Origin of the sequence: Arthrobacter sp. zg.Y820 (genome assembly GCF_030125555.1) — a bacterium.
Lineage (GTDB): Bacteria > Actinomycetota > Actinomycetes > Actinomycetales > Micrococcaceae > Arthrobacter_B.
Genome location: NZ_JASKLX010000001.1, coordinates 571,198 through 766,657, shown reverse-complemented (window position 1 = coordinate 766,657; position 195,460 = coordinate 571,198). Strand labels below are relative to the sequence as shown.

The following is a 195,460-nucleotide window of genomic DNA, read 5'->3' as shown; positions in this document are numbered from 1 at the left end:
CGCCACCCTCGGTCCCCCCGGGGGGCGCCGGCCAGGAGGGGGGGGCGCCCCCCCGCTGCGTTAAGCGGCGTCCCTGATCAGGGGTCCTTCGGCATCAGCATTTGGTCGGCGTCAGCTGGGCCCTTGGGCGTCGCCCCTAGCGTCGTCGCCAAGATCCGGCACCACGGGCTCGTCAGCGCCCTGGTCTTCCTGCATGGCCCCCTCCAGTCCCCGGGAGCTGGCGAAGGCCGCCCCCTGGAGGTAGGCCTTGGCGGTTTCCGTGTACGGGTAGGACTCCAGCAAGCGCCAGAATGCGGCTGAATGTGAAGCTTCGATCAGGTGTGCCAGCTCGTGCAGCAGCACATAGTCAACAACCCAGGCGGGCATGCCCTGCAGCTTGTCGGAAAGCCGGATGGTTCCTCGGGCCGGCGTGGCCGATCCCCAGCGTGAATTCTGGTTGGTCACCCACCGTACCGACACCGGCTGCGCCGCTCCGTTCAGGTAGCGCCGGGACAGCTCGGCAGCCCGACCGGCCAGCTCCCCCGCTTGGGCCTGCGGATTGGACGGCGGCACCGGTGCCGCGCGCTGCTCCAGCCGGGTGACCATCCGCCGGACCCATTCCGCTTCTTGGGCCTTCGTGAAGTGGCCCGGTATCGAAATCACGGCCTTTCCGTCGCGGAAGGCGGCGTTCACCGTCCGGCGGCGTTTGGCTGAGCGGCGGACTTCGATCGGAATTCCCGTACTGGTCACCGAGGGCACGGGGGAAGGCATAGGGGAAGGCAGAGCGGACGGCACGGGGGAAGGCATAGGGGAAGGCAGAGTGCCGGGCCCCGGTTCCTGACGGTGTTTCGAGCGGCGCGCGTCTCCTATAGGCATGCCTTAACCCTAGGCGAGCCGCCGGGGTGCCCCGGCCCCTGTGGATAACCTGCCAACCCGGATGGCGCGCGTGCCAAGATGGCCTCACAGGCCATCCCCGCCTGCTGCCGGACCGGCTATCCACTGCAGGAGGTCCCATGCGGATCAATCCCGGGCTTCACGTCTTGGCGCTCTCGTCTTCAGCCCGGCAGTACGGTCTGGGACCGGACGCCCTGGTCCTGCGCGGTCTGCGGGACAGCGACCTCGCCTTTCTGGCCGACCTCCGCGACGGGCTGCCCGACGGCACGGAATCGGCAGCAGCACGCAGTCATTCAGTGCCCTCTCAACGGGCCCGGGCCCTGACCCAGGCGCTGTCCGCCATCCTGCTGCCCTTCCCCGACACCGCCGGTTCCGCCGACCCTGCAGTTCCGGCACTGCGCCTGGAACGGCTGGCCGCCGACAGCACCCGGCTCTCGGCCGCGTACCGCGTGAACGGCTCAATGATCGTCCGGCGGCGATCCCGGGCTGCGGTGGAAATCAACGGGCTCGGCCGGATCGGCTCACTGCTGGCCCGGACCCTGGCCGGAGCGGGGGTGGGGACGCTGATGCTCGCCGATCCGGGCGCCGTCCTCCCCGCCGACGTCGGGCCGGGCTATCCGTTGACGGATCAGGGCATGCTGCGGGCGCAGGCAGTGAAGCGGCACATCTACCGCCTGGACCCCACGATCCAGGTCCTCACCGCCAACACCCTGAATCCCGGACCGCGGCCGGCGCACCTGGACCTGTCAGTCTGGGTGGGCACCCCGCCCATTGCCGGGCGGACTGCCGGTGTTCCGGCGATGGAACATCCGCACCTCGCGGTCACCGTCCAGGAAACCGGCGTCGACGTCGGTCCCCTGGTTGTTCCCGGGCTGACCCCGTGTCTGGAGTGCCTGGACCGGCAGCTGGCCGACGGCGACAGCACCTGGTATTCCGCGGCAGATGCCCTCGGGCGGCAGCAGATCGACGCCGCGCCGGCCGGGGAGGAAACCGCCGGGGCCGTTGCCGCCGCCGGTGCCGCCGCCGGGCAGGTGCTCGCGTTCCTGGACGGCGTGGTCCAGCCGGCCACGTGGTCCGCGGTGGTGGTGCTGCGCGCAGCCGACGGCTATCCCGGACTGAAAAGGCTGTCCTTCCATCCGGACTGCGGATGCCGTCTGCAGCAAAGGGACTCCCCCGCGCAGGCATCCTGACGGTTCTGCTGTCCGCCGCTTCGGCGGACAGCACCGGAGGGCTGACCGCCGGCTAGTTATCCGCCAGGACCCGCAGGACGGCTTCACCGTAGCGTTCCAGTTTGGAGGGACCAACACCGGGGAGGGTGGCCAGGCGGTTCAGGGACGGCGGGCGGTCCTCGGCGATAGCCACCAGCGTGGAATCAGTGAAAACGACAAAGGCCGGCACTCCGGCTTCGGAAGCTGTGGTCCGGCGCCATTCGCGCAGGGCGTCGAAGGTGCTTTCCTCATAGGTCACCGGGCATTCCCCGCAGCGTCCCACCTTGCGTTCGGCACCGGTGGTGAGCAGTGTTCCGCAGATCCGGCACTTGGCGGGGCCGCTGGCCTTGCGCCGCGACGCGGGTTTGGGAGCCACTGCCCGCTGCGCGTCGCGGGCCGTCTGCGGGCGGAGGCCGTCCAGGAACCGGGACGGCTTGCGGTTGGCGCGCCCGCCGGGCGTCCGCGCCGTGGACCAGGACAGGTGCAGGTGCTCCCGGGCGCGGGTGATGCCCACGTAGAGCAGCCGCCGTTCCTCATCCACCGCTTCGGGTGTGTCGGCAAAGGAAATCGGCATCAGGCCCTCGCTCAGGCCGACGAGGAACACTGCGTCCCACTCCAGGCCCTTGGCCGAGTGCAGCGAGGCCAGGGTGACGCCCTGCACGGTGGGGGCATGCTGGGAGGCAGCGCGCTCGTCGAGCTCGGAAACGAAATCCATGAGCGTGAAGATTGCATCGGGGTCCTGGGTGCGGCTGGCGTGCAGCTCGTCGGCCAGGGATACCAGGGCCGCCAGTGACTCCCACTTCTCCCGAACGGCGCCGCCGCCGGCGGGCGCCTCCGGGCTGTAGCCCAGGGACACCAGGATGTCCCGCACCAGCTGCGGCACCGGGTCGTTGCCCACGGCCCGGGACGCCGCGCGCAGCTGCGCGATGGCATCACGCACCTCGCGCCGGGCAAAGAACCGCTCGCCGCCGCGCAGCTGGTAGCCGATTCCGGCAGAGGTCAGGGCCTGCTCGTAGGCCTGTGACTGCCCGTTGGTGCGGAACAGGATGGCGATCTCGGCGGGCTGCACGCCCTCCTTGATCAGTGCCTTGATGCGTTCGGCCACGGAGGCGGCCTCGGCGTCGTCGTCGGCGCATTCGGTAAAGGTCGGTTCGGGGCCGGCCGGACGCTGGGCAATCAGTTCCAGCGGTTTGGGCCAGGGAGGGGCGAACCGGGAACGCTCGCCCTCGGCCGTGCGGGCGGCCAGGATCCGGTTCGCCAGGCCCACCACCTGGGGCGTGGAGCGGTAGTCCCGGACCAGCTTCACGATGGGAGCCTCCGGAAAGCGAGAGGGGAAGCCCAAAAGGTGCTTGGAGGTGGCGCCGGTGAAGGAGTAGATGGTCTGGCTGGAGTCGCCCACCACGCACAGCTCGTCGCGGCCGCCCAGCCACAGGTCCAGCAGCCGCTGCTGGAGCGGGGACACATCCTGGTACTCGTCCACCACAAAGTGCCGGTACTGGTCGCGCACCGTCGCGGCCACGCGGGCATCTTCCTGGAGGATCCCGACGGTGATCAGCAGCACGTCCTCGAAGTCGATGACGTTGCGGTCCACCTTGACGTCTTCGTAGGCCTGGAAGATGCGGGAAATCGTGATGAGGTCGAACCCGGCGGGGGCATCCCGGTCCTTGGCCGCCGACACGTAGCTCTCCGGGGTGAGCATGGATACCTTGGCCCACTCGATTTCGGCCGCGACGTCGCGGATGGCGGCGCGGTCGGTGGAGAGCCGCAGCCGGCGGGCGGCTTCGGCGATGAACTGGGCCTTGTGGCTGAGCAGGTCCGGCATCTGGCCGCCGACCGTCTGGGGCCAAAAGTACTGCAACTGCTTCAGTGCTGCGGCGTGGAAGGTCTTGGCCTGCACGCCGCCGGCGCCCAGGTCGCGCAGCCGGGTGCGCATCTCGGCGGCGGCCCGGGCGGTGAAGGTCACCGCCAGCACGCGCTGCGGCTTGTACACGCCGGTGTGCACGCCGTAGGCCATGCGGTGCGTGATGGCCCGGGTCTTGCCGGTGCCCGCGCCGGCCAGGACGCACAGCGGCCCGGTCAGGGAGGTGGCCACTTCCCGCTGTTCGTCATCGAGCCCGGCAAGAATCCGTGCTTCAGCGGAGTTCTCGCTCATGCCCGGGCCTCGGTCTGCGGTTCGGCGATCGGGCCTCCGTACCAGCGCTCGATCAGGTTCCGGGCAATGGAGATGCCGCCGGCAATCGTGATCTCACCGCTGGCCACGGCGTTCCCCAGCTCTTCCCGGGTGAACCAGCGCACGTCGGAGATTTCGACGCCGTCGGACACCGCTGCCGCGGCGTCTTCGGTCCGGGCGGTGAAGCCCAGCATCAGGGAGCACGGGAACGGCCAGGGCTGCGAGCCCAGGTACTGCGGCGAGTGGACAACCAGTCCGGATTCCTCGGCGACCTCGCGGATCACCGCGCCTTCCAGGGATTCGCCGGGCTCGACGAAACCGGCCAGCGTGGAGTAGCGGTTGCCCTTCCAGGCCGCTGCCGAACCGAGCAGCAGCCGGTCCTCGGGGTCGGTGATGGCCACGATGATGGCCGGATCGGTGCGCGGAAAGTGCTGGCTGTTGTCCTCGGTGCACCGGCGGACCCAGCCGCCCTGCTCGGGAACGGTGGGAGCGCCGCAGCGCGGGCAGTGGGTGTGGGTGGCATGCCAGTTGGAGACGGCAGCGGCTTCCACGAAGAGTGCGGTATCGAGCTCGCCGAGCAGGACGGCGACGTCGCGCAGCGAAGCCCAGCGGGCGCCGTCGTTCTCCAGCGCGGGATCCTCCCAGGCCAGCGTGACCAGAACGACGTCGGTGCCGGCCGGCTCCTGTGCGTCGGCCAGGGTGCGGCCCAAGTAGATGGGGACCTCCCCGAAGCCGCTCTCCGCGACCCGGGCAAGCACCATCTCGGTGTCGTTGATCAGTGCCTTCCCGCCAGCCATGTACATGACGCGGGTGGCGGGGTTGGCGCGGATCTGTTCGAACAGGTCCGCTGCCACGCGGCGGTCCGAACCGCGGTCCACTGCGGTGCGGGCCAGCGGCAAAATTCCAAGAGGGGGTACAACTGCTAGCGGTGCTGGGCTGCTCATGTCTCTACCGTACTGACTTGCACCCCCCAACCTGTAGTTGGAGCCCGGCTACCTGCACGGCGTGAGTTATTGCTCACGCATCCCGCGACTCGCCGCCAGCCTATGGTTATTCGTGCCACATCTACCTCTACCGTTGAACATGTGAAACGCACCCCCATGGAATTGGCCGCAATGGCCAGCGCCGCCGTCCCCGGGCTGGCCCCCACCGGCGTTGCCGGCTCCCCCGACGATGCCGCGGACTTCGACGCCGCGGTACTGGTTGACGAAGCAGGAAAGCAGTGGCGGGTTCGTTCACCCAAGCACGTTGATGCCAGCATGAGGCTGGAAAACGAACTCCTTGTGCTGCGCGCCTTCGTGCCCGCGGTCCGCGCCGAGCTTCCGTTCGCCCTCCCCCACGTGGCGGGAACCGTTCGGCAGGGTGACCTGTGCACCTTCGTCTATTCCCACCTGCCCGGGACCACCCGGGACATCGACTCCTTGGTTGCCGAAGGCGGAGCCCTGCCCACGGAAGTGGGACGCTCCATGGCCGCCATCCACAGCCTTCCGCAGAACCTGGTGAACGACGCGGACCTGCCCAGCTACTCCGCAAATGAATTCCGGCAGCGCAAGCTCAACGAGTTGGACCAGGCCGCCACCACGGGCAAGATCCCCCCGGTGCTGCTGCGGCGGTGGGAGCATGCCCTGGAGGACGTGACCCTGTGGCGGTTCAATCCCTCAGTGGTGCACGGTGACCTGCATGAGGACAACCTGCTGGTCTCCAACGGGCGCATCACTGCGGTCACCGGCTGGACGGACCTCCGCATCGGCGATCCGGCAGACGACTTCGCGTGGCTGATCGCCGCGAACGACCCCACCTTCACCGACGCGGTGCACGCGGCCTACACCGCCGCACGCCCCGAGACTCCTGACCCGCATCTGATCCGCCGTGCGGCGCTGTCCGCCGAATTCGCCCTGGCGCAGTGGCTGGTGCGCGGCGTTGCTGCGGAAAACTCGGTGATGATCTCCGAGGCCGAGGAAATGCTGGCCACGCTGGAAGCTGACATCGTGGAACAGGACGCTGTGGCAAGGGTCGAGGAAGCGGAAGCTGCGGCAGCGGCCAAGGCTGCCGCTGTTTCCGCGGAGCGGGCCGCCGCCGAAGCCGCCGCGTCCGCCGAGCAAGCCTCTGCCGCCTCAGTCCCTCTGGCTGCGGCGCTGCCTGTCCCGTCCAAGGGTCCCGCCGTCAGCCCCGGGTCAACCCGGGTCAGCGTGACGCCCATTTCACCGGACTCCGGTGCTGCGGCCGCCGTCTCTCCTGCCGTATCCCCTGCCGCCTCTCCGGAGCCGGCAGGCACGTCAGCCGTAGCCGGCGCCGAGCCGCAGGCCGACGTCGAGCCGGAGACCGGTGCCACGCCGAAGGGGGCTGCGGATCCCGTCGGCCAGAGCTCCGGCGTCGCCGTTGCCGGGGGCCCCACCGACCCCGTCTCCCGGGTTACTGTCCTGCCGGCCGGTTCCCAGCCCGCAGCGAAGCCGGGCCCCGGTCCGGTGCCCAACCCCGGTCCGCGGGCAACCGGAATGCCTGACTCGGGCAAAGCCGGTCAGCCCGGCACAGCTGGAAAAGCCGGCAAGGCCGGCAAGGCCGGCCGGAATGCCGTGTCAAAGCAGCGCGGAAAAGCCAAGTAACGCACCGGCAGACGAGCCGCCTCAGGGCTCCAGCATGCCCGGTCCGCACCGGAAAGCAGTCCACAGCGGAACGCAGTCCCGAGCGGAGCACCAGTCGGGGTGCGCACTGGTTCCCACTCTTTGTTGCCTGATGGGGCGGATGTGACCCCGCGAGGGCTCATCCGCCACTGAGACTGGGAATGCGTGCAGGAGGGCCTTTGGCCAGACGGCTCGGGCTGCCGCAGGATCCCGTCACGTTCACGGGGCGGCCGTATCGGCGGTCACGGGTCCGCCGTATCGGCGGGCACGGCAAGGCCGGCGCCCGGTACGACGGCGCGCCCGTCCGTGCCCGTCGGTTCCCCGCAAGCCCGCCCGTGTCCGCTGCGGAAACCTGCAAAAATTCTTTCGCTTTCCCCTTTTCGGCGGACACGCACCGGTTCTATGGTTAGCTACATCACCAACTAACCAATGGACCGCCATCGGCTGCCACTGCGATTCCGGCCCGTGAACCGAGGCCACCATGAACTGCAGGCCCAATCCATGAGCGCGTTTGATGACGCCCGCCCCATCTTCTGGCAGGTTGCCGAACGCGTTGAAGGGGACATCCTGGACGGTGTGCTGGCCGAAGAGAGCCAGGTGCCCTCGACCAATGAGATCGCCGCTTTCTACCGGATTAATCCGGCAACTGCTGCCAAGGGCATCAACCTGCTGGTTGACGAAGGCCTGCTGTACAAGCGGCGCGGCATCGGGATGTTCGTGGCCCCGGGAGCCCGCACTGTCGTGCTCGACAAGCGCCGTGAACAGTTCTACCGGCAGTATGTCCAACCCGTCGCCGACGAAGCACGAAAACTGGGAATCGGCGTCGCGGAACTCACCGAACACATTCACCGCAGTGCCGTCGAACACGAAGGGACCCCGGCACCATGAACGTCATAGAGACCCGCGGCCTCACCCGCCGCTACCGGGACCAGCTGGCCCTGGACGACGTGACCCTGAATCTTCAGGCCAACCGGATTTACGGCCTTCTGGGCCGTAACGGCGCAGGCAAGACCACGCTGATGTCCATCCTCACCGCACAGGCATTCGCCAGCTCCGGAGACGTGCGGGTCTTCGGCTCCGACCCGTTCGAAAACGAGCAGGTCCTGTCACGGCTCTGCTTCGTCCGGGAATCGCAGAAGTATCCGGACGACTTCACGATCCGCAACGCGTTGGACGCGGCGGCACTGTTCTTTCCCCACTGGGACAAAGACCTGGCACAGACTCTGCTGGAGGACTTCCAACTGCCCAGTCCGCGCAAACAGCGGATTAAGAAACTCTCCCGCGGCCAGCTCTCAGCGGTCGGAGTGATCATCGGCCTGGCCTCCCGGGCCGAGCTGACCTTTTTTGACGAACCGTACCTGGGCCTGGATGCCGTGGCGCGGCAATTGTTTTACGACCGGCTGCTGACAGATTTCGCCGACCATCCCCGGACCGTCATTCTGTCCTCACACCTGATTGATGAAGTGGCAAACCTGCTGGAACACGTCATCGTCATCGATCACGGACGCATCGTCATGGACGACGAGGTGGAGGCCGTCACCGGCTCTGCCTTCGCCGTCGCCGGCCAGGCCGCGGCGGTGGAACAGTTTGTGGACAACAGGACGGTGCTTCACCGGGACGGATTGGGCGCCCTGTCCTCGGCCACGGTCGATGCCCCGTTGTCCGACGACGACCGCGAGCGTGCCCGGGAGCTGGGCCTGGAACTGGCACCGGTGTCCCTGCAGCAATTGATTATCCGGCGGACCCTGAAGGCCAACGAAGCCTACGGGCCACCGTCCGAGCAGAATGACAAGAATCTGGAGGTACTGCAATGAACCGGGCCCTAGCAGTGGCGCGCATGCAGCTGCTCAACAAATGGATCTACCTCGGCGTCCCCGCCATCATTCTGGTTGTGTCCACGTTGGTCGCGTTGGCCATCCTGGCGCTCATCCCGGACACCGGATCATCTCGGATGTCCTTCTCCGGACAGGCGGTCATGTGGTATTTCCTCAGCATCGGGGTGCAGGCACTAATACTGACCTTCCCGTTCTCGCAGGCCATGAGCGTCAGCCGACGCTCCTTCTACCTGGGAACCCTTGGCCTCTTTGCGGTGATGGCGCTTGGACTGGGTGTGCTCTACTGGCTGCTCGGCCTGGTGGAGGAAGCCACCGGCGGTTGGGGCATTAACGCCCATGTCTTCGCCCTGCCGTGGATTGCAGAATCCGCCTGGCACACGCAGATCCTGCTGTACTTTGCGCTGTCGACCCTCCTGTTCATGTTCGGTTTCTGGTTCGCCACCGTCTATAAGCGCTGGCGCATGACGGGCCTGATGGCGGCGGTCATCGGCCTCGCCCTGGTCCTGCTGGGGGCCGTCGCAGCGGCGACCTGGACCCAATCCTGGGCAGAGGTGGGAGCCTGGTTCGTCCGGCTCACGCCGCTCGCACTGACCGGCTGGCTCCTTCTCGGGGGCGTGGTCCTGGCCGCCGGGTCCTACGGCACCCTGCGCCGGGCCATCCCCTAGCACCGGTCGACCTAAGCCCGCCGGACTTGGGAAAGGTGCCGCCGGAAAGGTGCTGCCGGAAAGGTGCCGCCGCCCCGCAAGGGGACGGCGGCACCGTTCTGTCCAGGGCTCATCCGGGCTCGTCTGAGCCTTCTACCTCGTCTGAGCCTTCTGCGAGGAAGAGTTGGCCGCCCGGATGATCTCTTCGAGGTCCTCCTCGCCGAGGAGATTGAACGGACGGATCAGTTTGTCCGACGCCACGTAGTAGAACGCGGCGTTGACCTTCTCCAACGGCACCTGCTTCAGCCGCGCCCAGGCCAGCCGGTATACCGCCAGCTGCACCGCTCGGACCGCCAGCTTGTCCTTGGAGGGCGGTGCGCCCGTCTTCCAGTCGATCAGGTCCCAGGTGCCGTCGGCGTCCTGGAAGACGGCGTCGATGCGGCCGCGCACCACCACCGCGTCCACCCGGGTTTCCACTGGCACCTCGATGAAGGCCGGAGTGCGCTGGGCCCACGGCGAAGACTCGAATGTGGCGATCATGTCTTCCAGCTGGTAGGCCTCGTCCACGTAGGCATCGGCTGCCCCGGGGTGCTCGTCGATGTCCAGCATGCCGCTGGAACCGAAGAATTCCTCCACCCAGGCATGGAAGGCGGTGCCCTTGCGCGCCGCCATTCCCGGTTCCCGCGGCACGGGGCGCCGCAGCTGCCGGGTGACCTCGTCAGGGTCGTCCTTCAGGTCCACCAGCAGCGAGGCAGAGATGTGCGCGGGCAATTCAACCTCCACCACCTCGTTCGGCGGCCGGTGCCGGGCCAGGACAAGCTCCACTTCACGCGCCCACCGGGTGGGTTCAAACACGCTCGGGGAGGACTCATGGACCTCTTCCTCCGGCAGTCCCTCCCCGGCCAGGATGTCGATCTCCGACTGGCCGACCCGCCCGGCCTGGCGCGCCGCCGCGTCCATCACCGCTGCCGCTGCAGCCTGCATCCGTGCGCGCCGGTTCCCCAAGGGGTCAATCGGCCATTTCTGCCGCTGCACATCGGCGTTGGCCGGGTTGGAATCGCCTTCCTCGCCGGGCTGGACCCAGGAGAGGAGGGTGAAGCCCGGGGCGCCGGCCGCACCGAGCTCGTAAAGATCCTGGAGATAACGCGAGACTGCCGTCGGCTTCGACCGCCCGCCGCCCCAGACACTGGACGTGCAGATCAGCACGAACTTGGCGCGGGTAAAGGCCACATAGGCAAGGCGGCGTTCCTCGCGCTCCGCATGCCCGCGCGCGTCCTCTCTGAAGAGCTTTTCGCTGTCCACCCAGCCCTTCTGGTCCTCCTGCTCCCAATCCCACTGCGGCAGGTCGGGTGCGTCTCCGCGCAGCGGCCAGGGAATGGACCCCTCGCCGCTGCTCCAGCGTGAATCCCGGTCATTGGGGAATTGCCCCTCGTTCAGGCCGGGCACCACCACGACGTCCCATTCCAGCCCCTTGGAGGCGTGGACGGTCAGCAGCTGAACAGCTTCCCGGCTGGCCTCCAGCTGCGTGACGGGCAGTCCGTTTTCCTCGTCGTTGGCCGCCTCCAGCCAGGCCAGGAAGGCCGTGAGGTCCACGCGTTCGGAAGATGAGCTGAAGGTTGCGGCGGCATCGATGAAGGCATCGAGGTTGCGGCGGGACTCGTGGATGGAGACGCCGGGTTTCGCGGCCACCTCGATGTCCAGCAGGATGCGCCGCTCGACTTCGCCGATGAGCGTTGTGAGGTCCTCCCCCACGTAGCTGCGCAGGTCCCGCAGCTCGTCACGCAACAGCTTCAGCCGACGCAGTCCTTCCGCCGAAAGCGACCGCCCGGCGCTGGAGACCCACTCCGGACGCGGCAGCGAGTCGACGGCTTCGACCAGCGACCCGGCCTCGGCCATGTCCGCCTCCACAACGGTGTCGGCACCGTCCGGCTGCTCGTCCGGCCGGTGAACGTCCGCGGCGTCGGCGACGGACATCGCGTGCTCGCGGACCCGGACCAGGTGCCGGGACCAGTCCGCCAGCGCCATCAGGTCCGCCGGACCAATCCGCCAGCGTGCCCCGGCCAGAATCCGCAGCATGGAGTCGGACCGGCCCGGGTCGCCGAGCACCCGGAGCACCGCCAGCACATCCACCACTTCCGGGGTGGACAGCAGCCCGCCCAGCCCGACAATCTGCACCGGGATGCCCCGCGCTTCCAGCGCTTCCCGGATGGGACCGAACTGTTTGCGGCCGCGGCACAGGACCGCCACAGTGGGATGCAGCGGCTGGCCGGCGTCGTCCTTTTCAAACCAGCGGTTCCGATGCGCCAGCACCTGGTCGGCGACGGCGTCGGCCTCGCCGAGGATGGCTTCGGCCTCGTCCGCGGCGGGAACTGAAACGTCAGCGAGGTAGCGCCCGAGGTAGACCTCTCCCACCGGCGCTTTGGGCTTTGCCTGCAGCTCGGGAACATGCGGCAGGCGCTGCTTGGACAGCCAGGGGGCAACGGTGTTCAAGGGCGCTGACACGGCGTTGGCCGTGGCCAGGATGGCCGTGGAGTTGCGCCAGGCGACGGAGAGGTTGGCGACGGGCGCCAAGGCGCGTGAGCCGTCCGGGAGGAACAGCGGAAATTGGTCCCGGAAGGTGCCCAGCTGGCCGGCCGAGGCGCCGCGGAAGCCGTAGATCGACTGGTGCGGGTCACCGACCGCGGTCACGGCGCGGCCGTCTCCGAACAGCTGGGAGAAGAGCACCATCTGGGCGTGCGAGGTGTCCTGGAACTCGTCCAGCAGCACCACCTTGTACTTGGCCCGCTCCATCTCCACCGCCTCGGGGATGGTGGCGGCGATCGTGGCTGCCATTTCCACCAGGTCGCCGAAGTCCAGCTGCCGGCGTTCGAACTTTGCGCGCCGGTACGCTTCAACCAGCTCGGTGACGGAAATCCGGGTGCGCAGCCGGTCCATGAGTTTCTGCACGGCGGCGGTGGCTGCCTTGGGCTTGCCCGCCAGGTACGGCAGCCGGCTGACGGCCTCGAGGTGAGCGGTCAGGTGTTCGCGGACTTCCGCGGGGCTCGTGAGGTGTTCTGCGCATTCCCCGGCCATTTGCAGGACCCCGTTGACCAGGGTCGACTTCGCTGCGGTGAAGTGCTCAAAGTCGCCCGCATACGCCTCAACCACTTCTGTGGCGAGCTGCCAGGACTGCGCGCCGCCCAGCATGACGGAATCGCGCTCCACGCCCAGGCGCAGCCCGTAATCGTTGACGATGCCGTTGGCGTAGGAGTGGTACGTGGAAACGGCGGGATCCAGCCGGGCATCCTCAGCCTCGTCGGTTTCGAGTCCCGGCGGGATGAGGCCGGGATCCGCGGTGCCGCTGGCCAGGACCCGGTACAGCAGGTCAAGGCGCTGCCGAATCCGGCTGTCGAGTTCCCCGGCAGCCTTGCGGGTAAAGGTCACGCCGAGGATCTGTTCCGGGCGCACCAGTTGGTTGGCCACCAGCCACACCACCCGGTCAGCCATGGTTTTGGTTTTGCCGGAACCGGCGCCGGCGATGACCAGCAGCGGCTCCAGGGGCGCCTCGATGATGCCAATCTGATCAGGCGTCGGATACTGCACGGGATTCGCCGGGTCGGTGTGCAGCATTTCGGCCAGCTCCCGGGCAGAGTAGCGCGGAGCCGGGGGAATCTCGGGCGGAAGCGTCTCGGTCAGGGAGGCACTCATTCGGTGACCTGCTTTCCTTCGGGGCACAGCGGGCAGATTTCGGGCAGCCGGCAGCCGTGGCCGCCGAAGCTGCCCCGGGTGGGATCGTGCACCGTCTCGAATGTGGAGTCGGACATCAGCGCCGCGGCTTCGCGGACCATGTCCCGGGCGCGGGTGTCTTCCGGATCCAGCGGCGGCTGCTGCTGCACGGCCACCGATTTGCTGGTGGTGCCCAGCTGGACCAGGGCGGCGCCTCCGGGCCGGGACGGCTCCGGAGCGCTGGAGTCGGCGTTTCCGGGCGCCGGCATTTCGCGGTTCACCGCCCCCTCCCGGACGGCTTCCTGGTAGGCGGCCAGTTGTGGATGGTTTTCCAGGTCGGCCCCCTTGGGAGCGGACTTGCCGGTCTTGAGGTCAACGATGAACAGCCGACCCTCGCCGTCGATCTCCAGCCGGTCGATCTGCCCGCGCAGCAGGGCGGTCCGTTCCTGCCCGCGGATCTCGACCGGCACCTCGGCGGCGAAGTCCCGCTCCACATCCACCAGGGACCGCCCTTCCTGGCGCATGCTGATGACATACGCGGCGAGCTTGCGCACCATGGTCTCGGCCCGCCGGAAATCCAGCTTGCCTTCCCAGTTGTCCTTCATCCCCAGGGTGGGCCAGCGCCGCTGGAGTTCCTGGACGTATTCGCTGCCTGAAGCGTCAGGCAGGTCCTGGGCGATCTGATGCACCAAGGTGCCCAGCGACCGGGCGAAGTCGGTGGCCTGTTCACCGCCCGCGGCGGACACGAACCAGCTCAACGGCGACTTCAGCACGGCGTCGACCTTGGACGGCGACACCGGAATGGAGGTTTCCTCGGGGATGACGGGAGCGTCGGTGGACAGGTCGCAGAGGCCCCACCACTCGGACGGCGCGGCGCCGGGCACCCGGACCGGGTGGTTGAGCATGGTGCCCAGATGATGCACCGCCTCGCCGGCCAGCTCCGGCTTGTCCTCGGCCTGCTGGGTGTAGGCACGCAGTTCCGCCACGAGGGAGCGCAGCGTCAGCGGACGCAGGACCTCGGTGCGGTCCCGTTTCACCGCTTGGGGCGGGAGCGGTTCCACCAAATCCAGGAACGCCGACGGCTGCTCGTCGTCGGAGGACACAGCCGTGCAGATCAGCAGCTCGCGGGCACGTGAGACGGCGGTGGAGAAGCTGCGAAGTTCATCGTGCCGGATGGCGTGCATCAACGTTTGCGGGCTGCGGTGCTTGGCGAAGCCGTCGCCGTGCTCGATCGCGGCCACGAGGTCCCCGCTGCCCAGCAGCTCACCGCGCAGGCGCAGGTTGGGCCAGACGCCGTCCTGCACTCCGGCAACAATCACCATCGGCCATTCCCGGCCGGCCGCACTGGCGGGAGTGAGCAGTTCCACGGCATCCCGGCGCTGGGCACGTGCGGCGAGGGTGTCCATGGGCAGCTCGGAACTGGTGAGGTACTCCAGGAACTGCGCGGGCGTGGAACCGGGCAGCTGGTCCACATAGCGTTCAGCGGTCTGGAACAGGGCCATGATCGCATCCAGGTCCCGGTCGGCGCGGGCACCGGCGGGGCCGCCGGAGAGCGCGGTGTCCGCCCACTTCTTGGACCACCCGGAGGCGGACCAGAGGGCCCACAGAACGGTTTCAGCGGTGGCTCCGGGCTGTTCCGCGGCGGTGCGTCCGGCCCGCAGCATGGCTGCAGTGCGCTGCGCCGAGCGTGCTTCCCAGGACAGCCCGGCGAGCGCCAGACCACTGGGCGAGAGCGGATCGAGCAGCGCCTCGACAAGCAGGGCGTCGCTGGTGCGTCCGCCTCCCCCGCGCATTTCCTCCCGGCGCAGCGACTGGCGCAGGCGGCGCAGTTCGATCGAGCTCGCGCCGCCGATCCGCGAGGTGAGCAGCGAGACCGCGGTCTCGGGCGTCAGCAGGTCCGGATCCAGGACGATGGCGAAGGCTTCCAGCAGCGGCCGAACTGCTGCTTCATCCCGCACCGCTTTTTCCGCAACGGGAACCTTCACATCAATGCCCTGCCCGCTGAGGTAGCGCTGGATGCGGGCCAGCTGGCCGCCGGTGCGCACGATCACGGCGATGTCTTCCAGGCTCCGTCCGTCCAGGAGCTGGGCCTCAAGGATGCGCTGGGCAATGTAGCGCAGTTCATGCATGGAGGAATCGACAACGTGCGCCTCGGCACGGCCGGCAGGCACAGTTCCCTCCGCGGCTGTCCCTTCGCCGCTGGTATTCTCGCCGCTAGGATCTTCGCCGCGGGGATCCTCGCCGTCCGTCCCCTGCTCTGCAGCGGCAGGCAGGACCGCCGCCCGGTAACGGGGAAGCTGCCCGACCACGGAGATCCGGGAAGCGGTCCGCAGCCACGCGGAAGCAACCGATCCGGTGAGCCGGTGCGGTCCGGACAGGACGAAGGTCTGCAGGCCTTCCCCCAGCGAGTCGCCGAGCTTGCCCAGCAGATCCGGCCGGGCGCCGCGGAAACCCTGGACCACGGTGTCCGGGCAGGCAGTCACCAGTGTGTCCCGGCCACCTGCCAGCAGTCCCAGCAGGGCGTGGATGGCAGGGTTGGCCTCCTGCAGGTCATCGACGAGGATCAGCTGCTGGCGGGCCTGTTCCGCCGCCAGGAACTCGGGGTCCGATTCCAGGATCTGCAGCGCCGTGGTGATGATGCCGGAGGGGTCGAAGGCCTCCGGCATGCGGATGTCCAGGACGTCTCGGTACTCCGCGTAGAGCGCCCCGGCGGCAACCCAGTCCGGGCGGCGGTGCCGCCGCCCCAGGTCGGCCACTTCTTCGGCGGAGATGCCGTATTCGATGATGCGGTCGAAAAGCTGCCTGATCTCCTGCCGGAACCCCCGGGTGGGAAGCGCGAGATCAAGGGAATCGGGCCAGGGCAGGGCGGGCACGCCCTGCTGGCCGTGTCCTTCCAGGAGCTCCTTGATGATGACGTCCTGCTCGGCGCCGGAGAGCAGCTTCGGTGCGCGGGTGATGTACGGCAGCCGTCCTTCGGCCTTGGCCCGCCGGATCAGGTCGAAGGCGTATGAGGCCCAGGTGCGTGCCGGCGAGGTGCTGAGTGTGCCCTGCAACCTGGCGGAGAGCGAATCGCGCAGGGCTGCCGCTGCCAGGCGGGTGGGCGCAAGCAGCAGCAGGCCGGCCGGATCCAGGCCGCGGCTGATCCGCGCGGCTGCCGCCTCCACCAGGACCGTGGATTTGCCGGTGCCGGGAGCACCCAGGACCAGGACCGGGCCGCTGCCGGCGGGCAGGTCGACAATGGCCTGCTGGTCCGGGCTCAGCTGCGGTGCTTTGGCGGTTCCGGCCGACGGCCCAACCAGTTGCAGTTTTACGCTCATGCCTCTACTTCATCACGTCCCGCTGACATTCCCGTTCCGTGCCCGGCGAGCCCGGTCCGGACGCCCTCGATCACTGTCCAGTCCTTTTCCGTGGGGAACCACCGTGCCGCTGCGATCCGCACGCGGTAGCCCCCGCCGTCGTCGTCGGGCGTCCCCGACAGCGGTGTGCCCTCGCTGCGGTACTGTTCCAGGGCCCGGAGTTCGTGAGAGCGCGGCGGCCCGCCGCCCGCGCGGATCACCCGCCACCAGGGCAGGCCGGATCCGTTGCGGGACAGGACGGCGCCCACCTGCCGGGGACCGCCTGAGTCCAGGATCTCAGCAACATCCCCGTACGAGAGGACCCGCCCTGCCGGGATCAGCGCAGTGACGGAACGGACCGCCTCGACATACTCATTCCGCATGTCCACCAGCCTAGTCCGCACGGCGCGGACCCCTGAATCTTCGAATGTCGGTGCCCGCCGGTACGTTTATTTCATGAACAGCTGGCATGAACTCCCCCACGCGGCCTTTGATCTTGAGACCACCGGCCGCGATCCGCACACCGCACGCATCGTCACCGCCTCCATCATTCTCGTCAATGGACAGGGGGAGATTCTGCAGCACCACGAGTGGCTCGCCGCAGTCGAGGAGGACATCCCCGCCGAAGCCGCCGCCATCCACGGCGTCAGCACCGAGCGTGCCCGGGCCGAAGGCCGCCCCGCGCCTGAGGTGACCGCTGAAATCGCCGGCGTGCTCGGAGGCATGTTTGCCGCCGGCATCCCGGTCCTGGCCTTCAACGCCTGCTACGACTTCACCGTCCTGAACCGGGAATGCGAACGCTTCAACCTGACCGCGCCGGCACCCGCTCCGGTGATCGACCCCTACATCCTGGACAAGCAGGTGGACCGGTACCGCCGCGGCAAGCGCACTCTCACCGCCCTGACCGAGCACTACGGTGTCGGGTTCGAGAACGCCCACACCTCTGCGGCGGATGTCATGGCCACGCTGGGCGTTGCCCGCGCCATGGCCGGACGCTATCCCGCGCTGCACGGCGACGCCGGAGCGCTGCACCAGGCGCAGATCGGCTGGGCCGGCGCACAGGCCGCCAGCTTCCAGGACTATCTGAGGCGCAAGGACCCGGCAGCCGTGGTGGACGGCTCCTGGCCCGCCCGCGCCTGACTTCCGCGCCCGGGCAGGACGGGTCATCCACGCAGCCGGAAGGCAATACCGTGAGTCACAGGACGCAACATAAAGGAAGCCTGCTTCATACATCGGCATGAATCATGTCCTGAGCCCTCTGCATGAGATACTTGCACCTGTGTTAGGCGCTGATGGCGCCCCAGGCGTGCCCTGGAGACCCCCGTGGCAGGGGCGCTCCTGCGGACCCGGCGCCTCGTGCCACGGGATTGGCAGACACCTCCCCAGGCCCGGCCCCGGACGTGCCCCATCACATCCGCCGCGGGCAACCGGCCACTGGCCGGCCCCCTACGTAGACCACGAGGATCAATGATCACAGTTACCGACCTGCGCAAGGTATACCGCCAGGGCGACCGCGACGTCACCGCGCTCGACGGCGTCAGCCTGAGCGTGCCCAAGGGATCCATTCACGGGATCATCGGGCACTCCGGCGCCGGCAAGTCAACGCTGGTGCGTTGCCTCACGCTGCTGGACCGGCCGACGTCGGGCTCGGTAACCATCGACGGCCGGGAACTGACAGCGGTGAAGGACTCCGAGATCCGCACCGCGCGGCGCCGCATCGGCATGGTGTTCCAGCACGCAAACCTGATGGACTCCCGCACCGCGGCAGCGAATATTGCCCACCCCCTCGAACTGGCCGGCGCCAAGAAACAGGTCATCCAGGACAAGGTTTCCGACCTGCTGCGCCTGGTCGGCCTGGAAAGCTTCGGCGGCGCCTATCCGGCGCAGCTGTCCGGTGGCCAAAAGCAGCGTGTGGGCATTGCCCGCGCCCTGGCGTCGGACCCGGACATCCTGCTCTGCGACGAGCCCACCTCCGCACTGGATCCGGCCACCACCGACGACATCCTCGACCTCATCGCTGATTTGTCGCACCGCCTGGGGCTGACGGTGCTGATCATCACGCACGAAATGAACGTCGTGAAGCGCATCTGCGACTCCGTCTCCCTGCTTGAAGCCGGACGCGTGGCGGAGCACGGCGCCCTGAACGAGGTCGCCTCGAACTTGGGCGGCCGGCTGGCGAAGCAGCTCATCCCGCTGCCGGCCACCCCCATCCTTCCCGGGGACCCGACCGGTCCGGTCCTGGAGCTCCTGCTCACCGGCGGCAACGCCACCGAGCCGGTGCTCTCCGCCCTGACCCGGCGCTTCGACACCGACGTCAACGTCCTGGCCGGTTCCGTGGAGACCCTCGCGGGCCGCCGCTTCGGCCGGCTGCGCATCCAGCTCGATGTCCACACTGACATGAGAGCCGTTACCGACTATCTCGCCGACCAGGGCGTTGCCGTGGAGGTGGCCGCATGAACTTCCTTACTGAACTCCTGAACAACCCCGGAATCACCAAGGCACTGCCCGAATCCATTCTGGAAACGCTGCAGATGGTCGCCATTTCCGGGTTGGTGACACTGCTGATCGGCCTGCCGCTGGGCATTTTCCTGCACACCAGCGCACCCGGCGGCCTGCGTCCGCTGCCGGTGACCAACAGGATCGTCAGCGGAGTGATCGTGAACATCACCCGCTCGATTCCGTTCGCCATCCTGATGGTGACGCTGATTCCGCTGGCCCGAATCATCACCGGCACCTCGATCGGACCGATCGCCGCCTGCGTGGCGCTGAGCATCGGCACCATTCCGTTCTTTGCCCGCCTGGTGGAAACCGCGCTCCGCGACGTCTCCGGCGGCAAGATCGACGCCGCACTGGTGATGGGTTCCACCAAAATGCAGATTGTCACCAAGGTCCTGCTGCCCGAAGCCATGCCCGGGCTGGTAGCCGCCCTGACCACCACCATGGTGACCCTGGTCGGCTACTCGGCCATGGCCGGCATCGTCGGCGGCGGCGGTTTGGGCCGGCTGGCCTACAACTACGGCGTCCAGCGCTTCGACAGCGGCGTCATGGTGGTCACCATCATTGTGATCGTGGCGATTGTCCAGATCATCCAGATCACCGGCGACATCGTTGCCCGCCGGGTGGACCACCGCTCGGCCGGCGGCTCCGGCAAACGCCGCCGCCGTCCGCAGGCAGCCGCCGCGGCTGCCGGCACGGCCGCGTCTGTCGGCGCCTCCGCCCGGTCCGGCCAGCCGTCGGACGAGCTCGCCGCCGCCGAAGCCTCCCCCGAGGCCGCCGCCGAAGGCGGCCGCGGCAACTCCGGCACCCGGACGTCCCGCTGACGCCCGACGCCCGTCCGGCAATCCCCGTTGCCACCTCCGCTTTCCGGGCCGCCGCCCCGCTCTCCGCGGGCGGCGCCCGCGAATCTGCAGCCAGTAGCCGCTAGCTGCTCCCTGTCCGGGCCGGAAGTCTCCCGACCCGGGTCACTTGAAAGGAACGCATCCGATGCGTAAATCTCTGACCCTTGTTGCCACCGGTGTGGCCGCGGCCCTGGCGCTGTCGGCCTGTGGAAGCTCGGAAGAAGCTTCCACCTCCGTCGATTCCCTGGACCCGGCCAACCCGGCGACCCTGACGGTGGGCGCCAGCCCGCTGCCCCACGCGCAGATCCTCCAGTACGTTGACGACAACCTGGCCGCCGACGCGGGCCTGGACCTGGAAATCAAGGAATTCGACGACTACGTCACTCCGAACATCGCCCTGGATGACGGCTCGCTGGACGCCAACTACTACCAGCACCTGCCGTACTTCGAGTCCCAGGTCGAGTCGCAGGGCTACGACTTTGAACACGGCGCCGGCGTCCACGTGGAGCCGTACGCAGTGTTCTCGGAAAAGCACGAGGACATCTCGGCCGTCGGCGACGGCGCCCGCATCGCCATCACCAATGACCCGTCCAACCAGGCCCGCGCGCTGACGCTCCTGGAAGAGGCCGGCCTGCTGGAGAACATCGAGGACGACGCCTCGGTGCTCGCCCTGACCGACGAGCAGAACCCCAAGGGCCTGGACTTTGTCGAGAACCAGCCGGAACTGCTGGTCAACGACCTGAGCGATCCCACCGTTGACCTGGCAATCCTCAACGGCAACTACATCCTGGCCGCCGGCCTGAGCACCGATGATGCTCTGCTGGTGGAATCCGTCGAGGACAACCCTTACGCCAACTTCGTGGCCTGGAAGACCGGCAACAAGGACGCCCGCATCGACAAGCTCGAAGAGCTGCTGCACTCCCCCGAGGTCAAGACCTTCATCGAGGAAACTTGGCCCAACGGTGACGTCACCGCCGCCTTCTAAGGCTGCCCGGTAGTCCGCCACCCCGCTGAAAAAGAAAAGCCCCGCACCGGTTCTGACCGGTGCGGGGCTTTTCTGATCCGTTTGGATCCCGGGCGCGGGACCTACGGCTGGGCGTCGGCGGCAGCCTTCGCGGCCGCCGGCAGCGCTGCGTAAATGCGTTCCATCGCGGCGTCGTCGTGCGCGCCGGAGAGGAACCAGGCCTCGAAGACCGACGGCGGCAGGTAAACGCCGGAATCCAGCATCGAGTGGAAGAACGGCTTGTAGCGGAAGGCCTGCTGGGCCTGGGCCTGCTCGTAGTTGTGCACGCCGGTGGCCGAGGTGCCGAAGGCGACGCTGAACAGGTTGCCGGCCCGCTGGATGCTGTGGTCCACGCCGGCCGCGTCCAGAGCCGCGGACACCGCTGCTGAGAGCTCGGCGGAGCGGGCGTCCACGGTGGCGTAGACCTCGGCGGTGGCGGCGCGCAGCGTGGCAACGCCGGCCGCCATGGCGATCGGATTGCCGGACAGGGTTCCGGCCTGGTAGACCGGTCCCAGCGGTGCCAGGTAGTCCATGACATCGGCACGGCCGCCCAGGGCGGCGACGGGCATGCCGCCGCCAATGACCTTGCCGAAGGTGAACAGATCCGGCGCCCAGGGCTCGGCTGCGTCGGCGGCGCCGCCCGTGAGCCCCCAGTAGCCGGCAGGTCCGGTGCGGAATCCGGTCAGCACTTCATCCAGGATCAGCAGCGCCCCGTGTTCGGCGGTGATCCGGGAAAGCGCCGCATTAAAGCCGGGCTCCGGTGTCACCACGCCCATGTTCGCGGGGGCGGCTTCGGTGATGACGGCGGCGATGTTCGCACCGTGCTCGGCGAAGGCAGCCTCCACGGCCGCGACGTCGTTGTACGGCAGCACCAGCGTTTCGGCGGCTGTCGCTTCGGTGACGCCGGCGGATCCGGGCAGGGCCAGCGTGGCCAGGCCCGAGCCGGCGGCGGCCAGCAGACCGTCAAGATGGCCGTGGTAGCACCCGGCGAACTTGATGATCAGGTTGCGGCCGGTGAAGCCCCTGGCCAGCCGAACGGCGGTCATGGTGGCTTCGGTGCCGGTGGAGACCATGCGCAGACGCTTCACGGCCGGCACCCGGTCCATCACCAGCTGGGCCAGCTCGGCCTCAGCCGGGGTGGAGGCTCCGAAGGACAGCCCGTTGTCGACGGCGGCGTGCACGGCAGCCAGCACGTCCGGATGGGAATGCCCCACCAGGGCCGGCCCCCAGGAGCAGACCAGGTCCACGTACTCGCGGCCCTCGGAATCGGTGATGTAGGGTCCCTTGGCCGAGACCATGAACCGGGGTGTGCCGCCGACGGACCCGAAGGCCCGCACCGGCGAGTTCACGCCGCCGGGCATCAGGGCCCGGGCACGGTCGAAGAGCTCCTGGGAGGAGGTGGCTGTTGCAGGTGAAGTCATTACTTGCTTTCCTTCAGCCAGGCCGCCAGTTCGGTGGCCCAGTAGGTGAGAATCATGTTCGCGCCGGCCCGCTTGATGCCAAGGACCGACTCTTCAATCGCGCGGCGGCGGTCAATCCAGCCGTTGGCGGCAGCGGCTTCAATCATCGCGTACTCGCCGGAGATCTGGTAAGCACCCACGGGCACCGGTGACATGGCGGCCACATCGGCCAGCACGTCGAGGTAGCTCATGGCCGGCTTGACCATCACCATGTCGGCGCCCTCTTCAAGGTCCAGTTCCACTTCCACCAGGGCCTCACGGCGGTTGGCGGCGTCCATCTGGTAGGTGCGCCGGTCCCCCTTCAACTGGGAGTCCACGGCTTCGCGGAACGGCCCGTAGAAGGCGGAGGCGTACTTGGCGGCGTAAGCGAACAGCGACACATCGGTGTGACCGGCCTCGTCCAGGGCGCGCCGAATCACGGCGATCTGGCCGTCCATCATGCCGGACGGGCCCAGCACATGGGCCCCGGCCCGGGCCTGCTCCACGGCCATGCGGCCGTAGATTTCCAGCGTGGCGTCGTTGTCGACCCGGCCCTGTGCATCCAGGACGCCGCAGTGCCCGTGGTCGGTGAACTCATCCAGGCAGACGTCGCTCATGATGACGAGCTCGTCGCCCACCTCCTCGCGGACGGCGGCAATGCCGCGGTTCAGGATGCCGTTCGGATCAGTTCCGGCGCTGCCGACGGCGTCCCGCTCGGCCGGGATGCCGAAGAGCATGATGCCGCCGACGCCCAGGTCCACCGCTTCCGCGGCCGCCTTCTTCAGGCTGTCCAGCGTGTGCTGCACGACGCCGGGCATCGAGGCCAGCGGATTGGGCTCGGTCAGGCCCTCGCGGACGAAGGCCGGAAGGATCAGCTCGGCGGGATCCAGCCGGAACTCTGCGGTCAGCCGCCGCATGGCGGGGGTGGTGCGCAGCCGGCGCGGACGGTGCTGGGGGAAGCTCATGGTGTTCTGCCTTCCGGGTTTCTGGGAAATTCAGGTTGAGGGGCTCTTAGCAACAGCAACGGCAAGGGCCTGTGCTATTCCCGCCGGCGTGGGCTGCTGCGCCACAGCCTGCGGGCTCACGCCCAGCTCGGTCATCCGGGCGGCGGTGCTGTCCCCGATGGCGACAAGCAGCGTGCCCGGCGGAACCGGCGCGCACTGCCGCAGAAAGCGGGTGGCAATGCTGGGCGAGGTCAGGACGACGGCGCGCGGACCGGCCGGCGCCCCGGCCAGGAATTCCTGCGGGGTGAGCAGGCGGCTTCCGCCGGCCGCGCCGTCGTCGGCTGCCGGGGTGAAGCGCACGCCCGCCGCCGGGTAGTCGACAGTGCAGTAAGCGGTGACCGTGCGGACGTCCCAGCCGAGCCCGGTCAGGGCGTTGGACAGTGCCGGATCGGCCAGGTCGGCCTGGGGCAGGAGGATCCGCAGGGCACCGCCCTCGGGATCGGACGCTGAGGGGTGGGGCCAGGATTCTGCCAGCCCGCGGGCGGACTGGTCACCGTCGGGCATCAGGTCAACGTCCAGCCCGATGTCTTCGAGGGCCTGCCGTGTGCCTGCTCCCACGGCAGCGACGCAGGTTCCGGACGGGATGGCGGTGGGCACCGGCACCCCGAGCGCGGCGCAGCGCCGGACCATGGCCCGGACCGTTGTCACGCTGGTGAAGACCACCCACGCAAAACGTCCGGACCGCAGTGCCTTGAGCGCCCGGTCCAGCTCGGTGGTGTCCTCGGGGAACTGGAAATCGATCAGCGGCATCAGGTCCACGGCCGCGCCCCGCTCGGCGAGTTCGGCGGCCATGGCGGCCGCCCGGTCCGGAGTGCGCGGGAGGACCACTGTCAGTCCCGCGAGCTCCGGCCGGGGTTTCCTGGCTGCCACGTCAGCAGCTCCGGGAACGGCGCATCAACTGACCGCGAGGTCCGTCAGGGACGCCGCGCCGGCGGCGAGCAGGTCTTCGGCGAGGCGGATGCCCAGGGAGCGGGCACCGTCTTCGTCCAGCACCGCGGTTGCGGCCGAACGCCGCATAACCCGCGTTCCGTCGTCGCTGCACACCACGGCTTCCAGCTGCAGCCGCGTCTCGGTCAGCGTGGCCAGGGCGCCGATCGGTGCGGTGCAGCCGGCCTCCAGCCGGTTCAGCAGCGCCCGTTCGGCGGTCACTGTCAGCCGGGCGGCATTGTTGTCGTAGGCCGCAAGAGCACGGCTCAGCGGACCGTCGGCGGCGTCGGAGCTCCGGCACTCCACGGCGAGGGCGCCCTGGCCCGGAGCCGGCAGCATCACCGAGGGGTCCAGGAATTCCGAGACCATCTCCAGCCGGCCCAGGCGCGCCAGTCCCGCAGCCGCCAGGACGACGGCGTCGAGGTCGCCGGGGGCGCCCTCCACGAGGCCGGCGACCCGGCCCAGCCGGGTGTCGACGTTGCCGCGGATATCAACCACTTCCAGGTCCGGACGCGCGGCGCGCAGCTGCGCGGCCCGGCGCGGGGATCCGGTGCCCACACGGGCGCCCTGCGGAAGCTGGGCCAGGATCAGGCCGTCCCGGGCGCAGAGCGCGTCACGAACGTCCACCCGGGTGGGAATCGCGCCGATGGCAAGGCCCTCGGCCGCCCCGGTGGGCAGGTCCTTAAGCGAGTGCACGGCAACGTCGCAGTCCCCGCGCAGCAGCGCGTCACGCAGCGCGGCGACGAAAACGCCGGTGCCGCCGATCTGCGAGAGAGCGGCGCGGTTGATGTCCCCCTCAGTCCGGATCCGGACCAGTTCGACGTCGAAGCCGCCCAGGTCGGACAGTGCATTGGCCACGGTCGTGGTCTGGGTGACGGCCAGGGCGCTGCCCCGGGTCCCGATCAGAACGGGCGACTGCGCCACTACTGGACACCCACTGTGGAGTCGGCGCCGGCGATCGTCGGCTTCTCTCCGCGCAGGTTGGCGCAGCAGCCGGGGCGGCAGACGTCGTACCAGGGACCGAGTTTCGTCACGGCCGGGCGGTCGGCGATGTTGTGCTCCGCCGTGCGCTCGGACAGGAGGTCCACGAGGCCGGAAACGAACGTCTCATGGATGCCGGGGGTGGGTGTGCGGTGCGCCGCCAGGCCCAGGTCCCGGCAGGACTGCATGGCTTCGGTGTCGAGGTCCCAGAGGACTTCCATGTGGTCGCTGACAAAGCCCAGCGGAACAATCACGGCACCGCGGACGCCCTTGGCCGGCAGTTCGGCGATGGCATCGTTGATGTCCGGTTCCAGCCAAGGGGTGTGCGGGGATCCGGAGCGGGACTGGTACACCAGCTGCCAGTCCAGGCCCGCCGCTTCGGGGATGCGGTCGATGATCGCGCGGGCGTTGGCAAGGTGCTGCGCCACGTAGGCGCTGCCTTCCTCGAACTCGCGGTCGCGCGGCCCGGAAGCTTCGGCGTCGGCGGTGGGGATGGAGTGGGTGGAGAAGAGGATTTCAATCTTCCCGCCGTCCTCCCCGCGTTCGGCCAGCTGGCCGCGGACGTTGGCGATGGACTCGCGGACGCCTTCAACGAACGGCTCCACAAACCCGGGGTGGTCGAAGTACTGGCGGACCTTGTCCACCTGCAGCTTCTTGTCCAGGCCGGTGGCCAGCAGGTTCATGCCCAGGTCTTCGCGGTACTGGCGGCAGCTCGAGTAGGAGGAGTACACGCTGGTGGTGACCATCAGCAGGCGCCGGTAGCCGGTGTCGTAGGCCTCCTGCAGCACGTCCTTGATGTACGGCGCCCAGTTGCGGTTGCCCCACAGCACCGGGGTGTCGATGCCGCGGCGCTTCAGCTCGGCTTCGAGCGCCGCTTTCAGCGCGCGGTTCTGCTCGTTGATGGGGCTGATGCCGCCGTTGGCGCGGTAGTGCGTGGCCACCTCTTCGAGACGCTCGTCGGGGATGCCGCGGCCGCGGGTGACGTTGCGCAGGAAGGGGATGACGTCTTCCTGTCCTTCGGGGCCGCCGAAGGAGGCCAACAGGATGGCGTCGTAGTGCTTCGGCGCCATCCGGCCGTTGTCGTCAACGCCGTCAAACGGGTCGAAGGCCGCGGGCTCGTTGCCGGCCTCGTTGGTGGGGGAAGTCATTATTTCAGCACCTCGGCAACTTCGGCGGCGGCGATGCGCCGGCCGGTGTAGAAGGGAATTTCTTCGCGGACGTGATTGCGGGCCTCGGTGGAGCGCAGGTGGCGCATCATATCCACCAGGTCGGTCAGGTTCGGGGCCTCGAGGCCCAGGATCCACTCCCAGTCACCCAGGGCGAAGGAGGCCACGGTGTTGGCCAGGACCTGGGGGAATTCACGGCCGAGCATGCCGTGGTCGCGCAGCATCTTGCCGCGTTCCTCGGCCGGCAGCAGGTACCACTCGTAGGAGCGGACAAACGGGTAGACGCAGATCCAGGTTTCGGGAGCGATGCCCCGGGCGTAGGAGGGCCAGTGGTTCTTGGAGAACTCGGCATCCCGGTGCACGCCCATGGCCGACCAGACGATTTCAGTGCCGGCGAACAGGCCCGAGCGGCGGATCTCGCGGACGGCGGACTGCAGGTCTTCGGCGCGGCCGCCGTGCAGCCACACCATGATGTCGGCGTCGGCGCGCATGGCCGACACGTCGTACAGCCCGCGCAGGGTGACCTGCCGGCCGGCGAGCTCCTGCGTGAGGGCCTCGAAGGCCCTGGTGTTTTCTTCGGTGTCGGCAGCGTCAGCGCCGGCTCCGCCCGCCGCAGACCGCTTGAAAACGGTCCAGAGGGTAAAGAACTGTTCTTCGTTAACGGCTGTTTCTTCGGTGCTCTGACCCATGGGCTCACTCATGATTAACAGTCTGCCCTTCCGGGCAGGCTTAGACGAAATACTCCACTTCTACTTGGTGTAGAAGTGGCTAATGTCACAACTGGTCCAGCTGCTCCACCAGACCGGACATCCGGGTGCGGGTGTCGGCGGTGACGGCGGCCAGTCCGGTGCCGGCCAGCCATGCTCCGACAACTTCCAGCCCGGGAACCGCGTCGACGGCGGCACGGACCGAGGCGACCCGGTCCCGGTGCCCGACGGCGGCGGAGGGAAGTGCCCCCACCCACCGGACCACATCCCAGCCGACGACGTCGTCAACGCCCAGTGGAACCTGGAGCAGCACCGAGGCGTCGGCCAGCGCCTGAGCGAAGAGATCGTCGTCGTCCCGTTCCACCGGGCTGGGCCGGGCTGACGCCGCGTCTGCCGCGCTGAGCGCCCGCCCGTAGGACAGCCGCAGCACATGGGTGCCCGGTCCGGTGGAGTCCGCAAGCCACTGCCACTTGGCCGTGGCATGGGTCAGGGCTTTCGCATCCACGCCCTGAACGTCTTCGGCCACGAGGACACCGGTGCCGCGGGGATGGGCGTCAAGGTCCGGCTGGTCGATGACCAGGGTCACGAGTGCGACGCCGGGGCCCGGGCCCGGGCGGGCGGCGGCGAGTTCCGGCACGGTGCCGGCGAGCAGGTCCACGGCGGCGGGACCGTCGGTTGCCACCACGAGCGCGTCCGCGGACAGGGTGCGTCCGGCAGCGGAAACGGTCCATCCGGCGCCGTCGCGTGCCACCGAGTCCACGGCCACACCGGTATCCACCTTGACGCCCCGGGCCGCGAGATCCTCCTCCAGAGCGCGGCTGAGCCTGCCCATGCCGCCGGCAAGGCCGGCAACAGCGGAGCCGGCGGGCGCCGAGGCGCGCAGGGACCCCACAGCCGCAGCCAGCGACCCGTGCTTGGCCAAGGCCGCGCGCAGCCCGGGAGCTACGGAGTCCACGTCCAGGACGTCCGGATCCGACGAATAAACGCCGCCCACAACGGGTGCCACCAGCCGGCGCAGCACTGCATCACCCATCCGGGCGCGGACCACCTCGCCGAGGCTGACGCTTTCCCTGCGGGCCAGGGCACCGACGGGCAGGATCTTGTCCAAGGCCGCCCGGGCGGCGCCGGCCCGCCCGATGGCCCGGACGATTTCAGGTGCCCGGGGATCGGCGGGGATGCCGAGCAGGCCGCTCTGCGGCATCCGCTGGGCGGCGGCAGCGACGTCCTCGCCGGCGAGCTGCAGCCAGGCACCGTCCCGGTTGGGGCTTACGACGGCGTCGCCCAGGCCCAGTTCCCCGATCAGCTCGGGAACGGCCGGCGAACGGGTGGCGAAGGATTCCGCTCCGCTGTCCAGGGTCAGGCCGGCGACGGAGTGGGTGCCCACGCAGCCGCCCACGGCAGCGCCGGCTTCCAGCAGCGTCACGGCAAGGCCGCCGCGGGCCAGGTCGCGGGCCGCAATCAGGCCGGAAATTCCGCCGCCAACCACCACGGCGCTCCGAGCCGGGACGGGGAGTTCCGCTGCTTCAGTCTCGGGGTTGGATTTCCGGGAAACCGGGAAATGGGGAAGAACCGGACGGTGCGGCATGGTTACGGCTCCACCGAGTGGATCAGCTCGACAATACGGGTCAGGACGTCCGGATCGGTGTCCGGCGGGACGCCGTGGCCCAGGTTGACGACGTGGCCGGGGGCTCCGGCTCCGGCCGCCAGCACTTCGCGGACGTGTGCCTCCAGCACGGGCCAGGGGGCTTCCAGCAGTGCGGGGTCGATATTGCCCTGCAGCGGCGTGGTTCCGCCCAGCCGGCGGTTGGCCTCATCCAGCGGCAGCCGGTAGTCCACGCCGACCACGTCGACGCCGACGTCGCGCATGGCACCGAGCAGCTCGGAGGTGCCGGTGCCGAAGTGCACCAGCGGAGCGCCCAGATCCCGGACGTGGTCCAGCGCCCGCGCCGAGGCCGGCGCGACGTGGCGGGTGTAATCGGCCAGGCCCAGGGATCCGACCCAGGAGTCGAACAGCTGCCCGGCGCTGGCGCCGGCCTCCAGCTGGGCACGCAGGAACATGCCCGAAGCATCAGCTGCCCAGGAGGTCAGGGCCTGCCAGGTGTCCGGATCCGCATGCATCATGGTCCGGGGGCCCAGATGGTCGCGGGACGGCTTGCCCTCCACCATGTAGGCGGCCAGCGTAAACGGGGCTCCGGCAAAGCCGATCAGGGGCGTTGTGCCGAGTTCGGCCACGGTGAGGCGGACAGCTTCACGGATCGGCTCCAGGGCCTCCTCGGTCAGCGTCGGCAGCGCAGCGACATCGGCCGCCGTGCGCACCGGTGAACCCAGGACCGGCCCGACGCCGGGAACAATGTCGACGTCGACGCCTGCCAGCTTGAGCGGGATGACAATATCCGAGAAGAAAATCCCCGCATCAACGTCATGCCGACGAACCGGCTGCAGGGTAATTTCCGAGGCCATGGCCGGATCCAGGCAGGAATCCAGCATTGCGGTCCCTTCCCGCAGTTTGCGGTATTCCGGAAGCGACCTGCCGGCCTGACGCATAAACCAGACCGGTCGGCGGGACGGAATTCCCCCGCGGTACGCAGTAATCAGAGGGGAATCGGCCGTGCGGCCATCCATGAGCGGATGAGAGGCGCTAAGAGTCATACCCTGATTCTCTCCAAAATCCGGCCCGAACGATAACCAGCCGCTCCGGCGGTGCCCGCGCAGACCCCCGAGGTGACGGGAAACACCTCGAAAAGGGCCCAGGTTAGGGGCGCCTATTGAGGGTACGGCGGCAGCGGTGGCTAGTATTGACTCACTGTGGTTCTACTTTCCCTTATTGCGACGCACTCCGATGTTGATCTGGAGACTGTTGCCCGCCTAAGCGCCGGCGCGTCCCAGGTCTCTACTTCCCTGCTCGAAACCGGGTCGGCGGTGTCAGGCTCAGTTGTCCTGGCAACCTGCAACCGGTTCGAGGTCTATTGCGAGGCCAAGTCGGAGGCGGACATTGAAGCTGCCCGCTCCGCCGTCGTCGCAGAAATCAGCCGCCACTCGGGACTGAACAAGGACCTCGTTTCGCGCTCCTTCACCACGAACACCGGCGAATCGGTTGCCAAGCACCTGTTCGCCGTCGGCGCAGGCCTGGACTCCGCCGTCGTGGGCGAACGCGAAATTGCCGGCCAGGTCCGGCGGGCACTGATCGAAGCCCAGGAAAAAGGCACCGCCAGCGGCGGCCTGACCCGGCTTTTCCAGACCGCATCCCGCACCGCCAAGGATGTCGGCGCCCTGACTGCCCTGGGCAAACGGGGGCTGTCCATTGTGTCGGTCGCCCTGGAACTGGCCACCGACCTTTCCGTGGACATCGACTGGCGGAACAAGTCAGTGGTCGTGTTCGGCACCGGCGCCTACGCCGGCGCCACCATGGCACTGCTCAAGGAACGCGGCTGCACCGAGATCAGCGTTTACTCCTCCTCCGAGCGCGCCGAGTCCTTCACGGCTTCCCGCGGCGGCACTCCGCTGACACGGGATTCCCTTCCCGCAGCCCTGGCCGCTGCCGACGTCGTGATCGGCTGCAGCGGCAGCGACAGCCAGGTCAGCGCCAAGGACATCCGCCGCGTGCGGGCCCACAGCAACAAGCCGCTGATCATCATCGACCTGGCCCTGACACATGATTTCGAGCCCGCCGTGCGCGAAGTGGACGGCGTGGACCTGATCACCCTGGAATCGGTGCGCCTTGCCGCGCCGGCCGAGCAGGCCGAATCACTGAAGCAGGCCAGCGGCATCGTGGCCGACGCCGCCAAGCAGTTTTCCGAGCTCCAGCTGAGCCGGCAAATGGATTCGGCGATCGTGGCGCTGCGCCGGCACACGCTGAATGTCCTGGACTCGGAACTGGAAAAGGTCCGCGCCCAGCACGGCTGCACCGGTGCTGCTGAGGAAGTGGAATTCGCCATGCGCCGCATGGTCAAGCAGCTGCTACACGTGCCCACGGTCCGCGCCCGCGAGTTGGCTGCCAGCGGCCAGCAGGACGACTACATCAAGGGACTCGAAGCCCTCTTCGGCATCACCCCGGACCAGCCGGTCACGCGCCGGCCCGCCGCCCCCGCGCACGGCAGCCTGCCGGCCGGGCACGCCGGAATTGCCTCGATCGACGACTCGGACACGGCGGAATCCGCCTAGCCGGATCTCAGCGCCGGCTTCTCAGTTCTCCGGCATTTCAGTACACCGGCTTGGCCGGTTCGATTTCCCGCACCCACTCCAGGATTCCGCCGGACACATTAAATACGTCGGTGTAGCCCTGCCCCAGGAGGAAGGCCGCCACTTCGGCCGACCGCACCCCTGATTTGCAGTGAACGTACAGCTCCCGCCCGCGCTCCGGAAGGTTCTCCCCCGAGAGGATTCCTGCCCGCGGCATCAGCAGCGCTCCGTCGATGCTCACGATCGCGTGCTCGCCGGGCTCCCGGACATCCAGCAGGTCGAAGTCCCGGGCACCGGCCAGCCGCGCGGCAAGCAGCCGCTGCAGGTCATGGACTCCCACAGCAGGCACCTGGGCACCGCTCCCCCGGCCGGCGCCGCTTCCTTCCGGCAGGCCGCAGAAAGCCTCATAGTCGATCAGCTCGGTGACCGGCACTGCCGCCGGGTCCTTCCGCACCCGGATCTCCCGCCAGACCATGTCCAGGGCATTGAGCACCAGGACCCGTCCCAGCAGCGTCACCCCGGTGCCGGTGATCAGCTTCACGGCCTCATTGACCATCACCGCGCCGATCTGCGCGCACAACACACCCAGCACCCCGCCCTCGGCGCAGGAAGGTACCGAACCCGGCGGCGGAGCCTCGGGGTAAAGGTCCCGGTACGTCGGGCCGTGCTTTCCCCAAAAAACACTCACCTGGCCGTCAAAGCGCAGGATGGAACCCCAGACATAGGGTTTGCCCAGGATCTCGGCGGCATCGTTCACCAAGTAGCGGGTCGCGAAGTTGTCGGTGCCGTCCAGGATCAGGTCGTAGCCGGCAAAGATGTCCACCGCGTTGGAGGCGTCCAGCCGCACCGGATGCAGCCGGACCTCGACGAGGGGGTTGAGTTCCAGGACGCTGCGGCGGGCCGACTCCGCCTTGGAGCTGCCGACGTCGGAGACCCCGTGGATCACTTGGCGCTGCAGGTTGGAGGCCTCCACCGTGTCGTCGTCCAGGATGCCCAGGGTTCCCACCCCTGCGGCCGCCAGATACAGCAGCGCCGGCGATCCCAGCCCGCCGGCGCCGATCACCAGGACCCGGGCATTCTTCAGGCGCTGCTGCGCCTGCATGCCGAATTCAGGCAGAATCAAATGCCTGGAATATCGAAGGGTTTCCTCGCCCGTAAGCCCTGCCGCAGGCTCGACCAGCGGCGGCAGTGCGGTCTGAAGCTCAGTCATGGCTCCCAATCTAGTACCCAATCGCGCCGCGGAACCTTTCGCGCTTATTACCCGCGGGTAAACTGAAGTCCGTTCTCCGGGCGCTTCGGCCCGGTGTTGTTGAGAGGTCCAAACACGTGAGCAACCAGCAAACCGGCAAAGCAACCCGGCTCCCCCGGGAGGAACGCCGCCGCCAGCTGCTGAGCGCCGCGCAGGAGGTCTTTGTCAGCAACGGCTTCCACGGAGCCGCCATGGATGACATCGCCGAAGCGGCCCGTGTCAGCAAACCCGTGCTCTACCAGCATTTTCCCGGCAAGCGCGAGCTGTATCTGGCGCTGTTGGAGAACCATCTGGGAACACTGACGGAGTTCCTTACGTCGGCGCTGAACTCCACCACTGACAACAAGCTGCGCGTCCGGGAAACGATGCGGGCATACTTCCGCTTTGTGGCGCAGGACAGCCAGGGCCACCGGCTGGTGTTCGAATCCGACCTGACGAACGATGCGGAGGTCAGCGCCCGGATCGAGGAGTTTAATGCCCGCTTCGCCAGCAGTATTGCCGGCGTGATCGCTGAGGACACCAAGCTTTCCCCCGTGGAAGCCACCCTGCTGGGCCGGGCGCTTGCCGGAATGGCGCAGGTCAGCGCCCGCTATTGGCTGGAGACTAACGGAGACCTGGACATCGATGCGGCCTCCGAACTCATTTACCGTTTAGCTTGGCGCGGAATCAGCCGGTTCCCCAAGGAGATCTAGAGTAGATTTCGAACCGGATACGTTCATTAATACAGGAGGCACCACGGTGGAAGTAAAAATCGGTATTCAGAATGTTGGGCGCGAAATTGTCTTTGAGTCGAGCCAGAACGCCGACGCCGTTGCCGATGTGGTGGCAGAGGCCCTGACCGCGCAGAAGGAACTGCGCCTGAAGGACGACAAGGGCCGTCTCATCATGGTTCCGGCCGGTGTGATCGGCTATGTGGAAATTGGTGCCGAAGAGGTTCGGCGCGTCGGCTTCGGCGCCCTGTAGCCTCCGAACCGGAAGACAGGAAGATGACCAGCCTGATCGTCACCGCCCTAGCCTCATTGGCGGTCGGTTTCGTCGTATGGGGCGCTGACCGGCGCCGGTCCCGCTACGGCATCTTCCTGCTCCCGGGGCTGGCCCTGGTTGCCGGCATGCTGTCCTGGATCCTCCTGCAACTGGCCGGCGCCGGTTCGGATCCTGACCTGCACTGGCTCGTCTGGGTTCTTCCTCCGGTAATCGGCGCCGTCGGTGCCGTTGGCACGGCGCTTGTCCTGGGCCCGGCGCGCGAGGCGCGGGATACGGCGGAACTGGAGCGGGTGCTGCGGTCCTAGCCCCGGAACTGCCCCGGTCCGGCGCGTGAGGCCAGCAGGGATCTCAGGTCGCACGGTCAGGCAGTGAGCCCGAGCCTGCTCATGCGGCGCGAGTGGTTGCGCGTGAGGGCGGCAAAGAGGTTCTTGACCTCATCCTCGTAAAGGCCCTGATCCGTGTCCTGCAGCAGTCCGCCCAGAACAGCACGCTCCAGGACCACGCGCTGCGCCTGGGTCAGGGCTTCGCCCACCAGCCGGCGGCCCCACAGGGCCAGGCGCGAGGACAGCCGGGGATCATCCGCCAGCGCCTGCTGAAGCCGCGCCTCAAGGACCGCCCCCGTTGGTTCTGCTTCCTGCAGCCCAAGCACCAGATCCGCCGTCGCCGGGTCCAGGCGCGCAGCCACCGATTGATAGAAGTCATCGGAAATGGCGTCCGTGACGTAGAACTTCATCAGCGACTCAAACCAGTCAGCGGGACGGGTCCGGTCATGGAAGGCGTCCACCGACGGCTGGAACGGCCGCATCGCCGCCTCGGGATCCAGACCCAGCGACTGAAGGTGGCCCGTCACCCGTTCATAGTGTTCATACTCGCGCACGGCGAGCCGGCCCAGGACCGTGCGGTCATGCAGTGTTGGGGAAAACCGGGCGTCGGAGGACATGCGCTCGAACGCTGACAGCTCCCCGTAGGCCATGACGCCGAAGAGGTCCGACAGGAAGCGTCGGTACAGCTCCGCGGGGTCAAGCGAAGGGTCCGGAATCTCCGGGCCGGAAGTGGCAACTGGCTCGGGGCGTGTCCGGTTAGTCATGGATCCCAGCGTACCGCCGGTGCCCCGCCGGGACCGCACCGGCGGGCGCAGGCCACAGCGGACCCCTCCGACCTGCCGCCTGCCTTCCAGCTGCCTTTTCACCGAAAGAACAGGCTGCCGCCCGGCCGCACGCCGCACCCGCTGCCAATGCGCGGTCACCGGCGACCACCGGGTAGACTTGGAGGGTAGTAAAAGGATGCCCGGTCGTCTGATAGACCTTAGCCAGACCCGCAATACCTACGCGATCTTGATATTTTTGGCCGCCTCCCGTGCCCGATGCACCGCGGCGGACCTGCAGTTGTTAGCCCGCGATCGGCTTCCGCTGGACGCATCATGCGCGTGCCACCCGCTCCGGTATGGGCTTTGACAGCCACTCGTCGAGCATGGCGCCGCGATGCCTAACTGAACGGTATTTAATTGAACACTGAACTTACCCAGGTGGACGACAACCGCCACCTCACCGCGGACGACAGCAACGAAGCTCTGACCGTCGCCGAGACCCTTGCCACTTCACAGGCGGCAGCTGAAATTCCGGACCTGACCTTCGCCGATTTCGGTGTCCGCTCCGACATCGTGGAGTCGCTGGCCGAGGCCGGGATTACCCATCCCTTCCCGATCCAGTCCATGACGCTTCCGGTGGCTCTGGGCGGCCACGACATCATTGGCCAGGCCAAGACCGGTACCGGCAAGACACTCGGCTTCGGCATTCCCGCCATCCAGCGCGTCATCGCCCCGGACGACGAAGCGTACGCCTCCCTCGCCGTGCCCGGCGCACCGCAGGCCCTGATCGTCGTCCCGACCCGCGAGCTCGCCGTCCAGGTGGCCGGCGACCTCTCCACCGCAGCGAAGCGCCGCGGCGCCCGGATCGTCACGATTTACGGCGGACGTGCGTACGAACCGCAGATCGAGTCCCTGGCCGCCGGCGTGGAGATCGTCGTCGGAACCCCCGGACGCCTGATCGACCTGTACAACAAAAAGCACCTGTCGCTGAAGAACGTCCGCATCGTCGTCCTCGACGAAGCCGATGAAATGCTGGACCTGGGCTTCCTGCCCGACGTCGAGACCCTGATGGCGGCCACCCCCGCCGTCCGCCAGACGCTGCTGTTCTCGGCCACCATGCCCGGCGCCGTCGTCGCCATGGCGCGCCGCTACATGACCAAGCCCACGCACATCCGCGCCGCCGATCCCGACGACGAGGGCCTGACTAAGAAGGACATCCGCCAGGTTGTCTACCGCGCCCACAACCTCGACAAGAGCGAAGTGGTATCCCGCATCCTGCAGTCCAAGGGCCGCGGCCGCACCATCATCTTCACCAAGACCAAGCGCACGGCCGCCAAGCTGTCCGAGGAACTGGCCGACCGCGGCTTCGCCGTAGCCGCCATGCACGGCGACCTGGGCCAGGGCGCCCGCGAACAGGCCATGCGTGCCTTCCGCAACGAGAAGGTGGACGTTCTCGTCGCCACCGACGTCGCGGCCCGCGGCATCGACGTCGACGACGTCACCCACGTCATCAACTACCAGTGCCCCGAAGACGAGAAGACCTACCTGCACCGCGTGGGCCGCACCGGCCGCGCCGGCAACAAGGGCACCGCGGTGACCTTCGTGGACTGGGACGACGTCCCCCGCTGGGGACTGATCAACAAGGCCCTGGGCCTGGACCAGGCCGAGCCGGTGGAAACGTACTCCTCCTCCCCGCACCTGTACACCGACCTGGACATCCCCGAGGGCACCAAGGGCCGGCTGCCGCGCAACAAGCGCACTCTGGCCGGCATCGGCGCCGAAAAGATCGAGGACCTGGGCGAAACCGGAAAGAAGAACGCCGCGGCCCCCGCCCGCGACGGTTCCCGCGGCAGCGACCGCTCCCGCGGCGGCACGCGCGGTGACCGCCCCCGCGGCAGTGACCGCACACGCAGCAGCGACCGGCCGCGGTCGGAGAAGCGCGACAGCCCGCGCCGCTCCGACGACTCCGCAGCCGCGCCCGCCCAGAAGGCCGAGGCGCCGGCAGCGGTTGCCGCGGACAGCGCTGCCGGCCGTCCCCGCCGGACCCGCACCCGCCGCCGCAACGGCGAAGTGGTGGGCGACGCCGCACCCGCCGCCGAATAGCCGGGCAGCGCCACAGCCCATGAGCACACCCCTTTGGTCGCCGGACGGCAGGTCGCTGGTGGTGCACGCGGACAACGCCGTGTTCCTGCCCACCCTGCCCGACGGCGCCTTCACCATGATCTACGTGGATCCTCCGTTCAACACCGGCCGGTCCCAGCGGCGGCAGCAGACCACCATGGTCCGCAGCGCCGACGGCAGCGGCGACCGCGTCGGGTTCAAGGGCCGCAGCTACAGCACGGTCAAGGGCCTGCTCTCCAGTTACGACGACGCGTTCGAGGATTACTGGGCGTTCCTGGAACCGCGCCTGGCTGAAGCCTGGCGGCTGCTGGCCGACGACGGAACCCTGTACGTGCACCTGGACTACCGGGAGGTGCACTACGCGAAGGTCATGCTCGATGCCCTTTTCGGCAGGGACTGCTTCCTCAACGAGATCATCTGGGCCTACGACTACGGCGGACGGGCGAAGAACCGCTGGCCCGCCAAGCACGACAACATCCTGGTGTATGTGAAGAACCCTGCCGCGTACCACTTCGACAACGCCGAGGTGGACCGTGAGCCGTACATGGCCCCGGGGCTGGTCACCCCCGAGAAGGTGGCGCTGGGCAAGCTGCCGACGGATGTCTGGTGGCACACCATTGTGTCGCCCACCGGCAAGGAAAAAACCGGCTATCCCACGCAGAAGCCCGAGGGACTGCTGCGCCGCACGGTGGCAGCCAGCAGCCGCGAGGGCGACTGGGTTCTGGACTTCTTCGCCGGTTCCGGAACGCTCGGCGCCGTCGCTGCGAAGCTGAACCGCAGGTTTGTTTGCGTGGATGCCAACCCGCAGGCCATCGAGGTGATGGCCAAACGGCTGGGGCATGCCGCGGATCTGGTGCCGAGCGAGGCGGTGGCTGCCGCGTCAGCTGCGGCAGCTGCGGCAGCCGCCGCTGTCGCTGCCGGCGCGGTGACGGCAGAGGCCGTCAGTTAGCTCCCGTTGCCGTGGACAAAAAGTCCTAGGGCGAAATCACTGGGGATCCGGTGGCCAGCGCCGTGATTTGCTCCAGTACGTCCGGTGCCGTGGTGAATTCTCCCAGCAGATTGGGCTTGCCCGTTCCGTGGTAATCGCTGGAGCCGGTGACCAGCAGGGAGTTCTTTGCCGCCAGCTGCCGCAGCCAGGCGCGGCCCTCCACCGGGTTGTCCCGGTGGTCGGCCTCGACGCCAAGCAATCCGGCGTCGATCATGTCGGCGAAGGTCTGCTCACCGACCACCCGGCCCCGGGAGGATGCCACCGGATGGGCGAACACCGGCACGCCCCCGGCCTCCCGAATCAGTTCGACGGCGCGGGCCGGGTCCGGGGCGTAGTGCGCCACAAAGTAGCGCGAGCGGGCGGTGAGGATGCCTGAGAACGCCGCGGAGCGGTTCGGCACCACGCCTGCGGCAACAAGGGCGTCGGCAATGTGCGGCCGCCCGATGGTCGCCCCCGGCGCCACATGCTCCTGGACCAGCTCCCAGTTGATGGGAAAGTCTTCAGCCAGCCGCTGCACCATCAACTCCGCCCGCGACACCCGGGCCGAGCGTGACCGGGCGATCTCTGCCAGCAGCCCGGGATGCGCGGGATCGTGCAGATAGGACAGAACGTGGACGCTGATGCCTTCGCTGCTGCGGCAGGACACCTCCATGCCGGGCACCAGAGTCAGGCCAATGCTGCGGGCCGCCTCCCCGGCGTCCGCCCAGCCGGCGGTCGAGTCATGGTCAGTCAGGGCAACGACGTCCAGTCCGGTTTCCTTGGCGGACTTCATGACGGCCGCCGGCGGCTGGGTTCCGTCGGAGACTGTTGAGTGCGTATGCAGGTCGATTCTCACCTCATCAATCTACTTGGTTCCGCCACACCCGATGCTCCTGCGGCACGGCAGCGCAGCCCGGGATGTTTGGCCGCCCCGGCTGCTCAGTGAGACCATGGAAGAGTGACTACTGATGCGAATCCACTGACCACCGCCGATGCGTCCGGACTCGAGGAGCTGTCCGAAGGGCAGCCCCTGGATGACCGCGTAAACAACCGTTCGCAGAAGCCCTCCAACGAAGCCTACAAGGCCTTCATGGCCACGGGCTGGGCCGATGACGACGCCGCACTTCCGGCCCGTGCAGAAGTCGCCGCGCACGCGGCTCAGCGCCGCCGTGCACTCTCGGAGCGCTTCCCGGGCGAACGCCTGGTGATCCCCGCCGGCCCGCTGAAGGTCCGTTCCAACGACACCGATTACCGCTTCCGGCCGCACTCCGGCTTTGCGCACATGACGGGACTGGGGCTGGATCAGGAACCGGATGCCATTCTCGTGCTGGATCCGGTGGAGCCGGGCACCGGCGACGACGGCGGCAACCACACCGCGGTCCTGTACTTCCGTCCGCTGGCCGGCACCGACAGCGAGGAGTTCTACTCCAACGCCCGCTACGGCGCGTTCTGGATCGGCTCCCGCCTGGGACTGGAGCAGGTCAGCGCCCTGCTGGACCTGCCGACCCGCCACTTGGACGAAGCCGAAACCGCCATCACCTCCAACGTCGGCGACCCGAAGTTCGGCGGCATCTCCGTCCGCCTGCTGCGCAAGGTCGACGAAATGGTCGACGCCCTGGTGGACACCGTCCGCTACAACACCGCCATGGATCCGGAAAACGTGGACCTCAGCGCACTCGATGCCCTCGACGGCGAACTGACCGAGGCGCTGTCCGAACTTCGCCTGATCAAGGACGAATGGGAAGTGGAGCAGATGAAGGCCGCCGTGGCAGCCACTGTCAACGGCTTCACCGAGGTGATCAAGGCGCTGCCCCGTGCCATCTCCCATCCGCGCGGCGAACGCGTCGTTGAGGGTGCGTTCTTCGCCCGTGCACGCGAAGAAGGCAACGACCTCGGCTACGACACCATCGCCGCCGCCGGCAACAACGCCACGGTCCTGCACTGGATCCGCAACAACGGCACGGTAAACGCCGGCGAACTCCTGCTCCTGGACGCAGGGGTGGAAGCCGACAGCCTCTACACCGCAGACATCACCCGCACGGTTCCGGTCAACGGCAGCTACTCCCCCGTGCAGCGCAAGATCTACCAGGCCGTCCTGGACGCAGCGGACGCAGGCTTCGCCGCCGCCAAGCCCGGCGCCAAGTTCCGCGACGTCCATGCCGCAGCTGTCCGGGTGCTGGCCGAGCGCCTCGACAGCTGGGGCTTGCTTCCGGTTCCGCTCGAGGAAGCACTCTCCAGCGAAGGCCAGCAGCACCGCCGCTGGATGCCGCACGGCACCAGCCACCACCTTGGCATGGACGTCCACGACTGCGCGCAGGCACGCAAGGACCTGTACCTGGACGGCATCATCACCGAGGGCATGGTCTTCACCATTGAGCCCGGCCTGTACTTCAAGGACGAGGACCTGACCGTCCCCGAGGAATACCGGGGCATCGGCGTTCGGATCGAGGACGACATCCTGATCACGGCCGACGGTCCCGTCAACCTCAGCGCTGCCCTGCCGCGCAATCCCGAGGACGTCGAAAACTGGATGGCTGGCCTGTACGCCGCTGAATAGCGCCGGCCCGCCGGAATGGCCCAAGCCGCCTGAATAAACCAGGTTGCCGGGAACCAGCAGAGGCTCCGCACCCCTTGGGTGCGGAGCCTCTGCTGTTGGCTGTAGCCGGTTGCTAGCGGTTGCTGCCGGTGCTGCTGTTCCCGTTTTCTGCACCGTTGCTGCTGTTCTGCCCGTCGGCGCTGTTCTGCTGCGGTTCGGCCGAATCCGCCGAATCCGCCGGTGCCTCCGGTGCCGGCGGAAGCCGCACCCCGTACTGCGGTCGGCCGTCGGGAAGATCCGGGAACTGGCCGCGGGGCACGGTTCCGGCGGAGTCCGGTGCTGCAGATGCGCCGTGGGTGCCGCCGGCCCCCTGCTGTCCCGCGTCGGGCTGGCCCGCCGGGGCCTGCGGCTGGCCGGTCGCCGCGCCGTAGGGATTGGCCCAGCTTGCCGGACGGTCCGGAGCTGCGCCCTGGCCGCCCTGCGGCGGAGTCTGCCCCTGGTACGGCGGCGTGCCCTGGTATGGGGGCCGGTTCTGCGGAGGCTGGGGATGGCCGTGCTGCCCGATCATCGGCAGCTGCTGCAGCAGCCGACGGGCGTCATTGGCGGCCTGCGGGGCAACAATCACGTCATAGCTGGTGGCGACGACCTGGCTGATGGACGTGAAATCCCGCCGGCCGCGCTGCATGGCGTAGGCCAGCACCCCGAACAGCAGCCAGAAGGCCGCGCCCAGCGCCATGGAGGGAATCAACGACAAGTAGGATTCCCCGCCGGCAAACAGCATCAGGGCCAGTCCCACAAACAGGCCAAACCAGGCGCCGGTCGCGGCCGAGGACAGCGCCACCTTCGGGTAGGACAGACTGCCGGTCACCCGCTCCACTGACTTCAGCTCATTGCCGATGATCGAGACCATCTGGACGGGAAACTTGCTGTCTGCCAGATAGTCCACCGCTTTCTGGGCGTCCAGGTAGGCCGTGTAGCGGCCCACCGTTTCTCCCTGGGGCAGGCTGCGGCCTTCATCGCGTGGCGGCTTTGAACCGAAAAGGTTAGACATCCTCCCATTCTGTCCCACTTGGCGCTCCGGCGGAGGGTGTATCGCTTGAAGTGAACGGCGCCCCGCGTCCCTTCCCAACTGCCGGCGCGTTCGCTGCCGGGTCCTGCGGCCGGAGCCGAACCCAAATACGGCGGAAGCGCCGGGCACCCCGTAGCCTTGGAATGTGAGCAAAAATCCTACCCGCGTCTTCATTGCACGCCTGCTCGGCCTCGACGTCTTCGACCCCCTGGGTGACCGTCTGGGCCGGCTGCGTGACGCCGTCGTGCTCGACCGCGGCCCCGGCCGGCCGCCGCAGGCCGTTGGCATTGTGGTGGAAGTTCCCGGAAAAAAGCGGGTGTTCGTTCCCATCACCCGCATCACTTCCATGGACCCGGGGCAGATCATCTGCACCGGCCTCGTGAATCTCCGCCGTTTTGAGCAGCGCGGAGCGGAGATGCTGGTGGTGGCCGAGCTCTTCGACCGCAAGGTCGTGCTGCGTGATGGCAGCGGCGAGGCAACCATCGAAGACATTGCCATTGAGCAGAACCGCGCCGGCGACTGGCACGTGTCCAACCTGTTCGTCCGGCGGGGCGGTTCGCAGCCGCGGCTGCGCTCCCTGCGCCGGCGCGGCGAGCCAATCATCATCGATTGGACGGACATCTATCACTGGGACATCAGCGGGCCGCAGGCCGCCACCCAGTTCGTTGCGCAGAATGATGACATGAAGGCCGCGGACTTCGCCGAGGCGCTGCATGAGATGAGCGGCAAGCGCCGCATCGAAGTGGCCAGCGAGCTGCAGGATGAACGCCTGGCCGACGTCCTGCAGGAACTGCCGGACGATGACCAGGTGCAGATCCTTCAGTCACTGGACGTGGAGCGTGCCGCCGACGTCCTCGAGGAGATGGATCCCGACGACGCCGCTGACCTCCTCAATGAGCTGCCCGAGGAGCAGAAGGAAGAGCTGCTGCAGCTCATGGAGCCCGAAGACGCCCGTGACGTGCGGCGCCTGATGCAGTATGAGGAGGACACCGCCGGCTCGCTGATGACGCCGGTACCGGTGATCCTGCCGCCGGAGGCGACAGTGGCCGAAGCGCTGGCGCATGTGCGCCGTGAGGAACTGACTCCCGCCCTGGCTTCCTCGATCTATGTGTGCCGGCCGCCGCTGGAGACGCCCACCGGGCGGTATCTCGGCGTCGTGTACATCCAGCAGCTGCTGCGTGCGGCTCCTCCGGAAGCGCTGGGGAATATCCTTGATACAGATCTGGAGCCGGTCCGGGACCACGCGAGCATCAGCGAAGTGTCCCGGATGCTCGCCACCTACAATCTCAACTCGCTGCCCGTCGTGAACGACGGCGGCCGACTGGTGGGGGCGGTGACGGTGGACGATGTCCTGGACCACTTGCTCCCCGATGACTGGCGCTCCGACGACGCCCCGACTGATGCAAAGCAGGGAAGGACACATGGCTGAAAGAGTGAAGTCCCAAACCAACGGCCTGGATACCCCCCGGACCGCCCGCACCCGCTGGCTGCCCCGGCTCTCTCCGAATCCGGACGCCTTCGGCAGCGCCACTGAGAACTTTGCCCGGTTCATGGGGACGCCCGCGTTCCTGGTGTACATGACGGTTTTTTGTGCGCTCTGGCTGATCTGGAACACCTGGGGGCCGGAACCGCTGCGGTTCGACAATGTCGCGCTGGGCTTTACGCTGCTGACCCTCATGCTGTCCCTTCAGGCCTCCTACGCCGCCCCGCTGCTGTTGCTGGCGCAGAACCGCCAGGATGACCGCGACCGGGTCTCGGTCCGCCAGGACCGCGAACGCGCTGAACGCAACCTGATGGACACCGAGTACCTGACCCGGGAGATCGCTGAGCTGCGGATCACCCTGCGCGAGGTTGCCACCCGCGATTACGTGCGCTCCGAACTCCGCAGCCTCCTTGAGGAACTGCTGGAGGCCAACGAGGCACCCGATGAGAGCCACGCACGCCGCGGAAACCGGCGGCGCACCGATGCGGCCGGTTCCACCGACAGCATGCCCAAACTCAATCCCGGCGGAAGGGAAAACTAAGGCGTGGCAGCAGCGCAGCTAACGGCGGACCGCGCCCTCGCGGCCCTGGACTCGGTCCTGGACCCCGAACTCCGGCGTCCCATTACGGAACTGGGGATGGTCAGCAAAGTTTCAGTGGACGACGACGGCGTCGCCTCCGTTGGCATCCTGCTGACCATCGCCGGGTGCCCGCTTCACGAGACCATTACCGCCGACGTCGAACGCGTCCTCGCCGGGGTGGAGGGCATCACCGGGATCCGCGTTGATCTGGGCGTCATGAGTGCCGAGCAGCGGGCGGCCCTGAAGGAACAGCTGCGCGGACCCGGCGGGGCCAAAGACATTCCGTTCAACCGGCCCGGCTCCCTGACCCGGGTCTATGCGGTGGCCAGCGGCAAGGGCGGCGTGGGCAAGTCCAGCGTCACGGTGAACCTCGCCGCCGCCATGGCCGCCTCCGGTCTCCGCGTGGGGATCGTGGACGCCGACGTCCACGGGTTCTCCATTCCGGGGCTGCTCGGCATTACCCAGCCGCCCACGCGGGTGGACGAAATGATCCTGCCGCCCGTGGCGTACGGCATCAAGACAATTTCCATCGGCATGTTCGTGGCCGGCAACGCTCCGGTCGCGTGGCGGGGGCCGATGCTGCACCGGGCGCTGGAGCAGTTCCTGACGGACGTGTACTTCGGCGACCTCGACGTGCTGTTCCTGGACCTTCCCCCGGGCACCGGAGACATTGCCATTTCCGTGGCCCAGCTGCTGCCGCAGTCGGAAATCCTCGTGATCACCACTCCCCAGGCAGCCGCCGCCGACGTCGCCGAACGCGCCGGGTCCGTCGCATCCCAAACCGGGCAGAGCGTGGCCGGAGTTATCGAAAACATGTCCTGGCTGCAGCTGCCCACCGGCGAACGGATGGAACTCTTCGGTTCAGGCGGCGGGGAGATCGTGGCCAAGCGGCTCAGCGATGCACTGGGCAAGGAGATTCCACTGCTGGGCAGCATCCCGCTGGACGTTGATCTGCGCACCGGCGGTGATGCCGGAGCACCCGTGGTGCTCTCTGAAGCCGCCGCCGCGGAGGGGTCGGCAGGCGCGGAGCTGCGGCGCATCGCCGCTTCGCTCGCTCGTCGGCCGCGGGGACTCTCCGGCCTGAAGCTGGACGTCACGCCGCGCTGACCGGCAACCGCTGAGCGGCGGCTTCGGGTCTTAGGTCGCTTCAGTATCGAAGGGTGCCCGTTCTCCGGTCTTCAACCGCATCAGCGGCGTGACGGCGGGAGGCGAGGAGGGTGCGGCCGTGCGTTCGGCTCCCGGCCGGGTGTTTCCCCGGGGTGCCGCCGGCTCGGGGCGCGCGCTGACGGGTTTGACGGCATCCTCGAAATCGTCGATCAGGGCTTCCTTGATGATCCGCCGCGGATCGTACTGCCGCGGATCAAGCTTGCGCCAATCCACTTCGTCAATTTCAGGTCCCACCTCTTCACGGAGCTGGTCCCGCGCTCCGGTGGCCATGCGCCGCAGTTCACGGACAAGCCGGGCCAGCTGGGAGGCGTATTCCGGCAGGCGTTCCGGGCCAAGCACCACCACGGCGAGGAGGGCCAGCACTAGCAGCTCATAGCCGTTGATTCCGATCACCTGTGAAGACTACCTTTCCCGCACCGTTGCAGGCCACTCGCCGGCCGGACCGGCAGCCGAACGAAGATCCCGCTCAAGACTATGCCCCCGCGCCGGTCATCGCGGAAAGCCCGCGCTGGATCCGTTCCCAGACGCCCTGAGCTGTATCGGGGGTGTGCAGGACCAGCCTGGAGGACTCGCTGAGGGAGATCTCACTGACGGCCTGATCCAGGACGTCGCCGGACGGAGCCGCGGAAACGGTGTAGGTTACCCGCCGCGAGGCCACCACTGCTTGGTGGGGACGCTGCGGATGGAACCAGACGTCGGGACGGCCCGGTCCGGATTCCTGCTCCTGGAGGATGAAGCCCTCGTCAAGGACCGAATGCCCGCTGATTCCGTCGATCGCCGGCCCCCGGGCACCGCTGTCGGATCGGGCTTCGTGGATGGTTACCGTGCTCCCCTGCCCTTCCAGCGTCATGACGACGGCGGGCTGTCCGGCGATGCGGGCCGAATGTGCCGCCACCAGCGACATTCCCTCGGCCTGCAGTTCGGGGCAGGCCCAGCCGCGGGTCCGCAGTGCGTCGATCTGCTCACGGGTCAGTTGGTTCGCCTCGCCGCCGGTGACCTCACTCCACCCGGAGGCCAGGCCGGGCGCCGACGCATTCAGGGAAGGATCCGGGGACAATCCGCCCAGCAGGTACGCCGTGGAGAGGACCAACCCGACGGCCGCGATTGCGCCGGCGGCAAACATCAGGCCGAGGTGCCGGGTCCCGCCTCCGTGGTGCCCCGCCCCGGCGGCGTAACCGTTCTCCGCTCCGGGAGCGCCCATCTGCGGGGTTTGTTCGATTCGCCCGCGAAGCTCCGGGCCGGGTTCCGGGATCTGCGCCGAGCGCATGCGGCTCCGGCGGCGGCGTTCCCGTGCGGCTTCGGCCCGGCACTGGTCGCACCGCGAGAGGTGCGTCTCTACGGCCGCAGTGGTGGCGGGGCCGGCCGTGTTGTCCAGATACTCCTGCAGAAGGCGTTTGGGATGGCGCATGGGTCAGTTGGCGCCCGCCACGCGTGGAAGGGCAAGCCGGGATCCGGTCCTCCGCTGCTGCGGGTCGCGGTGCGCCAGCTTCTCCTTCAGCATGGTCCGTCCCCGGTGAATGCGGGAGCGGACCGTTCCAAGTTTGACGCCTAGCGCGCGGGCTACCTCGTCGTAGGAAAGCCCCTCCAGATCGCACAGCACCACGGCGGCGCGGAAGTCCGGGGGAAGTTCGTCCAGGGCGCGGACAATATCCACATCCAGGTTGTTGAATTCGAAGCTGCGCTCCGGACCGGGGCCATTGCTGGGCAGTCGGCTCTCGGCTTCATCGCTCATGCCGTCAAAGCGGATCCGGCTCTTGCGGCGGGCCTGGTCGAGAAACAGGTTTGTGGTGATGCGGTGGAGCCAGCCGTCCAAGGTGCCGGGCTGGAAGTTCGCCAGTGAGCGGAAGACACGGACAAACACTTCTTGGGTGAGGTCCTCGGCGTCGTGCCGATTTCCAGTGAGCCGGTAGGCCAGGCGGTAGACTTTCGCTGAATGCGCCGTGACCACTTCCTCCCAGGTGGGCCTAACCCACTCGGAGTCAGCCGATCCGTCGGCTGCCATTGAGGGCGTCGTCGTCATGGTCTTCCCTCCTTCCGCTGATCTTTGCTTCCGCGCCGGGGCCGAACGGACCCCCGGGTTCTCTTTGCTGCATAATCCGCTTCTGTTTCCTGCATAATTATGTTGACCCATCAGTCTGGGAATTCTCTGTTAGCACGCCCGGTGCGAGCACACAAGGGCGGTTCCGTCGCTTCTTTGTTCGCCGCATCGCCCTGCGAAAGCCAGGCGGACAGCTGCGGGGGCCTAAGCTTGACTGAGCACGCTTCCCTCCAATGAAAGTGACACCAATGAGCGCCGACAAGCAGACCAACTGGTCCTACACGGAGGGGCTGCCCTTCGAGGATGAAGTACTGCTGCGCGCGCGGGAACGTTCCTACGAGCTGGGGGTCACTCCCGTATCCACCGGCGTCGGAGCGGCGCTCACGGTCCTGGCGGCCGCTTCCAAGGCCCAGACAGTGGTGGAGGTGGGAACCGGTGCCGGTGTTTCCGGTGTCTGCCTGCTGCGCGGATTGGGCCCGCAGTCGGTCCTGACCACCATTGACTCTGACGTGGACCACCTGCGGGCGGCACGGGAGGCCTACCGGGAAGCGGGGGTGGCGGGAAACCGGACACGCACCATTTCGGGGCGGGCTGCCGAAGTCCTCCCCCGCCTGACCGACGGAGCCTATGACATGGTGTTCATCGACGCTGACAAGCCGTCGTTCCCGGTCTACGTGGCGCAGGCCGTGCGCCTCCTGAAACGCGGAGGCCTGCTGGTGGTCAACGACGCCCTGGACCACGGCAAGGTCTCGGACCCGGCCATCCGCGAGGCGACCACCAACACCATGCGCAAGGTCGGCAAGGCCATCCGGGAAAACGAGTCCCTCGTTTCCTCGCTCCTGCCGACCGGCGACGGGCTGCTGCTTGCGGTGAAGACCGCCTAGGAGCGGCGTTCCCCGCCCACCGGCGCGTCCCGAAGATAGGAAATCAGCAGCCGCGTTCCGAAGCCGGTGGCGCCCTTGGCGATTTCATGACTGTCCGAACCGGCACGCATGGGCCCGGCAATGTCGACGTGCGCCCACGGCACACCGTCGACGAACTTCTCCAAGAACAGGGCAGCCACGATGGCCCCGGCCCCGAATTTGAGGGCAGGCGGCGCGACATGCGCAAGGTCTGCGGTGTGCGAATCCAGGGCGTAGTCGTACTCGTGCACCAGCGGCAGCTGCCAGACCCGGTCGCCGGAGTCGCCGCCGGCCTTTTCCAGCGCGTTGAGCAGCTGCGGCGTATTGGAGAACAGGGCTCCGTACTGCTGGCCCAGCCCCAGGGCCGCGGCTCCGGTCAGTGTTGCCACGTCCACAAGGGCATCCGGGGCCAGCTCGGCAGCGGCGTACGCGAGGGCATCGGCGAGGACCATCCGGCCCTCAGCATCTGTGTTGCCGATTTCCACGGTGGTTCCGTTGTACGTGGTCACCACGTCGCCCGGGCGGTAGGCCGATCCGCCGATGGCGTTTTCGGCCAGCGCCAGCACCGCGGTTACCCGGTGCGGAATCCTGAGCGCGGCAGCGGCCTCGACGGCGGCCAGGACCACGGCGGCCCCGGCCATGTCCATCTTCATGGTCATCATGGCATCACGGGGCTTGAGCGAAATTCCGCCGGAATCGAAGGTGATGCCCTTTCCGGCCAACACGATATGTTCTCCGCCGCCGGACGCCGGCCGGTAGGAAATCTGCACCAGCCGGGGCGGATGGGCGGAGCCGGAACCCACGGCCAGCAGGCCGCCGAATCCCTTCCGCCGGAGCTCGGCCTCGTCCAGCACTGAAATCTCCAGTCCGGCGCGGGCCGCCACGGCACGGCTTTGTGCTGCCATCCACTCCGGGGTAGCGGTGTCGGGCGGGAGGTTCGTCAGGTCCCGCGCGAGCCAGACGGCGCGGGCAGTAATTTCGGCGATGCGGAGGGCCTCCCGGTCCAGCCCCGTCAGTTGCATTTCGCGGGCCATCGGAGGGCCGGCAGGCGTCTTGCCGTGTTTGGGTGCCCGGTATCCGCCCAGGAGGAAACCCTCCACAAAGGCCTGCTGCGCGGCAGGGGCCAGGCCGTCCACCACTGCGGCGCGGATCCGGGCAGCTCCCCGGGTTGCCCGGGCCAGGGCGGCGCCGGCGCGGCGCATGCTCCGGACGGATTCGTCCCCGACACCGAGGAAAATTAGTTTTGCGGGGAGCAGCTCTGCTTTGGCGGAGGGCGGTTCCACCAGCAGCGTTTCACCGGCTTTTCCGGTGACTCCCGCGGTGGCCGCACGGGCGGCCACGTCCACTTCGTACCAGAGCGCAGTCTCGACGGCGCCCCGGCGCGGTTGCGGGGTGGGATGCAGTGCTTCGTCCGTGTCCTCCCGGACTGTCGTCGTCGGAGCGGCCGCCATGGCCACTGCCAGGACGTCAACTCCTTCATCAGGCGCCGGCTGCAGCCCGGTGCCGGCGGTGGGGGCGCCGGTCCGTGCGAGCAGCTGCTCCACAGCGGACACGGCGGTCATCGCCGTGTCCTGCTGGTCAGGCCTGTTGGCTTCCCCGGATGCCGGGGTTGCCTTTGATCCTTTGGGAGGTCGCTGCATCGGTTCGATTCCTAGCTCGTCGTCGCGCCCAGCAGGCAATCCTTCAGTTTGCCCGCTTCCTCGGCGTTCAGCTCCACAACGAGGCGCCCACCGCCGTCGATCGGCACCCGCAGGATGAGACTTCGCCCCTCCTTGGTGACCTCCATTGGTCCGTCCCCAGTACGCGGTTTCATGGCAGCCATGTTCCAGTTCCCCTTTCACAGTGCGCTGCGGGCGATCCCCCAGTCGCATGTAATCCTCTGTCGCACGGCCTCATAACCAGCTCCGGCGGCAATTGTCCTTCATTATTCCGCACAAACAGGCCGCAAACGAAATTTCTTGTGTTCCCCGCCACAGGGTCAGGGTGGATAATCCCCTCCGCCGGGCAGCGGGGTCCACCGCCAAAGCCAGGCAACCCAGACAATCTGCAGGATCAGAAACGCTGCGGCCACGGCCCAGCGGTAGGCGCGCGAGCTGCTGAGGCAGGCCAGGGCCAAGCCCAGGGGAAACAGCGGCAACAGCAGCCGGAACGTGCTGGTCAGCGGGTTCAGGAAGACAAACAGGTACATCAGGTACGCCGCGCACCAGACCTGCAGTTCCACGCCGAGCCGGCGTACGGCGCTGGAATTGAGGCAGAGCACGGTGAAGAGAACCAGAACGATCAGCGCCACCGGTCCCAGCACCGGCCCGAAAAGCCGTTCCGCCTCGACCAGCCAGGGTTTGAACGGCAGCAGGGAATCTCCCCGCCAGGCGGTCTCGGTATCCGTGTACGCGCGCAGTTCCCCGGTGACCGCCCAGGCGATCGCCGGCCAGGCCAGCGCCCCGACGCCGGAGGCGATGCCGAGGACCACCATCCGCCAGGCCTCGGACCAGGGAAAGGGCTCCTTGCCGCGTCGCATCCAGCGGCGGACGAACAGGATGCCCAGCATCAGGGCAAAGGCCACGCCCACCGGGCGGGACAGGCACATGACCAGGACAACCGGCACCGCGGCCAAGTAGCGGCGGGTTAGCAGCAGGTAGAGCGCAGCCGCCAGCAGCAACAGATTCAGTGATTCGGCATAGGGCACCTGGAGGACCGGCGACACCGGGCAGACCGCCACAAACGCCACGCCCCAAAGCGCGGTGCCGGCGGACGCCCGAAGCGCGAACAGCCGGTACACCATCAGGGCGGCACCGAAACCGGCCGCGGTGGCGACCAGCGGCGCGAGCACTTCCCAGCCCAGTCCGGTCAGGGCTGCGAGCGCCCGGACCAGCCCCGGGAAGAGGGCATAGAACGCCCATTCGTTCTCCTGCGCGCGTCCGGTCGCGTCGCGCGGGATCTCCCCCGGGTAGCCGCCGTCGAAGATATTCCGGTACCACTCGCTGTCCCAGGCTCCGATGAACTGCAGGTACGACGGCGTGCCCTCCCAGCCCCAGGGATTCAGCCCCTGCTGGGCGGCCACGGCCATGAAGACCGCGAAGGTGAACACGCGGGCCACGGCCCAAACCGCCAGGACCTTCGCGTACCAGGGCCAGCGGGTAAAGGCCGCCCCAGCCGCAGCCGCGGTCTGGGCCACGACGCGGTTGGGGCCCGACGCCGGCGGACGTTCCTCTCCCGTGGCGGTCCTACCCCTCACTGCGCACCCAGCAGCTCTCCAGGTGGTCATTGACGTATCCGGTGGCCTGCAGCATGGCGTACGCGGTGGTGGGGCCGACAAAGCGGAAGCCGCGCTGCTTCAGCGCCTTGGCCAGGGCCGTGGATTCCGCGGTGATCGCGGGAACATCGGCGATGGTCCGCGGCGCAGGGCGACCCGGGTCCGGTCGGTGCTTCTGCAGCAACAGCTCCAGGCTCTCGCCGTCGGGCAGCTCCAACAGTGCCCGGGCGTTGGCGATGACGGCGTTGATCTTCGCCCGGTTGCGGACAATTCCGGCGTCGGCCATCAGCCGTTCCCGGTCGGCATCGGCGAAACGGGCCACGGCAGCGGGGTCAAAGCCGGAGAACGCTGCCCGGAAGGCCTCGCGCTTGCGCAGGATCGTGATCCAGCTCAGGCCTGATTGGAAGGCTTCCAGGCTGAGGCGTTCAAACAGGGCAGCCTCACCGGTGACCGGCCGGCCCCATTCCTCGTCGTGGTACCGCTGGTAGTCGGGGCTGGCCACGGCCCAGGGACAGCGCAGCAGTCCGTCGGTGCCGGCGACGGTGCTCATGAAAGCGCCCCCGGCTCCTCCGGGCGCGCACCGCCGGGCCGGCCCCGGACAGCGGCAAGCGCGGCATCCCGCTCGGCCAGCGCCGACGCCAGCCGCACCAGCACGGCATCAACCTGGTCCATCCGGTAACCCCGCAGCGCCACCGAAAACCGCAGCCGCTCAATGTCCGACGGCTGCACCTGCTCGGGCAGCAGGACCGGGGGCATCCTGGGGTCCGGCTCGGCCAGCCCGTCGGCACGGGTCGTTGCTGGCAGGCGGGAGGGCGGATGCCGCGTTGCCAGGAGGGCGACGGCCCCGGCGGCAAGAACGGCCACGAAGACCAGGAATATTGTCACAGGACCATCGTGCCAGATGAGGCGCGGCCCTCCGCCCGGCTACGGCGAGACGTGGCCGGCGCTGTCGGCGATCATCAGCGCCACGGCCTCCGCCGGATCGTCCACCACGTGGATCAGTTCCAGGTCTTTCGCCGAGATCATTCCCTCCTGAAGCAGCGTGCTCCGGACCCAGTCCAGGAGCGGGCTCCAGAAGTCGGTGCCGATGAGCACGATCGGGAAGGACGTCACCTTCTGGGTCTGGACCAGGGTCATGGCTTCGAAGAGTTCATCCAAGGTACCGAAGCCGCCCGGCAGGACGATGAACCCCTGGGCGTACTTGACGAACATGGTCTTGCGCACGAAGAAGTACCGGAAGTTGATCCCCAGGTCCACCCAGTCGTTCAGGCCGGTCTCAAAGGGAAGTTCGATGCCCAGCCCGACCGACAGTCCGTCAGCTTCAACGGCGCCCTTGTTCGCCGCTTCCATGGAGCCCGGTCCGCCGCCGGTGATCACCGCGAGCCCCTCTTCCGCGAGCAGCCTGCCGACCTCCTCGCCGAGCTTGTAGTACGCCGATCCGGGCACGCTGCGGGAGGAGCCGAACACGCTGACCGCCGGCCCCAGCTCCGAGAGGGTGCCGAAACCCTCCACGAATTCGCTTTGGATGCGCAGCACCCGCCACGGGTCGGTGTGGGTGAAGTGGGTCTGATCCTGGGTATCAAGCAGGTAGCGGTCTGACTGCGGTGCGCCGGCCTGCGCCCGGCGCAGTTCCACCGGGCCCCGCTTGCGCGGGCTGCTGGTACGGGCACGGGACGTGTTGTCGCTGAATTCCATGGTTACAAGGGTAGCCACAAGTGCTGCGCAGGCTCATGCACGCCGCAGGGCCGCCGTCGGCCGGGTTTGATTGCTCTTGCGTCACGATTTCGGCGAATGTGTGCACTGCGACACATTTCGGACACAATCATTGACTATCTTCTACTTATGACCCGTGACACATCCGATGGCGCTATGCCTGAATCCGGACCGCCTGAATCTGGCCTGCCTGAATCCGGACCGCCTGATCCCGCCGCCCCTCTTGTTTCACTCAAGAACGTCAACAAGCACTTTGGCGACCTGCATGTCCTGCAGAACATCAACCTTGACGTGGCCCGCGGTGAAGTGGTGGTGGTGATTGGCCCGTCGGGTTCCGGAAAGTCGACGCTCTGCCGTGCCATCAACCGGCTGGAGACCATCGACGACGGTGAAATCGCCATCGACGGAAAGGTCCTCCCCGCCGAGGGAAAGGCGCTGGCCAAGCTGCGCGCCGACGTCGGCATGGTCTTCCAGTCCTTCAACCTCTTCGCCCACAAAACCATCCTCGACAACGTGTCCCTGGGTCCGGTCAAGGTCAAGGGAATGAAGTCCGCCGAGGCGAAGAAGCTCTCGATGGACCTGCTGGAGCGGGTGGGCGTCGCGAACCAGGCGAACAAGCTTCCCGCCCAGCTCTCCGGCGGACAGCAGCAGCGCGTGGCCATTGCCCGGGCGCTGGCCATGAAACCGAAGGTCATGCTGTTCGACGAGCCCACATCGGCGCTGGACCCCGAAATGATCAACGAAGTCCTGGACACCATGGTGGGCCTGGCCAAGGAAGGCATGACCATGATCGTGGTGACCCACGAAATGGGCTTTGCCCGCAAGGCCGCCGACCGCGTGGTGTTCATGGCCGACGGACAGATCGTCGAGGAAGCCACGCCGGAGGAATTCTTCACCCGGCCCAAGAGCGACCGCGCCAAGGACTTCCTGGGGAAGATCCTGGCCCACTAGATCCGCCTTTTCCACAGATTCACCATTTGACCAGATTCGCCGCTTGACCAGATTCACCATTTGACCAGATTCGCCGCTTGACCAGATTCACCGTTAGGCCAGATTCACCGATAGGCCAGATTCACCAGTTGGGGGCAACCCCTTGCAGCAAGGCCAACCCCGTCCGGGAAGCCGCCAAACAAGGAGAAATCATGCGCAAGACCCGTTACGCCGCAGTGGCATTCGCCGCTGCCGCAGCACTGACCATGTCCGCCTGCGGAGGCGACTCCGGCAATGAAGCCGGCGGCGACGAGACAGCTTCCGGAGAAAAGATCACCATCGGCATCAAGTTTGACCAGCCCGGCGTTGGCTTCATGGAAGGCGGCGAGCCCTCCGGCTTCGACGTTGACGTCGCCAAGTATGTTGCCGAGGAACTGGGCTACGGCGAAGACCAGATTGAGTGGAAGGAAACCCCGACCGCGCAGCGTGAAAACGTGCTGGAGAACGGCGAAGTGGACATGATCTTGGCGTCCTACTCCATCAACGACACCCGCAAGGAGCGCGTGGCTTTCGCCGGGCCGTACTTCATTGCCGGCCAGGACCTGCTGGTCAACGCCGACAACAGCGACATCAACGGCCCCGAGGACCTCAACGGCAAGACGCTGTGCTCAGTCACCGGTTCCACCTCCGCCCAGAAGATCAAGGACACCCTCGCGTCCGACGTGAAGCTGCTGGAGCAGGGCAGCTACGCCAACTGCGTCACCGCCATGCAGGGCGGCCAGATCGACGTCGTCACCACCGATGACATCATCCTCGCCGGCCTGGCCTCCACCGATGCGAACGCCGGCAAGTTCAAGGTGGTCGGCAACCCGTTCACCGAAGAGCAGTACGGCGTGGGCATCTCCAAGGAAAGCACCGAGTGCGAGGCGATCAACACGGCCATTCGCTCCATGATCGAAGACGGTTCCTGGGAAGAGGCCATCAAGGCCAACACCGAGGGCGCCGACTACACCTACAACGCTGAGCTGAACCCGCCGGAGCCCGCCGCCTGCGCCTAGGCACGCCAACCGGCGGTGAAACCGCCGGCGTAAACCTCGGTGCATGCGAAGGAATCAATGTCCTTCGCATGCACCGGTTTCTTTCTCTCACAGAAGAGGTACATCATGGGTGGTTTTTTCGCCCTCTTCGAGGATTACGACGTCGTCGCAGCGTTCTGGGTGAACATCCAGCTCGCGTTCTGGGCGGGCATCGCTTCGCTGGTGCTCGGCACCATCCTCGCCGTCATGCGGATCTCGCCCATCGCCAGCCTGCGCTGGTTCGGCACCGCCTACGTCAACATTTTCCGCAACACCCCGCTGACCATCATCATGGTGTTCTCGGTGCTGGGGCTGTGGGGCCAGCTTCAGGTCAACTTCAGCACTGACTTCAACCTTAACTTTTTCCTGCTGGCGGTCCTGTCCCTGAGCATCTACCACGCCGCGTTTGTCTGTGAGGCGATCCGCAGCGGCGTCAACACTGTCCCCCTGGGACAGGCGGAAGCGGCCCGGTCCATCGGCCTGTCCTTCCTGCCCGCTGCCTGGCTGATCATCCTCCCCCAGGCCTTCCGCGGCGCCGTCGCTCCGCTGGGCAACGTGCTGATCGCCCTGGTCAAGAACACCACGGTGGCGGCCGCCGCGAGCGTGGCCGAGGCCTCGGGCCTGATGAAAACCATGATCGAGTTCCGGCCCGACGTCATGACCCAGATCTTCCTCACCTTCGCCATCGGCTTCGTCATCATCGTCATTCCCATCGGCCTGCTCACCACCTGGGCCTCGAAGAAACTGGCGGTGGCGCGATGAGTACCCAAGCTGTCCTGTTCGACGTTCCCGGCCCCAAGGCCAAACGCCGGATCCTGGTTTTCAATATCCTCGGTGCGCTTCTCGTGCTGGGAATCCTGGCCGTGGCCGTCAACGGGCTGGCGGAAAAGGACCAGTTCGAGGCGGCCAAGTGGACGCCGTTCCTGGAATGGGAAACCTGGCGCTTCACGCTGCTGCCCGGACTGCTCGCAACACTGAGGGCCGCCGGCGTCGCCGTCGTCACCTCCATCGCCTTTGGCCTGCTCTTCGGCTTCGGCCGGCTCTCCGGGCTGGCCCCGCTGCGCTGGGTCTGCAACGTCGTCGTGGAGTTCTTCCGCGCGGTGCCGGTGCTGCTGATGATGATTTTCCTGTACCAGTTCTTCGCCAAGTCCACGCCAATGGAAGCCTCGCAGTCTCCGTTCTGGGCCGTGGTGGTGGCGCTGACGCTCTACAACGGGTCGGTGATCGCCGAGCTGGTGCGCTCCGGTGTCTTCGGGCTGCCCAAGGGCCAGCGCGAGGCGGGGCTGGCGATCGGGCTCACCCCCGCGCAGTCGCTGCGCAGCATCGAGATCCCGCAGGCACTGGTGGCCATGCTGCCGGCTCTGCTGGGCCAGTTCGTCGTCATCCTCAAGGACTCGGCGCTGGGCTACATCATCGGCTACACGGACCTGCTCGCCAATGCCCAGCGCTTCGGCGCCGGTGCCGGCAACATGCTGCCGGCGCTGCTGGTCACGGCACTCATCTTCATCCTGATCAACATGCTCCTGACGTTCACCGCGCAGCGGCTCTCCCGCCTGCTCGGTGCCCGCGCCGGCAAGCTGCTGGAACGCGAAGACGCCATCGATCCCGAAGGTGTGGAAGCGCCGGTCAGGTAGGTCAAAGCCTGCAACCTGCCCGCGCAAAGGGAGAGGCCCCGGACATCTGTCCGGGGCCTCTCCCCTTGGGGCGGCAAGAACGGTCAGCTGAGCCAGGTGCGCAGCGCCGCCAGGCAGGCCCGCACCGCGTCGGCATGCACGTGCTCATTGTCGGTGTGGGCCAGCAGCGCGTCACCGGGGCCGAAGTTCACTGCCGGAATGCCCAGTTCGCTGAACCTGGCGACGTCGGTCCAGCCGTACTTGGGTTTCGGCTCGGCCCCGACGGCGGCCACAAAGCTGGCTGCGGCCGGCTGGTCCAGGCCCGGCCGGGCACCCGACGCGGCATCAGTGCGGACCAGGTCAAATCCGGCGAGCAGGGACCGCACATAGGCATCGGCCTCCTCGATGGTCTTGTTCGGTGCAAACCGGTAGTTGATTTCCACGGTGGCGGCATCCGGAATGACGTTTCCGGCGGTGCCGCCCCAGATCTTCACGGCGTTCAGCGACTCCCGGTAGTCCAGGCCCTCCACCGAGACGGTGGCCGGTTCGTGGTCGCGCAGCCGGGTCAGGATTTCCGCCGCCGCATGAATGGCGTTCTCGCCCATCCAGGCGCGGGCAGAGTGGGCGGCCCGGCCGGCTGTGGAGGCATGGAAGCGCATGGTCCCGTTGCAGCCGCCCTCGACGGTGCCGTTGGTCGGCTCCAGCAGCACTGCGAAGTCCGCCGTTAGCCAGTCCGGATAGCTGCGCTGCAGCCGGCCCAGTCCGCTCAAGGACGCTTCCACTTCCTCGTGGTCATAAAACACATAGGTCACGTCTCGGTTCGGGGCGGTGAGCTCGGCGGCCAGGGCCAGCTGCACCGCCACGCCGCCCTTCATGTCGGTGGCGCCGCGGCCGTACAGCACGTTCCCGTCCCAGGCCGAGGGCACCGTGCCGCGGGAGCCTTCCACCGTCGGCAGCGGCACGGTGTCCAAGTGGCCGGCCAGCAGCACCCGTTCGCCGCGTCCCAGCGAGGTCCGGGCAATGATGGAGTCCCCGTCACGCACCGATTCCAGGTGCGGCAGCGAGCGCAGGGCCGCCTCCACGGCGTCGGCCACGTTTTTTTCGTTGCCGGACACGCTTTCAATATCCATGAGATCGGCGGTCAGCAGGGCAACGTCTTGGGTCAGGTCCAGGGACCGGGATGGCGATACAGTCATGCCTCCACCCTACCGAGGACGCCCTGCCGGCGACGGGACGGCCCGCGGCCGGCCGATGCCCGTCGGTAGACTTGAACCCATGACTTCAACAGCTTCTGCCTCCCCCGCCCGCATTGCCTCCGGCCTGGGCCTGGCCACCATCACCGATGACGGCACCGTCCTGGATGTCTGGTATCCGCGGCCCGTCCTCGCGGCGCTGGAGACCGCGGCTGCCCGGGACTCTGCCTCCGACACCCTCGCCGCTGAACTGGACGCCGCGGCCGCGACGATGACCGACACCGACCGCGGCACCCGCGGCGAGGTACTGCGCACCGAGATCGACCTGGATGCCGCCCCCTCCTCCACTGCCGACGCGTACCTTCGCCTGCACGTGCTGTCCGCCCGCCTGGCCGCGCCGAACACCCTGAACGTGGACGGCATTTTCGCTCAGCTGCCCAACGTGGTGTGGACCAACTTCGGGCCGTGCGCCGTCGAGGGCTTCGAAGCCGTCCGCCTGCGCCTGCGCGCCCGCGGCCCGGTAACCGTCTTCGGCGTGGACAAGTTCCCCCGGATGACCGACTACGTGGTTCCGGCCGGGGTGCGGATCGCCGACGCCGGGCGGGTCCGGCTGGGCGCGCACCTGGCCGAAGGCACCACTGTCATGCATGAGGGCTTCGTGAACTTCAACGCCGGCACCCTGGGCGTCTCCATGGTGGAAGGCCGCATCTCCGCCGGAGTGGTGGTCGGCAACGGCACCGACGTCGGCGGCGGCGCCTCCATCATGGGCACCCTCTCCGGCGGCGGACGGGAGAAAATCACCCTCGGCGAGCGTGTCCTCCTCGGCGCCAACTCGGGCGTCGGCATCAGCATCGGCGACGAGTCCGTCGTGGAAGCCGGTCTCTACGTCACCGCCGGCACCCGCGTATCGGTGCTGCTCCCGGGCCAGGAACCGCAGATCGTGAAGGCAGTGGAGCTCTCCGGCGTTCCGAACCTGCTCTTCCGCCGCAATTCCACCACCGGCACCGTGGAAGCACTTGCCCGCAGCGGGGCGAGCGTGGAGCTCAACGCCGCCCTGCACGCCAACTAGCGCGCGGCCGACAGCCATGCCTGCCTCCGGCGTCCGGCGCAGCAGCGGATTCCTTCCGGTGATGCTGCTGGTGGTGCTCTTCCTGGTCGCGGTCACTGTGTATGCAGTGAACGTGCTCAGTGAACCACGGGATGAGCCGCCCGCCCCGGCGGCCTGTACAGCCACCGCGGACGGGGTGGCCTATCACCTGACGCCGGCCAGGGCCGAGACGGCTGCGCTCATTGCCGGCATCTCGGTGTACCGGGGCATGCCGGCGCGGGCTGCGTCCATCGGCGTGGCCACCGCAATCCAGGAGTCCGGGCTGCGCAACCTCGGCTACGGGGACGACGCCGGCCCGGACTCCCGCGGGCTGTTCCAGCAGCGCCCGTCCCAGGGCTGGGGCAGCGAGGACCAGGTGATGGACCCGGTGTATGCCGTCAATGCGTTCTATGACGCCCTGGACAAGGTGCCGGGTTATCCGGATCTGCCGCTGACGGTGGCCGCGCAGACGGTCCAGCGCAGCGCTTTTCCCGACGCCTATGCCGACCACGAGGCCGAGGCGAAGGCCTTCGCGTCGGCCCTGACCGGGCACTCCCCCGCGGCCATGACGTGCACCCTGGATCCGCCGTCGGCCTCCGGCAGCCCGGAAGCCGTGCTGGCCGCATTGACCGCCGTCTACGGTCCCGTGGAGGCCAGCGTCGAAGGCTCGCGCATCACGGTGGCAGGCTCCGGAACCTACGGCTGGTCGGTGGCCCAGTGGGCCGTCGCCGCCGCCGACTCCCTCTCGCTGGATTCGGTGGCCTTTGACGGGCTGCGCTGGACCCGCGCGACCGGCAGCTGGGATCCTTCTCCGGCATCGGAAAATGCCGTGGTCCTGACGGTCTTCCGGGGAGCGGAAGGGTCCTGACCCCGGGGTCGCCGCAGGATCCATTACTCTGAAGTCATGCGAATACTAGTTACCGGAGGCACGGGATACATCGGTTCCCACACCACACTGGCCCTGCTGGAAGCGGGCCACGACGTCGTCGTGCTGGACAATCTGGCCAATTCAAGCGAGGAATCCCTGAAGCGGGTCCAGGACCTGGCCGGGCGCCGCGCCGAGTTTGTCCGCGCTGACCTGCTCGATGAGGGCGCCGTCGAGGCCGTTTTCACCGACCACGCAATCGACGCCGTCATTCACTTCGCCGGGCTGAAGGCCGTGGGCGAATCCGTGGCGAAACCCCTGTACTACTACCACAACAACGTGGGCGGCACCCTGAACCTGCTGCGCATGATGGACAAGCACAACGTCCGGACCCTGGTCTTCAGCTCCTCGGCCACCGTCTACGGCGCCTCGGAAGAAGTGCCGCTGACCGAAAATATGCCGATGGACGCCGTCAATCCCTACGGCCGGACCAAGGAACAGATCGAAGACATCCTGGCCGATCTGGGCGCTGCGGACGAGCGCTGGAACATTGCGCTGCTGCGCTACTTCAACCCGGCCGGCGCGCACGAATCGGGCCGGATCGGCGAGGACCCCACCGGCGTCCCGAACAACCTGCTGCCCTTCGTGGCCCAGGTGGCCGTTGGCCGCCGCGAGAAGGTTATGGTCTTCGGCAACGATTACCCCACCCCCGACGGCACCGGCGTCCGCGATTACATCCACGTGGTGGACCTCGCCGCCGGCCACCTCGCCGCCCTGGACTACATCACGGTGAAGTCCGGCGTGCACCGCTGGAACCTCGGCACCGGAAACGGATCCTCGGTGCTGGAGGTGCTGGCCGCTTTCACCAAGGCCGCCGGCAAGGAGATCCCCTACGAAATCACCGCGCGCCGCCCCGGCGACGCCGCTGTCAGCTACGCCGATCCCTCGGCGGCACTGGCGGACCTGGGCTGGTCGGCGAACCGCAGCCTGGAAGCCATGTGCGAGGACCACTGGCGCTGGCAGAAGAACAACCCCCAGGGCTACGCCGGCGCCTGAGAACGGACGGCTGCATAGCTGCCGCAGCCGTGAATGCCAAAGGGCCCCTGGAATCCGGTTGGATTCCAGGGGCCCTTTTTGATGAACTCCCGGCGGTTCTAGCGCGTCGGGTAGCTGCGTTCGAGCGAACCCGTGTAGAGCTGACGGGGGCGGCCGATCTTCATCTGCGGATCCTGCATCATTTCGCGCCACTGGGCAATCCAGCCCGGGAGGCGTCCGATGGCGAAGAGCACCGTGAACATCTTCTCCGGGAAGCCCATGGCCTTGTAGATCAGGCCGGTGTAGAAGTCCACGTTCGGATACAGCTTGCGCTCAATGAAGTAATCATCGTTCAGGGCGCGGTCTTCCAGGGACATCGCGATATCCAGCAGCTCGTCGTTTCCGCCGAGCGAGGCGAGGATTTCGTGGGCCGTCGACTTGATGATCTTGGCGCGCGGGTCGTAGTTCTTGTAAACACGGTGTCCGAAGCCCATGAGCCGGACGCCGTCTTCCTTGTTCTTGACCTTTTCCATGAAGTCGGCGGGCTTCAGGCCCTCCGACTGGATCTGGCGCAGCATTTTCAGCACTGCCTCGTTGGCGCCGCCGTGGGCAGGGCCGGAAAGCGCGTTGATGCCTGCTGAAACCGATGCAAACATGTTGGCGTTGGAGGAACCCACCAGGCGCACAGTGGAGGTGGAGCAGTTCTGCTCGTGATCGGCATGCAGGATCAGCAGCTGATCAAGTGCCTTGACCAGGACCGGGTCCATCTCATACGGTTCCGCGGCGGTGCCGAAGCTCAGGCGCATGAAGTTCTCGACGAGGTTCATGGAGTTGTCCGGGTAGAGCAACGCCTGGCCAATGGACTTCTTATGCGCGTAGGCAGCAATCACCGGCATCTTGGCCAGCAGGCGGATGGTGGAAAGTTCCACCTGCTCCTCGTCGAACGGGTCCAAGGAATCCTGGTACCACGTTGACAGGGCCGTCACTGCCGAGGAAAGCACCGGCATCGGATGCGCGTCGCGCGGGAAGCCGCCAAAGAAGCCCTTGAGCTCCTCGTGCAGCAGCGTGTGGCGGCGGATCCGCTGGTCGAAAGCATCCAGCTCGGTCGGGGTGGGAAGCTCCCCGTAGATCAGCAGGTAAGTGGTCTCCAGGAAGGTGGAGTGCTTGGCCAGCTGCTCAATCGGATAACCGCGGTACCGCAGAATGCCGGCGTCACCGTCGATGTAGGTGATGGCGGACTTGGTGGCCGCGGTGTTCATGAAGCCGGGGTCAAACGTGACCGTTCCGGTCTGCTTCAGCAGCTTGGATACATCCAGGCCGTCGTTGCCTTCCGACGCGGCTACGCGCGGAATCTCCAGACGGTCTTCGGTATTTTCCCCATAGTGCAGCTGTGCACTGGGACGCTCAATCATTAAGTCTCCTTCAGGAGTTTGAAGAAACCAGAGCTACGGGCCTCGTTTGGTTTCGGGGAGCGCCCATAGTGTCAATTCCGCTAAATCTACTAAGGCAAAACGCTACCCTTTGGGCGGCCTTTCCGACGAATCGAGAGCCGCGTCGTTGCCGAAGCGAAACATGCCGCTCCTCCGCCGGCGCCGGCCAGCGAGCCGCTAGGGCGCGGCAGCACTCAGCCGGCCGGCAGCAGCCGCAACGCGCTCGTCGGAGCCGGTCAGCGCAATCCGGACAAAGCCCGCCCCCGCGTCTCCGTAGATGACGCCGGGTCCGGCCACGATGCCCAGCCGAGCCAGCCGCTCGATGGTGGTCCAGGTATCCTCGCCCGCCGTGGCCCACAGGTAGAGGCCGGCTTCGGAGTGCCGGATGTCCAGGCCAAAGGCCTGCAGCGCGGGGATCAGGAGCTCGCGTCGATCGCGGTAGAGGTCCTTCTGATCCGCCACATGGACATCATCGGACAGCGCAGCGATCATCGCTGCCTGCACCGGCGCCGGAACGATCATTCCGGCGTGCTTTCGGCTGTTGACCAAATTGGCAAGAATGGCCGCGTCACCGGCGACAAAGGCCGCGCGGTAGCCGGCCACATTTGATTGCTTGCTCAGCGAATACACCGACAGCAGCAGTTCATGGCTGCCGCCGCTGACGGCCGGGTCGAGGATGCTCGGCACCGGCTGGCCGCCGCGCGAGGGATCCCATTCGTCCCAGCCCAGCTCCGCGTAGCATTCGTCCGAGGCGACCACGGCTCCGATGTTCCGGGCCGCATCCACGAGGGTCCGCAGCGACGCCGCGGAACGCACGATTCCGGTCGGGTTGCCCGGAGAGTTGACCCAGACCAGCCGCACCCGGGCGCGGACGTCGTCGTCGAGCTCTTCGAGGTTGTCCGCGGCCACCGGCGTGGCCCCGGCCAGCAGCGCGCCCATGTCGTAGGTGGGATACGCGACGTTGGGGCGGACGACGACGTCGCCCTCCCCCAGGCCCAGCAGCAGGGGCAGCCAGGCCACCAGCTCCTTGGAACCCACCGTGGGCATGATGTTCTGCGGATCAAGCCCGGGGACATTGCGGCGCCGGGCATACCACGCGGAGATGGCCTCGCGGAGGGCCGGGGTGCCGTGCGTCGTGGGGTAGCCGGGGGCGTCAGCTGCCGCCGCCAGCGCCTCGCGGATAACCGCCGGAGTGGGATCCACGGGCGTGCCGATGGAGAGGTTCACCGCGCCGTCGGGATGTTCCGCCGCCAGCTTGGCGTAGGGGGCCATCGCCTCCCACGGATACTCCGGCAGGTCCAGCCCGAAAGTGCGGGAAGGAACGGAACTCATGCCTCTTGGTTCTGCGGCGGCAGGACGGCGATGATCGGATGGTCCTTGTGCGTATTGCCGATCTTGGCGGCACCGCCCGGCGATCCGAGATCGTCGAAGAATTCAACGTTGGCCTTGTAGTATTCGGCCCACTCTTCGGGGGTGTCATCCTCGTAGTAAATGGCCTCGACGGGGCAGACCGGCTCACAGGCACCGCAGTCGACGCACTCGTCGGGGTGGATGTAGAGGGAGCGTTCACCTTCGTAGATGCAGTCCACCGGGCATTCCTCGATACATGCCTTGTCTTTGACATCCACGCATGGCTGCGCAATTACGTACGTCACGTCCCTTGCCTTCCTGAGTCTGCGGACCGTCCCGGACGGGGAAAATCCACGAAGTGTTGGTTCCACGGTAGTAGCCCGAACCATTATCTCCCAGCCGGAGCTGCCCGCGTACCATGTAACGGTGAACCTTCCGAGCCCTGCCGCCGTCCTTCAAGCCCTGCCCGCGGGTGCGCGGGTGGTCGTCCGCTACCGGATCGAGGGCGGCTTCACCGACGTGCTGGGCCATCTGGTGCAGGCGGGGCCCGACGACGTGACGGTTGAGGGCCGCCGCGGAACGGTGACCGTGGCGTATGCCCTGGTGACCGCGGCGAAGGAAGTGCCGCCTCCGCCGCCGCCGCGCGCGCCGCGGCACTGAACGGGGGTGCCGCTGTAAGGCTGTGAGGCTGTGAGGCTGTGAGGCTGCGTCGTGCAGTCGGGTCTTCCGGTGCGGAGAAAGCAAAACCCCGCCCCCGGAAGTCCGGGAGCGGGGTCAGCATGCAGCGTTATCAAGCCTTAGCGGAGGTCCGGCGATTGCGGCATCTGCTGATCCGCCGCCCGTTGCGCTTCGAAGCGGCGGGCCTTGGCCAGCACGCGTGCCGTCAGCAGCAGGGCGGCAATGGTGACCAGCGCCTGCCCGAACAGCCAGATGCGGCCGGCCAGGACGATGCCGGGCTGCTCATCAAGCACCGTGCCGGTAATGATCAGCGGTGTGTCCCAGATATCGAGCGTGAAGAGCCCCAGGACAACGTACGCGACCAATCCCGCCGCCGCCGTCCACAGCGCGGCACCGGCCCAGACTCCGGCGAACACGGCCACCGCGCAGCTCAGGACCAGCGCTGCCACCGCGCCCAGCGGCACGGCAGCATCCCCAACATAGAGGATCTGGGCGTGCAGCCCGGTCCCCAGGACGGCAGCAAGCACTCCCCCGAGCACGGCCGCCGCCGGGCCCCGCCAAAGCGGGACCCGGCGGACGGGGCTCAACGCTGCGGTAATGATTTAGCCCTTGGCGCGTGCGCGGGTGACCTTGGCACGCTCGGAAGCGTTGAGGACCAGCTTGCGGATGCGGATGGACTCCGGGGTAACTTCCACGCACTCGTCTTCGCGGGCGAATTCGAGCGACTCTTCCAGAGTCAGCTTGCGCGGCGGGGTCAGGTTCTCGAAGGTGTCCGAGGAGGCAGCACGCATGTTGGTGAGCTGCTTTTCCTTGGTGATGTTCACGTCCATGTCATCGGCGCGGGAGTTCTCGCCGACGATCATGCCCTCGTAAACCTCGGAGGTGGGCTCCACGAAGAAGGAGCCGCGTTCCTGCAGCTTGATCATCGCGAACGGGGTGACGACGCCGGAGCGGTCAGCGATCAGCGAACCGTTGGTGCGGTACTCGATCGGGCCGACCCAGGGCTCGTAGCCCTCGGCGATGGAGGAGGAGATGCCGGCGCCGTGGGTTTCCGTGAGGAACTTGGTGCGGAAACCGATCAGGCCACGGGCGGGAACGATGAATTCCATGCGGACCCAGCCGGTGCCGTGGTTGGACATGTTGACCATGCGGCCCTTGCGGACAGCCATCAGCTGCGTCACGGCGCCGAGGTATTCCTCGGGTACGTCGATGGTCATGTGCTCCATCGGCTCGCACTTCTTGCCGTCGATCTGCTTGGTAACAACCTGGGGCTTGCCCACGGTCAGTTCGAAGCCTTCGCGGCGCATCTGCTCCACGAGGATGGCCAGCGCGAGCTCGCCGCGGCCCTGGACTTCCCAGGCATCCGGACGCTCGGTCGGAAGAACCTTCAGCGAAACGTTACCGATCAGTTCCTTGTCGAGGCGGTCCTTGACCTGGCGGGCGGTGACCTTCGCGCCCTTGACCCGGCCGGCCAGCGGCGAGGTGTTGATACCGATGGTCATGGAGATCGCCGGATCATCGACAGTGATCAGCGGCAGCGGCATCGGGTTGTCGATGTCGGTGAGGGTTTCACCGATGGTGATGTCCTCGATGCCGGCGACGGCAACGATTTCGCCGGGTCCGGCGGAATCGGTCGGAACACGGTCCAGGGCCTTGGTGGCCAGCAGTTCGGTGATCTTGACGGACTTCAGGGTGCCGTCGGCGCGGGCCCAGGCAACGGTCTGGCCCTTGTGCAGGGTGCCGTTGAAGATGCGCAGCAGGGCCAGGCGGCCCAGGAACGGCGAGGCGTCCAGGTTGGTCACGTGGGCCTGCAGGACGCCGTCCGGGTTGTAGGTCGGGGCCGGGATGTGGTCGACGATCGTCTGGAACAGCGGTTCCAGGTTGTCGTTGTCCGGAGCGGAGCCGTCAGCCGGCTGCTCCAGCGAGGCAGCGCCGACGCGGGCAGCGGCGTAGACAACGGGAACGTTCAGGATCAGGTCCAGGTCCAGGTCCGGAACCTCGTCCGCGAGGTCGGAGGCCAGGCCCAGGAGCAGGTCCATGGATTCGCTGACGACTTCTTCGATGCGGGAGTCGGGGCGGTCAGTCTTGTTGACCAGCAGGATGACAGGCAGCTTGGCGGCCAGCGCCTTGCGCAGCACGAAGCGGGTCTGCGGCAGCGGGCCCTCGGAAGCATCAACGAGGAGAACGACGCCGTCAACCATGGACAGGCCGCGCTCGACCTCGCCGCCGAAGTCGGCGTGGCCCGGGGTGTCGATGACGTTGATGGTGATGGTCTCACCCTTGGCGGCCGGGCCGTCGTAGAACACCGTGGTGTTCTTGGCCAGGATGGTGATGCCCTTTTCGCGCTCCAGATCACCGGAGTCCATCACACGGTCTTCCACGTTTCCGTGGGCGGCAAACGAGTTCGTCTGCTTCAGCATGGCGTCGACGAGGGTCGTCTTACCGTGGTCAACGTGGGCCACAATCGCAACGTTGCGGAGGTCGCTTCGTACTGCGGTGTTTACAGCCGTGTTGGTTTCTGACATGCGTGAGGACTCAATTCATAGGAGATAAGTTCGAAGGTGGTGCACAGTAGCCCGGTGGTGTTTCCGGGTTGATCCGGCCGTTCTGTACGAATCCCGCTCTACACGTATGCTCCGTAAAGAATGTACCGAAGGCGCCGCCGTCAGCGGGCACGCTACCATTCTAATCCGAAGACCATAAGTTCCCTAATGGACCTCGTGGGGCAAGCCTATCCGCCCGGGCGCGGCACCTTGGCCAACACGAAAGGCGGCAGGCATCCCCGTCGGGGTTGCCTGCCACCTTTCCGGCGGGACCGTGACCGGCCGCTGTCGCTAGGCGACTTGCGGCGGCAGCATCAGGCCGGCGCCGGGGATGGCCGCCAGCAGGGCCTTGGTGTAGTCCTGCCGGGGGTTGCCGAACACGTCGTCGGTGGTTCCGGTCTCCACGATCCGGCCCTTCTGCATCACGCAGACCCGGTCCGCGATCTGCCGGACGACGGCAAGGTCGTGGGTGATGAACAGGTAGCTCAACCCCAGGTCGGACTGCAGGTCCGCCAGCAGATTCAGGATCTGCGCCTGGACGAGGACGTCCAGGGCGGAGACGGCTTCGTCGCAGATCACGACCTCCGGATCAAGCGCCAGTGCGCGCGCGATGGCGACGCGCTGGCGCTGTCCGCCGGAGAGCTCGTTCGGGTACCGCCGCATCATCGACGCCGGCAGGGAGACCTGGTCCAGCAGTGAGCGGACCTTCGCCTCCCGGCTCTTGGCATCGCCGATGTTGTGCACCCGCAGGGGCTCTTCGATGGTCCGGTAAATGTTGTACATCGGATCCAGGGAACCGTAGGGATCCTGGAAGATCGGCTGCACGCGGCGCCGGAAATCGAACATCTTCTTCCGGTTCAGGGTGGTGATGTCCACCCCGTCAAACAGGATGTCCCCCGCCGTCGCCTTTTCCAGTCCCAGGACCATGCGGGCCACCGTCGATTTGCCGGAGCCCGATTCCCCCACCACGGCGGTGGTGGTCCCGCGCGGAATCGAGAAGGACACGTCATCGACGGCGGTGAAGTCCGTGGACTTCCCCAGCGCGCCGCGGAGGTTGAACACCTTGGTCAGGTGCTTCACCTCGATGACGTTGTCGGCCCGGGCCGCTTCGGTGCCGGCGCCTTCGGAGTTGGCGGCGAGGACCTCGGCGTTGTCAACACCCAGGGACCTGGCCGCCTCAATCCGCCGGGAGGCGAGCGAGGGCGCCGACTCCACGAGCTTGCGCGTATACGGGTGCCGCGGGTTGGTGAGGATTTCCAGGGCGGGCCCGGACTCCACCACCTGTCCCTTGTACATCACCACTACCTTGTGCGCGCGCTCCGCGGCCAGGCCCAGGTCGTGGGTGATAAGCAGGACGGCGGTGCCGAGCTCTTCGGTCATGCGGTCCAGGTGATCCAGGATCTGGCGCTGCACGGTGACGTCCAGGGCCGACGTCGGCTCGTCGGCGATGAGCAGCCGGGGCCGGCAGGACAGCCCAATGGCGATCAGCGCGCGCTGGCGCATGCCGCCGGAGAACTCGTGCGGATACTGGTTGGCCCGCGCCGCGGCATCCGGCAGGCCGGCCTCGGTGAGGACCTGGGCGACATCCTTCGCGTCGTGCGGCAGGCCGTTGGCCCGCAGCGTCTCCTTGACCTGGAAACCGATCTTCCAGACCGGATTCAGGTTGGACATGGGGTCCTGGGGAACCATGCCGATCGAGGATCCGCGCAGCTCGATGATGCGCTTCTCGCTCGCGTGGGTGATGTCTTCACCGTCGAAGATGATGCTTCCGCCGCTGACTGACCCGTTGGCGGGCAGGAGGCCGATGGCGGCCAGCGCCGTCGTCGATTTGCCGGAGCCGGACTCCCCCACGATCGCCACGGTTTCCCCGGGCATGATCGTCAGGTGCGCGTTGCGCACCGCGGGCACGTCGCCGTTGTTGGTCTTGAACGTGATGGCCAGGTCCCGCAGTTCGAGCAGCGGCTTCGGCTGCCCGTCCCGGGCCGGGTTCGCGGACATGGTGTTCGTGGACATGGTCACATCCTTAGTCATCGCTTGCGCGACTTGGGGTCGAGCGCATCCCGCAGGGCATCGCCGAGCATGATGAAGGACAGCACGGTCAGGGACAGGGCCAGGCCGGGCCAGAACATGGCCATCGGATTGCTGCGCAGGGAGGACTTCGCGGAGAAAATGTCGTTGCCCCAGGACATGACGTCCGGCGGCAGGCCGATGCCCAGGAAGGACAGCGTCGATTCGGCCACGATGAAGGTGCCCAGCGAAATGGTCGCGATGACGATCACCGGTGCCACGGCATTGGGGATGACGTGCTTGACCAGCGCCGACATGCGGGAGACGCCCAGTGACCGGGCGGCCGTGACGAAGTCGGCGTTGCGGACTTCCAGGACGGCGCCGCGGGTAATGCGTGCCACCTGCGGCCAGCCGAAGGCCACGAGGATCGCGACGATGGTCCAGACGTTGCGGTTTTCGCGGAAGAACGGCAGCTGGACGACGACGATTGCGCCAAGGATCATCGGCAGCGCGAAGAAGATGTCGCCCAGACGGGCCAGGATGGCATCCACCCAGCCGCCGAAGAAGCCGGCGAGGGCACCAATGATGCCGCCGATGAGGACGACGCCGAGGGTTGCGAACAGCCCCACCATCAGCGAGGAGCGGGTACCGAACACCACGCGGGCAAGGACATCGCAGCCCTGCTGGGTAAAGCCGAGGGGATGTCCCGGGCTGGAACCGCCGTCGGAGTTGGCGAGCAGGCAGTTGTCGTTGGGCTGTTCGTTGGTGAACAAACCGGGGAACAGCGCCACCACGAGCACCATCAGGAGCAGCAGGGCGCTGAGGATGAACAGCGGCTGCTTGCGCAGGCTGCGCCAGGCTTCACTCCACAGGCTGCGCGGTGCGCCGTCGGCGGTGGAGCTGTCCACGGGCTGTACCGGAGTGTCTTCCAGCTCCGCCACGAAGTGCTCGATGGGGTAGGGGGAAACCTTGCCGCGAACGGCGGGGGTCAGTGCTTGGTCATTCTCAGGCATATCGAATCCTCGGGTCCAGCCACGCGTACAGCAGGTCTACCAACAGGTTGGCGAGGCAAAAAATCAGGATGAGCACGGTGACGATTGAGACGACCACCGGAGCCTCACCATTGAGCACGGCGCGGTACAGGGTGTTGCCGACGCCGTTGACGTTGAAGATTCCTTCGGTCACGATTGCGCCGCCCATCAGGGCGCCCAGATCGGCGCCCAGGAAGGTGGCGACCGGAATCATCGAGTTGCGAAGGATGTGGACGGTGACCACGCGCGGCCGGCTCAGGCCCTTGGCCGTGGCGGTGCGGACGTAGTCGGCGTTGGCGTTTTCGATGACGCTGGTGCGGGTCAGGCGCAGCACGTAAGCGAAGGACACCAGGCCCAGGACAATGGCCGGCAGCAGCAGTTCACCGAATCCGGCGTCGCCGCTGACCGTTGGCTTGGTCCAGGCGAGGCTGACGCCGAACACGAACTGCATGAGGAAGCCGAGCACGAAGATCGGGACCGAGATGACCACCAGCGACACCACGAGGACAGTGGAGTCGAAGAACTTGCCCTTGCGGAGCCCGGCGAACAGGCCGAAGGCAATGCCGAAAACGGCTTCAAAGGCCAGCGCCATGACGGCGAGCTTTGCGGTGGTGGGGAACACTTCGGCGATGATGGTGGCGATTTCCCGGCCGGCGAAGTTGGTGCCGAGGTCGAAGGACAGGATCCCCTTCAGATACAGGAGGTACTGCATCCAGAACGGCTGGTCCAGGTTGTACTGGGCCCGCAGGGAGGCTTCGACCGCGGGGGTGCAGCCCTTTTCGCCGCAAATGGCGGCGGTCGCATCACCGGGAAGGCTGAACACCAGGAAATACAGAAGCAGTGTGGCACCAAGGAAAACGGGGATTAACTGCAGAAAACGCCTGAGCACATATCCGGCCATCAGATATCTTCCTGTGGCACGGGACGCGCACGCTGAGGGGGGTTGGTGAAACTCATTCTAAGGAGCACCTTTACATTGGAGCGGCCCAGGGCCCGGCTGCGGTGCAGCCGGGCCCCGAGCTGTGAGGAATTACTTGCCGGTGATGGCGTGGTACAGCGGCACGCCGTTCCAGCCGAACTCAACGTTGGTTACGTTGTTGCTCCAGCCGCCCTGGGCAACCTGGTACCAGAGCGGAATGGCGGGGAGATCTTCCAGGAGCATTTCCTGCGCCTGGTTCATGATCTTGTTGCCTTCTTCCACGGAGGTGGCGGCCAGACCCGTGTTCAGCAGAGCTTCAAACTCGGGGTTGTCGTAGCGGGCATCGTTGGAGCCGGCGCCTTCGCGGTAAATCGGGCCGAGGAAGTTGTACAGGGACGGATAGTCGGCCTGCCAGCCGGAGCGGATGGCGCCGGTGAGGACGCCGTCATCGGCTTCGGTGCGGGCTTCCTTGAAGGTGGAGTACGGCTTGCCGGTGACCTCGATGCCGAGGTTGTTCTTGATGCCGTTGACGACAGCCTCAACCCAGGTCTTGTGATCGCCCTTGTCGGCGTTGTACGCAATGGTCAGCGGCTCGGAGGCGTCGTAGGGTGAGAGCTCTTCTGCCTCTTCCCACAGTTCCTTGGCCTTTTCCGGGTTGAACTCCAGGTTTTCGCTGCCGGCCAGGTCGGCGTCGTAGCCGTCGAGCACGGGGGCGGTGAAGTCCTCGGCCGGGGTTCTGCCGTTGCTGAAGATCACCCGGGTGATCTCTTCCCGGTCAATGACCATGGACAGCGCCTGGCGGCGCAGCTTGCCGGCTTCGCCGCTCCAGTTCTCCAGGTAGTACGGGATGGCGATGGTCTGGTTGCCGGCGTACGGCGCTTCGATGGAGCGCTCCTCGCCGAGGTCGCCCTTGAAGTTCTTGACGTCAGACGTCGGGATGGTCTTCAAGACATCCAGGTTGTCCGAGATCAGGTCCTGGTACGCGGTGGTGTCGCTCTGGTAGATCTTGAACGTCACGCCGGCGTTCTGGGCCTTCTGCGGGCCGTCGTAGGACTCGTTGGGGACCAGTTCGATCTGCTGGTTGTGCTCCCAGGCGCCCTCGCCGTTGAACTTGTACGGGCCGTTGCCAACCGGGTTTTCCCCGTAGGCAACCGGATCGGCCAGAGCCGCCGGGATCATCGGGTAGAACGCGCTGTAGCCCAGGCGCAGCGGCCAGTCGGATTCGGGCTGGCTCAGGGCAACGGTGAAGGTGGTGTCGTCAACGACCTTCAGCCCGGTCATGGTTTCCACGGTGGAACCCTCGGCGCTGGCCTCGGCGTAGCCTTCGATGCTCTCAAAGAAGGTGCCCGACTGCTGGGCGTTCTTGGCTGCAGCACCGAAATTCCAAGCGTCGACGAAGGATGCAGCGGTGACGGGGTCGCCGTTGCTGAAGGTCTTGCCGGCCTTCAGCTTGATGGTGTAGTTCTGGGCGTCCTCGGTCTCAATGGACTCGGCCATTTCGTTCACCGGCTTGCCGTCGGCGTCATAGCTGATCAGTCCGGCGAAGAGCAGGTCGAGGACCGATCCGCCACCCACCTCGGTGGTGTTCGTGGGAATCAGGCCCTTGGCGGGCTCTGAGCCGTCGGCAATGATGACACGGCTGGTGTCGCCTTCCGCTGCGGCTTCACTCGAGCTGTCGCCGCTGCCACAGGCGGTGAGTGCCATGAGGGCAACGGCTGCAACGCTGAGTAGTTTGGGAGTGCGTGGGGAGCGCATTCCGCCTCCTTAGTTTCTAACTCCGGACGCATGGCGGCCGGCAGTGCGGCCCTCTAGCAGTGAGCCGACTCACAAGTTCGAAAGCAATTGCTTTCGGCCCATACCGTACTCACTTCGGAAGGCGGCAAATGACCGCCGCATGACCCGTGGGGGTGGTCACGGCGCCAAAAAGGGGCCCGCTGCGCAGGAAATACATAGAAACACATGCGCGTGTAACGATTTGGCATCGGTGCATCATGTTACGACGCAATGGTGTCTTTTAGGGCTGACCCGTGTCATAATCCGGCGTCCGTTGGGCCGAGGGCCAGGAAGGACGCGGTCAGCGGAGGATGTTCCATTCCCAGAAGTTCCACCACAGCCCGGTGGCGTTGGGCATGTATTCCACGTGCTCAATGGTGTCCGCAGAGGCCTGCAGCCCGGGCAGCTGGAAAAGCGGCAGGCCGTAGCGGGCGTCCCAGATGAGCCTGTCGATTTCAATTTGGAGCTCATCCCTGCGCTGAGTGTCGGTCTCCGTTGCCAGCTCGGCCATCAGCCCGTCCGCCTCGGGGCTGGAGAACCCGCTGTAGTTGGAGGCCGCGCCTGTGCGGAAGACCTGGGGCACCCCGGCCACACCCACGCCTGTGGCTGTCCAGCCGAAGATCGCGGCGTCGTAGGTGCCGGAGCCGAGCCTGCCCGCCCACTCACCGGCGGGCAGGCCGCCGTCGACCACTTCGAAGCCCGCCTCCGACGCTGCCTGCCGGATCAGCCGGAAAGCCTCGGCCCGGTAGGCGTTGTCGCGGTCGTACAGGATGCGGACGGCCGGAGTATCGCCGTCGAGCAGCTGCCTGGCCCGCTCGAGGTCCGCCTCCGCGAACTCCCGGGATCCGTTCGCGGCTGCCGCCTGCTCGTACGCGGCCTGGTCGGTGAGGAAGACTTCGGAGTCCAGGGGCCTGGCCCCGGGTTGCAGTTGCTGCACCGTGGCTTCAACGATCTCCTGCCGGGGAACCGTTTTCAGGAAGGCTTCACGGACCGAGCGGTCGCCGAACACGCCGCTGAAGTTCAGGTCCAAGTGGTCGTAGGCGAGCTGGTTGCCCTGGTGGAGGTCGACGTTTCCCAGGGCCTCCAGGTCCGGCAACGTCCTGCTGTCCGGCTGCGGGGCAATGATGTCCACCGAACCGTCCTGCAGGGCAGCCACCTGCTCGGCCGGGTCCGCCAGGAAACGGATGGTGATCTCGTCCAGGCTGGGCGCCGGGCCCCAGCGGTAATCCTCGTTCCGCGCCAGGGTCAGGGACTCCCCCGGATTAATGTCCTCCACGATGAAGGGTCCATTGGAGAGGTACAAAGCCGGATCCTCGGGGAGGGTCCGGGCACTGAATGCCGTATTCCAGTAGTCGGCGGCGGCGCGGAGCTCCGGGTCCACCGGCGCGGGGTCCAGCGGGTTTCCGGCGGGGGTCTCCCGAATCAGTTCCGTGAGCGCCTTTTCATCGCCCAGCCCTGCCCCCTTGGCCACGATGTGGGCCGGAACTCCGATGCCGCCGCTGTCCGTCAGCGACCCGAAGGCCAGTTCCCAATCCGCATACGGCTGCGAATATGTCAGCGTGATGGATCGGTTGTCGTCTCCAATCTCGGGCACGTCAGTGAGGCTGAGTGCTTCGGTGGAACCGGCGTAGTCGAAATAGCGCGTTCCCGACAGGACGGCGCCGTCGACGGTGGTGAGTTCGTCGTCGAACCGCCCGGAGGCCGCGGCCCAGGCCAGCACCATGTCATCGGCGCCCACCGGTGCGCCGTCGGACCAGGCAACGCCTTCGTTAACCGTGTATTTGACCGTCAGCGGATCCTCGGAGACCCTCTCGTAGCTGCCGAAGTCCTCCAACGGAACAATGTCCAGGTTGTTGTCAACGTAGTTGAAGCCCGAGTGCGTGGCGTACGCCAGCTTGCGGTTGATGTCGGTGTTTCCCGCTGTGGACTGCGGATTGAAGGAATCGACGACGCCGGCCTCCGCCACCGCGATGACACCGCCGGGAGTGGGCGCGGACCCCGGCGTCTCCTCGGCGGTCCGCTGCTCGGCCGTGCAGGCGCCCAGAGCCAGGACGGTTGCGGCGCCGGCGGCGCACAGCTTGGTCAGGCGGTTCAAACGCATTCTGGCTCCCCGGGACTGTAATGGCGTCGATGGCACCTTGAGATAATTGCACACCGCACGGATACCGGGTGCAACGAGTCCCGGAAACGCGGACGGGCCGGCCGGCGGCGATAAAATGCTCGGGTATCGACAGCTTCAGGACCAAGCAGAGGAACCCATGAAAATCACCGTTATCGGCGGGTCCGGCGGCACCGGAGCCGCATTGGCTTCGCTGGCACACGAAGCAGGCCATGACGTCACTGTCATGTCACGGAGCGGACGCGCGCCGTCCGGTGTCCGGGCCATCCGCGGTAATGCGGCGGAGCCCGCGGCGGTCTCCTCCGCCGTGGCCGGAGCCGACGCCGTCGTTGTTACGGTGGGCGGAGCCAAGGGGGTCCCCGATCAGCGCACTGCAGTCACCGGAACCGTCATCAGTGCCATGCAGGAAGCAGGCGTCCGCAGGCTGATCGTGCAGTCCTCGCTGGGAGCCGGAGATTCGGGTTCGCAGCTGCCTGGTCCGCTGGGCCTGATCACGCGGGTCGTGCTGGCCAAACCGCTGGCCGATCACAACAAGCAGGAGCTGGCTGTTCGAAATTCCGGCCTGGACTGGACGGTCGTCCGGCCTACCGGCCTCACGGACAAGCAGCCGTCCGGCACCTGGCGTGCCCTCGAGACGGGCGCCGAGGGGAAACTCAAAGGGTCGATCCCCCGCCGCGATCTCGCGGCCTGCCTGTTCGAGCTTCTCGCTGACCGTTCCACCATCGGCAAAGCCCTCGGGGTGAGCAGCTAGCTGCAGGCGCGGGTGCCGCTATCGTGGGCACATGGCCAACATTGCCGGACTCGACCGCCTTCTGGCGGCACTGAACGCCGGGGAGACGATTCCCGGCGGATCGATACATCACAAGGCTATGCATGCCGCGAGCCAGGAGTCGCTGCGCATAACCGCCGAACTCAACGGGCGCTACAACTCCCCCGCAGAGGTGCGGGCCCTGATGAGTGAACTGACCGGGCGCCGCATCCCCGATTCCTTCCACCTCTTCCCGCCGTTCAGCGCCGACTTTGGCAAGAACATCAGGTTCGGTGAAAATGTGTTCGTCAACAGCGGCTGCCGGTTCCAGGACCAGGGCGGCATCGACATCGGTGATGGCTCCCTCATCGGCCACAACGCGGTCATCACGACGTTGAACCACGACATGCTGCCCAGCCGCCGGGCCGACATGCACCCGGCACGCGTAGTGATCGGCACCGGGGTGTGGTTCGGAGCCAACGTGACGGTGTTGCCGGGCGTGACGATCGGCGACGGCGCCGTCGTCGGCGCGGGCGCGGTCGTCACCAAGGATGTCCCTGCGAGCGCAGTGGTCCTGGGGGTGCCGGCGAGGCAGGTGGGCACGGTGCCCGTCGGATAGCTCCCTGCCGTGCAGCGCGCTACACGGACCGCGGAACGTAGTCGGATCGTCCGTCCCACCAGCCGTGCTCGGACAGCGGCCTGAAGCGCAGCGTCGTAAATTCGTGGTGGAAGTCCCGACGGGTACGTTCAGTCATCGCGTCAGCGTGCCGGCGGGCAGCCTCACCGTCATCGCGGCCAAACACCATCCCCGTCATCGCCCGGGTGCTGCTCCAGATCGAGAACGTGGACACCGTCCGCGGCAGCCGGATGGCAGCCATGGCCAGTGTTGCTTCGGGATGGTCCCGGATCTGGCGCTCGACGGGGCGGCCCCAATGGATGAACCTGGGCAGTTCGGGCAGACGCATGCGGGCCAATGTCACGGCAATTACCGGCTCGTCGGGCGCCAGCTGCCCCGCTGCGTCCGTCAATCCGGCCAATTCGTGCAGTTCACCCCAACGGTGCACGAACTCGAGCCTGACATGCCAGCCGTCGTTCAGCTTCCGGCCAAACGGGTGCCCGGCGAGAAAGTCAGTAAGCGCTTCCTCATCCTCCCACTCCGCGAATACCGCTGTTCGCCCCAACTGCATCCGGCGCGGAGACACTGCTGGCGCCCCCAGCTGCATCCCGGCGAGCACTTCGATGTGGCGCAGTCCCGGAGCCCTTGGCGGGCGCAGGAGCCCGCCTGCTGCCCCGAGCAACGGCAGGCGTGCGAGGTGGAACGAATACAGGCTCACGCAGCCGCCGCACGTGTCAGGTTCTTCATCCCCTGATCCTAAGGGCCAGAAAGTCGACCATAGACAGCAGGCCGCCCACCTCTTGCCCGCCTGACCCCGACGTGCGGCGGAACTCCGCCGGCACAGGCTCGGGCCGTGGAGTGCCGCCTCCTTCCCTGGAGCTGGGTGCGCTGACCGATGGCCTCGCGCTGCAGGCCGGTGCCGCCCGTGAAAACGCAGGCGTACCTGCTGGTGAGTCGCGCTTCTAGGACTGCAACTCAGCGATCCTCGCCAGGCGTTCTGAACCTTCAGGCAAAAGGGCCTTTCAACATTGCCTCTGAGCTCGGGGTTTTCCACAGCCCCGCCGTTACTGTTGCCGGCGGGTGCGGCCGCCTGTTGCATGAGCCGGACCAGCAGCTACTCCGGCGGAGACGGGAAAGCCATGAAGTTCGAGCTCACCGCACAGCAGCCCGTGGCCCCTTCCGGAGGACCGGACGGCAGCTTTGATGTCATGCCCGAGGCAGTGCATGCCATCCTTGTCGACGTGCAGGCCGCGGCGTCGGAGTTTGAGGAACTTCTGGCGGCCGCCGGGGCCGGCATGGCAGGCCTTTCGGACGCCTGCAAGGCTCCTCCGGTCTCCCGGGAGCTGAGCACCTTCTCCACCTTCCTGCTGGCCAACACGATCAGGTCAGCCGAGGGCAGGATCGCGGTGGCCTCGGGTGCCGTCTCCGAGGCCGTGCTGGCCCTCGTCCAGGCCGATGAACAGATGAACGAGACCGCCCGCCGCTCCGCTGCCCTGGCGGCGCAGGATGCCGTCGATGACGCGCCCGGGACCGCTGGCCGTCCACGCCATCCCGGCCGTGGTCCGGCGCAGGCCTTCTGATGGATTTCGGGCTCGCCGAGCTTGAGCAGCGCCTTCCCGACGCGGACACGGTCCGGGCTCATGCAGCGGACATCATGGCCATCGGTGCGCGCACCGACGAACTGATGGATTCCATCAGACACACCTGGCTCCTGCTGGCTGCGCCAGGGGTCTACTCGGTGCCGGGCAACGACGTCGTCTTCAGGGCACTGGAACGCTCCGGAACCGCTGCCGCAGAGCTGGCCAACTACACCATCCAGCTGGACACGCTGATGAACGTGTACGCCGAATCCGTGGAGTGGTTCAAGAGCCGGCACCAGGAGCTGCAGTCCCGTGCGGCAGACTTCGACGCTGAATTCCCGGAGTCCGAGATCGACGAATGGGACAACGACGAGCAAGCCGTGAATGCCCGCAACAGTATTGCCCGCGCTGTTTCCCGGCTTCTCTCGGAGTTGGATGAAGCGCAGCGGGACGCGGCAAACCGCATCGCGAACATCACCGGCAGCGGGCGTTCCTACACGCAGCACGACAACATCATGCGCGACGGACTCATTCCGTACGGGTTCGACGAGTACGACCACTTCGCGGCCGGCGGCGGGAAGATGCACCGCGACCTGCCCTGGTACCAGGACACTTGGGACACCGTTGCCGGTGTTCCAAAGGCGGCCGGGGAAACCCTTGAGGGCGTAGGCACACTGTTTGGCATGCAGGGCTGGTACGAGGCAGGGAATGCTTGGAAAGGCATGTACCGGGTCGGTGAGAACCTTTTCGTCCTTGGCGTGGGACGCACGATCGCCGGCGACGAGCGTACCGCTGCAGCAATGAAAGAGCTGGAGTTGCTGGGACAGGACCTGATCCGGATGGACCAGTGGGAGGGCGAGCACCCGGGTCACGCGCTCGGCGGGAACCTCTTCGACGTCGGAACCTTATTTGTTGGCGGCGGACTGGTCAAAGCCGGCATCAAGGCAGGCACCAGAGGCTCCCACGGCGCAGAGGGTCGCGCCCCGTCCACTTCGGGGCCAACGGGCCACACCCCAGCCCGTCCAGGGGCGGCTGCGCCGGGAAGCGCACTTTCGCCGGGCACCCGTGCTCCGGCGTGGAAGGACAAAACCAGGACCAGCCTGGAGAATCTGGGCCGCCGGCTGCTGCCGGAGAATCAGGGGCTCGTTCCAGCACTGCCCGGCGGGTCTCTCCCCGGTCATCAGGGGACTCCGGCTGCCCCTGACAACGGCATTTGGTTCAGAGGCGGCAAACCCCGCATTGAATTCGCGCCCGGATACAGTCCGTCCGCCCGGAACCCCTCGGTGCAGCCGAGTTCCGGAGACACCGACGGCGGCAACGGCTTTTTCAGGGACGTGTGGCGCAGCCGGAGCGGAGCACCCGAGCAGCAGTACATCACCGGCATTGACCGTTTGGATAACAGCCACGCCCGCGAATACGCCTTGCAGAAGCCGAACGGCACACTGGTGGACTTCGATGGCCACTCTTGGCGCGACGGCAAAGAGGTTTTCACGGAAGTGAAGGGCCACTACGAGTTTTTCAACAACTTCGGGTCTTCTACCTTGCTGGAAACCAAGCTCAAAGGGCTGATAAATCAGCTCCGCAGTCAGATGGACGCGCTAAATCATTCGGCAAGCGACGGGTACATCCATGAATGGGTCTTCACGGAGAAGGTTGTTGCGGACGCCTTCAAAGATCTTCTGATCGACTTTCCGGAGCTCAGTTCCGGCGTTGAAGTGCGGTTCGAACCGATGCCGTAAGGCGCCGCCCACCATCAGATAGGTTGACCACATGAAACAGACAGTTGCGGAGTTGTTCTCCGAAGAGGTCGGGCGTGCCTACGTTCCGCTGATGTGGGGCGGGCGTGAGGAAGATCCGGCAGAGGTGGCATGGCGCATCTGGTGCACAATGGGCCTTGTCAAGGAGCATGCTCAGGCAGGCGGCGGCTGCCCGGATGCCCTCTGGACGGTCCTTGCCGGGAACGGGCTGGAATTCGTGCCTGCACCGGATACGCTGCCGGCCGTCGAGGAACTGGCGCTCCAGGAAACCGAAGTACGTGACGGCAAGAGATGCGGACGGACACATGTGCATCTTCAGCTCACACCGGAAGGCCCTGAAAGCCTCCCGATAGCGTCGTTGCATGCCATGGCCGGGGAGATCCAAACGACCGTAGCCAACAGCGTGAACTTCTCGTTCCAGCCAAACTTTCCTCTTGGCACCATTGACCAGGCAACCGAGTTGTTCCGGGGCCTCGTACGCATCTGGCAGCCGGACGCCGGAATCCTGAGCACAAAAGAGACTATCCGCGAGGTGACGGATCTGTATGACACCTATGCCGGATACCTGACCTGGATTTCCAGTGCACCCTTCGGCACACCTCCTGATCTGGCGTCAGCCTCTGCCGAGTCCTTCGGCGAGGGGACCCTGCTAACCGCCCGCGATTGGAGCGTGCCCGGTGTTAAGAACATGCACACCGAGCTGCTCGGTGCCGGGGCGCCGGCACTAACAGCTTTCCCCAGGGACAGGCAGAGGGTTCCGACGTTCCGGGAGGAACACACTTTCTGAGTCACGAGGCCGGCGAAGCCGCCGTCCCCCGCGACAAGAAAGGTGCCGAGGTGCTCAGTCTTCGGTGGGCATCTCCGGGACAGCGCTTTCCATTCGCTCCGGCGTCCAGTATTCAGCTCCGGGATCGTCCGTGCTGTAACTGTGGGTCACCGAATCGGCAGGATCCACGGTTGCCGGGGTGGCAGGGGAAGCAGAATCATTGCGGCACCCCGCGGCCGGCACTGACACGGAGACGAGCACAAGCGCGACGACGATCCTTTTGCGTTTCATGGAGGCAGGCCCATGGACTGGACCGAAGTACGCGATGAACTTGTCAGCGCAGCCCCCGCGTCGCCCTGACACTCTGCGAAATCGATCAGCCTGGCGTTTATGCCTAGTGGGAAACGGCTGCTGGCCTTGCCCGTTTCTGGCCCGCCGGCTTTCCGCAGGTAGATCAGACCGAGCCGTTGTACATCGGCATTGCCCGAACCACCCTCGCAGAGCGCGCAGGTAAAATGCCTGGAAAAAACTAGGATGTCCACACTCCGCCGTTCTCTGGTGGCGTTGTTGGTCGATGAACTGCGCTTGCTACCCGGCATCGGCGTGGACCCAAGCCCACGACGTCGCACCAAAATTTAGCCTCGCGCCAGCAGAAGAGCAGTGTCTGTCCAACTGGATGACAACACACTTGCAGGTGACCTGGACGCTCCATCAATGCCCAAAGACCTCGAGTCAAGGGACTCGCTCCACCGCTCAACCACACCCACGCAACAAAAGGGCCATACGCAAAGGCACTTCAAGTACATCGGGACCAGCTGCTTGCTCGGGTGGCCGCCTAGAACCACCATCCTGCTTCTCTGTTCCTGCACTCACGCCTGGCTGCCAGGGTTTCCAGAACCGCGGTGGCCCAAGGCCAAGCCCCCACACACTGCAGTTGGAGCCGCGCTTCGTAGGGCTGCAGGCAAACATAAAGCGCTTCCCGGATCGAAATCCGGGAAGCGCTTTTATGAGCACGGCTAGACGTTGAAGCGGAATTCACCACGTTCCGTAGCCGAATAACATCTGCGCAGCAGTCGGCAAGTCCAGTGCCCACACAGCCGCTACTCACTGGGGAATGGTTACTGGGAACACACCCAGTGAGAACTGTCCGACTGACGGTCGGCGCTCGGTGCCGGGGTTCGGCTGGGATTGCTTCGTGGAGTTACCGCGGGGGCTCTTCCTGTAGCACGAGGCCTTCGTCTCCGGGGAGAACTTTGCCTTGATCCCGCTCTGCTTCGTCCTCCTCATTCAATGTGAACGCGTCACCCGGCGAACAGGGGGCAGTAGCCCCGATACTGTACGAGTTGTCAGATGCATAAGTATCGAATTCGGCCCGGGCAACGGGACCTCCTTCCGCAAAGACAGTCGGATGTGTTGTCGGATTTACCGTGCGTACGGTCATTCCGAGGGACTCCCAATACTCAGCGACGCGTTTGGCGTCCCCAATATGGTCAGTTCCACGGGGTGCCCAGCGGTCATAGCTGTAACTGGACGTTGCATGCTCTATACCACTGCGGCTTTTGGGGATACATTCCTGCGCCCACGCTACGCCGTTGCGGGGCCACCACCCGGTGACATCGAGCTGTTCGGCGGTATTGAAGACGAGTTCAACCGCACGGTCCCGACCTTCCCTGGCACTGATGGTCTCCTCCGGGGTGTTCTTCTCCGACATTGTCGTGGCTGGCCCCTTCTCAGCGCATCCGGTCATTGTCATTCCCATCAGGAGCACAGCAGCCGCGGCCATGAACATCCTTATATGTGTCCTAAAGGCGGGCACTGTTCACTCCTTCCGATAAGGCCTTCTACAGGTCAGTGGGCGCCAACGGAGCATACTCGGTGATCTTCTCCGCTTCTCCATTAATTGCCCAGACTGTGCCTTTCAGGGACTCTGTTCTCTTGTTCAAGTATCCGGCCTGTCCAACGGACTTATGGACCAAGGAGTTCTGCCCGAATAGGTCAGCGTAAACCTATCGACTCCAGTTACAAGAAATGCCGCCCTCGTGCGTTCATGGAGGGCGGCATTTCTAATGATCCAGGCGAGGAATCTAGACGTTGAACCTAAACTCCACCACGTCGCCGTCGACCATGACGTAGTCCTTGCCTTCGATGCGGACCTTGCCGCGGGACTTGGCCTCGGCCATGGAGCCGGCCTCGACGAGGTCGTCGAAGGAAACCACCTCGGCCTTGATGAAGCCGCGCTGGAAGTCGGAGTGGATGACGCCGGCGGCCTGCGGCGCGGTGTCGCCTTTGCGGATGGTCCAGGCGCGGGTTTCCTTGGGACCTGCGGTCAGGTAGGTCTGCAGGCCCAGCGTGTGGAAGCCGACGCGGGCCAGCTTGTCCAGGCCGGACTCCTCCTGGCCGCTCATTTCGAGCATCTCGCGGGCTTCGTCCTCGTCCAGTTCCACGAGGTCGGCCTCGAGCTTGGCATCCAGGAAGATGGCGTCCGCCGGAGCCACGAGTTCGCGCAGTTCGGCCTGGCGTTCCGGATTGGCCAACACGGCGTCGTCGACGTTGAACACGTAGATGAAGGGCTTGGCGGTGAGCAGGCTCAGCTCGCGCAGGTGCTCCATGTCCAGTTTGTCGGAGGCGACGGAAGCGAAGATCGTGTCGCCGCGCTCCAGCACACTCTGGGCGGCCTGCATGGCGGCCAGCTGCGCGGCGTCGCGCTTCTTGATCTTGACTTCCTTCTCCACCCGCGGAATCGCCTTTTCGAGCGTCTGCAGGTCGGCGAGGATCAGTTCGGTGTTGATGGTCTCCATGTCGGAGCGCGGATCCACCTTGCCGTCCACGTGGATGACGTCGGGGTCATCAAACACGCGGATCACCTGGGCGATCGCCTCGGCTTCGCGGATGTTCGCCAGGAACTGGTTGCCGAGGCCTTCGCCTTCGGACGCGCCCTTGACGATGCCGGCGATGTCCACGAAGGACACCGTCGCCGGAAGGATGCGCGCCGAGCCGTGGATTTCGGCCAGCTTGGCCAGCCGCGGATCCGGCAGCGAGACGACGCCGACGTTCGGTTCGATGGTGGCGAACGGATAGTTCGCCGCCAGAACGTTATTGCGGGTCAGCGCATTGAACAGGGTTGATTTGCCGACGTTGGGCAGGCCGACGATGCCAATAGTAAGAGCCACGGTAAACAATCATACCGGTGCCGGCTACGCTCCGGCGCGCCGGCCTCCCAAACCGCGGGAGGTGTCGCCCATGGCCTTGAGGGTGGCGCGGATCTCCTTGGGCAGCGAGAACATGATGTCTTCCTGCGCCGTGACCACTTCCTCGACGTCGCCGTAGCCGTACTGGGCCAGCAGGTTCAGCACTTCCTGGACCAGGGTTTCCGGCACCGAGGCGCCGGAAGTCACTCCGACGGTGCCGACGCCCTCGAACCAGCTCTCGTCCACCTCGTTGGCGAAATCGATCCGGTAGGAGGCCTTGGCTCCGTATTCCAGGGCAACTTCGACCAGGCGCACCGAGTTGGAGGAGTTCGCCGAACCCACCACCAGGACCAGATCGGCCTCGGGCGCGATCTTCTTGATCGCGGTCTGGCGGTTGGAGGTGGCGTAGCAAATGTCATCGCTGGGCGGATCCTGCAGAGTGGGGAACCGCTTGCGCAGCAGTTCCACCGTGTGCATCGCTTCATCGACGCTCAGCGTGGTCTGGGACAGCCAGATCACCTTGTCCGGATCGCGGACCGTCACCTTGTCGACGTCTTCGGGGCCGTTGACGATCTGCGTGTGCTCCGGCGCCTCGCCGTAGGTGCCTTCGACTTCCTCGTGTCCGGCGTGCCCGATCAGCAGGATGTCGAAGTCGTCGCGGGCGAACCGGACGGCTTCCTTGTGGACCTTGGTCACCAGCGGGCAGGTGGCGTCGATGGTGCGCAGCTGGCGGTCCGCGGCGGACTGCACGACGGCGGGTGACACACCGTGGGCGGAAAAGATCAGCAGCGATCCCTCGGGGACCTCGTCGGTTTCGTCGACGAAGATGGCTCCTTTTTCCTCGAGTGTCTGGACGACGTGGAGGTTGTGCACAATCTGCTTGCGGACGTAGACGGGCGGCCCGTAGGCCTCCAGAGCCTTCTCCACGGCGATCACGGCACGGTCAACACCGGCGCAGTAGCCGCGCGGTGCGGCAAGCAGGACACGGCGGGGGCCGTTTACAGGGGCGGCGGCAGCCACCTCCTGGGGGCTGCGGCGCCGGCGGGGCACGGTGGGCATAGGCACGGATACGGCAGTGCTGGTCATGCCTCCATGCTATCGGTTACTCCGGCGGCCAACGGGCACCGGGGCGGGCAGTCCGCTGTCGGCGCACTGCCCGGCCTGCCTCCCCGCCGGAGCTGCCGGTCTATCGGCGCCGGCGCAATCCGCCCACCGAATGTGCCACCAGTCCCAGCACCAGGAGCACCGCCGCCCCGAGGAGGAAGGCCACGGTCCAGGCCTGCAGGCTCGCGGAGACTTCCGCCGCGAAAGCGGAGGCGAACGTTTCAGCAACGGCGCTGCCGTAGGCCGGACGGTCCGCGAGCCCCGGCAGGCTGGCGGCGCCCACCCAGATCAGTCCCCCGGCCAGCACACCGCCGACGCCCAGCCAGGCCAGGGCGGCGCTGCGCCTGCGCGCAAGCAGCAGGGCCAGGACGGCGGCCACGACGGCACCCGCGGCCAGGAACGGCCAGGCATTGGCCGCGCTCACCGCCAGCTCGACATAGTGGCGCTGGTCCGCTCCCGCGAGGGGCACCGGCGACTGTTCCGGCGGAACGACGTCGACCCCTGTCTCGCCGCCGATGGTTTCCGTCACCAGCCCCACCAGAGGCGCCACGTCCAGGGTGACCTCGCCCTCGCCGTCGAACGTCTCGGCATGCGAGGCGCGCAGCGTCTGATCCCAGGCCTGCGGATACGCCGGCAGCGCCTGCACTCCCTGCACCGCGCTGCTGATCAGCGGCTCCACCAGGGGCATGACGGCGGAGGGCGCCTCAATGCTGGCAGCCGCCTGCCGCCCCAGCGCTTCCGAAAGTTCCTGCTGGAAAGCCTCATCGGTGCCCAGCGGCTGTCCCAGGGAGGTGAAACCGTTCTGGGAGACCACGTTTTCCGCCAGCCAGGCGGAACAGAAAGCGGCGGCCGCCAGCAGGATGGCCACCAGGCCCAAAAGTGCCGAACCGAATGTTCGCATGGATTGTCTCCTCGTTCCTTCGCAGAATGGCTCAGCGGACCTGTTGCATCCGACGGTTCCAGAAGCGTATCCAGAAGCGTACCGTCCGGGTCCGGAACGCGCGTTGTGGGCGGCACCTGATAGACATTAACTTATGCAAGACCCCCTAGACCCCCTGGACCCCTCCGGTGCCGACGAAAAGGCTCCCACGAGCCTTCCGAAGACCGCCGCGGAAACGACTCCCGAGAATCCCTGGCCGCTGCAGCTGCTCTCGAAGAACCTCAAGACGTACATCGACCGTGCCCCCGCCACCTGGGTGGAGGGGCAGATCATCGAGCTGAACAAGCGCGCCAACGCCTCCTACATCACGCTGCGCGACGTCGATGCGGAGATCTCCCTCTCGCTGACCGTCTGGAGCACCGTAATGAACCGGCTGGAGCTGCCGCTGGAGCGCGGCGCCCGGGTGGTGGCCCAGGTGAAACCCGATTTCTGGGTCAAGACCGGCCGGCTGTCCATGCAGACCCGCGACATCCGCCCGGTGGGGATCGGTGACCTGCTGGCCCGGATCGAGCGCCTGCGGCAGTCCCTGGCCGCCGAAGGTCTGTTCCGCGAGGACCGGAAGCTGCCGCTGCCGCTGCTGCCCGGACGGATCGGGCTCATCACCGGCCGCAATTCCGACGCCATGAAGGACGTCATGAAGAACGCCGCGCTGCGCTGGCCTGCGGTGGCCTTCGAGGTACGCGAAGTCGCCGTGCAGGGCGTAAACGCCGTCGCCGAGGTCACCCGGGCGCTGGCCCAGCTCGACGCCATGCCCGAGGTGGACGTCATCGTGATCGCACGCGGCGGCGGGTCCCTGGAGGATCTGCTGCCGTTCAGCCATGAGGACCTGGTTCGGGCGGTCTCCGCGGCGTCCACCCCGGTGGTCAGCGCCATCGGACACGAGGCGGACCGGCCGCTGCTGGACGAGGTGGCCGACCTGCGGGCCTCCACCCCCACCGATGCCGCGAAGCGGATCGTGCCGGATGTGGGCGAGGAGCTGCACCGCATTGCCGCCGCCCGGGCGCAGCTTCGGCGCATCGTGGAGCTGACCGTTGGCCGGGAAAAGGAGCGGCTGAACCACATCCGGTCCCGGCCGGTGATGGCGGCGCCGCAGACCATGATCGACGGGCGTGCGCAGGATGTCTCGCGCCTGCGGGAGCGCGCCCTGTCCTGCATGGTGTCGGAGGTCCGGCGGGACACCGACCGCATTTCCCATCTCCGGGCCCAGGTGCGCGCCCTGTCGCCGCAAAACACGCTGGACCGCGGCTACGCCGTCGTGCAGCTGGCCGACGGCGCCGTGGTCCGGGACGCCGCAGCGGTCCCCGACGCGGCGCAGCTGCGCATCCGGGTCGCCGTCGGCGAGCTGGCGGCCACCGCCGCTCCCCGCACCGCAGAGCCGCCCGCGCGTGAATGAGTTGTCCCCGGCGGCCTCCCCCGCGCCGTCCCCCATCAGCACGGAATCCTCCCCAGAACCGAAGGAAGAACCAGTTATGAACCCCGCAGCAAACGAAGCAGCAGCAGTTCCCGCCGACATCGAGGCCATGAGCTACGAACAGGCCCGCGACGAACTCGTGTCAGTGGTCGGCCGGCTCGAAACCGGCGGCGCCTCGCTCGAAGAGTCGCTCGCCCTGTGGGAGCGCGGCGAGCAGCTCGCCACCCGCTGCGAGTCCTGGCTGGAGGGCGCCCGGCGGCGCCTCGACGCTGCCCGGGAGCAGGCCCGCGGGGAATAGCCCGCGGTCCCGCTCCCCTGCCGGCAGGCAGCTACTGCCTGTACGTGCTCAGGAACTCGCCGAGCCGGATCATGGCGTCCTCGATGTCCTCCACGTTGGGCAGCGTGACCATCCGGAAGTGGTCCGGACGCACCCAGTTGAAGGCCGTGCCCACGGAGACCAGGATCTTCTGCTGCTTGAGCAGGTCCAGGGCGAACTGCTCGTCGCTGGCGATCGGATAGACCTCCGGATCCAGCTTCGGGAACAGGTACAGCGCCCCCATTGACAGCTCGCAGCTGACGCCGGGAATGTCGTTGAGCATCTTGTGGGCGAGGTCGCGCTGTGCTTTCAGCCGGCCGCCGGGCAGAATCAGGTCGTTGATGCTCTGGTAGCCGCCCAGCGCGGTCTGGATCGCGTGCTGGCCCGGAACATTGGCGCACAGCCGCATGTTCGCCAGCAGGTTGATGCCCTCGATGTAGTCGGCGGCCTCGTGCTTGGGCCCGGAAATCGCCATCCAGCCGCTGCGATAGCCGGCGATCCGGTATGCCTTGGACAGGCCGCTGAACGTCAGGCACAGCACGTCGTCGCCGGTGACGGCGGCCGAGTTGATGTGCACGGCGTCGTCGTACAGGATCTTCTCGTAGATCTCGTCGGAGAAAATGATCAGCCCGTGCTTGCGGGCCAGGTCCACGATGGCCTTGACGATGTGTTCGGGATAGACGGCGCCGGTGGGGTTGTTCGGGTTGATCAGCACGATGCCCTTGGTGCGGTCGGTGATCTTGGATTCAAGATCCTCGACGTCGGGCCACCAGTGCGCGTCTTCGTCGCACAGGTAGTGCACGGCGGTGCCGCCGGCCAGCGACACCGACGCGGTCCACAGCGGATAATCCGGTGCCGGCACCAGGATTTCGTCGCCGGTGTTCAGCAGCGCCTGCATGGACAGGGTGATCAGTTCGCTGACGCCGTTGCCCAGGTAGACGTCGTCGACGTCGATGCTCTGGATGCCCCGGCTCTGGTAGTACTGCACGACGGCGGTGCGGGCGGAGAAGATGCCGCGGGAGTCGCTGTAGCCCTGGGCCTTGGGCAGGTGGCGCACCATGTCCACCAGGATGGCTTCGGGGGCCTCGAAGCCGAACGGCGCCGGATTGCCGATGTTCAGCTTCAGGATCCGGTGGCCGGCCGCCTCCATGCGCTGCGCATGCTCCAGCAGCGGCCCCCGGATGTCATAGAGAACGTTGTGGAGCTTGTGCGACTGCTTGAATTCTGCCATCCATTCATCGTGCCACAGAGAGAGGACCCCCTTCCGCATGTGAAGCGGAAAGGGGTCCTCGGGGACCGGCGGCAGTGGCTAGGCGAAGCCCTTTTCTTCCAGCCAGGTCCGGGCCGCTTCGCTGGGATCCAGCTTCTGGTCTCCGCTCACGGCCTGGTTCAGCTCGATCAGGTCCTCGGTGGTCAGCTGCGCCGACACCCGGTTCAGCACCTCGGTGGCTTCGTCGGTGAGCGCGTCCGCCGAGGCCAGCGGAACCACCTGCTGGGCAGGCCAGTTCTGCTTGGGATCTTCCAGGACCACGAGGTCGTTTTCCTCGATGGCCGGCGTCGTCGTATAAATGTCAGCCACTTGCACGTCGTCGTTCAGCAGGGCATCCACGGTGAGCGGACCGCCGCTGTCGCCAATCGGCGTGAATTCCTTGAACTCGCAGCCGTACTTATCCTTGAGGCCGGCCAGCCCCTGCGCGCGCTCGGCGAACTCGGCCGGGGCGGCCAGGGTGAGCTGGTCGCAGACCTTGGCGAGGTCCTCGATGCTCTCCAGCTGGTACTTCTCGGCCGTGGCCGCGGTGACGACCATGGCGTCCTTGTTCTCGGCTTCGGAGGGTTCCAGAATGACCAGGCCCTCGGGCAGGGCATCGGGCAGAGCGTCGACGATCTCGGAGGCGTCCACCGAGTCGGTCTCGGGATCAACTCCCACCAGCAGGGCGCCGGTGTATTCCGGAATCAAGTTGATGGATCCGTCTTCCAGGGCGGGCAGGTAGACCTCGCGCGAACCGATGCCGAGTTTGGTTTCGGCCGGAATTCCGGCTCCGTTCAGCGCTCCGGCGTAAATCTCGGCAAGGGTGCTGGACTCCGGGAAATCGGCCGAGCCCACAACAATGGCCTCCGCGGCTCCGGACGCTGCCGTTTCCGACGGCGATTCCGAGGCCAGGGGGTCGCCGCCACCGCCGCCGCTGCAACCGGCCAGGGCGAGAGCCAGGGTGAAGCTTCCGGCCAGGGCCGTCAGGCCCCTCCGCCGGGAGTTCCGGCGCATGTGCTGGGTCATTGTTTTCCTCCTTGTGAGCCGGCAGCGGCAGGTCCGCCTCCGGTCGGTATGGTTACGCTCCCGGCCCCGGCGGCCGCCGCCGACGGGCGGCCCTCCCGCAGGCCGGGTGAAATCAAGAATCGTGCTGCCAAGGCAATCATGCCGTCGACGGCGAGCGCCAGCGCAGCGATGAGCACCGCGCCGCCGAAGACCCGCCCGTAGTCGGCCAGGGCCAGGCCGTCGATCAGGTACCGTCCCAGTCCGCCGAGGTTGATCATGGCCACCACGGCAGCGGTGGCAACAACCTGGAGGGTGGCGCCGCGCAAACCGCCGAAGAGAACCTTCAGCCCGTTGGGGACTTCCACCCGGAACAGGATCTGCAGCTCGGTCAGCCCCATGCTGCGGGCCGAGTCCACCACGCTGCGGTCCACTGAAGCGATCCCGGAGTACGTTCCGGCCAGCAGCGGCGGCACCGCCAGCAGCACCAGGGACCAGATCGGCGGCATCAGGCCGAGCCCGGCCAGCAGGACGAAGAGGGTCAGCATGCCCAGCGTCGGCAGTGCGCGCAGCAAGCCGGAGACAGCGACGACGGCCACCTGGCCGCGTCCGGTGTGGCCGATGTACAGGCCCACCGGGACGGCGATGGCGATGGCGATCAGCAGGGTCAGCCCGGTGTACTGCAGGTGCTCCAGGGTCCGCACCGGAATCCCGGCGGCGCCGGTCCAGTTGGCAGGGTCGGTGAGCCATTCCCAGCCCTGTCCCAGGGCGTTGGTGCTGGTGTAGTCGGTTCGGGGAATCGTCACTGGCATGATCTACGCCCCCTTCAGTGCGATGTCCGGGGCGGCAGCTCCGGTGCCCGCCCGCAGCGGCGCACCGGTGCCGGCACTGCCGCCGCCGCGACCGCTGCGCCGGCCGCCCGGTTTGCCCGGCCCGGATCCGCCGTCGGCCGCCCCTGCCTTCCGGCCCGCCCGCAGCCACGGCGTCAGGGCGCGCTGCAGCAGCACGAACACCAGGTCCATCAGGAAGGCCAGCACCAGGGTCGCGACGATGCCCACCACAATTTCGGTGATGAAATAGCGGCGCAGGCCGTCCCGGAAGAAGAAGCCCAGGTTTTCCACTCCGATCAGCGCCCCCACGCTGACCATCGAGATGTTGCTGACCGACACCACCCGCAGCCCGGCAATCAGCACCGGCACCGACAGCGGCAGGTCAACGGTCAGGAACCGGCGCAGGGGCCGGTAGCCCATCGCCACGGCGGCTTGCCGCACGCCGTCGTCGACCGAGTCGAAGGCGTCCACCGCCACCCGGAGCATCAGCGCGACGGCGTAGATCGTCAGGGCAATGATGATGTTGCTGATGTCAAGGATGCGGGTCCCCAGGATCGCCGGCAGCGTGACGAACAGGGCCAGCGACGGAATGGTGTAGAGCAGCGATCCGGTGGCGAGCACGGCGCCGCGCAGCCGGCTGCTGCCGCGGATCAGGGCGGCCAGGGGCACGGCGATGAGGACGCCGAGCACCAGCGGCACGATCGACTGGTACAGGTGCAGCCCGGTCAGCCGGAACACCTGGTCGGTGTGCGCGAGGAACCACTCCACGTCAGCCTCCGCTCCGCTGCAGCCGGGCCGCCTCGATCTGGGCCAGCACTTCGGCGGGCCGGATGGCACCGATCACGCGCTGCTCGGCATCCACCGCCACGCCGAGCCCGGCGGGTGAGGACAGTGCGGCGTCGAGGGCCTTGCGCAGGTTCTCGCCTTCCCGGTACAGCGAGCCGCCGGGCACCAGCTGCGCCGGGGTGGTGACGGCAGCCCGGTTCCCCCTCGGCACCCAGCCCAGCGGCCGGCCGCCGTCGTCGACCGCCAGCGCCCAGGCACCGGCGACCGCCACTGACGGATCCGCCAGCATTGCCGGCTCCAGCAGCTGCACCGGATGCAGCGGAACATCCTGTCCCGCCTGGAAGGATAGGTGCCGGAAGCCGCGGTCCCGGCCGACAAACCCCGCCACGAAATCGTCCACTGGGGCACGCAGGATCTCCTCGGGCGCCGCGTACTGCGCCAGCCGCCCGCCCACGGCAAATACGGCCACCCGGTCCCCGAGGATGGTCGCCTCGTCGATGTCGTGGGTGACAAACACAATGGTCTTGGCCAGGTCCCGCTGCAGGCGCAGCAGCTCCTCCTGCAGCTCGGCGCGGACCACGGGGTCCACGGCGCTGAAGGGTTCGTCCATGAGCAGCACCGGCGGATCGGCGGCGAGCGCCCGGGCCACCCCCACGCGCTGCTGCTGGCCGCCGGAGAGCTGGGCCGGGTAGCGTCCGCCCAGCGACGGGGCGAGTCCGACGACGTCGAGCAGTTCCGCGGCCCGCGCCCGGGCCCGGGCCTTGGACTGCCCAAGCAGCCGGGGAACGGTGGCCACGTTGTCCAGCACCGTGCGGTGCGGCATCAGGCCGGCGGACTGCATGACGTACCCCATCGACCGCCGCAGTTCCGGCGCCTTGACCACGCTGACATCGGTGCCGTCCACGGTGATGGACCCGGCCGTGGGTTCGATCATCCGGTTGATCATGCGCAGGGACGTTGTCTTTCCGCATCCGGACGGACCCACGAAAACAGTGATGGAACCGCGGGCAATGTCCATGCTGAGGCCGTCCACGGCAGGTGCCGGGGAGCCGGCGAAGGACTTCGTCACGCCGCGGAAGCTGATCATCGGCTCGGCGGCCCGCGGGGCGGGGTCCGGCGGGGTCATGGCGGTGCCTTCCGTTGGAATTCATGGGGTCCTGCGGAACTCGTATCCTGCCGGAAGTTCAACGGTAGGACACGCTTTGAACGGTAGGACAGAGAATGTTGGTAGTCCAGCTGTTCACTCGGAACAGGCGGCGTTGCGGATGGCCAGCTTCAGCCCCACCTGCACCAGGGGTGCCGGGCCCAGCTCGGAAATCCGGTCCAGCGGCACCCACTCCGCTTTGTCGGTGCTGCCGCCGAGCTCGTGGGTCAGCACTCCCGAAGTGATCCGGGCGCTGTAGATGATCCGCAGGGCGTGGAGGAGCCGGCGGCTTTCGCCGGGGAAGCGGTGTTCCGGCGGAATGAAGATGCTGTCCACGCCCAGCAGCTCTTCGGGTTCCACGGTGAAGCCGGTCTCCTCCCGGACTTCCCGCACGACGGCGGCGGGGGCGTCTTCGCGCAGCTCCAGTCCCCCGCCGGGCAGGGTCCAGCTGGAATAGCCGTGGTCGTTCCAGTGCGAGAGCAGGATGCTGCCGCCGGATATCACCACGGCATACGCGCCGATCCGGACGTCGAAGTCCTCAGCCACGCGGCTGGTCCCGCGCCGCGAGGTAGCGGGCGCCGTAGACGGGGTCCTGCTGCAGGAACCGGATGTCTTCCAGCCCGGCCCGTTCCAGGTCCTGCCGCAGCCGGTCCCGGAGCAGCGGCTGATGCCTGCCCAGGCCGCCGCCGACCACCACCGGGCCCGCAATGCCGAGCAGGCGTGCCGTGTCAGCGGCCAGCCCGGCCAGGTGGCGGGCGGCACCCTCGACGATCTCGGCGCCGGCGCCGCTCCCCTGCAGCGCGGCATCGAACACCACACCGGCCTTGGACGCCCAGTAGCGCCGTCCGGCGGAGTCGGCGTGGAACAGCGAGATGAGCTGCACCGGCTCCGTCACGGAGCAGGCCCGCAGCAGGGACTCCGCCAGCAGGTCGGGTTCCAGTCCGCGGTTGAAGCAGCGCAGGGTGTGGCGGACGGCTTCCCGGGCGATCCAGTAAGCGCTGCCCTCGTCGCCCAACAGGTAGCCCCATCCGCCGGAGCGGGCTTCCTGGCCGGTGCGGCTCAGCCCCCACGCCACCGAGCCGGTGCCGGCAATCAGCGCGATGCCGGCCGGGCTCTCCCCTGCGGCCAGGATCAGCCGGGTGTCGTGGATTACGTCCACCACTGCCTCCGGAGCGTGCGGAGCGATCAGCGCGCGGAGGGCGGCGGCGTCGTCGTCGGTGTCAATGCCGCCGGAGCCGGCGATGACGCGGTCAACCGAACCGGCTCCCAGCGCTGTGAAGATCTCGGCAAGATTGGCTGCGGCTTGTGCCGGACTGACGTTCTGCACATTGGCGCTGCCGGCTGTCGCTTCCGCGGCGGGAGCGCCGTCGCGCAGGAGCAGTCCGTGGGTCTTGGTGCCGCCGATGTCGAGTCCGATGACGCTGGGCCCGGACCCGGCGGCGGGTCCCTCACTGGAATTCTGCATGCGACCAGCCTACTTTCCGCCGGGGCCGCTGGGTATGCCTGGCCTGGTGCGGCGGCGTGCAGGTCGTCAGGCGGCTTTTTTGCGGGACCGGATCAGCGCGAACACGCACAGGACGGCGCAGCTGAGGGCGATGGCCGCGGAGAACCAGGCCACGGCCGACGGCAGGCCCCATGCCGCACCGGCGGCGCCCAGTCCGAGCACGGGAATGGCGCTGCCCAGATAGGTGATCACGTAAACCGTGCTGATGATCTGGGCGTGCTGTGCCGGTTCCACCTTTGCCGCGACGTCGTTGAACACCGTCCGGAAGGCCATCCCCTGGCCGAAGCCGGCCGCCAGGGAGGCGGCCACCAGCAGGGGAACGCTGCCCAGGGCGCCCGCCGCCGGGATCAGCGCGACGCCGGTTCCCATCAGCGCCAGCCCGGCCGGCACCACCAGGCGTCCGCGGACACCGGTGAGCTGGCTGACGGCCGAGGCCGCCAGCGCCAGGGCGGCCAGCAGCCCGACGACGGGGCGGGAGGAGGTGCCGGCGATGCCGGCGAAGTAGGTCGGCGCCAGGGACAGGTAAAAGCCGAAAACGGCGAAGCTCAGGAATCCGGTGACGGAGGCCATCCAGAACTGGGACCGAGCCTGGTGGGAGACCGCCAGGCGGCGCGGACGCAGGGCGGCCAGCGCCCGGCCCAGCGGCGGCACGGCAATGGCGGGGCGTGCCTTCAGCAGGCACAGCGGAACCAGCAGCCCGGCGAGGACCACGAAATGGATCAGGAACGGGGTCAGGGTGGGGGCAGGCAGCAGCGACAGCAGGCCGCCGATCACCGGACCGGCCGCCACGCCGCCGGCGGAGACCAGAAGCGTAAACCGGGTGGCCCACTCCGGCCGGTGCGGCAGCAGCTCCCGCAGCGCCGCGGAACTGGCACCGGTGGCCAGGGCCACCGACGCTCCCTGCAGCGCACGGCCGGCGATCAGCGCGCCCATGCCGGTGGCGGTTCCGAACAGCACGCCGCCGAGGAGGCTGACAACGCTGGCCAGCACCAGTGCTGCCCGGCGGCCAATGAAGTCGGACCAGTGCCCCACCAGCAGCAGACCGGCCACCAGGACCAGCACATAGGCGGCAAAGGCCACTGTCACCCCGAAGTGGGTCAGCCCCAGCCGCTCCCCGAGCAGCGGATAAAGCGGCGTGGCGAGGTTGGCGCCCACCAGCAGGGTGGTCATGATTGCCAGTGTCAGCAGCAGCCGGGGCCGCCGGGCTGCATCCCATTCGCGGCGCCCGGCCGCGGCGGGCCGCATCCGAAGTTCATTGAGGACTGTCAACGCGTGTCCAATACCCTTCTGCATTCGCCGAGTTCGTCCAGCATTCCGGCCCGTTCAGGACGGGGTCGCGGGGCGCTTTCACCACATCGGAATTCTTGACCAATTCCACTATAGGATGGGCTGTGCCGGGCCTGATGATGCACAAAAGTCCCAGCAATTGACGGTTTCGATCAATATTCTCCGTACTTCCTGAGAGGAGATGCGCGCAATGGGCAACTTGGACGCGGTTGATCTGAAGCTGCTGCTGGAGCTGGTGCGGAACCCGCGGGCCCAGATCGGCGACCTCAGCGAAACGCTGGGCATCGCCCGGAACACCACCCAGAGCCATCTGAAGCATTTGGACCGGGCCGGGCTGATCCGCCCGGGCGGTCGGGACGTGGATCTGGCACGGCTGGGCTACGACGTGCTGGCGTTTGTCACCATTGAGGTTTCGCACCGGGAACTGGATACCGTGATTGCCGGGCTCCGCACCCTGCCGCAGGTCCTGGAGGTTCACGAGATCTCCGGGCACGGCGACGTCTGGTGCCGGCTGGCGGCCACTGACACGCAGCAGCTGCAGACGGCCCTGCGTTTCGTGCTGCGGATCAAGGGGGTGATCCGCACCGAGACGGTGCTGGCCCTGCACGAGCACATTCCCTACCGGAGTGAGCCGCTGCTGGAAAAGCTGGTGCCTCCGGCCTAGCGGGCGCTTAGAACCGGCCGCGGGACCGGTTCAGCAGTTCCTCCGCCGCGGCCACCGTCCGCCGGGCCGCCCCGGAGCCGCGTGCGGCGGCTCCCGCAACGAGGGTAAGGGCCACCGCCGCGGAGCGGCAGTAGAGGGCCGACGCATCCGTCTGGCGGGCGAAGACCCGGGCACAGCGTCCGGCCGCATCCTGCAGCCCGGTGTTCTCCGGGGACAGGGCCGCGAGCACCCACAGGTGGCCCAGGAAACACGCAAGGTCATCCACCCGGTGTCCCGGTCCCAGGGCGTCAACGTCGAGCATGCCGGTGATCCGCAGTGCCCCGTTGCCCATGCCGGCCAGCAGGTTTCCGCCGTGGAAGTCCCCGTGCGTGGGCACCACCGGTCCCGGATCGGCCGAGCGGACTCCGGCGGCTATTGCTCGTGCACACCGGGTAATCCGTTCTGCCCCGTCCGGCAGCGCGACGGCGGCGCCGGCAGCGTAGTCCATTATGCGCTCGGACCAGGCCGGCCGGCGCGGCAGGGCCAGGCCCGCCGCCGGAAGCCGGTCCAGGAGCCGGGCCAGTGCTTCGGGGTCCAGCGCCGGGGTCCCGGCTGCGCTCAGCTCCCGGTGCAGCGTTCGCCCCGGAAGGCCGCCCAGGATCAAAACGCCGGCAGCCGGGCCGGCACCGGACACCGTGTCGGCACCGGCCACCGTGTCGAGCAGCGGCGGAACGGGCAGCCCGGCAGCCGCCGCCAGCTGCAGGCGTCGACGCAGTCCGGCAGCCAGGTGCGGCTGCGGAACTTTGAGGTAAACGGTTGGCCCGGCTGACCCGTCCGGCCGTTCCAAGGTTGCCCGGACGACAGCCCGGCGCAGCGGCCGGTAGGCCACCAGGTTCAGGGCTGCACGCGCTGCATCGGTGTCTGTGCCGAAGACATCGCGGGCCACCGCTTCGGCGCTGGTCGCCCAGGGCAGACCCAGCAGGACCGGGTCGCGCGGATGGACCCACAGGCGGACCGCAGTGCCGCCGACCGTGCCCCGGGCCGTGGCCCCGCCGTCGGCCGCGTTGAGATCTGTGGTGGCTCCCACTTGGAGGTGCAGGGGCCGGTGTCCCGCAGCCGCGGAACGGGGAACGGCTTCGACCCGGTACAGGGCACTGATGCCGGCGCCGGGCCGATGATGGGAGCGAACGTGGGCCCAAGCAACCGGCTTGAGGCCCAGGGGACGCAGAGCGGCCGCCAGCGGGCCGGACATGTCGGAACCTTCAAGCAGCGCCTTGGACGCAGCCTCACGGTCTCCTCGCGCGCCGGTCCGGCTGCCGCGGTTCATGCAGGGAGCGGCGCCTAGGCGCGGCGGCGCTGGAGGACGTCGTCCAGGTTGATCTTGCCGCTGCCCGGTGCGCCGCCGCTGCCGGACACGGCACTCTCGGCCGGGGCGCGGAGCGGCGTCCGTGCTGCGGGCTTGGGGGTTTCCGGCAGGACGAGCGGTGCCGGTGCCGGGCGTGAGGCAACCGGGGCTTCCACATAGATCGGTTTCGGAACCGCCACCGGTTCCCAGGGGGTGGTGGAGGTCTTCGGCGGTCCGGCGGGTGCCGCTTTTGCGGCAACTTCCAGCGCAGCGCTGCGCAGTTCCGCTGCCGTGGGCCTGCGGTCCGGAGCTCCCGGCGCAGTGGTGACCGAGGCCTCTGGGGCATCGCCGGCCGGCACAGTGGCCGCCGGACGGACCGCACCGGAGACGCTCTGGGCGTCGAACAGGACGGTTTCGGGGTAATGCCGCACAGGCTCTGCGGCGGGGGCCTCAGGAGCTGCCAACCGCGGCGGTGCCGGCCGGCCGACACTCATCGCCGCGCGGAAGGCGGCGTCAACCCTGCTCCGGCGTGCCTGCACGGCAAGCGCGCGGAGTGAGGCAATCGCTGCGCCGCCCACCGCCAAGGCACCGACGGGGAGCCACCAGGAAGCAACTCCGAAGGCCGCCAGCGGCAATCCGATCACAACCAGGGCGAGGGCCAGCGCGCCGGCCAGGGCCAGGGCGGTGCGGCCGTAGTGGATCCGGAATACCGGCTGCCGGAACTGGACCGGTGCCGGAGCGCCGGTGTAGGGCTCCGATGTGCCGGTGGAATTTCCGGGCCGGATGGAGGCGTTGTGCATAATGTTCCCCTGCTGGGACAGTCCATCGGCGGTGATGGAAGAGCGGATGGCTGTAGACGAGGGAGCTGGCATGCCCGCGGCTGCCGGCGCTGCGGACAGGCCGGACCGGCGGAAAACGTACGGAGCAACCCACAGCAGCCAGAGGCCAACGGTAACGGCCAGGATCAGGGAGCTGTTGAGAGGGAAGTCCACACTACGACGTTATGAGCTAATGCACACCGGAGCGCGCATTACTGGCGGTGTGTCGGGGGTTCGGTGCCAAAAAACCCGTAGCCGGCGGCCGTCACCGGGCCAGCCAGCGAGTCAGCAGGCCATCCGGCACGTCTTCAGTGGTCAGCGCAAAGCTGCGGTGGTCCGCCCACTGTCCGGCAATGTGCAGGTACCGTTCCCGCAGCCCCTCATCCCGGAAGCCCAGCTTTTCGACCACCCGCAGGCTCGCCCTGTTGTCCGGTTTGATGTTGATTTCCATGCGGTGCAGCCCCAGCACGCCAAAGCAGTGGTCAGTCGCCAGGGCCACCGCCGTCGGCGCTATCCCGCGGCCTGCCCGCTCCTCATCCACCCAGTAGCCAAGGGTGGCCATGCGCGCCGAACCCCACACAATCGTCGAGACAGTCAGCTGTCCGACGATCGCTGGCGGCGTGCGCAGCCCGCCGCGGCGTTCGGTGATCAGGAACGGAAGCGCCGAGGCCTCGCGGGCCTGCTGGTTCAGGCTGCGCACCATGGCCGCATAGGTTGGCAGCTCACCGCCGGGCAGCGGATTACTCGCCTCCCACTGCGCCATCCATTTGGCGTTGCGGATGCGGAGGGCCGTCCATTCCCGACGATCGCGGTAGCGGATGGGCCGCAGCCCCAGATCGCCGCATTCCAGCGTCACCGGCCAAAGGGCCGACCCCCACACGGCATCAGCTTTCGAGCGTACCGGTGAAGCTCTTGAGCCACTCGCGCAGGTCCGGGCCCAGATCTTCACGCTCGGAGGCCAGGGTCACCACTGCTTTGAGGTAGCTGAGCTTGTCACCGGTGTCGTACCGGCGCCCGCGGAAGACGACGCCGTAGACTCCGGCACCCTCCCCCTCTTCCTGGGCGGCAAGGGTCTGCAGGGCGTCGGTCAGCTGGATTTCGCCGCCGCGTCCGGGGCCGGTTTCCTCCAGCACGCCGAACACGGACGGGTGCAGCACATAGCGGCCAATGACGGCGAGGTTGGACGGAGCCTCTTCAACGGCAGGCTTTTCCACCATCTTGTTGACCCGGACGTAGTCTTCACCCTCAACGACGGAGATGTCGGCGCAGCCGTAGGCACTGATCTGCGAAGGTTCAACCTCAATGAGGGCAACCACGGAACCGCCGGTCTTGGCCTGGACCTCCACCATCTGCTTCAGGAGGTCATCACGGGCGTCGATGAGGTCGTCGCCGAGCAGTACGGCAAAGGGCTCGTTGCCCACATGCAGTTTCGCGCGCAGGACCGCATGTCCCAGGCCCTTGGGGTCGCCCTGGCGGAGGTAATGGATTTCACCCAGCTCAGACGCGGCCCGGACCATGGCGAGCCGTTCCAGATCACCCTTGTCTTCAAGTGTCTTTTCGATGAACGGAACCCGGTCGAAATGGTCTTCCAGGGACCGCTTGTTGCGGCCGGTGATCATCAGGATGTCGGACATCCCGGAATTGACGGCCTCTTCCACCACGTACTGGATGGCGGGCTTATCCACCACGGGGAGCATTTCCTTCGGCATGGCTTTAGTGGCCGGCAGGAATCGGGTACCCAGCCCGGCGGCGGGAATTACGGCTTTGGTTACGGTCGCGCGTGAAGTCATGTCCGTAAGAGTACAGAAGCACAGCCTCTTTTCACCAAAACGCAATCTGTTGCGGCTGGGACTATTGCGACAATGGAAACATGACGAACCCCGCTGCCCCCACCTCCAAGGAACTGGCCCGGCAGCTGTACCGGCGGCTGCGCCGGGAATTGCCGCCGGATGCCCCGCTCGCTGCCGGCCGGTCCCTGGCCGGCCATGCAGCGGCGGTTCTTCCGGACCTGGTGCGGCCGGGCAGCACTGTCGCCGGCTATCTGTCAACGGGCCGTGAACCGGGGACCGCGCCGCTGCTGGAGAACCTCCTGGAGATGGGGTACGACGTCGTCGTCCCCGTCTGCGAGCCGGACCGCAGGCTCTCCTGGTGCCGCTGGAAACCCGGAACACCGCTCCTTCCGGGACTCTTCCCCTCGGTTCCGGAACCCGCAGGGCCGCGCCTGTCCCCCGCCGAGCTGCCGGACCTGAACCTGCTTTTGGTGCCCGCCCTCGCGGTCGACCGGAACGGCGTGCGAATGGGCAAGGGCGGCGGTTATTACGACCGGTTCCTGTCGGAGCTTCGGTCGGGCGGCAACCCCGCTCCGGCGGTGGGCATCGTGTACGACCATGAACTGGCGCCCGCCGGCCACTGGACGCCAGATCCCTTCGACGAGCCGATGGACGCGGTACTGACGCCCTCGGGGTGGACCGGGCTGGCGCAGCGCCCGGTGTATAGTTAGCACTCAAGGCCACCGAGTGCCAGCTGCCGTTATTCGACGTCCAGCCGGGCCAGGGGCCTGACATCTTGGTTCTCAGGAGGAGTAAGTAACAGTGCCTACATATGCCTATGCCTGCAAGGACTGCGGTTCCGCTTTCGACATCCAGCAGTCCTTCACCGACGACACCCTGACCGTTTGCCCTTCCTGCAGCGGAAACCTGCGCAAGAAGTTCAACAGCGTAGGCGTGGTCTTTAAGGGATCGGGCTTCTACCGCACTGATTCACGCGAGGCCAAGAACAGCGTTCCGGCGGCTCCGGCCAAGTCCGACAGCTCCTCCGGAGCCGCAGCCTCGCCGGCCCAGTCCTCGTCGGGCTCCTCTGCCGCACCCACTGCCGGAGCAGCATCGGGAACCGGTTCCTCCGCAAAGTAGCTCCTGCGCGCAGCAGCTCCTCCCCAGCGCGTTTCTGCCGGGTCCGGAACGGAACATATCCACCGTCCGGCGGGGACACCCTGCTCCAACACGCATCGGCTCCTAGGGTCGGACCGTGCTTCCTTTTTCTGCGCCGCGTCCCGGCCCCGGCTCTTCCCTGATGATGCGACTGCGGCGTTTCATGGTCCGCCGGCGGCGCCTGCTTGCCGCCCTGCTGTGCTGCGCGGCTGCCGGTACCGCCGTTCAGGCCCTGCTGCCGCCGGACCCGGGTGAGGTTTCGCTGGTGGTCGCCGCTGCCGATCTCCCCGCGGGAGCACTGCTCACCGCGCAGGACCTGCGTGCTGTCCCGGCAGCGTCAGCAGCCGTTCCGCCCGGTTCCTTCGCCGCCGTGGATGCGGTGACCGGCCGGCGGCTCGCCACGCCCCTGAAACAGGGCAGTCCGTTGATGCAAACCTCCCTGGTGGGCACGGGGCTCCTGACCGGCGCTCCGCCCGGCACAGTAGCCGTGTCCGTCCGCCCTGCGGACCCTGCCATCGTGCAGCTGCTCTCGCCCGGCCAGCTCGTGGATGTTGTCCTCGGAAGTCCGGACGCAGAGCAGGCCGGAGGCGCCCCTGCAGTGCTGGCAGCGGATGCCCCGGTCCTGTGGACGGGCTCGGACGGCGCCTCATCGTGGCCCGGATCGCAGGAAAGCGGCGCCGTGGTGGTCCTGGCCGCGCTTCCCGATCAGGCAGCGGCTTTGGCCGCCTCATCGGGAAGCGGAAACCTCCACCTGATCCTGACCGGCGGCTGACCCCGCCGCCGTGCTGCGACATTTGATCGTCCGCTGCATTCGATGTCCGCTGCATTTGATGGTCCCCCGCCGGAAACTCAGTCCCAGTGCGGCGGACGCTGCTCCAGCAGCCAGGAGTCGCGGTCCTCGGGAGAATCGCCCCAGACCCGCGGATCATCGTCAGCGGCCTTGGCCTTCAGTACCGACGGTTCGGCCGGCGGCGAAGATCCGGCCGGCGCCGCCGGCTCAGCGGCCGGCTCAGTTGCCGGCGCAGTTGACGGCGCCGCCGGGGCGCCCCGAGCCGGGGGCCGGGGCGGCGGGGTTCCGCCGCTGGCCCGCCGGTGCGGCTTCCGCGGGGTCACGGCCGGTGCGCCTCCTGGTTGGGCGCCTGCGGGCCGGTCTCCTTGTCCTCTGCAACGGTATCGCGTTCCCGGCTCCGGCTGCTGCCGTGGGGAACGACGGACTGGCTACCGCGGCGCGCCAGCGATCCCCGCGCGGGGGCAACGGACCGGCCGGCCTTTTCATCGCCGTCCCTCGGCGCCGGCAGGTTCAGGTAGCGCCCCACCAGATCCGCGCAGGCCGACGGGTCGCTGAAGACCTCAATGGTCCACAGCGGCATGTACCGCCAGCCCAGCCGTTCCAGGAGCTGCGGCCGCAACCGGCTGCGCTCCCGAACACTCATGGTCCGGTACCGCTCGGTCCCGTCGGATTCGATCGCCATGGGTACCGTGGGATCACTCTCGCCGCCGGTGCGGTCAACGGTGGCCACGATGTCGATGGCCCCCTGATAGTGGTCCCAGACCTTCGCGCCGCGGGCCCGCAGCCGGTTGACCAGATCGGCCACCAAGGCGTCCTCTTCCATGATTCCGCCTGCGCCGTCAATGCCTGAGAAACCGGTGAAGGTAACCGCTGCATCGGAGCTTCGGACTGCGCCGGTCCGGGCGGACGGGCTCAGCTCACGGTTGATGAGCTCGTAGAAGTCGAGGGCGCCGTAGCCGAGCCGCGACTTGTCCAGATCCTCGGGCTGGAAGCAGGTCAGGACATGCAGCTTGGCCCGCGCCCGCGTCATGGCGGTGAGGAACTTGCCGCGGCCGTCGGATGCCGACAGGGGGCCGAAGTTGTGCAGTGCGCGTCCGTGCGGGGTCCGCCCGAAACCGAGCGAGAAAATCACGCAGTCCCGCACCAGGCCGGCGGCGCGGTCCACCGGAACCACGCGGAAGGATTCCTTGCCCGGCGTGAAGAAGTCGGCGGCCCAGGGGAAATTGGCCATCTGCACGCGGATCGCTTCAGCCACACGCACGGCGTGCCGCGGACTGGCGGTGACGACGGCGAGCGACTGGTGCGGCCTGCGGCGGATGTGTTCAAAGACCAGATCCACAACCCGGTTGACCTCGGCTGCGACACTTTCGACACCCTCATGGTCGGCGCTGGGCATACCCGTGCCGTCCGCCAGATACTCCACGGTCAGCGCACCATCGTCCGAGGAAACCTCGCTGCCGCTCGGCAGTGTGGTCAGCCGGTCCTGATAGAAGCTTCGGCTCAGCTGACGCATCAGGTCCCGGTCCGTGCCGCGGTATACGGTGGACAGGGTCCGGGTCGGCAGAACCTGGGTCAGGGCTTCGAACGCACTGACGAGGTCGTGCTGCTCCCCCGCCGGCCGCACCGCTTCGACGCCGATGGTGAACGGACGCGGTCCGCCGAGCTGGCCGTCGCCGAAGGCAACAACCTGGGTGGCCCGGGCCAGTGCCGGCACGGCGGACTGGAGCGAGGTTGACTCGGCGTCCAGCACGATGACGGTATCGAAGGTCCGGTTCCCGGGCAGCACCATGGGCAGCACCAGCGGGCTTGCGGCCCAGATGGGCAGCAGTGCGGAAACGAGCTCCTCGGACTGGAAGCAGAGGTCCTGCAGCGCCAGGGGCCCGTTCTTGATGGCATCCCGCAGGGTCGCGGCGTCGGAGGCTGCGGCCTTGACTCCGCGGCGCCAGCGGTCGGCCAGGGCAGACCGCACCCGGGCGCTGCCGGAGGCGATGTGGGCGTTGTCAGCCAGCCGGTATTCGGCTTCGAGCCGGCGGAGGCTGTCGCCGTCGCTCATGGCGAGGTAATCGTCGCCGCTGATCATCGCCTCCAGCGCGGACTGCCACCAGGCGAGTTCGAGTTCGTAGCCCACCTGGCGGGGCAGGACTTCGCGGGCTTCCAGATCGTCCAGCAGTTCACCCAGACCCTGGCCGCGCATCTCGTCGAGCAGGAGGGTCCGCTCGGGCAGGGTTTCGAGGGTTTCACGGTCCCCCGCCAGCGCATCTAGCTGCTTTTCCAGCTCGTCCAGTGTCAGCTCGGCAAGATCCGGCTTGGCCGGCGTGCCGTCGAGGATCCCGGTGAGGGTATCCAGCTGTTCCTTGACGGTGATGTAGGAACGGTTGATGTCCGCAAGGCCCGTGGCCACTGACGGATGGCGCTGGGTGGTGGCATAGTGGGCCCACACGGCGCGCTGCTGCTGCACCTCGACGAGCGAGGAGTGCAGGTCCGAAATGTGCACGCCCGGCCGGATGTACTCCTTCGCCACGCGGCGCAGCCGGGAGCGGGTCATGGAGCTCATGTCCACGGCACGCTCACGGCGCCAGGAGGAGGACGCGGTCGCGGAGATCAGGTCGCTGACCGGACGGTCGAAAATGTCCGGGGTGAACTTGTCGAGGCTTTCCCGCACGGCAACCAGCAGTTCCAGCTGCTCGCCCCACTGGGCGAAGGTCTCGCCCAGGCGGATCTGCGAATGCTCGGCAACGGCCTGGACCTTGGCGCGCAGCTCGGGAAGATCCCGGGCCAGGCTCTGCGTCAGCTCGTAGGCCTCTTCGGTTTCCTTGCGGTTGAGCAGCTTGGCACCAAACCACGGACTGCTGGTGGCGGCACGGCTGAAGCTGCCCAATTCGGCAGCCCGGCGGAGCCGGCCCGTCAGTTCGGTGCGGTCAGTGATGCTGTCCAGGACGCTGCGCTTGAGCCGGACGGTCGTTGCGGGAGCCGGCGTCATGGAGGTGAGCTCGGCGAGGGACTGCATGGCCTGATAGGGAGAGCAGCCCCAGCGGCGTCGCACGTTGTGCAGCGACTTCACATGGTCGCGCAGCTGGTGGCGGTTGGACAGGAGGACCTTGTGCAGGCTCTCCAGCTCAGGCGCGGCAGCCTTCTCGTTCCGGACAATGGCGCGGACCAGCTGGTCCTTCAGCTGCTGCTCGGTGAGCCCGGCATTCAGCTGGAGGACGGCGGAGCCCAGGTGCAGCGCGTCGAGCTCGGAGACAAACTGGTTCAGCGTGCCGCGGCGTTCCGCAACGACGAGGACCGATTTTCCGGCGTGGACCAGCGCCGCAGCGGCGTTGAGCGCCGTCTGCGTCTGTCCGGTGCCGGGCGGTGAGGAAACCACCAGGGACTGGCCGTCCAGGATCAGGTCCAGGACGTCCTGCTGTTCGCGGTCGGCGTCCAGCAGCAGGAGCTCATCGGCAGGCAGCCGGTCGTCCAGCGGCGGAAGCCCCGGGTCGGTGGCATCGGGGGCGGCAGTGCTCTTCCCCCGGGCGGCGTCCATCAGGCCCCGCAGGATGGGGTGGGCGGGGTCCAGCGCAGCGTCGTCGGCGAGGTCCGAGAGATCGGCGAAGGTGGAGACGAGGAGCCGGTGCTCGATGTTGATGCCGCGGACGCCCTCGGTGACGGCCCGCAGTTTCTCCAGCACCGGATGGGGGTCAAAGCGCGCGGTGCCGTAGGCCAGCCTGGCGAGGGCCTCCACGTCGATGTCCAGGCCCTGCTCCTGCTGCAGGTGCCGCACAAACGCCGGATTCAGCGCTGCCTTGTCGGTCAGCTGCAGCTCATAGTCGTCCTGCGACGGATGCACGGTCAGCGACACCGGGGTCAGCAGCACCGGTGCGGTCAGCGATTCCGGGCGGACGGCGTCGTCGTCGGCGTAGCGCCAGGAGGCCGTGCCCGCCGCCAGGTATCCGACGTCGATCCCGCGGTCGGTGCCCAGTTCGTAGATCTTGGCGCGCAGGAGGCGCCCGGCCTTCATCGCGGCCCCGTACTGCTCCGAGTCGCGCAGCAGCGTGGACAGCCGGGTCCGGCGTCCTGCCAGCAGCTGGGCCAGGCCCGAGGGATGCGCGTGGGTCAGGTCGATGCTGTTGGAGGCTGAGGGGGTGAAATGGAGCAACGTGTCCGTTCCGGCCTGCTGTCCCAGTTGTCCCAGCCAGGGCAGCAGGAAGTCCGAGGCATTGTCCTCGGGATTCTGCTCAGACACTGGTGCCCTCTTTTCTGCACTTCCGCGCGGCGTTCTTGACCAAATTGGCATACCTTCCAAACTATCGCTTCCTACCGGCTTTCCCCGGCATAGCAACGCGGGGGACAGCCGGTCGGCTGTCCCCCGTGATCAATCTATTCCCACTCGATGGTTCCCGGCGGCTTGGACGTGACGTCCAGAACGACTCGGTTGATGCCGTCGACTTCGTTGGTGATGCGGTTGGAGATGCGTGCCAGCAGGTCGTAGGGCAGGCGTGACCAGTCAGCGGTCATGGCGTCCTCGCTGGAGACCGGGCGCAGGACGATCGGATGGCCGTAGGTGCGGCCGTCCCCCTGCACGCCGACGCTGCGGACATCAGCCAGCAGCACGACCGGCATCTGCCAGACCTCGTTGTCCAGGCCGGCTGCCGTGAGCTCGGCGCGGGCGATGGCGTCGGCACGGCGCAGCAGGTCCAGGCGTTCCTGGTTGACTTCACCGATGATGCGGATGCCCAGGCCGGGGCCGGGGAAGGGCTGGCGGCCGACGATCTCCGCCGGCAGGCCCAGCTGGGCGCCCACGGCGCGGACTTCGTCCTTGAACAGGGCACGCAGCGGCTCGACGAGCTCGAACTTCAGGTCTTCGGGCAGGCCGCCGACGTTGTGGTGGCTCTTGATGTTGGCTGCACCTTCACCGCCGCCGGATTCGACGACGTCCGGGTACAGGGTGCCCTGGACCAGGAAGCGGATGGGTTCGCCCGCGGCCGCGGCTTCCGCCATGATGGCGCGTTCGGCCTCCTCGAAGGCGCGGATGAACTCGCGGCCGATGATTTTGCGCTTGGTCTCCGGGTCGGTGACGCCGGCGAGGGCTTCGAGGAAGCGCTTCTGCTCGTTGGCGACGTAGAGGTTGACGCCGGTGGACGCCACGAAGTCGCGTTCCACCTGCTCTGCTTCACCCTCGCGCAGCAGGCCGTGGTCCACGAAGACGCAGGTCAACTGGTCGCCGACGGCGCGCTGCACCAGGGCAGCCGCGACGGCGGAGTCGACGCCGCCGGAAAGGCCGCAGATGACGCGGGAGTTGCCCACCTGGGCACGGATGCGCTCGACCTGCTCCTCAACGATGTTGCGGGTGGTCCAGCTCGGTTCCAGGCCGGCGCCCTTGAACAGGAAGTTTTCCAGCACTGACTGGCCGTGTGCGGAGTGCTTGACCTCGGGGTGCCACTGGACACCGTAGAGGCGCTTTTCCTCGTTGGCGAAGGCTGCAACCGGGGCGCCGGCCGTGGTGGCCAGGACATCGAATCCTGGGGGTGCTTCCTGGACGCTGTCACCGTGGCTCATCCAGGTGTTCTGGTGGTCCGGGGTGCCCTCCAGGATGGAACGCGAGCCGTTCACTGCGGTGGCGTCGGTGGAGCCGTACTCACGCAGGCCGGTCTTCGCGACCGTGCCGCCGAGGGCATTCGCCATGGCCTGGAACCCGTAGCAGATGCCCAGGACGGGAACGCCTGCTTCAAACAGGCCTTCGCTGACGGCGGGAGCGCCTTCCGCGTAAACACTGGAGGGGCCGCCGGAAAGAATAATGGCTGCCGGGTTTTTCGCCAGGATCTGTTCCGTGGTGTAGGTGTGGGGAACCACCTCGGAATAGACATCTGCATCGCGTACCCGGCGGGCAATGAGCTGGGCGTATTGGGCGCCGAAGTCCACAACGAGGACAGGGCGCTCTTCAATGGGAGGGGTCGCGGAATTAGTCACGGTTCAAGGATAGTCGCCGGAGCATCGGTGCCGCACATCGGCCGCATCGGCGACTGCGGCGCGATGCGGCCCCGATGCCGCCGGATTCAGCAGCCCGAAGGCGCGTCAGTAGCGCTTGGCCGCTTCCGGATGGGCCGCCAGCTCCGCCAGGACCTGCTTGTGCGTCCGGCTCTCCACGATGAAGGAGAGGAAGGGAACAACACCGCCCAGGGCGATCAGGACGAACTTGGAGAAGGGCCAGCGCATGAGCTGCCACAGCCGGAAATCGGCCAGCAGGTAGACCACGTACAGCCAGCCGTGGGCGATGAGGACGCCGGTGAAGAGGTTCAGCGGTCCCACTGAAATCTCTTCGATTTTCATGCCGTACTTGAGGATCATTTCGATGCACAGCAGCAGCAGGAATACGCCGGTGACGTACGAGGACACCTTGTAAAACGTCAGGGCCGACCGTATCTGGGCGTGGGTGCCGCCGAACCGGCGCTTCTTCCGGCGTGGCCTCTTGGTTGCTGCGGGGGCTGGATCGCTCACTTTTGTACCTCACTGCTTGGGGCCGGACGGCCGGCAGGCTGGCCGCCGCCATCGCCGTCGTTGTCGTCGTCGTCGTCGTCGTCGTCGTATTCATCGTCGTCGTAGTATTCGTCGTCCTCGAGGGAACGGCGGTGGGCATCGGCAACCAGGCGCCACCACAGGAACACGGAGAACCCGGCGAACACCACCCATTCCAGGGCGTAGAAAATGTTCATCCAGTTCACCGTTGTTTCCTGCGGCTGGGCATCCACGTCCACGACGCGCATGTCCCCGGCCTCCGCGGCTTCCCCGTTCACGGTGACCGAGTCTGCGGTCACGAACGCCGAATATCCCGGGGTGTCCCAGACATTGATCAGCTCGGCACTGGCCAGGCTGGGCAGGATCCCGTCCTCTGCCGGCTGCGCCACGGGCGCTTCCGGAGGCAGCAGGCGGCCGACGACGGCGGCCTCGCCGGAGGGCGCCGGAACAGCGTCGTCGGGGTCGGCAATCCAACCGCGGACCACCGGCATGACGGCCTCTCCGGGTGCTCCGTCGACGGCGAAGGCGGTGACCACCCAGTAGCCTTCCTCCCCGTCGTAGAGCCGGTTGTCGATCAGCACCGTGTCGTCGGTGCGGAAGGACCCGGTCATCGAGACCATCTGGTCGGCGGTGGTTCCGAACAGTTCCACGCCCGGAGTGAAGACTTCGGTCAGCGGCCGTACCGCTTCGGTGCGGTCGGTCGAGGCCGGGAGGTCACTCTCCGCCGTCGAAAACTGCCACTGGCTTAGGAGGACGAAGACCGTGGAGATCGCAAGGGCAAAGAGCAGCGCGGCGATCCAGCGGAGTTGCAGGGCAGTTTTCAGCACGCCTTAACCGTACTTCGTCAGCGTGTAGAAAACCCAATGCCTTCCGGCCCGCGCAGGCCGCCGCCTCGTTCGGAGCCCGGGCGGCCGTCAGTGGTCAAAAAACACCAGCGAGGAATTGATCAGTTCCGAAATGACTTCGGCATCGTGGGCCCGCCGCAGCGACTCCCGGAAGGCCGGGCGGAACAACGACCGGGCCAGGGTGGCCAGGACTTCCAGGTGTTCCGAGAAGGCGCCGGCGGGCGTGGCTATGAGCAGTATCACCGTGGCCGGACCGTCCGAGGCGCCGAAATCAATGCTGTGGCCGTACCGCGTGATGCCCACGGCGATCGAGGTTTCCACCACGTGTTCGCTGCGCGCATGCGGCATGCCAATGCCGCCGGGCAGTCCGGTGGCCATCTGGTGCTCCCTGGCATTCACCTGTTCCAGGAACGCCTCCAGATTGCGAATGCGTCCCTGCCGGTACATCCGCTCGGCGAGCTGCGCTGCCGCATCGGTGCGGTCGGCGGCTTCCAGTTCGAGGATGACCATGTCGGGCACGGTCAGGACCGCGCCCTTGGCGGTCAGGGAGAGCTCCGAGTCCACCTCAGGCCAGCGGCGTTATGTCGTGGGCCCTGAGGCGGGCGGCGTCGGCCGACACGTCGTCGGGCTGTTCCTGGCTGAGCCGTTCCGCTTCCACCCGAGCCTGGTAGTGGGCCACTTCCTGCATCACCCGTTCCTCGTCCCAGTTCAGGATGGGGGCCATCAGCTCGGCCACGACGGGCGCGGCGGACACCCCCCGGTCCCAGGACTCGATGGAAATGCGGGTCCGGCGGGCCAGGACATCCTCCACATGGCGGGCGCCTTCGGCGGTGGTTGCATAGACTGCTTCCGCCCGCAGGTAGTCATCAGCTCCGGGCAGTGCTTCCCCCAGCTCACGGTTTTCACGGATGAGCTCCAGCACCTCGGTCGCCAGGGATCCGTAGCGGTTCAGCAGGTGCTCCACCCGGGCCACATGCACGCCGTAGTGCTCGGCTGTGCGGTGCCTGAGGTTCCAGGCCGCTTTGTAGCCCACGGCGCCCAGCAGCGGGATGGTGGAGGTGCAGCTTTCAGGTACCTTTTCGTCCAGGGCGCGTGCCGCCTCGTCCACCGCGTCCTTGGCCATCACCCGGTACGTGGTCCATTTCCCGCCGGCAACGACCACAAGACCCGGGACCGGATGGGCGACAACGTGTTCGCGGGAAAGCTTGGCCGTGGAGTCGTTTTCCCCCGCGAGCAGCGGACGCAGCCCGGCGTACACGCCTTCAACGTCTTCCCGCGTCAAGGGCGTCTTGAGCACCTTGTTCACATGGTCCAGGAGGTAGTCGATGTCGGCCGATGTCGCGGCAGGATGGGCCTTGTCCAGGTGCCAGTCCGTGTCGGTGGTGCCGACGATCCAGTGCCGGCCCCACGGAATCACGAACAGGACCGACTTCTCGGTGCGCAGGATCATGCCGACCGTGGACTGGATCCGGTCCCGGGGCACCACCAGGTGCACGCCCTTGGATGCCCGAACCTTCAGCTGGCCGCGGTCAGTCACCATGGCCTGGGTCTCATCGGTCCAGACGCCGGTGGCGTTCACCACTTGGCGGGCGAAGACGTCGAATTCCCGCCCCGATTCGGTGTCCTTGACCCGGGCGCCAACCACACGCTCGCCTTCGCGCAGGAAGTCCACCACGGAGACCCGGTTGGCCACCACGGCGCCGTAGTGCGACGCGGTGCGGGCCATGTTGGCGACGTACCGGGCGTCGTCGACCTGGGCGTCGTAGTAGCGGATGGAGCCGATCATGGCGTCATCCTTGAGGCTGGGCGCGGCCCGCAGCGTTGCCTTTTTGGTGAGGTGCTTGTGCCTGGGCACGCCGCGGGAGTTACCCGAGGTCAGGCCCATGGTGTCGTAGAGCATGATGCCGGCGCCCACGTAGGGGCGCTCGTAGAAGCGGTGGGTCAGCGGGTACAGGAACGGCACCGGCCGCACCAGGTGCGGGGCGATCCGCTGGATGAGCAGGCCGCGTTCCTTCAGGGCTTCGGAGACCAGCGCGAAGTCCAGCATCTCCAGGTAGCGCAGCCCGCCGTGGATGAGTTTGGAGGAGCGCGACGACGTGCCGGAGGCCCAGTCCCGGGCCTCCACCATGCCGACCTTCAGCCCTCGGGTCACTGCGTCCAGCGCGGCACCGGCGCCGACCACGCCGCCGCCGACGATCAGGATATCCAGTTCACCGCCGGGCTCCGCAGTGGAACGCAGTGCGGCCAGGGCGTCCTCCCGGTTGTCCGGGCTGAGTGCATCTTTGCTCATAGTCAAGATTTCCTCTCTGGATCCTGCCCCCGCTGCGCTCCCCTGCAGCTGCTCCCTGCAACTCTAGGCAACTACATGTTGGATAGGTAGGGAGAAACCAAGACCTCGATGCGCTGGAACGCTTTCACATCCGAATATCCGGTGGTGGCCATGGCGCGGCGGAGGGCACCCATCAGGTTGGACGTGCCGTTGGTGTGGTGCGAGGGTCCCCAGAGGACTTCCTGCAGCGGTCCCACGGTGTCCAGCCGGACCCGGTCGCCGCGCGGAAGCTCGCTGTGGTGGGCCTCCTGGCCCCAGTGCCATCCCTGGCCCGGTGCTTCCTCGGCGCGGGCCAGCGCGGAACCGAGCATCACGGCGTCGGCCCCCATGGCAATGGCCTTGACGATGTCGCCGCTGGTGCCCATGCCGCCGTCGGCGATCACGTGCACGTAGCGTCCGCCGGACTCGTCCATGTAGTCCCGGCGCGCTTCGGCAATGTCAGCAATGGCGGTCGCCATCGGAGCATGGATGCCCAGCGCGCGCCGGGTGGTGGTGGTCGCTCCCCCGCCGAAGCCCACCAGGACACCCGCGGCGCCGGTGCGCATCAGGTGCAGCGCCGGGGTGTAGCCGGCGGCGCCGCCCACAATGACCGGAACGTCCAGTTCGTAGATGAACTGCTTGAGGTTCAGCGGCTCGACCGTCTTGGAGACATGCTCTGCCGATACGGTGGTGCCGCGGATGACGAAGATGTCCACGCCGGCAGCCAGGACGGTCTTGTAGAACTCCTGGGTGCGCTGCGGCGTCAGCGATCCGGCGACGGTGACGCCGGCTTCCCGGACCTCGGCCAGGCGCGAAGTGATCAGTTCAGCCTGGATGGGCGCTTCGTAGATTTCCTGCAGCCGGCGGGTCGCTGCGGGGTTGAAGTTGTCTTCGCTCAGGACCGCGATCTCATCCAGCAGCGGCTGCGGATCCTCGTAGCGGGTCCACAGTCCCTCCAGGTTCAGCACGCCCAGTCCGCCCAACCGCCCCATGGCGATGGCGGTGGCCGGTGACATCACCGAATCCATCGGCGCGCCCATCACCGGCATGTCAAACTCATAGGCATCTATCTGCCAGCTGATTGAAACGTCCTGCGGGTCCCGGGTACGCCGGGACGGCACAATCGCCACATCATCGAGGGAGTAGGCTCGGCGCCCACGCTTGCCACGGCCAATTTCAATCTCGTTACTCACACCCCTAGGTTATCCCAGTGCGCGTCGTCGGCCCGAAAGCGCCCGGTATTGGTGCCGGCGGGGCGGGTTTCGGGCGGGGGTTCCGGCGGGTTTTGGGCGGTTCGGGCGGCACATGGGCGCGGTGCCCCGAACCCCGGCGGCCCAGGGCCCTAAACCCCGAAGGGCAGCCGCTGCGTGGTGCGCAGCGGCTGCCCTTCGACGAGAACCGGGTGTTTAGCGGCGGGTGCCGTAGTTCGGCGCCTCGGCGGTCATCATGATGTCGTGCGGATGGGATTCCTTCAGTCCGGCCGGAGTGATCCGGACAAACTTTCCCTTCTGCTTCAGTTCCGCGATGGTGCGTGCACCGGTGTAGAACATGGTCTGGCGCAGTCCGCCCACCAGCTGGTGGGCGACGGCGGACAGCGGGCCGCGGTACGGCACCTGGCCTTCGATGCCCTCCGGAATCAGCTTTTCGTCGGAGGGCACATCCGCCTGGAAGTAGCGGTCCTTGGAATAGGAGGTGTTCTTGCCCCGGCTCTGCATGGCCCCCAGGGAGCCCATGCCGCGGTAGGACTTGAACTGCTTGCCGTTGACGAACACCAGGTCGCCCGGGCTCTCCGCGGCACCGGCGAGCAGGCCGCCGAGCATCACGGTGTCGGCGCCGGCCACAATGGCCTTGCCGATGTCGCCGGAGTACTGCAGGCCGCCGTCGGCGATCAGCGGCACACCGGCCGGGATGGCGGCCTTGGAGGCCTCGTAGATGGCGGTGATCTGGGGGACGCCGACGCCGGCAACGACGCGGGTGGTGCAGATCGAGCCCGGACCGACGCCGACCTTGATCGCATCGGCACCGGCATCGATGAGGGCCTGCGCGCCTTCGCGGGTGGCGGCCTGGCCGCCGATGATGTCCACGTGCGCGACTGCCGGATCCTTCTTCAGGCGGGCGATCATTTCCAGCACGCCGGCACTGTGACCGTTGGCGGTGTCGACGACAAGGAGGTCGACGCCGGCCTCGACCAGGGTCATGGCGCGCTCGTAGCCGTCGCCGAAGAAACCGATGGCGGCTCCGACGCGCAGCCGGCCTTCCTCGTCCTTGGTGGCGAGCGGGTACTGCTCGGCCTTGTCGAAGTCCTTGACCGTGATCAGGCCCTGCAGGCGGCCGTCGTCGTCAACCAGGGGAAGCTTCTCGATGCGGTGCTTGCCCAGCAGTTCAACGGTTTCCTCGGCGCTGATCCCAACCCGGCCGGTGATCAGCGGCATCCGGGTCATGACCTCCTTGACCAGGCGGCGGGGGTAATCGGCGCGCGGGATGAAGCGGGTGTCGCGGTTGGTCACGATGCCGAGCAGCTTGTTGTCCTCGTCCACGACCGGCAGGCCGGAAACGCGGAAATGGGCGCACAGATCGTCCAGTTCCAGCAGGGTGGCGTCCGGGGCGATGGTGACCGGATTGGTGATCATGCCGGACTCGCTGCGCTTGACGCGGTCCACATGCTCGGCCTGGTCCGGGATCGAGAGGTTGCGGTGGATCACGCCGAGGCCGCCCTGGCGTGCCATGGCGATCGCCATGCGGGATTCCGTCACCGTGTCCATGGCCGCGGAGAGCAGCGGCGTGTGCACAGTGATCCGCTTGGACAGGCGCGAAGACGTGTCCGCCTCGGACGGGATGACGTCCGTGGGGCCGGGCAGCAGCAGGACGTCGTCGTACGTCAGGCCAATGAAGCCGAACGGGTCATGCTCTGGGGACTGCTGGCTCAAAACTACGCCTCTTTCGCGAAGGACCGGAGGGATGGAGGGAAAACCGGAAAGGGACCGGTTGGCTCACCTACATCCTAAAACGAAAGACCGCCCGTCCCTATTCCAAAACCTTACGGGTGGCATCGGTCACAGCCCTTCCTTCCCGGCCCGCCGAGAGCGGGATTCGACCGTGCCTTCCCCCGTGCCCTCCCCCGTGCCTTCCCCCGGGGCGGCACGTCCGCCGTCGTCCCCGGCGGCGGGGCCGAAACGAAAAAAGCCCCGGTGCCGCAGCGGAATTCCGCTGCGGCACCGGGGCTCCAACCGTTACTTAGTGCTGGTGTCCGTGATCTTCTTCGTCGTCGGCCGGCTTCTCCACCACGAGGGCTTCAGTGGTGAGAACCAGTGCCGCGATGGACGCGGCATTGCGCAGCGCCGAGCGCGTGACCTTGACCGGGTCAATGATGCCGGCCTCGATCAGGTTCTCGTACACGCCGGTTGCGGCGTTGAAGCCGTTGTTGACCTCCAGGTCGGTGACCTTGGCGACAACAACCATGCCTTCGGCGCCGGCGTTCTCGGCGATCCAGCGCAGCGGCTGCGCCAGGGCGCGGCGGACGAGGCCCACAGCGGTGGCGGCGTCGCCTTCGAGCTTAACAACCTCGGGATCGGTGTCCAGGGCCTTGGCTGCGTGGACCAGTGCGGAACCGCCGCCGGCCACGATGCCCTCTTCCAGGGCTGCACGCGTCGAGGACACTGCGTCTTCGATGCGGTGCTTCTTTTCCTTCAGCTCAACCTCGGTGGCTGCACCGACCTTGATGACGCCAATGCCGCCGGAGAGCTTGGCCAGGCGTTCCTGCAGCTTCTCGCGGTCCCAGTCGGAATCCGTGCGCTCAATTTCGGCGCGGATCTGGGCAACGCGGTCCGCCACGTCGGATTCCGAACCGGAACCGTCAACGATGGTGGTGTTGTCCTTGGTGACCGTGATGCGGCGGGCGGAGCCCAGCACCTCGAGGCCAACCTGGTCCAGCTTCAGGCCCAGGTCGGGCGAGACAACCTGCGCACCCGTAAGGGTGGCGATGTCCTGCATCATGGCCTTGCGGCGGTCGCCGAAGCCGGGAGCCTTGACGGCCACGACGTTCAGCGTTCCGCGGATCTTATTGACCACCAGGGTGGACAGGGCTTCGCCCTCAATGTCCTCGGCGATGATGAACAGCGGCTTGGAGGTTCCCAGCGCCTTTTCCAGCAGCGGCAGGAACTCGGCGACGGAGGAGATCTTGCCGGAGTTGATCAGGATCAGCGCGTCCTCGAGGACGGCTTCCTGGCGCTCGGCGTCGGTCACGAAGTACGGGGACAGGTAGCCCTTGTCGAACTGCATGCCTTCGGTGATGACCAGTTCGGTCTGCGTCGAGGACGATTCCTCGATGGTGATGACGCCGTCCTTGCCGACGGTGTCGAAAGCCTTGGCCAGCAGTTCGCCGATCTCCATGCTCTGCGCGGAGATGGCAGCGACGTGCGCAACCTGGTTGCCTTCAACTTCCTTGGCGTTTTCCAGCAGCCGTGCGGCAACTGCCTCCACGGCGATTTCCATGCCGCGCTTGAGCTGGCCCGGAGCTGCGCCGGCAGCAACGTTGCGCAGGCCTTCCTTGACCAGTGCCTGCGCCAGGACGGTTGCCGTGGTGGTGCCGTCGCCGGCAACATCGTTGGTCTTGGTGGCTACTTCCTTGGCCAGCTGGGCGCCGAGGTTTTCGTAGGGGTCATCCAGCTCCACCTCGCGGGCGATGGTCACGCCGTCGTTGGTGATGGTGGGAGCGCCCCAGGTCTTGGCGAGCACTACGTTGCGGCCGCGCGGGCCGAGGGTCACCTTGACGGTGTTGGCCAGCTTGTCGACGCCGGCCTCCAGCGAGCGGCGGGCGGAGTCGTTGAACTCCAATTGCTTTGCCATGTGTGTGTCCTTTCCGACAGCTACATCTGCACCTGCATCAGAAAACCCCGGCCAGATTGGCCGGGGTCTTCCTTTTTCAACTACTTAACGACGATGGCCAGTACGTCGCGGGCGGACAGCACCAGGTATTCCTGGCCGCCGTGCTTGACTTCAGTTCCGCCGTACTTGGAGTAGATGACGACGTCGCCTTCGGAAACATCCACGGGAACGCGGTTGCCGTTGTCGTCAACGCGGCCGGGGCCTACTGCGACAACTTCGCCCTCCTGGGGCTTTTCCTTGGCGGTGTCCGGGATGACGAGGCCGGAAGCAGTGGTCTGCTCGGCTTCGAGGGGGCGGACAACAATACGATCCTCAAGGGGCTTAATCGAGACCGACACTCGGGCTCTCCTTTGCGTAGTTACTAACGGATGTGGACCGTCGGTAGGCGCTGGCCGTCGTCGCGGTGCCGGATGGCGCTTCCCTCAGGAATTAGCACCCTCACTGGGAGAGTGCTGGTTCCTAACTTATGCAACGGTTAGCACTCGGTCAAGGCGAGTGCCAATATTGGCTCCGGCTACCCGGGTGCCGGGAGGCGATATAACGAAATGTGCTGCGCTTAACTTGCCTTAGCCTTACCTAACAGATAGTTTTCAGGGGCGCGCATTGATTAGCAAACACTTCTGTGTCCTATTGGCATTTTTTCCGTTTCCGGTTGCGGGGTTTTCTCCGCCGCGCGGACCCGGACCCAAGCAGCTGGAGCCCATTACTGTGAAAAACACCCTCAAGTCCCGCATCGTCGCGGGCACCGCGCTGGCCTCTCTCCTCGCGCTGAGCGCCTGCGGAGCCGAGACGGCCGCCACCGCCGAAGAAGCTCCCGAGCCGACCAACGTCACCGTTGAGCATGCCCAGGGAACCACTGAAGTTCCGGTGAACCCGGAAACCGTCTACACCTTCGACCTGGGTGCCCTCGACACGATGGATGCCCTCGACGTTGATGTCGACGGCGTTCCGGCAGCCAACTTCCCCGACAGCCTCTCCAAGTTCGCCGGTGATGATTACACGAAGATCGGCTCCATGAAGGAACCGGATTTCGAAGCCATCAGCGAAGGCGCACCGGACCTGATCATCATCTCGGGCCGTGTTGCTGCCTCCTATGAGGAACTGAGCAAGATTGCGCCCACCATCGACCTGAGCGTTGATGCGGCTGATCCGATGGCTTCCTTCAAGGAAGCAACGGGTACGCTGGGCCGGATCTTCGACAAGGAAGAAGCCGCTGACGAGAAGCTCGCCGCCATCGACAAGCGGATCGAAGAGACCAAAACCGCTGCAGCTGACGCAGGAACCGGCCTGGTCGTCATGACCAGCGGCGGCGAAATGACTGCTTACGGCGCCGGCTCCCGCTTCGGCATCATCCACGACGTCCTCGGCGTGACTCCGGTCGCGGAGATCAAGTCCGAAGGCAAGCACGGCGAGTCCGTCACCGCCGAATACATCGCCACCAAGAACCCCGACAACCTGTTCGTCATCGACCGCGACACTGCAGTCGGCGAAAGCGGCGAGGCAGCTGTTGCCGTGCTGGACAACGAACTGGTCAACGGCACCAACGCCGCCAAGAACGACCGCATCACCACGCTGGACGCCAACAGCTGGTACCTCGTGGGCTACGGCCTGACCAACGTGGACAGCATGGTCACCGAAGTCCAGAACGGTATTTCCTAACATCCCTTTCACCGCCTTAGGTTCCGGCACCGCTGCCGGAACCTAAGGCGAGACCGGACTTTTCTCATGAGCGCTCCCGCCGCGCCTGCCCCAGGCCCCGCTTCTCCCCCCGCATTGCCCCCGCCCTCCACTTCCGCCGCCGTCACCCGACGACGGCGGTTTCCGCGTACCGCGGCCAGCCTGGCGCTGGGGTCCGCAGCGGTCTTCGTGCTGGCTGTGGCGAGCATGTTCATCGGGGTCAGCGACGTTTCGCTGCCCTCGCTGCTGGCCGGGGATCCCGTGGCGTGGCAGGTCTTTTGGGTCAGCCGCGTTCCCCGCACCCTGAGCATCATCCTCGCCGGCATGGCCCTGAGCGTCGCCGGGCTCATCATGCAGCTGATGGCCCGCAACAAGTTCGTGGAACCGGGCACCGTCGGCACCGTGGAGTCCGCATCCCTGGGCATCCTGGTGGTCACCGTCCTGCTTCCCGGCGCCTCCATGATCATGAAGATGTCCACCGCCACCCTGTTCGCGGCAGCCGGAACCGCACTGTTCCTGCTCATCCTGCGCCGCCTGCCGATGCGCAACACGCTGATCGTTCCCCTGGTCGGCATCATGCTCGGCGGCGTCATCTCCGCCGTCACCACCTTTTTCGCTTACCGCACCGACCTGCTGCAAACCCTGAACAGCTGGATGGTCGGAGACTTCTCGGGCGTCCTGCGGGGCCGCTATGAGCTGCTCTGGATCGTCGGCATCCTGACGGTGATCGGCTACCTCGCCGCCGACCGCTTCACCGTCGCGGGCATGGGCGCCGATTTCACCACCAACCTCGGCCTGAACTACAACCGCGTGATGATGCTGGGCCTGGTCATCGTGTCCCTGATCAGCGCCGTCGTCGTCGTCAGCGTGGGTTCCATTCCGTTCCTGGGCCTGATCGTGCCGAACCTGGTCTCCCTGATGATCGGCGACAACGTCCGGCGGGCGGTGCCCTGGGTCGCCGTCTTCGGCGCCGGCTTTGTCCTGGCCTGCGACATCATCGGCCGCACCATCCGCTACCCATACGAAATTCCGGTGGGCGTGATCGTCTCTGCCATCGGCAGCGTCCTCTTCCTGTACCTGCTCCTGCGAAAGCGTGCCGCCCGTGGCTAATTCCAACCCGCTGCCGACGGCGATGGTCTCCTCCCGCCGGCACCCGGTGCGCTCTCTGCCGCCGAAGTTCTGGATCATCACCCTGGGAATTGCCGCGGCAGCCCTCGTCGCGGTGTTCATGACCATCGAGCTGCGGGGAAACCTCGGCTACATCCTGCCGCGCCGCGCCGTCAAGGTGGCGTCGATGATCCTGGTGGCTTACGCCGTCGGGGTCTCCACCGTGCTCTTCCAGACGGTGACCTGCAACCGCATCCTGACGCCGTCGATCATGGGCTTTGACGCCCTGTACGTGCTGCTGCAGACCGCCCTGGTGTTCGTGATCGGCGGCCAGGCCGTGCTCACGATGTCCGAGCCCGTGCTCTTCATCATCGAGCTCGTGCTCATGGTGGGCTTCTCCTTCCTGCTCTACCGCTGGCTGTTCACCGGCGGCGGCAAGTCCCTGCACCTGATGCTGCTGGTGGGAATCATCTTCGGCACCATGTTCCGGGGCTTCTCGTCCCTGCTCCAGCGGCTGATCGATCCCAGCGAGTTCATCATCCTGCAGGACCTGTTCTTCGCCTCCTTCAACAACGTGGACGGTGCCCTGCTGGGCTACTCAGCCATCGCCGTCGCGCTGGTCAGCATCATGGCCTGGCGGATGCGCAGCTCCTTCGACGTCCTCGCCCTGGGCCGGGACATGGCCGTCAACCTCGGCGTCGACCACAAGAAGGCAGTGACGTCAACGCTGATCATCTGCTCCGTCCTGGTCGCCGTCTCCACCGCCCTGGTGGGCCCGGTGACGTTCTTCGGCCTGCTGGTCGCTTCGCTGGCCTACCAGCTGTGCTCGCACTTCCGCCACGCCGCGGTGCTGCCCATCGCCGTGCTGCTCGGCATCATCGCCCTGGTCGGCGGGCAGCTGGTCCTGGAACGGATCTTCGCGTTCGACACGGCACTGAGCATAGTCATCGAATTCGTCGGCGGCATCGTCTTCCTTATCCTGCTGCTGAGAGGCAACGTCAAATGATCTCCATAACCGGCGTCTCCAAGTCCTATGCCAACCAACTGGTGGTCGACGGCGTCAGCGCCGACATCAAGGAAGGCGGCATCACCTCGATCATCGGGCCCAACGGTGCCGGCAAATCCACCCTGCTGTCGATGATTTCCCGGCTGCTGCGCATGGACAGCGGATCGGTGCTGGTGGACGGTCTGGATGTCAGCGCCACCGGCGGCAAGGAGCTGGCCCGGAAAATGGCCATCCTGCGCCAGGACAACCAGCTCACGGTCCGCCTTACCGTGCGTGATCTGGTGGGCTTCGGCCGCTACCCGCACAACGGCGGACGCCCGACCATCGCGGACAAGGCCTTCATCGACGAGGCCATGGCCTATCTGGACCTGACGGCCCTGGCCGACCGGTTTGTCGACGAGCTCTCCGGCGGACAGCGCCAGCGCGCGTTCATCGCCATGGTCCTGGCCCAGGGCACCGACTACCTGCTGCTGGACGAACCGCTGAACAACCTGGACATGAAGCACTCGGTGGAGATGATGCGCCTGCTGCGCCGGCTCACCGACGACTTCGGCAAAACCGTGGTGCTGGTCATCCACGACATCAACTTCGCCTCCTGCTACTCCGACGACATTATTGCCATGCGCGAGGGCCGGCTGATCCACCAGGGGCCGCCGGTGAAGATCATGCAGCCGGAGGTGCTGCGGGACATCTACGACATCGACATCCGCATCGAGGAGATCGACGGCAACCGGATCGGCGTCTACTTCGCCTAGCTTCCTCCCTGCAGGAACCTCTTGGCGAACAGATCTTCGCCCCGCGCCATCAACCGATCGGCTTCCTTCATCCATGCCGGCTGGAGGAATTTCGGCATCCAAAATATTCCGCCAACGCCGAGCAGCCAACTGGTAAACAGTGCCAGGCCAAAAGGCACCGTCAGGGCCTCGAGGTCGGCAACCAAGACAAAATGGGCAGAGGCTATCAGCATGATGAAGGTACCCAGATAGGTGGTGGCCAGCGAAGGCTTACCGGGGAAAAAGTCGTCTACCGCCAGAAACCGAAGGAACTTTTTCCGGTAGGTGAGGATCCCCACGAGGCAAAGGAAAAGGCCCCACGGGAAAAGGATGGCAAACAGCGCCCAGTAGTTGGTGGTCGGGTCCATTCCGTTTGCCTGCCTTCTTACGGTATTTCCCGCCGTTCACGGTGATGTGCTTGGCGGTCTCTATCTTCGCCCCTGGCCAACAAGCCTATCGCTGTCCTTCATTCAGGCCGGCCGGTGGTCATCTAGGCGGTCCCGTCCGACGACGACGCCCGCACCCGTGCCAGCCGCTCCACCGCCTCGGCCAGCACCTCCGGGGAGCAGGCGAAGTTCAACCGGGCGAAGCCGCTGCCCTGCGGCCCGAACCGGTGCCCCGGTTCCAGCGCCACCCGGGCCCGTTCCAGGGCCACGGCAGCCGGATCCTCACCCCAGCCGACCCCCCGGAAGTCCAGCCAGGCCAGATATCCGGCGGCGGGCGGACGGTACACAACACCGGGCAGCCGGGCCGCCAGCAGCTCGCCGAGCAGCCGGCGATTCTCCTCCAGCGCGGCCATGACGGCCTCCAGCCAGGACCCGCCGTCGTTATACGCGGCCACGGTGCCGTGCAGGCCCAGAATGCTGGTCCGAGCGGCAACCTCGTCCGGCATGGAGTCCAGCTGCAGCCGGGTGCGTTCGCTGGAGGCCACCATCACCGCGCACTTGGTGCCGGCAATGTTCCAGGCTTTGCTGGCTGCGGTCACGCACAGGCCGTACTCGCGGGCATTCGCGGAGACGGAGAGGTAAGGCGTGAACGAGCCCGGCGCGTAGGTCAGCGGAGCATGGATTTCATCGCTGATCACGGCCACTCCGTATTTGGCCGACAGGTCGGCGAGCGCCCGGAGGATTTCAGCCGAATGCACCAGGCCCAGCGGATTGTGCGGATTGCACAGCAGCAGGGCGTCGGCTCCCTTGGCAAACGCGCGTTCCAGCGCCGGCAGGTCCAGCTGCCAGCCCCTCCCCGTGAGCAGCAGTGGAACTTCCACCACCGAAGCGTCGGCTTCCGGCGGCAGCTCATAGAAGGGCGGATAGACCGGCGGGGTGATGACCACGCTGCCGTCCATCGGAACCGCCTGCCGCAGACACTCGACGATGGCCACGCTGACGTCGGTGGTGGTCCGCACGTCCCCGGGATCCACCGCCCAGTTCCAGGTCCGCCCGGCGTGCCCGGCAAAGGCACCGGCGACCGGTTCCGGGCCGGCAATGTAACCCGTGTCCGACGCCAGGACCCGGTGAATGATGGCCTGCTGCACGGGCTCGGCCAGCGGATAGTCCATTTCCGCCACGAACAGCGGCAGGACGTCCGCCGGGTAGGTCTGCCATTTCGCGCTGGTCCGGGCTCGCAGCGCGGCCAGCGGCTCCGCCGCGATCTTCATCATGCCGCCCAACCTACAGCTAACGTGCCCGGCGGCAGAAGAACTAGGCTGGTAGGCATGCCGGATACCTCCCTCGCCCATGTTCTGACCTCCGAAGGCTGGGAACTGCTGAACTCCCTCGGCCCGTACCTGGAGTCCGAGTCCTTTAAGCTCAACAACGATCTGCGCAAGGCCGGGCACTCCCCCGAGGTGGTGGCCGCCGTCCTGACCCAGGCCAAACTGCGGATGAAGGCCCGGGGCAAGTTCGGCCCGTTTGCCGAGCACATGCTCTTCACCGCGCCGGGGCTGGAGCAGGCCACCCGCCTGAATGTCGCGGCGCTGCATGCCCAGCGGTACGTTCAGGCCGGCTTGGAGAAGGTAGCGGACCTGGGCTGCGGAATCGGCGCGGATTCCCTGGCGCTGGCCACGCTGGACCGGCAGGTGACCGCCGTCGAGCTTGATGAAATCACCGCCGCCGCGGCCACCATCAACCTGATGCCCTGGCCCAACGCCAAGGTGGTCCAGGGCGCCGCCGAAGAGTTCGACCTCGGCGGGTTCGACGGCGTGTGGCTGGATCCGGCACGCCGGACCACCTCGACCTCCGGCACCACCCGCATTTTTGATCCGGAAGCGTTTTCTCCGCCGCTGTCCTTCGTGGAATCACTGGCCGACGCCGGCCTGCCCGTGGGCGTGAAAATGGGCCCCGGAATTCCGCACGACGCGCTGCCGAAGAACTGCGAAGCGCAGTGGGTATCAGTGGACGGCGACGTAACCGAGGCGACCCTGTGGTTCAATGCCCTGCGCCGCGACGGCGTCCGCCGCGCCGCCCTGGTGATCGGAGCCAACGGCGCCGCGGAGCTGACCTCGCCGTTCGACTACGTGCCCGGCGGCGAGGACGTCGCCGTCGGTCCCGTGGATGCCTACCTGTACGAGCCCGACGGCGCGGTCATCCGCGCTGGGCTTGTTGCCGACGTCGCCCGCTCCCTGGACGGTCACCTGCTGGATCCGCACATTGCCTACATCGGTGCCCCCGAGCTGATGGCGACGCCCTTCGCACGCGCCTACCGGGTGCTCGAAGTGCGCCCCTACAACGTCAAGGCGCTCAAGGCCTGGGTGAAGGCCAACGGCATCGGTGTCCTGGACATCAAGAAGCGCGGCATGTCGGTCACTCCCGAGGAGCTGCGCAAGCAGCTGCTCACCGGGTCCGGCAAGGGACCGAACAAGGCCACGCTGGTCCTGACCCGGCTGGGTGAGGACCGGGTGGCCATTGTGGTGGAGCCGGTGACCTCCGCCGCCTAGGCAGATGCGGAGATCCGCGCGGAGACGGCCGGGTCAGGCGCGGGAGAATTCGCTGGCAGCCCGCACCTGCTCCGGCGTGGGCCGGACCCCGGTGTAGAGCACAAACTGCTCCTCCGCCTGGAGGGCGATCACTTCGGCACCGGTGATGACCTTCTTGCCCGCTGCGCGCGCTGCGCGAACCAGGGGCGTTTCGGCGGGGAGCGCGACGACGTCGAACACCGTCCGCGCGGCCGCAACCGCCGCGTCGTCCAGGGACTGGACCGCCTCGTGTTCCCCGGTCATGCCCAGCGGAGTGACGTTGATGATGAGGTCGGCCGTAATGCCCGCCGCCTCTGCCTGCCAGTTGAAGTCGTAGCGGTCGGCAAGTGCCCGTCCGGTGCCTTCGTTGCGGGCCACAATGGTGACGTCGGAGAATCCGGCGTTCCGCAGCGCAGCGGCGACCGCCTTGGCCATGCCCCCGGATCCCTGCAGCAGCACGGACCAGGCGACGGGGATGTGGTGGTCGGCCAGCAGCCGGGCTATCGCCAAGTAGTCGGTGTTGTAGGCGGTGAGGACGCCGTCGTCGTTCACTATCGTATTGACCGAGCTGATCGCCTCCGCCGACGGATCCATCCGGTCCACCAGCGCGATGACGTCTTCCTTGTACGGCATGGAAATGGCGCAGCCGCGGATCGGCAGGCCGCGCACTCCCGCAATTGCCTGGGCCAGATCCGTGGGCGCGAAAGCCTTGTAGACGTAGTTCAGGTCCAGCAGGTCGTAGAGGTAGTTGTGGAAGCGCGTTCCGATATTGGACGGCCGCGCAGCGAGGGAAACACACAGGGTCATGTCTTTATTCAGAATGGGCACGATCCCATTATGGCCTTCGAGGCTTCCGGGGGAATGGTGCGCGGGCCGGCTCGTTGATGGATTGCCGGCACTTGACAGTTAGGATTGAACCGGGTTCTCAAGCGCGATGATGCGGGACCGGGTCCTCCACAGATTACGCAGTACAGCAGGAGTCAGTTTGCAAATCGGTTTCGCCCAGTCGGCCCAGTCAACACTCGGCGTTGAATGGGAACTGGCCCTTGTCGACCGGACCACGGGAGATTTGGTCTCCGTGGCTGACCAGGTCCTGCGCGGCGTCAGCGCCGCTTATCCGGGCCTCACCGAGGATGACGAGCACCCGCATATCAAGCAGGAGCTGCTCGAGAATACGGTGGAGCTGGTGACCGGCGTCTGCAACACGGTCGCTGATGCAAAAGCGGACCTCTCTCGATCCCTTGAAGCCCTGCGCCGGGTCACGGACCCCATGGGCGTCGAATTGTTCTGCTCCGGATCTCATCCGTTCAGCGCTCCCCGGTCGCAGCCCATCACTGACAAGGAACGCTACGCCAAGCTGATTGACCGCACCCAGTGGTGGGGCCAGCAGATGCTGATCTACGGAGTGCACGTGCATGTCGGCCTGGATTCGCGTGACAAGGCACTGCCCGTCGTGGACGGCCTGGTGAACTATTTCCCGCACTTCCAGGCGCTGTCAGCGTCCTCTCCGTACTGGTCCGGCGAGGACACCGGCTATGCCTCCCAGCGGGCCCTGATGTTCCAGCAGCTGCCCACCGCCGGCCTGCCCTTCCAATTCGGGTCCTGGGCGGAGTACGAGTCCTATGTGCAGGACATGTACACCACCGGAGTGATCGACTCGATCAGCGAGATCCGCTGGGACATCCGCCCCGTGCCCAACCTGGGCACCGTCGAAATGCGGGTCTGCGACGGCATGGCCACCATTGAGGACGTCGGCGCCGTGGCAGCCCTCACCCAGTGCCTGGTGGAGGAGTTCTCCACCATCCTGGACAACGGCGGCAGCATCCCCACCATGCCCCCGTGGCATGTGCAGGAGAACAAGTGGCGTGCCGCCCGCTACGGCCTCGATGCCATCATCATCTTGGATGCTGCCGGCAACGAGAAGCTGGTCACCGACCACCTTCTCGAAGATGTCCTGCCGCGTCTGGCACCCGTCGCCGAAAAACTGGGCTGTGCAGCCGAGCTGGCCGACGTGGCCGTGATCATCGAGCGCGGCGCCGGCTACCAGCGGCAGCGTCGCGTGGCCGCAGAAAACGGCGGCGACCTGCGTGCCGTCGTCCAGGACGGCATCCGGCAGCTGCGCGGCGAAGCTTAGGGTCACCGGGGGCCGGGTCCCGGTGACCGGCCCCTCAGGCCTGACCAATAAATCGGGTATTGCACCCGTAATGGACACTCGCCTTTTTAGTGATCTGCGCCACTAAAATCGAATACATGTACGAACTCAAGCGCCATCCGGTCAGCGGAACAGCACCGCCGAAGGAACCCTCTGCCGTCGGCGGACTGACCGGAGCGCTGTCCGGAAACGCCACGGGACCTGTCGGAACTGAGCTCCGGGGGAATGCCGAATCCGCTGAACCTGCGCTGCTGGCCGCCCTTATCGATCAGATTCGTGCCCTGGAGGAGGTCAAGGCTGCGGCGTCCGCGGCTCAGGTCAGGGCGACAGCCATATTTGATGCGATGATCCGCCGCTCCCAGGCACGGGCCGGCCTAAAGGCCGAGCAGCTCGGCAAAGGCGTGGGCGCGCAGATCGGCTTGGCGCGGCGGGACTCTCCGCATAACGGTGCCAAGCTGCTGGGCCTGGCCCGGATCCTGACCACTGAAATGCCGCACACCCTGCACGCCCTGAGCCTGGGCGTGATCAGCGAGTACCGGGCCACGCTCCTGGTCCGCGAGACCGCCTGCCTGACCCTGGAGGACCGGCAGAAGATCGACGAACGAGTCGCCGGAAACCTGACGGAGCTGGAGCAGCTCGGAGACCGCCAGCTCATTTCCCGGATCAAATCTCTGTCTTATGCAATGGATCCGCACGCTGTGGTGAACCGGACCGCCCACGCAACCTCGGAGCGCTTTGTCTCCTGCCGTCCGGCCCCGGACACCATGACGTATCTGACCGCACTGCTGCCGGTTGCCCAGGGGGTGGGCGTGTTCGCGGCGCTGACCCGGGAAGCGGACCGGCTGCGGGCTGCCGGGGACCCGCGGACGAAGGGCCAGATCATGGCCGACACCCTCGTGGAACGCACCACCGGCCAGGCCCGTGCTGAAGACGTCCGGGTGGAGGTGCAGCTGATCATGACGGACCGGACCCTGTTGGCCGGGTCCGCGGAACCTGCCGTGCTCGCAGGATACGGGGTGGTTCCGGCACAGTTGGCCCGGGATCTGGTCCGTCAGGGCGGCAGCGACAGGGGCGGCCGCAACAGCAACGCCAGTCCAAGGAAACCCGGCGCGCCGGACGGAACAACCGGCAACCCCCGCGGGGAAAACCGGACCTGGCTGCGGCGGCTCTACACGGTTCCCTCCACCGGAGCGCTGGTGGGCATGGACTCCAAGGCACGGCTGGTGCCGAAGGGCCTGGCCCGGTTCATCGCGGTCCGGGACCAGATCTGCCGGATGCCGTGGTGCGGGGCGCCGATCCGGCACTATGACCACATTCGGCCGGTCCATGAGGGCGGTCCGACCAGCGCGGAGAACCTGCAGGGGTTGTGCGAGGCCTGCAACCAGGCCAAGGAAGCCCCCGGATGGACCTCTCGATCAGCTCCGCCCGGCAGTCACAACCGCCGGCACAATGGCCGGCACACCGTCGAAACCGTCACCCCCACGGGCCACGCCTATTTGTCGGTGGCGCCGCCGCTTCCCGGACCGGCAGGCCCGGACCGAACGGGTGCCGGCTAGAAGTCGGTGCCGGCTAATGTCCGACAGTAATTAGAGATGGATGCTGGTGACCGGCATCGACGGATCCGGAGCGAAACCGAGGCCCGAGGGCTCGGCACCGGCCATCACCACCTGGGCGCCCAGGGCGGCAACCATGGCGCCGTTGTCGGTGCAGAGCGAGATGGGCGGCACCCGCAGGGTGATGCCCTTCGCAGCGCAGCGCTGAGCCGTCAGCTCCCGGAGCCGGGAGTTGGCAGCCACTCCCCCGCCCAGGAGCAGGTTGGTGATGCCGTGTTCGGTGCAGGCGAGGACCGCCTTGGCCGTAATCACGTCGACCACCGCTTCCTGGAAGGAAGCGGCAATGTCGGCCACGGGGAGTTCCTCGCCGGCCGCCTCGTACTGCTCGACGCACCGGGCCACGGCGGTCTTGAGTCCGGAGAAGGACCAGTCGTAGCGGTGCGGTCCGGGTTCTTCGGCCGTGCCCATGTACTTGGGCTGGGTCAGGCCGCGGGGGAACCGGATGGCCTTCGGATTGCCGTCCCGAGCCAGTTTGTCGATGGCCGGCCCGCCGGGATAGCCCAGTCCGAGGATGCGGGCGACCTTGTCGTAGGCCTCGCCGGCGGCATCGTCGATGGTGGAGCCCAGCAGCTGCACGTCGCCGGTCAGCGACTTCACCCGGAGGATCTCGGTGTGGCCGCCGGAAACGAGCAGCGCACCCAGGTTGTCGGGCAGCTCGTCGCCGTCGAGCACGCCCACCCCCACATGGGCCACCAGATGGTTGATGGCGTACAGCGGCTTGCCGGTGGCGACGGCGAGCGCCTTGGCGGCGCAGACGCCCACCATGAGCGCGCCGGCCAGTCCGGGTCCGGATGTGACGGCGATGGCGTCAATGTCGTCCAGGGTCACGCCGGCTTCGTCCAGGGCCTGGCGCAGCGTGGGTACGAAGGCGTCCAGGTGCGCCCGGGAGGCAATCTCCGGAATGACCCCGCCGAAGCGCACGTGCTCCTCCATGGAGGAGGACACCGTGTTGGTCAGCAGCTTGCCGCCGCGGACAATGCCGACGCCGGTTTCGTCGCAGGATGATTCGATGCCAAGCACCAGCGGGTCCGTGCGGTTCATTCGGTGTCCTTCGTTGTAACGCGCGGGGATCCGTTCCAAGCGGAAAGAGCCAGCCGCATGATGAGTGCGTCCGCGCCGTCGCGGTAGTAGCGCGGCCGGATGTGAATCTGTTCGAACCCGAACCAGCGGTAGAGCCGCTGGGCGCGGGGGTTGTCGGCGCGCACTTCCAGCAGGACGTCGTCGGCGCCGCGCTCCTTGGCCTCGTTGATGAGCGTGGCCAGCAGCGCCGATCCGATGCCCGCGCCTTCGGCCTCGGGTGCGACGGCGATGGTCTGCACATCGGCGATCGGCAGCACGCACATCAGCCCCGCGTAGCCGACAACTCGGCCGTCAGCGTCCTCGGCGACATAGTAGGAGCGGGTGTCCGCCTGGTTCAGCTCGTCGTAGAACATCTGCAGCGGCCACGCATCAACGGGGAACAGCGCCCGTTCGAGCCCGTCCACGGCGGCTATGTCGTCGAAGGTCATGGACCGGATCATGGCCGGGCCGGTCACAGTGCACGCTTCCGGGGTCCGGGCACCTTGGCATCGGATTCGCGCAGGTACAGCGGCGTGGTGTCCAGCAGCGGAAGCCCGCGGACCAGGCGGACGACGGCGGTGCGGCCGAGGGCCGAAGCCGTGGGCTGGGTGCCGGTGAAACCGGCAACGCCGTGCAGCACCTCGGGATACAGGCCGGCGCCCACGCCGTAGACCGGCAGCGCCGGCACTTCCGCCGGGTCGCTCACGAACGGGCCGGCCAGGAGTTCGGCCGTGCCGCCGGTGCTGCGGTAGTGCGCCCAGTACACTTCCTTGCGCCGGGCATCGGTGGCAACGGCGAACTCGTCAATGCCCAGCCGCCACGCGTCGAGCGCGGCGTCCACAGCGATGGCGTCAAGGCTCATGACCCCGTGCACCGGCTTGTTCCAGGCGAAGCCGAGGGTGCGGGCCGTGGCGATGCCGGAGCGCAGGCCGGTGAACGGTCCCGGTCCCACCCCCACCACCACGGCGTCGAGGTCTGCGGCGGTGACGTCAGCGGAGGCCATCAGGTCGCGGATGCCCGGGGCCAGCACTTCGGCATGGGAACGGGTGTCTTCCGTGGCAAATTCAGCCAGGACCTCCCCTTCCCCGGTCAGCAGCGCCGCACTGGCAATGGCGGAGGTGTCAATGGAGAGAATAAGCACGGTGCCCATTTTACGTCTCCTTCGGCTGCACCCTTTCCGCAGCCCCGGCGGGCCGCCGGAAGTTCGCCCACCGCGGGCCGTAGGCGGCCATCCGGATCACGCGCTCTTCGTCCGGGTCATCGTCGAAGTCGAAAGTCAGGCCGCCGTCTCCCGGCGCCCGGCCGGCGTCGGACCCGGTCGGCCGGACCAGCGTGATTTCCAGCCGGTTGCCGGAGAGGTGCTCCACCAGTCCGCGGCCCCACTCCACCACGGTGACCGAGGTGTCCATGGTGTTTTCCAGATCGATGTCGTCGATTTCCGCGCTGGACCCGAGCCGGTAAGCGTCCACATGCACCAGATCGGGGCCGTCCGAGAGACTGGGATGAATGCGGACCAGCACGAAGGTCGGCGAGATGATGCCGGGCCGGACGCCCAGTCCGCGGCCCAGGCCCTGGGTGAAGGTTGTTTTCCCGGCGCCGAGCTCACCGGTGAGCAGGATGAGGTCGCCGGCGGCCAGCCGGCGGCCCAGCTGTTCGGCCACTGCCTGCGTCTGCTGGGCGTCAGCGGTGCGGATTTCCTCTTCCCAGACCGGCGGGGCATCAACGTTGCCCTGTGCTGCGCTCATGCTTCGGTGGCCTCCGTGTCGGTGTACTTCCGCTCCACGCGGGAGCTGATGCGGGTGATGATTTCGTAGTTGATGCTGCCGCAGGCCTCGGCCCACTCATCGACGGACGGCAGTCCGACGCCGCCGAACAGGACTGCCTCCCGGCCAACGAGGTCCTTGCCGGTGCCCGCGATGCCCGTGGTGTTGAGATCAATGACCATTTGGTCCATGGCGATGCGACCGACCACCGGATAGACGGTTCCGTCCACCCAGACCGGGCCTCCGGTGCCGATGCGGGGAACGCCGTCGGCGTAGCCCAGGGGAACCAGCGCCAGCGTGGTGGCTTCCGGCGCGGTGTAGCGCAGCCCGTAGGAGACGCCCTGCCCGGCAGGAACTTCCTTGCAGTTGGCAATGGTGGTCTTCAGGGTCATGGCCGGACGCAGGCCCAGTTCATCGGGGGTCTGCCCGGGGAAGGGCGACAGCCCGTACAGGCCCAGGCCCACCCGCACCATGTCGAAGTGGGAATCCGGGCGGGACAGTGCGGCGGGGGTGTTGGCGATGTGCCGCACCTCGCGGTCCACACCGGCGTCCTCGGCGACGGCGACGGCCGTGCGGAATCTCTCCAGCTGCTCGTCGGTCTCGGGACGGTCGGGTTCGTCGGCGACGGAGAAGTGGGAGAAGATCCCGACGACGCGCAGCAGTCCCTCTTCCTGGTAGGCCAGGGCGCGGCCCACGAAGGATTCCCATTTCTCGGGCGGGCAGCCGTTGCGGCCGAGCCCGGTGTCGATCTTCAGGTGCACCCGCGCCGGGATCTGCAGTTCCCGCGCAGCCGCAGCGACGTGTTCCAGTTCCCATCCGGAGAGGCCCAGGTCCACGTTGGCCGCGACTGCCTCGGAGAACTGGCTGTCCACGGTGTGCAGCCAGGCCAGGAGCGGAGCGGTGATGCCGGCGCCGCGCAGGGCCAGGGCCTCGGAAATGTGGGCGACACCGAGCCAGGAGGCGCCGGCCTCCAGTGCGGCGCGGGCAACCGGGACAGCGCCGTGGCCGTAGGCATCGGCCTTGACGACTGCCATCACCCGGGCCGGGCTGGCCAGCCGAACGAGGTGGCGGACGTTGTGCCGCACGGCGGCCAGATCGACGAGGGCCTGGCGTTCTGCAGCGGGAGGAGCTTGTTGGTCATTCACCTGACCATTGTTTCATTCACCCGGGCCTGCCCGGTGCTCCGGGGCCTCCCGGCGGCTGCAACCGGGAGAAAACCGGTTGCAGCCGCAGCCGTCAGGCGTCCAGCGCCGAGGCCCACAGATTGATGCCGGAGTCCACCGCATACGTGTCGATGGCGGCCAGCTCCTCGGGGGTGAAGCTCAGGTTGGTCACTGCGGCCAGGCTGTCTTCAAGCTGCTGCACGCTGGACGCGCCCACCAGCGCGGAGGTGACGGCGCCGCCGCCGGCCTGCGGACGCAGCACCCAGGCGATGGCCATCTGCGCCAGGCTCTGGCCGCGGGCCTGCGCCAGGCCGTCCAGCGCCCGCACCCGCCGGAGGTTGTCCTCGGACAGCTGGGACTTTTCCAGCGACTTGCCGGCGGCTGCACGGGAGTCTTCAGGCACCCCGTTGAGGTACTTGCTGGTCAGCAGCCCCTGGGCCAGCGGCGAGAAGGCGATGGAGCCGGCGCCGGCCTCATCCAGTGCCGCGAACAGGTTCGGGTCCCCCTGCTCGACCCACCGGTTCAGCATTGAATACGAGGGCTGATGAATCAGCAGCGGAGTGCCCATCTCGCGCAGGATGCGGGCAGCCTCCAGCGTCTTTTCCGGCGAGTAGGAGGAGATGCCTGCGTACAGGGCCCGGCCGGAGCGCACGGCGGTATCCAGGGCGCCCATGGTTTCTTCCAGCGGGGTCTCGGGATCGGGGCGGTGGCTGTAGAAGATGTCGACGTAGTCCAGGCCCATGCGGTCCAGGGACTGGTCCAGGCTGGCCAGGAGGTACTTGCGTGATCCCCAGTTCCCGTAGGGTCCGGGCCACATGTCGTAACCGGCCTTGGAGGAGATGACCAGCTCATCCCGGTACGGCCGGAAGTCGTCCTTGAAGTGCCGGCCGAAGTTGGTTTCGGCCGCACCGTAGGGCGGCCCGTAGTTGTTGGCCAGATCGAAGTGGGTGACGCCCAGGTCAAAGGCCCGGCGCAGGATGGCACGCTGGGTTTCGAAATTCTTGTCGTCGCCGAAGTTGTGCCACAGGCCGAGGGACACGGCGGGAAGGTGCAGCCCGCTGCGGCCGACTCTGCGGTAGGGCATGGAATCGTAGCGGTTGTCCGCGGCAATGTATGTCATGGGTTACATCCTGCCACTGCCGCGGACAATCCCGCCTACTCCGACGCCAGGACAGCGGCCCCGTAAGCGGGCAGCTGAACGGTGCCGCCGTCCATCCGGGACGGCGCGGTCTCGAGCAGCACCTTGGCCGGCGCGGCGAACGGCAGCGGGACCTCCCGCGGGGTGTCGGCAAAGTTCAGCGCCACCGCCGTGGAACCGCGCTGCATCACCAGCCAGCGTTCCTCTTCGTCAAAGTCCACCCGGACGTTGCGCAGGTCCGGATCCATCAGGTCGGGGGTTTCCCGGCGCAGCTTCAGGAGCCTGCGGTACAGGTCCAGCAGCCGTCCGTGGTCCCCCTCTTCCGCCTCGGACCAGTCCAGCTTGGAGTTGGTGAAGGTCGTCGGATCCTGGGGATTCGGAACCGTGGCCGGATCCCAGCCCATCCGCTCGAATTCCTTCAGGCGGCCCTCGGCCGTGGCCTTCCCCAGCTCGGGTTCCGGATGGGACGTGAAGAACTGCCAGGGCGTGGACGCCCCGAACTCCTCGCCCATGAACAGCATGGGGGTAAACGGCGACGCCAGGCTGAGCACAGCGCCGAGGGCGAGCTGCTCGTACCCCAGGGCGGCGCTCAGCCGGTCACCGGCTGCCCGGTTGCCGATCTGGTCGTGGTTCTGGATGGCGGTGACCAGCTGGCGTGCGGTCACCGTCTCCTTGTCCAGCGGACGGCCGTGGCCGCGTTCCCTGAAGGTCGAGAACGTTCCGTTGTGGAAGAACCCTTCCTGCAGGACCTTCGCCAACGCACCAACCGAGTCGAAGTCCTCGTAGTAGCCGCCGTTTTCACCGGTGAGGTTGGTGTGGGCGGCATGGTGGAAGTCATCGGACCACTGGCCCGCAAGGCCGTAGCCGTTGATGTTCCGAGGGGTAATGAGCCGGGGGTTGTTCAGGTCCGACTCCGCGATCAAAAACAGCGGCTTGCCCAGGGCTTCGGCGCACTCATCCGTTGCCGCGGCCATCTCTTCGAGGATGTGCACGGCGCGTTCGTCGTGCAGTGCGTGCACCGCATCCAGGCGCAGCCCGTCCACGTGGTAGTCGCGGAACCACATCAGGACGTTGTCCACGATGTACTCGCGGACGGCATCGGAGAGCGGACCGTCCAGGTTGACCGAGTCCCCCCAGGTGTTCGACTTTCCCTCGGTGAGGTAGGGGCCGAACATCGGCAGGTAATTGCCGCTGGGTCCAAGGTGGTTGTAGACCACGTCCTGGATGACGCCGAGTCCGGCCTGGTGAGCCGCGTCCACGAACCGCTGGTAGGCCTCGGGCCCGCCGTAGGTTTCCTGCACGGCGTACCAGAGCACGCCGTCATAACCCCAGTTGTGGGTTCCGTTGAACGCATTGACGGGCAGCAGTTCGACAAAGCGGACACCCAGGTCCACCAGATAGTCCAGCCGGCCGATCGCCGCGTCCAGCGTGCCTTCGGGGGTGAAGGTGCCCACGTGCATTTCGTAGATCGCGCTGCCGTCGAGCCCCGGGGAGACCCAGCCGGCGTCATGCCACTGGTACAGATCCGGATCGAAGGTGCGCGAAAGTGCGTGCACGCCCTCGGGCTGCCGCCGGGACCGGGGATCCGGCACCGGCGTCTCGGCGTCGTTTATGAGGTAGCCGTAGTCGATGTCCTCGGTGAGTTCGGCGTGCTGGGCGTGCCACCAGCCGTTCTCGCCGCGGGTCATCGACAGGTGCCGGCCGTCGGCCAGCAGCGTCATGGTGCCGGCCTTGGGCGCCCACACCTCGAAGTTGGTCCTCATTCGCCGTCCTCCCGAACCAGCAGCGCCACCGGATAGGTGCCGAACAGATCGGCAGCCGCCAGCCGGCCGCCGCTTTCGTGTGTTTTTCCGCTGATCACGTCGCGGTAGGTGCCAGCTGCCAGGACGACGGCGGTGTCCTGCCAGCCGCCGGAGCGCTGAAGTCCCAGCGGCAGACGGGTCACGAGTGTTACGGCGCCGCCGCGGTCGAACCCGAAGAGGTACTCTGCCGCAGGCCCTTCCGCCGCCACGGGAACGTACCCCGTGAACAGCTCGGGCCGGCCGTGCTTGAGCTGCAGCGCCCGGGTGGTGACCAGCAGCTTCGCTGCCGCGTCCTCGTCCAGTGCGGGGGCACCGGCGTCGGCAGCGGCGAACGCCGCCGCGACCTCGCGGCGGCGGGCAAAGTCCACCTGGCGGCGGTTATCCGGGTCCACGAGCGAGCGGTCCCAGAATTCAGTGCCCTGATAGACGTCGGGCACACCGGGCATGGTCAGCTGCAGGAGCTTGGCGGAGAGCGAGTTGCTGTACCCCGCCTCGCGGATGCGTTCCACCAGTGCGGTGATCACCGAGTTGACGCCCGGATCGTCGAACGCTGCATCGATGGCCGCGTGCATCCGTTCCTCGAATTCCGCGTTGGGAGCCGTCCAGGTGGTGCTGCTGGACGCTTCCCGTGAGGCCTTCTCGGCGTAGGCGTGTGCGCGTTCCCGGCTCAGCGGCCAGGCACCGACGAAGGTCTGCCACAGCAGGTTCGCCATCGGCGCGTCATTCATCGGAGCCAGGGCGTCGAGGCGCGTGAACGCCTCGCGCCACTCGTCCGGGATTTCCGCAAGCACGGAGATCCGGGCGCGGGTGTCTTCGCTGCGCTTGGTGTCGTGCGTGGTCAGGGCCGTCATGGCTGCCGGCTGTTCCAGTTGCCGGCGGATCAGGCGTGCATGCATTTCACCCGGCGCCACGGAGAAGTGCGCCGGGTCGGCCCCAACCTCGTTCAGGGACGTCAGGCGGGAGTAACGGTAGAACGCCGTGTCCTCGACGCCCTTGGCCATCACCATGCCGGAGGTCTGCTGGAATCGCACGGCCAGCTCCCCCAGACGGGAAAGGGAGACCGCTTCAGCGCTGTCTGCGTCCGCCAGCGGGTTCAACAGCGAATGCAGGATGTCCAGCGCTGCCGCGAGATCCGGGCGGTGGACCTTCGCGGCAATCAAGGCATCGGTCAGGTACCCGGCGCCTTCAGGCAGGTAGCTGCGGTAAACCGGGAAGCAGGCCAGCAGCTCCGCGAGCGCATCTGCAGCCGTTTCCGGGTCCAAGCCGCTGTCCGCCGGGAGCAGGCGCACGAGGCGCTGCACCTCGGAGTGCAGCAGGTTGTCCGCGATGACCCGCTTGGTGCCGTGGATCATCTGTGCGTACGGTTCCATCGGCACCAGTGCGGTGAGCTTGTCATTGCCCGCGGGGTCCACGAAGAGCCGGTCGATGTCGGCCAGCGCGTCGTAGCCGGTGGTGCCTTCGGTTTCCCAGTCCGCCGCGAGTTTTTCGCCCGGTTCCAGGATCTTTTCCACCAGGATGTACGCGCCGCGGGTGATCTCGCGCAGCCGGGTCAGGTAGCCCTTGGGATCGGCGAGACCGTCCGGATGGTCGATGCGCAGGCCGTCCACGAGTCCTTCGTCGAACCAGCGCCGAATTTCGGCGTGCGATTCGTCAAAGACCCACGGTTCCTCCACCCGGAGGCCGGCCAGGGTGTTGACCCCGAAGAACCGGCGGTAGTTCAGCTCGTTGTCGGCGCGGCGCCAGTTCACCAGTTCGTAGGACTGGCGGGCGTGCACGTCCTGCGCGCTGTCCCCTTCCGCTGCGGTGCCTTCGGCCACCGGGAACCGGTGGTCGTAGTAGTGCAGTTCGCCGTCGGCCAGCTTCAGTTCCGCCAACTCGTTGGGTCCGTCGCCCAGGACGGGCAGCCGGAGCTTGCCGTTTGCCGCGTCCCAGTCGATGTCGAAGGCTTCGGCGTACCGCGAGCCGCGTCCCTCCTTCAGCACTGACCACCACCACGGGTTCCGGTGGGGCGTTGCGATGCCCATGTGGTTGGGAACAATATCGACCAGCACGCCCAGGCCGGCGGCATGGGCGGCGTCGGAGAGGGCCTTGAGTCCCTCGGGGCCGCCGCGGGCGGGGTCGACGGCGGACGGGTCAGTGACGTCGTAGCCGTGGTCCGAGCCTTCCTCGGCGGTGAGGATGGGTGAGAGATACACCCAGTCCACGCCGAGGTCCGCCAGGTACGGAACCAGATCCGCGGCGTCGAAGAGGGTGAATGACGGGCGGATCTGGAGCCGGTAGGTGGAGAGCGGTGTCCTCATCCGTCCACCTCGTTGCTGTGGGCCTTGGACCCCGCCAATGCTGCGAGGGACGCGGCCACTGAGTGGTCGTGCTCCTCTTCCTCCTCATGGGCGCGCAGCACCACCATGGACTTGGCGGCGACGGTGAACTGGCCGTCGGCGGGAATCGGGGCCGAGTCGGCGTACTCCCCCGCCGTGTCGATGACCTCGTCCCACATAGGTGCGTATTCCTTGGCGGGGACCGTCACTTTGACGTCCTCGTCATGGGCGTTGAAGTACAGCAGGAAGTTCAGGTCAGTGATCCGCTGTCCGCGGGCGTCCTTGCCGGAAATGCCCTGCCCGTTGAGGAACACGCCCAGGGACCGGCTGACCGGGGTGTCCCAGTCGTCCGGGGACATGGGCGTGCCGTCCTCGGTGAGCCAGACGATGTCCGGCAGCGCCTCGCCCTCGCCGCGGCGCACGGGCCGGCCGTCGAAGAAGCGGCGGCGGCGGAACGTGGGATGTTCGGCCCGCAGCGTGTTGACGGCTGCGGTGAATTCCATCAGCGGCGTGTCCATCGTCTCCCAGTTGATCCAGCTCAACTCGGAGTCCTGCGCATAGGTGTTGTTGTTGCCCTGCTGGGTGCGTCCCAGTTCGTCGCCGTGGGCAATCATGGGCACGCCCTGCGAGAGCAGCAGGGTGGCCAGGAAATTCCGCTGCTGGCGCGCGCGCAGCGAGAGCACCGCCGGATCGTCGGTGGGGCCCTCAGCGCCGCAGTTCCAGGACCGGTTGTGGGATTCGCCGTCGTTGTTGTCTTCGCCGTTGGCTTCGTTGTGCTTCTCGTTGTAGGACACCAGGTCATGCAGCGTGAAACCGTCGTGGGCGGTGACGAAGTTGATCGAGGCCACCGGGCGGCGGGCCGAGGACTCATACAGGTCAGCGGAACCGGTGATGCGGGAAGCGAACTCCCCCAGGGTGGACGGCTCTCCGCGCCAGAAGTCGCGCACGGTGTCGCGGTACTTGCCGTTCCATTCGGTCCACTGCGGCGGGAAGTTGCCCACCTGGTAACCGCCGGGGCCAATGTCCCAGGGCTCGGCAATCAGCTTCACCTGGGAAACCACGGGATCCTGCTGGACCAGTTCGAAGAAGGTGGAGAGCTTGTCGACGTCGTAGAACTCACGTGCCAGCGTGGAGGCCAGGTCGAAGCGGAAACCGTCCACGTGCATCTCGGTGACCCAGTAGCGCAGGGAATCCATGAGCAGCTGCAGTGAATGCGGGTTGCCCACGTTCAGGGAGTTGCCGGTGCCGGTGTAGTCCATGTAGTACCGCTTGTCGTCATCCATCAGCCGGTAGTAGGCCTGGTTGTCGATGCCGCGGAAGGACAGCGTGGGGCCCAAGTGGTTGCCCTCGGCCGTGTGGTTGTAGACGACGTCCAGGATCACTTCAATGCCGGCCAGGTGCAGTGCGCGCACCATCGCCTTGAACTCCTGGACCTGCTGGCCCGCATCGCCGGTGGCGCTGTAGGTGTTCTGCGGGGCGAAGAAGCCGATGGTGTTGTAGCCCCAGTAGTTGGACAGGCCCTTCTCCTGCAGCGTGGAGTCGTTGACGAACTGGTGCACGGGCATCAGCTCAATGGCTGTGACGCCCAGCTTCTGCAGGTGTGCGATGACCGAAGGGTGCGCGACGCCGGCATAGGTGCCGCGCTGTTCCTCGGGGACGTCGGGATGCAGCTCCGTGAGGCCCTTGACGTGGGCCTCGTAAATCACCGAGCGGTGGTACGGAATCTTGGGCTTGCGGTCGCCGTCCCAGTCGAAGAACGGGTTGATGACAACACCCATCATCATGTGCGGGGCGGAGTCCTCGTCATTGCGTGAGTTCTCGTCGCCGAAGTTGTAGCCGAACAGCGCCTGGTCCCAGTCGATCTCGCCGGAGACCGCCTTGGCATAGGGGTCCAGCAGCAGCTTGTTGGGGTTGCAGCGGTTGCCGTGTTCGGTGTCGGACGGGCCGTCAACCCGGTATCCGTATTTCTGCCCGGGCAGAACCTGGGGCAGGTAGCAGTGCCACACATAGCCGTCCACCTCGGTCAGGCGCACACACTCTTCGTTGCCCTCGTCGTCGAACAGGCACAGCGTGACAGAGTCGGCAACCTCGCTGTAGAGCGCAAAGTTAGTGCCGTTTCCGTCGTAGGTCGCGCCCAGCGGATAAGCTTCTCCCGGCCAAACTTCCATGTAAAGCTCCTGACTAGTTCAATAACAACAAGTACATAGTATGTCTACTTACTTTTTACCTCAGACTTGGCCCAGCATTAAACAGCCCGCTTTACTACCCTCCGCGGGCGGCCCCGGACCGGAGTGCCCAAACCTGCCGGCTGAGCGGGGGAAAGGTCCCCGATCACGGTTCGGACGGCGGCCGGCAGGGCTGAGGGTGCCACCGGCCCGGACGCGGCGGCGAGGGTTCCCGCCCGGCCGTGAATGCTCGCGGCAGCAGCGGCAAGAGCCGCATAATGCCCCGGCGGGGGCCGTTCGTCGGCCCGGCCCGCGCGGTCCGTCGCGAGCAGCGCCCCCAGGATGCCGGAGAGGGTGTCGCCGCTGCCGGCTGCCGCCAGCCACGGTGTCGCTTCGGCTTGGCTGAAGGTCTCACCGGTGGGGGCTGCAGTGATCGTGGCCCAGCCCTTGAGCAGGACGGTGGCCCCCGTCAGTTCGGCGGCGCGCCGGGCGGAGCGAAGCGGATCCGCCTCCACCTGCTTCCGGGGAACGGGCTCCCCAAGCCTGGTGAGGAGGGCGGTGAGTTCGCCGGCGTGCGGGGTCAGGATCACCTGCGGTCCGAGGCCCGGCTCCGCCCAGGCCACGGCATCGGCGTCGACGACGGCGGGAAGCCCTGACGCCATGGCGTCCAGGGCGCGCCGGCGCTGGTCTTCATCGGCTCCGGCTCCCGGTCCGGCGAGCCAGGCCTGGACATGGGTGTCCGGGACGCTGCCGGTGCCGCAGACGGCTTCGGGATGAACGGCGTTGATGAGGCGGCCGACCGGTTCCGGCCCCAAGTAGCGGATCATGCCGACGCCGGCGGCCAGTGCTGCTCCGGTGGCCAGGACAGCGGCGCCGGGATAGGTGGCGGAGCCGGCAGCGATGCCCAACACGCCACGGGTGTACTTGTGATCGGTTTTCCGGGGGGCGGACAGCAGACCGGCCAGGTCGGCCGGTTCCAGCCGCAGCAGTTCCGGGGCGGCAAAGGCCGCCAGCCCGATGTCCACGTACTCGATCCGGCCGGCCGCAACCGCGCCGGGACCGGCCATCAGGCCGGTCTTGACGGCCCCGAAGGTGACTGTCAGGTCCGCGGCAAGGTGCTCGCCGTCGGCTTCCCCGGTGTCCGCGTCCACGCCGCTGGGCAGGTCGCAGGCGATGATCAGCGGCGGTTTCGGGCCGGTGCCCGGGTCCGGGAGTTTCCGGGCCAGTTCGGCAGCCGGTCCGCGCAGCCCGCCCCTGCCGCCGGTTCCCAGGATGCCGTCGATGACCAGGTCTGCTGCCGCACAGATCCCTGCGGCCTCCTCGACGCCGGCGGAGAGGGCGAGCACGCGGCCGCCCTGCCGCCGGAATTCGGCCAGGGCTTCCGGATGTGCCGTCGGAGCCGTGAGGACCGCTGTGGTCCCGGCGCCGCGGCGGGCCAGCCGGGCTCCGGCGTACAGGGCGTCGCCGCCGTTGTTGCCGGCGCCGGCCAGCACGCACACGCGTGTTCCGTAGACGGACCCGCAGCGGTCCAGCAACTCGCGGACGGCGGCGGCGTACAATCCGTACGCTGCCCGCTGCATCAGTTCCGGGCCGAAGCCGGCGGCGAGCAAGGGTTGTTCCGCGGCCCGCACAGCGGTGCCGGAGTACGCACGAATCATGCCTACAGACTAACCCTCGGCTACCACCATGGCAGTCGCGACGTCGCCGTCGTGGCTGAGCGAGAGGTGCCAGGTGCGCACGCCCTTGGCTTCGGCGGCCGCGGCCACCGTGCCCCGAACGCTGACGCTGGGGGCGCCGGCGGCATCGAGGTCCACCTGGCAGTCCTGCCAGTTCATGCCGGCCGGAGCGCCGAGGGCCTTGGCGACCGCTTCCTTCGCGGCAAACCGGGCCGCAAGGGACCGCAGGTTCAGCTCACGTTCGGCCGGTACGAACAGCCGGGCCCGCAGGCCCGGCGTCCGCTCCAGCTGGCGTCCAAAGCGCGGCACGTCCACCACATCCACGCCAATGCCGATGATCACCGCTATTCGACCGTTACGCTCTTGGCGAGGTTGCGCGGCTGGTCAACGTCGTAGCCCTTGGCGGTGGCCAGGGCGCAGGCGAAGATCTGCAGCGGAACCGTGGTCAGCAGCGGCGCCAGCAGGGTGGGCGTCTCCGGCACGTAGAAGACGTGCTCGGCGTACGCCTTGACGGCGTCGTCGCCCTCTTCAGCGATCACGATGGTCTTGGCACCGCGGGCCCGGATTTCCTGGATGTTGGAGACCACCTTGGCGTGCAGCGAGTCGCGGCCGCGCGGCGAAGGCACCACCACGAAGACGGGCTGGCCCTCTTCGATGAGGGCGATCGGACCGTGCTTGAGCTCGCCGGCGGCGAATCCTTCAGCGTGGATGTAGGCCAGTTCCTTCAGCTTCAGGGCGCCTTCCATGGCGACCGGGAATCCTACGTGGCGGCCCAGGAACAGCACCGACTTGGCATCGGCCATGATGGCGGCCAGCTCCTTGATCTGCTCCGAGGAATCCAGCACCTGCTGGATCTTCGCCGGCACCTTGGCCAGGTCGGCCAGCATGTCCTTGATCTCGCCCTGGAACTTGTCGCCGCGCAGCTGGGCGAGGTACAGGCCCAGCAGGTAGGCGGCGGTGATCTGTGCCAGGAAGGCCTTGGTGGAAGCCACCGCGATCTCCGGTCCGGCATGGGTGTAAAGCACGGCATCGGACTCGCGCGGAATGGTCGAGCCGTTGGTGTTGCAGATCGCCAGCACCTTGGCGCCCTGTTCCTTGGCGTAGCGGACGGCCATGAGCGTGTCCATGGTCTCGCCGGACTGGGAAATGGCGACGATCAGCGTATGTTCGTTGACAATCGGATCACGGTAACGGAACTCATGGCTGAGTTCGACCTCCACGGGGATCCGGCACCAGTGCTCAATGGCGTACTTGGCAACCTGGCCGGCATACGCGGAGGTTCCGCAGGCCAGGACCATGATCTTGTTGATCGACTTCAGGTCTTCGGGATCGATGCGCAGCTCATCCAGGGTCAGGCGGCCCTCGATGTCGGAGCGGCCCAGCAGGGTGTCGCCCACGGCCTGCGGCTGGTCGTTGATTTCCTTCTCCATGAAGGAGGGGTATCCGCCCTTTTCCGCAGCGGCGGCGTCCCAGTCCACCTTGAACTCGGTGCCCTCGGCGGGGTTGCCGTAGAAGTCGGTGATCTCGACGGCCTCGGGCGTGATCGTGACGATCTGGTCCTGGCCCAGTTCAACCGCGCGGCGGGTGAAGTCGATGAAGCCGGAGACGTCGGAGCCCAGGAAATTCTCGCCGTCGCCCAGGCCGACGACGAGCGGCGAGTTGCGCCGGGCGGCCACGACGACGTCGGGCGAATCGGCGTGAATGGCCAGCAGGGTGAACGCGCCCTCGAGCCGGCGGCAGGCCAGCTGCATGGACACGGCCAGGTCCTGGCCGCCTTCGCCGCGGTAGACGGATGCCAGAAGGGCGGCTGCCACCTCGGTGTCGGTCTCGGAGCTGAAAACGGCCCCGGCTTCGAGCATCTCGGCCTTGAGCTCGGCGAAGTTCTCGATGATGCCGTTGTGGATCACGGCCAGGCGCCCGTCATCCGCCAGGTGCGGATGGGCGTTCTCATCCGTCGGACCGCCGTGGGTTGCCCAGCGGGTGTGGCCGATCCCGGTGGTTGCCGCGGGAAGCGGGGCTGCGGCGAGCTCGGCCGTCAGGTTGGCAAGTTTGCCCGACTTCTTGCGGGATTCGATCCCGGTCTCGGTCAGGACTGCGACTCCGGCGGAGTCATAACCGCGGTATTCCAGCCGGCGCAGGCCCTCCATGACGACGTCGAGCGCACCATGCTCATGACTCTTAAGCTGCCCTGCGGCGGCGGCACTGGGGCGGCGGCCTGCATATCCAACGATTCCACACATACAGCTAAGACTACCGGCAGCCGCAGCCACACCGGCAAAGCGCAGCTGGAGTGCCGCCGGCCCAAATCCGGTTGCCTGCAACGGGCGTTTTGGATTGGCTGCCCGGCAGGGCAGAATCGTAAAGTGACAGACCGTACATCAAAGGCAGCCCCTCATCCGGCCAAGGCCTCCTCCGGAAACGGCGCCGACAGCGGTTTTTCGCCGTTCGTGGAGCTGGACCGGCAGACCTGGTCCCGGCTTTCCAACGAAATCCGGTCCCCGCTGAACCAGGACGACATCCTGCGGCTCCGCGGCCTGGGCGAAAAACTGAACCTGGATGAAGTGCGGGAGGTGTATCTCCCGCTCTCGCGCCTGCTCAACCTTTACGTTGCCGCGGCCGGACGGCTGCACAGCGCCACCACCACATTCCTGGGCGAGAAGACCACCCGGACCCCGTTCGTCATCGGGGTCGCCGGGTCGGTGGCCGTCGGCAAGTCGACGACGGCGCGCGTGCTGCGCGAAATGCTGCGGCGCTGGCCCGAGACGCCGAACGTTGAGCTGATCACCACCGACGGGTTCCTCTATCCCAACGCAGAGCTCAAGCGGCGGGGGCTCATGGACCGCAAGGGGTTCCCCGAGTCATACGACCGCCGCGCGCTGCTGCGCTTTGTCAGCGCGGTCAAGAGCGGAGCGGAGGAGGTCAGGGCGCCAAGGTACTCGCATCTGACCTACGACATCCTGCCCGAAGCGGAGATTGTGGTCCGGCGCCCCGACGTGTTGATTGTGGAGGGCCTGAACGTCCTCGCTCCGGCGCGGACGCGGGCCGACGGCCGGGCAGGGCTCGCGCTGAGCGACTTCTTCGACTTCTCCATCTACGTGGACGCGAGAACCTCGTACATCGAGGAATGGTATGTCCAGCGCTTCATGTCTCTGCGCGGCGGCGCGTTCGCCAATCCGGACTCATACTTTCACCGCTACGCCGGACTCACCGATGAGGAAGCCCGGGCCACGGCGCTGGGCATTTGGAAGCGCATCAATGAACCGAACCTGGTCACCAACGTGCTGCCGACGCGCGGTCGTGCCCAGCTGGTGCTGACCAAGGACTCGGACCATTCAGTGACCCGGATGCTGCTGCGCAAAACGTAGGCCCGTTCCGGGCCGGCGCCGGCGCGGAAGCATCCGGATCCGCGTCAGGCGCGCGTCTCAGGCCTTGGCGAAGGGTTCCAGGGCGAGGTGGTTTTCCACCGTCTCGGCCAGCTTGGAGGCCACGGAGGCAGCGGTTTCCATGTCCGCGGCTTCCACCATCACCCGCACCAGGGGCTCGGTGCCGGAGGGACGGAGCAGCACCCGGCCCGTTTCGCCCAGAACCATCCGGGCGTCCAGGACTGCCTGGAGAACGGCCTCGTTGCTGCTTACCGCAGCCTTGTCGACGCCCTTGACGTTGATCAGGACCTGGGGCAGCTTGTTCATGACCTGCGCCAGCTCCTTGAGCGTCTTCCCGGTGCGCTTCACCTGCGCTGCGAGCTGCAGGCCGGTCAGGACGCCGTCACCGGTGGTGGCGAATTCGGAGAAGATCACATGTCCGGACTGCTCGCCGCCAAGGCTGTAGCCGCCGGCGCGCATGCCCTCCAGAACGTACCGGTCCCCCACTCCGGTCTCCAGGAGGGTGATGCCGGCGTCGCGCAGCGCGAGCTTCAGGCCCAGGTTGCTCATCACCGTGGCCACGAGGGTGTCGTCCTTGAGCTTGCCGGCGTCCTTCAGCGCCACGGCCATGATGGCCATGATCTGGTCACCGTCGATGACGGTTCCTTCATGGTCCACCGCCAGGCACCGGTCGGCGTCCCCGTCATGCGCAACGCCCAGGTCGGCCCCGTGTTCCAGGACTGCCGCCTGAAGCATTTCCAGATGGGTGGAGCCGCAGCCCTCGTTGATGTTCAGGCCGTCGGGCTCTGCTCCGATGACCACCACCTCGGCGCCGGCGTCGGCAAAGACCTGCGGCGAGCAGCCGCTGGCAGCACCGTGGGCGCAGTCCAGGACGACTTTCAGCCCCTCCAGCCGGTTCGGCAGCGTCTGCAGCAAATGGATGACGTAGCGGTCCTCGGCATCGGCGAACCGGTGGATGCGTCCCACATCGGCTCCCGTGGGGCGCAGGCTGGGCTTTGCCATTTCGGTTTCAATGGCGTCTTCGGCGGCGTCGTCGAGCTTCTGGCCGCCGCGGGCCAGGAACTTGATGCCGTTGTCCGGAGCCGCATTGTGCGAGGCGGAAATCATCACGCCGAAATCGGCATCCAGATCAGCCACCAGGAAGGCCGCTGCGGGAGTCGGCAGGACGCCGGCGTCGAACACGTCAATGCCGGAGCTCGCCAGTCCGGCTTCCACAGCCGCGGAAATAAAATGCCCGCTGATGCGGGGATCCCGGGCCACTACCGCCACGGGCCTGCGGCCGCCCTGCACACGCCGGTGCCCCAGAACGACGGCGGCCGCCTGTGCCAGCCCCAAGGCCACTTCGGCGGTGATCAGGCCATTGGCCAATCCACGGACACCGTCGGTTCCAAACAATCTAGTCATCGCACATAATCCTCAAACTTGGGGCGGGGCCGTAGGCATTCAGGCGGGAGAGCCCACTGGGCCATTGTGCCACTCCTGCACCGCCGGCGACTAAGCACCGGAGGCTGCGAGGTGGTTTCACGGCCAAGGCCACGGGTAATTCAGGTAAATAGTTGAAGCTGCTGAGCGTCCGGCAGCTGCCACGAAAAAGCCCGCCACGGGAGTCCGAGGACTTCCGTAACGGGCTTCTTCGTGTAGCGCTGGATTAGCGCTTCGAGTACTGCGGAGCCTTGCGTGCCTTCTTGAGACCAGCCTTCTTGCGCTCAATGACGCGTGCGTCACGAGTCAGGAAGCCGGCCTTCTTGAGCGTCGCGCGGTTGTTGTCGCGGTCGATCTCGTTCAGCGAGCGGGCAACACCCAGACGCAGCGCGCCGGCCTGTCCGGAAGCGCCGCCGCCGTGGATGCGGGCGATGACGTCGTAGGCGCCGTCAAGGTCGAGGACCTTGAACGGCTCGTTGACATCCTGCTGGTGCAGCTTGTTCGGGAAGTAAGCAGCCAGGTCGCGGCCGTTTACCAGCCACTTGCCGGTGCCCGGAACAACGCGCACGCGGGCAATTGCCTGCTTGCGGCGGCCAACGGCGGAGCCGGCGACCGTCAGGGCCGGGCGTTCCTTGACCGCAGCCTCGGCTGCATCAGGGGTTTCCGAGGTGTAGCTGGAAAGCTCCTCGGTTGTTTCATTGAGCTCTTCAGTGTTCTGAGCCACGATTCTCCTTGATTAAATTCTTTAGTTGGCGGGCCAGAACTACTGGGCGACCTGGGTGATTTCGAAGGTCTTGGGCTGCTGGGCTCCATGCGGGTGCTCTGCACCGCGGTAGACCTTGAGCTTGCTGATCTGCTGTGCAGCCAAGGAGTTCTTGGGCAGCATGCCGCGGATGGCCTTCTCAACTGCACGTACCGGATTCGACTCCAGCAGTTCTGCGTAGTTGACGGAGGACAGACCGCCCGGGAAACCCGAGTGGCGGTAGGCACGCTTCTGTTCGAGCTTGGCGCCGGTGAGGGCTACCTTCTCAGCGTTGATGATGATGACGAAATCGCCCATGTCCATGTGGGGAGCGAAGGTCGGCTTGTGCTTTCCGCGCAGCAGTGTTGCGGTCTGGCTGGCAAGACGGCCTAGGACAACGTCGGTGGCGTCAATGACGTGCCACTGGCGGTTGATGTCGCCGGGCTTCGGGGTGTACGTACGCACGGTTTTTGCCTTCGTTTCTTCTTCTTAGGTGGCGCGGCTCACATGGAGGCCATATGAGCCACAGCTTCTCTATGCGTTTACCGGATGGTCAGGTGAGGACTGATGTAACCAGTGGTCCTGATGTACTCGGCTATTTCCCCGGGGCCAGGTGGCTCTGCAACCGAGCCGCTCCCGTGGGCATAGACCTATCGAGGTAGGACACGCACAACGACTATAAACAATAGCCTGCTTACGGAGTCAGGTCAAAAGCCGGACAGCGCGCGCAGGGTGCGCGTGCTTTCGGCCCGCCGCTGCATTTCTTCATCGGCCGGATACCTTACCTCTTCAAGGATCAGCGGGTGGGGAGCGGCCAGCAGGGACTTCGAATCCCTGATCCGCGCCTGCAGCCTTTCCCCCAGCCATTCGGGGGTCCGCTCCCCCGCCCCGACCAGCATGGCTCCGCCGACGAGCGACCGGACCATGTTGTGGCAGAAGGCGTCGGCTTGCAGGTGAGCCTCGATCACGCCGTCGGGCCGCCTCAGGAAGGAGAACTCCTGCAGCTCCCGGACCGTCGTTGCCCTGGCGCGGGGCTTGCAGTACGAGAGGAAGTCCCGCACGCCCAGGACCGCCTGGGCTGCGGCGTTCATCCGGTGCTCGTCCAGCGCAAAGTCGTGCCAGAGCGTGACCGTCCGGGTGAGCGGGTCACGGCTGGCCTCGCGGTCGGCGATCCGGTAACTGTAGCGGCGCCACAGGGCGGAGAAGCGGGCGTCGAAGCCCTCCGGGGCCAGGGACGCGGAGTGGACCGTAATGGCGCCCTCCATGGCGTGGATGACCCGTTTGGGTGCCTTGGCCTTGCGCAGCGGCATGGTGAGGTCCTTGTTCAGGATCCCCCTCATGCGGCGGATCAGCGCCTCCTCCGGGGTCAGCGCAGCACCCCGGGAAAGCCCCTCCCACTCGGCGCGGGTGAGGTCAAAGTGGACCACCTGCCCCCGGGCGTGCACGCCCGAATCCGTCCGGCCGGCGACCGTCAGCCGGATCGGGCGCCGGACCAGGACCTCCAGGGCCGCCTCAAGGGTGCCCTGGATGGTGGGAAGGTCATCCTGGACGGCCCACCCGTAAAACGAGGCGCCGTCGTAGGAGAGATCCATCCGGACACGAAAAAGCCCGCCGTCCAGTGATGGCGCGGCGGGCCTTTCGATACTCATGCCCTCAATATTAAGGGACACGGAGCTGAAGGAAAAATTACTTCTTCTCTTCAGTCTCCACTGCTTCGTCAGCGGAATCGGCAGACTCAGCGGACTCGGCCGAATCGGCAGACTCAGCGGAATCAGCAGAGTCGGCGGACTCAGCGGATTCTTCAACCGGCGCCGGAGCAGCAACGGCTGCAGCGGTTTCGGCTTCGGCCACTACGGCCTGCTTGGCCGAGACGGGCTCGAGAACCAGTTCGATGACAGCCATGGGAGCGTTGTCGCCCTTGCGGTTGCCGATCTTCGTGATGCGGGTGTAGCCGCCGTCGCGCTTCTCGACTGCCGGAGCAATGTCGGTGAAGAGCTCGTGGACGATGCCCTTGTCCGAGATCAGGCCCAGGACGCGGCGGCGTGAAGACAGGTCTCCGCGCTTTGCGAACGTGATCAGGCGCTCGGCGTAGGGACGCAGGCGCTTGGCCTTCGTCACCGTGGTGGTGATCTGCTTGTGCTCGAACAGCTGGGCAGCCAGGTTCGCAAGCATCAGCCGCTGGTGGGCCGGGCTGCCTCCGAGGCGCTTACCCTTGGTGGGTGTAGGCATTACATTTTCTCCTCAAACGGTGCCGCACCGGGCTTGGGCCCGGACGGCAAAATTTTGCGTGTGTTAGAGCTCGTCGTCCGAGTATTCGGACTCGTCCTCTTCAATAGCTGCGGCACGGGCGGCCAGGTCAAATCCGGGAGGGGAATCCTTCAGGGACAAACCAAGCTCGACCAGCTTTGCCTTTACCTCATCAATGGACTTTGCACCGAAGTTGCGAATGTCCATCAGGTCAGCCTCGGAGCGGGCAACGAGTTCACCCACAGTGTGGATGCCTTCACGCTTGAGGCAGTTGTAGGAACGCACGGTCAGCTCAAGGTCTTCGATCGGCAGGGCCATGTCGGCTGCCAGTGCGGCATCCGTCGGGCTCGGACCAATTTCGATACCTTCAGCAGCGCTGTTCAGTTCGCGAGCCAAGCCAAACAGTTCAACCAGGGTGGTGCCGGCGGACGCGACGGCGTCGCGGGGTGCAATGGCATCCTTGGTCTCAACGTCAACGATCAAGCGATCGAAGTCGGTGCGCTGTTCAACACGGGTGGCCTCCACGCGGAAGGTCACCTTCAGGACCGGTGAGTAGATGGAGTCGACCGGAATACGGCCGATTTCCTGGTCACCGGACTTGTTCTGGCTGGCGGAAACGTAGCCGCGCCCGCGTTCGATGGTCAGCTCGAGTTCGAACTTGCCCTTCGAATTCAGGGTGGCAATGTGCAGATCCGGGTTGTGGAACTCCACGCCGGCCGGCGGAGCGATGTCCGCAGCCGTCACGACGCCGGGACCCTGCTTGCGCAGGTAGGCGACAACGGGTTCGTCGTGCTCGGAGGAGACCGACAGGTTCTTGACGTTCAGGATGATCTCGGTGACATCTTCCTTCACGCCCGGAACCGTGGTGAACTCGTGCAGCACGCCTTCGAGCCGAATGCTGGTTACTGCAGCACCGGGGATCGAGGACAGGAGCGTACGGCGAAGGGAGTTGCCAAGGGTGTAGCCGAAACCGGGTTCCAGCGGTTCAATGATGAACCGCGAGCGGTTGTCAGCTACGACTTCTTCAGTGAGGGTAGGGCGCTGTGCAATGAGCACTTGCATTTCCTTTCAGCGAGCGTCCGCTATATGACGCAACACAAATGGTGGAAACGACGACGACGGGTCTTCCGCGGGCGTCTTGGACGGCTAGCAGCCACGTGCCCGGAGCCGGAGGCGTCCGATGGGCGGCCCGCCCCGAAGGATGGACCGCCCGCCGGATACAACCGGTACCGCAGTGCTGCTTAAACGCGGCGGCGCTTCGGAGGACGGCAGCCGTTGTGCGCGCTCGGGGTGACATCCGAAATGGAGCCAACCTCCAGGCCGGTGGCCTGGAGCGAACGGATGGCGGTTTCGCGGCCTGAACCCGGACCCTTTACGAAGACGTCGACCTTGCGGACGCCGTGCTCCTGGGCGCGCTTTGCAGCGGCTTCAGCAGCCATCTGCGCAGCGAACGGGGTGGACTTACGCGAGCCCTTGAAGCCAACCTCACCGGCGGAAGCCCATGAGATAACAGCACCCGACGGATCCGTGATGGAAACGATGGTGTTGTTAAAAGTGCTCTTGATATGCGCCTGGCCAAGCGCGATATTCTTCTTATCCTTGCGACGCGGTTTGCGGACCGCTCCACGAGTCTTGGGGGGCATTACTTCTCCTACAAAGAGTTTGGTTTAGGTGGCCCGCGAGGGGCCATGGCCTCACACCGCTAGGTTTAGCGGGCGGCCTTCTTCTTACCGGCAACCGTACGCTTCGGGCCCTTGCGGGTACGAGCGTTGGTCTTCGTGCGCTGGCCGTGTACGGGCATGCCACGACGGTGGCGGATACCCTGGTAGCTGCCGATTTCAACCTTGCGGCGAATGTCGGCGGCTACCTCGCGGCGGAGGTCACCCTCAACCTTGAAGTTGCCCTCGATGTAGTCACGCAGCTGAACGAGTTCAGCATCCGTGAGGTCCTTGACGCGAGTTTCCGGGCTGATGCCGGTCTCTGCCAGGGTCTGGTCTGCACGGGTCTTACCCACGCCGTAGATATAAGTAAGCGCAATCACAACCCGCTTTTCGCGGGGAATGTCAACGCCAGCGAGACGTGCCATATCGGCGGTTCTCCTTTTGTGTCACCGGAGGTCTGAAGCAGTGCATCCCTGTTGCCAGGTCCCCGGCCTCCGGGCCGGGGGTATGCGTTACGCGTATCAACGCTGCACTGCCATATTCAATTACTACTACGCGTGGGCTGTCCCTGAGAGCAGGAAATTAGCCCTGGCGCTGCTTGTGGCGCGGGTTCTCGCAGATCACCATGACTCGACCGTTACGGCGAATCACCTTGCACTTATCGCAGATCTGCTTGACGCTCGGCTGGACCTTCATGGTTATCCTTTGCGTGGTTGCAGGGTTAAGCCGCTCGCAGCCGGCGTCCCACTTGTCCGGGACACAGCCTGCCGATGCAGCGGTTCTTACTTGTAGCGGTAGACGATACGGCCCCGAGTGAGGTCGTACGGGCTGAGTTCCACCACAACGCGGTCTCCGGGGAGGATGCGAATGTAGTGTTGACGCATCTTTCCCGAGATGTGTGCGAGCACAATGTGGCCATTGGCCAGCTCAACGCGGAACATCGCGTTGGGCAGGGCTTCGTTGACCGAGCCCTCAATCTCAATGACGCCGTCTTTCTTGGCCATATCCTCCGCTAACGTCTGTGCCCCTCGTATGCTCGAAGGGCGGTTTTTGTCTGTGGTTCTCCCCGGTGCTTCCTGCGCATCTACCGCGCAGGAACCGTTTTGACACGGCGCACATGCTTGGAAAAGGGCACGAATGTAGAGACAACCAACAGATAACTCTACTCGAAGGGTCCCGATATGTTAAATCGTTCCGCCGATCCGGGGAAGGCCGGCAGCACCACGGGACCGGTCGTGTCAGTCCGAGGGAATGGGGACCGGCGTGACGCCCAGCGGCGCGAGCCGGGAGGCACCGCCGTCGGGCGAAGTCAGGACCCAGATTCCCTTGTCGTGAATCGCGACCGAATGCTCCCACTGGGAGGCGCGCGAGCCGTCGGTGGTCACCACCGTCCAGTCGTCCTCCAGCGTGAGCGTTTCGATCTTGCCGCGGACCAGCATCGGCTCGATCGCCAGGCACAGCCCGGGCCGCAGCTTCGGACCGTTGTGCGAGGTCCGGTAGTTGAGCACATCCGGTGCCTGGTGCATTTCGGTTCCGATGCCGTGGCCGACATAGTCCTCCAGGATTCCCAGCGGCTTGCCGGGAACGCTGGAGACGTAGTCGTCAATGGCCGCACCGATGTCGCCAACGAAACGGCCCTTGGCGGCGGCGGCAATGCCGTGCCACATGGCCGCTTCGGTGACCTCGGACAGGCGCTGGTCCTCGGGATCAGCGGTGCCGACAATCACCGTGCGTGCCGAATCCGAATGCCATCCGCCAACGACGGCGCCGCCGTCGATGGAGAGGATGTCCCCGTCTTTGAGGATGCGCTCCCCCGGAATGCCGTGAACGACTTCCTCATTCACTGACACGCAGACGGTGGCCGGATACCCGTGGTAGCCGAGGAAATTCGAGGTTGCCCCCGCTTCCCGAAGCACCGCGGCGAAAACCGCATCGACATCCGCGGTGGTTGCCCCCACCACCGCGGCGTCAACCGCCGCATCGAGGGCCCGGATCAGAACGAGCCCGGCCTCCCGCATGGTGCGCATCTGCGCGTTGGTTTTGTATTCAATTCGAGGCTGGCCGAACATATCTCTTCTAACTCTTTAGCTAATATCCTTGAGGACTTCCATGACGCGCTCGGTGACATCGTCGATGCCGCCCAGCCCGTCGACCCGAGCCACGATGCCGCGCTGGTCATAGCTGGCGACGACGTCGGCGGTCTGGGCCTTGTAGAGGCCCAGGCGGTGCCGGATGACGTCTTCGTTGTCGTCGGCGCGGCCTTCGATCTGCGCCCGCTTCAGCAGGCGTTCCACGAGCTCTTCGTCGTCGGCGGTCAGCTGCAGGACGACGTCGAGCTTCTGGCCCTTGCTGGCCAGGATGTCGTCGAGTTCTTCGACCTGCGCGGCGGTGCGCGGGTAGCCGTCCAGGAGGAAGCCGTCGGCGACGTCGTCTTCGAGCAGCCGGGCGCGCACCATGTCATTGGTGACGCTGTCCGGCACGAAGTTTCCGGCGTCGATGTACTTCTTGGCTTCCAGGCCCAGCGGCGTCTCGTTCTTGACGTTGGCGCGGAAGATGTCGCCCGTGGAGATTGCAGTGACACCAAGCCGGTCCGAGATCCGGGCGGCCTGTGTTCCTTTACCGGCGCCGGGAGGCCCGATAATGAGCATTCTTGTCATCGCAATAACCCTTCGTAGTGACGTTGCTGCAGTTGCGCGTCAATTTGTTTGACTGTTTCAAGTCCCACACCAACCATGATGAGGATCGAGGTTCCGCCGAACGGGAAGTTCGCATTCGCTCCGACCAGTACCAGGGCGATTAGCGGAATCAGGGCTACAAACCCCAAGTAGAGAGCGCCGGGCAGAGTGATGCGGGAGAGCACATACTGCAGGTATTCGGCGGTGGGGCGGCCGGCCCGGATGCCCGGGATGAAGCCGCCGTATTTCTTCATGTTCTCGGAGACTTCCTCCGGGTTGAACGTGATCGACACGTAGAAGTACGTGAAGAACACGATCATCAGGAAGTAGAGCGCCATGTAGAACGGATGGTCGCCGCTGGTGAGGTAGTTGTTGATCCAGACGACCCATTCCGGCGGGGTGCCGGTGGAGGGCGTGTTGAACTGGGCAATCAGCGACGGCAGGTAAAGCATCGAGGAAGCGAAGATCACGGGGATGACGCCGGCCATGTTCACCTTGATCGGAATGTAGGTGTTGGTGCCGCCTACCGTCTTCCGACCGACCATGCGCTTGGCGTACTGCACCGGAATCCGGCGCTGGGACTGCTCCACGAAGATCACGAGGGCGACCACCAGGATGCCGACGGCGAGGACAGCCAGGAACACCGTCCAGCCCTGGGCGCTGAGAATGGCTCCGAGGGAGCTCGGGAAACCGGCGGCGATCGAGGTGAAGATCAGCAGCGACATGCCGTTGCCGACACCCTTTTCGGTGACCAGTTCACCCATCCACATGATGAGGCCGGTACCGGCGGTCAACGTGATGATCAGCAGCAGGACCGTGATGATGTTGTCGTCCGGGATGATCGGCACGGAGCAGGCGTTGTTGAACAGCGCTCCGGTGCGGGCCAGCGAGACGACGGTGGTGGCGTTGAGCAGGCCCAGGGCGATGGTCAGGTACCGGGTGTACTGCGTCAGTTTCGACTGGCCCTGTGCGCCTTCCTCATAGAGTGCCTGGAAGTGGGGGATCACGACGCGCAGCAGCTGAACAATGATGCTGGCGGTGATGTACGGCATGATGCCCAGGGCAAAGATGGAGACCTGCAGCAGGGCGCCGCCGCTAAAGAGGTTAACGAATTCGTAGAGGCCACCCGAGGTGGCACCCAGAGCCAAGCACTGCTGCACATTGCCGTAGTCAACACCCGGGGCCGGGATAAAAGCACCCATGCGGAAGATAGTGATGATTCCCAGCGTAAACAACAGCTTGCGTCGCAGGTCTGGCGTCCGGAAAGCCCGGCCAATAGCGCTAAGCAAGCGTCCTCCTGAATGAGATCTGAAGTAGGTGAGTCCGATTGGACTGGTAACAAAAACAGAGTCTAGCCGCTCTGACCCCGTAGAACGTTAACGAAGCCCGCGGCGGGGTAGTGCCTTAAAACAAACTAAACCCCCGGCGGGCCGACAGGCGGCCCGCCAGGAGTTTAGTCGTCGTTCTGAGAGCAGCGCAGCGGACTGCCGGCGGCCGGTTGCCCGGCCGCCGAAAGTCGTTGCGCGAAACGGACACGGTGCTTAGAGCGCCGTTGTCGTTCCGCCTGCTGCAGCGATCTTCTCTGCCGCACTGGCGGAGAAGGCATCGGCCGTGACATTCACCTTGACGGTGATGTCGCCGGTGCCCAGAACCTTGACGGGCTGGTTCTTGCGAACGGCGCCCTTGGCAACCAGATCAGCAACCGTGATCTCGCCGCCTTCGGGGAACAGCTCCGAGATCTTGTCCAGGTTTACAACCTGGAACTCGACACGGAACGGGTTCTTGAAGCCGCGAAGCTTCGGCAGACGCATGTGCAGCGGCAGCTGGCCACCGGCGAAACCGGCCTTGACCTGGTAACGGGCCTTGGTGCCCTTCATACCGCGGCCTGCAGTCTTACCCTTGGAACCTTCACCGCGGCCAACACGGGTTTTGGCCGTCTTGGCACCGGGTGCCGGACGCAGGTGATGAACCTTCAGCGCGTGTTCGTTGTTGTTTTCTTCGGCCATGTTAATTCGCCTCCTCAACCTTCACGAGGTGCGGAACCGTGTTGATCATGCCAACGGTCACGGCGTCTGCGGTGCGAACGGTGGTAGCACCGATGCGTCGCAGGCCCAATGAGCGCAGCGTGTCCTTCTGATTCTGCTTACCACCGATGGTGGACTTGATCTGGGTGATCTTCAGTTTTGCCGTGCTGACGGCAACGTTCTTCGGAGTAGTCATCAGGCACCTGCCTTCTGCATGTTGCGGAGCATCGCGGCAGGCACAACCTCGTCCAGCGGCAGGCCGCGGCGTGCAGCCACTGCCTGAGGCTCTTCGAGGCGCTTCAGCGCATCAACCGTGGCGTGCACGATGTTGATGGCGTTGGAGGACCCGAGCGACTTGGACAGAACGTCGTGGATTCCGGCGCATTCGAGAATGGCGCGGACCGGACCACCGGCGATAACACCGGTACCCGGGGAAGCCGGACGCAGCAGGACGACGCCTGCAGCAGCTTCACCCTGGACCAGGTGGGGAATGGTTCCACCGATGCGCGGGACGCGGAAGAAAGTCTTCTTGGCTTCTTCAACGGCCTTCGCGATAGCGGAGGGAACTTCCTTGGCCTTGCCGTAACCAACACCGACCATGCCGTTGCCGTCACCGACAACTACCAGGGCGGTGAAGCTGAAGCGACGACCACCCTTGACGACCTTGGCAACGCGGTTGATGGTCACGACGCGTTCAATGAACTTGTCCTTCTCATCGTTGCGTCCGCCGTCGCGGCCACCGCGGCCACCGCGTTCGCCGCGGCCTCCACGGTCGGAGCGCTGCTCGCCCTTGCGGCCGCCGCGGCGGTCGTCAGTGGCGGGAGCTGCGGCGTCCTTGGTCTCAGTTGCCTGCGCAGCTGTAGCTTCAGTCACCTGGTTTTCCTTTTCCTTGTTAACCTCGGTCACAGTGACAGCCCACCTTCACGTGCGCCGTCAGCAACGGCCGCGATGCGGCCGTGGTAGCGGTTGCCACCGCGGTCGAAGACAACGGCTTCTACGCCGGCAGCCTTCGCACGCTCTGCAACGAGCTCGCCAACACGCTTGGACTTGGCGGTTTTGTCGCCTTCCAGTGCGCGCAGGTCGGCTTCCATGGTGGAAGCCGATGCCACGGTAACGCCGCGGATGTCATCGACAACCTGGACGAATACGTGGCGGGCCGAGCGGTTAACAACCAGGCGCGGACGAGCCGCGGTACCGGAGATCCGCTTGCGGATGCGAAGCTGGCGGCGGTTACGCGCAGCCGACTTGCTCTTGGAATTGCGCTTCTTATTAATGCTGATGGCCATGGTTACTTACCAGCCTTTCCGACCTTGCGGCGGACAATCTCGCCGGCATAACGAATACCCTTGCCCTTGTAGGGATCGGGCTTGCGCAGCTTGCGGATGTTGGCCGAAACCTCGCCCACCTGCTGCTTGTCGATGCCGGACACTGTGACCTTCGTGGGACCCACGACGGTAAGCGTGATGCCCTCGGGTGCCGTGACCGGAACCGGGTGGCTGTAGCCCAGGGCGAACTCGAGGTCCGCTCCCTTGGCCTGCACGCGGTAACCGGTGCCGACGATTTCCAGGTCCTTCTTGTAGCCTTCGGTCACACCGGTGATCATGTTGCTGATCAGGGTGCGGGTCAGGCCGTGAAGGGCACGGGATTCGCGCTCGTCGTTCGGGCGGGCAACGGTGATGGTGCTGTCGTCGAGCGTGACAGTGATCGGGCTGGGCACAGTGTGGCTCAGCTCGCCCTTGGCACCCTTGACGGATACGAGGTTGCCGTCAACGGCAATTTCTACTCCGGCAGGAACCGGGATGGGCAGACGTCCAATACGTGACATTTTTCTTTCCCTTCCCTGCTACCAGACGTAGGCGAGGACTTCCCCACCTACACCCTTCTTGGCGGCCTGGCGGTCGGTCAGGAGACCTGACGACGTCGACAGGATTGCGATTCCCAGACCACCGAGAACGCGCGGCAGGTTGGTGGACTTTGCGTAAACGCGCAGACCGGGCTTGGAGATACGACGCACGCCGGCGATGGAACGCTCGCGGTTCGGACCGAATTTGAGATCAAGGGTCAGCTTCTTGCCGACGACGGCCTCTTCTTCCTTCCAGCCGGCGATGTAGCCCTCGGCCTTCAGGATGTCAGCGACGCGCGCCTTGAGCTTGCTGTAAGGCATGGACACGGTATCGTGATATGCCGAGTTTGCATTGCGCAGACGCGTAAGCATGTCTGCGACAGGATCTGTCATTGTCATTGGGCTCTTGCCCTCCCTCGTAACGGTTTCCTGCGGAGCTCCGACTCAGGCGCACCTGAGGAGAGGTCCGTCGGACCTGTTACGTAGTAATTAATCTTCGGATGTAAACGGGAAGCCGAGCGCCTTCAGCAGCGCGCGTCCCTCGTCATCGGTCTTTGCGGTGGTAACCACGGTGATGTCCATGCCGCGAACGCGATCAATCTTGTCCTGATCGATTTCGTGGAACATCGACTGTTCGGTCAGACCGAACGTGTAGTTGCCGTTGCCGTCGAACTGCTTGCCGTTCAGGCCGCGGAAGTCGCGGATACGCGGCAGCGCCAGGGTAACCAGGCGATCGACGAATTCCCACATGCGGTCTCCACGCAGAGTTGCGTGGCAGCCGATGGGCATGCCTTCGCGCAGCTTGAACTGTGCGATCGACTTGCGGGCCTTCGTGACCTGAGGCTTCTGACCCGTGATCTGGGTCAGGTCCTTGACTGCACCGTCAATGAGCTTGGAGTCCTTAGCGGCATCTCCAACACCCATGTTCACAACCACCTTGACAAGGCGGGGAACCTGGTTGACGTTAGCGTAGTTGAATTCGTCCTGCAGGGTCTTCTTGATCTCCGCTGCGTAGCGGGTCTTCAGACGGGGGACGGTCTTGGTGACGGTCTCAGTCATTAGAGGTCCTTCCCAGAGCCCTTGGCGACGCGGATACGCACAGTGCGCTCACGGCCGTCTTTTTCGACGATTTCCTGACGGTAGCCAACGCGGGTCGGCTTCTTCGTTTCCGGGTCAACGATTGCGACGTTGGAAACGTGGAGGGGAGCTTCGACAATCTCGATGCCACCGGTCTTCGAGCCCTTGGAGGACTGGCCGACCTTGGTGTGCTTCTTGACAGTGTTGACGCCTTCAACCAGGACGCGGTTCGTGTCGGTGTAAACCTTCAGAACCTTGCCCTGCTTGCCGCGGTCTCCGCCGCGGGCAGCAGTTGCACCGCTGATGACCTGAACGAGGTCACCCTTTTTGATTTTTGCCATGGACTACAGCACCTCCGGAGCCAGCGAAATGATCTTCATGAACTTCTTGTCGCGAAGCTCGCGGCCGACCGGGCCGAAGATGCGGGTACCACGGGGGTCTCCGTCATTCTTCAAGATCACTGCAGCGTTCTCATCGAACTTGATGTAGGAACCGTCCTGGCGACGGCGTTCCTTCTTGGTGCGAACGATGACGGCCTTAACCACATCGCCCTTTTTGACGTTGCCGCCGGGAATTGCATCCTTGACGGTGGCAACAATGGTGTCGCCAATGCCTGCGTAGCGACGTCCGGATCCACCGAGAACACGGATGGTCAAGATTTCCTTGGCACCAGTGTTGTCGGCGACCTTAAGCCGCGACTCCTGCTGAATCACTTATAACTCCTGTCGTCGCGCCGGTTCTCAGAACTGAGCCTGGCGGAACGGATATGGGTGGACCCCGTAATACTGGTACTCAGCACTCCCCCGCTGGGGGCTGCGCCGCGGCGGACCGCGGCAACGTGCCGAACAAGATTATCGGGCTTTTGTCTCATACGGCGGTGAGGATGCCGCGCCCAAAACTGGACACACTTCCGCACCGCACAGACAAGATTTCAAGTTTATCGCGAAAGGGCCCCGGATGCGAAATCGGATGATAACGCGGCCGGGGCCCTGTCGCCGGTGGGCGGTTGCCGGCGAGCCTTTCCCTACTGGGAGCGGCTCACCGGCGGGCCGGCCGGATGTACTGCTTTAGTTACTTGGCCTTCTCGAGGATCTCGACCAGGCGCCACCGCTTTGTAGCGGAGAGCGGCCGGGTTTCGGCGATCAGCACGAGGTCTCCAACGCCGGCAGCATTCTGCTCGTCGTGGGCCTTGAGCTTCGAGGTGCGGCGAAGCACCTTTCCGTACAGGGCGTGCTTGACGCGGTCTTCAACCTGAACAACGATGGTTTTTTCCATCTTGTCAGAGACCACGTAGCCGCGTGCGGTCTTCCGGTACCCGCGGGCATCGGCTCCGTTTGCGTCAGTTGTCACTGCTGCCTCATTCTTGTTTTCACTCATTTGGCATCATCCTCAGCGACCTCGGCCGGAGCTTCAGACTCGGTAGCCTTCTTCTTGGACTTCTTCGCTGCCTTTGCAGGAGCTGCTTCCTCGACGGGAGCAACGACCTCGGGACGAATCCCCAGCTCGCGCTCACGCAGCACCGTGTAGATGCGTGCGATGTCGCGCTTCACTACGCGCAGACGGCCGTGGCTTTCCAGCTGACCGGTTGCGGACTGGAAGCGGAGGTTGAACAGTTCTTCCTTGGCCTTGCGAAGTTCCTCGACGAGACGGTCCTTATCGAAGCCATCCAGCTGCTTCGGTGCCAGTTCCTTTGAACCAATTGCCATTTCTATTCACCACCCTCGCGACGCACAATGCGTGCCTTCAACGGCAGCTTATGGATCGCCAGGCGCAGGGCCTCACGAGCTACCTCTTCACTTACACCGGAGATCTCAAAGAGAACCCGGCCCGGCTTGACGTTTGCAACCCACCACTCCGGAGAACCCTTACCGGAACCCATGCGGGTTTCGGCAGGCTTCTTCGTCAGCGGACGGTCCGGGTAGATGTTGATCCAGACCTTTCCGCCGCGCTTGATGTGGCGCGTCATGGCAATACGGGCAGCTTCAATCTGGCGGTTGGTGACATACGCAGGCGTCAAAGCCTGGATGCCCCACTCGCCGAAGCTGACTGCAGTGCCGCCGGTTGCAGCGCCGGAACGACCCGGGTGGTGCTGCTTACGGAACTTGACTCGACGTGGGATAAGCATTTAAGCCTGTCCTCCTTCTGCTGCGGGGGCAGCTGCCTCAGCGGCCGGAGCCTCTGCAACAGCAGGCGCGGCGGCCTTGTCGCCACGCTCGGGACGACGACGACGCTCGCCGCCGCGGTCTCCGCGGTCGGCCGGGCCGCGGCCCGGACGGTCGCTGGAGCGGCCGCGGGACGGTGCAGCAGCCTGCTGTGCAGCCAGTTCCTTAGCGGTGACGTCGCCCTTGTAGATCCAGACCTTCACGCCGATGCGGCCGAAGGTGGTCTTGGCTTCGAAGAAACCGTAATCGATCTGCGCGCGGAGGGTGTGCAGGGGCACACGGCCTTCGCGGTAGAACTCGGAACGGCTCATTTCAGCGCCGCCCAGACGACCGGAGCACTGGATACGGATACCCTTGGCGCCGGCACGCTGTGCGGACTGGATGGCCTTCTTCATCGCACGGCGGAAAGCCACGCGGGAAGAGAGCTGCTCAGCAACGCCCTGGGCAACAAGCTGAGCTTCCATCTCGGGGTTCTTGACCTCGAGGATGTTCAGCTGAACCTGCTTGCCCGTGAGCTTCTCCAGCTCGCCGCGGATGCGGTCTGCTTCGGCGCCGCGGCGGCCGATAACGATACCCGGGCGGGCCGTGTGGATATCCACGCGGACACGGTCGCGGGTGCGCTCGATCTCAACCTTGGCGATGCCGGCGCGGTCCATGCCCGTAGACATGAGCTGGCGGATCTTGATGTCCTCGCGGACGAAGTCCTTGTAGCGCTGGCCCGGCTTGTTGCTGTCAGCAAACCAGTGCGACACATGGTCAGTGGTAATGCCGAGTCGGAACCCGTGCGGGTTAACCTTCTGTCCCACTTAGCGTTCCTCCTCGATCTTGGGGGTTGCAACAACCACGGTGACGTGGCTGGTCCGCTTGTTGATGCGGTATGCGCGGCCCTGTGCACGGGGCTGGAACCGCTTCATGGTGGGCCCTTCGTCAACGAATGCATCGCTGATGAAGAGGTCACCCTCGTCGAAGGCCACGCCGTCACGGTCCGCGAGGACACGTGCGTTGGCCATGGCCGACTGAACTACCTTAAGTACCGGCTCCGATGCTGCCTGGGGGGCAAACTTCAGAATTGCCATTGCCTCATTCGCTTGCTTGCCACGAACAAGGTTGACGACGCGCCGGGCCTTCATAGGCGTTACGCGGATATGACGCGCAATTGCCTTGGCTTCCATTGCTTTCCTTCTCTCGTCTTCTGCCGAAAGAGCAGCGCCTAGCGGCGCTTGCCCTTGCGGTCGTCCTTCACATGGCCGCGGAATGTCCGCGTCAGGGCGAATTCGCCGAGCTTGTGCCCGACCATCGACTCCGTGACAAACACCGGAATGTGCTTACGTCCATCGTGTACGGCGATCGTGTGCCCGAGCATGTCGGGGATGATCATCGAACGACGGGACCACGTCTTGATGACGTTCTTGGTGCCCTTTTCGTTTTCGGCCGCTACCTTAAGGAACAGGTGCTGGTCGACGAAGGGGCCTTTCTTCAGGCTGCGTGGCATGTTTCCAGGCTCCTATCGCTTGTTCTTGCCGGAACGACGGCGACGCACAATGAGGTTGTCGCTCTCTTTATTGGGGCGGCGTGTGCGGCCTTCGCGCTTACCATTCGGGTTGACCGGGTGGCGTCCACCGGAGGTCTTACCTTCACCACCACCGTGCGGGTGGTCGACCGGGTTCATGGCGACACCGCGGACGGTCGGGCGTACGCCCTTCCAGCGCATACGGCCGGCCTTACCCCAGTTGATGTTGGACTGCTCGGCGTTGCCGACCTCGCCGATGGTGGCGCGGCAGCGCGCGTCGACGTTGCGGATTTCGCCGGAAGGCAGACGCAGCTGGGCGAAGCGGCCTTCCTTGGCAACAAGCTGAACCGATGCACCGGCGGAGCGGGCCATCTTGGCACCGCCGCCCGGACGCAGTTCAACGGCGTGGATGGTGGTACCCACGGGGATGTTGCGCAGGGGCAGGTTGTTGCCGGGCTTGATATCAGCGCCGGCGCCGGCCTCTACGTGGTCGCCCTGCTTGAGCTTGTTCGGGGCGATGATGTAACGCTTGGTGCCATCAACGTAGTGCAGCAGTGCAATGCGAGCGGTACGGTTCGGATCGTATTCGATCTCGGCAACGCGAGCGTCGACGCCGTCCTTGTCGTGGCGGCGGAAGTCGATCAGACGGTACTGACGCTTGTGTCCACCACCCTTGTGCCTGGTCGTGATCTTACCGGTGTTGTTACGTCCACCCTTTTTGGGCAGCGGGCGTACCAACGACTTTTCCGGCGTCGACCGCGTGATTTCGGTGAAGTCGGCGACACTCGAGCCGCGACGGCCCGGTGTAGTCGGCTTGTATTTACGGATTCCCATTATTTATTTCCTCGTTAAAGTGGTCTCCGCCCTAGCTGAGCGGACCGCCGAAGATGTCGATTGTGCCGTCTTTCAGGGTGACAATGGCGCGCTTGGTGTTCTTGCGCTGTCCCCATCCGAACTTGGTCCGCTTGCGCTTACCGGCACGATTGATGGTGTTGATCGAGTCGACCTTGACGGAGAAGATTTTCTCCACGGCCAGCTTGATCTCGGTCTTGTTGGAGCGGGGGTCGACCAGGAAGGTGTACTTACCTTCGTCGATCAGGCCGTAGCTCTTTTCCGAAACGACGGGTGCCAGCACCACGTCGCGAGGGTCCTTAGCGGTGGTCGCGCTCACTTGGCGTCCTCCTTGACAGTGTTCTTGCCGACGAACTCGTCGTAGGCAGCCTTGGTGAAGACCACGTCATCGGCAACAAGCACGTCGTAGGTGTTCAGCTGATCTACGTAGATCACGTGAACATCGGTGAGGTTGCGCACGGACAGTGCGGCAACATCATTGGCGCGCTCGATGACAACGAGCATGTTCTTGCGGTCGGAAAGTGAACGCAGCGAATCGCGTGCAGCCTTGGTCGACGGCGTTTCGCCGGCTACCAGGGTTTCCAGCACGTGGATGCGGCCGTTGCGTGCCCGGTCGGAGAGAGCCCCGCGCAGTGCGGCGGCAATCATCTTCTTGGGGGTGCGCTGGCTGTAGTCGCGGGGTGTCGGTCCGTGGACGACGCCACCACCGGTCATGTGAGGAGCACGGATGGAACCCTGACGGGCGCGGCCGGTACCCTTCTGCTTGAACGGCTTGCGGCCTGCACCGGAGACCTCTGCGCGGGTCTTCGTCTTGTGCGTACCTTGGCGGGCAGCTGCAAGCTGAGCAACTACTACCTGGTGCAGAAGAGGAACGTTCGTCTGAACGTCGAAGAGCGCTGCGGGGAATTCAACAGTGGTTTCGTTAGCCATGAGACTAAGCTCCCTTCACGGCGGTGCGTACGAGGACGACCTGGCCGCGGGCGCCGGGAACGGCACCCTTGATCAGCAGCAGCGACTTCTCGGCATCCACACCGTGAACCGTGAGGTTCATTGTGGTGTGGCGGACGGCGCCCATACGGCCAGCCATCCGCATACCCTTGAAGACGCGGCCCGGGGTGGATGCGCCACCAATGGAACCGGGCTTACGGTGGTTCTTGTGTGCACCGTGGGAGGCACCGACGCCGTGGAAGCCGTGACGCTTCATGACACCGGCGAAGCCCTTGCCCTTGGAGGTTCCGGTGACGTCGACCTTCTGGCCGGCTTCGAAAATCTCAACAGAGAGTTCCTGGCCCAGCTCGTAGGTGTCGGCGTCAGAGGTGCGCAGTTCGACAACGTGACGGCGAGGCGTAACGCCTGCCTTTTCAAAGTGGCCGGCCAGCGGCTTGGTCACCTTGCGCGGGTCGATCTGGCCGTAGCCGATCTGAACGGCCGTGTAGCCGTCCCTTTCCGCGTTGCGCAGCTGTGTAATGACGTTCGAGTCAGCCTGAACGACGGTGACGGGGATGAGCTTGTTGTTCTCGTCCCAGACCTGGGTCATGCCCAGCTTGGTGCCCAGAAGGCCCTTGACCTGGCGTGTAAGTGAAGTAGACATAAGTATCCGCTCCCCCCCTACAGCTTGATTTCGATGTTCACGTCTGCCGGCAGGTCGAGACGCATGAGCGAATCAACGGCCTTAGGCGTGGGGTCAATGATGTCGATCAGACGCTTGTGCGTGCGCATTTCAAAGTGCTCGCGGCTGTCCTTGTACTTGTGCGGCGAACGGATAACGCAGTACACGTTCTTTTCCGTGGGCAGCGGCACGGGGCCTACTACCGTTGCGCCTGCACGCGTGACCGTCTCAACGATCTTCCGTGCTGATACGTCGATGACCTCGTGGTCATACGACTTCAGCCGGATGCGGATTTTTTGTCCCGCCATGGCGTCGTGCCTCTTTCTTCGAGTATTGCTCTCTGTACAGTTTTTGTACCTAGCTGCCTTTACGGCCTGGCACTCCTCCAACAGACTGAATCCGGATAAATCCGGGTTCCTCACCCTGCCGAGGCTCCGACCCCCGCGCTCGGGCGTGTCGCGGATTCTTCATCTGCGAGACCCAGGGCAAGATTGGGGGCGGGTTATATATGGGCTTTTCCCCTGAAGGACTCGACCCTGCGTCAGGCATTATCCTGACCGGGACGACATCTCATCATGTGCTGCCTGCCGGTTGAACCGGCCGAACGAGCATATGTGGGCACAAAAGCGCTTGAACAACTTCTCCAGTCTGCCAGAATCACGGCGATTCCGCCAATCCGGCGGCCGCCTGCGACTGGCTGGCCGCGATGCTCCGCGGCGCCTGCAGCATGTTCCGTTGTTCAAAGTTTCCGGCAATTCATCGATCACGCAATGATCGGTTCAGCAATCACCGGCAAGTCAACGGTCTCCAGTCTAGCGCAGCGCCCGACCCACGGAAAACCGCGGGATCCGCGCGGCGCCCCGGCTCCTAGGGCCTGTCTCCGCGGTTGGACCGTCGAATGCGCTTGGCACGGTCGATCTCGCGGCGGAAATGCCGCCTGCCCCACGCAACGGTGCCGACAACGGCCACGACCACAGCGAGAATAATCAATAATTCCATCTGTCGATAATAGACCAGCCGGCCGGCGCCCTAGCTTCCGGTCTCCCCGGCGGCGTCGGCGCGTACGCGGGTCAGGCGCCAAACCGCCAGCGCGATCAGTGCCGCCGCGAGCAGTGCCAGGAGCAGGAACGTGTAGCCGCGCAGGTACCAGAGCACCGCCAGGGCCACGCCCGCTGCTCCCCACACAGTGAACAGGCGCCTGTTGGTCAGGACGCCGAACCCCAAAAGCCCGGCATGGGCCACCAGCGCCCACACCTGCTCGGTGGCATCTGCGCTGACAATGCTGCTGACACCCGTGCAGGAAAGCAGCCCAGCCGACGCGGCCAGGACGGCAGTGCCGCGCTGCCCGCGGCCCCGCCGGTACTCGTAGGCGGCAAGGGCGGCCAGGACCACCACCCAGTACTGCAGGAACCAGAACCAACCGGCGCCGTCGACGGCGTACCAAATGATCCGCTGAACGGACAGCGCGGCCACCAGCGCTGCGGCTTCTCCGGCCGTCTCCCGCCACGCCCGCGGAAACTCCCGCACCGCAGCTGCCAGGGCGGCGGCGAGGACCACCGATCCGTACACGGCTGAAACATGTTCGGACGGCATGGCGGAGATGCCGGCTCCCGCGGCAATGATGGCGGCTCCCGAGCCGAGGATGCCCTGGCGGAGCACAGTGCCGGCGGTCCGCGGCAGGACGGACAGCACGTATCCCGCCGCATAGAGAAGCAGTGCGGCCGCGAATCCGGACGACAGCCGGGCGGCTGCGTCGTGTGGCGCAGTCGCGAGCACGTCCCGGACGAGCCAGGACTGGATGATGAAGGCTGCAACGGGAACCAGGACCACGGTCACGGCGGTCAGCCATGGAAGCCTCCGGGTAAAGGAGACGACCAGGAAGCCCGCGGCAGGCAACAGGATGCCCAGCCCCGTCAGCAGCCTGTTCCCGTTCAACCCGGCCAGGGACAATGCCAGCGCGCAGTACAGCGCCCCGCCGGCAAGCAGCGGATTGCGGACGGCGGCGCCGATGGCGCTGCGGGTGTCCGCGGCCAGGGCAACCGCGGCGAACACCAGCAAAAGAACACAGGCAGCGGCCAGGCTCAGCGGTGCCGGTACCTCCGAGGACCCGTTGAGGGGGGTTCCGGAGTCGCCGAAGCCAAACACGCTTGTCAGGACGACCGGCAGCATGCCCAGCGCATAAACGGCGGAATACAGGATTGCGGCGTCCCGGTCCGCCACGCTGACCGTCGCCGCCATACCCAGCAGCAGGGACAGGGTTATCACGACGACGCAGCGCCGGGCATCGCCGTCGGCGGCAGCGGCATATATCAGGGGCAGCAGCGCCAGCACCCCCGCGCTCCCCCAGAGCGCAGCCCTGCCCAGCTGCCGCAACCCCGCGCCGGCATACCGGCCCTGCAGCAATGTCCGCACAACCTGCTGCCCGGCCACGGAGACGGCCACCGCAATAAACGTGCCGTGGACGGTCAACTCCAGGTCCGCCGCCACCAGGGCTGTCAGGATTGTCAGCAGGACCTGCCCCGCCAGCAGATAACCGCCGCGGCAGCCGGCCCGGGCACCGCGGACCACCATGAAGCCGCAGTATCCCAGCGCAGCCGCCGTGAGCGTCTCATAGCCGCGGATCCCGAGCAGGCCGGCGCCGACCACGCCGGCAGCGGCAAAACCTGTTGGACCACTCCACTGCAGCCAGGATTTCTCCGGGACGAACCGTCCCAGAACCAGCGTCGTCAGCACATTGGCTGCCAGCGCCGCGAACAACGCCCCCACCGTCAAGGTGGTTTGCGGAGCTTCCGCCAGCCGCAGCCAGACCGTCAGCGCTGTCACCAGTGCTGCGGCCGCCGCCAGCGAACCGTTCGGGAACGGCACCGGCCTGCCTGCGGCCCTTCGCCCCACCACCGACATCTGGATGAACAGTGCGCTGCCGGCCGCTATGGCCAGGAGCAGAGGCTGCATCCAGGGCAGCGGACGGGCTGCCAGCGCCTCGTAGGCCAGCGGGAGGAGCACCAGCACGCCGGTGCTTCCCCACTGGGCCGTGGTTACCAGCTGCCCCATACCCGCTCCGGCGAACCGGTCCTGCAGGAGGATGCGCAGCACCTGTTGCAGAGCCACCGAGAGAGCTGCGGCAACAAACATTTCATGCACCGTGAAGTCCAGGTCCGCCGCCGCCAGGGCCAGCAGGATGGTCAGCAGCACCTGCCCGGCCAGCAAGTAGCCGCCCCGGCGGCCAACCCGTGCCAGGCGCACCGCCATGAGCCCGCTGTAGGCCAGCGCGGCACCGGTCACGACTTCGTAGCCGCGCACGCCCAGCACGCCGGCGCCCACGAGGGCAGCCGCGGCGAAGCCGGCCGGGCCCATCCATTCCAGCCAGGACCGTTCCTCAAAGAACCGGCGCAGCACCAGGGAAGTCACCGCATTTACCGACAGGGCGGAGAACAGGACCCACAGCGTCAGCGTGATCTCCGGGTGCTCCGTAAACCGCAGCCACAGCGCCAGCAGCGCCGCCAACCCGGCCGCCGCAGCCATCACCGGAACTTCCCGGCGGGTGGATGGTGCCGTGCCAGCGGGCGCTGCGCGGTTCAGCAGGAACACGGAAAGGAGCTGGTTGAGCATCACGGCGGCACCCGTCCAGAGCAGAGACCGTGTCCAGGCTTCCCGGGCACCCGCTCCTGCGGTTTCCAGGACCGCCATCGAACCCACGGCAACCAGCACGACCGCTGTTCCCCGTACCCACAGCAGCAGGTCCTCCTTCGCCGGACCGGAACTGCGCCCTGCTCGGACGCTGTAATAGCCGGTCAGCAGCACACCCAGGACAACCGCCGGCCACAGCGTGCCCGTCTCTCCGTTGAGCCGGGCCAGGAATCCCAGCAGGGCTGCACCGGCCGGAGCGGCGTTCGGGATAACCGTGATCCTCGATGCCCCGGCCATGCACGTCAGCAGCACCATCACGGCAGTTGCGGTGAACAGGATCGCACTGGTGCTGCCTCCCGGCAGCAGCCCCGCCGCGGACTGGCCTGCGGCGAGTCCGGCCAGTATCTGCAGCACGCTCACGAGCACATAGTCAGTGACAAAAAACCGTTTGCCGCCCAGCGCCGAATATCGGCGGCGCAGGGCCAGCAGGCCGGCGGCCTGCACGAGCAGGAGCAGCGATGAGGCGAGAACGGCTGCCGCGGTGTCGTCGGTCATCTTGTAGGCGAGAACCGTCAGGCCGGCTGTGGCCGCAGCCCGAAAGCCGTAGCTGCTGAGCAGCCGTTCCTTGCGGCGGGCCTGCAGAAAGACCACGGCGTAGTAGCAGGAGAAGGCCAGGAAGAGAAGGGAGAACTGCCAGCCGCCCAGTTCCACGGCTGTCAGAAGGGCTACCCCCGCCGTCGCCGGGACCAGAAAGCGGTGAGACTGGATAAAGGCGTTCAGATAGATGTTTCCGAGCCATGCGGGGCGGCGCAAGGCCACCAGCGACACGGCGGTGGCCAGGAGGACGGTAAACAGGAAATACCACATGATCCCGGACCGAATGGAGGCCCCGGACGCAAGCGCCGTGGAGAGCAGGAACGTCATGGAGAGGTAGGCCACCACCCGGCTGTCCAGCCGGGCCGCAGCATAGGCGTAGGCCGCGGTGCCCACCACTGACGTCACCAGCCATGCCGAGGGTGCATCGCGAAGTACGAGGTTGTGCAGGGCCAGCCCGACCACCGGGATGAGGGCCAGTCCGGTACCGGTAAAGGCAACGGCAGCAGGACGCAGCCGCCGGCTCCGGGCATGGACCACCAGCCCGCCGGCGTAGAACAGGCCCGCCACCACGGTAACGCCGGCGAACCGGGCACCCTCCGGGATGGCCAGCCCAATGAACAGCGACGCCGCGGCAACGAGCAGCAGGCAGGCGGCGTACAGCGTGATGTTGATGTTCCGCAGGTCCCGGCGTCGTTTGCGGGCCTCCTCCACAGCCGCCCGCTTGGCCAGTTCCTCCGCCGACGGCGGCTGAACCGGTGCGGGCCCGGCCGGCGGGACAGGGGCCGGGACGGGCGGCCCGGCGTTCTCCTCGAACCAGGCGCCGTCCGGCGCTGCAAGTCCGGGCAGCGGCGGGGTCGACGGCGGGGCGTCAGAAACCGGCGCCTGCGGCGGGGCGGCAAAGGATGACGGGGCCGCAAAGGATGACGGGGCGGTCACCGGTGCCGGGACGGTCAACGGTGCCGGGACGCCGAACGGTGTCGGAGCATTCTCCCGCTGCCCTGTACCCGCCGCAGCCGCAGCCGCAGCACTGCGGTAGCCGGCCCGGAACCCGTCGTCATATGCCCGGGAAACGGCGTCGGACGCGGCCGCGGGGTCGGCGGTTGCGGGGGCCGCTGCAGATTTCCGCGGCGAGACGGCACCGCGGGAGAACCAGCCGATGGCGAATCCGATGCCAGTCAATATGAGCACCACCGCCAATAAGAATGTGCCCATAGCTTGAGAACCCCCCGGTAACCGACTGCTTATTCCACATCCTAGGGGCGGCAGGAGAATTTCACGGGGTCCGGCTCACACTGTGGACAGACGGCGACCTGGGCAGACGGCCGCCGCGACCGGGCCGGAAATGCAAGAAGTCCCCGCTGCCAGTGGCAGCGGGGACTTCTTTTCAGTTCGTGACCGGCCGCTGGGGCCGGCAACTCACCGAAGAGTCAGCAAGTAAGGAAATTACTTGATGATCTTGGTGACACGGCCTGAACCAACGGTGCGGCCGCCTTCGCGGATAGCGAAGCCGAGGCCTTCTTCCATGGCGATGGGCTGGATGAGCTCTACGGTCATCTCAGTGTTATCGCCGGGCATAACCATTTCCGTGCCTTCCGGCAGGGTGATAACGCCGGTTACGTCCGTGGTGCGGAAGTAGAACTGCGGGCGGTAGTTCGAGTAGAACGGGTTGTGGCGTCCGCCTTCATCCTTGGACAGGATGTAGACGTTGGCTTCGAAGTCGGTGTGCGGGGTAATGGAACCCGGCTTCACGATGACCTGTCCACGCTCTACGTCTTCGCGCTTGATACCGCGAAGCAGGAGGCCACAGTTCTCGCCGGCCCATGCTTCATCAAGCTGCTTGTGGAACATCTCGATACCGGTAACCGTGGTCTTCTGGACCGGACGGATGCCGACAATCTCGACCTCGGAGTTGATGGCGAGGGTACCGCGCTCGGCGCGGCCCGTGACAACGGTTCCACGACCGGTGATCGTGAAGACGTCCTCGATCGGCATCAGGAACGGCTTGTCCTTGTCGCGGATCGGGTCCGGAACGCTCTCGTCAACGGCTTCCATGAGCTCTTCGACGGCTGCAACCCACTTGGGGTCGCCTTCGAGAGCCTTGAGGCCGGAGACGCGCACGACGGGAACGTTGTCGCCGTCGAATTCCTGGGAGCTCAGCAGTTCGCGAACTTCCATTTCAACGAGGTCCAGAAGTTCCTCATCGTCGACCATGTCGGACTTGTTCAGTGCGACCAGCAGGTAGGGAACACCAACCTGGCGGGCGAGCAGAACGTGCTCGCGGGTCTGTGCCATCGGGCCGTCGGTAGCGGCAACCACGAGGATCGCGCCGTCCATCTGAGCTGCACCGGTGATCATGTTCTTGATGTAGTCAGCGTGACCGGGGGCGTCTACGTGTGCGTAGTGGCGCTTCTCGGTCTGGTACTCGATGTGAGAGATGTTGATGGTGATGCCGCGCTGGCGCTCTTCAGGTGCAGAGTCGATAGCAGCGAAATCGCGCTTTTCATTCAGATCAGGGTACTTGTCAGCAAGTACCTTCGAAATGGCAGCGGTCAACGTCGTCTTACCATGGTCAACGTGACCAATGGTGCCGATGTTGACGTGCGGCTTAGTCCGCTCGAACTTTGCCTTCGCCACGGGTTCCTCCTAGAAAGGTTGAAGACTCAATCTTCAACAGCGCTTCTCGCTGCTGAAACTGATGTAAGTCTACTGGGGGCTGTTTATTTGATGAAATTGCCGTATTTCCGCAGCAGCCTGGCGAGGCCGCTCAGTCTGGCTATGCAGCGGGCTTCCGGCCGGAGCCTTGGCCCGCTGCACACGGCTGGTGTTCCGAGATTTCCCGGAACACCAACCAGGGTTTTATTCGCCGCGCACCTTCTGGATGATCTCGTCGGCTACTGCCTTCGGGACCTCTGCGTAGCTGTTGAACGACATGGAGTACACGGCGCGGCCCTGCGTCTTTGAACGCAGGTCGCCGATGTACCCGAACATGCCGGACAGCGGCACGTGGGCGCGGATGACCTTGACGCCTGCGGCGTCTTCCATGGACTGCATCTGGCCGCGGCGGGAGTTGATGTCACCGATAACTTCACCCATGTATTCCTCAGGGGTGCGGACTTCAACATCCATCAGCGGTTCGAGCAGGACAGGGTTCGCCAGGCGGGCGGCTTCCTTGAAAGCCTGTCGTCCGGCGATCTTGAACGCCATTTCCGAGGAGTCAACATCGTGGTAGGCGCCGTCAAGCAGGCTTGCCTTGATGCCGACCACGGGGTAACCGGCGAGCACACCCTCGGTGAGGGCGCTCTGGATACCCTGGTCAACGGAGGGGATGTATTCGCGCGGAATACGGCCACCGGTGACCTTGTTGGCGAACTCGTAGAATACGCCTTCCGACGTATCCAGCGGCTCGAGAGCGATCTGGACCTTTGCGAACTGGCCCGAACCACCGGTCTGCTTCTTGTGCGTGTAGTCATGCTTGGCCACAGCGCGCTTGATGGTTTCGCGGTAAGCAACCTGGGGCTTGCCCACGTTTGCTTCGACGCGGAATTCGCGGCGCATGCGGTCAACCAGGATGTCCAGGTGCAGCTCGCCCATACCGGCGATGATCGTCTGGTTGGTGTCTTCGTCGAGGGAGACCTGGAAGGTCGGGTCCTCTTCGGAGAGCTTCTGGATGGCCGTGGAAAGCTTCTCCTGGTCACCCTTCGTCTTCGGCTCGATGGCCACGGAAATCACGGGCTCCGGGAAGCTCATGGATTCCAGCACGATCGGGTTCTGAAGGTCGCACAGGGTGTCGCCCGTGGTGGTGTCCTTCAGGCCGATGGCGGCGTAGATGTGGCCCGTCGTGATCTCGTCAACAGGGTTTTCCTTGTTGGCGTGCATCTGGAAGAGCTTACCGATGCGCTCCTTCTTCTGCTTGGTCGCATTCATGACCTGAGCACCGGAAGCAGCGTGACCGGAGTACACGCGGATGTAGGTCAGACGCCCGAAGAACGGGTGCGTCACAACCTTGAACGCCAGGGCCGAGAACGGAGCGTTGGCATCAGCGGCGCGTTCGAGAATGATCTCTTCGTCGCGGATGTCGTGGCCCTTGATGTTCGGCACGTCAAGCGGGTTCGGCAGGTAGGCGACGACGGCGTCAAGCATCGGCTGTACGCCGCGGTTCTTGAACGCCGAGCCGCAAAGCACCGGGTAGACCAGCGAGTTGATGGTCAGGTGGCGGATGCCGGCCTTGATTTCCTCGAGGGTGAATTCTTCACCTTCGAGGTACTTGTCCATCAGCTCGTCGCTGGCCTCGGCCACAGCCTCGATCAGCGCAGCGCGGTATTCTTCTGCCTTTTCCTGAAGATCGGCCGGGATGGGCTCGATCTCGTACTTGGCGCCCATGAGCACATCGCCCTTGGAGTCGCCGCGCCAGGTCAGGGCACGCATTTCGACGAGGTCGACAACGCCCTCAAACTCGTTCTCGGCACCGATGGGCAGCTGGATAACCAGCGGCTTGGCACCAAGGCGGTTGATGATGGTGTCAACGGTGAAGTAGAAGTCAGCGCCGAGCTTGTCCATCTTGTTGACGAAGCAGATGCGCGGGACGTTGTACTTGTCGGCCTGGCGCCAGACAGTCTCGGACTGCGGCTCCACGCCTTCCTTGCCGTCGAAAACGGCTACGGCGCCGTCGAGCACGCGCAGGGACCGCTCAACTTCGACAGTGAAGTCAACGTGACCCGGGGTGTCGATGATGTTGATCTGGTTGTTGTCCCAGTAGCACGTGGTTGCTGCGGAGGTAATGGTGATACCCCGCTCCTGCTCCTGTGCCATCCAGTCCATCGTGGAGGCGCCGTCGTGCGTCTCGCCGATCTTGTGGTTGACACCGGTGTAGAACAGGATGCGTTCGGTGGTGGTGGTCTTGCCGGCATCAATGTGGGCCATGATGCCGATGTTGCGGACCTTGTTCAGGTCGGTAAGCACGTCAAGTGCCACGGTTTCTCCCTTATTTGGTGTTTGCCGGTTCGACTGCGTTTATCTGCTTTGGGCCCTGCACCCCGCCGCAGCGGGATACAGGGCCTTCAGGAGTGGCCGCCGTCGGCCAGGCTTTTTACCAGCGGTAGTGAGCGAAGGCCTTGTTGGATTCAGCCATCTTGTGGGTGTCTTCGCGGCGCTTCACTGCAGCACCGAGACCGTTGGACGCATCCAGGATCTCGTTGCGCAGACGCTCGGTCATGGTCTTCTCGCGGCGGGCCTTGGAGTAGCCAACCAGCCAGCGCAGTGCCAGTGCAGTTGCACGGCCCGGCTTGACCTCGACGGGAACCTGGTAGGTGGCACCGCCGACGCGGCGGGACTTGACCTCAAGGCTCGGCTTGATGTTGTCCATGGCCTTCTTCAGGGCTGCAACGGGGTCTCCCCCGGTCTTCTCCTGAGCGCCTGCAAGTGCACCGTAAACGATGCGCTCTGCGGTGGACTTCTTGCCGTCAACGAGAACCTTGTTGATCAGCTGAGTGACCAGAGGGGAGCCGTAAACGGGATCCAGTACTAGCGGCCGCTTGGGGGCCGGACCCTTGCGGGGCATATTACTTCTTCTCCATCTTCGCGCCGTAACGGCTGCGAGCCTGCTTGCGGTTCTTGACACCCTGGGTGTCCAGTGCGCCACGAACAATCTTGTAACGAACACCGGGCAGGTCCTTCACTCGACCGCCGCGAACGAGGACGATGGAGTGTTCCTGCAGGTTGTGACCTACACCGGGAATGTAAGCGGTTACTTCAATGCCGCCGTTGAGGCGCACGCGGGCAACCTTACGGAGCGCAGAGTTCGGCTTCTTCGGGGTGGTGGTGTAAACGCGGGTGCAAACACCACGGCGCATGGGGCTTCCCTGAAGGGCGGGAGCCTTGGTCTTGGAGACCTTGGGTGACCGGCCCTTGCGGACCAGCTGCTGAATCGTAGGCACTTTCGTGTTCTCCGTTTTTTCTCGAGAGTGTAATTCTCTTGGTTGCTCCGCCCCGCTGTCAGCTGTCGGAACAGCCGAGGCGATGCGCTTTAAGTCGTCGTTGCCGCAATGCCCCCGAGAAGTTCCGATACTCTCGCGGAAGCGACCGTAGGCGTGCAAAAGTGTGGCATTCGTTGCACAGGAACCCTGCAACCCGGAAACAGGCCCGCCGCACCAGGATCCCGAGGGGATTCCGTGAGCGTCCTTCATCCACTGCCACACAAACAATTGATTACCAGTCTAGCAGACTTAAGCCTTGCGTCCCGCAGGTGCGCCCTAAGTCACTTTCGGCCCCGGGAGGGCCGGCGGGCTTCAGGCCCAGCCGCGGGCGGCAAGTGCGGCGGTAATCTTCTCCGAGGCCTCTTGGAGGGCCGGCAGCACTGACGCAACAGCTTCTTCCAGCGTACCTTCCCCGGCGCCCAGGGTTGCCTGCATGGAGGTGTTGATTGCGGCCACCACCTCTCCCCCGGCTCCGCGGACCGGAACGGCAACGGACCGCAGCCCGGATTCCAGTTCCTGGTCAACCACGGCCCACCCGGCTTCCCGAACCCGGCGCACCTCGTCCCCAAGGGCTCCGGGGTCCGTGACAGTACGGTCCGTGAACGGTTCCAGCCGCACCTCGGCCAGGTACTTCTCGAGTGCCGGTTCCGAAAGACCCGCCAGCAGGACACGGCCCATGGACGTGGCATAGGCCGGGAACCGGGTGCCGACGGCGATGCCCACCCGCATCAGGCGGCGGGTGTGGATGCGGGCCACATAGACGATCTCCTCACCGTCCAGGATGGACGCCGAGGTCGACTCGGAGACCTTGCGGGAGAGATCCTCGAGCAGCGGCTGGGCCAGCTGCGGCAGGGTCTGGCCTGAGAGGTAGGAGTAACCCAGGGCCAGCACCAGGGCGGTGAGCTCGAAGTTCCGTCCATCGGTGCGCACGTAGCCGAGTTCCTCGAGCGTCAGCAGAAACCGGCGGGCCGTGGCGCGGGTCAGTCCGGTGCGGCGTGAGACCTCGCTCAGGGTCATCCGGACGTGTTCGGCGTCGAAGGCCCGGATGACGCTGAGCCCGCGGGCCAGCGACTGCACATACTGGCCGGTGGGGGCCGGAGTCTCGGTCATATCTCCCTTAAAGGAACGAGTGCCGGGAACGCCTATTCGACGCCCGGATCACGGATCAGCGGAATGTCCATGCCGGCCGCAAGCTCCTCGAAGCTGACGCCGTGGGTTTCCCGCACATGCACGCCGTCGTCCTCAAGCAGGAAGACCGCCTCACCAGTGTAGACGCGGGTTACGCAACCGACGCCGGTCAGCGGATAGGTGCATTCCGAAACCAGCTTGCTGACGCCCTCCCGCGTGAACAGGGACATCATGACGTACACGTCCTTGGCACCGGTGGCCAGGTCCATGGCTCCGCCGACGGCGGGGATGGCGTCGGGCGCACCGGTGTGCCAGTTGGCCAGGTCCCCGGAGGCCGAGACCTGAAAGGCTCCCAGGACGCACACGTCGAGGTGTCCGCCGCGCATGATGGCGAAGGAATCGGCGTGATGGAAGTAGGCAGCTCCGGGCAGCTCGGTGACGGGAATCTTGCCGGCATTGATGAGGTCACCGTCAACCTCGTCCCCGCGGGCCTCCGGACCCATCCCCAGCATCCCGTTTTCGGTGTGCAGGGTAACGTTCTGCTCCGGCAGGAGGTAGTTCGACACCAGGGTGGGCTGGCCGATGCCCAGGTTCACGAACGAACCGGGCGCGATGTCCCGGGCCACCAGTTCGGCGAGCTGGTTCTTGTCCAGGCGGGCGCTGTGGGCGGTTACGGCCTGTGTGTCTTCGATGCGGTTGCTCATGCTGCTGCCGGCTCCTGTTCCTGTTCCACGCGGACCAGCGTGTTGACGTAGATTCCGGGGGTCACGACCGCCTCGGGGTCCAATGCTCCGACGTCCACCAGGTCGCGGACCTGAACAATGGCGTTCTTCGCGGCGGCCGCCATGATGGGGCCGAAATTGCGGGCGGTCTTGCGGTAAACCAGGTTCCCGGCGGCGTCGCCCCGCAGTGCCTTGACCAGCGCGAAGTCCGCCTGCAGCGGAGACTCGAAAACGTAGCCCCGGCCGTCAATCATCCGGGTTTCCTTGCCCTCGGCCAGCGGGGTGCCGAAGGCGGTGGGAGTGAAGAACCCGCCGATGCCGGCGCCTGCGGCGCGGATGCGTTCCGCGAGGTTGCCCTGCGGCACCAGCTCGAGCTCGATCTCCCCGGCGCGGAACTTGGCGTCGAAAATCTGGGAGTCGGACTGGCGCGGGAAAGAGCAGATGATTTTCTTCACCCGGCCGGCGCCGATCAGCGCGGCCAGGCCGTGCTCCCCGTTTCCGGCGTTGTTGTTCACCACCGTCAGGTCCCTTGCCCCCTGGCGCAGCAGTGCTTCAATCAGCTCGACGGGCTGCCCGGCCTGGCCAAACCCGCCGATCATGACGGTGGCGCCGTCGTGGATCGGCGCTACTGCCTGGTCGACGTCCTGCACAATGTTGAGCACGGTTCTCCTCCGCTAGTTCTTCGTGTTTTCCAGGACGACGGCCAGGCCCTGGCCCACGCCGATGCAGATGGCGGCCACGCCCCAGCGCTCGCCGGAGGCTTCCAGCCGGCGTGCCAGCGTGCCCAGGATCCGAGCGCCGGAGGCTCCGAGCGGATGACCGATGGCGACGGCGCCGCCCCAGGCATTAACAATGGCCGGGTCGATGTCCCAGGCGTCCATGCAGGCCAGGGACTGTGCGGCGAAGGCTTCGTTGAGTTCGACGGCGGCCACATCGCCCCAGCCGATGCCGGCGCGTTTCAGTGCCAGGTTGGCCGCCTCCACCGGGGCGTACCCGAAGAACTGCGGCTCGTTCGCGGCGGCGCCTCGTCCTGCAATGCGGGCCAGCGGGGCCAGGCCCAGCAGGTCAGCGGCAGCATCGCTGCCCAGCCAGGCCGCGGAGGCGCCGTCGTTCAGGGGGGAGGCGTTGCCGGCGGTGACGGTGCCGCCGGACGCGTCGTCGGAGACGGGACGGAACACGGTCTTGAGCGTGGCCAGTTTCTCCGCTGTCGATCCGGCACGGATGGATTCGTCCCGGGCCAGGTCCACGCCGTCGACGGCGACGGTCAGGTTGTCGTAGCGGCCTTCATCCCAGGCCTTGGCGGCGAGGACGTGCGAGTGCGCCGCGAACTCGTCCTGCCGTTCACGGCTGATGCCGTATTTCTCACGCAGCTGTTCGGTGGCTTCTCCCAGGGAGACCGTCCACTCAGCCGGCATGGCGGGGTTCACCAGGCGCCACCCGAGAGTGGTGGAGGCGAGCGTCTGGTTGCCCGCGGGATAGGGCTTCTCATTCTTGGGCAGCACCCAGGGCGCGCGGCTCATGGACTCGGTGCCGCCGATCAGCATGAGGTCCGCTTCGCCGGTGTTGATCTGCCGGGAGGCAATCAGCGCGGCGTCCAGGGAGGATCCGCACAGCCGGTTCACCGTGGTGCCCGGCACCGAGGTGGGCAGGCCCGCCAGCAGGGAGGACATCCGGGCGACGTTGCGGTTTTCCTCACCGGCGCCGTTGGCGTTGCCGAAGACCACCTCGTCGATCCGGTCCGGATCCAGGCCCGGGGCGCGGGAAACCGCGGCGCGGATGACCTGAGCCCCGAGCTCGTCGGGCCGCACGCCGGCCAGGGCGCCGCCGAACTTGCCGAACGGGGTGCGGACGGCGTCGTAAATATAGGCCTGGTTCATCGTGTCTCCTCTGACATGGTTTCGGCGTCAATCCCGGCGAAAACGCCCTGGGCCACCTTGAACGCCGAGTTGGCCGACGGCACGCCGCAGTAGATGGCTGACTGCAGGATGATTTCCTTGATCTCGTCCCGGCTCAGCCCGTTGGTGAGCGCTGACCGGACGTGCATGGCGAATTCCTCCATGTGCCCGTGCGCAATCAGCGCCGTGAGCGTGATCGCGCTGCGCATGGTCCGCGGCAGGCCGGGGCGGGTCCAGATGCTCCCCCAGGCGTACTTGGTGATCAGGTCCTGGAAGTCCGAGGTGAAATCGTCCTTGGCGGCGTTCGCCCGGTCGACGTGAGCCGCCCCGAGCACTTCGCGGCGCACCGCCATGCCTTCGTCGTACACGTCCTGCTGGGTTTTGCCTGCATTCTCGATCACGGTGTCCTACAGTCCTTCCTGGTGCGCGGCGCCGAAGAAGCGGCGCAGGAGTTCAGCGGTTTCCGCCGGCTTCTCGGCCGGCAGCAGATGTGCGGCGCCGTCGACGACGGCGCTGGTTCCGTTGGGGGTGCCGTTGGCGATGAACTCGGCAAACGACGGCGGCGTCACCTCGTCGGCGGCGCCGGCCGCGGCAAGCACCGGCAGGGTGATGTCGCCGAGCTGCTCACGGACGTCGAAGCCGGCCAGGGCTTCGCAGCAGTACGCGTAGGAGAAGCGGTCTGCGTCCTGCAGCGAGTGCAGCAGCGCGGTCGCTGCCTCCTTTTCGCGCTCGATGAAGCCGGGGGCGAACCAGCGCTGGGCCGAGCCGGTCAGCACGGCGGGGGTGCCCTGGTTCCGCACCGTCGCAGCCCGGTCCAGCCAGCCCTCGGGTTCGCCGATCTTTGCCCCGGAGCACAGGATGGCCAGCCCCTCGAAGTCCTTGCCGTGGTCCAGGCCCAGCTGCAGTCCGACAACCCCGCCCAGGGACACCCCGGCGTAGCAAACGCCCTGCCCCGGGCCGATGTCACCGGCGTTGCGCGCTTCCTGCACCAGGGCGGCGACGGCGTCGGCCAGTTCCGCCACGGTGAATCCGTCCGTGGCTGCCGGACTGGTCCCGTGCCCGGGCAGGTCCCAGGCGATGACGGTGAATTCCGGGAGGGCCGCTGCCGTTGCTGACCACAGGGCCGTTCCGGAGGTGCCCAGGGACGGCCCGGCCACCAGGACGGGCGCTGCGGGTCCGGCGTAGCTGAGCCGGCTGGCTTTGATGACGGGGATGCTCACAACGAGCTCCTTCCCGGGTAGGCACTGACAATGCGGTCGATCAGGGCATCGGATTCGCCGAGGTAGTTGGCCGGTTCCAGCTGCGCCGAGAGCTCCGCGTCGGAGAGCACCTGCACCGGAACAGCGCCGCGCAGCAGCCCGGCCAGGGATTCACCGCCGGCCAGTGAGGCCGAGACCAGCTCCTGCAGGCGGGCCTTGCCGCTGCCGGGGCGGCCGGTCTCCTCAAGCAGCGGTGCGATCGTGGCCATCAGGCGTTCGCTGACCACCAGCGGTCCGGCGGCGGAGAGGTTCCGCTGCAGCGCTTCGGGATGGACGTCCAAACCCTCGGCCAGTTCGGCCAGTTTCTCCGCGGCCCCGGCGGCCAGGCGCAGCAGGGAGCGCAGCGCCTGCCATTCAACGTGCCAGGAGCCGCTGGGGCGTTCGTCGTCGGCGGTGCCGGCGGCGGCCTGCAGCTGGACTCCGTATCCGGGTCCGGCGAGGGCTGCGCTGCGGACGAGCACCGACAACACCGGGTTCTGTTTCTGCGGCATGGCCGAGGAACCGCCCCGGCCGGCCGCACGGGGTTCGGAGACCTCGCCGATTTCGGGCCGGCTCATCAGCAGCACGTCGTTGGCGATCTTTCCGGCTGCGGAGAGCAGGTCCTGCAGTGCTGCGCCGAGTCCGGTGACCGGCAGCCGGTTGCCCTGCCAGGGTGCCACGGGAGCGGCCAGGCCCAGACGCGCGGCCAGGGCGTCGCTGAGCTCCAGCGGCGCCGCCGCCGAAGAGCTGCCGTCCACCGCCGTGCGCAGGGCCGCCAGGGTTCCGGAAGCACCGCCCCACTGCAGCGGCAGTCCGGCCGCCGCGGTGTCCAGCGCGGCTGCGGCGGAGCCGAAACCGTGCAGCCACTGCGCAGCGCGCAGGCCAAAGGTTGACGGCAGCGAATGCTGGGTCAGGGTCCGGGCCACGCAGAGCGTGCCGCGGTGTTCCACGGCGAGGGCCGCCAGCGCCGACATGGTCCGGCCGGCGTCCTCGCGGATGACCTGCAGCGAGCGTGCCGCCATAACCATCAGGGCGGTGTCCAGGATGTCCTGGCTGGTGGCGGCCAGGTGCACGGCGGCAGCCGCTGCGGGGTCTTCCTTCCGGACCCGGGCGCGCAGGTCGGCCAAGAGCGGAATCACCGGATTGCCGCCCCCGGCGGACCGTGCGGCAAGGGCTGCCGGGTCGTACAGGTCCGCACGGCAGGCCGGAGCGACGGCGCCGGGCACCGACGCCGGCACGATCCCCGCGTCGGCCAGGACGTGCAGCCAGGCCAGTTCGACGTCGAGCATCGCCTGCAGCAGCTGGCGGTCGCCGGTCAGCGCGGCGCCCCGGGTGCCGGCCCACGCCGGCGACAGCAGTCCGTAGTCTGCGCTGTCGCCGTGGCCTCTATCGTCGCCGTGCGTGCCGTTCATGCGCTATGCCTCGGGGTAGGCGAGGAAGACGGTTTCGCCGTCGCCCTGCAGCGTGATGTCGAACCGCAGCCCGCCGTCGGCTTCGCGGGCGGCGATCAGGGTGGAGCGCCGCTCGGGCGGCAGCGAGGACAGCAGCCGGTCGCGGGCCAGCGCCTCTTCGTTCTCCGGCAGGTAGATCCGGGTGTGGAGCTTGTTCATCAGCCCGCGGCCGAAAATGAGCAGCGAGATGAACGGCGCCGCCCCGTCCTCCGTCGCCCCGGGGTTGACGGTGGTGAACGTGTAGTGGCCCGCCCCGTCAACGGCAGCCCGGCCCCAGCCGGTGAAGGTGTAGCCGTCGCGCACGAGCGAGCCGGGTTCCTGCGAGATGTTGCCGGCGGCATCTGCCTGCCAGATTTCGAGCAGCGCGTCGGGAACGGTTTCGCCGGCTCCGTCGCGGACGGTGCCGTGCAGCCGGATCGAACCGGGAAGGCCCGGAGCGAGCAGCTGGCTGTCCCTCTCGAAGGGCAACGCGTAACCGTAAAAGGGGCCGACGGTCTGCGCCGGGGTGGGCTGAAGCTTCTGCTCGCTCATTACTCTGCGTCCTCTTCTTCCATCCAGGTGCGGTTGCTGCCGCTGAGCACGATGTCCCAGTTGTAGCCGGTGGCCCATTCGTGCGCCGTCACGTTGTGGTCGTAGGTGGCGACGAGTGCGTCACGGGCCTTGGAATCGGTGATCGACTGATAGATCGGATCCAGCGTGAAGAGCGGATCACCGGGGAAGTACATCTGGGTCACCAACCGCTGGGTGAAGTCGGTGCCGAACAGCGAGAAGTGGATGTGCGCCGGACGCCAGGCGTTGTAGTGGTTCTTCCACGGGTACGGGCCGGGCTTGATCGTCGTGAACTGGTAGCCGCCGTCGTCGTCGGTCAGGCAGCGGCCGACGCCGGTGAAGTTGGGATCGATCGGGGCCGGGTGCTGGTCGCGCTTATGGATGTAGCGGCCGGCGGAGTTCGCCTGCCAGACTTCCACGAGCTGGTTGCGCACCGGCCGGCCGCTGCCGTCAAGGACACGGCCGCGAACGATGATGCGCTCGCCCAGGGGGTCGCCGTTGTGCTGGATGGTCAGGTCGCTCTCCAGCGCGTGGACGTCCTGATGGCCGAACGCCGGTGACCACAGCTCGATGGTTTCGGGGTCAGCGTGGTGCAGGTCCTTGGTGGGATGGCGCAGGATGGAGCTGCGGTACGGCGTGAAATCCCGCCGGGGCTGGGTTTCCTCCGGCCGGCCGTCGGCTACGCCCTTGCCGTAGGCGCCGTGGATCTCCCGGATCTCCGCAGTGATTTCATCCTGCGACGCCTGAGCGGAATCCGGCCCTGTGATGACATGGCTGTCCTGAAACTGATCTTCTTCGATCTCCATGGTTTTTCCTTTCAACGGAACCTTTTCCTGCCCGGACCGCCGGGCACTCCGAGGTCGTCACTACCCTACGGGATTGTTCACTTTGTGTACAGATGTTCAGGATGCGAACAATTGTTACGGATTGCCCGGCCACCCCGTGTAGGCCTCGGCGAGGTAGGCACTGCCGTGGCGGGAGGCGACGACGCCGGCAAGCTCGCCCAGCGCCCGCTTGCGCTCGAAATCGCTGGCATCCGTGCGGGTGTGCAGCATTGACGTCATCCAGTAGGAAAAGTTCTGGGCGCGCCAGACCCGCTCCAACGCGCGGTCGCTGTAGCCGTCCAGCAGGCCGCTTCCGTTGCCGGCGCAGAAGGATTCAATGGCTTCGAAGAGGACCCGGACGTCGGCCAGGGCGAGATTCAGCCCCTTGGCGCCGGTCGGCGGCACTGTGTGTCCGGCGTCGCCGGCCAGGAACAGGTTGCCGTAGCGCAGCGGTTCGCAGACGTAGCTGCGGAATTTCAGGAGCGTCTTTTCGAAGATGGGGCCGCGCTTGAGTTCGAAGCCGTCAGGACCGTCCACGCGCTGCTGCAGTTCGTTCCAAATCTGATCTTCGGTCCAGGCATCGGGGTCTTCGGTCGGATCCGCCTGGAAGTACATGCGCTGGACGGTGTCGCTGCGCTGGCTGATCAGGGCAAAACCCCGGTCCGAGTTGGCATAGATCAGTTCCGGTGCGCTCGGGGGCGCTTCGGTGAGGATCCCGAACCAGGCGAAGGGGTACTCGATGAAGTTGTCCCGGCGGTGTTCAGCGGGAATGGACCGCCGGCAGACGCCCTGGGAGCCGTCAGCCCCCACCAGGATCTCGCAGTGGATCTCGAACTCGGCGCCGTCGGCTTCGGTGAAGCGGATTTTGGGGGTGCCGGTCAGCAGGTCAAGGACCTCGGTGCCGGAGACTGCGTACCGCACGTCGCCGCCGTCGCGGTCCCGAGCGGCGGCCAGGTCCACGAATACCTCGTTTTGCGGATAGAGCCATACTGACTCTCCCACCAGGTCCTGGAAATCCAAACGGTGGCTGACGCCGCCGAAGCGCAGGTCGATGCCGTCGTGCCGGTGGCCGTGGGTGAGGACACGGTTGCTCACGCCGCCCTCCGTCAGCATGCGCACGGATCCGTGTTCCAGGATCCCCGCACGGTGCGTGGTCCGGATGGCCTCGTGGTCCCGCTTCTCAACCACGATGTTGTCGATCCCGGCGGAGGCCAGGAGGTGGGACAGCATGAGCCCTGCGGGGCCGCCGCCCACAATGCCGACAGTGGTTTTCAGGACAGTGCGCGCTGCGCCCATGCAGTACTCCTTGGATGACGACCGATTGGAACTGTCTTCCAGTGTGAGCGGCGGCACAGGGGCACTGCTAAGCGGTTCTCATTGAATGGGAAAGGTTGCGTTGTGGTGCGGCCCGGCATGGGCGGAGCCCACCCCGAGCCCGCGGGTGATCCCCCGAGCCGCCGTCATCAGCGCGGGCACCGTGGCGGCGGGATTTTCGGCGCCGGTGGGCACCACCACGCCGATGGCGGCGACGGCGTTGCCGGCGGCGTCGAAAACGGGAACGGCGATGCCGGTGGTTTCGGGCACGACGATCCCGGGCAGGCTGGCGTATCCGTACTGGCGCATCGCGGCCCACTGCTGCCTCAGCCCGTCGCCGGAGGGTGCGGCGTCCTGCCCGGCTCCGGCGGCGCTCCGCCCGAGGTAGGCCTCCTGGACATGCCGTGGCGAGTGCGCCATCATCACCATCCCGGACGAGGAGATGTGCAGCGGCAGCCGGTTGGCGACCCGGGCCCGGTTCAGGACCGACCCGCGGCTGGACAGCCGTTCGATAAAGAGCACCTCGTCGTCCTGCAGCACCGACAGTTGGGTGTGCTGGCGCACCACGGCCTGGATGTCCTCCATGAACGGCATGGCGACCGCCCTGAGGTCCAGGGCGCTGGCACTGCGGCTGGCCAGTTCCCAGAGCCGTATGCCCGGCCGGATGCCTCCCCCGGGCTCGCGCTGCAGCAGGCCGTGGGCCACCAGGTCGGTCGCCAGCCGGTGCGTCGTAGAAAGCGGCAGGCCGGCGCGCCGGGACAGCGCGGCGACGGACATTGCGGGGTGCGTCCCGTCAAACGCGCTGATGATGCGCACGATCCGGCTAGTCATGGAGTCGCCGGAGGGGGAATTGGCCATTCTGAAAGTCTGGCACAGCGTGAGCGGCACTTCGCTTAACGCGGAAGGTCCCGCACCAAACGGTGCGGGACCTTCCCTTGCTTCAGGCCGGTTTCGGGCGAAACCGGGACGAAGCGTTACTGGTTAGCGGAAGTCGCTGCCCATGTCGTAGTCATCCAGCGGGATGGCGTGGAACTCGGGGCTCAGGCCGCCGTCCACTCCGGCGTAGTCGAAGTCGCTGAAGGCGCTCGGGCCGGTGAACAGATTGGCCTTTGCTTCTTCGGTCGGCTCGACAGTGACCTCGGTGTAACGGGGCAGGCCCGTTCCGGCCGGGATCAGCTTACCGATGATGACGTTTTCCTTGAGGCCGAGCAGCGGATCGCTCTTGCCTTCCATGGCCGCCTGCGTCAGGACGCGGGTGGTTTCCTGGAAGGAAGCAGCGGACAGCCAGGACTCGGTCGCCAGCGATGCCTTGGTGATACCCATGAGCTCGGGACGGCCGGAGGCCGGCTTCTTGCCCTCGGAAACCACGCGGCGGTTCTCGTTCTCGAAGCGGCGGCGCTCGGCCAGCTCACCGGGGAGCAGGTCGGAGTCGCCGGACTCGATCACGGTCACGCGGCGCAGCATCTGGCGGACGATGACTTCCACGTGCTTGTCGTGGATGCCTACGCCCTGGCTGCGGTACACGCGCTGGACTTCGTCCACCAGGAATTCCTGTGCCTTGCGCGGGCCGAGGATACGGAGGATCTGCTTGGGATCCACCGCACCGAAGACCAGCTGCTGGCCAACCTCGACGTGGTCGCCGTCGGCAACCAGGAGGCGGGCACGGCGCAGGACCGGGTACGCGATTTCCTCGGAGCCGTCATCGGGAGTGACAACCAGACGCATCTGGCGGTCGGACTCTTCGATGGTGACCCGGCCCGCGGTCTCGGAGATCGGAGCAACACCCTTGGGGGTACGTGCTTCGAAGAGCTCCTGGATACGGGGCAGACCCTGGGTGATATCTTCCGCGGAAGCAACACCACCGGTGTGGAAGGTACGCATGGTCAGCTGGGTACCCGGCTCACCAATGGACTGAGCGGCAATGATGCCCACGGCCTCGCCGATGTCCACGGTCTTACCCGTGGCCAGGGAGCGGCCGTAGCAAAGCGCACAGGTACCGACGGCGGACTCACAGGTGAGTACGGAGCGGACCTTGATGTCCGTGACGCCGGCTTCGAACAGCTTGGCGATGAGGACGTCGCCCACATCGTCGCCGCCCTTGGCCAGGACGTTGCCCTGGCCATCGGTGACGTCGGTGGCCAGCGTACGGGCGTACGCCGAGTTCTCGACCTCTTCGTGCAGCTGCAGTTCGCCGTTGGAGTCCGGAACCGCGATGGTCACGTTCAGGCCGCGCTCGGTGCCGCAGTCTTCCTCGCGGACGATGACGTCCTGGGAAACGTCCACCAGACGACGGGTCAGGTAACCCGAGTTGGCGGTACGCAGAGCGGTATCGGCGAGACCCTTACGGGCACCGTGGGTGGCGATGAAGTACTCCAGCACCGACAGGCCCTCGCGGTACGAGGACTTGATCGGGCGGGGAATGATCTCGCCCTTCGGGTTGGCCACCAGGCCACGGATACCGGCAATCTGCCGGACCTGCAGCCAGTTACCGCGGGCACCCGAAGACACCATGCGGTTGATGTTGTTTTCCTTGGGCATGTTAGCACGCATGGCCGCGGCAACCTCGTTGGTTGCCTTGTTCCAAATGTCGATGAGCTCCTGGCGGCGCTCGTCTTCAGCGATCAGGCCCTTGCCGTACTGCACTTCAACCTTGGCGGCCTGTGCTTCGTAAACCTCCATGATGGCCGGCTTGTCGATCGGCGCGGAGATGTCGGAGATGGCAACGGTAACGCCCGAGCGGGTGGCCCAGTAGAAACCGGCGTCCTTCAGGTTATCCAGCGTTGCCGCCGTCATGACCTTCGGGTAGCGCTCGGCCAGGTCGTTCACGATCGTGGACAGCTGGCCCTTGTCTGCAACCTTCTCAACCCACGGGTAGTCCGCCGGCAGGGTCTGGTTGAAGATGACCTGGCCCAGGGAGGTCTGGATGAGGGCGGGAGTGCCTTCGACCCAGCCTTCCGGAGCCGGACGGTCGGCGGAGGGCACGAAGCCGTCCAGGCGCATGCTGATCTGAGCGTTCAGGTCCAGCTCGCCAAGGTCGTACGCCATCAGGGCTTCGGACGGTGAGGTGAAGAACCGTCCTTCGCCTGCAACGCCTTCCTTCTTGGTGGTGAGGTGGTGCAGGCCGATGATCATATCCTGCGAGGGCAGGGTCACCGGACGGCCGTCCGAGGGCTTCAGGATGTTGTTCGAGGACAGCATCAGGATGCGTGCCTCGGCCTGGGCCTCCGGGCTCAGCGGCAGGTGCACTGCCATCTGGTCACCGTCGAAGTCGGCGTTGAACGCGCCGCAGACGAGCGGGTGCAGCTGAAGGGCCTTGCCTTCAACCAGCTGCGGCTCGAATGCCTGGATACCCAGGCGGTGCAGGGTGGGTGCACGGTTGAGCAGCACCGGGTGTTCGGTGATGATCTCTTCCAGCACGTCCCAGACCTGCGGGCGGAAACGCTCGACCATGCGCTTGGCGCTCTTGATGTTCTGCGCGTGGTTGAGGTCAACCAGGCGCTTCATCACGAACGGCTTGAAGAGCTCCAGGGCCATCTGCTTGGGCAGACCGCACTGGTGCAGCTTCAGCTGCGGGCCGACAACGATGACGGAACGGCCGGAGTAGTCAACGCGCTTACCCAGGAGGTTCTGGCGGAAGCGGCCCTGCTTGCCCTTGAGCATGTCGGACAGCGACTTCAGCGGACGGTTGCCCGGTCCGGTGACCGGACGGCCGCGGCGGCCGTTGTCGAACAGGGAGTCAACAGCTTCCTGGAGCATGCGCTTTTCGTTGTTCACGATGATCTCGGGGGCACCGAGGTCCAGCAGGCGCTTCAGGCGGTTGTTGCGGTTGATGACGCGGCGGTACAGGTCGTTGAGGTCGGACGTTGCGAAACGTCCGCCGTCGAGCTGAACCATCGGGCGCAGTTCCGGCGGGATCACCGGGACGGCGTCCAGGACCATGCCCAGCGGGCTGTTGGTCGTGGTCAGGAACGCGTTGACAACCTTCAGGCGCTTCAGGGCGCGCGTCTTGCGCTGGCCCTTGCCGTTCTGGATGATGTCGCGCAGCAGCTCGGACTCGGCCTGCATGTCAAAGTCCTCAAGGCGCTGCTTGATGGCTTCGGCACCCATGGAGCCCTCGAAGTACAGACCGTAGCGGTCGCGCAGTTCGCGGTAGAGGCCTTCGTCGCCCTCGAGGTCGCCGACCTTGAGGTTCTTGAAGCGTTCCCAGACCTGCTCGAGGCGCTCGATGTTGTTGTCGGCGTCGCGGCGGACCTTGGCCATCTGGCGGTCGGCGGAGTCGCGGGCCTTCTTCTTGTCGGCGGCCTTGGCGCCTTCGCCCTCGAGGCGGGTAATTTCGCCTTCAAGATCCTTGGCGATGGCGGCAATGTCGGAGTCGCGCTGGTCGACGAGGTGCTTGCGCTCCAGGTCGTGCTCGGCCTGCAGGTTCGGCAGTTCGGCGTGGCGGTTCTCTTCGTCGACCGAGGTGATCATGTAGGCAGCGAAGTAGATGACCTTTTCGAGGTCCTTCGGTGCCAGGTCCAGGAGGTAGCCCAGACGGGACGGAACACCCTTGAAGTACCAGATGTGGGTCACGGGAGCGGCGAGCTCGATGTGGCCCATGCGTTCGCGGCGCACCTTGGCACGGGTGACCTCGACGCCGCAGCGCTCACAGATGATGCCCTTGAAGCGCACGCGCTTGTACTTACCGCAGTAGCATTCCCAGTCGCGGGAAGGACCGAAGATCTTTTCGCAGAAAAGACCGTCCTTTTCCGGCTTCAGGGTTCGGTAGTTGATGGTTTCCGGCTTCTTGACCTCGCCGTAAGACCAACCGCGGATTTCATCCGCAGTGGCAAGGCCGATTCGCATAAGGCCGAACGTGGAATCGTTGGACATGGGTCCCTGTTCTCTCTTGTTCTCTAAATCTGAATGTCTCGGGTACGGGAAGGGGCTGCCGGAGGCCGGCCCGCGAAAAGCGGACCGGCCGGCTCGGCTAAACCTCTTCTACGGAGCTGGGCTCTGCGCGGGACAGATCAATACCCAGTTCTTCCGCGGCCCGGAAGACTTCTTCATCCGAGTCACGCATTTCAATCGTGTTGCCCTCGGTGGAGAGGACTTCCACATTCAGGCAGAGCGACTGCATTTCCTTGATGAGCACCTTGAAGGACTCCGGAACGCCGGGCTCCGGGATGTTCTCGCCCTTGACGATGGCCTCGTAGACCTTCACGCGGCCATGGATGTCATCCGACTTGATCGTCAGCAGTTCCTGCAGCGTGTAGGCAGCGCCGTACGCTTCCAGGGCCCAGACTTCCATTTCACCGAAGCGCTGGCCACCGAACTGTGCCTTACCACCCAGCGGCTGCTGCGTGATCATGGAGTACGGGCCGGTGGAGCGTGCGTGGATCTTGTCGTCGACAAGGTGGTGCAGCTTCAGGATGTACATGTAACCCACCGAGATGGGCTCCGGGAACGGCTGGCCGGAGCGGCCGTCGAACATCTTCGCCTTACCCGAGGCACCGATCAGGCGGTTGCCGTCACGGGTCACGTTGGTGGAGTCGAGCAGGCCGGTGATTTCGTCTTCACTGGCGCCGTCGAACACCGGGGTGGCAACCGTGGTGGGACCGGATTCACGCGGCAGGGACGGCAGGTTCTTGACCCAATCCGGCTCTCCCTCGATCTTCCAGCCCTGCTTGGCAGCCCACGCGAGGTGGATTTCCAGGACCTGGCCGACGTTCATTCGACCCGGAACACCCAGCGGGTTCAGGATGATGTCGACGGGGGTTCCGTCTTCCAGGAACGGCATATCCTCGATCGGCAGGATCTTGGAGATGACGCCCTTGTTGCCGTGGCGGCCGGCCAGCTTGTCGCCGTCCGTGATCTTGCGCTTGTGCGCCACGTAGACGCGCACCAGCTGGTTGACGCCCGGGGGCAGCTCGTCGTCGTTGTCACGGTCGAAGATGCGGACACCGATGACCGTTCCGGACTCGCCGTGGGGAACCTTCAGCGAGGTGTCGCGGACTTCGCGGCTCTTCTCACCGAAGATGGCGCGCAGCAGGCGCTCTTCCGGGGTCAGTTCCGTTTCGCCCTTGGGGGTGACGCGGCCAACCAGGATGTCGCCGGCTTCAACCTCGGCACCAATGTGGATGATGCCGCGCTCGTCCAGCTGGGAGAGCACTTCCTCCGACACGTTGGGGATGTCACGGGTGATTTCCTCGGCACCAAGCTTGGTGTCGCGGGCATCGACTTCGTGCTCCTCGATGTGGATGGAGGTCAGGACATCGTCCGACACCATGCGCTGCGAGAGGATGATGGCATCTTCGTAGTTGTGGCCTTCCCATGACATGAATGCCACGAGCAGGTTCTTACCCAGAGCCAGCTCGCCCTGGTCCGTGGAGGGACCGTCGGCGATGATGCTGTTGACCTCGACGCGTGCGCCTTCGGAGACCAGTACCCGCTGGTTGTACGCGTTGCCCTGGTTGGAGCGCGCGAACTTCATGATCGGGTAGCTGGAATCAGTGCCGTCGTCGTTCATCACGGTGACGAGATCAGCGGAGACCTCGGTGACGACACCCGGCTTGACGGCGGTAACGGAGTCACCGGCGTCAACGGCGGCGTACTTCTCCATGCCGGTACCCACAACGGGGCGCTCGGAACGGAGCAGCGGCACTGCCTGGCGCTGCATGTTCGCACCCATGAGGGCGCGGTTGGCGTCATCGTGCTCCAGGAACGGAATCAGGGCGGTGGCCACCGACACCATCTGGCGCGGCGAGACGTCCATGTATTCCACACCGTTGGGCTCAACGAGAACCGGCTCGCCGGAACCGCCGCGGGCACGGACGAGGACGAGGTCCTCGGCGAAGTGCTGGTCTTCGCGCAGCGGAGCGTTTGCCTGGGCAATGGTGCGCTCAACTTCGTCGTCGGCGGTCAGGTAATCAACCTGGTCCGTGACGACGCCGTCGATGACCTTGCGGTACGGGGTTTCGATGAAACCGAACGCGTTGATCCGGGCGTAGGACGCCAGCGAACCGATCAGGCCGATGTTCGGGCCTTCAGGGGTTTCGATGGGGCACATGCGGCCGTAGTGCGAGGGGTGAACGTCTCGGACTTCCATGCCTGCACGGTCACGGGACAGACCACCCGGGCCCAGCGCGGACAGGCGGCGCTTGTGCGTCAGTCCGGCGAGCGGGTTGTTCTGGTCCATGAACTGCGAGAGCTGGGAGGTTCCGAAGAACTCCTTGATCGCTGCCACGACGGGCCGGATGTTGATCAGGGTCTGCGGCGTGATGGCCTCGACGTCCTGAGTGGTCATGCGCTCACGCACAACGCGCTCCATGCGGGACAGGCCCGTACGGATCTGGTTTTCGATGAGCTCGCCGACGGCGCGGATACGGCGGTTGCCGAAGTGGTCGATGTCGTCAACCTCGACGCGGATGTCCACGTCGTCGCCGTTGCGCTTGCCCGGTACGGTCTTCTCGCCGGCGTGCAGGGCTACGAGGAACTTGATCATCGCAACGATGTCTTCGTTGTTCAGGACCGAAGCATCGGAATCCGTCAGCGGCTTGTCGATGCCCAGCTTGCGGTTGATCTTGTAACGGCCAACCTTGGCCAGGTCGTAGCGCTTCGGGTTGAAGTACAGGTTGTCCAGCAGGGTCTGGGCAGCCTCAACCGTGGGCGGCTCGCCCGGACGGAGCTTGCGGTAGATGTCCAGGAGGGCATCCTCACGGGTTTCCGTGGGGTCCTTCTCCAGGGTGGCGCGGATCGAGTCGTACTCGCCGAAGGTCTCCAGGATCTGGCCTTCGGTCCAGCCCAGGGCCTTGAGCAGGACGGTAACTGACTGCTTGCGCTTGCGGTCAAGGCGAACGCCGACCTGATCGCGCTTGTCGATTTCCAGTTCAAACCATGCACCGCGGGAAGGAATGATCTTCGCGGTGTAGATGTCCTTGTCACTGGTCTTGTCCGCGGTGCGCTCGAAGTAGGCACCCGGCGAACGGACCAGCTGGGAAACAACGACACGCTCGGTGCCGTTGATGACGAACGTTCCCTTGTCTGTCATCAGGGGGAAGTCGCCCATGAACACGGTCTGCTGCTTGATTTCGCCCGTGTTGTTGTTCATGAACTCGGCCTTAACGTACAACGGGGCCGAGTAGGTTGCGTCCCGGTCCTTGCACTCAGCCATGGTGTACTTCGGGTCGGCAAATTCCGGCTCGGTGAAACTCAGGGACATGGTGCCCTGGAAGTCTTCGATCGGGGAGATTTCCTCGAAGATGTCGGCCAGGCCGGAGGTGGTGGCAATGCCCTGTTCCCCGGTCTGCTTGGCCTTTTCTACGCGCGCCTTCCAGCGCTCGTTGCCGACAAGCCAGTCAAAGCTGTCGGTCTGCAGGGCAAGAAGATTGGGAACGTCAAGCGGTTCGTGAATCTTTGCGAATGAAATCCGGGGAGCGATGTTCTCCGGGATGTTAGCGGTTGCATTATTAGAGGTGCTCGAGGCGACCAAGAGGGATCCTTCCACAGACCTTCAGGCGTGTTTCGCGCCTCCTTCTCTGCACAGAGCGGACCTGGTCCGCGTGCGTCCTTGCATCCTGCCGGGCGCGCGAAGACGCGGCCTGGCACAGGACAAAGCCCACCGCTATATGAAGGCTGAAGGTTAAGAGAGGGAAGCAAATATTAACTATAGGGCATTGCGGGCAGACAAGTCTACCCGGTACCGCAACCCCTGCTTCGCTCGACCCGCCGGACCGTGTCTGGATTCGAGAGAATTCGATCAACCAGATCACCGTGGAACGGGGAGCTACAGGCAACACCGGCGCACCGCTGACGCATCGGATACAGATATCTTACCGCACGATGCGCGGATCGCACGTCCAGGTGGTGCGCAAGGCCTCCCCGCGGTGTGATGACACTCTCCTCCGCCCCGCCGGTTGGCGTACCCTAGTTCCAGCGCTCGATCCGTGCCCGCCGTCCCAGCGGACGCCGGGCAGGTGCCTGGTGCACCGCCGGCCGCACCCAACATTCAACGACGAAAGTGGATTCCCGCCATGAGCAACCGCCCAGACCAGGCACCCGCAGGCCAAGAAGCAGCAGCCGGAACCGATGTGGTCATCGTTGGCGGTGCCCGCACCCCGCAGGGCCGCCTGAACGGCCAGCTCGCCTCCTTCACCGCTGTTGAACTCGGCGCCTTCGCCATTGCCGGAGCCTTGGAAAAGGCCCGTGTTCCGGCCGCCGACGTGCACGCGGTCATCATGGGGCACGTCGTCCAGGCCGGCTGCGGCCAGAACCCGGCCCGGCAGGCCTCCATCAGGGCCGGCATCGGCTGGAACGTCCCAACCGTCACCATCAACAAGGTGTGCCTTTCGGGTCTGGCTGCGGTGATCGACGCCGCGCGGCTGATCCGGGGCGGCGAGGCCACCGTGGTGGTTGCCGGGGGCCAGGAATCAATGACCCGCGGCCCGCACCTGCTGCCCGGGTCCCGCCAGGGCTGGAACTACGGAAACATTTCGGCGCTCGACTCGGTGGCCCACGACGGCCTGACCGATGCCTTCGACAACGAGTCCATGGGGGTTTCCACCGAGCGCGGCAACACCAAGCTGGCGATCAAGCGGCTGGAACAGGACGAAGTCGCCGCCGCTTCCCACCGCCGGGCCGCCGCAGCCATGGCCTCCGGTGTGTTCGACACCGAGATCGTGCCGGTCACCGTTCCCCAGCGCAAGGGCGAGCCCCTGGTGCTTACCGCCGACGAGGGGGTCCGGCCCGGCACCACCTCGGACACGCTCGCCGGCCTCCGACCGGCCTTTGACCCCGAGGGCACCATCACCGCCGGAAATTCGTCCCCGCTGTCCGACGGCGCCGCGGCCCTGATTCTCACGACCCGCACCTATGCGGAGGAAAACGGGCTCGACGTGCTCGCCGTCGTCGGCGCTCCGGGCCAGGTGGCCGGCCCGGACAACACCCTGCATTCCCAGCCGGCCAACGCCGTCTTCGCCGCCCTGGACCGGGCGGGATGGAACGCCGCGGACCTGGACTTCATCGAAATCAACGAGGCCTTTGGCGCGGTGGCCGTCCAGTCCCTGAATGAGCTCGGCATGGACCTGGACCAGTGCAATCTTCACGGCGGCGCGATCGCGCTGGGCCACCCCATCGGTGCTTCCGGTGCCCGGCTGGCGCTGACGGCCGCCCATGAACTGATGCGCCGCGGCTCCGGCCGGGCGGCGGTTGCCCTGTGCGGCGGCGGCGGCCAGGGCGAAGCGCTGCTGCTTTACCGCGAACTGTCCTGATCCACCCGGCTCCGGGCCGAAACGCAGAAAGACCCCGTTCCAAGGAACGGGGTCTTTCTGTTCTCCGCAGCGGAAAGCTGCGGAAGGAAAAAACTACTACTTGACGGTAACCGTGGCGCCGGCAGCCTCGAGGGCGTCCTTTGCCTTCTCTGCGGCTTCCTTCGTAGCGCCTTCCAGGACAGCCTTCGGGGCGCTGTCGACAACGTCCTTGGCTTCCTTCAGGCCCAGGGAAGTCAGGGCACGAACTTCCTTGATCACTGCGATCTTCTTGTCGCCGGCGGCTTCGAGGATGACGTCGAATTCAGTCTTCTCTTCCTCGGCCTCGGCAGCGCCACCGGCGGGACCGGCAACTGCAACAGCAGCAGCGGTAACGTCGAAGGTCTCTTCGAAGAGCTTCACGAAATCAGAAAGCTCGATGATGGACAGTTCCTTGAAGGCTGCAATGAGCTCTTCGTTGGTCAGCTTCGCCATGGTGTGGCGTCCTTCCTATAAGTGGTGCGCGGGCACCAATGTGGTGCGTCGGCACCGGAGTGTGGATTGGAAGAGCGATTACTCTTCGGTGGCTGCTTCTGCGGCCGGAGCTTCTTCTGCGGCGGCCGGAGCCTCTTCCGCAGCGGGAGCAGATTCGGTGCCCTCGTCGAGCTTCAGGCGCAGTGCATCTACCGAGCGGACCAGCATGGACATCGGTGCCTTGAGGACACCGGCGACGCGTGCGAGCTGGAACTCACGGGATTCAAGAGCAGCCAAAGCGGCAACACCGGCTGCGTCGAGGTTGTTGCCCTCGAAAACGCCGGTCTTGATGATGAGCTGCGGGTTGGTCTTGGCAAAATCCGTCAGGCTCTTTGCAGCTGCAACTGCGTCACCCTTGATGAAGGCGATTGCAGTAGGTCCGGCAAGCTGGCCGTCGAACGCGTCGATGCCGGCTTCCTTGGCTGCAATGCCAGTCAGGGTGTTCTTGACGACCGAGTACTTGGTGTCCTGGCCGAGCGAACGACGCAGCTCCTTGAGCTGTGCAACGGTGAGCCCGCGGTATTCGGTTAGGACGGCAGCAGTTGAATCCTTGAAATCGGTGACGATTTCTTCAACAGCCGTTACCTTTGTTGGCGTTGCCATCTAACCCTCCTTCCGGGGAATAGTGCCGGTGGATCGGGTCCCGAACATAAAAAACGCCCCGGGCAGATGCACGGGGCTGAGCAGTGGTAACGCATAAGCGTACCGTTTGCTGAGTTCGTTCACCTGCGCAGGCCGCCCTCTGAAGGGACTTTCGGATGTCCGATCAACCGAGGTCCATCCGCGCGCCTGGAGTTCCGGGAGCTAAGGATGGGATTGAAAGCACATCGACCGACGGTCTTTGGTATATCCAGAGTACGGGAGAATCACCGCCCGGCCAAATCCCCTGCGCAGGGCCGGTCCGGCCGGGCGGCGCGGCGTCAGGAAGCGCCGCCGATCACCTTCTGCCACTCCCCCGAATAACCCGCCGGCTGAAAGCCAAGCTCGTCATTGATGGCCAGCATGTGCTCGTTCTCGGCCGCATTCCACGTCCAGATCCGGGCGGTTTCCGGCAGCTCTTCCCGCAGCCGGACCAGGTTCGCGGCCTTGAGCAGCATGCCGAGCCGGTGGCCCCGGTGCTCCCGGAGAACCAGTGTGTCGTCCTGGAAGGCGACCGCCGGATTGCTGTTGAACACCATCAGCACCGTGTGCCCGGCCAGCGCTCCGGTGGGAAGGTGCCGCACCGCACTGACCAGCACCTCGGCGTCCATGTCCAGCGCCTTCCGCTCGGCCTCCCGGACGCGGGCGGCGTCCCACTGTTCCTCTTCGACATCCAAGCCGGCCATTGGCGGAGCCACGCTCATCGCCTGTTTCAGCCGCGCATACGCGTCCACGAGGCGCTCCGGGCACGCACCGCGCCAGAATTCGAGACCATAGTCGGCACCGGACGCGGCTGCCGCGGCGTCAAGCGCTTCCTGCCCGACGGCGGCTGCCGCCAGATCCAGCCTGCTGATCCGCTCCACCTGTTCCAGGCTAAAGCCGCTTTTCGTGGCGAAGACAGCGGCAGCGTCGGCGGGGATGCTGCCCGCTCCGCTTTTCGGTGCAAGCGTGCCGCCGCTGCCCGCAGCGGGCCGCTCCGGATGGTCCGTCTCGCTCAGGATCGTCCTTCGGCCTCCGGCTGCCGCCGCCTGCTCGACTGCTGCGTACAGGCGCGAACCGAGCCCCGCCCGGCGTGCCTGCGGTGCCACCACCACTTTCACCGAGGCGGAGTGCGTGTTGTCGGCCAGCGGCAGGCTCAGCGTCGCCAGCCCCAGAATCTCCTTGCCGGAGCGGGCGGCCAGCAGCACCCGCCGCCGCACCGGCGAGGGGCGGCACCCGGCCAGCTGCGTTGCAGGCGAGTCATGGAAGTCGGTGTTGCCCCACAGCTCCAGCATGTGGTCGTTCAGCAATTGGCCCGCGGCTATAAAGTCCGCGGCGGCAGGATCCCCCGGGTCCAGGCTAGAGGGAATGACGAGCGGGGATATCACGGGGACCGTTTTAGTCATGGCTCACATCCTGCCGGAAGTGCCTGCAGATACGCAAAAGGCGGCCGCAGCGAAAAGCTGCGGCCGCCTTCAGCGGATTCGGGACGGCCAGCGTCCCTTGGGGCCGGTTAGGCCTAAAACCAATTACGCGTCGGCAAGTACCTTGGTCACGGCCGGGTCCACGGAGATGCCCGGGCCGAACGTGGTGGAGACGGTTGCCTTCTGGATGTAGCGTCCCTTGGAAGCGGACGGCTTCAGGCGCAGAACTTCTTCAAGGGCTGCAGCGTAGTTCTCGGCCAGCTTCTGCTGATCGAAGGACACCTTGCCGATGATGAAGTGCAGGTTGGAGTGCTTGTCGACGCGGAAGTCGATCTTTCCGCCCTTGATGTCGGTGACAGCCTTGGCGACGTTCGGCGTAACCGTGCCGGTCTTCGGGTTCGGCATCAGGTTACGCGGGCCCAGGACACGGCCCAGGCGGCCGACCTTGCCCATCATGTCCGGGGTAGCAACGGCGGCGTCGAAGTCGACCCAGCCTGCTGCAACCTTTTCGATCATGTCATCGGAACCAACGAAGTCAGCGCCGGCTGCAATAGCC

General features: G+C 66.3%; 184 protein-coding genes and 1 pseudogene (1 of these 185 cut by a window edge). 48 read left to right on the top strand and 137 right to left on the bottom strand.

What is annotated here, in order from left to right; translation table 11 throughout:
- Positions 1–111: 111 nt before the first annotated feature.
- The gene (locus tag QNN99_RS03615; RefSeq protein WP_229965016.1) at positions 112–750 is read right to left on the bottom strand and encodes a M48 metallopeptidase family protein; all 639 of its coding nucleotides are present in this window, start codon (positions 748–750) and stop codon (positions 112–114) included.
- A 242-nt stretch (positions 751–992) separates the two neighbouring features.
- Between QNN99_RS03615 and QNN99_RS03610 the strand changes: the two genes are divergently transcribed.
- Positions 993–2,063 carry a ThiF family adenylyltransferase gene (locus QNN99_RS03610; protein ID WP_229965015.1) on the top strand — a complete coding sequence of 357 codons (1,071 nt, stop codon included), beginning with the start codon at positions 993–995 and terminating at the stop codon, positions 2,061–2,063.
- Between the two features lie 52 nt (positions 2,064–2,115).
- On the opposite strand, the gene QNN99_RS03605 is transcribed toward QNN99_RS03610, so the two are convergent.
- Both QNN99_RS03605 and nudC read right to left on the bottom strand, forming a co-directional pair.
- Positions 2,116–4,233, bottom strand: a complete 2,118-nt coding sequence (locus tag QNN99_RS03605; protein WP_229965014.1) for an ATP-dependent DNA helicase UvrD2 — start codon at positions 4,231–4,233, stop codon at positions 2,116–2,118.
- Positions 4,230–5,195: an NAD(+) diphosphatase gene (gene nudC, locus QNN99_RS03600; RefSeq protein WP_229965013.1), complete on the bottom strand. Its 966-nt coding sequence runs from the start codon at positions 5,193–5,195 to the stop codon at positions 4,230–4,232. Before nudC ends, QNN99_RS03605 begins: the two co-directional genes overlap by 4 nt.
- Positions 5,196–5,336: 141 nt before the next feature.
- On the opposite strand from nudC, the gene QNN99_RS17410 reads away from it, so the two are divergent.
- The 4 genes from QNN99_RS17410 (at position 5,337) to QNN99_RS03580 (ending at position 9,372) form a co-directional block, all read left to right on the top strand.
- Complete coding sequence (locus QNN99_RS17410) at positions 5,337–6,854, top strand: macrolide 2'-phosphotransferase (RefSeq protein ID WP_331461756.1); 1,518 nt, start codon at positions 5,337–5,339, stop codon at positions 6,852–6,854.
- Between the two features lie 519 nt (positions 6,855–7,373).
- Positions 7,374–7,760 (top strand): GntR family transcriptional regulator, encoded by a 387-nt coding sequence (locus QNN99_RS03590; RefSeq protein WP_229965012.1) that lies wholly within the window; start codon positions 7,374–7,376, stop codon positions 7,758–7,760.
- Entirely contained in the window at positions 7,757–8,686 is a 930-nt protein-coding gene (locus QNN99_RS03585; RefSeq protein ID WP_229965011.1) for an ABC transporter ATP-binding protein, read from the top strand. Before QNN99_RS03590 ends, QNN99_RS03585 begins: the two co-directional genes overlap by 4 nt.
- A complete protein-coding gene (locus tag QNN99_RS03580; protein ID WP_229965010.1) occupies positions 8,683–9,372 on the top strand; it encodes a hypothetical protein in 690 nt (229 codons plus the stop codon). The genes QNN99_RS03585 and QNN99_RS03580 overlap by 4 nt, the downstream gene beginning before the upstream one ends.
- 132 nt (positions 9,373–9,504) lie before the next feature.
- Here the strand turns inward: QNN99_RS03580 and QNN99_RS03575 are convergent, their stop codons facing one another.
- Genes QNN99_RS03575 through QNN99_RS03565 form a run of 3 tightly spaced genes read right to left on the bottom strand, consistent with a single transcriptional unit; the run spans position 9,505 to position 16,774 of the window.
- Complete coding sequence (locus QNN99_RS03575) at positions 9,505–13,038, bottom strand: ATP-dependent helicase (RefSeq protein ID WP_229965009.1); 3,534 nt, start codon at positions 13,036–13,038, stop codon at positions 9,505–9,507.
- The gene (locus tag QNN99_RS03570) at positions 13,035–16,373 is read right to left on the bottom strand and encodes an ATP-dependent helicase (RefSeq protein ID WP_229965008.1); all 3,339 of its coding nucleotides are present in this window, start codon (positions 16,371–16,373) and stop codon (positions 13,035–13,037) included. The genes QNN99_RS03575 and QNN99_RS03570 overlap by 4 nt, the downstream gene beginning before the upstream one ends.
- Complete coding sequence (locus QNN99_RS03565) at positions 16,370–16,774, bottom strand: MGMT family protein (protein ID WP_229965007.1); 405 nt, start codon at positions 16,772–16,774, stop codon at positions 16,370–16,372. Before QNN99_RS03565 ends, QNN99_RS03570 begins: the two co-directional genes overlap by 4 nt.
- A gap of 73 nt (positions 16,775–16,847) precedes the next feature.
- Between QNN99_RS03565 and QNN99_RS03560 the strand changes: the two genes are divergently transcribed.
- The 4 genes and pseudogenes from QNN99_RS03560 to QNN99_RS03545 all read left to right on the top strand — a co-directional run bounded on the left by QNN99_RS03560 (position 16,848) and on the right by QNN99_RS03545 (position 20,714).
- Complete coding sequence (locus QNN99_RS03560; protein ID WP_229965068.1) at positions 16,848–17,531, top strand: 3'-5' exonuclease; 684 nt, start codon at positions 16,848–16,850, stop codon at positions 17,529–17,531.
- Between the two features lie 327 nt (positions 17,532–17,858).
- Positions 17,859–18,848, top strand: coding sequence for a methionine ABC transporter ATP-binding protein (locus QNN99_RS03555; protein WP_229965006.1), 990 nt, complete (start codon positions 17,859–17,861; stop codon positions 18,846–18,848).
- A pseudogene (locus QNN99_RS03550) lies at positions 18,845–19,522 on the top strand (methionine ABC transporter permease); the annotation flags it as partial. The gene QNN99_RS03555 and the pseudogene QNN99_RS03550, both read left to right, overlap by 4 nt.
- Positions 19,523–19,874: 352 nt before the next feature.
- Positions 19,875–20,714, top strand: coding sequence for a MetQ/NlpA family ABC transporter substrate-binding protein (locus QNN99_RS03545; protein WP_229965005.1), 840 nt, complete (start codon positions 19,875–19,877; stop codon positions 20,712–20,714).
- A gap of 101 nt (positions 20,715–20,815) precedes the next feature.
- On the opposite strand, the gene hemL is transcribed toward QNN99_RS03545, so the two are convergent.
- The 8 genes from hemL to hemE all read right to left on the bottom strand — a co-directional run bounded on the left by hemL (position 20,816) and on the right by hemE (position 29,605).
- Positions 20,816–22,153 (bottom strand): glutamate-1-semialdehyde 2,1-aminomutase, encoded by a 1,338-nt coding sequence (gene hemL / locus QNN99_RS03540; RefSeq protein ID WP_229965004.1) that lies wholly within the window; start codon positions 22,151–22,153, stop codon positions 20,816–20,818.
- On the bottom strand, positions 22,153–23,136 hold the full coding sequence (hemB, locus tag QNN99_RS03535; RefSeq protein ID WP_229965003.1) for a porphobilinogen synthase: 984 nt from the start codon (positions 23,134–23,136) through the stop codon (positions 22,153–22,155). Before hemB ends, hemL begins: the two co-directional genes overlap by 1 nt.
- A 30-nt stretch (positions 23,137–23,166) precedes the next feature.
- Complete coding sequence (locus QNN99_RS03530; RefSeq protein WP_229965002.1) at positions 23,167–24,045, bottom strand: uroporphyrinogen-III synthase; 879 nt, start codon at positions 24,043–24,045, stop codon at positions 23,167–23,169.
- A 24-nt stretch (positions 24,046–24,069) separates the two neighbouring features.
- Positions 24,070–25,026 carry a hydroxymethylbilane synthase gene (hemC, locus tag QNN99_RS03525; protein ID WP_229965001.1) on the bottom strand — a complete coding sequence of 319 codons (957 nt, stop codon included), beginning with the start codon at positions 25,024–25,026 and terminating at the stop codon, positions 24,070–24,072.
- The gene (locus tag QNN99_RS03520) at positions 25,026–26,231 is read right to left on the bottom strand and encodes a ferrochelatase (protein WP_442860468.1); all 1,206 of its coding nucleotides are present in this window, start codon (positions 26,229–26,231) and stop codon (positions 25,026–25,028) included. The genes hemC and QNN99_RS03520 overlap by 1 nt, the downstream gene beginning before the upstream one ends.
- Positions 26,231–26,950, bottom strand: coding sequence for a hydrogen peroxide-dependent heme synthase (gene hemQ, locus QNN99_RS03515; RefSeq protein ID WP_229965000.1), 720 nt, complete (start codon positions 26,948–26,950; stop codon positions 26,231–26,233). Before hemQ ends, QNN99_RS03520 begins: the two co-directional genes overlap by 1 nt.
- 73 nt (positions 26,951–27,023) lie before the next feature.
- Complete coding sequence (gene hemG / locus QNN99_RS03510; protein ID WP_229964999.1) at positions 27,024–28,541, bottom strand: protoporphyrinogen oxidase; 1,518 nt, start codon at positions 28,539–28,541, stop codon at positions 27,024–27,026.
- Between the two features lie 2 nt (positions 28,542–28,543).
- A complete protein-coding gene (hemE, locus tag QNN99_RS03505) occupies positions 28,544–29,605 on the bottom strand; it encodes a uroporphyrinogen decarboxylase (RefSeq protein ID WP_229964998.1) in 1,062 nt (353 codons plus the stop codon).
- 156 nt (positions 29,606–29,761) lie between these two features.
- Between hemE and QNN99_RS03500 the strand changes: the two genes are divergently transcribed.
- Positions 29,762–31,117, top strand: coding sequence for a glutamyl-tRNA reductase (locus tag QNN99_RS03500; protein WP_229964997.1), 1,356 nt, complete (start codon positions 29,762–29,764; stop codon positions 31,115–31,117).
- Between the two features lie 37 nt (positions 31,118–31,154).
- Here QNN99_RS03500 and moeB read toward each other — a convergent pair whose 3' ends face one another.
- Positions 31,155–32,345 carry a molybdopterin-synthase adenylyltransferase MoeB gene (gene moeB, locus QNN99_RS03495; RefSeq protein WP_229964996.1) on the bottom strand — a complete coding sequence of 397 codons (1,191 nt, stop codon included), beginning with the start codon at positions 32,343–32,345 and terminating at the stop codon, positions 31,155–31,157.
- 116 nt (positions 32,346–32,461) lie between these two features.
- On the opposite strand from moeB, the gene QNN99_RS03490 reads away from it, so the two are divergent.
- Genes QNN99_RS03490 through QNN99_RS03480 form a run of 3 tightly spaced genes read left to right on the top strand, consistent with a single transcriptional unit; the run spans position 32,462 to position 33,673 of the window.
- Positions 32,462–33,076 (top strand): TetR/AcrR family transcriptional regulator, encoded by a 615-nt coding sequence (locus tag QNN99_RS03490; protein ID WP_229964995.1) that lies wholly within the window; start codon positions 32,462–32,464, stop codon positions 33,074–33,076.
- A 46-nt stretch (positions 33,077–33,122) separates the two neighbouring features.
- Positions 33,123–33,347, top strand: coding sequence for a DUF3107 domain-containing protein (locus QNN99_RS03485; protein WP_229964994.1), 225 nt, complete (start codon positions 33,123–33,125; stop codon positions 33,345–33,347).
- Between the two features lie 23 nt (positions 33,348–33,370).
- On the top strand, positions 33,371–33,673 hold the full coding sequence (locus QNN99_RS03480; protein ID WP_229964993.1) for a hypothetical protein: 303 nt from the start codon (positions 33,371–33,373) through the stop codon (positions 33,671–33,673).
- Between the two features lie 56 nt (positions 33,674–33,729).
- On the opposite strand, the gene QNN99_RS03475 is transcribed toward QNN99_RS03480, so the two are convergent.
- Positions 33,730–34,455, bottom strand: a complete 726-nt coding sequence (locus QNN99_RS03475; protein WP_229964992.1) for a ferritin-like fold-containing protein — start codon at positions 34,453–34,455, stop codon at positions 33,730–33,732.
- A gap of 483 nt (positions 34,456–34,938) precedes the next feature.
- On the opposite strand from QNN99_RS03475, the gene QNN99_RS03470 reads away from it, so the two are divergent.
- Together QNN99_RS03470 and QNN99_RS03465 are read left to right on the top strand one after the other, a co-directional pair.
- Positions 34,939–36,558 carry a DEAD/DEAH box helicase gene (locus QNN99_RS03470; RefSeq protein ID WP_229965066.1) on the top strand — a complete coding sequence of 540 codons (1,620 nt, stop codon included), beginning with the start codon at positions 34,939–34,941 and terminating at the stop codon, positions 36,556–36,558.
- A gap of 19 nt (positions 36,559–36,577) precedes the next feature.
- On the top strand, positions 36,578–37,525 hold the full coding sequence (locus QNN99_RS03465) for a DNA-methyltransferase (protein ID WP_229964991.1): 948 nt from the start codon (positions 36,578–36,580) through the stop codon (positions 37,523–37,525).
- A gap of 25 nt (positions 37,526–37,550) precedes the next feature.
- Here QNN99_RS03465 and QNN99_RS03460 read toward each other — a convergent pair whose 3' ends face one another.
- Entirely contained in the window at positions 37,551–38,399 is an 849-nt protein-coding gene (locus tag QNN99_RS03460; protein ID WP_229964990.1) for a PHP domain-containing protein, read from the bottom strand.
- A gap of 102 nt (positions 38,400–38,501) precedes the next feature.
- Between QNN99_RS03460 and QNN99_RS03455 the strand changes: the two genes are divergently transcribed.
- A complete protein-coding gene (locus QNN99_RS03455; protein ID WP_442860467.1) occupies positions 38,502–40,100 on the top strand; it encodes an aminopeptidase P family protein in 1,599 nt (532 codons plus the stop codon).
- Between the two features lie 112 nt (positions 40,101–40,212).
- On the opposite strand, the gene QNN99_RS03450 is transcribed toward QNN99_RS03455, so the two are convergent.
- Positions 40,213–41,130 carry a YflT domain-containing protein gene (locus tag QNN99_RS03450; protein ID WP_229964989.1) on the bottom strand — a complete coding sequence of 306 codons (918 nt, stop codon included), beginning with the start codon at positions 41,128–41,130 and terminating at the stop codon, positions 40,213–40,215.
- Positions 41,131–41,293: 163 nt separating this feature from the next.
- Between QNN99_RS03450 and QNN99_RS03445 the strand changes: the two genes are divergently transcribed.
- From QNN99_RS03445 to QNN99_RS03435, 3 genes are read left to right on the top strand one after another with little or no spacing between them, the layout of a single operon-like run.
- Positions 41,294–42,577, top strand: a complete 1,284-nt coding sequence (locus QNN99_RS03445) for a magnesium transporter (RefSeq protein WP_229964988.1) — start codon at positions 41,294–41,296, stop codon at positions 42,575–42,577.
- Positions 42,570–43,172, top strand: coding sequence for a DUF1003 domain-containing protein (locus QNN99_RS03440; protein ID WP_229964987.1), 603 nt, complete (start codon positions 42,570–42,572; stop codon positions 43,170–43,172). Before QNN99_RS03445 ends, QNN99_RS03440 begins: the two co-directional genes overlap by 8 nt.
- A gap of 3 nt (positions 43,173–43,175) precedes the next feature.
- On the top strand, positions 43,176–44,318 hold the full coding sequence (locus QNN99_RS03435; protein ID WP_229964986.1) for an Mrp/NBP35 family ATP-binding protein: 1,143 nt from the start codon (positions 43,176–43,178) through the stop codon (positions 44,316–44,318).
- A gap of 30 nt (positions 44,319–44,348) precedes the next feature.
- On the opposite strand, the gene QNN99_RS03430 is transcribed toward QNN99_RS03435, so the two are convergent.
- From QNN99_RS03430 to sigE, 3 genes are all read right to left on the bottom strand, one after another.
- Positions 44,349–44,771: a twin-arginine translocase TatA/TatE family subunit gene (locus QNN99_RS03430; protein ID WP_229964985.1), complete on the bottom strand. Its 423-nt coding sequence runs from the start codon at positions 44,769–44,771 to the stop codon at positions 44,349–44,351.
- A 79-nt stretch (positions 44,772–44,850) separates the two neighbouring features.
- Positions 44,851–45,786 (bottom strand): zf-HC2 domain-containing protein, encoded by a 936-nt coding sequence (locus QNN99_RS03425; protein ID WP_229964984.1) that lies wholly within the window; start codon positions 45,784–45,786, stop codon positions 44,851–44,853.
- Between the two features lie 3 nt (positions 45,787–45,789).
- A complete protein-coding gene (gene sigE, locus QNN99_RS03420; protein ID WP_442860466.1) occupies positions 45,790–46,509 on the bottom strand; it encodes an RNA polymerase sigma factor SigE in 720 nt (239 codons plus the stop codon).
- A gap of 155 nt (positions 46,510–46,664) precedes the next feature.
- Between sigE and QNN99_RS03415 the strand changes: the two genes are divergently transcribed.
- A complete protein-coding gene (locus QNN99_RS03415) occupies positions 46,665–47,300 on the top strand; it encodes an O-methyltransferase (protein WP_229964982.1) in 636 nt (211 codons plus the stop codon).
- On the opposite strand, the gene QNN99_RS03410 is transcribed toward QNN99_RS03415, so the two are convergent.
- The 6 genes from QNN99_RS03410 to QNN99_RS03385 all read right to left on the bottom strand — a co-directional run bounded on the left by QNN99_RS03410 (position 47,297) and on the right by QNN99_RS03385 (position 52,266).
- Positions 47,297–48,880, bottom strand: a complete 1,584-nt coding sequence (locus QNN99_RS03410; RefSeq protein WP_229964981.1) for a leucyl aminopeptidase family protein — start codon at positions 48,878–48,880, stop codon at positions 47,297–47,299. The genes QNN99_RS03415 and QNN99_RS03410 overlap by 4 nt on opposite strands.
- Before the next feature lie 89 nt (positions 48,881–48,969).
- The gene (locus QNN99_RS03405) at positions 48,970–49,140 is read right to left on the bottom strand and encodes a DUF3117 domain-containing protein (RefSeq protein ID WP_229964980.1); all 171 of its coding nucleotides are present in this window, start codon (positions 49,138–49,140) and stop codon (positions 48,970–48,972) included.
- A gap of 156 nt (positions 49,141–49,296) precedes the next feature.
- Positions 49,297–50,553, bottom strand: a complete 1,257-nt coding sequence (locus QNN99_RS03400) for a putative hexosyltransferase (RefSeq protein ID WP_229964979.1) — start codon at positions 50,551–50,553, stop codon at positions 49,297–49,299.
- Entirely contained in the window at positions 50,543–51,121 is a 579-nt protein-coding gene (locus QNN99_RS03395) for a DNA-3-methyladenine glycosylase I (protein WP_229964978.1), read from the bottom strand. The genes QNN99_RS03400 and QNN99_RS03395 overlap by 11 nt, the downstream gene beginning before the upstream one ends.
- Entirely contained in the window at positions 51,118–51,456 is a 339-nt protein-coding gene (locus QNN99_RS03390; protein WP_229964977.1) for a DivIVA domain-containing protein, read from the bottom strand. The genes QNN99_RS03395 and QNN99_RS03390 overlap by 4 nt, the downstream gene beginning before the upstream one ends.
- 39 nt (positions 51,457–51,495) lie before the next feature.
- Positions 51,496–52,266 carry an LOG family protein gene (locus QNN99_RS03385; RefSeq protein WP_229964976.1) on the bottom strand — a complete coding sequence of 257 codons (771 nt, stop codon included), beginning with the start codon at positions 52,264–52,266 and terminating at the stop codon, positions 51,496–51,498.
- Between the two features lie 174 nt (positions 52,267–52,440).
- Here QNN99_RS03385 and QNN99_RS03380 point away from each other — a divergent pair, with 174 nt between their 5' ends.
- The 4 genes from QNN99_RS03380 to QNN99_RS03365 all read left to right on the top strand — a co-directional run bounded on the left by QNN99_RS03380 (position 52,441) and on the right by QNN99_RS03365 (position 55,924).
- A complete protein-coding gene (locus tag QNN99_RS03380; protein ID WP_229964975.1) occupies positions 52,441–53,235 on the top strand; it encodes an amino acid ABC transporter ATP-binding protein in 795 nt (264 codons plus the stop codon).
- Between the two features lie 191 nt (positions 53,236–53,426).
- Complete coding sequence (locus tag QNN99_RS03375) at positions 53,427–54,272, top strand: glutamate ABC transporter substrate-binding protein (RefSeq protein WP_229964974.1); 846 nt, start codon at positions 53,427–53,429, stop codon at positions 54,270–54,272.
- A gap of 105 nt (positions 54,273–54,377) precedes the next feature.
- The gene (locus tag QNN99_RS03370) at positions 54,378–55,052 is read left to right on the top strand and encodes an amino acid ABC transporter permease (protein ID WP_229964973.1); all 675 of its coding nucleotides are present in this window, start codon (positions 54,378–54,380) and stop codon (positions 55,050–55,052) included.
- Entirely contained in the window at positions 55,049–55,924 is an 876-nt protein-coding gene (locus tag QNN99_RS03365; protein ID WP_229964972.1) for an amino acid ABC transporter permease, read from the top strand. The genes QNN99_RS03370 and QNN99_RS03365 overlap by 4 nt, the downstream gene beginning before the upstream one ends.
- 83 nt (positions 55,925–56,007) lie before the next feature.
- On the opposite strand, the gene dapE is transcribed toward QNN99_RS03365, so the two are convergent.
- Positions 56,008–57,099, bottom strand: coding sequence for a succinyl-diaminopimelate desuccinylase (gene dapE, locus QNN99_RS03360; protein WP_229964971.1), 1,092 nt, complete (start codon positions 57,097–57,099; stop codon positions 56,008–56,010).
- A gap of 79 nt (positions 57,100–57,178) precedes the next feature.
- Between dapE and dapD the strand changes: the two genes are divergently transcribed.
- Genes dapD through galE form a run of 3 tightly spaced genes read left to right on the top strand, consistent with a single transcriptional unit; the run spans position 57,179 to position 60,104 of the window.
- Positions 57,179–58,165 carry a 2,3,4,5-tetrahydropyridine-2,6-dicarboxylate N-succinyltransferase gene (dapD, locus tag QNN99_RS03355; protein ID WP_229964970.1) on the top strand — a complete coding sequence of 329 codons (987 nt, stop codon included), beginning with the start codon at positions 57,179–57,181 and terminating at the stop codon, positions 58,163–58,165.
- A 16-nt stretch (positions 58,166–58,181) separates the two neighbouring features.
- Positions 58,182–59,051 (top strand): hypothetical protein, encoded by an 870-nt coding sequence (locus QNN99_RS03350; protein WP_229964969.1) that lies wholly within the window; start codon positions 58,182–58,184, stop codon positions 59,049–59,051.
- 36 nt (positions 59,052–59,087) lie between these two features.
- The gene (galE, locus tag QNN99_RS03345) at positions 59,088–60,104 is read left to right on the top strand and encodes a UDP-glucose 4-epimerase GalE (RefSeq protein WP_229964968.1); all 1,017 of its coding nucleotides are present in this window, start codon (positions 59,088–59,090) and stop codon (positions 60,102–60,104) included.
- 98 nt (positions 60,105–60,202) lie between these two features.
- Here the strand turns inward: galE and QNN99_RS03340 are convergent, their stop codons facing one another.
- The 3 genes from QNN99_RS03340 to fdxA all read right to left on the bottom strand — a co-directional run bounded on the left by QNN99_RS03340 (position 60,203) and on the right by fdxA (position 63,168).
- The gene (locus tag QNN99_RS03340) at positions 60,203–61,495 is read right to left on the bottom strand and encodes a citrate synthase (RefSeq protein ID WP_229964967.1); all 1,293 of its coding nucleotides are present in this window, start codon (positions 61,493–61,495) and stop codon (positions 60,203–60,205) included.
- A 195-nt stretch (positions 61,496–61,690) separates the two neighbouring features.
- A complete protein-coding gene (gene dapC / locus QNN99_RS03335; RefSeq protein ID WP_229964966.1) occupies positions 61,691–62,845 on the bottom strand; it encodes a succinyldiaminopimelate transaminase in 1,155 nt (384 codons plus the stop codon).
- The gene (fdxA, locus tag QNN99_RS03330) at positions 62,842–63,168 is read right to left on the bottom strand and encodes a ferredoxin (protein ID WP_229964965.1); all 327 of its coding nucleotides are present in this window, start codon (positions 63,166–63,168) and stop codon (positions 62,842–62,844) included. The genes dapC and fdxA overlap by 4 nt, the downstream gene beginning before the upstream one ends.
- Before the next feature lie 121 nt (positions 63,169–63,289).
- Here fdxA and QNN99_RS03325 point away from each other — a divergent pair, with 121 nt between their 5' ends.
- A complete protein-coding gene (locus QNN99_RS03325; RefSeq protein WP_229964964.1) occupies positions 63,290–63,523 on the top strand; it encodes a putative acetyltransferase in 234 nt (77 codons plus the stop codon).
- Between the two features lie 137 nt (positions 63,524–63,660).
- On the opposite strand, the gene QNN99_RS03320 is transcribed toward QNN99_RS03325, so the two are convergent.
- The 7 genes from QNN99_RS03320 to QNN99_RS03290 all read right to left on the bottom strand — a co-directional run bounded on the left by QNN99_RS03320 (position 63,661) and on the right by QNN99_RS03290 (position 73,915).
- The gene (locus QNN99_RS03320) at positions 63,661–64,128 is read right to left on the bottom strand and encodes a hypothetical protein (protein WP_229964963.1); all 468 of its coding nucleotides are present in this window, start codon (positions 64,126–64,128) and stop codon (positions 63,661–63,663) included.
- Positions 64,129–64,143: 15 nt separating this feature from the next.
- Positions 64,144–66,066: a translational GTPase TypA gene (typA, locus tag QNN99_RS03315; protein ID WP_229964962.1), complete on the bottom strand. Its 1,923-nt coding sequence runs from the start codon at positions 66,064–66,066 to the stop codon at positions 64,144–64,146.
- 309 nt (positions 66,067–66,375) lie between these two features.
- On the bottom strand, positions 66,376–68,097 hold the full coding sequence (locus QNN99_RS03310) for an ABC transporter ATP-binding protein (protein ID WP_229964961.1): 1,722 nt from the start codon (positions 68,095–68,097) through the stop codon (positions 66,376–66,378).
- A gap of 14 nt (positions 68,098–68,111) precedes the next feature.
- Positions 68,112–69,104 (bottom strand): ABC transporter permease, encoded by a 993-nt coding sequence (locus tag QNN99_RS03305; protein WP_229964960.1) that lies wholly within the window; start codon positions 69,102–69,104, stop codon positions 68,112–68,114.
- Positions 69,097–70,023 carry an ABC transporter permease gene (locus QNN99_RS03300; protein ID WP_229964959.1) on the bottom strand — a complete coding sequence of 309 codons (927 nt, stop codon included), beginning with the start codon at positions 70,021–70,023 and terminating at the stop codon, positions 69,097–69,099. The genes QNN99_RS03305 and QNN99_RS03300 overlap by 8 nt, the downstream gene beginning before the upstream one ends.
- A 129-nt stretch (positions 70,024–70,152) precedes the next feature.
- Positions 70,153–71,796 (bottom strand): peptide ABC transporter substrate-binding protein, encoded by a 1,644-nt coding sequence (locus tag QNN99_RS03295; RefSeq protein ID WP_229964958.1) that lies wholly within the window; start codon positions 71,794–71,796, stop codon positions 70,153–70,155.
- 319 nt (positions 71,797–72,115) lie between these two features.
- Complete coding sequence (locus QNN99_RS03290) at positions 72,116–73,915, bottom strand: ABC transporter family substrate-binding protein (protein WP_229964957.1); 1,800 nt, start codon at positions 73,913–73,915, stop codon at positions 72,116–72,118.
- A gap of 157 nt (positions 73,916–74,072) precedes the next feature.
- Here QNN99_RS03290 and QNN99_RS03285 point away from each other — a divergent pair, with 157 nt between their 5' ends.
- The gene (locus QNN99_RS03285) at positions 74,073–74,684 is read left to right on the top strand and encodes an NAD(P)-dependent oxidoreductase (protein WP_229964956.1); all 612 of its coding nucleotides are present in this window, start codon (positions 74,073–74,075) and stop codon (positions 74,682–74,684) included.
- Positions 74,685–74,715: 31 nt separating this feature from the next.
- Positions 74,716–75,300, top strand: a complete 585-nt coding sequence (locus QNN99_RS03280) for a DapH/DapD/GlmU-related protein (protein ID WP_229964955.1) — start codon at positions 74,716–74,718, stop codon at positions 75,298–75,300.
- A gap of 19 nt (positions 75,301–75,319) precedes the next feature.
- Here QNN99_RS03280 and QNN99_RS03275 read toward each other — a convergent pair whose 3' ends face one another.
- Positions 75,320–76,015, bottom strand: coding sequence for a hypothetical protein (locus QNN99_RS03275; protein ID WP_229964954.1), 696 nt, complete (start codon positions 76,013–76,015; stop codon positions 75,320–75,322).
- 379 nt (positions 76,016–76,394) lie between these two features.
- Here QNN99_RS03275 and QNN99_RS03270 point away from each other — a divergent pair, with 379 nt between their 5' ends.
- Genes QNN99_RS03270 through QNN99_RS03260 form a run of 3 tightly spaced genes read left to right on the top strand, consistent with a single transcriptional unit; the run spans position 76,395 to position 79,421 of the window.
- Positions 76,395–76,877 (top strand): DUF6507 family protein, encoded by a 483-nt coding sequence (locus QNN99_RS03270; RefSeq protein WP_229964953.1) that lies wholly within the window; start codon positions 76,395–76,397, stop codon positions 76,875–76,877.
- Positions 76,877–78,616, top strand: a complete 1,740-nt coding sequence (locus QNN99_RS03265; protein ID WP_229964952.1) for a hypothetical protein — start codon at positions 76,877–76,879, stop codon at positions 78,614–78,616. Before QNN99_RS03270 ends, QNN99_RS03265 begins: the two co-directional genes overlap by 1 nt.
- 31 nt (positions 78,617–78,647) lie before the next feature.
- Entirely contained in the window at positions 78,648–79,421 is a 774-nt protein-coding gene (locus tag QNN99_RS03260; protein WP_229964951.1) for a hypothetical protein, read from the top strand.
- A 54-nt stretch (positions 79,422–79,475) separates the two neighbouring features.
- Here the strand turns inward: QNN99_RS03260 and QNN99_RS03255 are convergent, their stop codons facing one another.
- The 4 genes from QNN99_RS03255 to QNN99_RS03240 all read right to left on the bottom strand — a co-directional run bounded on the left by QNN99_RS03255 (position 79,476) and on the right by QNN99_RS03240 (position 84,593).
- Positions 79,476–79,691, bottom strand: coding sequence for a hypothetical protein (locus QNN99_RS03255; RefSeq protein ID WP_229964950.1), 216 nt, complete (start codon positions 79,689–79,691; stop codon positions 79,476–79,478).
- A 1,793-nt stretch (positions 79,692–81,484) separates the two neighbouring features.
- Positions 81,485–82,570, bottom strand: coding sequence for a redox-regulated ATPase YchF (gene ychF / locus QNN99_RS03250; protein WP_229964949.1), 1,086 nt, complete (start codon positions 82,568–82,570; stop codon positions 81,485–81,487).
- A 24-nt stretch (positions 82,571–82,594) separates the two neighbouring features.
- Positions 82,595–83,674: a 4-hydroxy-3-methylbut-2-enyl diphosphate reductase gene (locus QNN99_RS03245; RefSeq protein ID WP_229964948.1), complete on the bottom strand. Its 1,080-nt coding sequence runs from the start codon at positions 83,672–83,674 to the stop codon at positions 82,595–82,597.
- A gap of 100 nt (positions 83,675–83,774) precedes the next feature.
- On the bottom strand, positions 83,775–84,593 hold the full coding sequence (locus QNN99_RS03240) for a hypothetical protein (protein ID WP_229964947.1): 819 nt from the start codon (positions 84,591–84,593) through the stop codon (positions 83,775–83,777).
- A gap of 133 nt (positions 84,594–84,726) precedes the next feature.
- Between QNN99_RS03240 and xseA the strand changes: the two genes are divergently transcribed.
- Positions 84,727–86,025, top strand: a complete 1,299-nt coding sequence (gene xseA, locus QNN99_RS03235) for an exodeoxyribonuclease VII large subunit (RefSeq protein WP_229964946.1) — start codon at positions 84,727–84,729, stop codon at positions 86,023–86,025.
- A 76-nt stretch (positions 86,026–86,101) separates the two neighbouring features.
- Positions 86,102–86,341, top strand: a complete 240-nt coding sequence (locus QNN99_RS03230) for an exodeoxyribonuclease VII small subunit (RefSeq protein WP_229964945.1) — start codon at positions 86,102–86,104, stop codon at positions 86,339–86,341.
- A gap of 31 nt (positions 86,342–86,372) precedes the next feature.
- Here QNN99_RS03230 and QNN99_RS03225 read toward each other — a convergent pair whose 3' ends face one another.
- The 8 genes from QNN99_RS03225 to QNN99_RS03190 all read right to left on the bottom strand — a co-directional run bounded on the left by QNN99_RS03225 (position 86,373) and on the right by QNN99_RS03190 (position 94,143).
- Positions 86,373–87,590 carry a pyridoxal phosphate-dependent aminotransferase gene (locus QNN99_RS03225; protein ID WP_229964944.1) on the bottom strand — a complete coding sequence of 406 codons (1,218 nt, stop codon included), beginning with the start codon at positions 87,588–87,590 and terminating at the stop codon, positions 86,373–86,375.
- 78 nt (positions 87,591–87,668) lie between these two features.
- Positions 87,669–88,634 (bottom strand): ABC transporter substrate-binding protein, encoded by a 966-nt coding sequence (locus QNN99_RS03220; protein WP_229964943.1) that lies wholly within the window; start codon positions 88,632–88,634, stop codon positions 87,669–87,671.
- On the bottom strand, positions 88,631–89,416 hold the full coding sequence (locus QNN99_RS03215) for an ABC transporter permease (protein ID WP_229964942.1): 786 nt from the start codon (positions 89,414–89,416) through the stop codon (positions 88,631–88,633). Before QNN99_RS03215 ends, QNN99_RS03220 begins: the two co-directional genes overlap by 4 nt.
- A 9-nt stretch (positions 89,417–89,425) precedes the next feature.
- Positions 89,426–90,208 carry an ABC transporter permease gene (locus QNN99_RS03210; protein ID WP_229964941.1) on the bottom strand — a complete coding sequence of 261 codons (783 nt, stop codon included), beginning with the start codon at positions 90,206–90,208 and terminating at the stop codon, positions 89,426–89,428.
- 1 nt (position 90,209) lies between these two features.
- Positions 90,210–91,313, bottom strand: a complete 1,104-nt coding sequence (locus QNN99_RS03205) for an ABC transporter ATP-binding protein (protein WP_229965064.1) — start codon at positions 91,311–91,313, stop codon at positions 90,210–90,212.
- 153 nt (positions 91,314–91,466) lie between these two features.
- Positions 91,467–91,916, bottom strand: coding sequence for an NUDIX hydrolase (locus QNN99_RS03200; RefSeq protein ID WP_229964940.1), 450 nt, complete (start codon positions 91,914–91,916; stop codon positions 91,467–91,469).
- On the bottom strand, positions 91,909–92,835 hold the full coding sequence (locus tag QNN99_RS03195; RefSeq protein WP_229964939.1) for an N-acetylglucosamine kinase: 927 nt from the start codon (positions 92,833–92,835) through the stop codon (positions 91,909–91,911). The genes QNN99_RS03200 and QNN99_RS03195 overlap by 8 nt, the downstream gene beginning before the upstream one ends.
- Before the next feature lie 66 nt (positions 92,836–92,901).
- A complete protein-coding gene (locus tag QNN99_RS03190) occupies positions 92,902–94,143 on the bottom strand; it encodes an MFS transporter (RefSeq protein ID WP_229965063.1) in 1,242 nt (413 codons plus the stop codon).
- A 208-nt stretch (positions 94,144–94,351) separates the two neighbouring features.
- On the opposite strand from QNN99_RS03190, the gene QNN99_RS03185 reads away from it, so the two are divergent.
- Complete coding sequence (locus QNN99_RS03185) at positions 94,352–94,825, top strand: Lrp/AsnC family transcriptional regulator (protein ID WP_229964938.1); 474 nt, start codon at positions 94,352–94,354, stop codon at positions 94,823–94,825.
- A 7-nt stretch (positions 94,826–94,832) separates the two neighbouring features.
- Here the strand turns inward: QNN99_RS03185 and QNN99_RS03180 are convergent, their stop codons facing one another.
- The 4 genes from QNN99_RS03180 to galU form a co-directional block, all read right to left on the bottom strand.
- Entirely contained in the window at positions 94,833–96,131 is a 1,299-nt protein-coding gene (locus tag QNN99_RS03180) for a phosphotransferase family protein (protein WP_229964937.1), read from the bottom strand.
- A 14-nt stretch (positions 96,132–96,145) separates the two neighbouring features.
- Positions 96,146–97,141: a hypothetical protein gene (locus tag QNN99_RS03175; protein WP_229964936.1), complete on the bottom strand. Its 996-nt coding sequence runs from the start codon at positions 97,139–97,141 to the stop codon at positions 96,146–96,148.
- Positions 97,142–97,232: 91 nt separating this feature from the next.
- Positions 97,233–97,847, bottom strand: coding sequence for a GNAT family N-acetyltransferase (locus tag QNN99_RS03170; RefSeq protein ID WP_229964935.1), 615 nt, complete (start codon positions 97,845–97,847; stop codon positions 97,233–97,235).
- A gap of 4 nt (positions 97,848–97,851) precedes the next feature.
- Complete coding sequence (gene galU, locus QNN99_RS03165) at positions 97,852–98,757, bottom strand: UTP--glucose-1-phosphate uridylyltransferase GalU (protein ID WP_229964934.1); 906 nt, start codon at positions 98,755–98,757, stop codon at positions 97,852–97,854.
- Between the two features lie 80 nt (positions 98,758–98,837).
- Between galU and QNN99_RS03160 the strand changes: the two genes are divergently transcribed.
- The 3 genes from QNN99_RS03160 (at position 98,838) to cpaB (ending at position 100,666) form a co-directional block, all read left to right on the top strand.
- Positions 98,838–99,467 (top strand): 5-formyltetrahydrofolate cyclo-ligase, encoded by a 630-nt coding sequence (locus tag QNN99_RS03160; protein WP_229964933.1) that lies wholly within the window; start codon positions 98,838–98,840, stop codon positions 99,465–99,467.
- Between the two features lie 91 nt (positions 99,468–99,558).
- On the top strand, positions 99,559–99,876 hold the full coding sequence (locus tag QNN99_RS03155) for an FmdB family zinc ribbon protein (RefSeq protein ID WP_229964932.1): 318 nt from the start codon (positions 99,559–99,561) through the stop codon (positions 99,874–99,876).
- A gap of 115 nt (positions 99,877–99,991) precedes the next feature.
- On the top strand, positions 99,992–100,666 hold the full coding sequence (gene cpaB, locus QNN99_RS03150) for a Flp pilus assembly protein CpaB (protein ID WP_229964931.1): 675 nt from the start codon (positions 99,992–99,994) through the stop codon (positions 100,664–100,666).
- Between the two features lie 77 nt (positions 100,667–100,743).
- On the opposite strand, the gene QNN99_RS03145 is transcribed toward cpaB, so the two are convergent.
- From QNN99_RS03145 to groES, 11 genes are all read right to left on the bottom strand, one after another.
- Positions 100,744–101,007: a hypothetical protein gene (locus QNN99_RS03145; RefSeq protein WP_229964930.1), complete on the bottom strand. Its 264-nt coding sequence runs from the start codon at positions 101,005–101,007 to the stop codon at positions 100,744–100,746.
- Positions 101,004–104,960: a DUF4011 domain-containing protein gene (locus QNN99_RS03140; RefSeq protein ID WP_229964929.1), complete on the bottom strand. Its 3,957-nt coding sequence runs from the start codon at positions 104,958–104,960 to the stop codon at positions 101,004–101,006. The genes QNN99_RS03145 and QNN99_RS03140 overlap by 4 nt, the downstream gene beginning before the upstream one ends.
- A gap of 83 nt (positions 104,961–105,043) precedes the next feature.
- Positions 105,044–106,633 (bottom strand): glutamine-hydrolyzing GMP synthase, encoded by a 1,590-nt coding sequence (guaA, locus tag QNN99_RS03135; RefSeq protein ID WP_229964928.1) that lies wholly within the window; start codon positions 106,631–106,633, stop codon positions 105,044–105,046.
- A 105-nt stretch (positions 106,634–106,738) separates the two neighbouring features.
- Entirely contained in the window at positions 106,739–107,161 is a 423-nt protein-coding gene (locus QNN99_RS03130) for a DUF3817 domain-containing protein (RefSeq protein WP_229964927.1), read from the bottom strand.
- A complete protein-coding gene (locus tag QNN99_RS03125) occupies positions 107,158–108,006 on the bottom strand; it encodes an SURF1 family protein (RefSeq protein WP_229964926.1) in 849 nt (282 codons plus the stop codon). Before QNN99_RS03125 ends, QNN99_RS03130 begins: the two co-directional genes overlap by 4 nt.
- 87 nt (positions 108,007–108,093) lie before the next feature.
- Positions 108,094–108,534: a PTS sugar transporter subunit IIA gene (locus QNN99_RS03120; RefSeq protein ID WP_229965062.1), complete on the bottom strand. Its 441-nt coding sequence runs from the start codon at positions 108,532–108,534 to the stop codon at positions 108,094–108,096.
- Between the two features lie 55 nt (positions 108,535–108,589).
- Complete coding sequence (locus tag QNN99_RS03115) at positions 108,590–110,314, bottom strand: glycerol-3-phosphate dehydrogenase/oxidase (protein ID WP_229964925.1); 1,725 nt, start codon at positions 110,312–110,314, stop codon at positions 108,590–108,592.
- A 71-nt stretch (positions 110,315–110,385) separates the two neighbouring features.
- A complete protein-coding gene (locus QNN99_RS03110; RefSeq protein WP_229964924.1) occupies positions 110,386–111,525 on the bottom strand; it encodes a GuaB3 family IMP dehydrogenase-related protein in 1,140 nt (379 codons plus the stop codon).
- A gap of 213 nt (positions 111,526–111,738) precedes the next feature.
- Entirely contained in the window at positions 111,739–113,259 is a 1,521-nt protein-coding gene (gene guaB / locus QNN99_RS03105) for an IMP dehydrogenase (RefSeq protein WP_229964923.1), read from the bottom strand.
- Between the two features lie 307 nt (positions 113,260–113,566).
- Positions 113,567–115,177: a chaperonin GroEL gene (gene groL / locus QNN99_RS03100; protein WP_229964922.1), complete on the bottom strand. Its 1,611-nt coding sequence runs from the start codon at positions 115,175–115,177 to the stop codon at positions 113,567–113,569.
- 80 nt (positions 115,178–115,257) lie between these two features.
- Positions 115,258–115,554 carry a co-chaperone GroES gene (gene groES, locus QNN99_RS03095; protein WP_152219702.1) on the bottom strand — a complete coding sequence of 99 codons (297 nt, stop codon included), beginning with the start codon at positions 115,552–115,554 and terminating at the stop codon, positions 115,258–115,260.
- 370 nt (positions 115,555–115,924) lie between these two features.
- Here groES and QNN99_RS03090 point away from each other — a divergent pair, with 370 nt between their 5' ends.
- From QNN99_RS03090 to QNN99_RS03075, 4 genes are all read left to right on the top strand, one after another.
- Positions 115,925–116,875: a siderophore ABC transporter substrate-binding protein gene (locus QNN99_RS03090; protein ID WP_229964921.1), complete on the top strand. Its 951-nt coding sequence runs from the start codon at positions 115,925–115,927 to the stop codon at positions 116,873–116,875.
- Between the two features lie 66 nt (positions 116,876–116,941).
- Positions 116,942–118,003 carry an ABC transporter permease gene (locus tag QNN99_RS03085; RefSeq protein WP_269439122.1) on the top strand — a complete coding sequence of 354 codons (1,062 nt, stop codon included), beginning with the start codon at positions 116,942–116,944 and terminating at the stop codon, positions 118,001–118,003.
- The gene (locus QNN99_RS03080; protein WP_229964920.1) at positions 117,996–119,006 is read left to right on the top strand and encodes an iron chelate uptake ABC transporter family permease subunit; all 1,011 of its coding nucleotides are present in this window, start codon (positions 117,996–117,998) and stop codon (positions 119,004–119,006) included. Before QNN99_RS03085 ends, QNN99_RS03080 begins: the two co-directional genes overlap by 8 nt.
- Positions 119,003–119,761: an iron ABC transporter ATP-binding protein gene (locus QNN99_RS03075; protein WP_229964919.1), complete on the top strand. Its 759-nt coding sequence runs from the start codon at positions 119,003–119,005 to the stop codon at positions 119,759–119,761. Before QNN99_RS03080 ends, QNN99_RS03075 begins: the two co-directional genes overlap by 4 nt.
- Here QNN99_RS03075 and QNN99_RS03070 read toward each other — a convergent pair.
- Both QNN99_RS03070 and QNN99_RS03065 read right to left on the bottom strand, forming a co-directional pair.
- Positions 119,758–120,147, bottom strand: coding sequence for a hypothetical protein (locus QNN99_RS03070; RefSeq protein ID WP_229964918.1), 390 nt, complete (start codon positions 120,145–120,147; stop codon positions 119,758–119,760). The genes QNN99_RS03075 and QNN99_RS03070 overlap by 4 nt on opposite strands.
- A 122-nt stretch (positions 120,148–120,269) precedes the next feature.
- Entirely contained in the window at positions 120,270–121,439 is a 1,170-nt protein-coding gene (locus QNN99_RS03065) for a MalY/PatB family protein (protein WP_331461755.1), read from the bottom strand.
- 54 nt (positions 121,440–121,493) lie between these two features.
- Between QNN99_RS03065 and QNN99_RS03060 the strand changes: the two genes are divergently transcribed.
- Positions 121,494–122,714 (top strand): THUMP-like domain-containing protein, encoded by a 1,221-nt coding sequence (locus QNN99_RS03060; RefSeq protein ID WP_229964917.1) that lies wholly within the window; start codon positions 121,494–121,496, stop codon positions 122,712–122,714.
- Positions 122,715–122,747: 33 nt separating this feature from the next.
- Here the strand turns inward: QNN99_RS03060 and QNN99_RS03055 are convergent, their stop codons facing one another.
- Positions 122,748–123,560, bottom strand: a complete 813-nt coding sequence (locus QNN99_RS03055) for a shikimate 5-dehydrogenase (RefSeq protein ID WP_284015548.1) — start codon at positions 123,558–123,560, stop codon at positions 122,748–122,750.
- Between the two features lie 157 nt (positions 123,561–123,717).
- Between QNN99_RS03055 and QNN99_RS03050 the strand changes: the two genes are divergently transcribed.
- On the top strand, positions 123,718–124,866 hold the full coding sequence (locus tag QNN99_RS03050) for a glutamate--cysteine ligase (protein ID WP_229964916.1): 1,149 nt from the start codon (positions 123,718–123,720) through the stop codon (positions 124,864–124,866).
- Positions 124,867–124,982: 116 nt separating this feature from the next.
- Positions 124,983–126,440 (top strand): HNH endonuclease, encoded by a 1,458-nt coding sequence (locus tag QNN99_RS03045; RefSeq protein WP_229964915.1) that lies wholly within the window; start codon positions 124,983–124,985, stop codon positions 126,438–126,440.
- Between the two features lie 30 nt (positions 126,441–126,470).
- On the opposite strand, the gene tsaD is transcribed toward QNN99_RS03045, so the two are convergent.
- The 12 genes from tsaD to glmS form a co-directional block, all read right to left on the bottom strand.
- Positions 126,471–127,538, bottom strand: a complete 1,068-nt coding sequence (gene tsaD, locus QNN99_RS03040; protein WP_229964914.1) for a tRNA (adenosine(37)-N6)-threonylcarbamoyltransferase complex transferase subunit TsaD — start codon at positions 127,536–127,538, stop codon at positions 126,471–126,473.
- On the bottom strand, positions 127,535–128,005 hold the full coding sequence (gene rimI / locus QNN99_RS03035) for a ribosomal protein S18-alanine N-acetyltransferase (protein ID WP_229964913.1): 471 nt from the start codon (positions 128,003–128,005) through the stop codon (positions 127,535–127,537). Before rimI ends, tsaD begins: the two co-directional genes overlap by 4 nt.
- A gap of 23 nt (positions 128,006–128,028) precedes the next feature.
- On the bottom strand, positions 128,029–128,697 hold the full coding sequence (tsaB, locus tag QNN99_RS03030) for a tRNA (adenosine(37)-N6)-threonylcarbamoyltransferase complex dimerization subunit type 1 TsaB (protein WP_229965058.1): 669 nt from the start codon (positions 128,695–128,697) through the stop codon (positions 128,029–128,031).
- A gap of 10 nt (positions 128,698–128,707) precedes the next feature.
- The gene (tsaE, locus tag QNN99_RS03025; protein ID WP_229964912.1) at positions 128,708–129,301 is read right to left on the bottom strand and encodes a tRNA (adenosine(37)-N6)-threonylcarbamoyltransferase complex ATPase subunit type 1 TsaE; all 594 of its coding nucleotides are present in this window, start codon (positions 129,299–129,301) and stop codon (positions 128,708–128,710) included.
- Positions 129,298–130,464, bottom strand: a complete 1,167-nt coding sequence (alr, locus tag QNN99_RS03020) for an alanine racemase (protein WP_229964911.1) — start codon at positions 130,462–130,464, stop codon at positions 129,298–129,300. Before alr ends, tsaE begins: the two co-directional genes overlap by 4 nt.
- Before the next feature lie 91 nt (positions 130,465–130,555).
- A complete protein-coding gene (gene mgrA, locus QNN99_RS03015; RefSeq protein ID WP_229964910.1) occupies positions 130,556–131,602 on the bottom strand; it encodes an L-glyceraldehyde 3-phosphate reductase in 1,047 nt (348 codons plus the stop codon).
- A gap of 35 nt (positions 131,603–131,637) precedes the next feature.
- The gene (treZ, locus tag QNN99_RS03010; RefSeq protein WP_229964909.1) at positions 131,638–133,383 is read right to left on the bottom strand and encodes a malto-oligosyltrehalose trehalohydrolase; all 1,746 of its coding nucleotides are present in this window, start codon (positions 133,381–133,383) and stop codon (positions 131,638–131,640) included.
- Positions 133,380–135,722 (bottom strand): malto-oligosyltrehalose synthase, encoded by a 2,343-nt coding sequence (treY, locus tag QNN99_RS03005; protein ID WP_229964908.1) that lies wholly within the window; start codon positions 135,720–135,722, stop codon positions 133,380–133,382. The genes treZ and treY overlap by 4 nt, the downstream gene beginning before the upstream one ends.
- Positions 135,719–137,908: a glycogen debranching protein GlgX gene (gene glgX, locus QNN99_RS03000; protein ID WP_229964907.1), complete on the bottom strand. Its 2,190-nt coding sequence runs from the start codon at positions 137,906–137,908 to the stop codon at positions 135,719–135,721. Before glgX ends, treY begins: the two co-directional genes overlap by 4 nt.
- Before the next feature lie 77 nt (positions 137,909–137,985).
- Entirely contained in the window at positions 137,986–139,563 is a 1,578-nt protein-coding gene (locus QNN99_RS02995; protein WP_229964906.1) for an NAD(P)H-hydrate epimerase, read from the bottom strand.
- Positions 139,564–139,572: 9 nt separating this feature from the next.
- Positions 139,573–139,923: a holo-ACP synthase gene (locus QNN99_RS02990; protein ID WP_229964905.1), complete on the bottom strand. Its 351-nt coding sequence runs from the start codon at positions 139,921–139,923 to the stop codon at positions 139,573–139,575.
- A 2-nt stretch (positions 139,924–139,925) separates the two neighbouring features.
- A complete protein-coding gene (glmS, locus tag QNN99_RS02985) occupies positions 139,926–141,821 on the bottom strand; it encodes a glutamine--fructose-6-phosphate transaminase (isomerizing) (RefSeq protein ID WP_229964904.1) in 1,896 nt (631 codons plus the stop codon).
- A gap of 207 nt (positions 141,822–142,028) precedes the next feature.
- Here glmS and coaA point away from each other — a divergent pair, with 207 nt between their 5' ends.
- Positions 142,029–142,946 (top strand): type I pantothenate kinase, encoded by a 918-nt coding sequence (gene coaA / locus QNN99_RS02980; protein WP_229965057.1) that lies wholly within the window; start codon positions 142,029–142,031, stop codon positions 142,944–142,946.
- Positions 142,947–143,003: 57 nt separating this feature from the next.
- Here the strand turns inward: coaA and glmM are convergent, their stop codons facing one another.
- The 52 genes from glmM to rpoB all read right to left on the bottom strand — a co-directional run bounded on the left by glmM (position 143,004) and on the right by rpoB (position 190,575).
- Complete coding sequence (gene glmM / locus QNN99_RS02975; protein WP_229964903.1) at positions 143,004–144,368, bottom strand: phosphoglucosamine mutase; 1,365 nt, start codon at positions 144,366–144,368, stop codon at positions 143,004–143,006.
- Between the two features lie 244 nt (positions 144,369–144,612).
- A complete protein-coding gene (rpsI, locus tag QNN99_RS02970) occupies positions 144,613–145,110 on the bottom strand; it encodes a 30S ribosomal protein S9 (RefSeq protein ID WP_229964902.1) in 498 nt (165 codons plus the stop codon).
- A gap of 39 nt (positions 145,111–145,149) precedes the next feature.
- On the bottom strand, positions 145,150–145,593 hold the full coding sequence (rplM, locus tag QNN99_RS02965) for a 50S ribosomal protein L13 (protein ID WP_229964901.1): 444 nt from the start codon (positions 145,591–145,593) through the stop codon (positions 145,150–145,152).
- Positions 145,594–145,835: 242 nt separating this feature from the next.
- Complete coding sequence (truA, locus tag QNN99_RS02960) at positions 145,836–146,777, bottom strand: tRNA pseudouridine(38-40) synthase TruA (protein ID WP_229964900.1); 942 nt, start codon at positions 146,775–146,777, stop codon at positions 145,836–145,838.
- A 37-nt stretch (positions 146,778–146,814) separates the two neighbouring features.
- A complete protein-coding gene (rplQ, locus tag QNN99_RS02955) occupies positions 146,815–147,357 on the bottom strand; it encodes a 50S ribosomal protein L17 (RefSeq protein WP_229964899.1) in 543 nt (180 codons plus the stop codon).
- A 63-nt stretch (positions 147,358–147,420) separates the two neighbouring features.
- A complete protein-coding gene (locus tag QNN99_RS02950) occupies positions 147,421–148,431 on the bottom strand; it encodes a DNA-directed RNA polymerase subunit alpha (RefSeq protein ID WP_210228094.1) in 1,011 nt (336 codons plus the stop codon).
- A 185-nt stretch (positions 148,432–148,616) separates the two neighbouring features.
- Entirely contained in the window at positions 148,617–149,018 is a 402-nt protein-coding gene (gene rpsK / locus QNN99_RS02945) for a 30S ribosomal protein S11 (RefSeq protein WP_104052715.1), read from the bottom strand.
- Between the two features lie 65 nt (positions 149,019–149,083).
- Positions 149,084–149,461, bottom strand: a complete 378-nt coding sequence (gene rpsM, locus QNN99_RS02940) for a 30S ribosomal protein S13 (protein WP_210228092.1) — start codon at positions 149,459–149,461, stop codon at positions 149,084–149,086.
- Between the two features lie 157 nt (positions 149,462–149,618).
- Positions 149,619–149,732 (bottom strand): 50S ribosomal protein L36, encoded by a 114-nt coding sequence (gene rpmJ, locus QNN99_RS02935; RefSeq protein WP_012397712.1) that lies wholly within the window; start codon positions 149,730–149,732, stop codon positions 149,619–149,621.
- A gap of 86 nt (positions 149,733–149,818) precedes the next feature.
- Positions 149,819–150,040: a translation initiation factor IF-1 gene (gene infA / locus QNN99_RS02930; protein WP_055239372.1), complete on the bottom strand. Its 222-nt coding sequence runs from the start codon at positions 150,038–150,040 to the stop codon at positions 149,819–149,821.
- A 234-nt stretch (positions 150,041–150,274) separates the two neighbouring features.
- Positions 150,275–151,105, bottom strand: coding sequence for a type I methionyl aminopeptidase (gene map / locus QNN99_RS02925; RefSeq protein WP_229964898.1), 831 nt, complete (start codon positions 151,103–151,105; stop codon positions 150,275–150,277).
- Positions 151,106–151,120: 15 nt separating this feature from the next.
- Positions 151,121–151,693 carry an adenylate kinase gene (locus tag QNN99_RS02920; RefSeq protein WP_229964897.1) on the bottom strand — a complete coding sequence of 191 codons (573 nt, stop codon included), beginning with the start codon at positions 151,691–151,693 and terminating at the stop codon, positions 151,121–151,123.
- Positions 151,690–153,000 carry a preprotein translocase subunit SecY gene (secY, locus tag QNN99_RS02915; RefSeq protein ID WP_229964896.1) on the bottom strand — a complete coding sequence of 437 codons (1,311 nt, stop codon included), beginning with the start codon at positions 152,998–153,000 and terminating at the stop codon, positions 151,690–151,692. Before secY ends, QNN99_RS02920 begins: the two co-directional genes overlap by 4 nt.
- A gap of 252 nt (positions 153,001–153,252) precedes the next feature.
- Positions 153,253–153,717: a 50S ribosomal protein L15 gene (gene rplO / locus QNN99_RS02910; RefSeq protein WP_229964895.1), complete on the bottom strand. Its 465-nt coding sequence runs from the start codon at positions 153,715–153,717 to the stop codon at positions 153,253–153,255.
- Between the two features lies 1 nt (position 153,718).
- A complete protein-coding gene (gene rpmD, locus QNN99_RS02905) occupies positions 153,719–153,931 on the bottom strand; it encodes a 50S ribosomal protein L30 (protein WP_229964894.1) in 213 nt (70 codons plus the stop codon).
- On the bottom strand, positions 153,931–154,608 hold the full coding sequence (gene rpsE / locus QNN99_RS02900) for a 30S ribosomal protein S5 (RefSeq protein WP_210228079.1): 678 nt from the start codon (positions 154,606–154,608) through the stop codon (positions 153,931–153,933). The genes rpmD and rpsE overlap by 1 nt, the downstream gene beginning before the upstream one ends.
- A gap of 29 nt (positions 154,609–154,637) precedes the next feature.
- The gene (rplR, locus tag QNN99_RS02895) at positions 154,638–155,021 is read right to left on the bottom strand and encodes a 50S ribosomal protein L18 (RefSeq protein ID WP_229964893.1); all 384 of its coding nucleotides are present in this window, start codon (positions 155,019–155,021) and stop codon (positions 154,638–154,640) included.
- A gap of 2 nt (positions 155,022–155,023) precedes the next feature.
- Positions 155,024–155,560, bottom strand: coding sequence for a 50S ribosomal protein L6 (gene rplF / locus QNN99_RS02890; protein WP_229964892.1), 537 nt, complete (start codon positions 155,558–155,560; stop codon positions 155,024–155,026).
- Between the two features lie 18 nt (positions 155,561–155,578).
- Positions 155,579–155,977, bottom strand: a complete 399-nt coding sequence (gene rpsH / locus QNN99_RS02885; RefSeq protein ID WP_152219769.1) for a 30S ribosomal protein S8 — start codon at positions 155,975–155,977, stop codon at positions 155,579–155,581.
- A 90-nt stretch (positions 155,978–156,067) separates the two neighbouring features.
- Entirely contained in the window at positions 156,068–156,637 is a 570-nt protein-coding gene (gene rplE, locus QNN99_RS02880) for a 50S ribosomal protein L5 (RefSeq protein WP_152219770.1), read from the bottom strand.
- Positions 156,637–156,996: a 50S ribosomal protein L24 gene (rplX, locus tag QNN99_RS02875; RefSeq protein WP_210228071.1), complete on the bottom strand. Its 360-nt coding sequence runs from the start codon at positions 156,994–156,996 to the stop codon at positions 156,637–156,639. The genes rplE and rplX overlap by 1 nt, the downstream gene beginning before the upstream one ends.
- Positions 156,997–156,999: 3 nt before the next feature.
- Entirely contained in the window at positions 157,000–157,368 is a 369-nt protein-coding gene (gene rplN, locus QNN99_RS02870; RefSeq protein WP_055239356.1) for a 50S ribosomal protein L14, read from the bottom strand.
- A 358-nt stretch (positions 157,369–157,726) separates the two neighbouring features.
- Positions 157,727–158,032 carry a 30S ribosomal protein S17 gene (gene rpsQ / locus QNN99_RS02865; RefSeq protein WP_229964891.1) on the bottom strand — a complete coding sequence of 102 codons (306 nt, stop codon included), beginning with the start codon at positions 158,030–158,032 and terminating at the stop codon, positions 157,727–157,729.
- Positions 158,029–158,361: a 50S ribosomal protein L29 gene (rpmC, locus tag QNN99_RS02860; protein WP_229964890.1), complete on the bottom strand. Its 333-nt coding sequence runs from the start codon at positions 158,359–158,361 to the stop codon at positions 158,029–158,031. The genes rpsQ and rpmC overlap by 4 nt, the downstream gene beginning before the upstream one ends.
- Positions 158,362–158,363: 2 nt before the next feature.
- A complete protein-coding gene (rplP, locus tag QNN99_RS02855; protein ID WP_229964889.1) occupies positions 158,364–158,780 on the bottom strand; it encodes a 50S ribosomal protein L16 in 417 nt (138 codons plus the stop codon).
- A complete protein-coding gene (rpsC, locus tag QNN99_RS02850) occupies positions 158,781–159,623 on the bottom strand; it encodes a 30S ribosomal protein S3 (RefSeq protein ID WP_229964888.1) in 843 nt (280 codons plus the stop codon).
- Positions 159,624–159,989, bottom strand: a complete 366-nt coding sequence (rplV, locus tag QNN99_RS02845) for a 50S ribosomal protein L22 (protein ID WP_229964887.1) — start codon at positions 159,987–159,989, stop codon at positions 159,624–159,626.
- A gap of 38 nt (positions 159,990–160,027) precedes the next feature.
- Positions 160,028–160,309 carry a 30S ribosomal protein S19 gene (gene rpsS, locus QNN99_RS02840; protein WP_104052734.1) on the bottom strand — a complete coding sequence of 94 codons (282 nt, stop codon included), beginning with the start codon at positions 160,307–160,309 and terminating at the stop codon, positions 160,028–160,030.
- A gap of 12 nt (positions 160,310–160,321) precedes the next feature.
- Positions 160,322–161,161 (bottom strand): 50S ribosomal protein L2, encoded by an 840-nt coding sequence (gene rplB / locus QNN99_RS02835; RefSeq protein WP_152219783.1) that lies wholly within the window; start codon positions 161,159–161,161, stop codon positions 160,322–160,324.
- Positions 161,162–161,192: 31 nt separating this feature from the next.
- Positions 161,193–161,498 carry a 50S ribosomal protein L23 gene (gene rplW, locus QNN99_RS02830; protein ID WP_104052736.1) on the bottom strand — a complete coding sequence of 102 codons (306 nt, stop codon included), beginning with the start codon at positions 161,496–161,498 and terminating at the stop codon, positions 161,193–161,195.
- Positions 161,495–162,109 (bottom strand): 50S ribosomal protein L4, encoded by a 615-nt coding sequence (gene rplD, locus QNN99_RS02825; RefSeq protein ID WP_229964886.1) that lies wholly within the window; start codon positions 162,107–162,109, stop codon positions 161,495–161,497. Before rplD ends, rplW begins: the two co-directional genes overlap by 4 nt.
- A gap of 4 nt (positions 162,110–162,113) precedes the next feature.
- Positions 162,114–162,770 (bottom strand): 50S ribosomal protein L3, encoded by a 657-nt coding sequence (gene rplC, locus QNN99_RS02820; protein WP_229964885.1) that lies wholly within the window; start codon positions 162,768–162,770, stop codon positions 162,114–162,116.
- 17 nt (positions 162,771–162,787) lie between these two features.
- Complete coding sequence (rpsJ, locus tag QNN99_RS02815; RefSeq protein ID WP_003803825.1) at positions 162,788–163,096, bottom strand: 30S ribosomal protein S10; 309 nt, start codon at positions 163,094–163,096, stop codon at positions 162,788–162,790.
- Positions 163,097–163,655: 559 nt separating this feature from the next.
- Positions 163,656–163,787, bottom strand: a complete 132-nt coding sequence (locus QNN99_RS02810; RefSeq protein WP_269439121.1) for a hypothetical protein — start codon at positions 163,785–163,787, stop codon at positions 163,656–163,658.
- A gap of 30 nt (positions 163,788–163,817) precedes the next feature.
- The gene (locus tag QNN99_RS02805) at positions 163,818–168,191 is read right to left on the bottom strand and encodes a hypothetical protein (RefSeq protein WP_229964884.1); all 4,374 of its coding nucleotides are present in this window, start codon (positions 168,189–168,191) and stop codon (positions 163,818–163,820) included.
- Positions 168,192–168,455: 264 nt separating this feature from the next.
- Positions 168,456–169,646 carry an elongation factor Tu gene (gene tuf / locus QNN99_RS02800; protein ID WP_229964883.1) on the bottom strand — a complete coding sequence of 397 codons (1,191 nt, stop codon included), beginning with the start codon at positions 169,644–169,646 and terminating at the stop codon, positions 168,456–168,458.
- 222 nt (positions 169,647–169,868) lie between these two features.
- On the bottom strand, positions 169,869–171,983 hold the full coding sequence (gene fusA / locus QNN99_RS02795; RefSeq protein ID WP_229964882.1) for an elongation factor G: 2,115 nt from the start codon (positions 171,981–171,983) through the stop codon (positions 169,869–169,871).
- Between the two features lie 115 nt (positions 171,984–172,098).
- On the bottom strand, positions 172,099–172,569 hold the full coding sequence (rpsG, locus tag QNN99_RS02790) for a 30S ribosomal protein S7 (RefSeq protein ID WP_104052741.1): 471 nt from the start codon (positions 172,567–172,569) through the stop codon (positions 172,099–172,101).
- A 1-nt stretch (position 172,570) separates the two neighbouring features.
- Positions 172,571–172,945 (bottom strand): 30S ribosomal protein S12, encoded by a 375-nt coding sequence (gene rpsL / locus QNN99_RS02785; protein ID WP_104052742.1) that lies wholly within the window; start codon positions 172,943–172,945, stop codon positions 172,571–172,573.
- A 351-nt stretch (positions 172,946–173,296) separates the two neighbouring features.
- On the bottom strand, positions 173,297–174,094 hold the full coding sequence (locus QNN99_RS02780; protein ID WP_229964881.1) for an IclR family transcriptional regulator domain-containing protein: 798 nt from the start codon (positions 174,092–174,094) through the stop codon (positions 173,297–173,299).
- Positions 174,095–174,126: 32 nt separating this feature from the next.
- Positions 174,127–174,816 carry a 3-oxoacid CoA-transferase subunit B gene (locus QNN99_RS02775; RefSeq protein WP_229964880.1) on the bottom strand — a complete coding sequence of 230 codons (690 nt, stop codon included), beginning with the start codon at positions 174,814–174,816 and terminating at the stop codon, positions 174,127–174,129.
- Positions 174,813–175,496: a 3-oxoacid CoA-transferase subunit A gene (locus QNN99_RS02770; protein WP_229964879.1), complete on the bottom strand. Its 684-nt coding sequence runs from the start codon at positions 175,494–175,496 to the stop codon at positions 174,813–174,815. The genes QNN99_RS02775 and QNN99_RS02770 overlap by 4 nt, the downstream gene beginning before the upstream one ends.
- 12 nt (positions 175,497–175,508) lie before the next feature.
- Entirely contained in the window at positions 175,509–176,711 is a 1,203-nt protein-coding gene (locus QNN99_RS02765; RefSeq protein ID WP_229964878.1) for a thiolase family protein, read from the bottom strand.
- Entirely contained in the window at positions 176,708–177,130 is a 423-nt protein-coding gene (pcaC, locus tag QNN99_RS02760; protein ID WP_284015517.1) for a 4-carboxymuconolactone decarboxylase, read from the bottom strand. The genes QNN99_RS02765 and pcaC overlap by 4 nt, the downstream gene beginning before the upstream one ends.
- A 6-nt stretch (positions 177,131–177,136) precedes the next feature.
- Positions 177,137–177,949, bottom strand: coding sequence for an alpha/beta fold hydrolase (locus QNN99_RS02755; protein ID WP_229964877.1), 813 nt, complete (start codon positions 177,947–177,949; stop codon positions 177,137–177,139).
- Positions 177,946–179,379, bottom strand: a complete 1,434-nt coding sequence (locus QNN99_RS02750) for a lyase family protein (protein WP_229964876.1) — start codon at positions 179,377–179,379, stop codon at positions 177,946–177,948. The genes QNN99_RS02755 and QNN99_RS02750 overlap by 4 nt, the downstream gene beginning before the upstream one ends.
- A 3-nt stretch (positions 179,380–179,382) precedes the next feature.
- Complete coding sequence (gene pcaG, locus QNN99_RS02745) at positions 179,383–179,949, bottom strand: protocatechuate 3,4-dioxygenase subunit alpha (protein WP_229964875.1); 567 nt, start codon at positions 179,947–179,949, stop codon at positions 179,383–179,385.
- On the bottom strand, positions 179,949–180,773 hold the full coding sequence (gene pcaH, locus QNN99_RS02740; protein ID WP_229964874.1) for a protocatechuate 3,4-dioxygenase subunit beta: 825 nt from the start codon (positions 180,771–180,773) through the stop codon (positions 179,949–179,951). Before pcaH ends, pcaG begins: the two co-directional genes overlap by 1 nt.
- A 114-nt stretch (positions 180,774–180,887) precedes the next feature.
- Positions 180,888–182,087: a 4-hydroxybenzoate 3-monooxygenase gene (locus QNN99_RS02735; RefSeq protein ID WP_229964873.1), complete on the bottom strand. Its 1,200-nt coding sequence runs from the start codon at positions 182,085–182,087 to the stop codon at positions 180,888–180,890.
- Positions 182,088–182,165: 78 nt separating this feature from the next.
- The gene (locus tag QNN99_RS02730; RefSeq protein WP_229964872.1) at positions 182,166–182,963 is read right to left on the bottom strand and encodes an IclR family transcriptional regulator; all 798 of its coding nucleotides are present in this window, start codon (positions 182,961–182,963) and stop codon (positions 182,166–182,168) included.
- A 123-nt stretch (positions 182,964–183,086) separates the two neighbouring features.
- On the bottom strand, positions 183,087–186,977 hold the full coding sequence (locus QNN99_RS02725) for a DNA-directed RNA polymerase subunit beta' (RefSeq protein WP_229964871.1): 3,891 nt from the start codon (positions 186,975–186,977) through the stop codon (positions 183,087–183,089).
- Between the two features lie 97 nt (positions 186,978–187,074).
- On the bottom strand, positions 187,075–190,575 hold the full coding sequence (gene rpoB / locus QNN99_RS02720) for a DNA-directed RNA polymerase subunit beta (protein ID WP_229964870.1): 3,501 nt from the start codon (positions 190,573–190,575) through the stop codon (positions 187,075–187,077).
- Positions 190,576–191,116: 541 nt separating this feature from the next.
- On the opposite strand from rpoB, the gene QNN99_RS02715 reads away from it, so the two are divergent.
- Entirely contained in the window at positions 191,117–192,352 is a 1,236-nt protein-coding gene (locus QNN99_RS02715) for an acetyl-CoA C-acetyltransferase (protein ID WP_229964869.1), read from the top strand.
- Positions 192,353–192,448: 96 nt separating this feature from the next.
- On the opposite strand, the gene rplL is transcribed toward QNN99_RS02715, so the two are convergent.
- The 4 genes from rplL to rplA form a co-directional block, all read right to left on the bottom strand.
- Positions 192,449–192,823 carry a 50S ribosomal protein L7/L12 gene (rplL, locus tag QNN99_RS02710; protein WP_229964868.1) on the bottom strand — a complete coding sequence of 125 codons (375 nt, stop codon included), beginning with the start codon at positions 192,821–192,823 and terminating at the stop codon, positions 192,449–192,451.
- 78 nt (positions 192,824–192,901) lie between these two features.
- Positions 192,902–193,465 carry a 50S ribosomal protein L10 gene (gene rplJ, locus QNN99_RS02705; protein WP_229964867.1) on the bottom strand — a complete coding sequence of 188 codons (564 nt, stop codon included), beginning with the start codon at positions 193,463–193,465 and terminating at the stop codon, positions 192,902–192,904.
- A 317-nt stretch (positions 193,466–193,782) separates the two neighbouring features.
- Positions 193,783–194,886 (bottom strand): GNAT family N-acetyltransferase, encoded by a 1,104-nt coding sequence (locus tag QNN99_RS02700; protein ID WP_229964866.1) that lies wholly within the window; start codon positions 194,884–194,886, stop codon positions 193,783–193,785.
- A gap of 123 nt (positions 194,887–195,009) precedes the next feature.
- Positions 195,010–195,460: the 3' portion of a 50S ribosomal protein L1 gene (rplA, locus tag QNN99_RS02695; protein ID WP_229964865.1), read on the bottom strand. It continues 257 nt past the right edge of the window; only the last 451 of its 708 coding nucleotides appear in the window; its start codon lies beyond the right edge, outside the window; it ends in the stop codon at positions 195,010–195,012.

Bases quoted from the DNA above. Each gene is read 5' to 3' on its own strand.
- QNN99_RS03615 (WP_229965016.1), bottom strand. From the start codon at position 750: ATGCCTTCCCCCGTGCCCTCGGTGACCAGTACGGGAATTCCGATCGAA.
- QNN99_RS03610 (WP_229965015.1), top strand. From the start codon at position 993: ATGCGGATCAATCCCGGGCTTCACGTCTTGGCGCTCTCGTCTTCAGCC.
- QNN99_RS03605 (WP_229965014.1), bottom strand. From the start codon at position 4,233: ATGAGCGAGAACTCCGCTGAAGCACGGATTCTTGCCGGGCTCGATGAC.
- nudC (WP_229965013.1), bottom strand. From the start codon at position 5,195: ATGAGCAGCCCAGCACCGCTAGCAGTTGTACCCCCTCTTGGAATTTTG.
- QNN99_RS03590 (WP_229965012.1), top strand. From the start codon at position 7,374: ATGAGCGCGTTTGATGACGCCCGCCCCATCTTCTGGCAGGTTGCCGAA.
- QNN99_RS03585 (WP_229965011.1), top strand. From the start codon at position 7,757: ATGAACGTCATAGAGACCCGCGGCCTCACCCGCCGCTACCGGGACCAG.
- QNN99_RS03580 (WP_229965010.1), top strand. From the start codon at position 8,683: ATGAACCGGGCCCTAGCAGTGGCGCGCATGCAGCTGCTCAACAAATGG.
- QNN99_RS03575 (WP_229965009.1), bottom strand. From the start codon at position 13,038: ATGAGTGCCTCCCTGACCGAGACGCTTCCGCCCGAGATTCCCCCGGCT.
- QNN99_RS03570 (WP_229965008.1), bottom strand. From the start codon at position 16,373: ATGAGCGTAAAACTGCAACTGGTTGGGCCGTCGGCCGGAACCGCCAAA.
- QNN99_RS03565 (WP_229965007.1), bottom strand. From the start codon at position 16,774: ATGCGGAATGAGTATGTCGAGGCGGTCCGTTCCGTCACTGCGCTGATC.
- QNN99_RS03560 (WP_229965068.1), top strand. From the start codon at position 16,848: ATGAACAGCTGGCATGAACTCCCCCACGCGGCCTTTGATCTTGAGACC.
- QNN99_RS03555 (WP_229965006.1), top strand. From the start codon at position 17,859: ATGATCACAGTTACCGACCTGCGCAAGGTATACCGCCAGGGCGACCGC.
- QNN99_RS03545 (WP_229965005.1), top strand. From the start codon at position 19,875: ATGCGTAAATCTCTGACCCTTGTTGCCACCGGTGTGGCCGCGGCCCTG.
- hemL (WP_229965004.1), bottom strand. From the start codon at position 22,153: ATGACTTCACCTGCAACAGCCACCTCCTCCCAGGAGCTCTTCGACCGT.
- hemB (WP_229965003.1), bottom strand. From the start codon at position 23,136: ATGAGCTTCCCCCAGCACCGTCCGCGCCGGCTGCGCACCACCCCCGCC.
- QNN99_RS03520 (WP_442860468.1), bottom strand. From the start codon at position 26,231: ATGACTTCCCCCACCAACGAGGCCGGCAACGAGCCCGCGGCCTTCGAC.
- hemQ (WP_229965000.1), bottom strand. From the start codon at position 26,950: ATGAGTGAGCCCATGGGTCAGAGCACCGAAGAAACAGCCGTTAACGAA.
- hemG (WP_229964999.1), bottom strand. From the start codon at position 28,541: ATGCCGCACCGTCCGGTTCTTCCCCATTTCCCGGTTTCCCGGAAATCC.
- hemE (WP_229964998.1), bottom strand. From the start codon at position 29,605: ATGACTCTTAGCGCCTCTCATCCGCTCATGGATGGCCGCACGGCCGAT.
- moeB (WP_229964996.1), bottom strand. From the start codon at position 32,345: ATGACTGAGCTTCAGACCGCACTGCCGCCGCTGGTCGAGCCTGCGGCA.
- QNN99_RS03480 (WP_229964993.1), top strand. From the start codon at position 33,371: ATGACCAGCCTGATCGTCACCGCCCTAGCCTCATTGGCGGTCGGTTTC.
- QNN99_RS03475 (WP_229964992.1), bottom strand. From the start codon at position 34,455: ATGACTAACCGGACACGCCCCGAGCCAGTTGCCACTTCCGGCCCGGAG.
- QNN99_RS03465 (WP_229964991.1), top strand. From the start codon at position 36,578: ATGAGCACACCCCTTTGGTCGCCGGACGGCAGGTCGCTGGTGGTGCAC.
- QNN99_RS03450 (WP_229964989.1), bottom strand. From the start codon at position 41,130: ATGTCTAACCTTTTCGGTTCAAAGCCGCCACGCGATGAAGGCCGCAGC.
- QNN99_RS03440 (WP_229964987.1), top strand. From the start codon at position 42,570: ATGGCTGAAAGAGTGAAGTCCCAAACCAACGGCCTGGATACCCCCCGG.
- QNN99_RS03425 (WP_229964984.1), bottom strand. From the start codon at position 45,786: ATGCGCCATCCCAAACGCCTTCTGCAGGAGTATCTGGACAACACGGCC.
- sigE (WP_442860466.1), bottom strand. From the start codon at position 46,509: ATGGGTCAACATAATTATGCAGGAAACAGAAGCGGATTATGCAGCAAA.
- QNN99_RS03415 (WP_229964982.1), top strand. From the start codon at position 46,665: ATGAGCGCCGACAAGCAGACCAACTGGTCCTACACGGAGGGGCTGCCC.
- QNN99_RS03410 (WP_229964981.1), bottom strand. From the start codon at position 48,880: ATGACCGCCGTGTCCGCTGTGGAGCAGCTGCTCGCACGGACCGGCGCC.
- QNN99_RS03405 (WP_229964980.1), bottom strand. From the start codon at position 49,140: ATGGCTGCCATGAAACCGCGTACTGGGGACGGACCAATGGAGGTCACC.
- QNN99_RS03395 (WP_229964978.1), bottom strand. From the start codon at position 51,121: ATGAGCACCGTCGCCGGCACCGACGGACTGCTGCGCTGTCCCTGGGCC.
- QNN99_RS03385 (WP_229964976.1), bottom strand. From the start codon at position 52,266: ATGGAATTCAGCGACAACACGTCCCGTGCCCGTACCAGCAGCCCGCGC.
- QNN99_RS03380 (WP_229964975.1), top strand. From the start codon at position 52,441: ATGCCTGAATCCGGACCGCCTGAATCTGGCCTGCCTGAATCCGGACCG.
- QNN99_RS03375 (WP_229964974.1), top strand. From the start codon at position 53,427: ATGCGCAAGACCCGTTACGCCGCAGTGGCATTCGCCGCTGCCGCAGCA.
- QNN99_RS03370 (WP_229964973.1), top strand. From the start codon at position 54,378: ATGGGTGGTTTTTTCGCCCTCTTCGAGGATTACGACGTCGTCGCAGCG.
- QNN99_RS03365 (WP_229964972.1), top strand. From the start codon at position 55,049: ATGAGTACCCAAGCTGTCCTGTTCGACGTTCCCGGCCCCAAGGCCAAA.
- dapE (WP_229964971.1), bottom strand. From the start codon at position 57,099: ATGACTGTATCGCCATCCCGGTCCCTGGACCTGACCCAAGACGTTGCC.
- dapD (WP_229964970.1), top strand. From the start codon at position 57,179: ATGACTTCAACAGCTTCTGCCTCCCCCGCCCGCATTGCCTCCGGCCTG.
- QNN99_RS03350 (WP_229964969.1), top strand. From the start codon at position 58,182: ATGCCTGCCTCCGGCGTCCGGCGCAGCAGCGGATTCCTTCCGGTGATG.
- galE (WP_229964968.1), top strand. From the start codon at position 59,088: ATGCGAATACTAGTTACCGGAGGCACGGGATACATCGGTTCCCACACC.
- QNN99_RS03340 (WP_229964967.1), bottom strand. From the start codon at position 61,495: ATGATTGAGCGTCCCAGTGCACAGCTGCACTATGGGGAAAATACCGAA.
- dapC (WP_229964966.1), bottom strand. From the start codon at position 62,845: ATGAGTTCCGTTCCTTCCCGCACTTTCGGGCTGGACCTGCCGGAGTAT.
- typA (WP_229964962.1), bottom strand. From the start codon at position 66,066: ATGTCAGAAACCAACACGGCTGTAAACACCGCAGTACGAAGCGACCTC.
- QNN99_RS03310 (WP_229964961.1), bottom strand. From the start codon at position 68,097: ATGTCCACGAACACCATGTCCGCGAACCCGGCCCGGGACGGGCAGCCG.
- QNN99_RS03305 (WP_229964960.1), bottom strand. From the start codon at position 69,104: ATGCCTGAGAATGACCAAGCACTGACCCCCGCCGTTCGCGGCAAGGTT.
- QNN99_RS03300 (WP_229964959.1), bottom strand. From the start codon at position 70,023: ATGGCCGGATATGTGCTCAGGCGTTTTCTGCAGTTAATCCCCGTTTTC.
- QNN99_RS03295 (WP_229964958.1), bottom strand. From the start codon at position 71,796: ATGCGCTCCCCACGCACTCCCAAACTACTCAGCGTTGCAGCCGTTGCC.
- QNN99_RS03290 (WP_229964957.1), bottom strand. From the start codon at position 73,915: ATGCGTTTGAACCGCCTGACCAAGCTGTGCGCCGCCGGCGCCGCAACC.
- QNN99_RS03285 (WP_229964956.1), top strand. From the start codon at position 74,073: ATGAAAATCACCGTTATCGGCGGGTCCGGCGGCACCGGAGCCGCATTG.
- QNN99_RS03280 (WP_229964955.1), top strand. From the start codon at position 74,716: ATGGCCAACATTGCCGGACTCGACCGCCTTCTGGCGGCACTGAACGCC.
- QNN99_RS03270 (WP_229964953.1), top strand. From the start codon at position 76,395: ATGAGCCGGACCAGCAGCTACTCCGGCGGAGACGGGAAAGCCATGAAG.
- QNN99_RS03265 (WP_229964952.1), top strand. From the start codon at position 76,877: ATGGATTTCGGGCTCGCCGAGCTTGAGCAGCGCCTTCCCGACGCGGAC.
- QNN99_RS03260 (WP_229964951.1), top strand. From the start codon at position 78,648: ATGAAACAGACAGTTGCGGAGTTGTTCTCCGAAGAGGTCGGGCGTGCC.
- QNN99_RS03255 (WP_229964950.1), bottom strand. From the start codon at position 79,691: ATGAAACGCAAAAGGATCGTCGTCGCGCTTGTGCTCGTCTCCGTGTCA.
- QNN99_RS03245 (WP_229964948.1), bottom strand. From the start codon at position 83,674: ATGACCAGCACTGCCGTATCCGTGCCTATGCCCACCGTGCCCCGCCGG.
- QNN99_RS03240 (WP_229964947.1), bottom strand. From the start codon at position 84,593: ATGCGAACATTCGGTTCGGCACTTTTGGGCCTGGTGGCCATCCTGCTG.
- xseA (WP_229964946.1), top strand. From the start codon at position 84,727: ATGCAAGACCCCCTAGACCCCCTGGACCCCTCCGGTGCCGACGAAAAG.
- QNN99_RS03230 (WP_229964945.1), top strand. From the start codon at position 86,102: ATGAACCCCGCAGCAAACGAAGCAGCAGCAGTTCCCGCCGACATCGAG.
- QNN99_RS03225 (WP_229964944.1), bottom strand. From the start codon at position 87,590: ATGGCAGAATTCAAGCAGTCGCACAAGCTCCACAACGTTCTCTATGAC.
- QNN99_RS03220 (WP_229964943.1), bottom strand. From the start codon at position 88,634: ATGACCCAGCACATGCGCCGGAACTCCCGGCGGAGGGGCCTGACGGCC.
- QNN99_RS03205 (WP_229965064.1), bottom strand. From the start codon at position 91,313: ATGATCAGCTTCCGCGGCGTGACGAAGTCCTTCGCCGGCTCCCCGGCA.
- QNN99_RS03195 (WP_229964939.1), bottom strand. From the start codon at position 92,835: ATGCAGAATTCCAGTGAGGGACCCGCCGCCGGGTCCGGGCCCAGCGTC.
- QNN99_RS03185 (WP_229964938.1), top strand. From the start codon at position 94,352: ATGGGCAACTTGGACGCGGTTGATCTGAAGCTGCTGCTGGAGCTGGTG.
- QNN99_RS03180 (WP_229964937.1), bottom strand. From the start codon at position 96,131: ATGAACCGCGGCAGCCGGACCGGCGCGCGAGGAGACCGTGAGGCTGCG.
- galU (WP_229964934.1), bottom strand. From the start codon at position 98,757: ATGACTTCACGCGCGACCGTAACCAAAGCCGTAATTCCCGCCGCCGGG.
- QNN99_RS03160 (WP_229964933.1), top strand. From the start codon at position 98,838: ATGACGAACCCCGCTGCCCCCACCTCCAAGGAACTGGCCCGGCAGCTG.
- QNN99_RS03140 (WP_229964929.1), bottom strand. From the start codon at position 104,960: ATGCCAATTTGGTCAAGAACGCCGCGCGGAAGTGCAGAAAAGAGGGCA.
- QNN99_RS03120 (WP_229965062.1), bottom strand. From the start codon at position 108,534: ATGGTCATCCTCGAACTGGAAGCCGCCGACCGCACCGATGCGGCAGCG.
- QNN99_RS03115 (WP_229964925.1), bottom strand. From the start codon at position 110,314: ATGAGCAAAGATGCACTCAGCCCGGACAACCGGGAGGACGCCCTGGCC.
- groL (WP_229964922.1), bottom strand. From the start codon at position 115,177: ATGGCAAAGCAATTGGAGTTCAACGACTCCGCCCGCCGCTCGCTGGAG.
- QNN99_RS03085 (WP_269439122.1), top strand. From the start codon at position 116,942: ATGAGCGCTCCCGCCGCGCCTGCCCCAGGCCCCGCTTCTCCCCCCGCA.
- QNN99_RS03075 (WP_229964919.1), top strand. From the start codon at position 119,003: ATGATCTCCATAACCGGCGTCTCCAAGTCCTATGCCAACCAACTGGTG.
- QNN99_RS03070 (WP_229964918.1), bottom strand. From the start codon at position 120,147: ATGGACCCGACCACCAACTACTGGGCGCTGTTTGCCATCCTTTTCCCG.
- QNN99_RS03065 (WP_331461755.1), bottom strand. From the start codon at position 121,439: ATGATGAAGATCGCGGCGGAGCCGCTGGCCGCGCTGCGAGCCCGGACC.
- QNN99_RS03060 (WP_229964917.1), top strand. From the start codon at position 121,494: ATGCCGGATACCTCCCTCGCCCATGTTCTGACCTCCGAAGGCTGGGAA.
- QNN99_RS03045 (WP_229964915.1), top strand. From the start codon at position 124,983: ATGTACGAACTCAAGCGCCATCCGGTCAGCGGAACAGCACCGCCGAAG.
- tsaD (WP_229964914.1), bottom strand. From the start codon at position 127,538: ATGAACCGCACGGACCCGCTGGTGCTTGGCATCGAATCATCCTGCGAC.
- rimI (WP_229964913.1), bottom strand. From the start codon at position 128,005: ATGACCTTCGACGACATAGCCGCCGTGGACGGGCTCGAACGGGCGCTG.
- tsaE (WP_229964912.1), bottom strand. From the start codon at position 129,301: ATGAGCGCAGCACAGGGCAACGTTGATGCCCCGCCGGTCTGGGAAGAG.
- mgrA (WP_229964910.1), bottom strand. From the start codon at position 131,602: ATGACATACATTGCCGCGGACAACCGCTACGATTCCATGCCCTACCGC.
- treZ (WP_229964909.1), bottom strand. From the start codon at position 133,383: ATGAGGACCAACTTCGAGGTGTGGGCGCCCAAGGCCGGCACCATGACG.
- treY (WP_229964908.1), bottom strand. From the start codon at position 135,722: ATGAGGACACCGCTCTCCACCTACCGGCTCCAGATCCGCCCGTCATTC.
- glgX (WP_229964907.1), bottom strand. From the start codon at position 137,908: ATGGAAGTTTGGCCGGGAGAAGCTTATCCGCTGGGCGCGACCTACGAC.
- QNN99_RS02995 (WP_229964906.1), bottom strand. From the start codon at position 139,563: ATGATTCGTGCGTACTCCGGCACCGCTGTGCGGGCCGCGGAACAACCC.
- glmS (WP_229964904.1), bottom strand. From the start codon at position 141,821: ATGTGTGGAATCGTTGGATATGCAGGCCGCCGCCCCAGTGCCGCCGCC.
- glmM (WP_229964903.1), bottom strand. From the start codon at position 144,368: ATGACTAGATTGTTTGGAACCGACGGTGTCCGTGGATTGGCCAATGGC.
- truA (WP_229964900.1), bottom strand. From the start codon at position 146,777: ATGAGTATCGAAAGGCCCGCCGCGCCATCACTGGACGGCGGGCTTTTT.
- rplQ (WP_229964899.1), bottom strand. From the start codon at position 147,357: ATGCCTACACCCACCAAGGGTAAGCGCCTCGGAGGCAGCCCGGCCCAC.
- rpsK (WP_104052715.1), bottom strand. From the start codon at position 149,018: ATGCCCCCCAAGACTCGTGGAGCGGTCCGCAAACCGCGTCGCAAGGAT.
- rpsM (WP_210228092.1), bottom strand. From the start codon at position 149,461: ATGGCACGTCTCGCTGGCGTTGACATTCCCCGCGAAAAGCGGGTTGTG.
- rpmJ (WP_012397712.1), bottom strand. From the start codon at position 149,732: ATGAAGGTCCAGCCGAGCGTCAAGCAGATCTGCGATAAGTGCAAGGTG.
- infA (WP_055239372.1), bottom strand. From the start codon at position 150,040: ATGGCCAAGAAAGACGGCGTCATTGAGATTGAGGGCTCGGTCAACGAA.
- map (WP_229964898.1), bottom strand. From the start codon at position 151,105: ATGTTCGGCCAGCCTCGAATTGAATACAAAACCAACGCGCAGATGCGC.
- QNN99_RS02920 (WP_229964897.1), bottom strand. From the start codon at position 151,693: ATGACAAGAATGCTCATTATCGGGCCTCCCGGCGCCGGTAAAGGAACA.
- rplO (WP_229964895.1), bottom strand. From the start codon at position 153,717: ATGGCCGAAGAAAACAACAACGAACACGCGCTGAAGGTTCATCACCTG.
- rpmD (WP_229964894.1), bottom strand. From the start codon at position 153,931: ATGACTACTCCGAAGAACGTTGCCGTCAGCACGGCAAAACTGAAGATC.
- rplR (WP_229964893.1), bottom strand. From the start codon at position 155,021: ATGGCCATCAGCATTAATAAGAAGCGCAATTCCAAGAGCAAGTCGGCT.
- rplF (WP_229964892.1), bottom strand. From the start codon at position 155,560: ATGTCACGTATTGGACGTCTGCCCATCCCGGTTCCTGCCGGAGTAGAA.
- rpsH (WP_152219769.1), bottom strand. From the start codon at position 155,977: ATGACAATGACAGATCCTGTCGCAGACATGCTTACGCGTCTGCGCAAT.
- rplE (WP_152219770.1), bottom strand. From the start codon at position 156,637: ATGACTGAGACCGTCACCAAGACCGTCCCCCGTCTGAAGACCCGCTAC.
- rplX (WP_210228071.1), bottom strand. From the start codon at position 156,996: ATGGCAAAAATCAAAAAGGGTGACCTCGTTCAGGTCATCAGCGGTGCA.
- rpsQ (WP_229964891.1), bottom strand. From the start codon at position 158,032: ATGAGTGAAAACAAGAATGAGGCAGCAGTGACAACTGACGCAAACGGA.
- rpmC (WP_229964890.1), bottom strand. From the start codon at position 158,361: ATGGCAATTGGTTCAAAGGAACTGGCACCGAAGCAGCTGGATGGCTTC.
- rplP (WP_229964889.1), bottom strand. From the start codon at position 158,780: ATGCTTATCCCACGTCGAGTCAAGTTCCGTAAGCAGCACCACCCGGGT.
- rplV (WP_229964887.1), bottom strand. From the start codon at position 159,989: ATGGAAGCCAAGGCAATTGCGCGTCATATCCGCGTAACGCCTATGAAG.
- rpsS (WP_104052734.1), bottom strand. From the start codon at position 160,309: ATGCCACGCAGCCTGAAGAAAGGCCCCTTCGTCGACCAGCACCTGTTC.
- rplB (WP_152219783.1), bottom strand. From the start codon at position 161,161: ATGGGAATCCGTAAATACAAGCCGACTACACCGGGCCGTCGCGGCTCG.
- rplD (WP_229964886.1), bottom strand. From the start codon at position 162,109: ATGGCTAACGAAACCACTGTTGAATTCCCCGCAGCGCTCTTCGACGTT.
- rplC (WP_229964885.1), bottom strand. From the start codon at position 162,770: ATGTCTACTTCACTTACACGCCAGGTCAAGGGCCTTCTGGGCACCAAG.
- rpsJ (WP_003803825.1), bottom strand. From the start codon at position 163,096: ATGGCGGGACAAAAAATCCGCATCCGGCTGAAGTCGTATGACCACGAG.
- QNN99_RS02810 (WP_269439121.1), bottom strand. From the start codon at position 163,787: ATGGAATTATTGATTATTCTCGCTGTGGTCGTGGCCGTTGTCGGCACC.
- rpsG (WP_104052741.1), bottom strand. From the start codon at position 172,569: ATGCCCCGCAAGGGTCCGGCCCCCAAGCGGCCGCTAGTACTGGATCCC.
- QNN99_RS02780 (WP_229964881.1), bottom strand. From the start codon at position 174,094: ATGACCGAGACTCCGGCCCCCACCGGCCAGTATGTGCAGTCGCTGGCC.
- QNN99_RS02775 (WP_229964880.1), bottom strand. From the start codon at position 174,816: ATGAGCAACCGCATCGAAGACACACAGGCCGTAACCGCCCACAGCGCC.
- QNN99_RS02765 (WP_229964878.1), bottom strand. From the start codon at position 176,711: ATGAACCAGGCCTATATTTACGACGCCGTCCGCACCCCGTTCGGCAAG.
- QNN99_RS02750 (WP_229964876.1), bottom strand. From the start codon at position 179,379: ATGAACGGCACGCACGGCGACGATAGAGGCCACGGCGACAGCGCAGAC.
- pcaG (WP_229964875.1), bottom strand. From the start codon at position 179,949: ATGAGCGAGCAGAAGCTTCAGCCCACCCCGGCGCAGACCGTCGGCCCC.
- pcaH (WP_229964874.1), bottom strand. From the start codon at position 180,773: ATGGAGATCGAAGAAGATCAGTTTCAGGACAGCCATGTCATCACAGGG.
- QNN99_RS02735 (WP_229964873.1), bottom strand. From the start codon at position 182,087: ATGGGCGCAGCGCGCACTGTCCTGAAAACCACTGTCGGCATTGTGGGC.
- QNN99_RS02730 (WP_229964872.1), bottom strand. From the start codon at position 182,963: ATGGCCAATTCCCCCTCCGGCGACTCCATGACTAGCCGGATCGTGCGC.
- QNN99_RS02725 (WP_229964871.1), bottom strand. From the start codon at position 186,977: ATGTCCAACGATTCCACGTTCGGCCTTATGCGAATCGGCCTTGCCACT.
- QNN99_RS02715 (WP_229964869.1), top strand. From the start codon at position 191,117: ATGAGCAACCGCCCAGACCAGGCACCCGCAGGCCAAGAAGCAGCAGCC.
- rplL (WP_229964868.1), bottom strand. From the start codon at position 192,823: ATGGCGAAGCTGACCAACGAAGAGCTCATTGCAGCCTTCAAGGAACTG.
- rplJ (WP_229964867.1), bottom strand. From the start codon at position 193,465: ATGGCAACGCCAACAAAGGTAACGGCTGTTGAAGAAATCGTCACCGAT.
- QNN99_RS02700 (WP_229964866.1), bottom strand. From the start codon at position 194,886: ATGACTAAAACGGTCCCCGTGATATCCCCGCTCGTCATTCCCTCTAGC.